The organism is Streptomyces kryoterrae, from assembly GCF_054072135.1.
In genome coordinates this window covers 8,338,731-8,564,829 of the sequence record NZ_CM133358.1, presented here as the reverse complement: position 1 = coordinate 8,564,829, position 226,099 = coordinate 8,338,731, and the positions used below count along the sequence as shown (strand labels likewise).

Genomic DNA, 226,099 nt, shown 5'->3' with positions numbered 1-226,099 from the left:
GGTGCGGTACTGCGCTGCGGCGGAGCGCGTCCCGAGGGGCTCGACGACGGCTTCTACTACCGGCCGACGGTGCTCGACGAGTGCGACGCCCGGATGACCGTCGTACAGGAGGAGTCGTTCGGTCCGGTGCTCACCGTGGAGCGGTTCACGGACGAGGCGGAGGCGGTCCGGCTCGCCAACGACACCGTGTACGGGCTCGCCGGGGGCGTCTTCACCACCGACGGGGCCAAGGCTCAGCGGGTCGCGGCGCGGCTGCGGACCGGCACGGTGTGGATCAACGACTACCACCCGTACGTCCCCCAGGCGGAGTGGGGCGGCTTCAAACAGTCCGGCTTCGGCCGCGAGCTCGGGCCGGCGGGACTCGCCGAGTACCGCGAGGCGAAGCACATCTACCGGAACACCGATCCTTCGCCGCAGGGCTGGTTCGCCTAACACCCCCTTGTGCGCCTTTTACGCGTCAACTGTGCGCCGTTCCCCCTGTGTACGTCCTGAATGTGCGCCCCCATTGATCCCGGCACCCGCAACGAGCCGCTCCCTCCCACTCCCCGGTATCCCCAGGAGTCCGCTCATGGCAACCACCGACCGACCAACAGGCCCAGGGCACACGGACGACGCCGAACTCGCCGAGTTCGGTTACAAGCCCGAGCTCAAGCGCACCCTCGGCAACTTCCACACCTTCGCGGCCGGGATCAGCTACATCTCGATCCTGACCGGCACCTTCCAGCTGTTCTACTTCGGCTACGGCAGCGGCGGTCCCGCCTACTGGTGGTCGTGGCCGATGGTGTTCGTCGGCCAGTTCATGGTCGCGCTCTGCTTCGCGGAGCTGGCCGCCCGCTATCCGGTGGCGGGCTCGGTCTACAACTGGTCGAAGAAGGTCGGCAATCCGCATCTGGGCTGGCTGGCCGGCTGGATGATGCTGATCGCCTCGATCGTGTCGATCGCGGCGGTGGCGCTCGCCTACCAGCTCACGCTGCCGCAGATCTCCGACGTGTTCCAGATCGTCGGGGACGGCACCGGCAAGTACGACGTGGCGACCAACGCGGTGATCCTGGCCGGCGTGTTGATCCTGTTCACGACCGTGGTGAACGCCTTCGGCGTCAAGCTGATGGCCACGATCAACACGGCGGGTGTCTTCATCGAGCTCGTCGCCACGGTCGTGCTGATCGTCCTGTTCGCCGTGCACATCACACGCGGGCCGCAGGTGGTCATGGAGACGAACGGCACGGGTGCGGGCCACGGCGCCGGCTATCTAGGCGCGTTCCTGGTGGCCTCACTGGCATCGGCGTACGTGATGTACGGCTTCGACACCGCCGCCTCGCTCGGTGAGGAGTCCCGCGATCCGTCCCGGAACGCGCCACGCGCCATCATCCGGGCGATCGTCGCCTCCTTCGTCCTCGGCGGCCTGGTCCTCCTCCTCGCGCTGATGAGCGTCTCCAGCCTCAAGGGCAAGGAACTGTCCACGGACGGTCTGCAGTACATCGTGCTCGACGTGCTCGGGCCGAAGGCCGGCAAGGCGATGCTGTGGTGCGTGCTGATCGCGGTCACCGTCTGCGCCCTGGCCGTCCACACGGCGGCGATCCGGCTGGCGTTCGCGATGGCCCGTGACAACAACCTGCCCGCGTCCTCACTCCTCGCGAAGGTCAGCCCGCGCTTCCAGACGCCGGTGCTGCCTGCCGTGGTCGTCGGAGTGCTGGCGCTGTCGATCCTGGTGGTCAACATCCGCCAGCCGCAGATCTTCACCGTGGTCACCAGCATCGGCATCATCATGATCTACCTCGCCTATCTGGGTGTCACCGGACCCATGCTGGTGGCACGGCTGCGCGGCAGGTGGCAGCCGGCCGGCGACGGCAAGTTCTCACTGGGCCGCTGGGGCCTGCCCGTCAACATCGGGGCCGTGATCTGGGGCGCCGCCATGACGACCAACCTGATCTGGCCCCGGACCTCGGTCTACAACGCCACCGCCCCCTTCCACTGGTACCTCCAGTGGGGTGCCGTGCTGTTCGTCGCGGTCATCGCGGGTGGCGGCTTCGCCTACTACTGGTTCGTCCAGCGGCACCGGACGGGTGTGCTCGCCGGACACCGTCTTGAGGAGAACCCGGCCTCGCCGGCCGCTCCCCTCGCCGCCCCGGCGGCCGACTGAAGGAGGTCCCCCCCATGGACCAGCCCCACATGGACCGGCCCCACATGGATCTGCCGATCATGGACCGATCACTCATGACCACCGACGAGTTCGACTATGTGGTGGTGGGCGGTGGCACCGCGGGCAACGTGGTGGCCGCGCGCCTCTCGGAGGACCCGTCCGTCACCGTCTGCGTACTGGAGGCGGGCCCGAGCGACGTCGGTGACGACGACATCCTCAGACTCGAACGCTGGATGGGCCTGCTGGAGTCCGGCTACGACTGGGACTACCCGGTCGAACCGCAGTCCAGCGGCAACAGCTTCATGCGGCACGCCCGTGCGAAGGTGCTCGGCGGCTGCTCGTCCCACAACTCGTGCATCGCCTTCTGGGCCCCGGCCGAGGATCTCGACGACTGGGCGGCGGCAGGCTGTACGGGCTGGAGCGCGGCCGACCTCTTCCCGCTCTACCGGCGCCTGGAGACCAACGACGCCCCCGGCGACCACCACGGCCGCACCGGCCCGGTGAAGCTCCGTACGCTGAAGAGCGAGGACCCGTGCGGCAGCGCCCTCCTGGAAGCATGCGCGCAGGCCGGCATCCCGACCACGCCCTTCAACACCGGTGAGACCGTGATCCGCGGGGCCAACTGGTTCCAGATCAACTCCGACGAGAACAACATCCGTCAGTCGTCCTCCGTCGCCTACCTCCACCCGGTCATGGGCAGGCGGCCGAACCTGGAGGTACGGACAGGGGTGCGGGCGAAGCAGCTCGTGCTGGAAGGGCGCCGGTGCGTGGGCGCCGAGTACCTCGACCCGGATCTCATCCACACGAGGACCGTACGGGCGCGCCGCGAGGTCATCGTGTCGTGCGGCGCGATCGACACCCCGAAGCTGCTGATGCTGTCCGGTATCGGACCGGCCGAGCAGCTGCGCGAGGTCGGCGTCGAGGTGGTCGTGGACTCGGCGGGCGTCGGCGAGAACCTGCAGGACCATCCCGAGGGCGTCATCATGTGGGACGCCAAGCAGCCGATGACCACGACATCGAGTCAGTGGTGGGAGGCGGGCATCTTCTACGACACCGAACCGGGCCTGGACCGGCCCGACCTGATGTTCCACTACGGCTCGGTGCCGTTCGACATGAACACGACACGTTGGGGCTATCCGACCTCGGAGAACGCGTTCTGCCTGACTCCCAACGTGACCCGGGCGAAGTCGCGCGGCACGGTGCGGCTGCGCACCCGTGACTACCGGGACAAGCCGATGGTCGATCCGCGGTACTTCACGCACGAGCACGACGCACGCGTGATGACATACGGCCTGAAGCTGGCGCGTCGGATCGCCGCCCAGCCCGCGCTGAGCGGCTGGGCGGGCGCGGAACTGGCCCCCGGGCCGGACGTCCGGACGGACGACGAGCTGCTGGACTACATCCACAAGACCCACAACACCGTCTACCACCCGGCCTGCACGGTGAAGATGGGTGCGGACGGCGACGCCTCGGCGCCGCTTGACGCGCGGCTGCGGGTGAAGGGGATCGAGGGGCTGCGGGTTGCCGACGGGTCGGTGATGCCGGATCTGGTGTCAGTGAATCCGTGCATCACGACGATGATGATCGGGGAGAAGTGCGCTGATCTGTTGAAAGCGGACGCGTAGCGGGGTGCCGGTAAGCCGGGGAACTGCGGCGCCGTCGTGGCTGGTCACGCCCGCGCGGCGGAGCCGCGAATGTCACAGCCCCGCGCCCCTTTCAGGAGTTGCCGGCGCCGGACGTCTGTACATCCTCGTCGCCGTGATCTCGCTGTGCACCGCGTCCCCCTCCCCGGCCGGGGCCTGCTGAGGCAGTCCCGGCCGGAGGTGTTCCTCCACGCGGATGTACTTCAGGCCCGCGCGGAGGTCCGCGTCGTTGCGGAGGCGGATGACGAGGGGGAACTCGGCGAGCGCGGTCGTGTCGAACAGGCCGGTGGTGTAGAGGAGTTGGACGCCGAGCGCGTCGGACACGGCGCGCTGGAGTTCCAGCAGGTACGTGGCGTTGGCGCGCCCGATGGGGTTGTCGAGGAACAGCGTGCCGGCGTGCCGGTGCTTGTCGCGGCCCCGGTCGTTGCTGCGCAGCGCGGCCATCGTGCAGTACAGGGCGATGGCCGCCGTGAGCAGCTGACCGCCGGAGAACACGTCACCCATCTGCCCGACGGGCACGCGCTCGGCGCGCAGTACGGCGTCGGGCTTGAGGATCTCGACGGCGATGCCCTTGGGCTGGAGGGCGGCGCCGACTCCCCTCAGGAGCAGGGACATTCCGTCCCGGCGCAGGTCGGAGTTCTTCTTCACGGCCGCCCGGGTCGCCTCGTCGATGACCTCGCCGAGCCGCTCGGTGAGCGTCGCCTGGTCGGGCTCCTCGAACCGGATCCGCAGGAACTCCTGCCCTGACCACTCGCCGAGCCCCTCGGGCAGCCGGGACAGCCGCTGCGCGGACCGCAGGGTGGCCAGCGCCGACTCCACCAGCCCGCGCAGCCGGTCCACGATCGAGTCCCGGTTCCGCTCCAGCTGCGCCAACTCGTCGGTCAGGACCCGGAGCCGGGGGGCGAAGGCGTCCGCCCACTTCTGCGCGTGCTCGGGCAGCGCGGACGCGGGCAGTTCACGGATCTGCTGGCGGGCGGGGGTGCGTACCGCCTCGTACCGCGTGGAGTTCGCGTGCCGTACAAGGATGTCGCTCGCCTCGCGCACGGCGCCCTCGGCGGCGGACAGTTCGGCGGCGCAGCCGCGCAGGGAGCGGCGGGCCTCGGCGGCCGACTGCCGTGCCTCTTCCGGGCTGCCGGGGTAGGGCTCCGAGGCTTCCTGCTCGTCGTCGGAGGTGTGCTCGCGCATCAGGTCGCGGAGCATCGCGGCGATCTCGTCGAACCCGGAGGCCGCGTCCTCGGCCGCCCGGTGGGAACCGAGAAGTTCGGCGTGCGCCTCCCTGGCCCGGGTCAACGCCTCGCTGCGGGAGGCGAGTTCGGCGGTGGCGGTGCGCAGCAGGGCCTGGGCGTGTTCGGCGTCGCGCGGGACGAGTTCCTCGGCCAGCTCGGTGTGCGCCTCGCCGTCCTCGGGCGCGTGCCGCTCGGCCTCGCCGCGCAGCCGCCCGAGCTGCTCGCTGGCCGTGGACACCCGGGTCTCCAGGAGCTGCACCAGTTCCTCGGCCCGCGCGGAGGCGGCCTGCCGGGACGGTCCGTCCGCCCCCTCGGGCACCTGCAGCAGTTGTTCGGCGCGCGTACGCACCTTGTTGCTCAGCCGGTCCAGCTCCGCACGACTGGCGCTCTCCTCGCTCTCGGACCGCGCCTGTTCCGCTCGCAGGTCGGCTCCTACGCCGACCTTCTCGTAGAGCTGGGAGGCTGCGCGGTAGGCCTCGCGGAGGGCGGGCAGCGACGACTTCGCCGCGTCCTCGTCGGCCTCCGGCAGGTCATCGGGGGCGCCCGCGATCTCCGCGCGCTCGGCGCGCAGGGCGCGGGCCGTGCGGCGTGCGTCGTCGGCGGCGCGCTGGGTGGCGCGCCGGTCCTCGTCGGCGGACCGGGCGCGCTCCAGCAGTGCCTGGGCGCGGGCCTCCGACTCGACGGCCTCGTCGGCCAGTTCGCGCACCTTGACCTGCCAGCCGGCGCGTTCACGCAGCCGGTACGCCAGTCCGGCGAGCGCGTCGGCGGCGCGCCGGGCGCGCTGGGCGGCCTCCTGCCGCTCGTCCCGCACCCGGGACGCCTCGCTCATCACCTCGTCGGCCTCGGCCCGAACGGTCCGCGCCTCGGCCAGTTCGGCCTCGGTCTCCTCGGCGAAGGCACGCGCGTCGTGCGCGGCCCGGGCCAGCTCGACGAGCCGCCCGGCCGGGCAGCCCGTACGCCAGGAGGTGAGCCGCGCGGCGAGTTCCCGGTCCTTTCCGAGCCGCGCCGCGAGCGTGCGGATCTCCTCCTCCCGCTCACCCGCCCGGGCCCGCAGCGCCTGCCGTTCCTCGTCGGCGGCGTGCTCGTCGTGCATGGCCGGGTTCGGCGGTACGAGGAACACGTCGCTGTCGCCCGGTCCGGGGGCCGGGGTGGGGGCGAGCAGGGCGGCTGCCGTACCGACCGCCACGGCCGACCGGGGCAGCAGGGCCGCGTCGGCGAGGGCCTCGCGGGCACGCGCGTGTGTGCCGGGGTCGGTGATGATGACGCCGTCGACGAGTTCGGGGCGGGCGGCCAGCACACGTGCGTGGTCGGCGGGGTCGACGGCCTGGGCGAGATAGCGCCAGCCGGGCAGCGCGGGGATGCCGTGTTCGCCGAGGAACTCGACGGTGGCCAGCACATCGGGGCCGGGCGGCAGCAGTCCGCCGTCGCCGAGCGCGCCGAGGATGCGGGCGTCGTCGGCGGCGCCGGTCCGCAGCTCGAAGAGCTGGCGCTCGGCGGAGGTGACACCGTCGTCGAGCAGCTCGCGGAGTTCGTCCGCGAAGCGGTCCAGTTCCTCGGAGGTCAGGGGACCTTCGTCGGCGGCACGGGGGGCGCCCTTCGCGCCGTCTCCTGTCGTACCCTCGCTGGTGCCGTGCTGGTGCGGCAGCGCGGCCCGGCCTCGCCGCGCACCACCGGCGGACGGCAGGTTCAGCAGTTCGGCGAGCCGTTCCTCTCCCGCCAGGGCCTCTGCGGTACGCCGCTCGGCCTCGTACGCGCGCTCGGCCGCCGTGGCGGCATCCGCCGCGCGGGCCGCCGTCAGCTCCGCGCGGGACTCGGCTGACGCCGCCTCACGCGCGTGCTCGGAAGCCCGCCGGGAGGCCTCACGGGTGGTGTCCCAGGCCTCGACGGCCGTCTTCTCGGCATCGCTGGCGGCGAGCGCGGCCCGTGCCGGATCGGCGTCGGGAGCGCTGTCGTCGAGCCAGCCCGCGCGCACCGCCTCGGCGGTCTCCTGCTCGACCTCGCTGAGCCGCTGCCGCAGATGCCCCACCTCACTGCGGGCTCGCTGCGCCTCGGTGGCCGCGCCGGTCGAGTCCCGGTGGGCGGCCTCGCTGACCTCCTGGAGGGCGGCGGACCGCTCCTCCTCCTCGTTGGCGAGGGCCTCCGCGCCTTCCGCCGCCGAGTGCAGTGCACGTACGAGGTCGACGGCGGCCTTGGCGCGGGCTGCGAGCGCCGGGGCCGCGTCCCGTTCGGCCTCGCGGATCGCGACGGCCACGCGCGCGGAGCGGTCGGCGGCGGCGCGGTGCCGCAGGACGACCTCGGCGGCCTGCCAGGCGGCGTGCACGGTGCGCGCGTCGGCGAGTTCACGCTTCTGCGCGGCTGCCGTCTTCTCCGCCGCCGCGAGTGCCAGCGAGGCGTGCCGGAAGGCGAGTTCGGCGGCGATCAGCGCACTGCGCTCCCGCCCGCCCTCGGAATGGGTGACGGCGTACGCCGCGGCGGTGACCCGCTGGGCGAGATCGCCGGCCCGGACGCGCTCCTGGACGCCCCGCGCGGACAGCCGCCGGGCAAGCGTGCGCGTACGCCGCTCCGCACCCGCGTGGACGTCCCGCGCGCGGGAACGCGCCTGTGCGGCCTCGACGATCCGTCCGAGCAGGTCCACGGACCCGGCGGTGAAGTCCCGTTCGGCGATCAGTTCGGACCGTCGGCCCAGCTTGTTGCCGAAGCCGCCGACCAGGTCGGCAAGCCCGTCCGTGTCACGGACGTCGGTGACCGCGCGCAGCAGCAGGTCGGTGAAGTCGGAGTCCTTCTTGACCGCGAAGAGGCCGGCGGCCTCACCCTCGTCGGCGTTCATCTCCCGCTGGTAGCGGAAGAGTTCGGGGTCGAGGCCCAGCTCCCCCAGATGCTCGATCCAGCGGTCGTGGATCTCCTCCCAGTGCACTTCGAGATGCGGGTAGGCCTTGCCCGCCTCGGTGATCGCGTCCCGGAAGCCCTTCATGGTCCGGCGCCGTCCCTGGGCACCGGAGGCGCCCTCCACCGGTGGTCGTACGGCGGTGGACTCCGCGACGGGAAGGTTGTCGAGGCTCAGCCCCGGGCCGGGCCGGAAGGAGTACCAGGCCTCGGTGAACTTCCGTGGGTCGTTGGAGACCTGCCGCCCCCGCCACTCGCTCGCCTTGCCGACCACCACCAGCTCACCGGTGAGCGTGTGCTGCCACTCCAGGATCACGTGCCCGCAGTCGTCGGCGAGCAGGAACTTCCGCAGCACACCGGAGCTGGCGCCACCGAGCGTGTTGCGGTGCCCCGGCAGCATCACGGAGAAGATCAGCTTGAGGAGTACGGACTTGCCGCCGCCGTTCTCCAGGAAGAGCACGCCCGCGGGCGCGGGCCGGCGCGGCGGTCCGACGGGCTCGTCCTCGAAGAACTCCGCCTGGGTGGGCGCGGGGTCGGGCACCGGCTCGCCGACACCCCGCAGGTCAAGCACGGTGTCGGCGTAGCGCGCACCGGCAGGACCGATGGAGTAGAGGCGGACCCGGGACAGCTCGTACATGGCGGACTCTCGTAGTCGTAAGGAGTAGTCGGGCTGAAGGTGTTGAGCGGGGCGGCGGTCAGGAGTGGTGGAAGGGCAGTCCGGCGTCGGCCACCAGGTCCAGGTCGTCGGTGTCCTCGGCGGGCAGCAGGGTCGGTGTCCCGTCGGTGACCGGCACGACTCCCAGCTCCAGCAGCTCGGCCATGGCGGCGTTGCCGGCCATGTCCCGGACCTGGAGCTGGTAGCGGGCTGTCGTCCGGTACGTGCCGCCGTTGTCGTCACCCGTGCGCTGGAGGAAGCCGGAGTCGGTGAGGAACACGACGGCCTTGCCGACGATGCCGGTGGTCGAACCGGCCGGTCTCCGCGCGTCCTTGGTGGCCCCCGTGGCACTGCGCCTGATCCAGATCCGCCAGGCGGTCTCGAGTCCCGGGGCGTCGCTGACCGGGTCGGTGTTCTCGCCCTGTGCCTCGGCCCGCTCCTCGAGCCGCCGACAGGCCTGCCGGACGAAGGCCTCGACCCCGTTGACGGTGACGCGCCCGATGTAGCCGTCGTCGGCGAGATCCTCGGGGCGCGGAAACGCCATGGCGGCCACGGCGAGGTGGGCGAGCCCGTGCAGGAAACGGTCCGAGCCGTCGGCGGACGTACGACGTGCGTAGTCCCCCATCCGTACGGCGAAGACGGAGTCCTCGGCGGCGGTCACCGCCATCCCCGCGCGCGGGGACACCTCCAGGACGACCAGCCCCAGCCCGGCGGCAACGGCATCGGCGAGCCGGGCGAACGCCGAGTCCTCGCGGTACCGGCGCAACAACTCGGCGTACTCCTGGTCCCGCGCGGCCTGAAGCTTGGCCTGAAGCCCAAAGGCAACCAGCCGGGCGGCATCAGCGGCATCGCCAGGAGTAATGACAGCGGTGGCCGGGGCAGCCACGGCCTCCGGCTCACTCCGGTCGATGTGCTCGTTCACGGCTGAGACTCCTTGGGGTTCCGACAATCGGACGGGCGGGCGGGCGTCCCTATAAGGGTGCGCGGCCTTGACATGTGCGGCTCCGCCGCGTGGGCGCGACCAGCCACAGCGGGCCCGCACCCGGGCGACGACCTCAGCCACATCACGCCGCCTCCAACCGCCCCGCGGCCATCCCCACCGCGTCCAGCAACGCCATCCCCACGATCAGGTCGGCGCCTCCGAACTCCGGATCGTCCAGCTCCGTCCCGTCGTCGACAGCGAACAACAGCTTCTCCTCGCCCTGCCGATAAGCCGTGCCGACCGGAGGACTGGCCGCGTGCACGGCCAACAGGGCCACCAGATAAGGAAGTTCCGCATCCCGAAGACGCGCCTGGGCCAACAGCCCCGACAACCGCCGAGGCGCGTCCGCGGGCAGGTCGAGCAACTCCATCGCCGACGCCAACTGCTCCTCGCTGAACCGGCTGTCGTCCGGCGTGGCGATCAGATCCGGCTCCGGCATCTCCACCCCGAGGTGCTCCCGCTCCACCGGCGGCGTCAGCAGTATGTCCACGAGGTCGCCGACCCGGACCGACACCGGCGTACGAAGCCCCGTCCCGCGCGCGAAGAACGCGTCCGTGACCCGCACCGCGGCCTCCAGGGGCAACGGCAGCACGGGGGCGACCAGATGCCCGTACAGATCGATCCCGGACGACGTCATCGGGGTCGCGAAGGCCTGCCGGTCCTGTTCCGCGCGGAACAGCGGCCCCGCTTCCAGCAGCCGGGACTGGAGCAGCGTGTGCCGCCGGATGCAGTCCTTCACGATGTCGACGAGTTCGGCGGCACGCCGCTTCTGCTCGGGATCCTCGGACTCGTCACGGGCCTTGCGGATGTTGGTCAGGATCGCGTTCTCATGGCGGTACCGGTCGGCGACATGGTCGAGTGCCTCGGCGATCATGTCGGGGACGGTCTGGAGCCAGTCCACCGCGCGCACGTTGCGCCGGGTCGCGTCCAGTGCCCTGCGCAGGGTCTCCGAGTACTGCACGGTCCGGTAGCGGGCCTGCTCCGCGGCGAGCTGGGCGTCGGCCAGCCGGCCCCGGCTGATCAGCACCTCCAGCTTGACCTCGGCGGCGATCTGGGCGCTGGTCACGTCGGTGTCGAGGGCGCCGACGAGTACGTTGACCGCCTCGTCCGTCGTACGGAGGTAGACGCTTCCGCCGTACCCCGGGACCTCTTCGATCAGCTTGAAGTCGTAGTCACGGCGCACATACGTACCGTCCGGTGCGAACGTGCCGTAGACGGCCCGGAAGCCGCGGTCGACGCTGCCGACGTTGATCAGGTTCTCCAGGACCCAGCGAGCGACGCGCTCGTGCTCGGTGACGGGCCGTTGCGGGGCCTGGGCGGCGATGCGCGGGATGAGGCGGGCGATTATCTGGTCGTGGTCGGCGCCGGTGTCGAAGTCCATGTTGAGGGTGACCAGGTCGATGGCCGAGAGGGCCACCTCCGCCATGCCGTACACCGAGTACTCGCCCGCGAGATTCGCCTTGCGCGCGTCCAGGTCGTGGAGCGGGGCGGTGCAGGCGAGCGCGCGCAGGCGCCGCGCCAGTCCCTCGTCGGCGGCCGGGCCCGGAGCGGGGCGCGGCCCCGCGCTGAGCTGGGGCGGAACGCTGTCCGTCGATGCAGGCGAAGTCACGGTGCACAGACTAGGTCCTCGGTCTGACAACGGCCCAAACGGCTCAGAAGCGACCCGCCGCCACCGTGCCACCGTGCCGTTCACGCCCCGGGGAAGACCGCAGGTCCCGACACACCTGTACCGGCTACCCGTCCTCGCCAACCCGGCGCCGGTAGACCTCGACCACCCGTTTGAGCGAGTCGTCGAGATAGACCGAGAGCAGCCCCTCGGCCCGCTGCCGGTCACCCGTCTGGAGGGCCTGCAGTATCTGCTGGTTACGCGCGAGATAGGGCTCGTGCAGGCGCCGCGGGTCGTCCACGACATGGAAGGCGAGGCGCAGTTCGGCGAAGACGCTGCGCATCAGCTCGTCGGTGCGGGCGCTGCCGGCCAGGGCGACAAGTTGGCCGTGGAAGTGGATGTTGGCCGTGCCCAGCCCTTTCCAGTCACCGTCGCGTGCCGCCTGCTGCCCCTCCTCGACGGCCGCGGCGAGGTTCTCCAGGGCGTACGGCGGCTCGCCGAGGCCGCGGACCACGGCGCACTCGACGAGGGCGCGGGTGCGGTAGATGTCCTCGACGTCCTCGACCGTGAGGACCCTGACGAAGACGCCTCTGTTGAGCTCGTGGACCAGCAGGCGTTCGTGCGTGAGCAGCCGGAACGCCTCGCGCAGCGTGTTGCGGGAGACGCCGAGGGCCCCGCCGATGCTCTCCTCGGAGAGCCGGGTCCCGGGCGGGAAGTAGCCGTCGGCGATACGGCTTCTGAGGATGTCCGACACCCGCTCGGCGGTACTGGTGCGCCCGAGGAGCGCGCGGTCGTCGGCCAGTCCCGTCAGCTGCTCTGCCATGCCCGGAATTCAACCGTAGATACAAGAACGAAACAACACGGGTATTGAAGGATCGTTCAACGATCCTCTACCTTGCTGAACAGACGCCGCCGGCTCCACGCGGTGTCGACCGCTCCCGCACCGCTCATTCCTGAAGCACCCTCCGTCCCTCAACTGCGAGGTGCCCATGAGCACGACCCCTCCACCGCAGGCCCTGGCCGCCGAATCCCACCCCGGTGCGGGTGAACCGGCTGTCGACGACGGCGCGTTCGCCTGGCTGCGGGCGCTGGGCCCGCGCGGTCGCCGTGCCTTCGGCGGCGCGTTCGGCGGCTACGCCCTGGACTCGTACGACTACTTCACGCTGCCGCTGACCATGGTGGCGCTGTCCGCGTACTTCGGTCTGGACAGCGGCCAGACCGGGCTGTTCACCACCGTCACCCTGGTCGTCTCCGCGGTGGGCGGCGCCGGCGCGGGAGTGCTCGCGGACCGCATCGGCCGGGTCAAGGCGCTGATGATCACGGTGATCACGTACGCGGTCTTCACCGTCGCCTGCGGCTTCGCGCCCAACTACGAGACGCTGCTGGTGTTCCGCGCCCTGCAGGGCCTCGGTTTCGGCGGCGAGTGGGCCGTCGGCGCGATCCTGGTGGCCGAGTACGCGAGCCCGAGGCACCGCGGCCGTACGCTCGGCGCGATCCAGAGTTCCTGGGCCGTGGGCTGGGGCCTGGCCGTGGTCGTCTACACCGTGGTCTTCTCGTTCCTCGACGACGACCTGGCCTGGCGCGTGATGTTCTGGACCGGCGCTCTGCCCGCGCTGCTGGTCATCTGGGTACGACGCTCGGTGCAGGACGCGCCCCGGGCGGTCGCCGAGCGCGAGAGGAACCCCGAGAAGGGCTCGTTCGCCGCGATCTTCAAGCCCGGCACACCCGAGGCACCCGGACTGCTGCGCGTCACGGTCTTCGCGGGCCTGCTGTCCACCGGCGTCCAGGGCGGCTACTACACCCTCGCCACCTGGGTGCCCACCTATCTGAAGACGGAACGCGGGCTGTCGGTCGTCGGCACCGGGTCGTATCTCGCCTTCCTGATCTCCGGAGCCTTCATCGGCTATCTGACCGGTGGATACCTCACCGACCGGATCGGCCGCAAGCGCAACATCTGGCTGTTCGCGGTCCTCTCGGCGCTGTGCATCCTCGCCTACGCGAACATCCCCGACGGCTCCAACACCCTTCTCCTGGTGCTCGGTTTCCCGCTCGGGTTCTGTATGTCGGCGATCTTCAGCGGCTTCGGCTCCTATCTGAGCGAGCTGTACCCGACCGCCGTACGCGGCACGGGACAGGGCTTCACCTACAACACCGGCCGCGCCGTCGGCGCCGTCTTCCCCACCACGGTCGGCTTCCTGGCCGACAGTTGGGGCGTGGGCGGCGCGCTGGTCTTCGGCGCGATCGGATACGGCATCGCCGCCCTGGCACTGCTCGGCCTGCCGGAGACCCGTGGAAAGGAACTCCAGTGAACCGTACGGAAGACCGCCCCCTATCCCTCGTCGACGAGCACGCGCACGCGTGGAGCCCGAAATCCGCGCGAGCCCGGTTCCGCGCGGGCCTGACAGGCCCCACGGCGGGCGTCGCGGCCGGCCACACCCAGGTCAACCTGATCTCGGTGCCCGCCGACTGGGCGTACGACATGCTGCTGTTCTGCCAGCGCAACCAGAAGCCCTGCCCGGTACTAGACGTCACGGACGCCGGTTCCTGGACCACCGTCCTCGCCGAGGACGCTGACCTGCGCACCGACCTGCCGCGCTACCGGGTCTGGCGGGACGGCGAGCTGGCGGAGGAACCCACGGACGTCCTCGCCCACTGGCGCGACGACCTCGTGACGTTCCTCGTCGGGTGCAGCTTCACCTTCGAGTGGGCGCTCGCCGAGGCGGGCGTCCCGATCCGGCACATCGAGCAGGGCCGCAACGTCCCGATGTACGTGACCGACCGTCAGTGCCGTCCCGCAGGGCGGCTGCACGGCCCCATGGTGGTGTCCATGCGTCCGGTGCCGCCGCGGCATCTGGCGGCCGCTATCCGGGAGAGCAGTCTGCTCCCGGCGGTGCACGGCAGCCCCGTACACTGCGGCGATCCGTCGTGGCTCGGCATCGACGACCTCGGCCGACCGGACTTCGGCGAACCGGTGGATCTCGCGCCGGACGACATCCCGGTGTTCTGGGCCTGCGGGGTGACCCCGCAGGCCGCGGTGATGGCGTCCCGCCCGCCCTTCGCCATCACCCACGCGCCGGGCCAGATGTTCCTCACCGACACCCGCGACGAGCAGTACCGCGTCGCCTGACCGGAGCGTGACAGGAGTCCGGAACATGATCGACCTCAACGCCGACCTCGGCGAGGGCTTCGGCCGCTGGCAACTGACCGACGACGAACAACTGCTGTCCGTCGTCACCAGCGCCAACGTGGCCTGCGGCTTCCACGCCGGGGATCCGGTCACCATGCGGCGGGTGTGCGACCTGGCGGCCGAGCGCGGCGTACGGATCGGCGCCCAGGTCTCCTACCGCGACCTGGCCGGCTTCGGGCGGCGCGCGATGGACGTGCCGCCCGACGAACTGGCGGCCGAGGTGGCCTACCAGATCGGCGCCCTGGAGGTCTTCGCGCGGGCGGCGGGCACGCGCGTGTCGTACGTCAAGCCGCACGGCGCGCTCTACAACCGCGTCGTGCACGACGCCGAGCAGGCGGGGGCGGTGGTAGCCGGCGTGCTTCTGGCCGACAAGGGGCTGCCGGTGCTCGGGCTGCCCGGTTCGCGCCTGCTGGAGCTTGCCGAGGGGGCGGGCCTTCCGGCCGTCCCCGAGGCGTTCGCCGACCGCGCGTACACCGAGGAGGGCACTCTCGTGCCGCGCGGCCGGGAAGGGGCGCTGGTGACCGACCCGGAGGCCGTCGTGGCACGTTCGGTGACCCTCGCCCGGACCGGTGTGGTCGCGTCGCTCTCCGGGACGCCCCTCGCGATCCGCGCCCGCTCCCTGTGCGTCCACGGCGACACGCCCGGCGCGGTGGACCTGGCCCGCCGGGTCCGTGAGCGCCTGGAGGCGTCGGGCGTCCGCGTGGAGGCCTTCGCATGAACGGGACGAGCGGTACGACGCACGGGATGAGGGCGCTGCCTGTCGGCGACGACGCCCTGCTGGTCGAGGTCTCCTCCGGCGAACAGGCCCAGGCCCTGCACGCGGAACTGCTGCGCCGCCGCGCGGTGGGCACCCTGTCCGTACGGGAGATCGTCCCCGCCGCCCGCACGGTCCTCCTCGACGGCCTCGACGATCCCGCCCGGCTGGCTGCCGAACTGACCGCTTCCGAAGTGCCCCCGGCGCTCCCCCTGCCCCAGGAGTTCGTCGAACTCCCGATCCGCTACGACGGCCCTGACCTCGCCGATGTCGCCGCCCTGTGGGGCGTGTCCGAGGAGGCGGTCGCACGCATCCACGCGGGCACCGAGTTCCGGGTCGCCTTCTGCGGCTTCGCGCCCGGCTTCGGATACCTCACCGGTCTCCCCGCGCGCTACGACGTACCGCGCAGGGCCACCCCGCGGACGTCCGTCCCGGCCGGCGCGGTGGGACTTGCGGGTCCGTACACGGGCGTGTACCCGCGTTCCTCGCCGGGCGGCTGGCAGCTGATCGGTACGACGGGCGCGGTCCTGTGGGACCACACGCGCGTGCCGGCCGCGCTGCTGTCGCCGGGCACCAGCGTCCGTTTCGTCCCGGTGGGCCGCCCATGACGGATCGTGCGCTCGCCGTCGTACGGGCGGGGGCGCTGACCACCGTGCAGGACCTGGGGCGTCCCGGGCACGCCCATCTCGGGGTGCCCCGCTCCGGTGCGCTGGACGCGTCCACGGCGGCGCTCGTCAACCGGCTGGTCGGCAACCCGTCCGGGGCGGCCGTCCTGGAGACCACCCTCAACGGCTGCGCCCTGCGCCCCCGTTGCCCCGTCACCGTCGCGGTCGGCGGCGCCCCCTGCCCGGTCACCGTGGACGGCCGCCCGGTGGCCTGGGGCGCCCCGGTGCGGGTGCCCGGCGGCGCGCTGCTGAACGTGGGAACGGCCCTGACCGGAGTACGGGGTTACGTGGCCGTCTCCGGCGGAGTCGCCGTCGAGCCGGTGCTCGGCAGCCGCTCCACCGACCTGCTCTCCGGCCTGGGCCCGCCGCCCCTCACGGACGGCGCGGTGCTGCCCCTGGGGCATGTGATCGGCGGGCACGCGCGCGTGGACGTCGTTCCGCAGCCCGCGCCCCCGGCCGAACTCGTGCTCCGGGTGACCGTCGGGCCACGCGACGACTGGTTCACTCCGGCGGCGCTACGGACCTTCACCACGGCCACGTACCGGGTGTCCTCCGCGAGCAACCGCATCGGGCTGCGGACGGAAGGTCCCTCCCTGGAACGGGCCTTCTCCGGTGAACTCCCCAGCGAGGGCATGGTCCTGGGCGCGGTCCAGGTACCCCCCGACGGCAGGCCGGTGGTCTTCCTCGCCGACCATCCCACCACCGGCGGCTATCCGGTGATCGCCGTCGTCCGCACCTCGGATCTGCGCGCCGCCGCCCAGGCGACTCCGGGCACGCCGGTCAGGTTCGTGCCCGCACGCCGCCGCTGAGCCGCCCAGGGCCGGTCCGGCGGATCATGCCGGCGACACGGGGCCGCGGTGCCATCAGCCGCGCCGCGGCGTGCGCCCGTCTGCGGTGTTGCCGCGGTTGCCGACTCCCCCACCGCGTCGCGCGGCGCGGCAGGGGCTGACGTCGGCGTCCCCTCCGCCGTCTTGCGGCCAAACGCGCCGAACCCGCGCTCAACCGCGCCTGTTCGGCGCCGTAGCCACCCTCCGCCCGCTCCGGCGGATCATGCCGACGACGCGGGCCGCGGTGCCATCAGCCGCGCCGTAGGCAGGCGCCCGCCTACGGCGTTGTCGTAGTTGCCGACTACCCCGCCGCATCGCGCGGCGCGGCAGCGACTGACGTCGGCGTCTCCTCAGTTCGGCGCCGTAGCCGTCCTCCGCCCGATCCGCCGGACAGGCCCTACGCCACGTCCGGCTCGGCCCGGTGTTCCGCCACCGTCAGGGCGGCCAGGGCCGCCGCGACGGCATGGGAGGCCCCCAGGTCGAGGCGGGCGCTGGTGCCCCGCGCGCGGTGGCGGACCTCCTGGGCGGCGAGCCGGAGGAGCTGCGGCAGCAGGTCGGTGCACCGCCGCGCCACCCAGCCCGTGCCCGCGGTGGCCAGCCAGCGCAGGTCGGCCGCCCGGGTGGGCGCGGGATGTTCCGGCTCGGGCGACGGCCCCGCCCCGCCCGCGACGCCGGCCTCCGCGAGCAGCGCGTGGAAGCGGACCGCGAGCTGCCGGTGCCCCCGCTCGCCGGGGTGCAACCGGTCCGCGCTCCACATCTCGCGCCCGCCGAGCCACTCACCCTCGGCGGCGTGCAGATGCACGGCCCCGTAGCGCTCGGAGAGCGCGTGTACGACGGTGTTGACCGCCCGCTGCCGCCGGGCCAGCGGGTTCGCCAGGACACCGGGCAGCCCCAGCATCGCCCCGGGGTCGGGCAGACACGCCGTGAGCAGGAGGGCGCCCCGCTCGGTGAAGGCCGCGTACACCTCGTCCAGCCGGGCGGCCACCGCGTGGATGTCGAACGTACGGCGCAGGGTGTCGTTCACCCCGATGACGACGGACACGACGTCCGGCTCCAGGCCGAGGCCGGCCGGCGTCTGCCGTTCCCGCACGTCGCGCGTCTGTGCCCCGCTGACCGCGAGGTTGGTGAACTCCACCGGCGTGTCGCCGAACCCGCCGGCGAGCAGCGCGGCCCAGCCGCGCCACGCGCCGTCCACGGGATCGCCCACACCCTCGGTCAGCGAGTCGCCGAGCGCCACGAACCGCAGCGGTCTCATCCGACACCCTCCGGTACGACGGGCAGTACGGGCGTGTCATCGGCGGACGGCACCACCGCGTCGTGCGCCGCGAGGAACGCCTCGACCGCGGCCGGCCAGCCGAAACACTCCGCACGCGCGCGTGCGTTCGCCCGGCGCTCGCGCTCGGGCCGCCCCAGCAGCAGCCGTACGGCGTCCGCGAAGGCCTCTCCGTCGTCGGCGGCGACGGCTCCGGCGGACCCGATCACCTCGGGCAGCGCGGAGGACGCGCTGACGACCACGGGTGTGCCGCAGGCCATCGCCTCCAGCGCGGCGAGCCCGAACGTCTCCGCGGGCCCGGGCGCCAGGCACACGTCGGCGGACGCCTGGAGTGCGCCCAGCAGTGCCCGGTCGGTGACGTGCCCGAGGAAGGTGACCGGCAGCCCGCGCTCCCGCGCCCGCTGCGCCAGGCGGGCCCGCAGCGGCCCGTCCCCGGCCACCACCAGCCTCGCCCGCTGTCCGCGCCGCAGGAGGGCCTCCAGAGCGTCCAGCGCCGTACCGGGCCGCTTCTCGACGGACAGCCGGGAGCACATCACCAGGAGCAGTTCGTCCCCGCGCGCGTGCGCGGCCCGCACCGCCGGATCCCGCAGCGACGGATGCCGCCGCACCAGGTCGACGCCCAGGGGCGCCCGTACGACGTTGCGCGCGCCGATCCGCACGAACTCCCGTTCGGCGAACTCCGTGGTGCACACCACGCGCGCGTAGGTGTGTGCCGTACGGACGTTGAGGGCGTCGGCGGCCCGCCGGGAGAGGTTCTCCGACAGGCCCCAGGTGCGCAGGACGCCGTCGGCGGTCTCGTGGGAGACCATCACCGCGGGGACGCGGGCCCGGCGCGCCCACCTGCCCGTCCATCTGAGGGTCGTCCGGTCGGACACCTCCAGACGGTCCGGCGCGAGTTCCTCCAGGAGGGCGGCGACGCGCCGCTTGTCCGTGAGGACGCGGTAGCCGCCGGTGCCGGGCAGCAGCGGGCCCGGCAGGGTGATCACGCGCCCCTGTTCGGTGTCTCGGTCGCTCACCCGCTCGCCGGGCACGATCAGGACGGGGTCGTGCCCCGCGGCCCGGTAGCCGGCGCCCAGTTCGCGCAGCGCGGTGCGCAGGCCGCCCGAGGCGGGGGCGACGAAGTTCGCCAGCCGGACGATGCGCAGCGGTCCGCCCGCGCCGCGTGGTGTCTCGCCGTTCATGCGGCCACCGCCGTCCGCGCGGTGAGGATGTCGGCGTAGTGCCCGACGAGCTGGTCGCCGACGGCCGTCCAGGTACGGCCCTCTACGGCCGCCCGGGCGGCGGCGCCGTAGACGGTCCGCAGGCCCGGGTCACGGGCCAGGGACCACACCGCGTCCCGGACGGCGGCGGCGTCGCGCGGCGGGACCAGCAGGCCGGTGCGCCCGTGGGCGACCAGGTCCAGCGGTCCGCCGGCGGCGGGCGCGACGACGGCCACACCGCTCGCCATGGCCTCCTGCACGGTCTGGCAGAAGGTCTCGAACGGGCCGGTGTGCGCGAAGACGTCCAGGGAGGCGAAGATCCGGGCAAGCTCGTCCCCGGTACGGCGGCCCAGGAAGACGGCTCCCGGCAGCTGCTCGCGCAGTCCCGGCTCGCTGGGTCCGTCGCCCACGACGACGACCCGCACGCCGTCCAGCGCGCAGACCCCGGCGAGGAGTTCGACCTGCTTCTCGGGGGCGAGCCGGCCGACGTAGCCGACGAGCAGCTCGCCGTTCGGGGCGAGTTCGCGGCGGATGGCCTCGTCCCGCAGTTCGGGGCGGAAGCGCGCGGTGTCCACTCCGCGCTGCCACAGCTTCACCCGGGGCACGCCGTGCGACTCCAGGTCGTACAGGGCCGCGCTGGAGGGCGCGAGGGTGAGGTCGGCGGCGGCGTGGACGGAGCGGATGCGCCGCCAGGCGGCCGCCTCGCCCGCGTGGACGTACGTACGGGCGTATCCGGCCAGGTCGGTCTGGTAGACGGCCACGGCGGGGATACCGAGCCGGGCGGCGGCGGCCATGCCGCGTACGCCGAGGACGAAGGGGCTGGCCAGGTGGACGATGTCCGCGCGGTGCTCGGTGATCGCGGCGGCGACGCGTCGGCTGGGGAGGGCGACGCGGACCTGGGGGTAGCCGGGGAGCGGCAGGGAGGGGACACGGACGACGGGGCACGGCGCCGAGGCGTCGGGCCCGTTCCCGGCGGCGGTGGCCGGGGCGACGACGAGGGGAACGTGACCGCGATCGACGAGGTGCCGGGCGGTCTGGAGCGCGCAGTGGGCCACGCCGTTCACATCGGGGGGAAAGGATTCGGTCACGATGACTACACGCATAGTGGTGTTGTCGCCGTGCTGGACGTGCTCGCGTCAACGTCGATCTTTCCGGACGGGGAACGTCCCGTGAGCGTTGCGCACCGCCCCCTCCCGGGTCGGCGCGCGTCCACACGCTCCTGATCCCCGGGTCATCCCCCGTTCATACGGCGGGTGGTGTCGGGCCCGATCCGGCTTCGTACGGCTGTCTGCACCTCGGCCTCCTCGGCCGGGTCGGCGGCGAGTCTGCGCAGCTGGTCGACGACCCTCGCGTCACCGGTCTCGGCGTGTCGGGCGGCGACCTCGCGGGTGGTCTCCTCGCAGTCCCACAGGCATTCGACGGCGAAGCCGGCGGCGAAGGAGGGGTCGGTGGCGGCGAGGGCCCGGGCGGCCCGGCCGCGCAGATGGGACGAGGCGGTCTCGCGGTAGACGTGGCGCAGTACGGGGGCCGCGCAGACGATGCCGAGCCGTCCCGCTCCGTCCACCAAGGTCCACAGGGTCGGCGCGTCGGGCCCTTCGCCCCGTACGGCCTCCCTCAGCGCGCCGAGGACGAGCTCGCTGTCCCGGGTGCCGCCCAGGCAGGCGAGCATCCGTCCGGAGGCGGCGCCCAGGGGATCCGGTCGGTGGACCCACCCGCGCGCACGGTCGACGGCGGCGATACTGCGCATACGTTCGAATGCGTCGACGGCGGCCTCCACAACGGCCGCCGTACCGTCGGCGACCGCGCCCTCGACCAGATCGAGGGCATCGGGATCATTGCTGTCCGCGAGATAGCGCAGGGCCGTACACCGGGCGCCGTCGCCACCGCCGCGGGCCGCCTCCAGGATCTGGGGCCGGTCCTCCGGACCCGCCACCGCCGTCAGGCAGCGCGCGGCGGGCACATGAAGCACGGCACCGCGGTCGATGCCCTGCTGGGCCCACTCGAAGACGGCCTGCACGCTCCAGCCCGGACGGGGCCCGGACGGTCGCATCTGGCGTTGCCAGCGGTCGAAACAGCCGGTCTCCTGGGCGGCACGCACCCGCGTGGAGATCGATTCGCGCGGATCGTCGGCCCACAGCCGCCAGGGCCGGGGCTCGAAGGCGTCCCGCACGACGGAGGCGAGTTCCGCCTCGCCCTCCGCGTCGGTGCCGAAGCGGGCGAGCACGGGGGCGGCGAGGGCGCGCAGCCCCGCGTCGTCGTCCCTGAGCGCCAGCTCGTCCAGCGCCCAGGCCCAGCTGGTGCCGGTGGCGGCATACCTGCGCAGCACCTCGAGCGCGTCCCGCCTGCCATAGGAGGCGAGGTGCCCGAGGACCGCGAGGGCGAGCCCGGTGCGTGACTCGTCGGTGTCGAGGATGTCCTCGGCGTCGAAGAGATGGGCCTCGATCTCGTCGAGCTCACCGTGGAGATCGACATAGAGACGGGCGTAGTAAAGGGAGCGGTTCTCCACCTGCCAGTCATGGCGGGGGTCGTGGAGCACACAGTGGTTCAGTGCCGCGAGCGCGTCGGCCCGCGGTGCGGTGAGCGCGTGCAGCGTGCCGTCGCCGCGGCCCCTCTGGAGCAGGCCGAGCAGCGTTCCGCTGGGCGCTATGACCGGATCGAACATGGGAAACAGCCTCACATCAAGCGTCGACGCAACCGGGATCCTGCTTTACCTGGCCACGTGACAACACGTCGGGGCGCCCGCCGTTTCCTGCTTGCTGTAGACCATCTTCCTCTGCCTCTCGTAGGTGGGCCCGTACGGACCGCATCACGGCCCGCGCGGTGCGGCAACTTCTGCCCGGCCATCGCGTCCATGAATCACGACGTCATGATGACCCGGCTGTTCAAGCTGCCGCGACCGTATTTCCGGCGGCCCCGTTCCGCCTCCCCCGTTTTCCTTGTCCTAGCTGGTCAGCGCGTACGACTCAGTGCGCGCCGAACAGCTCCAGCAGTTCCGTCTTGCCGAACATCCGGGCGGTGTCGAGTGCCGAGGGCATGCCCGCGGCCGGGTTGGCGCCCCCCTCCAGGAGTGCCTGGATGACGTCCTGCGCACCCTTGAAAACGGCTCCGGCGAGTGGTGTCTGACCCCGGTCGTTGACCCGGTCCCCGTCGGCACCGCGCGCGAGAAGCGCCCGGACCGCGTCGGCGTGGCCGTGGTAGGCGGCGAGCATCACCAGGGAGTCGCCGCGGTCGTTGGTGAGGTCGGCCGGCACGCCCGCGTCGACATACGCCACGAGCGCCTCGGTCTGCCCCTGTCGGGCCAGATCGAAGATCTTCGTCGCCAGCTCCACGACCTCGGGGTCGGGGGCTTCACTCATCAGCCGGACCACCTCTCGTTACAACCGTACGGGTGAATCGCCAGAGTACTGGCTTAACAGGCGCATGACCCGACTCCTCAGCAGCAAAGATCAGCACGCCCGGACCACACCAAACAGGTACGCCGAGCGAGTGAAATATGCCGAAATTCACCTGAATGCACCTTTTATCGTATGGATACATGCTGTGATCCTGGAAGAACTCATGGTGACTGTCCCCACCACACCAGGAGATCCTCATGATCCTCTCCATGTCAGGCGTCGTTCTGCTCGGCATCATCGTCTTCCTCTTCTTCAAGAAGGACGGACTGAAGGGGTCGCACGCCTTCGTCGCCGCGCTGTTCGGCTTCTACCTCGCGAGCACCGCCATCGCACCGAGCATCAAGGCCGGTGGCGAGAGCCTCGCGAGCCTGCTCGGCGGAATCAAGTTCTGACGCCCGTCCCGCCCACACGCACCCAGGAGACAGCAGTGGCCCGGCGCCCCCTCCCCCGCATCCTGAGCAACGGCAGCGCACAGATCGCCCGGAGCCGGGAGCTGGCCCGGACCGCTGCGGACAGCGCCACCGACGTCCTCCACCCGCTGATCACGATCAGCCGGGGTCTTCGCCGACTGGCCGCGGCCGGACGGCGCAGGTGGGCGGACACGCCCAAGGACAGGCGCGGGCCGCTGCTGTTCCTGGTGGCCTCGGTGGTCCTGGTCGTGGCCCTCGTGCCGTACGGCCCGCTGCTCGCCGTCATCTCGGTGATGGCGGCAGCGGCCTGGCACGGCCGGGACCGCACCCCGGCGGAGCCCGAGGGCCCCGACGAGTCCCAGACCCAGCGCCTCCAGTCCCTGTACGACGCGCTGGTCCCCTACTTCTCCACCCCCGACGACCCCGCTCCCCTCTACTCCCACGGCGGCGACTGGGACAAGACGTTCCCCGCATACGAGTTCGACGGCACCGGCCGCGTCTCGCACCTGGTGGCGCGCTACCCGGCGTACTTCACCGACGGCGAGGCCGCCTCCCGCGCGCGGATCGAGCAGTTGCTGCACGCCAAGTCGGGCCGAGGCCGTGAGTACCACTTCGCGTGGGACGAGGAGGGCAACCAGCTCACGATGACCGTCCTGCCGCCGCTGCCCACCGACATCGCCGCGCAGCGCTTCGTCACGTCCCCGGGCGAGACGGTGCTCGGCTTCACGGACCCCACCCAGGTCCAGCGCACGCTCCCCCTCAGCCACGGCGAGGAGCGGCGTGACGTCCCGCCGGTCGTCTGGCGCACGGGTCCTCGCTCCACCGAACCGCACCTCCTGGTGATGGGCGAGCCGGGCGGCGGCACCACGACACTCCTGCGTTCGATCGCCCTCCAGGCCCTCCGGTACGGCGACATCCTGATCGTCGACGGCAGCGGCACGGGCGAGTACGCGTGCCTGACCGGCCGGGACGGCGTGCTGGCCGTCGAGTGCGCCGCGTCCGGCGCCGTGGCGAGCCTCGAATGGGCCGGCCGCGAAACGGAACGCCGGCTGATCGCGGCCAACCACGCCCGCCAGGCCGGCCTGCCGCTCCCCGACGACACCCGACGCCCGCTCTGGCTCCTCCTCGACCGCCCGGGAGCCCTCGCCCACCTGGCCGCCGCCGACGGCCGCCCCGATCCCCAGTCCCTGCTCCAGGTCCCCCTGCGGCACGGCCGGGCGGCGAACGTCACGGTCGTGGTGGCGGAACAGTTCGACAGCGCGGACACCCTGAGCGACGCCGTACGACAGCACACGCGCGCGCGTGTCGTCCTGGGCCCCGCGTCCTCCACCCAACTGGAGGCGGTCCTGGGCGCACCCCCGCACACGACACCGGTCCCGGTCATGCCCCCCGGCCGCGGCTACGCCCGCCTGGGCACGGGCCCGGTCCACCGCCTCCAGGTCCCGGCCACCCCGGACCCCCACGACGACGCGACGAGCGAGGCACAGCGCCGGGCGGTGCTGGAACTGCTGCCACCACGGTCGGCCCAGACACTCGTGAAGCAGGAGCAGCAGGAGCAGGAACCGGTGGCCTAGCCGCGCCGCCGGCCCTGCCCGACCCACCGCTCAGGCCACGAAGGTGCGGGGGGAGTCGGCGCCCCCCGACCCCCCGCTCGCCACGATCCGCGCCGCTGCGGCCAACCGGACTGCGGCCTCGTCGGCCACCGCTCCCCCCACGGTGAACGGCAGGCGCACATACCCCTCGAAGGCACCGTCGACCCCGAACCGCGGCCCCGAGGGCACCCGCACCCCCACCCGCTCCCCCGCCTCGGCGATCCGTGACCCCGACAGCCCACCCGTACGGACCCACAGCGTGAGCCCGCCCCTGGGCACCGTGAACTCCCAGTCCGGCAGCTCCCGTCGTACCGCCGCGACCAGCGCGTCCCGGTTGTCCCGGGCCTGTTCACGCCTCATCTCGACTGCCTGCTCCCACCCACCGGTGCTCAGCAGCCAGTTGATGGCCAGCTGTTCGAGTACGGGCGTGCCCAGGTCCGCGTAGGCGCGCGCGGCGACGAGGCTGCGGATCACGTCGGGAGCCGCCCGCACCCAGCCGATGCGCATCCCGGCCCAGAAGGCCTTGCTGGCGGAACCCACGGTGATGACCGTCGATCCGGCCGGGTCGAAGCCGCACACCTGGCGTGGCATCTCGACCTCCGGGTCCAGCCACAGCTCGGTCATCGTCTCGTCGGCGACGAGCACCGTCCCCGCCGAGCGGGCCGCCTCGACGAGTTGTCGTCGCTGGTCCTCGTCGGCGAGCGCGCCGGTGGGGTTGTGGAAGTCGGCGACGACGTACGCGATCCGGGGCGCGGCCTCGCGCAGCACCTGGCGCCAGCGGTCCAGGTCCCAGCCGGCGAGCCCCTCGGCCATCGCGACGGGCACGAGCCGGGCGCCCGCCTCCCGCATCAGCTGAAGGATGTTGGCGTACGAGGGCGACTCCACGGCGATGCGCTCGCCCCGGCCGGAGAACAGATGACAGATCGCGTCTATGGCGCCCATCGCACCGGTCGTCACCATGATCTGTTCGGGCATGGTGGGGATACCGCGCGCGGTGTACCGCTCGGCGATCATCGCGCGAAGCGCGGGCAGCCCGGCCGGGTAGTCGCCGTGCGTGTGCGCGTACGGGGGCAGTTCCTCCAGGGCGCCCTGGACGGCGCGGGTGAGCCAGGGTTCGGGCGCGGGCAGGGCGGCCGTGCCGAGGTCGATCACCGAGCCGAGCGCCTCGGGAGGCAGGGGTTCGAGCCCGCGCGCGGGAAGTGGGTTACCCGCGGGTACAGCGGTCCAGCTGCCCGCGCCGCGCCGCGACTCCAGGAAACCCTCGGCACGCAGCGCCTCGTAGGCGGCGGCGACCGTGGTGCGGCTGACGGAGAGGGCGAGGGCCAGTTCGCGTTCGGCGGGGAGCCGGGCGGCGACCGGCACCCGGCCTTCCAGGACCAGCAGGCGGATGCCGTCGGCCAGGGAGCGGTAGGCGGGCGGCCGACGGGTGCCGGGCCCCGCGGGGCGGTCCTGCTGCGAGGTGAGCAGCCGGGCTAGCTGCGCGGTACCCACCGCCGAAGTCCACTGCACCATGCAGATCAGTCCACCTTCCCCGAATTGGCCATGTATGGGATCCGATCCCAAGCCACAGGGTGTCATGTGCCAGGCCACTACCAGTACAGGGGCAGCTCATGAGTTCGTTGTCAGCGCCGGACCGGCTCGGCCGACGGTTGATCCAGCTCTACGCCGGACTCGCGCTGTACGGCGCCAGCTCGGCCCTGCTCGTCGAGTCGGGCCTCGGCCTGGAGCCGTGGGGCGTGCTGCACCAGGGGCTGGCCGAGCTGACCGGGCTGACCATCGGCGTCGTGTCGATCTTCGTGGGCGCCGCCGTACTGCTCCTGTGGATCCCGCTGCGTCAGCGCCCTGGCCTCGGCACGGTCTCGAACGTCTTCGTCGTCGGCCTCGCCATGGACGGCACCCTCGCCCTGGTCCCCGCCGCCCACGCCCTCGCCGCCCGCGTCCCGCTCCTGGTGGCGGGCATCGTCCTCAACGGCGTGGCCACCGGCCTGTACATCGCGGCGAGCTTCGGCCCGGGCCCACGCGACGGCCTGATGACCGGCGTGCACCGGATCACCGGCCGCTCGATCCGGCTCGTCCGTACGGCGATCGAGGTGGCGGTGGTCGCGACGGGCTTCGCCCTGGGCGGCACGGTGGGGATCGGTACGGTCCTGTACGCGGTGGCGATCGGACCGCTGGCGCAGTTGTTCCTGCGCGTGTTCGCCGTCCCGGCGGCACCGCACGGCAGCACGGCCGTTGCCGCCGGTCAACCGGAGGAGGCGATACTGCGACCGTGACCACGCCGATACGTCATCCCTACCTCGACCATCCCGGCCCGATCCCCTTCGCCCACCGGGGCGGGGCGGCGGACGGGCTGGAGAACACGATGTTCCAGTTCCGGCGGGCGGTCGAGACGGGCTACCGCTACCTGGAGACCGACGTGCACTGCACGGCGGACGGAAAACTCGTCGCCTTTCACGACTCGACACTGGACCGGGTGACGGACGGCGGCGGCCTGATAGCGGACCTCCCCTGGTCCGACGTACAGCACGCGCGCGTGGCGGGCAGCGAACCGGTACCCCTCTTCGAAGACCTGCTCGAAGCCTTCCCCGGGGCGCGCTGGAACGTCGACGTCAAGGCCGAGCCCGCGCTGCGCCCGCTCCTGGACCTGATCGAGCGCACCGACTGCTGGGACCGCGTCTGCGTCGGCTCCTTCTCCGAGGCGCGTGTGGTGCGCGCCCAACGCCTCGCCGGTCCGCGCCTGGCGACCTCGTACGGCACCCGGGGCGTCCTCAACCTGCGGCTGCGCTCCTGGGGCCTGCCGGTGGGGGTGCGCCGGTCCGCGGTCGCCGCACAGGTCCCTCAGGAGCAGTCGGGCATACCGGTGGTGGACCGGAGCTTCGTGCGCACCGCCCACGCGCGCGGGCTGCACGTCCACGTGTGGACAGTGAACGATGCCGATCGCATGCACCGGCTCCTGGACCTGGGAGTCGATGGCATCATGACCGATCACATCGACACGTTGCGCAAGGTTCTGGAGGACCGGGGCACCTGGTTCTGACTCCCCGTGCGCACCGTCTCCACGGGGAAAGCGAGGGGCACGGGTGGGCACCGACACCGTGCGGGGCGAGGCGGCCGACGAGGCCGCCGGGCGCCGCCGTGAGCAGCGCGGCTGGTACTTCTACGACTGGGCGTGCTCCGTCTACTCGACGAGCGTGCTCACCGTGTTCCTGGGCCCCTATCTGACGTCGGTCGCCGAGGAGGCGGCGGACACGGACGGGTTCGTACATCCGCTGGGCATACCGGTCCGCGCCGGTTCGTTCTTCGCGTACTCGGTGTCCCTGTCGGTCATCGTGGCCGTGATCGTCATGCCGCTGGTGGGCGCCGCCGCCGACCGTACCGGCCGAAAGAAGCCCCTCCTGGGAGCCGCCGCCTATGTGGGCGCCACGGCGACGGCCGGCATGTTCTTCCTCGACGGCGACCGGTATCTCCTCGGCGGGCTGCTGCTGATCGTCGCCAACGCGGCCCAGTCCGTGTCGATGATGCTCTACAACTCCTACCTCCCCCAGATCGCCACGGTCGAGGAGCGCGACGCGGTCTCCTCGCGCGGCTGGGCGTTCGGTTATGCCGCGGGCTCACTGGTCCTCGTCGTCAACCTGGTGCTGTACACGGCCCACGACTCCTTCGGCCTCTCGGAGGGCATGGCCGTCCGTATCTGTCTGGCCTCGGCGGGTCTGTGGTGGGGTGCCTTCACCCTCGTACCACTGCGCAGGCTCCGTGACCACCAGGCCGCCCCGGAGGAGGCAGCCGCGAAGAAGGCCACTTCCCCGGGCCTGCGGCAACTCGCGGCGACGGTCCGCGACATGCGCCGTCACCCGCTCACCCTCGCCTTCCTGCTCGCCTATCTGGTCTACAACGACGGCATCCAGACCGTGATCTCCCAGGCCTCGGTGTACGGCTCGGAGGAGCTCGGACTCGGCCAGTCCACCCTCATCGGGGCGGTGCTGCTGGTGCAGGTGCTGGCGGTGGCGGGTGCCCTGGGGATGGGCCGACTGTCCCGCGTGTACGGGGCCAAGCGGACGATTCTCGGCTCGCTGGTGGCGTGGACGGTGACACTGGCGGCGGGGTACTTCCTGCCGGCCGGCGCACCGGTGTGGTTCTTCGTGCTGGCCGCCGGGATCGGCCTGGTCCTGGGCGGCAGTCAGGCGCTGTCCCGGTCGCTCTTCTCACATCTGGTGCCGCCCGGCAAGGAAGCCGAGTACTTCTCGGCGTACGAGATGAGCGACCGCGGAATGAGCTGGCTCGGCCCGCTTCTGTTCGGGATCACCTACCAGCTGACCGGAAGCTACCGGGACGCGATCATCTCGCTCGTGGCCTTCTTCGTCATCGGGTTCGTGCTGCTTGCCCGGGTTCCGGTGGGGCGGGCGATCCGCGACGCGGGCAATCCCGTTCCCGAAAGGATTTAGCACCAGCGGCAAAAAAGCGGTAGTGTACGCCGTTGGCCTGCCAGGCGTACCGTTACTGCGCGTCAAAGATGACGAAACGCTGCGTGATATCTGCTTGCAGATGTGACAAACCGGGCACTGGTGGGTACAACAAGGGACAGCTACGACGGCGACGCATGACCCGAAACGGGACACGGGACGGGAATCTTTACCGCCGACCGGACGTTGACCGGATGACGACGACAGCGACACCTGTCCTGTGGGCGACAAGCCCGGGAGGCACGATTCATGAGTGAGCGAGCTCTTCGCGGTACGCGCCTCGTGGTGACAAGCTACGAGACGGACCGCGGCATCGACCTGGCCCCGCGCCAGGCCGTGGAGTACGCATGCGAGAAGGGCCATCGTTTTGAGATGCCCTTCTCGGTCGAGGCGGAGATCCCGTCCGAGTGGGAGTGCAAGGTCTGCGGGGCCCAGGCACTCCTCGTGGACGGCGACGGCCCTGAGGAAAAGAAGGCCAAGCCCGCGCGTACACATTGGGACATGCTGATGGAGCGGCGCACCCGAGAGGAACTCGAAGAGGTCCTCGAGGAGCGACTGGCCGTACTCCGCTCCGGAGCGATGAACATCGCGGTACATCCGCGGGACAGCCGCAAGTCCGCGTAGTCCCTCCGGGGACTGGGCGGCATACAACGCACGCGTGACACCGCGGGTGCTGTACGTGAATTCGGCGTACGGCGCCTGCGGTTTTGCGTTTTCCGGGGTCGGTCGGCGACCGAGGTCGCGGCCGGCCCGGGCGCGCTGCGACGGGCCCGCGCCGAGGAGGCGCGGGCCCGTCGCATGGTGGAACCGGGGCGTCAGCCCGTCAGCGGCGGGCGCCGCTCCCCCGCGGTCCCGCCCGCCCCGTTGTTCCGGACGACCTCGCCCTGGACCACCTTGCCGTCCGGGCGGCGCATCCTCGCCTGCTGGAAGGCGTCGCCCAGTGTGCCCGGGGTCGCCTCCCTCAGCTTGCGCTCGAAGGTACGTTCCGCGTAGCGGCTGATCGCCTTCTGGAACGGGGGGATCAGCAGGAGCAGGCCCACCGCGTCCGAGATCAGACCGGGCAGCATCAGCAGCAGACCGCCGAGCATCAGCAGGCCGTTGCCCTCGCTCCCGCCGGGGCGGGCCGTGCCGGCCGCAGGCGCAGGTGTGCCGCCCTGCTGCTGTTGCAGCGTCCGGGTGAGGTTGCGGAAGGCCCGGCGGCCCGCCCGCTTGATGACCACGGAGCCGAGCACGAAACCGGCTGCCAGGAGCACGAAGACCGCGAAGCCGCTCGCCGCGCCGGCGACCACGGACAGCAGCCAGATCTCCAGCACCAGCCAGGCGGCGATGCCCAGCGGCAGGAAGGTGCGCAGCCGGGAACGCCGCGGCCGGGCTGGGTGAACGGGGGTCGGTGCGCCAGTCGTCATGCGTCCAGTGTGCCTGGACCGGGCTCAGCACAGGATAAGAGGACGATCAACAAGACCTGTGACGTCGTACGTGCATCCCCGGAGGGACCGCTACGGCTTCCTGGTCCTGCCGCGGGCCCGGCTCACTCGCTCCCCCACGCCCCACGTCGTGACCCGCCACAGCGCCTCGACCAGGATGTCGCGGCTCATCTTGGAGTCGCCGTGCTCGCGCTCCACGAAGGTGATGGGCACCTCGACCACGTGATAGCCGGCCCGGATCGCGCGGCGGGCCAGGTCGACCTGGAAGCAGTAACCCTGCGAGGCGACCTCGTCGAGGCCGAGGCCTTCGAGGGTCTCGCGGCGGAAGGCGCGGTAGCCGCCGGTGACATCCCTGATGGGTACGTCGAGCAGGACCCGGGAGTAGAGGCTGCCGCCGCGGGAGATGAGCTCGCGGGACTTGGGCCAGTTGACCACCCGGCCGCCGGGTACCCAGCGGGAGCCGAGGACCAGGTCGGCGCCCTTGAGGGCGGTCAGCAGACGGGGCAGTTCCTCGGGCTGGTGGGAGCCGTCTGCGTCCATCTCGATCAGGACGCCGTAGCCGTTGTCCATGCCCCACTGGAAGCCCGCGAGATAGGCGGCGCCGAGGCCCTCCTTGCCCTTGCGGTGCAGGACCTGGACCTGGTCGTCCCCGGCGGCCAGCTCGTCGGCGAGCTTGCCGGTGCCGTCGGGGCTGTTGTCGTCCGCCACGAGAACATGCACGTCGGGGACCGCCTCGCGCACCCGGCCGACGATCTTCTTGATGTTCTCCGCCTCGTTGTAGGTCGGAATGATCGCCAAGGCCGTGCCGAGCGGGCCGAACCGCCGTCCCTGGGCTTCCGCCGCGAGGGTCCCGTCGCCGTCGTTCACTGCTGCCCCTTCAAGTCCGTACGCAGAGGTCCACCATAGTGGCCGCAGCCTGCGCCGACCTGTCAGCACGTGCGTACGGGGGTGTCTGTTCGGCAAGAGCCGGGTAAGGGGTCCGCTTCGTCACCTCTCGCACGCTGCGGATCGGGGCCCGGCGCCCTTCGGGCCGGCCTGGGACCCGCTGGCTGCGGGTCGACCGAATGCCGTTGTCTACTGGACGTCCGGGCCCCACCCGGGTCACACCTTGCCGACCGGGTGGAACGTTCCGTCGCCGTGGCGCGGGCGCTGGGCCTGGCTGCCAGTGGTGGTGCGCCGGTGCGGCACATCACCCCTGACCCAGCGGCGCTGCGGCGACTGCGCGGAGGTTCCCCGGTCGGGCGTCCGGTGGTGGACCCGGCCGAACCTACCGGCCCGCTGCCGTCGGCTGTCAACAGCTGCTTGAACTGCGGTTCTTTCATCGATCGGCTGGTCAGCGCCGAGATGCGCAGGTCGCGCGACGGCGTTTCGGTCACCGATCCGTACCGCGCCACCCCGGGAGATCACTCGCCCGGCCGTACGAACACCGTCCGTCCGCCCACCACGGTGCGAAGGCATACGGGAAGGCAGGCGCCCGGGGTGAGATCGGGCAGGCCCGGGGTGCCGGAGCGGGGGTCGGTGGACCAGCGGGCGACCCGGTCGTCGGGCGCTTGAACCACGAGGGCGTCGGTACGCCAGAGGGCGTAGTCCGCGGGCGCGCCCGGCACCAGGACACCCGCGTCGTCGCGGCCGACGGCCCGCCAGCCGCCGCGGGTGTGGGCGGTGAACGCCGCGCGGACCGAGACGCGGTGTTCGGGGGTGCGGTGGAAGGCGGCGGCGCGGACCGTGCCCCAGGGGTCGAGGGGGGTGACGGGGCTGTCCGAGCCCAGGGCGAGCGGGACACCGGCCTTCAGGAGAGCCGCGAAGGGGTTCAGGGCCCGCGCACGGCCGGCGCCCAGGCGCTGGGCGTACATTCCGTCCTCGCCGCCCCACAGGGCGTCGAAGGCGGGCTGCACGGAAGCGGTGAGGCCCAGTTCGGCGAAGGCGGCGATGGTCTCGGGAGTGAGCATCTCGGCGTGCTCGACGCGGTGCCGGGCGGCTCGGACGCGGGCCAGGCCGACCTTCTCGGCGGCTGCGCGCACACCCTCCACCACAGAGGTCACGGCCGCGTCCCCGATGGCGTGGAAGCCCGCCTGGAGGCCGGCCTCGGTGCAGGCGACGACATGGGCGGCGACGGCGGCGGTGTCCAGATAGGCGGTGCCCGTGTGGCCGGCCCGGTCGCGGTACGGCTCGTGCAGACAGGCGGTGTGCGAGCCGAGGGCGCCGTCGACGAACAGGTCACCGGCTGCGCCGATCGCCCCGAGGGCACGGGCCTTCTCGATCCCCTCGTCGCCCTGTTCGGCCCAGTAGCCGACCACGCGCGGACCCGGCTCCTCGGCGCTGAGGCGCAGCAGGCCGGTGAAGTCGTCCTCCGAGGAGATCTCCGGTCCCGCGCACTCGTGGACGGAGCCGATGCCGAGCGAGGCGGCGCGTGCGAGGGCGGCCCGCTGGGCCTCGGTGCGCTGTGCCGGGGTGACCGCACCCAGGGCGGCGGCGCGGACCGTGTGGTGGGCGTCGCCGGTCAGTGGGGCGTCGGAGCGGCCGGTGTCGCCCCGTACCAGGTCGAGCAGTGCCGTCGTCACGACCGCCGAGTGGACGTCGATGCGGCTGAGGTAGAGCGGGCGTCCGCCGGTGGCCTCGTCCAGCTCGGCGCGGGTCGGCGGACGGCCGCCGGGCCAGCGGGCGGCGTCCCAGCCGTGCCCGAGGAGAACGCGGTCGGCGGGGCGGGCGGCGGCGAACGCACGTACGAGGGTGAGGGCCGCGTCCAGGGAGGGGGCGTCGGACAGGTCGAGGCCGGTGAGGGCGAGGCCGGTGGCGGTGGTGTGCACGTGCGCGTCGGTGAACGCCGGGGTGACGAGGGCGCCGTCGAGGTCGATCACCTCGTCCGCCGCGCCCGTGAAGGCGTCTGCGGCGCCTTCCGAGCCGACCCAGGCGATATGTCCGCGCTCGACGAGCATCGCGGTCGCGAAGGGGTCGGCGGGGCTGTGGACTTCGCCGCCGCGCAGGAGGACGGTGTCGGGCGGTGCCGGGCGTTCGCTCATGAGGACAGTTTCTCGCGGGTGCCCGGCGGACCCTCACCTGGGGCGTCTCTGCCGGGCAGCCCGAACCCTGCCGAGCACCCTCAGATCTTCGGCGGTCTCGCCTCGTACGGTGTCGAGAGGACCACCGTCGTGCGGGTCGAGACACCCGCCAGGGTGCGCACCCTGGCCAGCAGCTCCTCCAGCTCGTGGGGGGTGGCGACGCGGACCTTGAGGATGTAGTTCTCCTCGCCCGCCACGCTGTGGCACGCCTCGAGCTCCGGGACGTCCCTGAGGCGTTCCGCGATGTCGTCCGGGGCGCTGGGGTCGAAGGGCTTCACCGAGATGAAGGCCGTCATGGGCAGCCCCACGGCCGCCGGGTCGACCACCGCGGCATAGCCGCGGATGACGCCGCGCTGTTCCAGCCTGCGTACCCGCTGATGCACGGCAGACGTGGACAGGCCCGTGGCCTTGCCCAGGTCGGTGTAACTCATCCGCCCGTCCTTGACGAGCAGCTGCACGATCTGTCGGTCCAGCTCCTCCATGGCGCAGAACCTACAGTGCGGTTGATCTCCTCCGATACCCGAGCGGTGCAGGTCATGCCCTGTTCGTGATGTGACCGAGGGTGCGCTGTGGGCCGGACGAGGGACAAAAGCATCGCCATGGGCACCTGCGGACGGCATGTGACGAACACCACAGCCCTCGAACATGCTCCGTGATGGTCTCGTGATTACCGCCGAGACGGGGCGGGAAGTGCTTGCTGTGGCCGAGGCCGCAGTTGCCTTGTCGGCCCAGCCCGAGGGGGAGTTACCCATGCAGAGTCTTAAGCGCCCTGGTCGCACCGCGCCCAAGAAGCCCCAGTCGGTCGTCGAATCCGAGCCGGAGGGCATCGAACCCGACGCGCTCGACGTCGAGGAACTCGACGACTACGACACCTTCGAGATGTTCCGGGTGATCTGCCCGGACTGCACGCAGCCCATCGCGCTGCTCGCGGACGAGGAGATCCTGCCGGAGCACGCGCTGTGCGCGTCACCGTGGAACCCGTTCGGGCTCACGGTCTGCGCCGGTACGGGCCGCGCGGCGGCCGACGCCAGGTCCGCGGACGAGTCCGCGGAGCCCCAGGAGCAGCACACCGCCCTGCTGTTGACGCTCCCTCAGGGGCTCGACTGGCGGACCCAGCCCTTCTCGCACGTCGGCGGACCGGCCTCACGTCCGATGCGGGTCCCCGTACTGCGGCGCCACGCCGCCTGAGCGCTTCCGCTCGAATCTCCCGATCTTCGATCTCTTGAACGTCCCTGCACCGCGGCAATCGCAGGCTGCCGTGGTGCGGGTCCAGCGCGCGCGTGTGCCGTCGCGAACGCAGGGCCGAATCCAGCGCGCGGTGACCTGAGCGACCTTCACCGCGTTCCCCTGGCATGACGACCCCCACGTACGCGGCGCAGGGGCGCACGCGCCAGTTCTACGACTCCGGCCCGGCAGAATCGGTTCAGCGACATCTGCCGAACCAGGGCCGGCCGAACCCGCCGGCTCCGTCCGACCCGCCCATCTACCGCGCCCTGCTGCGCACCTGGGCCGACGACGGCCGCACCCTGCCGGGGCGCTACGACCCGGAGTGGGTCCGGCTCGCGGCGCCGCCGCTCGGGCTCGGGATCGTGATCGACCCGTTCAGCGCGTCTCCGGACCCGCCAGGTGACGGGCGATGACCATCCGCTGGATCTGGTTGGTGCCCTCGACGATCTGCAGGACCTTGGCCTCGCGCATGTAGCGCTCCACGGGGAAGTCCGCGGTGTAGCCGTAGCCGCCGAGCACCTGGACCGCGTCCGTCGTGACCTTCATCGCCGTGTCGGTGCACAGGAGTTTGGCCATGGCGGCCTGTTTGGCGAACGGCCGGCCGGCGTCGCGCAGCCGTGCCGCCGCGAGGTACAGCGCCCGGCCCGCCTCGATCTGCGTGGCCATGTCCGCGAGCAGGAAGCGCAGTCCCTGGAAGTCGGAGATCGGCCGCCCGAACTGCCGGCGTCCGGTCGCGTAGGCCACCGCCTCGTCGAGTGCCGCCTGGGCCAGACCGATCGCGCAGGCCGCGATGCCGAGGCGTCCGGAGTCGAGCGCGGACAGTGCGATCGCGAAGCCCTGCCCCTCCTCCCCGATGCGCCGGCCGCCGTCCAGCCGGACCCCGTCGAAGTTGATCTGCGCGGTGGGTGAGCCCTTGAGGCCCATCTTCCGTTCCGGCGCCGCGGCGACCAGCCCCTCCGCGTCTCCCGGGGCCAGGAACGCGGTGATTCCGCGCGGGCCCTGCTCGCCGGTGCGTGCCATGACCGTGTAGAAGTCGGCGATGCCGCCGTGCGTGATCCAGGCCTTGGTGCCGGTGAGCGCCCAGAAGTCGCCGTCCCGGACCGCCTTCGTGCTCAGGGAGGCGGCGTCGGAGCCGGACGCGGGTTCGGAGAGGCAGTACGCGCCGAGGAGGCCGCCGCCGAGCATCGCGGGGAGGTGTTCCGCCTGTTGCTCCTTGGTGCCGTAGCTCGCGAGGGCGTGGCAGGACAGCGTGTGCACGCTGGCGCCGAGGCCGACGGTGAGGCGGGCCGCGGCGAGTTCTTCGAGGACCTGGAGATAGACCTCGTACGGCTGGTCGCCGCCACCGTAATCGGAGGAGTACGGAAGGCCGAGCAGCCCCGACTCCGAGAGCAGGGCGAAGACTTCGCGTGGGAAGCGGCCGGCTTCCTCCTCCTCGGCCGCCTTCGGGACGATCTCGCGCTGGGCGATGTCACGGACGAGCGAGATCAGGTCCCGTGCCTCGTCCGTTGGCAGTTGACGGTCCACCGGCTGCGGGGCGTAATCGGGCATGTCGACGCTCTCCTCCCTGTCGGGCGCGACGGCACACGCGCGCCTGAGTAGGGGGCGTCCGCCGGTCTCACTGGTCACGGCCGATGCTGGCCCTTCCGGGTCACGGAAGCGGTCGGCGAACGGCTGTGGAGCTGCGAGTATGCCCGATCGGCGGCACCGCGTCACTGGTTAACGAGCGTTTATTCGATCACACCTCGGGGCATCGGTCTCGCCCGGGAATTGGTCCGAACCATTGACCGAACTGGTCTAGTCCTCTTACTGTGCCCTCGGTTCCTGACACCACCTCCCCCACGCTCCCCTCCCTCCCGAGGAGACAGCTCGATGCACCGACCGCATCTCCCCCGCGTCCGCTTCAAGGCGCTTGTGTCCGCCGCGTGTTGTGCCGTTCTCGGCGCCGGACTCCTGGCCGGCGCGGGCACCGCGACCGCCGCGCAGCCGGCCTCGAAGTCCGCCGTGGAGCCCGTTCCGAAGGCCGCCGGCTCCAAGGTCGTCGGTTACTTCACCGAATGGGGCACATACGACCGCAAGTACTACGTCAAGAACATCCAGACGTCCGGTTCGGCCGCCCGCCTGACCCACATCAACTACGCCTTCGGCAACGTCACCGGCGGCAAGTGCGCGATGGGCGACGCCGATGCGGCGACCGGCCGGGCGTACACCGCCGCCGAGTCGGTGGACGGGGTCGCCGACACCGCGAGCCAGCCGCTGCGCGGCAACTTCAACCAGCTGCGCGAGCTGAAGAGGAAGCATCCGAACCTCAAGGTCCTCTGGTCGTTCGGTGGTTGGACCTGGTCGAGCGGTTTCGGCGAGGCCGCGCAGAATCCGGCCGCGTTCGCCAAGTCCTGTTACGACCTGGTTGAGAACTCCGAGTGGGCCGACGTGTTCGACGGCATCGACATCGACTGGGAGTACCCGAACGCCTGCGGCAACACCTGCGACACCAGCGGCAGGGCGGCCTTCAAGAACGTGATGGCGGCGCTGCGGGCGAAGTTCGGCTCCGGCAACCTGGTCACGGCCGCGATCACGGCCGACGCCACCGCCGGCGGCAAGATCGACGCGGCGGACTACGCGGGCGCGGCCCGGTACGTCGACTGGTACAACCCGATGACGTACGACTACTTCGGCGCCTGGGCGGCGACCGGTCCGACAGCACCGCACTCCGCGCTGAACTCGTACTCAGGCATCCCCCAGGCCGGCTACTACACCTCGGCGACCATCGCGAAGCTCAAGGGCCTCGGCATCCCGGCCTCCAAGCTGCTGCTCGGCATCGGGTTCTACGGGCGCGGCTGGACCGGCGTCACCCAGGCGGCACCCGGCGGCACGGCGACCGGTCCGGCAGCGGGTACGTACGAGGCGGGCTTCGAGGACTACAAGGTGCTGAAGTCCAAGTGCCCCGCGACGGGCACCGTCGGCGGGACGGCCTACGCCAAGTGCGGGAGCGACTGGTGGAGTTACGACACCCCGGCGACCATCGGCACGAAGATGGCGTACAAGAACCAGCAGGGGCTCGGCGGCACGTTCTTCTGGGAGCTGAGCGGCGACACCTCGAACGGTGAGCTGGTCAGGGCGATCAAGTAGGCCCACCCGGAGGGCGGTTGGGGGCGGGGGCCACGAGCCTTCGCCCCTTCGCCGTCAGTTGTCCCGGCGGGCCGGCTCCGGTGTCACATACGTCGGGTCGAGTTCCTCGATGGCGCGCATGGCGCCGCCCAGCATCTTCACCAGGAGCTCGCGCATGGTGTCGCGGGAGAGCTGGGGGCGGTCGATCCAGTCGAGGGTGGCGCCCTCCACGCTGCACACCCAGCTGAACAGGCCCATGCGGGCCAGCGGTCCGATGTCCTGTCTGCCGTACGCGCCCTCGGCGATGGTCGCGACGATCGCCTCGCGCACCCCGTCCCGGATGGCGTGCACCTCGGCGTCGAAGCCGACGCCGCCGCTGACGATCGTGCGGTAGGCGGCCTGGTTGTGCTCGGCGAACCGCAGATAGGCGTCGAGGGTGCGGTGCACCCGGTCCACGGGTGCGTGGACGAGGCCGCTGGACGCGAAGGTGACCAGGTCGGCGACCGAGTCCTCGACGATGGCGAGGTAGTAGCCGCGCTTGGACTGGAAGTAGTAGTAGATCAGTCCTTTGGCGACCTGCGCCTGACGTGCGATGTCGTCCATCGACAGGGCGTCGTACGACCTGTCGGCGAACAACTTCCGTCCGATGGCGATGAGTTCGGCGCGTCGCGTCAGGGAGCGGTCGGTGCCGCGCGCCCGCGGGCGTTCGGTGGCAGGCTGTCGACTACTGTTCAACTTGGGGCCCTGGTCTCCAACTGCGGGCGGGACATCCGAAGTATGGCAGACCGGAGCCACCTGCACGTTCGACTCTGATCGACAGGGCGAGGGCCCGTTCGAGGCGGATCGCACCGGGTCAGAGCAGGCCGAGTTGGACGACGAGCATGGCGAGCACGACCACGAACGTCCAGCCCATGACGTGCTCGAAGATCTTCGGGCCGTCCTCCCGGGGACCACCGGTACGGGTGCGGGCGAGGGCTGCGGCAGTGCTCGCGGTCATGGCATCTCACTGAGGTCGGTGTGCGATGGACTCCCCCCACCGTTCTGTCCACCTTGCCATTCATCGGGGCTTTAGCGGCGGAGACGTTGGTCACATCCCGCCGGAAAACGGACAGCCCCCGGTCTCCCGGGGGCCGCCGCACGCCGTCACGCTCCTCCTCGGCTCAGCGAACGCCCACCGCGGCCAGCGCGGCGCGCTGGGCGGTGCTCGGCCGGGCCGGGAAGTACAGGTAACAGACGCCGCCGGTGCCGGACACGACCTTGCCACTGGCGTTGTACCGCTTGGTCCGCAGCCAGATGTTCTCGAACTCGCGCCTGGCGTAGACCCGACGCACGGCCTCGTCGGTCACCGAGAAGGGGTCGTTGGCGATCACGTCACCGTCGGCGGTGAAGCCGATCACGGTCATCAGATGGCCGGAGGTGCCGTACCCCGCCCCCGTCAGCTCGGTCCTGAGGAACGACTGGGACGTTATGGCCGGGATGCCGGCCGCGATCAGCGTCTCCAGGTCGGTGAGCGAGCCCAGCCGGGTGACCACGCCCTGGAGGTCCTTGTAGGTCGCCGCGTAGGCCGCGTTGAAGGGCCAGTTGCCGCAGCCGCCGTACTGGAAGTCGTAGGTGAAGCGGGCCGCGTGGCACACCTGCGGGTCGGCGTAGGCCGGGTCGACCCAGGCCAGTTGTGCCGCCGTGGGCTTCCGCCCCCAGTACTCGATGATCATCTGCGAGGAGGTGGGGCTGCACCAGGCCTCGCCGCCGTTGTCGTACTCGGGGTACTGGCCGCTGTGGATCTCCTGCGAGTAGCGCGGGACGGTCAGTTCCCTGGCCGCGCCGGGCGTGGAGGCGGGGACGGTGAAGCGGTCCGGGACGTCCGAGCCCATCGCGCCGAGCCGCCAGACCGTGGGCGTGGCCGTGGTGCCGGGCCTGCGGTAGAGGGTCAGGCGCAGCCGGTACGAGTCCAGACGCAGGCCCGTGGCCGGGTCGTCGATGGCGAAGGTGTCGGTCCAGACCGTGCTCCGGTCGTCGGTCTGGTCGTCGACGGAGGTCCGCTTGATGTCCTGGTCGCCGGAGGCCCAGCAGCCCATCACGTACCAGGGGGTGGCCGTGCCGTCGGAGTACGTACCGGTCAGCTCGACCTGGAGCCAGGTGCCGGCCGGGGTACGGGCGTTCCAGGAGGCGATGACCTCGGTGGCGGGCACCGTGAGCCGGTGGACAGGGGATGTCCAGGTCGCGTACTCCCAGGCCGCCGTCGTACCGGTGTGCGGATCGGTGTAGTCGACCGTGCCGACCGGAGCCCCGATCACGACACCGGGCCGCGCACCGGCGACGGCACGGGTGCCCTTGGCCGTGCCGGCGCACCAGTCCGCGTACGAGGTCCAGGCGCGGTTGTCGACGGGGCGGACGGGGTCCGCCGCGGTCTCGTGGATGGTCACGTCCGGGGTGGCGGCGGCAGCCGGGCCGGCGCTGCCCGCGACGGCGGCGGCGACCGCCGCGGCGAGGACGGTTCTGCGGGACGGCTCTTCGGCTCTGCTCATGGGCGGGTGACCCCCAGGTGTCCTAGGCGGGCGGGACAGTGCACGGCTGTGCGCCCACTATGGCCGCCGATGACCTGCTCCTGCCAGCATCTCGGGCCATGCCACGCCCAGGAATTTTGGTCTCGACCATTGGCGTGACCTGGGGTGCGGGCGAAGGCGGCGCCCGGCAGGTCCCTAGAATGCGCCCTGGCAATATGTCCGAATCCCTTCACCCCGTCACCCTCCGGGAACCGTCATCCACGACCTCGCCCGCACCCTGCGCCTACTGCCGCCCTCCTGCGGCCCGGTCCGGCTGATCGCCGTCGACGGACACGCGGGGTCCGGGAAGACCACGTTCGCCGGACGACTGGCCGCCGCTCTCGACGGGGCGCCCGTGCTGCACCTCGACGACATCGCGACCCACGACGAGCTGTTCGAGTGGACGCAACGTCTGGTCGGCCAGGTGATCGAGCCACTGCGGCGCGGCGAGAGCGCCTCCTACGCCCCCTACGACTGGACGTCCCGGCGCTTCGGACCGCCCCGGACCCTGCCGGCCGCGCCCGTGGTGCTGGTGGAGGGAGTCGGGGCCGGACGGCGTGCGCTACGGCCGTTTCTGGCGCGGCTGTTGTGGATGGAACTGACGGACGAGGAGGCCTGGGCGCGCGGGCGGTCGCGGGACGGGGCGGAACAGAGCGGCTTCTGGGCCGGGTGGGTCGGCGCGGAACGGCGGCACTTCGCCGCGGACCCCTCGCGTCCGTTCGCCGAACTGCTGGTGCGGCAGTGCGGCGAGGGGTACGAGGTGCTCCCGGGGCCTGCCGGGGCCGTTGGATCAGACCAGGTTGTGACTCACCGTGACGGGCCGTCCGCTGTGTGCTGAACTTGTGAAGACCCTTTTCACGCAACTTCTCCGAGTGCTTCAACTCGGCTTGACCGGTGAGCCGTACAGGACTTACGTTCTGAATGCGCGGCCATTCGGAGCCGCCCACAGTCGCGAAGCCCCCGGTTGTTCCCCCGTGATCGGGGGCTTCGTTCTGCCCGTGGCCCGTTTTCCGGCCGCTCCGAGGCGCGATCCGTTCACCCTCGGTGACTGCGCCGTGTGCGCCCCATCTGCTCCCACCTCGTCAAACAGCCTGTACGGCACCCTGCTGCGGGCACGTGAAGCGCAGGTACGATGCCCTCGGTGCGACTCGGACGGCTGCTCTGCGCACCGTTGCAACTCCCGTCCGCGGCACAGCGGTTCGACCAAGCTGCCGACGGGCACCGGCCCGTCGGAGAGGCAATCGGGGGCACGGTTTGTGGGGGACGTGATGGACTTCGGCACGCAGGGCCCCGAGGCCCCGGCCGACCTCGCCTGGCTGCGAGGTGTGGACGCCTACACGATGGGCGCCTATCCGCAGGCGGAGGAGGAGTTCCGCACCGCGGTGCGGATGGATCCCGGGATGGCCGACGGCTGGCTCGGACTGCATGCGCTGCGCGTCGACACGACGACCGCGCTGCTACGGATGTTCCGGCACCGGGAGCGCTTCGGGGAGCAGCGCGCACGTCACCGCCGGACCCTCAACTCCTGGTACTGGCTGGGCTGGTGGGTGCAGCCGGTGCTCGAGAGCCCACGCGATCTGCTGCTCGCGCACGCCTCGCACTGGCTGGACGGCCGCCATGTGCCGGAGCTGGACCGGGCGTTGGCCGGTCTGCCGCCGGTGGACACCGACCCACAGGTCCGTTTCCTGCACGCGTGCCGCGCCTATCTCGTCAAGGACTGGGAGCAACTGGTCCGGCACACCGACCCGTTGATCAACGACACGTTGCTGGGCATCGAGGCGGGTCTGTTCGGTGGCATGGCCCGGGTGCGCCTGGAGATGTTCGGGCAGGCGGAGCCACTGCTCTCGGCGGCTCTGATGCGCTGTCGCAGCGAGCAGCCGCAGCGCAAGGAGCTGCGGTACTGGCTGGCGCGGGCCCACGAGGGCACGGGCCGCTCGGCGGCGGCCCTCCCCCTGTACCGGGCCGTGCACCGCGTGGACGCCGCGTTCATGGACACCTCGGCGCGGCTCGCCGCGATCTCCGAGGGCGACGGGTACGACGAGGCGGCCGACCTCGCGGCGATCACGCTCTCCGGGATCGGACAGGAACTGCTGGAGAGCCCGGACGGCATCGACCCCCTCTTCGGCGGCGAGGGCCGCGACCTGAAGCTCTCGGAGCCCGAACTCCCGCCGCCGGGCAGCCCGTTGCCGTCCGCGACCGACTCGGTGCGGGAGAAGGCCGCCCTTCCGGTGCAGCCGCTGCCGACCGGCCCGACCGACCCCGCGCTGCTCGACGAGGCACTGGCCCAGCTGGAGTGCATGGTGGGTCTGGAACCGGTGAAGCGCCAGGTGAAGGCGCTCTCCGCCCAGTTGAACATGGCGCGGCTGCGGGCGGGGCAGGGACTGCCGGTCCAGCCGCCGAAGCGGCACTTCGTCTTCTCGGGCCCGTCAGGCACCGGCAAGACCACGGTGGCACGCATCCTCGGCCGGGTGTTCTACGCGCTCGGGCTGCTCGGCGGTGACCATCTGGTCGAGGCGCAGCGGGCGGACCTGGTCGGCGAGTATCTCGGCCAGACCGCGGTGAAGGCCAACGAGCTGATCGACTCCGCGATCGGGGGCGTCCTGTTCGTCGACGAGGCGTACTCGCTCTCCAACTCCGGGTACGGCAAGGGCGATGCGTACGGCGACGAGGCGCTGCAGGTGCTGCTGAAGCGGGCCGAGGACAACCGGGACCACCTGGTGGTGATCCTGGCCGGCTATCCGGAGGGCATGGACCGGCTCCTCGCCGCCAACCCCGGGCTGTCGTCCCGCTTCACGACCCGCGTCGACTTCCCCTCGTACCGTCCGCTCGAACTCACCTCCATCGGCGAGGTGCTGGCGGCGGACAACGGTGACGTGTGGGACGAGGAGGCGCTGGACGAGCTGCGCTCGATCGCCGGGCATGTGGTGGACCAGGGGTGGATCGACGAGCTGGGCAACGGGCGGTTTCTACGGACGCTGTACGAGAAGAGCTGTGCGTACCGGGATCTGCGGCTGTCGGTGTATCCGGGGACGCTGACCCGGGACGACTTGTCGACCTTGCGGCTGCCGGACCTCATGCAGGCGTACGGGGAGGTCCTGTCGGGGCGGGGGCCACAGGATCCGTCGGCCCCCTGAGCACCCTGACCGGACGCCTCGGAGTTTGGCGCCCGGTGCTGGTGCTGAGGGGTGGGTCACGCGGCCCGGCGTTTACGGGGTGCCGCGTGACCCACCCGTGCCGCCCTTAGCGGCACGCATGCCCGCAGCCAGCCGGGTGCCTGCGGGGACCTGCGCGACCAGCTCCACCGGGCCGGCAGAACAACCCGCCCCTCCAGCGGAGCGCCTAGCTCGCCAGTGCCTCCTTCTGTACCTCTGCCCTGGGTTCCGTCACCTTCGGTGCCGGGGGTGTCTGGCGGTGGGCCGGGTCGCGTACCTCGCCCACCAGGAGTTCCAGTACGTCCTCCATCGCGACCAGGCCGATCACCCGGCCCGAACCGTCCGCGACCTGGGCCAGGTGCGTCGCCGCCCGGCGCATCACCGTCAGCGCGTCGTCCAGCGGGAGTTCGGAGCGCAGCGTCGTCATGGCGCGCCAGATGTGCTGCGGCACCGCCCGCTGCGACTCCTCCAGGTCCAGTACGTCCTTCACGTGCAGGTAGCCCATGAAGGCGCCGTTGTCCGCCACCACCGGGAAGCGGGAGTAGCCGGTGCGGGCGGTGAGGGCGACGACCTGGCCCGGGGTGACCGACGGGCCCACCGTCACCAGGGACTCACGGTCGAGGAGGACGTCGGTGACCGGGCGGGAGCCCAGTTCCAGCGCGTCCTCCAGGCGTTCCTGCTCACCGGGGTCGAGCAGTCCGGCCTGGCCGGCGTCCTCCACCAGGCGGTTGAGCTGTTCGCTGGTGAAGACCGCCTCGACCTCGTCCTTGGGCTCGACGCGGAAGAGCTTCAGGATGAGCCGGGCACAGGCGCCCAGCCCCACTGTGACCGGCCCGCACACGCGGGCGAAGGCGACCAGGCCCGGGCTCAGCCACAGCGCGGTCTTCTCGGGCGCCGCCATCGCCAGGTTCTTCGGGAGCATCTCCCCGATGACCAGGTGGAGGAAGACCACGAGCGCGAGCGCGATGACGTACCCCAGCGGGTGGATCATGCCCTCGGGCAGATGGGCGGCCTCGAAGAGCGGTTCCAGCAGCTGGGCCACGGTCGGTTCGGCGACCGCGCCCAGGGTCAGTGAGCACATGGTGATGCCGAACTGGGCGGCGGCCATCATCTGCGGCAGCCGTTCCAGGCCGTACAGCACCTGGCGGGCCCGCGCCGTGCCGAGCGGTTCGATCTGGCTTCGGCGGACCGAGACGAGGGCGAACTCGGCGCCCACGAAGAAGCCGTTGGCGAGCACGAGGAGAAGGGCGAAGAGGAGTTGGAGGACGCTCATCGGGCCGCCTCCACCGCGAGGTCCGCCGTCTTCGGACTACCCTCTGCCCTGGTCAGGCGTACCCGCTCGGCCCGGTAGTGGCCGACCTGGCGGACCGACAGGCGCCAGCCCGGCAGTTCGGCCCGGTCACCGGGGACCGGGATGCGGCCCAGCAGGTCGGCGACGAGGCCGGCGACCGTCTCGTACGGCCCCTCCGGTACGTCGAGGCCTATGCGCTGGAGGATGTCGACACGGCAGCTGCCGTCGGCGTCCCAGGCGGGGCGGCCGTCCTCGGGCGGGGCGGCGGCGAGTTCGGTCGGTTCGTTGAGCACGTCGTCGTGCTCGTCGTGGACCTCGCCGACGAGTTCCTCGACGATGTCCTCCAGGGTGACCACGCCCGCCGTACCGCCGTACTCGTCGACGACGACGGCGATGGGCTGCTGGCTGCGCAGCAGTTCGAGCAGCGGCTGCACGGGGAGCGTCTCGGGGACCAGCAGCGGTGACTGGGCGATCCGGCCGACCGGTGTGCGCAGCCGGTCCCCCGCGGGAACCGCGAGGGCGTCCTTGAGGTGGGCCATGCCGACGATCTCGTCGATCCGCTCCCGGTAGACGGGGAAGCGGGACAGGCCGGTGGCCCTGGTCAGGTTGACGACGTCCTCGGCGGTGGCCGACGACTGCAGCGCGCTGACCCGCACACGCGGGGTCATGACGTGCTGCGCGGTCAGCTCGCCCAGCGACAGCGTCCGTACGAAGAGGTCCGCGGTGTCCTGTTCCAGTGTGCCGGCCTGGGCCGAGTGCCGGGCCAGGGAGACCAGTTCGCCCGGGGTGCGGGCCGACGCCAGTTCCGCGGTGGGTTCGACGCCCAGGGCACGGACCAGGCGGTTGGCCACCGCGTTGAGCGCGGCGATCACCGGGCGGAAGAGGCGGGAGAAGGCGTGCTGCGGGCCGGCCACGAAGCGGGCGACCTGCAGCGGCCTGGAGACCGCCCAGTTCTTGGGCACGAGTTCGCCGATCACCATCTGCACGGCCGAGGCCAGCAGCATGCCGACGATCACCGAGATCGTGGGGACGGCCCCTTCGGGCAGGCCGATCGCGGTGAACGGGCCGTGCAGCAGCTCCGCGAGCGCCGGCTCGGCGAGCATGCCGACGACGAGGGAGGTGATGGTGATGCCGAGCTGGGTGCCGGAGAGCTGGAAGGACAGCTCCTTGAGCGACTCGACGACCGTACGGGCCCGTCGGTCGCCCTCGGCGGCGGCCTTCTCCGCGTCCGGCCGTTCGACCGTGACGAGGCCGAACTCGGCGGCCACGAAGAAGCCGTTGGCCAGGATCAGCAGGAATGCCGCGCCAAGGAGCAGCAGGGGGGTGGTCATGATGCCGCCGCCTCGATATGCCGGGAGGGGGCGGCGCAGGTACTACAGGACGATCCGTCCATCGCTGGAGGGAGTCACTCCTCGGGTAGCAGGGGGCCTCTGAAGACCGGGGGGAACATCAGTGGCGGAGGTGCGCGAAAACGCCTCCGCCAACAGATTAATCAAGACATGGGCCTGAGCGGCAGGGTGGACCGCCCTGAGTCAGCCCTGATCTCGCTCGGGGGCACCCACGGACCGTGCCTCGGTGAGCGCCCGCAGGGTGCGCGCGTCCTCGATGGCACGCTGTTTGGCGATGCCGGGCTGGATGCCGAGCGCGGGCAGACTCGTACCGTCGCTGAGGTCGAGGAACACCCAGGGGTCACCCGGCCGGAGGTTCACCCGGAGGATCTCCGCCCAGTCCAGACGCCTCTTGCTCGCGATGTTGACGACGGTGACTCCGGACTCGTCGGCGACCACCTTCGGCCGGGACAGGAGCAGGAGTACCGAGGACAGCAGCGCGCCGGTGAAGACGAAGCTGAGGCGTTCCCCGGGGCTGAGCGTCTCCAGGAGCAGGGCGATCGTCGTGATGACGACGAAGATCGCGACGCTCGCGGTGACCAGCACGGCCCGGGTACGGCCCGGCCGGAAAGTGACGGGCAGCGCGGGCAGCGCCGGCGGAACGGGTGCGGTGGGCGGATCCTGCATCGGTGTACGGTCCCTGTCGCTCACGGTGTCTGTCGCTTCCCGTGTCTCAGAGGCGGCAGGCGTGGATGGCCGTGGTCAGGATGGCCCGCGCGCCGATGTCGTACAGATCGTCCATGATCCGCTGGGCCTCCTTGGACGGGACCATCGCACGGACGGCGACCCAGCCCTCGTTGTGCAGCGGCGACACGGTCGGCGACTCGAGACCAGGCGTCAGGGCGACGGCCTTCTCCAGCTGCTCGACGCGGCAGTCGTAGTCCATCATCACGTACGTCCGGGCCACCAGGACGCCCTGGAGGCGGCGCAGGAACTGCTGGACCTTGGGTTCCTCTGCCTCCGCTCCGACCCGGCGGATGACGATCGCCTCGGACTTCATGATGGGTTCGCCGAACACCTCCAGGCCCGCGTTGCGCAGCGAGGTGCCGGTCTCGACGACATCCGCGATGACCTCGGCGACGCCGAGCTCGATCGCGGTCTCGACGGCGCCGTCGAGGTGGACGACGGAGGCGTCGACGCCGTGGTCGGCGAGGTGCTTGGCGACGATCCCCTCGTACGAGGTGGCCACGGTCAGGCCGGCCAGGTCCTCGATGCCCGCCGCGGTGCCGGGCTTGCCGGCGAAGCGGAAGGTGGAGCGGGCGAAGCCGAGCGGGAGGATCTCCTCCGCGTTGGCCCCGGAGTCGACGAGCAGGTCTCCACCGGTGATGCCGATGTCGAGGCGGCCGGAGGAGACGTAGATCGCGATGTCGCGGGGGCGGAGGTAGAAGAACTCGACCTCGTTCTCCGGGTCGACGATCCGCAGCTCCTTGGACTCCCGGCGCTGCAGGTAGCCGGCCTCATGGAGCATCGCCGACGCGGGGCCTGACAGGGAACCCTTGTTGGGGACGGCGATGCGCAGCATGAGACAAGCTTCCTTCGTTTCGTACGGAACGGTGTGCGACTACGGCTTACAGGTGGGCGTACACGTCGTCCAGCGAGATGCCGCGGGCGACCATCATCACCTGGACGTGGTAGAGCAGCTGCGAGATCTCCTCGGCGGCTGCTTCCTTGCCCTCGTACTCGGCGGCCATCCAGACCTCGGCGGCCTCTTCTACGACCTTCTTGCCGATGGCATGGACACCCTTGCCGACCAGCTCCGCGGTGCGGGAGGTGGCGGGATCGCCCGTGGCGGCCTTGTGCTGGAGCTCGGCGAAGAGCTCCTCGAACGTCTTATTGGACATGATGGCCCCCACATTACGTGGTGAAGGGGACTCCCTAGCGCCAGGGTTCGGATACTGAGCGGAGGGTGGCCGCCGTCGCGACGGCCGCCGTCACCGCCTCGTGCCCCTTGTCCTCGTTGGAGCCCTCGATGCCCGCGCGGTCGAGTGCCTGTTCCTCGGTGTCGCAGGTCAGCACTCCCATGCCGATGGGGACTCCGGTGTCGACCGAGACCTGGGTGAGGCCCTGGGTGACGCCCTGGCACACGTACTCGAAGTGGGGAGTGCCGCCCCGGATGACGACGCCGAGGGCGACGATCGCGTCGTAGCCCCGCCCGGCCAGAACCTTGGCGACGACCGGGAGTTCCCAGCTGCCGGGGACCCTCAGCAGGGTCGGCTCGTCGATGCCCAGGTCGTGCAGGGCGCGCAGGGCGCCGTCCACCAGTCCGTCCATCACCTTCTCGTGCCACTGGGCCGCGATGACGGCGACGCGCAGGTCACCGCAGTTGCGTACGGACAGTTCGGGTGCACCCTTGCCGCTCACGTTCTCGTCTCTCCTTGGCGATCTCTACAGCGTTGTCCACAGCGTTTTCTGCAGTGTTTTCTGCAGCGGTCTCTACTGGTTGGCGCAGGGGGACACGGGGGCCGTGTCCAGCCAGGGCAGGTCGTGTCCCATCCGGTCCCGCTTGGTGCGCAGGTAGCGGAGGTTGTGCTCGCCCGCCTGTACGGGCATCGGCTCGCGGCCGGTGACCCTGAGGCCGTGGCGGACGAGCGCGTCGGTCTTGTCGGGGTTGTTGGTCATCAGGCGCACGCTGCGGACGCCGAGGTCCTGGAGTATCTGCGCGCCGGCCCCGTAGTCCCGGGCGTCGGCGGGCAGGCCGAGCTCCAGGTTGGCGTCGAGGGTGTCGCGGCCCTGTTCCTGGAGTTCGTACGCCCGGAGCTTGGACAGCAGTCCGATGCCGCGCCCCTCGTGGCCGCGCAGGTAGACGACGACTCCCCGGCCCTCGTCCCGGATGCGTTCGAGGGAGGTCTCCAGCTGGGGACCGCAGTCGCAGCGCAGGGAGTGGAAGACGTCCCCGGTGAGGCATTCGGAGTGGACGCGGACCAGGACGTCCTCGCCGTCGTCGGCGCCGATGTCGCCGTGGACGAGGGCGACGTGCTCGACGCCGTCGACGGTCGAGCGGTAGCCGTACGCCGTGAACGTGCCGAAGGCGGTGGGGAGTCGGGTCTCGGCCTCGCGGCGGACGGTGGGTTCGGCGCTCTTGCGGTAGGCGACCAGGTCCTCGATGGAGATGATCGTCAGTCCGTGCTTGCGGGCGAAGGGGATCAGTTCGGGCAGGCGGAGCATCCGGCCGTCCTCGCCGGCGATCTCCACGATGGCGCCGGCCGGGCGCAGCCCCGCGAGGCGGGCGAGGTCTACGGCGGCCTCGGTGTGGCCGTTGCGGACCAGCACACCGCCGGGCCGGGCGCGCAGCGGGAAGATGTGGCCGGGGCGGACGAAGTCGTCGGCGCCCGCGTCGCCGCCCGCGAGGAGCTGAAGCGTGGTAGCCCGGTCGGAAGCCGAGATACCGGTGCTCACACCGTGAACCGCGGATGCGTCGACGGAGACTGTGAACGCGGTTTTCATCGACTCGGTGTTGTCGTCGACCATCTGTGGCAGCCGGAGCCGGTCGAGCTCGTCGCCCTCCATGGGGGCGCAGATGAGCCCGCGGCACTCGCTCATCATGAACGCGACGATCTCGGGGGTCGCCTTCTCGGCGGCGATGACGAGGTCGCCCTCGTTCTCCCGGTCCTCGTCGTCGACCACCACGACCGGGCGGCCGGCCGCGATGTCCGCGATGGCCTGTTCGATCGGGTCGAGGGACCAGTCCTCGATGTTGTCCGTGCTGTAGAGGATCGGCGGGATCGAAGGGGTGGCGCGTGGCGTCTCGTTCGGGGCGGTGGTGGGAGACGGGAGGGCGGTCATGCGGGCGCTCCTTCCAGGACGGGCCGCGTGTCCTTGCGGGAGCGCAGCCACCAGTCGCGCATGCCCCACAGGACGAGCGCGCCGTAGATGACGTAGACGAAGCCGGAGAAGGCGTAGCCGTTGGCGAAGTTGAGGGGGACGCCGACGAGGTCGACGAGGAGCCAGGCGAACCAGAACTCGACCATGCCGCGTGCCTGGGCGTACATGGCGACGACGGTGCCGACGAAGATGTAGGCGTCCGGCCAGGGGTCCCAGGACAGGGTCGGGAAGGCCTTGAAGAGCAGGGCCACCGCGACCGTGCCGACGGCGGCGGCGCCGATCATGGCCGCGCGTTCGCGCCAGCTGGCGAACCGCGGGGTGATGTGACCGTCCGCGGAGTCGCCCTGGTGGCGGTTCCACTGCCACCAGCCGTAGCCGGCGACGGCCATGACGACGACCTGCTTGCCCGCGCTGCCGGTGAGGTGGCCGAAGAAGGCGCCGAAGAGGACGAGGCCGGACAGGAACTGCACGGGCCAGCTCCAGATGGAGCGCCGCCAGCCGAGGGCGAGGGCGATCAGGCCGAGGATGTTGCCGATCATGTCCGACCAGAGGATGTGCTGGTCGAGAAAGGTGAACGCCTCGGTGTTCAGCCGGTTCACTTCGCCGCCCCCTGCGGTCCGAGCAGCCGCTCGACGTACTTCGCGATGACGTCGACCTCGAGGTTGACCGGGTCGCCGGGCTGCTTGCGGCCGAGCGTGGTCAGGTCGAGGGTGGTGGGGATGAGGCTGACGGTGAAGCAGTCCGGCCCGGCGTCGACGACGGTGAGGCTGATGCCGTCGACGGTGATGGAACCCTTCTCGACGACATAGCGGGTGAGGTCGGCGGGGAGCGAGACCTTGACGATCTCCCAGTTCTCGGACGGCCTGCGTTCGAGGACCGTGCCCGTGCCGTCGACGTGGCCCTGCACGATGTGGCCGCCGAGGCGGGCGCCCAGGGCCATGGGGCGTTCGAGGTTGACGCGGGAGCCGACGGCGAGGACGCCCAGGCTGGAGCGGTCGAGGGTCTCCGCCATGACGTCGGCGGTGAACTCGTCGCCCTCGTGTTCGACGACCGTGAGACACACGCCGTTGACGGCGATGGAGTCGCCGTGGCGGGCGCCTTCGGTGACAACGGGGCCACGGAGCCTGAAGCGCGAGGCGTCGCCGAGGTTCTCGACCGCCGTGACTTCGCCCAGTTCTTCGACGATTCCGGTGAACACTTCCCGGGTCCTCCCTGCCTCTTTCGGGCACGGACTCCGGGGCCTGTCGATGACGACAGCTGTGAACGGGCAGGAACATCGGGAGCGACGCCGGACGGAGCTCGGCCCACGGCCGAGCGGTACGGCGGCGCGCACGAATGCCCGCCCGCCGCGCACTGCCTCCCATCCGGACTTTAACCGTCGGTCCAGGAATTCCACCTGGTCAACCGGCCGCCGAAAAAATGCGGACGGGTCGCGGACTGTAACCGCCGGTTCGGACTTTCACCGACCCCGGAGTGCGCTGCTTCTGTTAGAGGCCAGTGTGCCACGCCCGGCCGTACTCCATGCGGGTGAGTTCTGTGGACTGACTCACAAGAACCGATGGGAATAATCGACGGGGATGGACGGCAGGTGTGAGACGGGCGGTCAAGCCGCACAATTGGTCCATACCTATTGACCGTCATGGTCCAGGCCTCATAGCGTCGGTGCCGGACCGGTGGCGGTGTCGACGGCCCTTGCCCGCCGCCGGTCCCTCACGGCTTCCCGCGCTACCCGACCGACGCCCCGAACAGCACCTCCTGCGCACCCTCCCGCGCCGTCAGCAACGCCCCGCGCAGTACCGCTCCGCCGCCCAGCGTGCTCGCGCGGACCTGAGCCGGGAGGGGCGACATCCGGGCAAGCCGTTCCTCGACGCGCGCGGCGAGTACGTCGCCGCCCGCCCGGCCGACCTCGCCGCCCAGCACCACGCACCCCGGGTCGAGGACGGCGACGACGGAAGCGGCGCCGATGGCGATGCGGTCGGCGAGGGTGCCGAGGAAACGGGCGTGGGCCGGGGCTTCGGGGGCCGCCACGGCCGCGCGGACCAGCGCCGCCGCGTAGGGTTCATGGGCGGCGGCGTCGGCCACCAGGTCCTGCGCACCCGCCAGTCGGGCGATCGCCGCCGCGCCGGCGAGGGAGTGGAAGCCGCCCGCGCAGTCCGTGGCCGACGGCAGCTGTCCCGTGCCCGGCACCGGCAGGAAGCCGATCTCGCCGGTACCGCCGGAGGCCCCCCGGCGCAGGATGCCGTCGAGGACCACGGCCGCGCCGGTGCCGTGGCCGAGCCACAGCAGTACGAAGGTGTCCCGGTCGCGGGCCGCGCCGTCGCGCTGTTCGGCGAGGGCGGCGAGGTTGGTCTCGTTCTCGACGATCACGCGGGTCCCGGGAAGCCGCTCCTGGAGCGCGGCGACCAGCCTGCGGTGCCACTCGGGCAGGCCCGTGGAGTCCCGGAGTTCACCGGTCGCCGGGTCGATCAGGCCGGGGGCGCCGATCCCGACCGTGTGCAACTGCCCGGCCCCGGCTTCCTTGGCGACCCGCTCGACGAGAGCGACCGCCTGTTCGACGGCGGGGCCGGTGCCGGTGTCGCCCCCGATCGGCACGGACGCCTCGGCGAGCACCTCGCCCAGCAGGTCGGCGACGACGACGGAGACACCTTCGGTACGGACGTCGAGGGCGGCCAGGTGGGCGAGGCCGGCGACGATCCCGTACACCTTCGCGTTCGGTCCTCGGCGCTGCTCCCCCGACTCCCCCACGACCGTGATCAGTCCGGCGGCGGTGAGGCGTTCGACGAGGTCGGCGACCGTCGGCCGGGACAGGCCGGTGAACTGCTTCAACCGCCCGGCCGTCAACGGGCCCTCCTGCTGGAGCAGACGCAGGGCGAGCCGGTCGTTGATGGCCCGGGCGGTGCTCGGTGATGCGGGCATGCCGAGATCCTTCCAGATCGGCGGGGCCGTTCCCGCTGCGGACGGCCGGTATCTCGCTATCTATCAGGCAGGGTTCCTGATAGTTTACGGCAGCGCGGGGCGGGGGTTCCGCGACACAGATGGAGACACGACGGAGAGCCGACCCGGGGAAGGGCCGCAGAATGAGTGCAGTGCTGTACGACCGAGACGAGGTGAAGCGCGCCCGGTACGCCGTGGCCGCTGTCTTCGCCGTGCACGGCGCCGTCACCGGCTCGTTCGCGACCCGGGTGCCGTGGATCCAGGACCACGCCTCGGTCAGCGCGGGGCAGTTGGGCCTGGCGCTGGCGTTCCCCGCACTCGGCGCGTCCCTCGCGATGCCGCTCGCGGGCCGCATCAGCCACCGCTTCGGCGCCCGTACGGCGCTGCGCGGCCTGATCGCGCTCTGGACCCTGGCACTGGTCCTGCCCGCCCTTGCCCCGAACCTCCCCACGCTCTGCCTCGCCCTGTTCGTCTACGGCGCCACCGCCGGCATGGCGGACGTGGCGATGAACGCGTTGGGCGTGGAGATCGAGAACCGGCTGGGCAGGTCGATCATGTCCGGCCTGCACGGCATGTGGAGTGCGGGCGCCCTGATCGGCGCGGCGGGCGGCACTCTCGCCGCGCATCTGGGTTCGGACGCTCGCCTCCATCACGTACTCGCGGCGGCGATCCTCACGGTGCTCGGCGTGGCCGCGTGCCGCTGGGTGCTCGATCTGCGTCCCACCGAGGACGAGGAGCCACCCCCGAGGTTCGCGCTGCCGCCCAGGTCCGCGCTGCTGATCGGCACGATCGGCTTCTGCGCGGTGTTCGCGGAGGGCGCGAGCCTGGACTGGTCGGCGGTGTATCTGCGGGACGAGCTGGGCACCTCGGACGGTCTGGCGGCGGCTTCCACGACCGGCTTCATGCTGACGATGGCGGTGGCCCGGCTCGTCGGCGACGCGGTCGTGAACCGTTTCCGCGCGGTGCGCACGGTCCGCGCGGGCGGCGCGCTCGCCGTACTCGGCGGTGTCCTCATCGTGGTCGCGGAGCATCCCGCCACGGCGATGACCGGCTTCGCGCTGCTCGGTCTCGGCATCGCCGTGGTCGTCCCGCTGTGCTTCGCGGCGGCGGGCCGCAGCGGCCCCAACCCCAGTCAGGCCATCGCGGGCGTCGCCACCATCACGTACACCTCGGGCCTGGTCGCGCCGAGCGCGATCGGGACGCTGGCCCAGGCGACGAGCCTGGTGGTGTCGTTCGGGCTGGTCACGGTGCTGGCGGGCGGGCTCGCCGGGTTCGCGGGAGTGCTGCGCGCCGGCGAGAAGGACCGCCCGAGGATCAGTCCGCCGGGCGCAGCAGTTTCCGACCGCAGGCCCTGAACCGGTCGCTCCACGGCGTGGGCCGCAGGGTGCCGGCGTCGAGCCGGACCAGCACCCGGGTGCCCCGGGCGTATGTCACCTCACCGTCGGCCGAGCAGAGCCGGAAGCCGTAGGTGAGACCGGTGGTGCCGAGGCGTTCCACCCAGAGGTGCACGGCGTAGGCGCCGGGCCGGTCGACCGGCGCCTCGTAGCTGATGAGCAGTTCCCTGACCACGTTGCAGAAGTCGCCGGCCGCCGCCCAGTCGCCGTCGAAGGTGAAGCCGTAGCCGTGCAGAAGCTCGTTCCAGGCCCGCTCCACCAGCAGCGGGTAGCGGGCGTTGTGGAGCATGCCGAGGGAGTCGAGGTCGTCGAAGTGGACGGTGACGGGCATCAGCCGCCCGTACGAGCCGTCCGGATCGGCGGAGGACATGGGCGCTGCGACTTCGGCTTCGGCGGTCACGGGCGGGGCTCCTGGGGCGTACGGCATGAATGGTGGATGCAGTTATTTACGCGTCCTCATCCTAAGCGCACGCTCAGAATCACCCTCCGGTCGGCTCAGCGCGCCAGGTCGTAGGCGTACGACGGGGTGAACGTGCCAGGTGCGCCCTTGCAGCCGTCCGACTCCCCCGGCAGCTTGACCCACAGATAGGCGTCGATCCGCGCCTCGCCGGTGCTCGTGGTCGGCGCCCGGCCGAGTTTCCGGCCGTCCGGGTCGCACCACTCGCCGTCGGCCGGGGCGCCGTTGCCGTTGCGGCTGGTGTCGATCACGGCTCCGAGGCCGGCAGGGCCACCGAGGGCGTCGAGGACCTGTCGGTCGTACGCGATCTCGTCGTCCGTGCGGTGGAAGTTTGAGACGTTGCTGAAGACGCCGTCGGAGGAGGCGGCCGAGGCGGCGCCCGCCTGACGGAGGAGGGCCGCCTGCTTGGCGGGGGCATTCCAGCCGGAGTGGCCCGCGTCGTAGTAGACGCGGGCGTTGGGGTCGGCGGCCTTGAGGGCGCGGCCCGCGCGGGCCAGCGAGGCGAAGCGGTCGGCGCGCTGGCCCGCGGAGAGACAGTCGGACTGGGCGATCGAGTCGGGCTCCAGGACGACGATGACCTCGTCGGAGCCGAGGCCCGCCGCGAACGCGTCGATCCAGCCGTCGTACGCGTCGAGGTCGGGCGCGCCGCCCTGGGAGGCGCCGCCGCAGTCGCGGTCCGGCACGGCGTAGGGCACGAGGACCGGGACCCGGCCGGCGCCCGCCGCGCCCGCGGTGACCGCGCGGACCCGGGAGGCGATCGTCGAGGGCGTGAAGTCGGCGAACCAGACCGCCGCTGGACGGTCGGCGATCTCCGCCTCGATGACGGGGCGCCGCGGATCGTCGCGGTGGGCGCCGACCCAGTCGAGGACCTGGGAGTCGGGGTAGCGGTAGAGGCGGGCGGACACCGCGGCGGGCGCCCGCTTCGCCTCCGGCTCGGGCTCAGGCGCCGCGGACGAGGGCCTACGGCTCGGCTTCCTCGCCTCTGTCGTACGGGCGGACGGGGAGGGCGACTTCGAGGCGCTCGGCGTGGGCGGGGCCGACGTCACGGCCGGCAGCGGGGCGAGCAGGGGTGAGCTGGTCACCTCGGGCCTGGCCTCGTCGGCACCGCCACCGCGGCCGTCGTCGAGCGCGGAGAGCAGCCCGGTCGCGGTGCCCACGGCGACCACGACCGAGGCGGCGGCGACCATGACGGAACGCCGGGCGGCGCGGCTGCGTTCGGCCCGGCGCGCGGCCAGGCGGTGGGCGCGCAAGCCTGACACGTACAACACCTCTTCCTCTGCCGCGGCGGGCGCGTTCCCCCGTTCTGGGGAAGCGTCCGGCCCGGCGGCACGTGGGCCAGCCTAGGACTGGGACCCTGCCCTCATGGTGCAATTGGAACAGTTCACCACTTCTGTCGACCAGGTCCTCTCCCGTATGCGCGCGCTGGAGGCACACCTGCCGCCGCGCGACGGGCTGGCGGTCTTCAACCGCGTCTACCTCGCGGTCACGGAGGCCTTCGACCGGCGGCTGGAGGCCGGCGCGTTCCCTGACGCCGAGGCCGCGATCACCCTGGACGTACGGTTCGCCGAGCGATATCTGCGGGTTGCCGAGGACGACCACGCGCCCGCCTGCTGGCGCCCGTTGCTCCAGTTCCGCCGCCATCCCGGCGTACGCCCGCTGCAGTTCGCGCTCGCGGGCATCAATGCGCACATCGGGCACGATCTGGCGCTCGCCGTCGTGGACGCCTGTCGTACGCTCGACTGCGAACCGGCCGATCTTGAGGATGAGTTCGAGAGCGTGGGCGATCTACTCGTCTCGCTGGAGGAGTGCGTCCGCGAAGAGCTGATGCCGGGTCCCGACCTGCTCCAGATCGCCGATCCGCTCACCCATCTGCTCGGCGCGTGGAGCATGGAGCGGGCCCGGGCCGCCACCTGGTCGGCGGCCCGCACGCTGTGGGCGCTGCGCCGGCTGCCCGATGTCGCCGAGGAGTTCACCGACCGCCTCGACGCGGCGGTCGGCTTCGCGAGCCGCATGCTCCTCACGCCACTGCCGGACTGATCCGGCCACTCCTGCGCAGGGCCTCCGCCAGAGCTAGGTGAACGTTGTACGTTCGAGGACTAGAACATCTCTTGCGAAGGAGCACGAGCATGGCCGTCCGCCTGGGTCTGGGTCTTCCGCAGTCACACCAGTACGAGATCGGACGGGACGTGCCGGACGTGGCACGCGCGGCCGAACAGATCGGCTACGAGAGCCTGTGGGTGTTCGAACGCGCCCTGTACCCGGAACCCGCGACCCAGGGCCTGTACGGCATGGAGGGCGTCCCCTGGCCCGACGCGTACCGCGGTCTCGCCGAACCCCTGGTGACGCTGACGCTGGCCGCCGCGGCCACCGAGCGCGCCCGCCTCGGCACCAGCGTGCTGGTCGCCCCACTGCACGGCCCGTTCCAACTGGCCCGCACACTCGGCACGTTGGACGCGGCGAGCGGCGGCCGGGTGGTGGCGGGCCTCGGCACCGGCTGGTCCCTCGACGAGTACGCCGCCGCCGGGGTGGCCCCGTTCGCCGAGCGCGGCAAGGTCCTGGACGAGATCCTCGACGTGTGCCGGGCGGTCTGGGGCCCGGACCCGGTCCAGTACGACGGCAGCCTGACGAAGATCGCGTCGGCCGTCGTCGGCCCCAAGCCCGCCCGGCCGATCCCGATATTCCTGCCCGCCTTCAGCAAGAGGTCCCTGACCCGCCTCGTCGAGCGCGGCGACGGATGGAACCCGATCGCCATGGGCGCCGAGCAACTCGCCGCCCAGTGGCGGCAGGTGCAGGACTTCGCCGCCGAGAAGGGCCGCACGAGGCCGATCGAAACGGCGGTGCGGGTGAACCCCGCCTACACGGTGAAGGCGTACGACGGCGCCGACCGCCAGCCCTTCCAGGGCAGCGTCGACCAGATCGTGACGGACCTCGCCGCCCACGCCGAGATCGGCCTCGACGAGTTCTTCTTCGACTTCGGCGACACCCCGAGGGACGCCGGTGAACTCAAGGACCTGGCCGCCGAGTTGTACGAGGCGGCACGGGCGGCCGGGATCTGACCGACCCCGACAGCCCCTAGTCCTCCGGGAGTTCGACGGGTGCGATCTCGTCGTACACGTCACCGGGGCCCGGGTTGGTCGGATCGGTGGTCCCGCCGAACTGGTGCATGACGCCCCAGACCGCGTTCAGCGCGGTCTGGACGGCGCCCTCCGCCCAGCCCGCCGTCCAGGAGATGTCGTCACCGGCGAGGAAGAGACCCCGCTTGTCGGCGGGCAGCCGGTCCTGCATGAAGTGCGTGAACAGGCGCCGCTGGTAACGGTAGTGGCCGGGCAGGTTGGCCTTGAACGCGCCCATGAAGTAGGGCTCGTTCTCCCAGGACACGGTGACCGGGTTGCCGATGACGTGCTTCCGGATGTCGACCTTCGGATAGATCTCACCGAGCGACTTCAGCATGACCTCCATCCGCTCGTTCGCGGACAGCGGCAGCCACTTGAGGCTGTCGTCGCACCAGGTGTACGACAGGCAGATGACGGCGGGCTTGTCCGGGCCGTCGTCGAGGAGGTACGTCCCGCGCGTCATACGGTCGGTGAGGGTCATGGACATCACGTCCCGCCCGGTGTTCTCGTCCTTGTCGAGCCAGAACGGCCGGTCGACCGGCACGAAGAGCTTGCTGGACTCCATGTAGTGGGTGCGCTCGATGGCGGTCCAGTGGTCGATCGGGAACAGCGAGTCGTCGCAGGCGATCTTCGAGAGCAGCATCCAGGACTGGGCGGTGAAGACGGCCGCCGGGTACGTACGGATGTCGCCGCCCGCGTCGGTGACGGTGATCCGGTTGCCGGCCGTGCGGTGGAGGCGGGTCACGGCCGGGCGCGGTACGCCGTTCACGTGCAGGGACGCGAGGGAGGTCCCGTACGGCCAGTGGACGATCTTCCCGGGCTCGCGTTCCCAGAGCCGCAGCGGCAGTTGCTGGCTGCCGCCCACGATGCCCCGGTGATGGTCGTCGGCCTCGGTGTAGACGACCCGAAGGATCTCCAGGATCGAGTTGGGGAAGTCGGTGTCCCAGCCGCCCGTCCCGAAGCCGACCTGGCCGAAGATCTCGCGGTGCCGGAACGACCTGAAGGCCTCGGAGTCGCAGAGGAAGCCGTAGAAGGTCTGGTTGTCGAGCTTCTCGACGAGCCGGGCCCAGATCTCGCGGATGCGCGGGATGTCGCGCTCACGCAGGGCCCGGTTCATGTCGGAGAAGTCGGCGCCCTCTTCGAGGCACGTGCTCCAGGCCTCGGCGACATCACGGTAGACCTGCGGCAGGTCGCCGACCGTCTCGGCGTAGTGCGACTCGCCCTTGAGGTCGACGACCGTCGAAGGGGTGCACTGGGCAAGGGGGTTGGGGAACGGCCGGGTCTCCAGGTCCACCAGGTCGATGTAGTGCTGGAGGGCGGTGGAGGAGGGCGGGAAGCGCATCGCGCCCATCTCGGCGGTGAGGGAGGGGTCGCAGCCGTCGAACCCGACGGTCCGCAGCCGCCCGCCGATCTGATCGGCCTCGTACACCACGGGCTTGAGGCCCATCTTCATCAGCTCGTACGCGGCCACGATCCCCGACAGCCCGCCGCCGATGACGGCGACCTCGGTGCCGTGCTCGGTCGCGGGCACCTGCCCGAGACCGGCCGGGTGGGCGAGGAAGTCGTCGTAGGCGTAGGGGAAGTCCGGTCCGAACATGGTGATCGGCGGCTGCTGCGCATCGGCGTGCTGGACGGCGGTGGGCACCGTGGACGTCATGGGGTACGGACTCCTTGCGGGCGGAACAGGCGAGGTGAGGTGAGGGGGAAGTGAGGCTCAGACGAGGGAGCCGTACAGGCCGGGGCGCCGGTCCTGGAGATACGGGTTCGCCTCGCGGGAGGCGGCGAGGAGAACGGGGTCGACGTCGGCGAGGAGGAGTTCCTCACCGCGACCGGCCCGGGTGCGGGCGACTCCGTCGGGTCCGGCGAGCGTGGAGAGCCCGACGAAGTCGAACTCCCCTTCCTGGCCGACCCTGTTGACGTAGGCGACGTACAGCTGGTTCTCGAAGGCCCGCACCGGTACGACGGACTCGGCGACGAACTGGAACGGGTGCATCTGCGCCGTCGGGACCAGCAGGAGGTCGGTGCCGGCGAGGGCGTGGGCGCGGACGTTCTCCGGGAACTCGACGTCGTAACAGATCATCAGGCCGACCCGGAGTCCGTCCAGTTCGGCCTGTACGACGGGCTGCTCGCCCGGTGTGAAGTGGTCGCGTTCGAAGCAGCCGAAGAGGTGGGTCTTGCGGTAGTTGGCGAGACGGTCGCCGTCGGCGGAGACGAGCTGCGCGGAGTTGAAGACCTGGTCTCCGGCCCGCTCGGGGTAGCCGTAGGCGATGGCGAGGCCGTGCCGGGTGGCGATCTCGGCGACCGCGTCGGCGGAGTCGCCGTCGGCGGGCTCGGCGAGGTGGCCGATGCCGTCGCCGATCGCGTACCCGGTGAGGAACATCTCCGGCGCGGCCAGCAGCGCGGCGCCCGCGGCGGCGGACCGGCCCGCGGCCTCGTCGAGCACCTTGAGGTTCTCGACGAGGGAGCCGGGGCGGCCGGAGCTCTGGAGCAGGGCGGTGCGCATGCGGGGTCCTTGCAGGGGCTTAAGGGGTTGGGGATACGGATTAGACGGTACGGGGGGCGGGCTCGGCGGGACAAGGCGGAGCCGTTGCGCGCCGGTGAGCGATTCGTTGCGTGAAACGGGGCTGGCGTGGCGATTCGTTGTCCTCGCCCCCGCCGCCCCTACCCGTCCCGTCCTGTTCCTGGGGGCTGCCGCCCCCAGACCCCCGCTTTCGGCCCTGAAGGGGCATCGCCTCCTGATCGTGCGTCACGGCCCCTTAAGCCGGCGACCCCGAAGAAAACCGCCGCAACAACGGCGACAGCACCAACACGGACTTCGTCCGCTCCACGAACGGCTCCCCCGCGATCCGCTCAAGCACCCGCTCGAAGTGCCGCATATCAGAGGCGAAAACCTGCACCACCGCATCCGCCTCCCCCGTCACGGTGGACGCGGCCACCACCTCCTGATACCGCTCCAGCCCCCGCTGAATCGTCTCCGGCGAGGTGTTCCGCCGGCAGTAGATCTCGACGAACCCCTCCGTCTCCCACCCCAGCGCCGCCGGATCCACCCGCACGGTGAACCCGGTGATCGCCCCGCTCGCCCGCAACCGGTCCACCCGCCGCTTCACCGCCGGCGCGGACAGCCCGACCAACTGCCCGATGTCCGCGTAGGAGCGACGCGCGTCCTCGGCGAGGGCGTGCACGATACGTTCGTCGAGATCGTTCAGCACGGTCGGGTCAGCTCCAGCTGGCGTGGAGCGGCTTGCCCTCCGCGTACCCGGCGGCGCTCTGGATGCCGACGACGGCCTTCTGGGCGAACTCCTCCAGGGAGTTGGCGCCCGCGTAGGTGCAGGAGGAGCGGACGCCCGCGATGATCGAGTCGATCAGGTCCTCGACGCCCGGACGGGCCGGGTCGAGGAACATCCGGGACGTGGAGATGCCCTCCTCGAAAAGCGCCTTGCGGGCCCGGTCGTACGCCGACTCCTCCGACGTACGGTTGCGTACCGCACGCGCCGACGCCATGCCGAACGACTCCTTGTAGAGGTGCCCGGCGGCGTCCTGCTGGAGGTCGCCCGGGGACTCGTACGTTCCCGCGAACCAGGAGCCGACCATGACGTTGGACGCACCGGCGGCCAGCGCCATCGCGACGTCACGGGGGTGGCGTACGCCGCCGTCCGCCCACACGTGCTTGCCGTACTTCTTCGCCTCGGCCGCGCACTCCAGGACCGCCGAGAACTGTGGCCGGCCCACGCCCGTCATCATGCGGGTGGTGCACATGGCGCCCGGTCCGACGCCGACCTTGATGATGTCGGCGCCCGCCTCGATCAGATCCCTGACGCCCTCGGCGGCGACGATGTTGCCCGCGGCGATCGGGACGTGCGGGTCGAGGTCGCGGACCAGCTTGATGGCGCTGAGCATCGACTCCTGGTGACCGTGTGCGGTGTCGATGACGAGCGTGTCGACGCCCGCGTCGAGCAGTTGCTGCGCCTTTCCGGCCACATCGCCGTTGATGCCGACGGCGGCGGCGATCCGCAGACGGCCGTTCACATCCGTGGCCGGCGTGTAGAGGGTGGCACGCAGGGCGCCCTTGCGGGTGAGGATGCCGGCGAGCCTGCCGTCGGCGTCGACTGCGGGCGCGTACCGCCGGTTGGCGCCGTCGAGGCGGTTGAAGGCCTCGCGCGGGTCGATGTCGGCGTCGAGGAGCAGCAGGTCCTTCGACATGACCTCGGAGAGCTGGGTGAAGCGGTCCACACCGGTCAGGTCGGCGTCGGTGACCACACCGACCGGCCGCTGCTCGGCGTCGACCACCACACCCGCGTTGTGGGCCCGCTTGGGCAGCAGGGCGAGGGCGTCGGCGACGGTCTGGTGGGGGACGAGCATGATCGGCGTGTCGAGGACGAGGTGACGGCTCTTCACCCAGGACACGACATCGGTGACGACCTCGATCGGGATGTCCTGCGGGATGACGACGAGCCCACCGCGCCGTGCGACGGTCTCGGCCATCCGGCGGCCCGCGATGGCGGTCATGTTGGCGACGACCAGCGGGATCGTCGTACCCGTACCGTCCGGGGAGCCGAGGTCCACGGCCTGCCGGGAACCCACGGCGGAACGGCGCGGGACCATGAAGACGTCGTCGTACGTCAGGTCGTACGAGGGCTGGATGTCGTTGAGGAAACGCACGTGCTGCACATCCCGGTCGATCAGAGGTGGCCCCCGGACAGGACAGCCAGGGGGAAGAGCACGTACCTCATTGTCCCATGCCGGTGACCTGAAACCGCCTGGTCGGATCGTCCAGACGAATCGTGGGACGGCTGGTGCCATCCTCCGATGGACCGCCGCGGGGAGTTCAGGCGAGCACCATCACCACCGCCAGTCCCGTCTGCGTCTCCCGCCAGCTCGCGGCGGCGTCGGCGAAGATCTCCTGGAGCGTGTTCCACTCCGCGGGCCGGGCCGCCGCGTACGCCTGCCAGTTGCGGACGAGGAGGAGCCGGCCCCGGCTCGCGGGCCACCACGCCAGGTCGCCGAGACAGTCCGCCAGGGCGTCCCAGTTGGAGCCGAAGTGGTCCGGGAAGCGCATCGCGGTGGCGCAGGCCGTCATCAGCCCGGCCCTGTCCGACACCTCGGCGAGGTCGAGGTCGGCGGCCTCCCAGCCGGCCTCACGGGCGGCTTCGAGCGCGCGCTCCGCCGGCAGTGCGGCGGGCCAGGACAGGACACCGGCGGGCGCGCGGCCGTCGAACACCGGAGCGAGGGGGTGGTCGGTCATCTCAGTACCGCCGTGCCGGGTCGCGAAAGGTCGAAGTGATCATCGCTGTAGTACATCCCACCGCCCGCCCCATGACAACGAGGACCCGGGCGGGAAACCGGGCGAGGACCCGGGTGACAGCCTCCCAACAGGACACGTTGATCGGCGAGTCGTTCAATGAAGATGACCGGCAGAGTCTCCGGCGGGAGCCGCGCATGTCATCGCCGACAGCAACACCAGCACCAGCATCGGGGGGACGCAAGGACACGCGTGGGAGACTGCGCCGGCTGGGCGAGTGGTGTGCCCGGCACTTCGTGATCGTCATCGTGGCCTGGCTGGTCGTGCTCGCCGCGCTCCAGGTGCTCAACCGTTCCTTCGGCGGTGACTACTCCGACAACTTCTCTCTGCCCGGAGTCCAGTCGCAGCAGGGCCTCGACGTGCTGAAGAAGCACGATCCGGCGGCCGGCGGCTACGGCAGTCAGATCGTGCTGCGGGACAAGGCCAAGCCTCTCACCTCCGCGTCCACACAGATGTCCCAGACGGTCGCCGACCTGCAGAAACTCCCGCACGTCCTGTCCGTCCAGAACCCGCTGCCGCCGCCGGGCTCACCGCCCCCCGGCAAGCAGACCGTCGGCCCGCTCTCCGGCGACGCGAAGACCGCGTACGTCACCGTCCGCTTCGACGTCCAGCCGTCCACCCTCGGCGACGGCTACCTCGACGGCGTCGACGACTCGGCCGGTGTGCAGGTCGAGTACGGCGGACCGCTGGGCGAGCTGGCCCGGCCCGCCGCCGACGACCGGGTCAGCGAGCTGATCGGGTTCGCGGTGGCGATCGTCGTCCTGCTGGTCGGCTTCGGCAGCGTCCTCGCCGCCGGCATCCCCCTGCTGACCGCGCTGATCAGCGTCATCGGCGGTCTGGCCTGCCTCGGGCTGCTCGCGGCGGCGTTCACCTTCGCCACGGTCTCGCCCACGCTGGCCACGATGATCGGCCTGGGCGTGGGCATCGACTACGCGCTGTTCCTGATCACCCGGCACCGGCAGAACCTCATGGACGGCGACGATCCGGTCCGGGCCGCGGGCCGCGCCACCGCCACCAGCGGGCGGGCCGTCCTGGTCTCCGGCTGCACGGTGATCGTCGCGCTGGCCGGACTGTCCGTCTCCGGGGTCACCTTCATCGGCAAGCTGGGCGTGGCCGCCGCCGTGACGGTGGTCTCCGCGGTCGTGGGCGCCCTCACCCTGGTCCCGGCCCTGCTGGGGCTCATCGGCCGCCGTATCGACCGCTATCGGGTGCGCCGGCCGGTCGCCGAGGCCGGCCCCGACGATGCCGAGGGCCACGGCGCCTGGCACCGGTACGCGCAGCGCGTCGAGCGGCGCCCCTGGTGGTTCCTGGCCGGCGGGGTCCTGACGGTGCTGGTGCTGGCGATCCCGGTGGCGTCCATCCAGCTCGGCCACATCGGGGACGGCGCCGATCCGAAGTCGTTCACGGACCGGCGGGCGTACGACATCATGGCCCAGTCGTTCGGGCCCGGCTCCAACGGCCCGCTGACCGTCGTCATCGACCAGACGAAGGTGCCCGCCGACCAGCGCTCCGCCCTCGCCTCGAAGGCGCCCAAGGCGCTGACGGACGTACCGGGCGCCGCCACCGTCACCCCGCTCACCGCGACCAAGGACGGCGATGTCCTGGTCGGCACGGTCTACTCCAAGGCGGCGCCACAGAGCGGGACGACCACCGACCTGACGAACCGCCTGGTCGACGACACGCTGCCCGATGCCGTCTCCGGAACGGTGGCGCACGGCTATGTGACCGGTACGACCGCCGCCCAGGTCGACTTCCGCGACATCGTCGCGAGCCGCCTCCCGCTGATCATCGGCGTGGTCGTCGCCCTCGCCTTCCTGATCATCCTGGCCGTCTTCCGGGGCCTGCTGGTGGCGCTGAAGGCGGCCGTGCTCAACGTTCTGTCGATCGCGGCCTCGTACGGCGTCGTCGTGGCCGTCTTCCAGTGGGGCTGGGGCGGGCCCGCGCTGGGTGTCACGGGCAAGGTGCCCATCGAGAGCTATGTGCCGATGATGATGTTCGCGATCATCTTCGGGCTCAGCATGGACTACGAGATCTTCCTGCTCTCCCGCGTCCACGAGGCCTGGCTGCGCAGCGGCGACGCACGGGCGTCCGTGGCCCACGCCCTGGAGATCACCGCCCGGGTGATCACCTGCGCGGCCCTGATCATGGTGAGCGTCTTCGCCGCGTTCGTCCTGAGCGACAACGTGGTGGTCAAGATGCTCGGCCTGGGACTCGCCGTGAGCGTGCTCATCGACGCGACGGTCGTACGGCTGCTGCTGGTGCCGGCGGTCATGACGCTGCTGGGTGCCCACGCCTGGTGGACGCCGCGCCGGCTCGACCGGATCCTGCCGCGCGTGGACCCGGAGGGCGACGAGCGCGACTGAGGACGGCGGCGCACGGAACAGAACGGTGCCCGGGCCCCGAAGGGAACCCGGGCACCGCCCGCACTTCACAAACCGTCAGATCCCGTCCGGGTCCGCCCTGTTGAGCGCCGGCTTCGGCGTCGGGCCCGCCGTCATCAGGTAGTCCGCGGCCGAGGTGTCCGTGACCAGGCTGGTGACCAGCCCGGACCGCAGCACCGCGTCGATCGCCGCGGCCTTGCGCTGCCCGCCCGCGATCGCGACGACCTCGGGAACCCGGCGGAGCTGGTCCGTCTTGACGGTGATGCACCGCTCGCCGAGGTCACGGCCGACCCGGCGCCCCTCGCTGTCGAAGAGGTGCGCGGACATCTCGGCGGCGACACCCAGGGACGCGTAGTGGCCGCGCTCCTCGTCGCTGAGCATGTCGTGCACCGTCGAGATACCGGCTTCCCAGGAGCCGATGGAGACGCAGGCGACGGTGACCTTGTCGAAGTACTCGAAGGCCCGCGCGATCCCGGTCTGGTTGCGCAGCGCGGCCGCGGTGGCCGCGTCGGGCAGCAGCATCGGGGCGTAGATGGGGTGCGCGTCGCCGCCGGACACCTGGGCGGCGCGGCGGACCGCCTCGACGGAGCCGCGCTCGGCGGTTCCGGCGTCGTATACGCCCGTCAGCTGGACCACCGTGCAGGGCGCCAGCCGGTCGAGGGCCGCCGCCATGTGGATGGTGGACCGGCCCCAGGCGAGGCCCAGCACATCGCCCTCGTTCACCAGTTCGCCGAGCAGGTCGGCGGCCACTTCACCGAGGTTCTCAGGATCGGGTGACTCCTCGGAGGCCTCGGCCGGGGACTCGACCACGACCGCGTGCCTGAGGCCGTACCGGGCGCGCAGCGCGTCCGAGCGCTCGGCGTCCAGTTCGGCCGGGACACGGATCTCGATCCGCACCAGATCCCGTTCGAGAGCGGTCTCCAGGACCCGGGCCACCTTGAAGCGGCTGACGCCGAACTCCTCGGCGATCTGGATCTTGGACTTGCCCTCCAGGTAGAAGCGGCGGGCCATGGCCGCCGCCTGCACCAGCTCAGCGGGTCCCATCCGCATGGCTGACCGGCCAGCCGACATACCCGACACGGCGATCTCCTCACTGCTCTTACATCGCTGCTGTTCACATTCTGGATTCGCCGTTCATCCTGTCAGATCCCGAGTGCTTGATCTGCCCAGAAGTACGTCGTTCACGTTCCCTTGGCTCAGTGGCCGCACGCCCAGGACGCACCGGCGGTCGCCGTCTGCGCCTGGGTGCGCAGTGCACGTACCGCCTCGGCCGGGTCTGCGGCGCCGTAGACAGCCGATCCCGCGACGAAGACATCGGCGCCTGCCTCGGCGCAGCGCTCGATGGTGGAGGCGGCGACGCCTCCGTCGACCTGGAGCCACAGCTCAAGGCCGTGCTTGCTGATCAACTCGCGGGTCCGGCGAATCTTGGGGAGCATGATGTCGAGAAACGCCTGGCCGCCGAAACCCGGCTCGACCGTCATGATCAGCAACATGTCGAGTTCGGGCAGCAGATCCTCGTACGGCTCGATCGGGGTCGCGGGCTTGAGGGCCATGGAGGCCCGGGCACCCTTCGCCCGGATCTCGCGGGCGAGCCGCACCGGAGCGGCGGCGGCCTCCACATGGAAGGTGACGGAACCGGCACCCGCTTCCACGTACTGCGGAGCCCATCGATCGGGGTCCTCGATCATCAGGTGGCAGTCCAGCGGGGTGTCCGTCGCCCGGGCCAGGGACTCTACGACCGGCACACCCAGCGTGAGGTTCGGTACGAAATGGTTGTCCATCACATCGACGTGAAGCCAGTCGGCCCCTTCGACCGCCTTCGCCTCCTCGGCGAGTCGGGCGAAGTCTGCGGACAGGATACTGGGGTTGATCTGCGCGGCCATGCCCCAAGCCTGCCATGCCCTCCGGGGGTTGTGCGTGCGGGTCCGTCGTGGCATGGGTTGTGTGGAGTCCGCGGGTGGACCGTGGCCGGTCGCGCCCGCGCGGCGGAGCCGCAGATGTCACAGCCCCGCACCCCTGGGCCGGACCATGTGAGGTCGGTATGAACGGGAACCGTGGGATCGCTCATCTCGTCTGTGGGCGGCGGGCCAAGTGGCTGGTGCTGGCCCTGTGGCTGGTGCTGCTCGTGTTCGTCGCGCCCTTCGCGCAGAAGCTCACCGATGCCCAGGACAACGACGCCGCTTCCTGGCTGCCTGGGTCGGCCGAGTCCACCCAGGTGCTGCATCTCTCCGAGGGGTTCAGGCCCGAGCAGATCCCCGCGATCGTCGTCTACGCGCGCGGGAGCGGTCTCACGGCGGCGGACCGGGCCCGGATCACCGAGGGCGCGGCGCGCATCGAGAAGCTGCGGGACCACGGCATCCGGGGCGCGGAGACCCGGGGCCCGGTGTACGACCGGGCCTCCGAGCCGCGGGCCGCGCAGATCTTCGTACCCATCACGATGGACGAGAAGGGCTGGGAGCGGATCGCACCCGCCGTCGACTCCATCCGGGCCGCCGCCGGTACCGGTGCGGCCGGGATGGCCGTGCACATCACGGGGCCCGGCGGTACGTCGGCGGACTTCTCGAAGGCCTTCGAGGGCATCGACTCGACGCTGCTGATCTCGGCGATGGGCGTGGTCGTCGTCATGCTGCTGCTCACCTATCGCAGCCCCACCCTGATCCTTGTGCCTTTGCTGGGCGTGGTCGCGGCCCTGTTCACCGCGCAGGCGCTGATCTACTTCCTCGCCCAGCACGCGGGCCTGACGGTGAACGGCCAGAGCGCCGGCATTCTCACCGTGCTGGTGTTCGGCGCGGGGACGGACTACGCCCTGCTCCTGGTCGCCCGCTACCGGGAGGAGCTGCGCCGCCACGAGGACCGCCACGAGGCGATGGCGCTGGCCCTGCATCGCGCGGGCCCCGCCGTCATCGCGTCCGGCGCGACGGTCGTACTCGGCATGCTGGTGCTGGTGGCCGCCGAGATGAACTCGACGAGCGGCCTGGGCCCGGTGGCGGCGATCGGTGTGGCGGTGGCCCTGCTGGCCATGATCACGCTCTTCCCCGCCCTGCTGGTGATCTGTGGCCGCTGGATCTTCTGGCCGGTGATCCCGCACAACGGCTCGCCCGACCCGGCCGAGCGCGGCCTGTGGGGCCGGATGGGCCGGGGCATCGCCGTCCGCCCGCGCATGGTCTGGGGCATCACGGCAGCGGCCCTGATCGCATGCTCGTTCGGCCTGATGCAGCTGCGCGCCGAGGGGCTGAGCAACGCGGACGCGTTCACCGACAAGCCGGACTCGATCGTCGGCCAGGAGGTGTCCGCGCGCTACTTCCCGGCGGGCAGCGGCGATCCACTCGTCGTCATCAGCGACCAGGCACAGGCCCAGCAGGTCCGCCGGGCGGTCGCGGAGACGCGTGGGGTGGTGCCCACGTCCCTCGGCCTGCCGCCTGGCACGAAGGCCTCCCACGAGGGCAGGGTGCTCTTCGAGGCCACGATGACAGCCCCCGCGGACAGCGAGGCCGCGAAACAGACAGTGGAGCGGGTGCGGGACGCCGTGCACGCGGTACCGGACGCGGACGCCCAGGTGGGCGGCGGTACGGCGGCCCTGCTGGACATGGACAGGGCGACGACGCACGACAACCTGCTGATCATCCCGCTGGTCCTGGCGGTGGTCCTGCTGATCCTCTGCGGCCTGCTCCGGGCCCTGATCGCCCCGCTGCTGCTGATCGGCACGGTGGTGCTGTCCTTCGCGGCGGCGCTGGGCATCAGCGCTCTCGCCTTCCGTCACCTGTTCGACTACGCGGGCGAGGCGACGGACTTCCCGCTCTTCGTCTTCGTGTTCCTGGTGGCGCTGGGCATCGACTACAACATCTTCCTGACCACCCGTATCCGCGAGGAGGCGGCCCGTCAGGGCACCCGCAAGGGCGTGGTGACGGGCCTGGCAGCGACGGGCGCCGTCATCACCTCGGCGGGCCTGGTGCTGGCCGGCACGTTCGCGGCCCTGGGCACGCTGCCCATGGTGGCGTTCGCGGAGATCGGCTTCGCGGTCGCCCTGGGCGTGCTCCTCGACACGTTCGTGGTCCGGTCGGTGCTGGTCACGTCCCTGTTCCTGGACGTCGGCCCGAACGTGTGGTGGCCGCACCGCCTGGCCCGGGAGGACGGCGGAAGCACGCCCCCTGAGCCCGCCGCCGCCTCGGAGGTCAGCCGGTCCGGCGGATGAGGGCCAGATACATGGCGTCGGTCCCGTGCAGATGCGGCCACAGCTGTACGTCGGGGCCGTCGCCGAGGTCGGTCACGCCCTCCAACAGGGGCCGGGCGTCGACGAGTTCGGTGTTCGGATGCTGTTTGAGAATGTCGTCGACGACGGCCCGGGTCTCGGCGAGGTGCGGCGAGCAGGTGGCGTAGCCGACGATCCCGCCGACCCGGACCGACTCCAGCGCGGTGGTCAGCAGCGCGCGCTGGAGCGGCGCGAACCCCTCCAGGTCCTCCGGGCGTCGCCGCCAGCGGGCCTCGGGCCGTCTGCGCAGCGCCCCGAGCCCGGTGCACGGCACGTCCATCAGCACCCGGTCGAAACTGCCGGCCCGCCACGGCGGCCGGGTCCCATCGCCCACGACGACCTGGTACGGGCCCGGATTGCCGTTCAGCGCCTTCGCGACCAGCCCGGCCCGGTGCGGCAGCTTCTCGGAGGCGAGCAGCAGCGCACCCCGCTCCGCGGCGAGGGCGGCGAGCAGCGCGGCCTTGCCACCGGGCCCGGCACACCCGTCGAGCCAGGCCTTGTCGGGCCCGTCGACCGGGGCGTTGGCCAGGGCCAGTGCGACGAGCTGACTGCCCTCGTCCTGCACGCCCGCCCGCCCGTCCCGTACCGCGTCGATGGCCCCGGGTTCCCCGCCTTCGGCGAGCCGCACGGCGTATGGCGACCAGCGCCCCGGCACCGCGGCCTCCTCGCGGAGCAGCTCCTCGGTGGTGGACCGCCCGGGCCGGGCCACCAGGGTGACCTCGGGCCGCTCGTTGTCGGCGGCGAGCAGCTCCTCGATCCCGGCGCGTCCGCCACCGAGGGAATCCCACAGGGCGGAAACAACCCACCGGGGATGCGAGTGCACCACGGCGAGGTGGTCCTCGGGATCATCGTCGTAGGGCGGCGCGACCCGCTCGATCCAGGCGTCGAGATCGTGCTGGGCGACCTTGCGCAGCACGGCGTTGACGAACTTGGCCCGGCCGTCGCCGAGTACGACCCGGGCCAGCTCGACGGAGGCGGACACGGCGGCGTGCGTGGGGATCCGCGTCCCGAGCAGCTGGTGGACGCCGAGGCTCAGCACATCGAGCACCGGTGGATCGACCTCGCGCAGAGGCCGGTCGACGCATTCCCTGATGACGGCGTCGTAGGTCCCCTGCCGGCGCAGCGTCCCGTACACCAGCTCGGTCGCGAGAGCGGCGTCCCGCCCGTCGAAGTCCCCCTTCGCCCGGGCCGCCCGCAGCAGCGGCGGCAACACCAGGTTGGCGTACGCGTCCCGCTCGTCCACGGCCCGCAGCGCCTCGAAGGCGAGGATGCGGACAGGGTCCTTCTGGGGCCGACGGTAGGGCTTGCCGGTCCTGTGGGGCCGGGAGGGCTGCTCGCTCACGAAAAGGTGCTCCGGATACGGGATGAGGGTGCGGTTTCCAGCGTACGTCGTGTCGGACCGGCCGGGATCTCGCGGTACCGCGCTGGAACGGGCCGCGAGAACGACTCAGGCGCCGAGCACCTCGCCGTCGGCGATCCGCACGCCCCGGGCCCAGTCGGCGGCGCGCATCGGCTTCTTCCCCTGCGCCTGCACCCACAGCAGCTCGACGGCGTGCGACCCGGTGCCGACGTACACGTTGTTCTTGCCGACGGAGAGCACGCCGGGAGCGAGATCGGCGCGCTCGGGCACGGGCGTGACCTGGATGAGCTTGAGCCGCTCGCCCCGGAACACCGTCCAGGCACCGGGCGCGGGAGTGCACCCGCGCACGATCCGGTCGGCCCGGAGGGCGGGCACGGACCAGTCGACGTGGGCGTCCTCGACGGTGATCTTCGGCGCGAGGGTGATTCCGTCGGCGGGCTGCGATACGGCCTTCAGCGTGCCGTCCTCGATGCCGTCCATGGTCGCGGCCAGCAGCCCGGAGCCGGCGAAGGCGAGCCGCGTCAACAGGTCGCCGCTGGTGTCGGTGGGCCGGATCGTCTCGGTCACCGTGCCGTAGACGGGCCCGGAGTCGAGGCCCTCCTCGATGAGGAAGGTGGAGGCGCCGGTGATCTCGTCGCCGCCCATGATGGAGTGCTGCACGGGCGCCGCGCCGCGCCAGGCGGGCAGCAGCGAGAAGTGCAGGTTGACCCAGCCGTGGGCGGGGATGTCGAGGGCGACGCGGGGCAGCAGGGCCCCGTACGCGACCACGGGACAGCAGTCGGGCCCGATCTCCCGGAGCCTCGCGAGGAACTCCTCGTCCCGAGGCTTGACGGGCTTCAGCACCTCGATCCCGGCCTCCTCGGCCCGCTGGGCCACGGGGCTGGAGACCAGCCGGCGTCCCCGCCCGGCAGGCGCGTCGGGTCGCGTGACGACGGCGACCACTTCATGCCGTCCCGACCCGATCAGGGCATCCAGAGCGGGAACGGCGACCTCGGGGGTACCAGCGAAGACAAGCCTCATGGGTGGGCGGGGGCCTCTCGGACGGGATTCTGCGGGCAGCGCACCAGTCTATGACCGCGCTCGCCAGGGGGCGTACGCATATGTCCCTACGCCCCCGCACCGTGACCACTCACGCAAAATCGCGTTGGTCAAGAAAGAGTTGACCAAAACGGGCCGCACACCGCGCGGCCCTTCCTTTTCAACGCCGGTTCGAGAGGCTTGTTCATGGCCGACCACGCAACCCACGACGCCCAGGCTCGGGCCAGCCTGCACTTGCTGGTGCGGGACATCGAGCGGGTCCGCCGGCAGGTGGACGCACTGCGCACGCTCACCGCCCAGTTGGGCAATGTCTACCGCCCCCGCCGCTCCGGCCCCTCCACGGGCTTCGTCGTCTACGGACGCGCCCCCGCCCCGACGGTCCGCCTCGCCCAGGAGCTGCGGGACAGCGTCGAAACCCTGGTCACGGCCGCCGTGGACTTCGACCGCTCGCTCGGCTTCTCGTGGGACGCGGTGGGCTCAGCGCTCGGGGTCACCAAGCAGGCCGTCCACCGCCGCTACGGCGCCCGCCGCGCCGCCGCCCAGGCGGCGGCCGACGCCGAGCGCGCCACGGAGACCTCGGCAAGCCGCACGGTCAGCGTCGGCACAGTCAGCGGCGTCGGCACCGCCATGCCCACGGTGCCGACGGTCCCCGCGGCCCGCTCGATGCCGACCCAGCCGACAGCGGGCAGCCCAACCCTCCGCGACGAGGCGAGGCCCACGGCCTTCCCCGGCCCACGCAACGGCTGACCCGAACCACCACCCACCCCACCCTCTGCCCTCCCGCCCCACACCCGGGAGGGCAGAGGCATGCAAATCCCCAGGCCCAGCCACTTCAGCCCGTCTGGGGGTACCCCCTCCGGGGGAGTTTGAGGACGAGCGCCTTCAGCGCGACCGGGGGTTCGGGGGCGGAGCCCCCGACGATGGGACGGGTAGGGGCGGCGGGGGCGAAACCCGCTGCCTCAGCCACTGCAGGCGTCCAGACCGACGCCCACCCCTTTCTCACCCGATGTCGGGCGGATCGATCCGCACCCACACGCTCTCCTCGCCGCCCCGCCCCGCCCGAGCCATCCGCGCGGCCTGGGCTGCCTTCAGCGCGGCTGCCAGCGCGGATCCGCTCCCCGGCGGCACCCGGACCAACGCGCGCTCCCAGTGCTCCCCCGGCGGCGGCGCCCCCGCGCGACGGGGCCGTCCCGCCGCCGTGACCGGCAACGGCACCGGCCCCAACACCTGGGCGTCCCCCGGGAGTTCGGCCCCGGCGAGGAATCCGGCGACGGCCTCCGCGGTCCCGGCCACGGACGCCATCCTGGACACCGGCGGAAACCCGAGCTCGGCGCGCTCCTCGAGTTCCCGCACGGCATGCCCGACGGGATCCCATCGCACCAGCGCCTGCACCGGCCGCAGGGTGGGCTCGGCGACCACGACGACCGTCCCTCCGGGCGCCCCTTCTCCCCGTACGCCCTGCCCCCGTACGAGCGCCGCAGCCGCCATCCACCGTCGCAGCGCGTCCTCGCCGGCCCGCAGGTCGGGGCGCCCGAGCATGGCCCAGCCGTCCAGCAGCAGGGCAGCCGCGTACCCGCCCTCGGCGACGGGCTCGGCGCCGGGCGTACTGACGACCAGCGCGGGCGTCCCCGGCACCGTGTCCAGCACATGCTCGCGCCCGGAGGTCCGCACGGGCACGGCCGGAAACGCCCGCCCCAGCTCCTCGGCGGTCCGCCGCGCGCCCACGATCTGGGCCCGCAGCCGGAACCCGCCGCACTCCGGACAGTGCCAGCCGGTCTCCTCCCGCCCGCACCAGGCGCACCACGGCGCCCCGGCGTCCCGCGCCTCCAACGGCCCTGCGCAGTGCCGGCACCGGGCGGGTTCCCGGCACCGGGCGCAGGCCAGCCGCGGTACGTATCCCCGCCGGGGCACCTGTACCAGCACCGGCCCGTGCTTCAGCCCGTCCCGCACCGCCTGCCAGGCGAGGGTCGGCAGCCGTGCGGCCCGGGCGGCCTCGTCCCGCGCGAGATCCCCGTCGCCGACGGTCCGTACGAGCGGCGCAGCCGCCCGCACCTGCTCCCGCCCCGCGACCAGCGGCCGGGCCCACCCGCTCTCGACGAGCTGCGCGGCCTCGACCGTGCAGCTCCAACTCCCCAGCAGAAAGGCGCACTTGTCCTGCGCGGCCCGCAGCAACAGCACCTCACGCGCATGCGGCTGCGGGGCGTGCGGCTCACTGTGGCTGTCGTCGCCGTCGTCCCAGATCGCCACAAGCCCCAGATCCCGGACGGGCGCGAACATGGCGGCCCTGGTCCCGACCACCGCCCGTACGGCACCCCGCCGCACGGCGAGCCACTCCCGGTACCGCTTCTCGGGGCCGGCGTCGGCGGTGAGGACGGCGTGCCGCCCCTCCCCCAGGAGGGCGGTCAGGGCGGCGTCGACCCGCGCGACGGCCCGCCCGTCCGGCACGACGACAAGCGCCCCGCGCCCGGCGGCGAGGGCCGCACCGACGGCCCGCGCCAGTTCCTCGCTCCACTCGGGCCCGGGCAGGGCGTTCCACACGGCACGCGGCGCGCCCCCGGAGGCGAGCGCCTCAAGAAACGCGCCCCCCTTCTCGTACCGCCCCCAGGTGCCGGCATCCGGCGCCCCGGCGACGGGCAGGGCCACGGCCGAGACAGCTTTCTCGGCCCGGGCGTTGCGCGGCGGCACGGCGAGTTGCAGCACATCGGCAAGGCTCCCCGCATAACGGTCGGCAACAGCCCGAGCCAGCGAGAGCAGCTCCTCGCTCAGCACGATCTCGGGGGACACGACCTGTGCCAGCGCGGCCAGTGGCCCGGCGTAGTCGGACTCGGCGAGCCGCGCGACCAGAAACCCGTCGATGAGCCCCCCGCCCTCACGGCGCCCGTCCCGCACCCGATGCCGCCCGGCCCCGAACCGCACCCGCACCCGCACCCCGGGCTGCGCCTCGGCGTCCAGCTCTTCGGGCACGGCATAGTCGAAGTACCGGTCGAGATGCAGCACACCCTTGTCGACGAGCACCCGCGCCACGGGCAACTCCCTGGCCAGCGCGGCCCCCCGCCAGGTCCGCGGCTTGGCCCGCGGCGCCTTGGCCTGCCGCACACTCTCCCGAATCAACGCAAGCTGCTCGGGCGGCGCCGCCCCGTCGGCCCCCCGGTCCCCGCCGCTCCCCTGCCCGTTCTCGCTGCTCACGCCTGCATTCTTACCAAACGCCACTGACAACGGGCGGCGTCCGAACTCCCGAGATCAAGTCGGCAGCGGCACGAAATTCCAGATTCACCGCACGCCCAACGGACGCACTCCACCGAAGTAACCGCGGCCTGCGCACCGGGAGAGCACCACACTAGGAACCCGCGCCCCCACCCCGCCAGCCGTTTTCCGGCATGACGAAGCCCGGCGCCCCCGCGGGACACCGGGCCTCGTCAACCGATCGAGCAGTCCGCTGCAGGTCCTACAGACCCACGGCCTTCCGCAGTGCCTCCACGCGGTCCGTCCGCTCCCACGTGAAGTCGGGCAGCTCGCGGCCGAAGTGGCCGTACGCCGCCGTCTGGGCGTAGATCGGGCGCAGCAGGTCGAGGTCGCGGATGATCGCGGCCGGGCGGAGGTCGAAGACCGACGTGATCGCGGCCTCGATCTTGTCGGCGTCCACCTTGGCCGTGCCGAAGGTCTCCACGAACAGGCCCACCGGCTCGGCCTTGCCGATCGCGTAGGCGACCTGGACCTCGCAGCGCGAGGCCAGGCCCGCGGCGACGACGTTCTTCGCGACCCAGCGCATCGCGTACGCCGCGGAGCGGTCGACCTTGGACGGGTCCTTGCCCGAGAAGGCGCCGCCGCCGTGCCGGGCCATGCCGCCGTACGTGTCGATGATGATCTTGCGGCCGGTGAGGCCCGCGTCGCCCATCGGGCCGCCGATCTCGAAGCGACCGGTCGGGTTGACCAGCAGGCGGTAGCCCTCGGTCTCCAGCTTGATGCCGTCCTCGAGGAGGGCCTTCAGCTCGTACTCCACCACGAACTCGCGGATGTCGGGGGCGAGGAGCGAGTCCAGGTCGATGTCGCTCGCGTGCTGCGAGGAGACGACGACCGTGTCCAGCCGGACCGCCTTGTCACCGTCGTACTCGATGGTGACCTGGGTCTTGCCGTCGGGGCGCAGGTACGGGATCGTCCCGTTCTTGCGGACCTCGGACAGACGGCGCGCGAGACGGTGCGCGAGGTGGATCGGGAGCGGCATCAGCTCGGGCGTCTCGTCCGTCGCGTAGCCGAACATCAGGCCCTGGTCGCCGGCGCCCTGCTTGTCGAGCTCGTCCTCATCGCCCTCGACGCGCTGCTCGTACGCCGTGTCCACGCCCTGCGCGATGTCCGGCGACTGCGAACCGATCGACACCGACACGCCGCAGGAGGCGCCGTCGAAGCCCTTTTTCGAGGAGTCGTAGCCGATCTCCAGGATCTTGTCGCGCACCAGCTGCGGGATGGGCGCGTAGGCCTTGGTGGTGACCTCGCCCGCGACATGCACCAGGCCGGTGGTGATCAGCGTCTCGACGGCGACTCGGGACGTGGGGTCTTGGCGCAGAAGCGCGTCGAGAATCGTGTCGCTGATCTGGTCAGCGATCTTGTCGGGGTGACCTTCGGTCACGGACTCCGAGGTGAAAAGGCGACGGGACACAACGCTCCCTGTGGTTGCAGCGGCTGCTGGCTGATCATTGGCGGACGGCTCGGGAGCTGCGCCCGATGTCGTCCAGAAACAGTTTATCGGTCGCGCTCGGCCATCGGCCCATCCGTCTCGCCTCTCGGAAGCGTCGTGACCTGCGACACGGGCATTCTGCCCAATCACGAGCGGTGTGCGCCAGGGGGCGCCACGCCCCGAAGTACAGGAACAGGAAGGACGTCCGGGGTCTGTCGGGGCGACAGAACCATTACTCCAGGCGGCTGACGACCAGATCCCAGACCACCTCGGCCAACGCCTCCTTCGGGCCGTGCGGCACCAGGGTCTCGCTGCCGTCGGCACCCAGCACGACGGCCTCGTTCTCCTCGGAACCGAAGGTCCGGCGCTCCCCCACCTCGTTCACGACGAGCAGGTCGCACCCCTTGCGCCGCAGCTTCGTACGGCCGTTGGCGAGGACGTCGTCCGTCTCGGCGGCGAAGCCGACGACCACCTGGCCCGCTCGCGCGCGGTCGGCCGAGATCTCCGCGAGAACGTCCGGATTCCGGACCAGGGCGACGGGTTCGGGGTCCTCGGCGTCCCTCTTCTTGATCTTTCCGGTCGCGTAGGCCGCCGGGCGGAAGTCCGCGACCGCCGCGGCCATCACCACGGCGTCGGCGTCGGCGGCTGCCTTCAGCACGGCCTCGCGCAGCTGGACGGCCGTGCCCACGGGCACGACGTCGACGCCGGCCGGGTCCGGCAGGCCGGTGTTCGCGGCGATCAGGGTGACCCGGGCACCCCGCGCGGCGGCCGTACGGGCGAGCGCGTACCCCTGCTTGCCGGAGGAGCGGTTGCCGAGGAAGCGGACCGGGTCGAGGGGCTCGCGGGTGCCGCCGGCGCTGACGACGATGTGCCGGCCGACGAGGTCCGGTTCCGTCACGCCCCGGGCCAGGACCCGGCGGCAGACCTCGAAGATCTCGGCCGGGTCGGGCAGGCGCCCCTTGCCCGTGTCGACACCGGTGAGGCGCCCCACGGCCGGTTCGACGACCAGGGCGCCGCGACGGCGCAGCGTGGCCACGTTCTCCCGGGTCGCCGGGTGCTCCCACATCTCCGTGTGCATGGCGGGGGCGAAGACGACCGGACAGCGGGCGGTGAGGAGGGTGTTCGTGAGCAGGTCGTCCGCGAGACCATGGGCCGCCTTCGCGAGCGTGTCCGCGGTCGCCGGGGCCACGACGACCAGGTCCGCCTGCTGGCCGATGCGGACGTGCGGGACCTCGTGGACGTCGTCCCAGACCTCCGTGGAGACCGGGTGGCCGGAGAGCGCGGACCAGGTCGCGGCGCCGACGAAGTGCAGGGCCGACGCGGTGGGGACGACGCGGACGTCGTGGCCGGACTCCGTCAGTCTCCGCAGCAGCTCACAGGCCTTGTACGCGGCGATGCCGCCGCTGACCCCCAGTACGACCTTCGGCTTGCCCATCGGGCCTCCCCTGACTCGGTACGCGTCTATGACACACCACAGGCCCGACAGTGGCACTGTCGGGCCTGTGGATAAGTCAACCGAAAGTTGAAAATACTACTGCGCGGGGCCCTCAACGGCCTCGGACGTCAGCAGACCCGCGTTGATCTCACGCAGGGCGATCGAGAGCGGCTTCTCGTGGACATGGGTGTCCACGAGCGGACCGACGTACTCAAGGAGGCCCTCGCCGAGCTGCGAGTAGTACGCGTTGATCTGGCGGGCACGCTTGGCCGCGTAGATCACCAGGCTGTACTTCGAGTCGGTGGCTTCGAGGAGCTCGTCGATCGGAGGGTTGATGATGCCCTCGGGCGTGGAGATGGAAGAGGACACGCTCTGCCTTCCGAAAGGTGGGATGGGATCGAAAACGATCACACAACTTCCATCAAGGCTAGCAGCTCGCGCGCCACGTCCTCGACAGAGGTGTTGACCAGGGTCTCGTCGAACTCCGGCTCGGCGGCCAGTTCGATCTTGGCCGCCTCCAGGCGGCGTTCGATCACCTCGGGCGGTTCGGTGCCCCGCCCGGTCAGTCTGCGCACCAGCTCCCCCCAGGAGGGAGGAGCGAGGAACACCAGCAGAGCGTCCGACATCGACTCACGGACCTGCCGGGCGCCCTGGAGGTCGATCTCCAGGAGGACCGACTCGCCGGACTCCAGCCGCTCCAGCACGGCCGCACGCGGCGTGCCGTAGCGGTTGCCGGCGAACTCGGCCCACTCCAGGAGCTCGCCGTTGGCGATCAGCTTGTCCATCTCCTCGTCGGTGACGAAGAAGTAGTGGACGCCGTGCCGCTCACCGGGGCGTGGCTTTCGGGTCGTCGCCGACACCGAGAGCCAGACCTCGGGGTGTGCCTTGCGCATATGGACGACGACCGTGCTCTTACCGACGCCCGAGGGGCCGGAGAGCACGGTCAGCCGCGGACGTACGTCCGGGGGCTCGGGGGTCGTCCCCCGGAATGTTGCAGCCATACGGCGATTATTCCAGGAATCCCGGGGTGCCAGGACTCAGGAGCCGGTGCTGCCGAACTCGCGCTCCAGGGAGGCGACTTGGTTGGAGCCGAGGCCGCGCACCCGGCGGCTCTCGGAGATACCGAGTCGCTCCATGATCTGCTTGGCGCGGACCTTGCCCACGCCCGGGAGCGATTCGAGCAGGGCGGAGACCTTCATCTTGCCGATGACGTCGTTCTCGCGGCCCTGCTTGATGACCTCGTGAAGGGAGGCGCCGGAGTGCTTGAGTCGATTCTTGACCTCGGCCCGCTCCCGGCGAGCCGCGGCGGCCTTTTCGAGCGCGGCTGCGCGCTGTTCAGGGGTAAGGGGCGGAAGAGCCACGCCTACGTCACCTCGGATGTCGAACTGTCGGATACGGACCGGTGAGGGACCTGATCGCCCCTCACCTGGTGAGCCAAGAGCAACACGCTCGCTCGTTGGCTCTTGTCGGAGACTAGCGGCCAAGTTCGCCAGAGTCAGCGAGAACAGCGGAAAAGTCCTGGTCAGCCTTCACCAGGTCGGATATTTCGGTCAAACTGCCCTGGATTTGAGAATGTATTCAGTCTCAAGGCGTCCGGAAGTCACTCATCGGAGGACTTCGCCGAACTGTTCGAATGCTCAGGTGGCGGCCACTGCGGCCCGGATCTCGTCCGCGAAGCGGTCCGACGCGTCCCGCAGGGCGACGAGCTCGGGACCGTGACGCAGAACACCTCGGCTGACGTTCGGAACCACGTTCCGCAGTGCCGCCCCGAACACCCCGCGAAGATCGGCCGGGGTCGCCCCCTGCGCACCGACTCCGGGCGCCAGCAGAGGTCCGTTGATGTCGAGGTCGTAGGACGAGAGGTCGCCGAGTGTGGCTCCGACGACCGCGCCGAAGGAGCCCATGGGCCGCTCCCCCGCGTTCTCCGCGGCCAGGTAGGCCAGCATGGTCGCGCCGACGTTCAGCCCGTCCTCACGGACGGCGTGCTGCACCTGACCGCCCTCGGGGTTGGAGGTCAGCGCCAGCACGAACAGGCCCACACCGCTCTCCCGCGCGAGATCGACCGCCGGCTGCAGCGAGCCGTAGCCGAGATACGGCGAGACGGTGAGCGCGTCCGAGAACAACGGGGCGCCCTTCTCCAGGAAGGCCGCGGCGTACGCACCCATGGTGGAGCCGATGTCGCCGCGCTTGGCGTCCATCACGACCAGCGTGCCGGCCTCCCGCGCCTCCTGGACCGTCTTCTCCAGGACGGCGACCCCGCGCGACCCGAAGCGCTCGAAGAACGCGCTCTGCGGCTTCATCACCGCGACGCGTCCGGCCAGCGCCTCGACGACGGTGCGGCTGAACCGCTCCAGGCCGGTGACGTCGTCGTTCAGCCCCCAGTCGAGGAGCAGGGAGGCGTGCGGGTCGATGCCGACGCAGAGCGGGCCCCGCTCGTCCATGGCGTGCCGCAGACGGGCACCGAAGGGTTCCAGAACAGTCATACGGTCTTCCTCACGTCGGCGCCGACCGCGTCGGCGAGGGTGGCGTACGGGCTCGTGCGGAGTCGGGCGGCGAGCCCCTTGTGGATGGCGCGTCCCCAGAAAGGGCCCTCGTATACGAAGGCGCTGTAGCCCTGTACGAGCGTGGCGCCGGCCAGGATGCGCTGCCAGGCGTCCTCGGCGTTCTCGATGCCGCCGACGCCCACCAGGGTGATCCGGTCGCCCACGCGCGCGTAGAGGCGGCTCAGCACCTCCAGGGAGCGTGCCTTGAGGGGTGCGCCGGAGAGGCCGCCGGTCTCCTTCACCAGGGTGGGCCCGGAGGTCAGGCCGAGTCCCTCGCGCGCGATGGTGGTGTTCGTGGCGATGATCCCGTCCAGGCCGAGTTCCACGGCGAGGTCGGCGACGGCGTCCACGTCCTCGTCCGCGAGGTCGGGCGCGATCTTCACCAGCAGCGGGACGCGGCGCGCGGCCACCGTACGGTCGGCGGCCTCGCGGACGGCACTGAGCAGCGGGCGCAGCGCCTCGGTGGCCTGGAGGTTGCGCAGGCCGGGCGTGTTGGGCGAGCTGACGTTGACGACGAGGTAGTCGGCGTACGCGGCGAGCCGCTCGGTCGACTTCACGTAGTCGGCGACGGCCGCGGCCTCGGGGACGGCCTTGGTCTTGCCGATGTTGACGCCGACGACGGTCCGGAAGACGGCCTCCCGGGACGCCAGACGGGCCGCCACGGCCAGCGAACCCTCGTTGTTGAACCCCATGCGGTTGATGAGCGCCCGGTCCGGCACAAGGCGGAACAGCCGCTTCCTGGGGTTGCCGGGCTGCGGCTCCCCCGTGACCGTGCCGATCTCGACGTGGTCGAAGCCGAGCATCGACATCCCGTCGATCGCGACCGCGTTCTTGTCGAAGCCCGCCGCGAGCCCGAAGGGCCCGTGCATCCGCAGTCCGAAGGCCTCGGTGCGCAGCTCCTCGTACCGGGGCGCGAGTGCGGCGGCGACGAACGTCCGCAGCACGGGGACGCGGGCGGCAAGGCGGATCCAGCGGAAGGCGAGGTGGTGGGCCTCTTCGGGATCCATCCGTTTGAAGACCAGTCGGAAGACAAGCTTGTACATGGTGGTGTCCTCGCTACGGCCTCGCGGTGAGGCCTCATGAAGAGGGGGACACCGTTTCCGGTGTCCCCCTCAGGGCTGCTAGTCGCGGGCCGCGGTCAGCTGTTCTGCGTGTTCCTGGAGGGAACGCACGCCCACGTCGCCCTGTTTGAGGGCGTCGATGCCCTGGACGGCCGCGGCGAGCGCCTGGACGGTCGTCAGGCAGGGCACGGACCGCGCCACGGCCGCCGTACGGATCTCGTAGCCGTCGAGGCGGCCTCCGGTGCCGTACGGCGTGTTGACGATGAGGTCGACCTCGCCGTCGTGGATGAGCTGGACGATGGTCTTCTCGCCGTTCGGACCAGTGCCCTCGTTCTGCTTGCGGACGACCCGCGCGTTGAGGCCGTTGCGCCTGAGGACCTCGGCCGTGCCGGAGGTGGCGAGCAGCTCGAAGCCGTGGGCGACCAGTTCACGGGCCGGGAAGATCATCGAACGCTTGTCCCGGTTGGCGACCGAGATGAACGCGCGCCCCTTCGTCGGCAGCGGGCCGTACGCCGCCGCCTGCGACTTGGCGTATGCCGTGCCGAAGACGGAGTCGATGCCCATGACCTCGCCGGTGGACCGCATCTCCGGGCCGAGCACGGTGTCGACGCCGCGCCCGGAGGTGTCCCGGAAGCGGTTCCAGGGCATGACGGCCTCCTTGACGGAGATCGGCGCGTCAAGCGGCAGTTCGCCGCCGTCACCGGTCGCCGGCAGCAGTCCCTCGGCCCGCAGTTCGGCGACGGTCGCGCCGAGCGAGATCCGGGCGGCGGCCTTCGCCAGCGGCACCGCGGTCGCCTTCGAGGTGAAGGGGACCGTACGGGACGCGCGCGGGTTGGCCTCCAGGACGTAGAGGATGTCGCCGGCCAGCGCGAACTGGATGTTGATCAGGCCCCGGACGCCGACCCCGCGCGCGATGGCCTCGGTCGAGGCCCGCAGCCGCTTGATGTCGAAGCCGCCCAGGGTGATCGGGGGCAGCGCGCACGCCGAGTCGCCGGAGTGGATACCGGCCTCCTCGATGTGCTCCATGACGCCGCCGAGGTACAGCTCCTCGCCGTCGTACAGGGCGTCGACGTCGATCTCGATCGCGTCGTCGAGGAAGCGGTCGACCAGGACCGGCCGGGAGGGGCTGATCTCGGTCGACTCGGCGATGTAGGAGGACAGCCGGGTCTCGTCGTACACGATCTCCATGCCGCGTCCACCGAGGACGTACGACGGGCGTACGAGGACCGGGTACCCGATCTCGTCCGCGATCGCCTTGGCCTCGGCGAAGGTGGTCGCCGTGCCGTGCTTGGGGGCCGGAAGACCGGCCTCCGCGAGGACCCGGCCGAAGGCGCCCCGGTCCTCGGCGGCGTGGATGGCCTCGGGCGGGGTGCCCACGACCGGCACGCCGTTGTCCTTCAGGGCCTGCGCGAGGCCCAGCGGGGTCTGGCCGCCGAGCTGCACGATCACGCCGGCGATGGGGCCCGCGAGTGACTCCGCGTGGACGATCTCCAGCACGTCTTCGAGGGTCAGCGGCTCGAAGTAGAGGCGGTCGGAGGTGTCGTAGTCCGTGGAGACGGTCTCCGGGTTGCAGTTGACCATGACGGTCTCGTAGCCCGCGTCGCTCAGCGCGAAGGAGGCGTGGACGCAGGAGTAGTCGAACTCGATGCCCTGGCCGATGCGGTTGGGGCCGGAGCCGAGGATGATCACGGCCGGCTTCTCGCGCGGCGCGACCTCCGTCTCCTCGTCGTACGAGGAGTAGAAGTACGGCGTCTTCGCCGCGAACTCGGCGGCGCAGGTGTCGACCGTCTTGTACACCGGGCGCACGCCCAGCGCGTGCCGTACCTCGCGCACGACGTCCTCGCGCAGGCCCCGGATCTCGGCGATCTGCTGGTCGGAGAAGCCGTGCCGCTTGGCCTCGGCCAGGAGTTCGGGGTTCAGCCGCTCCGCCTCTGCCAGCTCGTCCGCGATCTCCTTGATCAGGAACAGCTGGTCGACGAACCACGGGTCGATCTTCGTGGCCTCGAAGACCTCCTCGGGCGTGGCGCCCGCGCGGATGGCCTGCATGACGGTGTTGATGCGCCCGTCGGTCGGCCGTACGGACTCGGCCAGCAGCTCGGCCTTGTCGCCGATCTCGCCGACGAAGGTGAACTGGCTGCCCTTCTTCTCCAGCGACCGCAGCGCCTTCTGGAGGGCCTCGGTGAAGTTGCGGCCGATGGCCATGGCCTCGCCGACCGACTTCATGGTCGTGGTCAACGTCGAGTCCGCCGAAGGGAACTTCTCGAAGGCGAACCGCGGGGCCTTCACGACGACGTAGTCGAGCGTCGGTTCGAAGGAGGCCGGGGTCTTCTCCGTGATGTCGTTCGGGATCTCGTCGAGGGTGTAGCCGACGGCCAGCTTCGCGGCGATCTTGGCGATCGGGAAGCCGGTCGCCTTGGAGGCGAGGGCCGAGGAACGCGACACGCGCGGGTTCATCTCGATGACGATGACACGGCCGTCGTCCGGGTTGATCGCGAACTGGATGTTGCAGCCGCCGGTGTCGACCCCGACCTCGCGGATGATCGCGATGCCGATGTCGCGCAGGCGCTGGTACTCGCGGTCGGTCAGCGTCATCGAGGGTGCCACGGTGATCGAGTCGCCGGTGTGCACGCCCATGGGGTCGAAGTTCTCGATGGAACAGACGACCACCACGTTGTCGTGCTTGTCGCGCATCAGCTCCAGCTCGTACTCCTTCCAGCCGAGGATGGACTCCTCCAGGAGCACCTCGGTGGTCGGCGACAGGGTCAGGCCCTGGCCGGCGATGCGGCGCAGCTCCTCCTCGTCGTGGGCGAAGCCGGAACCGGCGCCGCCCATGGTGAAGGAGGGCCGGACGACGACGGGGTAGCCGCCGAGCGTCTCGACGCCCGCGATCACGTCGTCCATGGAGTGGCAGATGACCGAACGGGCGGACTCGCCGTGTCCGATCTTCGCGCGGACGGCCTCGACGACGCCCTTGAAGAGGTCCCGGTCCTCGCCCTTGTTGATCGCCTCGACGTTGGCGCCGATCAGCTCGACACCGTACTTCTCCAGCACACCCTGCTCGTGCATGGAGATCGCGGTGTTCAGGGCCGTCTGGCCGCCGAGCGTGGGCAGCAGCGCGTCCGGCCGCTCCTTGGCGATGATCTTCTCGACGAACTCGGGGGTGATCGGCTCGACGTAGGTGGCGTCGGCGATCTCCGGGTCGGTCATGATCGTCGCCGGGTTGGAGTTGACCAGGATGACCCGGATGCCCTCGGCGCGCAGGATGCGGCACGCCTGGGTGCCGGAGTAGTCGAACTCGGCGGCCTGGCCGATGACGATCGGGCCGGAGCCGATGACCAGGACGGACTGGATATCGGTGCGCTTAGGCACGCTGGCCCTCCATCTGGACTGTGCTCATCAAAGACGTGAAGCGGTCGAACAGGTAGGCGGCGTCATGCGGGCCGGCTGCCGCTTCGGGGTGGTACTGGACGCTGAACGCGGGCCGGTCGAGCAGCCGGAGCCCTTCCACGACCTGGTCGTTCAGACAGACATGCGAGACCTCGGCGCGCCCGTAAGGCGTCTCGGAGACCCGGTCGAGCGGCGCGTCCACGGCGAAGCCGTGGTTGTGGGCGGTGACCTCGACCTTGCCGGTCGTACGGTCCTGCACGGGCTGGTTGATGCCCCGGTGGCCGTACTTCAGCTTGTACGTGCCGAAACCGAGCGCCCGTCCCAGGATCTGGTTGCCGAAGCAGATACCGAAGAGCGGCGTGCCGCGCTCCAGGACCGCCCGCATGACGGCGACGGGGTGGTCGGCGGTGGCCGGGTCACCCGGGCCGTTGGAGAAGAACACACCGTCGGGATTGACGGCGTACACGTCCTCCACGGTCGCCGTGGCGGGCAGGACGTGCACCTCGATGCCGCGTTCGGCCATCCGGTGGGGGGTCATGCCCTTGATGCCGAGGTCCACGGCGGCGACGGTGAACTTCTTCGTGCCGATCGCGGGGACGACGTACGCCTCCTTGGTGGCGACCTCGGCCGAGAGGTCGGCGCCCGTCATCTCCGGGGCCTGGCGCACCTCGGCGAGCATCGTGCCGTCGTCGGGCAGCGCGTTGCCGGAGAAGATGCCGACGCGCATGGCACCGCGCTCCCGCAGATGACGCGTCAACGCGCGCGTGTCGATGCCGGAGATGCCGACCACGCCCTGGTTGCGGAGTTCCTCGTCGAGAGAGCGCCGGGAGCGCCAGTTGGAGGGCACGCGCGCGGGGTCCCGTACGACATAGCCCGCGACCCAGATCCGCCGCGACTCGGGGTCCTCGTCGTTGACGCCGGTGTTGCCGACGTGCGGGGCGGTCATCACGACCACCTGGCGGTGGTACGACGGGTCGGTGAGGGTCTCCTGGTAGCCGGTCATACCGGTGGAGAAGACGGCCTCTCCGAAGGTCACCCCCACGGCCCCGTAGGCACGGCCGCGGAAGATCCGGCCGTCCTCCAGGACGAGTACGGCGGGAGTTCTGGTGGCTCCCCGGGTGGAGGTCGTCATCGTGCGCCTTCCGTTTCCGTCGTCTTGTTGATCATCTGGTTCAGGGTGCGGACCCACTCGTTGTGCTCGGCCGCGCGGTCGGAGCGGAACCCGGAGTCGAGCAGTCTGTCGCCGTGCTCCCAGGTGACGACCAGCAGGCCGCCCTCGGTGAGGACCTTGCCGGCGATGCCCTTGTCGAGCCGGGCCTCGCGCAGGACCTCCAGGGGGACGAAGAAGTCGGCAGCGCCGGGGCGTACGACGTCCAGTCCCGCGTCCGTCAGTGTCAGCTCGACCCGGCTGCGGGTGCCGAGGCCGTGCGCCACGATGCGGTCGAGCCACTGCCCCGCGGTGGTGGAGCCGTGGTAGCGGCCGCTCATCGACAGCACAGTCAGTCTCGCCGCCCCGGGCTCGTCCGGCGCGACGGGGAGCTCGGGCAGGTCGCCCTGGAGCGTGCCGCGCCACTTCCAGCCCTCGCGCATCAGCCAGTAGATGAGCGCGACGAAGAGCGCGAGTCCGACCAGCCAGCCCACGCGGGCGGCCCAGTCGGTCACCTCCGCCGACTTCTGTTCGGCGGCGACGTACGTCAAATGCGGCAGTGATGTCACGCGAGCTTCCCGTCGACGAGCGTGGCCTTGCCCCGGAGCCACGTGTGGGTGACACGGCCCGGCAGCTCACGGCCCTCGTACGGGGTGTTGCGGCTGCGGGAGGCGAAGCCCGCGGGGTCCACGGACCCACGGTATGCCGTGTCGACGAGCGTGAGGTTGGCGGGCTCACCTGCCGAGACGGGGCGGCCGTGGCCCGTCGCCCGCCCGATGCGCGCGGGGGCGAAGGACATACGGTCGGCGACGGTCGCCCAGTCCAGCAGTCCGGTGTCCACCATCGTCTCCTGGACCACTGACAACGCGGTCTCCAGACCGACCATGCCCATGGCGGCGGCGGCCCACTCGCAGTCCTTGTCCTCGTGCGGGTGCGGGGCATGGTCGGTGGCGACGATGTCGATGGTGCCGTCGGCGAGCGCCTCGCGCAGGGCCAGCACATCGCGCTCGGTGCGCAGCGGCGGGTTGACCTTGTAGACCGGGTTGTACGTCCGGACCAGCTCGTCGGTGAGCAGGAGGTGGTGCGGGGTCACCTCGGCGGTGACGTCGATGCCCCGGGACTTGGCCCAGCGGATGATCTCGACGGAGCCTGCGGTCGACAGGTGGCAGATGTGGACGCGGGAGCCGACGTGCTCGGCGAGCAGCACATCGCGCGCGATGACCGACTCCTCGGCGACGGCGGGCCAGCCCCCGAGCCCCAGTTCCGCGGACACGACGCCCTCGTTCATCTGGGCACCCTCGGTCAGCCGCGGCTCCTGCGCGTGCTGGGCGACGACTCCGCCGAAGGCCTTCACGTACTCCAGCGCGCGCCGCATGATCACGGCGTCGTCGACGCACTTGCCGTCGTCGGAGAAGACGGTGACACCGGCCGCCGACTCGTGCATGGCGCCCAGCTCGGCGAGCTTCCTGCCCTCCAGGCCGACGGTGACCGCGCCGATGGGCTGCACGTCGCAGTAGCCGTGCTCCTGGCCGAGGCGGTAGACCTGCTCGACCACACCGGCGGTGTCGGCGACCGGGAAGGTGTTGGCCATGGCGAACACGGCCGTGAAACCGCCGCTCGCCGCCGCCCGGGTCCCCGTCAGCACGGTCTCGGAGTCCTCGCGCCCCGGCTCCCGCAGATGCGTGTGCAGGTCGACGAGCCCCGGCAGCAGCACCTTCCCGTCGGCCTCGACGACCTCGGCGCCCTCGTCGGACAGCCCGGCACCGACAGCGCCGATGGTCCCGCCGTCGGTCAGGACGTCCTGCGGCTCGCCGCCGAGCACCCGCGCACCACGAATAAGGATCTTGCCCATGTGTCTTACTTCTCCTCGGTACGGGTGTGGGTGACGGCGGGTTCGTTGCCGCCGAGCAGCAGGTAGAGCACGGCCATCCGGATGGAGACACCGTTGGTGACCTGCTCGATCGCCGTGCAGCGCTCCGAGTCGGCGACCTCGGCGGTGATCTCCATACCGCGGACCATCGGCCCGGGGTGCATCACGATGGCGTGCTCCGGCATCCGCGCCATACGGTCGCCGTCGAGGCCGTAGCGCCGCGAGTACTCGCGCTCGGTCGGGAAGAACGCGGCGTTCATGCGCTCCCGCTGCACCCGCAGCAGCATCACCGCGTCGGACTTCGGAAGGGTGCTGTCCAGGTCGTACGAGACCTCGCAGGGCCAGCTCTCCACGCCGACCGGCACCAGGGTCGGCGGCGCGACGAGGGTGACCTCGGCGCCGAGGGTGTGCAGCAGGTCGACGTTGGAGCGGGCGACGCGGCTGTGCAGGATGTCGCCGACCAGGGTGATCCGCTTGCCGGCGAGGTCCTGGCCGATGCCCGCGTCCCGGCCGACCAGCCGGCGCCGCATGGTGAAGGCGTCGAGCAGGGCCTGCGTGGGGTGCTGGTGGGTGCCGTCACCGGCGTTGATGACGACCGCGTCGATCCAGCCGGAGGTGGCGAGCCGGTACGGGGCCCCGGAGGCGCCGTGCCGGATGACGACCGCGTCGACGCCCATGGCTTCGAGGGTCTGGGCGGTGTCCTTCAGGGACTCGCCCTTGGAGACGCTCGACCCCTTGGCGGTGAAGTTGATGACGTCCGCGGACAGGCGCTTCTCGGCGGCCTCGAAGGAGATCCGGGTCCGCGTCGAGTCCTCGAAGAAGAGGTTGACGACGGTACGGCCGCGCAGGGTCGGCAGTTTCTTGATCGGCCGGTCCGCGACCCGGGCCATCTCCTCGGCGGTGTCGAGGATCAGGACGGCGTCGTCGCGGGTGAGGTCGGCGGCCGAGATGAGATGACGCTGCATCTTTCAGGCTCCGTAAGGAAGTTCAGGAGATTCCGGACAGACAGGGGCATCGCGGCGGGACGTACGGCACGGGGCCGCACGCGCGCGTGCTACTGCTGGGCGGTCTGCTTCACCCCGAGGAGCACGGTGTCCCGACCGTCCTCCTCGGCGAGCTGGACCTTGACCGTCTCCCGCAGCGACGTGGGGAGGTTCTTGCCGACGTAGTCGGCGCGGATGGGCAGTTCGCGGTGCCCGCGGTCGACGAGGACCGCGAGCTGTACCGCGCGCGGGCGCCCGAGGTCGTTCAGGGCGTCGAGGGCGGCGCGGATGGTGCGGCCGGAGAAGAGCACGTCGTCGACGAGGACGACCAGTCTGCCGTCGAGGCCGTCACCGGGGATGTCGGTACGGGCCAGCGCACGCGGCGGGTGCATGCGCAGGTCGTCGCGGTACATGGTGATGTCGAGCGAGCCGACCGGGATCTTGCGGCCGGTGATCTCCGCCAGCTTGGCGGCGAGCCGCTGGGCGAGGAAGACGCCGCGGGTCGGAATACCGAGGAGCACCACGTCGTCGGCGCCCTTGGCGCGTTCGACGATCTCGTGGGCGATGCGGGTCAGCACCCGCGCGATGTCGGGGGCTTCCAGAACGGGCCGTGCGTCGGCCTCGTACTGCTGCTTGTCCTGCTCTGAGTCCATAAGAAACGGACCTCCTTCTCCGCCTCACAGGACGGATCATTAAAGGACGTCGGAATTGCGCCATCCACGGTACCAGTCCGCGCAACACACCTGATCACCCCCCTGGCGTCGGACGTCACCCGACTGCCGTAACCGCACGTCGCCCGGCACGTGAGGGCCGGGCGGGACCATTCGGCTTGACGGGGAAGAGTAACGCTGCGTAACCTCACAGTGAGTCACCAGCCGCGCGGCTCGTCCGCACGTCGACACTGTGTCCGGGAGCTATATGTCCAGCGAATACGCCAAACAGCTCGGGGCCAAGCTCCGGGCGATCCGCACCCAGCAGGGCCTTTCCCTCCACGGTGTCGAGGAGAAGTCCCAGGGACGCTGGAAGGCGGTCGTGGTCGGTTCGTACGAGCGCGGCGATCGTGCCGTGACCGTGCAGCGCCTCGCCGAGCTGGCGGATTTCTACGGGGTTCCCGTGCAGGAGCTGCTGCCGGGCACCACGCCGGGCGGGGCCGCCGAGCCGCCGCCGAAGCTCGTCCTCGACCTTGAGCGGCTGGCCCATGTGCCGGCCGAGAAGGCGGGCCCCCTGCAGCGCTACGCCGCGACGATCCAGTCGCAGCGCGGCGACTACAACGGCAAGGTGCTGTCGATCCGCCAGGACGACCTGCGCACGCTCGCCGTCATCTACGACCAGTCGCCCTCGGTCCTGACCGAGCAGCTGATCAGCTGGGGCGTCCTGGACGCGGACGCGCGCCGCGCCGTCTCCCACGAGGAGAGCTGAGCCCGACGGCTTTCAGCCGTTGAGCAGAAACGTGCCGCCGGGGTGGCCGGAACCTATGGGTTCCGGCCACCCCGGCGCCGTTTTACGGGCTGCGGTGCCCCCATGGGTACGCGGACACCCCTGGGACATCCCCACGCTCTCCTGATCGCACCTGGTCGTATGAACGCCGGCGGGCCCCAGCAGTGTGTCGCTGGGGCCCGCCGGCGTTCATACGTACCACCAGATGCCCGAAGGCCTGGTTTCAGCTCAGACCTCGTCGCGGCGCAGCGTGGACTTCAGGTCCTTGAACCGGCCCAGGAGCCCGTTGACGAACGAGGGCGACTCGTCCGTGGAGAACTCCTTCGCCAGCTGCACCATCTCGTCGAGGACGACGGCGTCCGGGGTCTCGTCGACCCAGATCAGCTCGTAGGCACCGAGGCGCAGGATGTTGCGGTCGACGACCGGCATCCTGTCGAGCGTCCAGCCGACCGAGTACTGCGAGATCAGTTCGTCGATGCGCCGCGCGTGCTGGGCGTAGCCCTCGACGAGCTCCATCGTGTACTCGCTGACCGGGGGCTGGCGGGTGTCGTCCCGGGAGAGCCGGATCCAGTCCCCGAGGACCGTCTGGACATCGGCCCCGCGCTGGTCGCCTTCGAAGAGGATCTGGAAGGCACGCTTGCGGGCCGTGTTGCGGGCAGCCACGGTTAGCTGTTCACCCGGCCGAGGTAGTCGCTCGTGCGGGTGTCGACCTTGATCTTCTCACCTGTGGTGATGAAGAGCGGCACCTGGATCTGGTGGCCGGTCTCCAGCGTGGCCGGCTTGGTGCCGCCCGTGGAGCGGTCGCCCTGGACGCCCGGCTCGGTCTCCTGGATGACGAGCTCGACGGCGGCCGGCAGCTCGACGAAGAGCACCTCGCCCTCGTGCTGCGCGACCGTGGCGGTGAAGCCCTCGATCAGGAAGTTGGCGGCGTCGGCGACGGCCTTGCGGTCCACCATGAGCTGGTCGTAGGTCTCCATGTCCATGAAGACGAAGTACTCGCCGTCCATGTAGGAGAACTGCATGTCGCGCTTGTCGACAGTGGCCGTCTCGACCTTGACACCGGCGTTGAAGGTCTTGTCGACGACCTTGCCGGAGAGCACGTTCTTCAGCTTGGTGCGCACGAAGGCCGGGCCCTTGCCGGGCTTGACGTGCTGGAACTCGACGACGGACCAGAGCTGGCCCCCGTCGAGCTTGAGCACGAGGCCGTTCTTGAGGTCGTTCGTGGAAGCCACGGTTGCGGAATCTCCTGGACTGACGTGGACGACCCCGGGGCAGCCGCGACAGCTCGAAGCTAGAGCGCGAGCAGTTCCTTGGTCGTGATGGTGAGTAGCTCGGGTCCGCCGTCCGCCTCAGGGCGTACGACGAGCGTGTCATCGATCCGGACGCCGCCCCGGCCCGGGAGGTGGACCCCCGGTTCGACGGTGACCGGCACGCAAGCGTCCAGTTTACCCATGGCTGCGGGGGCGAGCTGCGGGTCCTCGTCGATTTCGAGCCCCACACCGTGACCGGTGAGCTCCGGAAGGCGGTCCGCGTACCCCGCGGAGTCCAGTACCTGACGTGCCGCGCGGTCCACGTCACGGTAGGCGGCGCCGGGTACCAGGGCCTCCCGTCCAGCGCGCTGGGCTGCGAAGACGAGGTCGTAGAGCTCGATCTGCCAGTCGGCAGGCGAGGTCCCGATGACGAACGTGCGGCCGATCTCACACCGGTATCCGCGGTAGACGGCGCCGAGACAAACAGAGAGGAAGTCTCCTTCCTCCACGCGCCGATCGGTGGGCCGATGGCCCCGGCGGCCGGAGTGGGGACCGGTGGCGACGGCGGTCGCGAAGGCGGGCCCGTCGGCGCCGTGATCGACGAGCCGCCGCTCCAGTTCGAGGGCGAGATGTCTCTCCGTACGCCCGACGAGGATGGATTCCAGCAGCTCGCCGAGTGCCTGGTCGGTGATCTCGGCGGCGATCCGCAGACAGGCGATCTCCTCCTCGTCCTTGACCAGCCGGAGCTGCTCGACGGCGCCGCCGAGGTCGGCGAGGCGCAGCCGGGGCGCGACCGAGCCGATGGCGCGATACCGGGCCACGGTCAGATGGTGTTCCTCGACGGCGAGGGACTCGGCGCCCTGGGCGGCGGCGAGATCCGCGGCGGCGACGGCCGGATCGCCGCCGGCCGCGGACAGCGCGTGCACGCGCAGGGCCTCGTCCGGACGGCTGCCCTCGGGGGCCCGGTCGTCCTCGGGCCCCGCCCACACCAGCAGGTCCTCACGCTTTCCCAGCAGCAGCACGGCTCCCCGCGGGGCCGCGCCTGCGAGATACCGCACATTGGCGGCCCGGGAGACCAGCGCTCCCGCACTGCCGCCCGTGTGACACCGCTCCCGAAGCCGCGCTCTGCGCGCCGCGTACACCTCTGACATGCCCCGAGCGTAAGAGCGCGGCCGGATCGCCGCCGTTCGGAGAGAGCCGACTGGGCGGCGCGGGGGCCGAGAGGGCCTCCCACGAGCCTCGATGGAGGCCGAAGCACCCGCCCGTCGGTCACCCGCGGCCGTACGGCTGAGACCACGCCGGCGAACGTCAGCGCGGACCGGCCTCCACCGGAACGGCACAGCCCCGCCGGGGGCCGTCGGCCTGCCGACCGTGTCCACCGAGACTCCGCCACCGGCGGACAGCACGGACCAAGACCACCGGCGCACCAAACCGCAGGGGGCCGCCACCCCGCCGACGGTGCCCCCGAACCCAGACCACCGAACCACAGAACGAACCACCGGAGCACCAAGCCGCCCACCGGGGTCCGTCACCCCCGCCGACGGAAGGTGCCGTGCACTGGCCACCGAACCGCGATGCGGACCATGCCCCACCGGAACGACGAGTCACCCGCAGGAGACCATCGCCTGCGCGCCATGACCAGCGAGCCACCGCCCGCACACGACCCCGGGGCGGGCACCGCCGCAACGACAAGCCGCCCGTCCACGACATCACCCCGCCGGACGCCATCGCCCCCACACCGCCCAACACACGCCAACACGGCCCAGGCCCCAGCGGAACGGCAAACCGGTCGCTGCGGAGCCCGTCTCCCCGCCGACGGAGATCGCCCAGGCACCGGCCATCGGCCCCCGGGCGGACGGCCGACCCGGCTCGTCACCCGTTCGGCCCACCCAGCCGTCTGCGCAGCCCGTACGACGGGTTACGAAGGCCCTGTGCGGCCGGGAAACGGGGGCGGGGCCCCGGCGGCGGTGACGCGCGCCCGTGCGATCGTCGGTCAGGACCCGGCAGGCGGGCGGCGACCGGTGGACGTACTCTGTCCCGCTCCTGACGGACGAACGCCCTCTACCACTTGGGCGGGCTGGCCAGCAGGCGCGCGAGGACGTCGTCCAGGACCTGGGCCGTCGCCGGTACGTCGAGCTGGGAGTTGTCGATGATCGGGAGGCCGGAGCCGTACCAGCCCGCCATCCGGCCGTGGATGCGGGCGACCTCCTCGTCCGCGAGGCGGCGGTTGCCGGAGCGCTCGGCGTTGCGCTCCAGGACGATCTCCAGTCCGGGCAGCAGCACGACCGGCAGCAGACCGGGCCCGACGTGCCGCTTCCAGCCGCCGAGGCCGACGACCGGGCGGTCGGGGAAGACCGCGTCGTCGAGGATGCACGAGATGCCGTTGGCCAGGAAGTTGCGCGCTGCGAAGCCGCAGGTGCGGCGGGCGAGACGATACTGCGCCTCGGAATGGTCGTTCCACCCCGACTGCGGGTCGGCGAAGCCCGAGCGGACCCATTCGCGTACGTCGTCGAGGCTGATGTGCGCGGTGGACACCCGGCGATGCTCTGCCCAGTACTTCGCGACGCTCGTCTTCCCCGCACCCGCGGGGCCGATCAGCAGCACGGCGAGGGGCACGGCGGCCGGGTCGACGGGTCCCGTGGCGGTCGGCGGACCCGGCGTCGGTACGAAGTCGCCCTGCGGCAGCCGCACATGGCCGGTGGTGTCGGGCGTGGGCGGCACCGGGGCCTGCTGAGGAACGGGAGCGTGCGGTGGGAGGGGCGGATGCTGGGCCTGCGGAACCGGCCCCGACGGGGCTCCCCCGGGATAGGCCGGAGCCGGTGGTCGGCTCAGCGGGGCAGCCGACGACCAGTCGGCGCCCGGTCCTTGCCCCGGCTGGTGGGGCGGCGGCAGCGGCGACCCCACTGCGTCCTGCATCCGGTGCCACTCCATCTCGTACAGGCGATTGGCGCTGGCCTGCGGGGCACGGACCCCGCTCGCCACCGAACGGTACCGTCCCGGGCCGCCGTTTGGTGAACGGCCCGGAACGGCCCGAAGTGCCCGTCCCCACAAGCGAATCGGGCCAACCGCCCGAGTGGGGAGCTACTCCCCCACTTCGCCGTAGGCGGCGAGCAGGACGGCCGGGTCGGGCCCCTCCAGGACGGTCGGCTTGGCCAGTCCGTCCAGGACGATGAACCTCAGCAGGTCGCCCCGGGACTTCTTGTCGAGCTTCATGTTCTCCAGCAGCTTGGGCCACTGGTCGTAGCGGTAGTGCAGCGGCAGGCCCACGGACTCCAGGACCGTGCGGTGCCGGTCGGCCGTCGCGTCGTCCAACCGGCCCGCGAGGCGGCCCAGTTCGGCCGCGAAGTGCATGCCGACGGAGACGGCCGCGCCGTGCCGCCACTGGTAACGCTCGTTCTTCTCGATGGCGTGGGCGAGCGTGTGCCCGTAGTTGAGGATCTCGCGCAGGCCCGACTCCTTCAGGTCCGAGGAGACGACCTCCGCCTTCACCTTGATCGACCGCTCGATCAGCTCGGCGGTGTGCGGCCCTGCCGGGCTGCGGGCGGCCTGCGGGTCGGCCTCGATCAGCTCCAGGATCGCGGGGTCGGCGATGAAACCGGCCTTGATGATCTCCGCGAGCCCGGACACGTAGTCGTTGACCGGAAGCGAGTCCAGCGCCGCCAGGTCGCACAGCACACCGGCGGGCGGGTGGAAGGAACCGACGAGGTTCTTGCCCTCGGCGGTGTTGATACCGGTCTTGCCCCCGACCGCCGCGTCCACCATCGCCAGCACCGTCGTCGGGATCGCGATCCAGCGCACCCCGCGCAGCCAGGTCGCGGCCACGAAGCCGGCCAGGTCGGTGGTCGCCCCGCCGCCGACACCGACGATGACATCGGTCCGGGTGAAGTTGGACTGGCCGAGCGCCTTCCAGCAGTAGGCCGCCACCTCCGCGGTCTTGGCCTCCTCCGCGTTCGGCACCTGGATGGCGACCGTCTCGAACCCCTGGCCGGCCAGGTCGGCGCGCAGCGCCTCACCCGTCTCCGCGAGCGCCTCGGGGTGGATCACCGCGACCCGCTTCGTCCTGGGCCCGATCAGCCCGCCCAGCTCCTCCAGGAGTTGGCGGCCGATCAGGACCTCGTACGGGTCGCTGCCCGCCGTGCCTCCGACCTGGATCCGCGTCACTGCCTCGCTGCTCATGCTGACTTCAACTCCAGTGCGTCCAGGACGGCTTGGGTGACCTCTTCGGGCGTACGGCCATCGGTGGCGACGACCGCGTCGGCGACCTCCGTGTACAAGTGGCGGCGGGCCTCCATCAGCTCCCGCCACTGCCGGCGCGGGTTGACCGCCAGCAAGGGGCGGGCCGCGTTCAGGCCGGTGCGCTGGACCGCTTCCTCGACGTCCATCGACAGATAGACGACCCGATGCCCGGCCAGCAGCTCACGGGTGTCGCCGTCGAGGATCGAGCCGCCGCCGAGGGCGAGGACGCCGTCGTGCTCGGCCAGCGCCCGCTGGACCGCCTGCTTCTCGACGGCCCGGAAGACCGGCTCGCCCTCGTCGACGAAGATGTCGGCGATCGTGCGGCCCTGCTCGGCGACGATGTCGTCGTCGGTGTCCCGGTACGCACAGCCGAGCCGCTCGGCAAGCAGCCGCCCGACGGTGGACTTGCCGACGCCCATCGGCCCGACCAGCACAATCTGCACCGCGCTCACCGGACGATCAGGTGTTCGAGGTAGGACTGCACATTGCGGCGCGTCTCGGGCACGCTGTCGCCGCCGAACTTCTCCACGACCGCGTCGGCCAGGACGAGGGCCACCATCGCCTCGGCGACGATGCCGGCCGCCGGGACCGCACACACGTCGGAACGCTGGTGGTGGGCCTGCGTGGCCTCACCGGTGACCACGTCGACGGTCCGCAGGGCGCGCGGCACGGTCGCGATCGGCTTCATCGCCGCCCGTACGCGCAGCAGCTCACCCGTGGACAGGCCGCCCTCGGTGCCACCGGAACGCCCGGTCGCCCGCCGGATGCCCTCATCGGTGGCGAGGATCTCGTCGTGCGCCTTCGAGCCCGGCACGCGCGCGAGGTCGAAGCCGTCGCCGACCTCGACGCCCTTGATGGCCTGGATGCCCATCAGCGCAGCCGCCAGCCGGGCGTCCAGGCGCCGGTCCCAGTGCACGTGCGAGCCCAGCCCCACGGGCACGCCGTACGCCAGCACCTCGACGACACCACCGAGGGTGTCGCCGTCCTTGTGGGCCTGGTCGATCTCCGCGACCATCGCCTTCGAAGCGTCCGCGTCCAGACAGCGCACCGGGTCCGCGTCCAGCTTCTCCACGTCGGAGGGCTTGGGGTAGACGCCGTAGGGGGCCTTCGCCGCCGCCAGTTCGACGACGTGCGAGACGATCTCGATGCCGGCCGCCGCCTTCAGGAACGAGCGGGCCACGGCGCCCAGCGCCACCCGCGCCGCCGTCTCACGCGCGGAGGCGCGTTCCAGGATCGGGCGGGCCTCCTCGAAGCCGTACTTCTGCATCCCCGCGAGGTCGGCGTGGCCGGGGCGGGGGCGGGTCAGCGGGGCGTTACGGGCGAGCCCGGCCAGGATCTCCGGATCCACCGGGTCGGCCGCCATCACCTGCTCCCACTTCGGCCACTCGGTGTTGCCGACCATCACCGCGACCGGCGAGCCGATCGACAGACCGTGCCGCACGCCGCCGAGGAAGGTGATCTCGTCCTGCTCGAACTTCATCCGGGCACCACGCCCATAGCCGAGCCGCCGCCTCGCCAGGTGGTCCGCCACCAGCTCCGTGGTGATCGGCACGCCGGCGGGAAGACCCTCCAACGTCGCGACAAGAGCGGGACCGTGGGACTCCCCCGCTGTCAACCAGCGCAACCTGCTCAACGGTGCTCCTCATACTCGCGCCCTGGTACTGCCCTGCGTACGCGCGTCCTCGCGTACGGCGACGGCGTGACCGGGTGCGCGGCCCTGGCCCGCCACCTCCCGATCCTCCCACGTCCGGGCCGAATGCCTGATCGGCGGTCCAGCAACCGGACGCGGCGCCGTATCGGGTCAGCGGTCGGCGAGTGCCTTCTCGCCCGCCCTGCGCATGGCGCCCAGCGGGCCCGGGACGCGCCCGGTCATCTGTTCCACCTGAAGCACCGCCTGGTGCACCAGCAGGTCGAGCCCGCTCACCACCGCCCCGCCGTACGCCGACCAGCGGGCCGCCAGATCGGTCGGCCAGGGGTGGTAGAGCACGTCGAAGAGGGTCGCCGGCCGTTCGGGGACCGCGCGGGACAGCTCGTCCGTAGCCCCGGCCGGCGTGGTGGCGATCACCAGCGGGGCGTGCAGCGCCCGTGCCGCGTCCGCCCAGTCCGCCGTACGGACCTCGACGTCGAGGCGTTCGCCCCACTGCCGCATCTCGGCGGCCCGGGCCTCGCTGCGGACGTAGACGACGACCTCGCCGGTGCAGATCCGGGCCAGCGCGGCGAGCGCGGAGGAGGCGGTGGCGCCGGCGCCGAGGATCGCGGCGGAGTCGACCTGTTCGATGCCGTGCTCGCGCAGGGCGCCCACGATCCCGGGGATGTCGGTGTTGTCGCCGACGCACCGCCCGTCCGCGTCGAACACGACGGTGTTGACGGCCTCGACCGACGCGGCCGTCTCGCTGACCTCGTCGAGCAGCGGGATGACCGCCCGCTTCAGCGGCATGGTGAGCGACAACCCCGCCCACTCGGGCCCGAGACCTCCCAGGAACTCCGGCAGCCCCGCCTCGTCGACCTCGAAACGGTCGTACGTCCAGTCGGTGAGCCCCAGTTCCTCGTACGCGGCGCGGTGCAGCACCGGCGAGAGGGAATGGGCGATGGGGGAACCGAGCACCGCGGCCCGGCGGGCGTCAGCTGCCCTTGCTCTCATTGAACTTGTCCTTGAGCTTCTGGAATTCCGCGTGGGTCTTGGCGAATTCGGTCTTGCTCACGCCGTCGGTAGCCACGAAGTAGTACCAGCCGTCGTCGGTCGGATTCAGTGTCGCCTTCATCGCGACATCGCCCGGGTTCCCGATCGGACCGGGCGGCAGACCCTTGCTGGTGTACGTGTTGTACGGGTCCTTGTTGCTGTTGATCGCCGACTCACTGATCTCGATGTTGCTTTCATTCTGCACATAGTTGAAGGTCGAGTCGAACTGCAGGAATCCGTAGGTCTCGGGGTTCGAGTAATCGAGGCGGTTGTAGACCACCTCCGCCATCTTGCGGTAGTCGTCGATGGTCTTGCCCTCGGCCTCGACGAGGCTCGCGACCGTGAGGACCTGCAGCGGGCTGTCGAGCTTGAGCGCCTTGGCCTTGGCTTCGAGATCGAGCGCGTCGTACTTGGCGGCGGCCTGCGTGACCATTTCCTTCAGGACTTCCGCGGGTTTCATGCCCTTGGCAGCGGGATAGGTCGCCGGGTAAAGGAAACCTTCCAGCGGGTCTTTGATCTTCTTGTTGTCGTTCGCCCAGTCCGGCAGACCGAGGCTCTTGTAATCTTTCCTGGCCACCTTCTGGGTGGTGCCGGCGGAAAGCCCGAGCTGCTTGTCGATCGCCTTGTAGACCTGGACGTTGCGCTGCCCCGGCTTGACGATCAGATTGTTCTGGCTCTTGGGGTCGAGCATCAACGTGACGACGCTCTTGGCGGACATCTCCTTGTTCAGGACATAGACGCCCGCCTGGATCTTTTTACCGTCGGGGTTCGCAGACTGCGCGGAGACGAAGGCGTCGACACTCTTGACGACACCCTTCGCCTTCAGCGCCTGACCGATGGCGTAACCGCCCGCACCCTTGGGGATCTCGACGGTCACCGTCGCACGCGTGCCGTCGCCCGTGTAGTCGGGAGCCGCGCCGAAACGGTTCTGGTAGAACTGGTATCCGAAATATCCGATTCCCGCGATGCCGCCACCGAACACCAGCACGACCACCAGACAGGCGGTCCCATTGCGGCTCTTCTTGCTCTTGCCGCTCTTCCCACCCTTGCTGCTGCCGTCCCGGTTCTTCCGTTCGCCGCGGCCCCGACGCCCCTCCGTCTCACCCTCGGGCTCGGGTTCGGGCTCGCCGTCATCGTCACCGCCCGCGAAGAACGCGTGCTCGCCCTGGTCGGGGCCAGGGTCCCAGCCGGTCTGCGGTTCCGGCTCCTCGGGTTCCGGCTCGGCACGGCGCCTGGCCGGCGGCTCGGGCGGCGGGTAGGCGTCGGGCGTGCCGTAGTAGTCGGGCTGCTCACCGCCGTAGGTGACGGCCTGCTGGGCGTACGGGTCCGCGGGGTCGGCGACGTACGGGACCTGCGCCTGCTGACCGGCGCCCCAGCCGCCGTTCGCGTACTGCTGCTGACCCTGATCGACGTACGGCTGCTGGTGGGCGTGCTCGCCGTACTGCTGCGGGTACTGCTGGTGCTCGGGCTGCTGCGGGTACTGCTGCGGGTACTGCTGGTTCGGGTACTGCTGCTGCGCCTGACCGTAGGCGGCCTGCTGGCCGTCGGTGCCCCAGTCGCCGTACTGCTGCTGTTCCGGCTGCTGCTGCGGGTAGTGCTGCGGCTGGCCGCCGTAGGAGGACTGGTCGGCCTGGGCCTGCTGTCCTTCCCATCCGACGTCCCCGTACAACGGGTCCTCCGGATGCCACGGTTCGGAGCCTGGGCCCCGGCCATACTCAGTCATCAATCCCCTAGAGCCGCGAGGCGGCCGATCACGCGGCCCCCACACCGCCGCTACCGTTCCGCCTCTTACTGTGCGGCTACTGTTCGAACAGAGCCACAATCGCGCGGAACGTTACCGTATCGCGATCAGATGACCACTTCGACGCCCTCGCCAGGAGCTTTACCTGACACCCGTTCGGATTCCAGGGCCTGCTGCAGGATGATCACGGCCGCGGCCTGGTCAATGACCGATCTGCCCTTTTTCGATTTCACGCCCGAGGCGCGCAGTCCCTGACTGGCCGTCACCGTCGTCATACGCTCGTCCACCAGCCGGACCGGGATCGGCGTGATCAGGCCGGCCAGCTGCTGGGCGAAGCCGCGGACCTTCACGGCGGCGGGGCCCTCGCTCCCCTTGAGGGAGCGAGGGAGGCCGACGACGACCTCGATGGGTTCGTACTCGTCGACGAGTTCCTTCAGCCTGCGCTGAGCTGCGGGAACGTCCCGGCCCGGAACCGTCTCCACCGGAGTGGCGAGGATCCCGTCTGGGTCGCACGAGGCGACCCCGATCCGGGCGTCCCCGACGTCGATCGCGAGCCGACGGCCGCGGCGCATGGCGTTGTCGTCGCCGCTCACTTGGCCGTTTCCGCCACAAGGCGCTCGACGGCGTCGACGGCCTCGCCGACAGCGGCCGGGTTCTGGCCACCGCCCTGGGCGACGTCCGGCTTGCCGCCACCACCGCCACCGAGGGTCTTGGCGGCCGTACGGACCAGGTCGCCGGCCTTGAGACCGCGCTGGCGGGCGGCCTCGTTGGTGGCGATGACCGTCAACGGCTTCCCGTTGGCCGTGGTGAAGAGGGCGACGACGGCGGCCCGGCCGCCCTGGATGCGACCCCGCACGTCGAGGACCAGCTTGCGCAGGTCGTCGGCGCTCGTGCCGTCCGGGACCTGGCCGGTGACCAGGGCGACCCCCTTGACGTCCTTGGCGCCCTGGGCGAGACCGGCGGCGGCCTGGAGGACCTTCTCGGCGCGGAACTTCTCGATCTCCTTCTCGGCGTCCTTCAGCTTGCCGAGCATGGCGGAGATCTTCTCCGGAAGCTCTTCCGGACGGCCCTTGACCAGCTCCTGGAGCTGGGCGACGACCGTGTGCTCCCGGGCCAGGAAGTTGTAGGCGTCCACGCCGACCAGGGCCTCGATACGCCGGACACCCGAACCGATGGACGACTCGCCGAGCAGCTTGACCAGGCCGAGCTGGGCGGTGTTGTGGACGTGCGTGCCGCCGCACAGCTCCTTGGAGAAGTCGCCGATCGTCACGACGCGCACGCGCTCGCCGTACTTCTCGCCGAACTCGGCGATGGCGCCCTGCTTCTTGGCCTCGTCGAGGCTGAGGATCTCGGCGCGCACGTCGAGGTCGCGGGCGAGCACCTCGTTGATCTGCTGCTCCACGTCGGTCATCACGGCCGTCGGGACGGCGGACGGCGAACCGAAGTCGAAGCGGAAACGGCCGGGCTGGTTCTCGGAACCGGCCTGAGCGGCCGTCGGGCCGAGGGCGTCACGCAGGGCCTGGTGGGTGAGGTGGGTGGCCGAGTGGGCGCGGGCGATGGCCGTACGGCGGCGCACGTCGATGGCGGCCTGGGCCTTGGCGCCGACGGTCACCTCGCCGACCTGTACGACGCCCTTGTGGACGTAGACGCCGGGCACCGGCTTCTGGCAGTCGCGGACCTCGATGACGGCACCGGTGTCGATCCTGATCCGGCCGGTGTCGCCGATCTGGCCGCCGCCCTCGGCGTAGAACGGGGTGCGGTCGAGGACGATCTCGACCTCGTCGCCCTCGGTGGCGGCCGGGGAGGAGACACCGTCGACGAGGATGCCGACGACCGTCGACTCGCCCTCCGTGCGGTCGTACCCGAAGAACTCGGTCTCACCGGCGGCGTCGGCGATCTCGCGGTAGGCGCCCATGTCGGCGTGGCCGGTCTTCTTGGCCTTGGCGTCGGCCTTGGCGCGGTCCCGCTGCTCCTTCATCAGGCGCCGGAAGCCGTCCTCGTCCACGGAAAGGCCCTGTTCGGCGGCCATTTCGAGGGTGAGGTCGATCGGGAAGCCCCAGGTGTCGTGGAGCAGGAAGGCCTTGTCGCCGGAGAGGACCTTGCCGCCGCCGGCCTTGGTCTCCGTGACAGCGGTGTCGAGGATGTTGGTGCCGCCCTTGAGGGCCTTGAGGAAGGCGGCCTCCTCGGCGAGGGCCACGGTCTCGATGCGCTTGCGGTCGGTGACGAGCTCGGGGTACTGCTGGCCCATCGTCTTGATGACGACGTCGACGAGGTCGGCGACGACCGGCCCGGAGGCACCCATCAGGCGCATGTTGCGGATGGCGCGGCGCATGATGCGGCGCAGCACGTAGCCGCGCCCCTCATTGCCGGGTGTGACGCCGTCGCCGATGAGCATGACGGACGTGCGGATGTGGTCGGCGACCACGCGCATGGAGACGTCGGAGTCGTGCTTCTCGCCGTAGCGCACGCCGGTCAGCTCGGTGGCCCTGTCCATGACGACGCGCAGGGTGTCGGTCTCGTACATGTTCCGCACGCCCTGAAGGATCATGGCGAGTCGTTCGAGGCCGAGACCGGTGTCGATGTTCTGCGACGGGAGGTCGCCGAGGATCGGGAAGTCCTCCTTGCCGTCGCCGGCCCCGCGCTCGTACTGCATGAAGACCAGGTTCCAGATCTCCACGTACCGCTCGTCGTTGACGGCCGGGCCGCCCTCGACGCCGAACTCGGGGCCGCGGTCGTAGTTGATCTCGGAGCAGGGTCCGCACGGTCCAGGGACGCCCATGGACCAGAAGTTGTCCTTCTTGCCCAGGCGCTGGATGCGCTCGGCGGGGACGCCGATCTGCTCGCGCCAGATCTGCTCGGCCTCGTCGTCGTCGAGGTAGACGGTGATCCAGAGCTTCTCGGGGTCAAGGCCGTAGCCACCGTCCGCGAGGGAGTTGGTGAGCAGGTCCCAGGCGTACTTGATGGCTCCTTCCTTGAAGTAGTCCCCGAAGGAGAAGTTGCCGCACATCTGGAAGAAGGTGCCGTGCCGGGTGGTCTTGCCGACCTCTTCGATGTCGGGCGTGCGCACGCACTTCTGCACGCTGGTGGCGCGCGGGGCGGGCGGCTTCGTCTCACCGAGGAAGTACGGCTTGAAGGGGACCATGCCGGCGTTGACCAGAAGGAGAGTCGGGTCGTCCGCGATGAGCGACGCCGAAGGGACGACGGTGTGACCGCGCTCCTCGAAGAAGCTCAGCCAGCGGCGACGAATTTCAGCCGACTCCATCAGTGGTCCTCATTCCGGTTGTACGAGTGCTTGTTGTCCAGCATCCCGTAGTGCTTCTCATCGTGCTTCTGGTTTTCCGGCCCGCGGTCGAGGGCGGCGAGCCGCCGCTGCGGGGGCAGGCCCCGGCCCGGGGGTTCGGCGATCCCGAGGGCCTCGCCCAGCTCTGCCTCGCGCTGGGCCATCCCGGCCCGCACGTCGAGGGCGAAGTCCCTGACCCGGTGGCCGGCCTCGATCGCCTTGTTGGCGGCCTGCGCGGCCAGGTGCTCGGGGGTCAGCTGCCGGATCTTGCGGTTGACCTTGGTGGTGGCCCACACACCGGCCGCGGCGCCCGCGGTGAACCAGAACGTACGGCGGAACATGGCGGGGTTCAGCCCTTCTGCCTGCGGCGCTTTTGGCCCTTCGGGGCCGGTACGGTGCGGCCGACGATGACGGTGCGCCGGGCCCGCTCGGGCTCGGGCGCCTCGTCGGCCCTGGTGCGGCTCATCGCCCGGCGTACGCCGTAGCCGAACGCGGCGACCTTGACGAGCGGGCCGCCGAAGGTCGAGGCGACGGTGGTCGACAGCGCCGACGCGTTGGAGGTGACCTCCTGGACGTCGGTGGCGATGGCGTCGACCCGGTCGATCTGTGTCTGTGCGGAGCGCACGGCCTGGGAGGCGTCGGCCAGCAGCGGCACAGCCTGGTCGGTCACCTCCGCCACCAGCTTGGTGGTCGCCCTGAGCGTCTGGGCCAGCCTCACCAGCGCCACGGCGAGGAAGGAGACCAGGATCGCCCAGAAGACGGCCACCAGGATCCCGGCAACCTCTCCACCGGTCACACCGCACCGCTCTCTGCACTCGTGGATCGACTGAGCTCTGGGGGTACTTCACTTCGGTTCCGGATACTTCGAAAGTCGCCTCCGACCCTATCGCGCCGGAGGCGGCTCTCCGTACCCGGACGGGGCCTGCCGGGACGGCGGTTGCTCGCCGGCGAGGTCGTACGCGAAAGCCCGCCGCTCCCCCGCCGGTGAGGGCGGGGAAACGACGGGCCGAGGCGCGAAACCGGTGGTACCGGGTACTACAACCGCTGGATCAGCGGGCGTAGTACTCGACGACGAGCTGCTCGTCGCAGATCACCGGGATCTCCTTGCGGTTCGGCTCGCGGTCCAGGCGGAAGGCCAGGGCACCGAGGTTCACCTGCAGGTAGCGCGGGGTCTCGCCGTCGGGGGCGAAGCCACCGGCGCGGGAGACCTCGAACAGCGTCTTGCTGCGGCTGCGCTCGCGGACCATCACGACGTCGTCGGGACGGACACGGAACGACGGCTTGTCGACCTTGCCGCCGTTGACCTCGATGTGGCCGTGGACGACCATCTGGCGGGCCTGGTAGATCGTGCGGGCGATGCCCGAACGGAGAACCAGGGCGTCGAGACGACGCTCCAGCTCGATGACCAGGGCCTCACCGGTCTTGCCCTGCGTCTTGGCGGCACGCTCGTAGGCGCGGACGAGCTGACGCTCGGACACGTCGTACTGCGCGCGCAGACGCTGCTTCTCCAGCAGACGGACCTTGTAGTCCGAGTTCTGCTTGCGGCCACGACCGTGCTCGCCGGGCGGGTAGGGGCGGGCCTCGAAGTACTTGACAGCCTTCGGGGTCAGCGCGATGCCGAGGGCACGCGACTTCTTGACCTTGGGGCGGGGCTGGTTAGCCACTACTTTTTCCTTTTCCTTTTCGGCTGCCTCAGGGTTACGGGAGGTCGCATCCGCAGCCGGGGATTCCCGGCAGGTCCACGAGGGACTTGCCAGGCAGCCGTTCCCCTGTGCTGGGCACATATGTGCAACACACGAACGGCCCACCGCCCGTTCCCGGAAACCCGGGTGGTGGTGGGCTGCCCGCGACACCTACGAAGGTGCGCGACGCTCCTGGATCAGAAGATCCGGCTGATTGTCCCGCCTGAGGCGCCGACCGAAGCCGGACACGGGACGCAGCACTGCGCAGGATTCTACAGCGTGCTCAGGACCGCTTGCGACCAAGGTGTCTCCTGGTCCACTCGACCGCGTCCGCGTACCTGGCCTCGGCTCCGTGCCGGGTCGGTTCGTAGTACGTACGGTCCTTGAGCTCCTCCGGGGCGTACTGCTGCTCGGCGATGCCTTCCGGCAGGTCGTGCGGGTACACGTACCCCTGCGCGTGGCCGAGCTTGGCGGCGCCCTTGTAGTGCCCGTCGCGCAGGTGCGTCGGCACGGGTCCCGCGTGGCCCCTGCGCACGTCCTCCATGGCGGCGCCGATCGCCGTGGTCGCGGCGTTGGACTTGGGGGCCAGGGCGAGGGCGATGGTGGCGTGGCTGAGGGTGAGGGCGGCCTCCGGGAAGCCGATCATGGCGACGGCCTGCGCGGCGGCGACGGCTATCGGCAGGGCGTTCGGATCGGCGAGGCCGATGTCCTCACTGGCGGAGATCATCAGACGGCGGGCGATGAAGCGCGGGTCCTCGCCGGCCTCGATCATCCGGGCGAGGTAGTGCAGGGCCGCGTCGACGTCGGAGCCCCGGATGGACTTGATGAGGGCGCTGGCGACGTCGTAGTGCTGGTCGCCGTCACGGTCGTACTTCACGGCCGCCCGGTCGACGGTCTCCTCCAGGGTCTGGAGGGTGATGTCCGCGTCGCCCTTGTCGAGCGCGGCTCCGGCGGCGGCCTCCAGGGCGGTCAGGGCCCGGCGGGCGTCTCCGCCGGCGATCCGCAGCAGGTGTTCCTCGGTGTCCTCGGGGAGCGTGACCGCGCTCTTGAGGCCGCGGTCGTCGGTGAGCGCGCGGCGCAGCAGGGCGCGCAGGTCGTCGTCCGTGAGGGGTTCGAGGGTGAGGAGGAGGGAGCGGGAGAGAAGGGGCGAGATCACCGAGAAGTACGGGTTCTCGGTGGTCGCCGCGATCAGGGTCACCCAGCGGTTCTCGACGGCGGGGAGCAGGGAGTCCTGCTGGGCCTTGCTGAAGCGGTGGATCTCGTCGAGGAAGAGGACGGTCTCCTTGCCGAATCCGCCGGTGGCACGGCGGGCCCCGTCGATGACCGCGCGGACCTCCTTGACGCCCGCGGTGATCGCCGACAGTTCGACGAAGCGCTTCTGGGTGGCCTTCGACACGACGTACGCCAGGGTGGTCTTGCCGGTGCCGGGCGGCCCCCAGAGGATCACGGACGAGGGTCCGGCCGGTCCGCCCTCGCTCTCGCCGACGAGTCTGCGCAGCGGCGACCCCGGTTTCAGCAGGTGCTGCTGGCCCACGACCTCGTCGAGGACACGCGGGCGCATCCGTACGGCCAGAGGGCTTCCGGACGGGTCCTTCTCCTGGCGTGCTTCCGCCGCGGCGGTGAACAGGTCGGGCTCCACGGACAAAACCCTATGGCACGCCACTGACAGTCGGACCGGCGCCGTCAGCTGGTCCAGAAGTCCCACCAGCGGGTCAGGATCAGCATGCCGATGATGCCGATGTGCAGGACCGGTACGACCCAGGTGAACTCACCGAAGAAGCTCCTGAGCCACTTCGGCGCCGGGATGAAGCCGTTCCGTACGTTGAACGAGGTCACATACCAGAACATGATGATCGTCGCGACCCAGGCCAGGGAGCACCAGAGGCACAGCGCATTGATCCGGTACAGGGACTGGAACTGCAGCCAGGTGCAGAATCCGACGCCGAAGAGGGTGCCCGCGTTGAAGGTGAGCCAGTACCAGCGCGGGAAGCGGGCCCGGCCGAGCAGGCTCATGCCGACGCAGATGACGATGCCGTAGGCGACGAGGCCGAGCATCGGGTTCGGGAACCCGAAGGCGGCGGCCTGCTTGCTCTCCATCACGCTGCCGCAGGACACCACGGGGTTGAGGCTGCAGCCGGGTGTGAACGTCGTGCCCGCGACCTTCGCTTCCAGCAGTTTGAACTTGTCGATCGTGATGACCCACGCCGCCAGCAGTCCGGCCGCGCCGGTGAGCAACAGCATCACGGCGAACGCACGGCTCCCGCCCACGGAGCGCGAGGCCTCGGCGGGGGGCTCGGGCTGGTCGGTGGAGACGCCGTCCTTCAGCACTGTCGTCTTGGTCATCACGCCGTTCCGTTGCTTCGAGAGGGGGGCTGGCGGGCACGGTCATTGTGCCGCACGCGGGCGCGTGTCCACCGTTCGGTGGACATAAGAAGGTACGCACGGTCGTCCCCGGAAGGCTCGGTTCGGGGCGATGCTCGACGGCATGACAACACACGCGAAGGAACTCGCGGTGGACGTACGGGGACTGCGCAAGCGGTACGGGGACGTGACCGCCGTGGACGGCATCGATCTCGGCATCCACCGGGGCGAGGTGTTCGGCCTGCTGGGGCCCAATGGCGCGGGCAAGAGCACCACCGTGGAGATCCTCCAGGGCAACCGGTCCCGGGACGGGGGCGAGGTGTCCGTGCTCGGCGAGGACCCGGCGAAGGCCACGCGCGCGTGGCGCTCACGTGTCGGAATCGTCTGGCAGGACGAATCAGCGCCCGCGGAGTTGACGGTGCGCGAAACCGTACGCCATTTCGCCCGCTACTACCCGAGGCCGCGGGACCCGGAGCAGGTGATCGGGCTGGTCGGTCTGGAGCGGAAGGCGGGCAGCCGGATCAAGGAGCTGTCGGGCGGCCAGCGACGCCGTCTCGATGTGGCCCTGGGTGTGATCGGCGGCCCGGAACTGCTGCTCCTGGACGAGCCGACGACGGGTTTCGACCCGGCGGCCCGCCGCCAGTTCTGGGACCTGATCCGGACGCTCGCGGACGACGGCACGACGATCCTGCTGACCACGCACTACCTGGAGGAGGCGGAGGCACTGGCGGACCGGCTGGCGATCGTCTCGGCGGGCCGCGTGGTCGCCGAGGGCGAGCCGGCCGCGCTGCGGGAACGCCACGGCACGGAGGCGAGGGTCGAGTGGACGGAGTCCGACGGCACCCCTCGCGTCACCCACACGCAGACGCCGACCCGTACGATCACGGACCTCACGCACCGCTTCGACGGTGAGATCCCCGGCCTGCGGGTGAGCCGCCCCACACTGGAGGACGTCTACCTCCGGCTGACCGGACAGGCGGACACGCGATGACGACGCGGACGGCGGACGTCCGCCTCCCCTCGGCCTGGAGCCTGGGTCTTGCCCGGGGTGCCTTGGAGATCAGGCAGTTCTTCCGGATGCGCGACCAGGTGGTGTTCACCTTCGCCTTCCCGGTGGTCTTCCTGTTCCTCTTCGCGTCGATCTTCAGCGACGACATCGACTCGGCGGGCATCACCGCCTCGCAGCTGTACGTCCCGGCGATGATGGCAGCCGGCATCATGTCGACGAGTTTCCAGTCGCTGGGCATCTCGATCGCGATCGAACGTGACGAACGGGTGCTGCGCCGCCTGCGCGGCACGCCGATGCCACCGGCCGCCTACTTCCTCGGCAAGATCTGGCTGGTCCTGGTCACCGGCTTCCTGGAGACGGTGATCCTGCTGCTGGTCGGCACGACCCTGTACGACGTCGACCTGCCCTCGGACATCGCCAGGTGGACGCAGTTCGCCTGGATCTTCGTCCTCGGTCTGACGGCGTGCGCGCTGCTCGGCATCGCGATCAGCTCCGTCCCGAAGTCGGGGAAGAGCGCGACCTCCGTGGTCGTACTCCCGTTCCTGGTGCTCCAGTTCATCTCCGGGGTGTACATCGCGATCGACACGATTCCCGACTGGATGCTGAACATCGGCGCGCTGTTCCCGTTGAAGTGGATGTGCCAGGGCCTGCGCGGGGTGTTCCTCCCCGACTCGGCGAGCGTCCTCGAACAGACGGGGAGTTGGGAGTTCGGACGGGTGGCTCTGGTCCTCGGCGCGTGGTGCGTCGGAGGATTGCTGCTGTGCCTGCTGACCTTCCGCTGGAAGGACCGGCGCGACGGGTGAGACCGGTTCCACGGCACGCGGCACGAACACCTGGGACCACTCGTTCCGGCTCCGGGACACGTACGTCGCCGTCGTGCGGCCGGCCACCCCTGGTGTTCGTGCTCGGCACGAACCACCCGGGGTAGCCGGTACGCCCGACGGCCGCCGCGCTGCTGCTCCGGCTGATCCCGATGTACGTGGGACGGGGCCGCGTGCTGCTCCGGGACGACCCGCCGGACGAACAACGGTCGCCGCGCCATCTGTTGACGGCCCCGGCCCTGTTCCGCCTCTCGGCGATCCTGGTCGGCGAGACCGCGCCTGATGACGTTCGCGCTGATCCCGCAGCGCACTGACGGACGCGGCACTGACGCCGTCGGGGCGCCCCCGAGGACGGGACGGGTCAGAGCGGCGGGGGCGAAGGAACCCCGGCGCCTCAGCCCAGCCTCGACTCCAGTTCCGCCACGATCTCGTTCACGCCGATCGCCGTCTGCTCCCCGGACTCCATGTCCTTCAGCTGGACCACACCCTCCGCGAGGTCCCGCTCACCGGCGACGATCGTGTAACGCGCCCCACTCCGGTTCGCGTTCTTCATCGCCCCCTTGAGCCCCTTGGCCCCGTACGAGAAGTCCGCCGCGACCCCCACCTTTCGCAGCTCCGTGACCTTCGCGAACAGCACCCGGCGAGCCTCCTCGCCCAGCGGCACCGCGAACACGCTTGTCGCGGACGGGAGTTCGAGTTCAACTCCCTCCGCCTCGAGCGCCAGTACCGTCCGGTCGACGCCCAGCGCCCAGCCCACGGACGGCAGCGCGGGACCACCGAGCATCTCGGACAGGCCGTCGTAGCGCCCACCGCCGCCCACCGCGGACTGTGAGCCCAGTCCGTCGTGGACGAACTCGAAGGTCGTACGGGTGTAGTAGTCGAGGCCGCGGACCAGCTTCGGGTCGTCCTCGAAGGCGACGCCCGCCTCGGTGATCAGCTCGCGGACCTCCTCGTGGTACGCCTTGCACGCGTCGCACAGGTAGTCCCGCAGCAGCGGCGCCCCCACCAGCTGCTTCTGGACGTCGTCCCGCTTGTCGTCCAGCACCCGCAGCGGGTTGATGTCGGCCCGGCGCAGCGTCTCCTCGTCCAGGTCGAGGCCCCGGAGGAAGTCCTGCAGTGCGGCCCGGTAGACCGGACGGCACTCCTTGTCGCCCAGCGAGTTCAGCAGGATGCGGAAGTTCCGCAGGCCCAGCGTGCGGTACGCCTGGTCCGCCAGGATGATCAGCTCGGCGTCGAGCGCCGGATCCTCCGCGCCGATCGCCTCCGCGCCCACCTGCGAGAAGTGGCGGTAGCGGCCCTTCTGGGGGCGCTCGTAGCGGTAGTACGAGCCCGAGTACCAGAGCTTGACCGGGAGGTTGCCCAGCTTGTGGAGGTTGGCCTCCAGTGCCGCGCGCAGGACCGACGCCGTGCCCTCGGGGCGCAGGGCCAGCCTGTCACCGCCCTTGGTCTCGAAGGCGTACATCTCCTTCGTCACGATGTCCGTCGACTCACCGACGCCCCGGGCGAACAGCTCGACGTTCTCGAAGCCGGGCGTCTCGATGTAGCCGTAGCCGGAGTTGCGCAGCGGGGCCGCGATGGCTTCCCGCACCGCCAGGAACTTCGCGCTCTCCGGCGGGATCAGGTCGTATGTGCCCTTGGGGGCCTTGAAGGTGCTCACGGGAGGTCTCTCGTCACATTCCTCGTCGGTGAGGGGGGTTCGATCCCTCGCCGCGATCTTGAAGGCCGGCCGCCACCTGCCGCAGATACGGGTTGGTGGCGCGCTCCTGGCCGATGGTCGTCTGGGCGCCGTGGCCGGACAGCACCACGGTCGAGTCGTCGAGCGGCAGGCACACTCGGGCCAGCGAGTCGAGCATCTCGGCCATGTCACCGCCGGGCAGGTCGGTGCGTCCGATGGAGCCGGCGAAGAGCAGGTCGCCCGAGAAGAACACGGACGGGATGTCCGTGTTCTCGGGCATCCTGAACGTCACCGACCCCCTGGTATGGCCCGGCGCGTGCGCCACGCTCAGCTCGAGTCCCGCCAGTTCCAGCCGTGCGCCGTCCGTGAGCTCCTTGACGTCGTCCGGTTCCCCGATGGTCAGTTCGCCCAGCAGCGGCATCCCGATGGAACGGCCGAGCGCATTCTCCGGGTCGCTCATCATGTAGCGGTCGTCGGGGTGGATCCACGCCGGGACGCCGTGCGCGCCGCACACCGGCACCACCGAGGCCACATGGTCGAGGTGGCCGTGGGTGAGGACGACCGCGACGGGCTTGAGCCGATGCTTCCGCAGTGTCTCCTCGACTCCCTCGGCGGCCTGGTGGCCCGGGTCGATGATCACGCACTCCTCACCGGCGGCGGGGGCGACGAGATAACAGTTCGTCCCCCAGGCGCCGGCCGGGAACCCGGCAATGAGCACGATCGTCCTTCGATTTGTGGCGTACGTGGTCGTACGGGGTGGATGGCAGTGCCGCAGAGCCTACCGGCGCTGCCGTTTCCTCAGCGAACCCATATACGGTACGGGGCACACGCAGGCGATCGGCACACAAGACGCACGCGTCCCAGTTGACGTACGAGACGCATGAGGAGAGAACCCGGTGGTCACCCAGGAGCAGCGGCGGCGTCAGCTCGCCCGGGAGAAGTTCTTGCGGCAGCAGCAGCGGCGTACGGCCGCGCGGCGCAAGGCGAACGTGCGCAACTCGGTGATCGCGTCGGTCCTCGGCGTGATCGTCGTGGGCAGCGTGCTGTCGTATGCGACCGGGGTCTTCAAGAACGACGACAGCAAGTCGAACGCGAGCGCGGAGGTCACCCCGAGCCCCTCACCGAGCAAGGCCGCGGACCCCTGCGAGAAGGCCGCCGAGGGGAAGGTGAAGTCGCTGAGCTGGAAGAAGGAGCCGGCGATGACCATCGACAAGTCGGCGAAGTACGACCTGAAGCTCGCGACGACCTGCGGCGACATCGACATCGCCCTGAAGACGGCCGCGGCACCGCACACGGTGAACTCGTTCAACTTCCTGGCGAGCGAGGGCTACCTCGACCACACCAAGTGCCACCGGCTCACCACGAACGGCATCTACGTGCTGCAGTGCGGTGACCCGAAGGGCACGGGTATGGGCGGCCCCGGCTACACCCTCCCGGACGAGAACCTGAAGGACAAAACCCTCAAGAACAACATCTACCCGGCGGGCACGATCGCCATGGCCAACACGGGCCAGGCGCACACCGGCGGCAGCCAGTTCTTCCTGGTCTACCAGGACAGCCAGCTTCCGCCCAGCTACACACCGTTCGGCACGATTTCCGCCTCGGGCATGAAGGTCCTGAAGAAGATCGCCGCGGCCGGTGAGGCCACGGGACAGGGCGACGGCGCACCGAATGCGACCGTTGTGATCAACAAGGCGACCGTAACGAAATCCTGACCGCCAACTGCGAAACTTCGGTCGCGCGGGATGCGGACAGCATCCCTGCCGGTCGCCTATGTTGGCCGTGACGAAACTGTGGACGATGCCCGGGGGTGCAGAGCCCTCCGCGGGCATCATGTGGAGGAGGCGCTGTGAGCAGCGACCCGTGGGGCCGCGTCGACGAGACGGGGACCGTGTACGTGCGTACTGCCGACGGTGAGCAGGTCGTCGGTTCCTGGCAGGCCGGCTCCCCCGAGGAGGCGTTGGCCTACTTCGAGCGCAAGTACGAGGGCCTGGTTGTCGAGATCGGCCTCCTCGAAAAGCGAGTCAAGACCACCGACCTGTCCGCGAAGGACGCCCAGGTGGCGATCGACCACATCCGCGAGCAGGTGGACGCCCACCACGCGGTCGGCGATCTGGTCGCGCTGAGGGTCAGGCTGGACAAGCTCGTCGAGACCGTCGAGACCCGCCGCGAGGAGCGCAAGCAGCAGCGGGCCAAGCAGTCCGACGAGGCGCGGGGCGCCAAGGAGGCGCTGGTCGTCGAGGCGGAGGAGCTGGCGCAGTCCGACCAGTGGCGGTCCGCCGGTGAGCGGCTGCGCGCGCTGGTGGACACCTGGAAGGGGCTGCCGCGGCTCGACCGGAAGTCGGACGACGAGCTGTGGCACCGCTTCTCGCACGCCCGCTCGGCGTTCTCCAAGCGCCGCAAGGCGCACTTCGCGTCCCTGGACGCGCAGCGCGAGGACGCCCGCAAGACCAAGGAGAAGCTGGTCGCGGAGGCCGAGGGACTGTCGGCGTCGACCGACTGGGGTCCGACGGCGGCGCGCTACCGCGAGCTGATGACGGACTGGAAGGCCGCGGGCCGCGCCCAGCGCGAGCACGAGGACGACCTGTGGAACCGCTTCCGCGGCGCCCAGGACGTGTTCTTCGCGGCGCGCAGTTCGGTCTTCGCCGAGCGGGACGCGGAGCAGACCGAGAACCTCAAGCTCAAGGAGGAGCTGGCCGAGGAGGCCGAGAAGCTCCTGCCGATCACGGACCTGAAGGCGGCGCGGGCCGCCTTCCGTTCGATCAACGAGCGCTGGGAGGCCATCGGCCATGTGCCGCGGGACTCGCGGCCGAAGGTCGAGGGCCGGATGCACACGGTCGAGCGGGCCCTTCAGGAGTCCGAGGACACCGAGTGGCGCCGGACGAACCCGGAGGCACGCGCGCGTGCCGAGGGTCTGACCGGTCAGCTCCAGGCGGCCGTGGACAAGCTCAGCGGCCAGATCGAGACCGCCCGGGCTCAGGGCAACAACGCCAGGGCCGACAAGCTCCAGAAGGAGCTGGACGGCCGTCAGGCGCTGCTGGACCAGGCGCTCAAGGCCGTAGAGGAGTTCGGCGGCTAGGTCTTCTCCTTCTCGCTGGTTTTCTCGCACGCTGATACGCAGAGGGGCTCCCGTACATCTCGTACGGGAGCCCCTCTGCTTACCTGCGTAGCGCCTGTGGTTACGGCCTGCGGGCCGAGGTCACCCGGTACACGTCGTACACGCCCTCCACGCCCCTGACGGCCTTCAGGACGTGTCCCAGGTGCTTGGGGTCGCCCATCTCGAAGGTGAAGCGGGAGGTGGCCACCCGGTCCCTCGACGTCTGGACGGCCGCCGACAGGATGTTGACGTGCTGGTCGGACAGGACGCGGGTGACGTCCGAGAGGAGACGGGAACGGTCCAGGGCCTCGACCTGGATGGCGACCAGGAAGACCGAGGACTGGGTGGGCGCCCACTCGACCTCGAGGATGCGCTCGGGCTCCCGGTTCAAAGACTCGATGTTGACGCAGTCGTTGCGGTGAACCGATACGCCGCTACCGCGCGTGACAAAACCGATGATGGGGTCGCCGGGTACGGGCGTACAGCACCGGGCGAGCTTCACCCAGACGTCGTCGACGCCCTTGACGACCACACCCGGGTCGTTGTTGGTGCGCCGCTTGCGGCCACGGGCTGGCGGAACGGACTCGTCGATCTCCTCGGTGGCCGCCTCCTCGCCGCCGAGCGCCTGCACGAGCTTCTGTACGACGTTCTGCGCGGCCACATGGCCCTCGCCGATCGCCGCGTACAGGGACGAGATGTCCGGGTAGCGCATCTCGTGGGCGAGGGTGACGAGGGAGTCGCCGGTGAGGATGCGCTGGATCGGCAGGTTCTGCTTGCGCATCGCGCGCGCGATGGCGTCCTTGCCCTGCTCGATCGCCTCGTCGCGCCGCTCCTTGGAGAACCAGGCGCGGATCTTGTTGCGGGCGCGCGGCGACTTGACGAAGCCGAGCCAGTCCCGGGAGGGCCCCGCGCCGGCCGCCTTGGAGGTGAAGACCTCCACCAGGTCGCCGTTGTCCAGGGTGGACTCGAGCGGTACGAGGCGTCCGTTGACCCGTGCCCCTATGGTCCGGTGGCCGACCTCGGTGTGCACCGCGTAGGAGAAGTCGACCGGGGTCGCGCCCGCCGGAAGCGCTATCACGTCGCCCTTGGGCGTGAAGACGAAGACCTCGTTGCGGGACAGGTCGAAGCGCAGGGACTCCAGGAACTCGCTGGGGTCCTCGGTCTCCTTCTGCCAGTCCAGCAGCTGTCGCAGCCAGGCCATGTCGTTGAGGTGGTCGTCCTTGCCGGTGGCTCTCGGCTGGTCCGACCGCACCTTGGAGGCGCCGGCCACGGCCTCCTGCTTGTACTTCCAGTGCGCGGCGATGCCGTACTCGGCGCGGCGGTGCATGTCGAACGTACGGATCTGGAGTTCGACGGGCTTGCCGTTGGGCCCGATGACCGTCGTGTGGAGCGACTGGTACATGTTGAACTTGGGCATCGCGATGTAGTCCTTGAACCGGCCGGGGACCGGGTTCCAGCGCGCGTGCACGGTGCCGAGGGCCGCGTAACAGTCGCGGACCGTGTCGACAAGTACACGAATACCCACGAGGTCGTAGATCTCGGCGAAGTCCCGGCCTCGGACGATCATCTTCTGGTAGACGCTGTAATAGTGCTTCGGGCGGCCGGTGACCCCGGCCTTGATGCGGGCCGCGCGCAGGTCGGACTGGACCTCGTCCGTCACTATGGCCAGGTACTCGTCACGCTTCGGTGCCCTCTCGGCCACCAGCCGGACGATCTCGTCGTACATCTTGGGGTAGAGGATCGCGAAGGCGAGGTCCTCCAGTTCCCACTTGATGGTGTTCATGCCCAGGCGATGGGCGAGCGGCGCGTAGATCTCCAGCGTCTCGCGCGCCTTCTTCTCCTGCTTCTCGCGCTTGAGATAGCGCATGGTGCGCATGTTGTGCAGCCGGTCGGCGAGCTTGATGACCAGGACGCGCGGGTCCTTGGCCATCGCGATGACCATCTTGCGCACGGTCTCGGCCTGTGCGGCCTCGCCGAACTTGACCTTGTCCAGCTTGGTGACGCCGTCCACGAGGAGCGCGACGGAGTCGCCGAAGTCGCGGCGCAGCTGGTCGAGGCCGTACTCGGTGTCCTCGACCGTGTCGTGCAGCAGGCCCGCCATCAGCGTCGCCGGGTCCATGCCCAGCTCGGCGAGGATCGTGGTGACGGCCAGCGGGTGCGTGATGTACGGGTCGCCGCTCTTGCGCTTCTGACCGCGGTGCCAGCGCTCGGCGACCTGGTAGGCGTTCTCGATCTGGCGGAGCGTCGCCGCCTCGATCTTCGGGTCGTTGCTGCGCACCGCCCGCAGCAGCGGTTCGAGGACCGGGTTGTACGGGTTGGAGCGTTGTCCGCCGAGCCGTGCCAGCCGGGCGCGTACACGGTTGGGGGAGCCGGAGCGGGCGGGCTGGCCGGAGGCCGGGCGGACCGCCGGCGCGGGGGCCGGGGCCAGGCCGGGAGCGGGCTCGGGCGTGACCGGCTTGGGGCGCGAGGGCTCGGGTGCCCGGTCGACGGGGGCGGACTGGGCATGCTCGACCGGCCCGTGCGCGTCGTCGTTCGCCGTCCGCGCGGGCGTTGCCGCGGGCTCCGAGCCGGGCTCGGCCTTGGCGGCGGTCAGGGGCTGGGCCTCGTCTGCCAAGAGGACTCCTCGTGCGCGATCCGGGTCCCCGGTCAGGCTCCGGAGCCCCCATGGTAGCGATCCCGGGCACCGGCATCGCCTCCAGGCCGCTGAGACGGCCTTGTACCGGAGAAACGCGAGAGGCGGGCGCCGGATTCCTCCGGTGCCCGCCTCCCCTCGCTCCAGGTGTCCGCGGGCGGCCCTGTGGGTGCCTCAGACAGTGATCAGCGCCTCCAGCAGCGCTCCCGACAGAACGGGTTCGAGCCGCTGCCGGCCGCCGAGGAAACCGAGCTCCATGAGGATCGCCAGACCGGCGACCTCCGCGCCGGCCCGCCGGATCAGCTGGACCGAGGCCTCGGCGGTACCGCCCGTGGCCAGGACGTCGTCGATCACCAGGACGCGGTCGCCCGCGTTCAGGTCCTCGGCGTGCACCTCGATCTCGGCGGAGCCGTACTCCAGGTCGTAGGCCTGGCTGAGCGTGGCTCCGGGGAGCTTGCCCGCCTTGCGTACGGGGATGAAGCCCAGGCCGGCCCGGACCGCGACCGGGGCGCCCAGGATGAAGCCGCGGGCCTCCAGGCCGACGATCTTCGTGGCACCGCTGCGCACGGCGATGTCGGCCAGGGCGTCGGTGAGTGCGGTGAACGCCTCGGGGTCCGCCAGGAGCGGGGTGATGTCCTTGAACATCACCCCCGGCTCCGGGTAGTCCGCCACATCGCGGATACGGCTGAGCAGCAGTTCCTTGACCGCGGTCATCGGCGCTTGCCCGAGGGCCGGCCACGACCGCGGTTGCGGGAGGCCGGCTGGTTGCGCGGACCGACGACCGCCGGAGCGGCGTCGTCGTCCTCGTCGTCGTACGGCTGCTCGTCGCTGACCCGGGACGCCGGGGTGTCACCCTGCGCGGCCTGCGCCCGCTTGGCCAGGACGCGCTTCCGCAGGGCCTTCATCTGCGGCTCGCGCTCCTTGAGGTCGGCGACGAGCGGTGTGGCGATGAAGATCGAGGAGTACGCACCGGCCGCGAGGCCGACGAACAACGACAGCGAGATGTCGTTGAGCATGCCCGCGCCGAGCACACCGCCACCGATGAACAACAGGCCGGCGACCGGGAGGAGCGCGACCACCGTGGTGTTGATGGAGCGGACCAGGGTGCCGTTGATCGACCGGTCGGCGATCTCGCTGTAGGTCCAGCGGGTCTGCTTGGTGATGTCCTTGGTCTGCTCCTTGAGGCTGTCGAAGACGACGACCGTGTCGTAGAGCGAGTAACCGAGGATCGTCAGCAGACCGATCACCGTACCGGGCGTCACCTCGAAGCCGACGAGGGCGTAGATGCCGACCGTGATCGTGATGTCGTGGATGAGCGCCACGAGCGCGGCCACGGCCATACGCCACTCGAAGGCGATGGCCAGATAGATCACCACAAGGATCATGAAGATCACCAGGCCCTGCCAGGCCTTGTTCGCGACCTGGTCACCCCAACTGGGGCCGACCAGCTCACCGGTGATGTCCTTCTCCGGAATGCCGAGGTCGGTGGCGAGCTTCGCCGAGACCTTGTCCGCCGCCCCGGTGTCGATGGTGGCGACCTGGATGCGCAGGCCGTCCTTGCCGAGCTTCTGGACGATCGCGTCGTGGCCGGAAGCCGCTTCGGCGTACTTCTCGGCCTGGCTGACCGAAACGCTGGTCTTCTCGATGGTGAAGACGGCACCGCCCTCGAACTCGATGCCCATGTTCAGGCCGCGCACCGACAGGCCGAGGATGGCCGTGATGGTGATCAGGATCGAGATGCCGTACCAGATGAAACGCTTGCCGACGAAGTCGTAGCCGATCTCGCCGCGGTGGAGCCGGGCGCCGAGTGTGCCGAGTTTCGACATCTCACGCCTCCTTCATGTCGACGGGCGCGGACGCGCGACGGGTGCGACGGAGCGGCGGTTGGGCGCCCAGGCGCTGCGGGTCGAGGCCGGACCAGCGGTGGCCCTCCGCGAAGAACTTCTTGCGGGCGAGGATCGTCATCAGCGGCTTGGTGAAGAAGAAGACGACGACCACGTCGAGCAGAGTGGTCAGACCGAGCGTGAACGCGAAGCCCTGGACCTTGCCGACGGTGACGATGAAGAGCACCGCGGCGGCCAGGAAGGACACGAAGTCGGAGACCAGGATGGTGCGCCGGGCGCGCGGCCAGGCACGCTCGACGGCGGGCCGCAGCGAACGGCCCTCGCGGATCTCGTCCCGGATGCGTTCGAAGAACACGATGAACGAGTCCGCGGTGATACCGATCGCGACGATCGCACCGCAGACGGCCGGCAGGTTCAGCGCGAAGCCGATGGCCGGACCGAGCAGCGCCATGATCACGTAGGTGAGGGCGGCGGAGACCAGGAGGGAGGCGATGGCGACGGTCGACAGGCCCCGGTAGTAGACCACCAGGTAGATGACGACCAGGGCCAGGCCGATGGCACCCGCGATCAGACCCGCGTGCAACTGCTCGCCGCCGAGCGCGGGGCTCACCGTGCTGACGCTCGACTCGTGGAAGGTGAGCGGGAGCGCGCCGTACGAGAGCATGTTGGCCAGGTCCTGGGCCTCGGTCTGGTCGAAGCTGCCGGAGATCTGCGCGGAGCCACCCGAGATCGATGTGCTCACGTACGGGTTGGAGACGACCTCACCGTCGAGGACGATGCCGAACTCGTTCTGCGGGGCCTGGTTCTGCGCGAGGCGACCGGTGACGTCCGCGAACTGCTTGCTTCCCTTGGACGTGAAGTCCATGGTGACCTGCCAGCCCGCGGCACCCTGCGTGTCGAAGACTGCCTGGGCCTTCTTGACCTCGGTACCGGACACCTCGGCCGGGCCGAGGATGAACTTCTGCCACTGCCCCTGCGAGTCCTTGCCGCAGGCCACCGTGGGCTCGCTCGGCTTGACGCCGTCACCGGTGACGGCGCGGACCGCCTTCTTGGTGCAGTCGAGCGCCGCGTACTTCGCCTGGAGCGCCGCGGTCGCCGCGTCGGGGGTGGCGCTCGCCGAGGCCGAGGCACTGGCCGTCGCGGACGACGTGGTGCTGGGCGTCGGGGTCGCGTCGGCCTTCAGCGCGTCGGTGACCGGGCGGCCCTGCGAGGTGGCGCTGGCCGACGGACTGGGTGAGCCGGACGACGTCGAGGTCGCCTTGTCACCCGTCTCCGAGGCCGACGGCGAAGGGCTGCCGGACGTGCTCGAGCTCGGCGTGGGGCTGGCCGTCGCGGGGACGCCCTGGACCTCCAGGGCCAGAACCGGGCGGAAGTAGAGCTTGGCGGTGGTGCCTACCTGATCCCGAGCCTGCTTGGAGTTCGTGCCCTTGGGGATGTTGACAATGATGTTGTCGGATCCCTGGGTCTGTACCTCGGCCTCGGAGACGCCAAGACCGTTGACACGGCGGTTCATGATGTCGACCGCGGTGTCCATGTTGGTCTTGTTGATCGCGTTCGGCTGGCCCGGCTCGTTCTTCGCCGTGAGCGTGATGCTCGTGCCACCGGCCAGGTCGATGCCGAGACGCGGAGTCGTGTGTCCCGAGAGGAACATGCCTCCGGTGAGCGCCACGATGGCGATCAGAATGAGGGCCAGCGAGCGTCCTGGCTTGCTCTGGGAGCTTGCGCTCCGGCCCTTCTTAGGTGCTGCCACCTTCTCGTACTCCCTCTCGGGCCGCCTCGCGCCGGGTCAGCGCGGCCGGCGGCCATGACATGGTGTCGGGACTCCCTGCGAGAACCGCACGTGCCGGGGGTACGGGACGCGAGCGGATCGCGCCGCGCTCCTCCCCCGGAACACGGCTACTTCGCGTCGGACTCGCCGTCAATCTTCTTCGGCTCTTCTTCCGCCTTCACCTCGGCGGCCTCGGTCTCGTCGGCCGGCTTGTCGGCCGCGTCCTTCTTGCCGAGGTCGACGGGCTTGTCGTCGGAAGCGGCGGAAGCGTCGTCGGAGGGCTCGTCGGTCTCGGTGAGGGAGGAGGCGTCGTCCGGGACGACGGCTTCATCGGTCTTCAGGTCGTGCTCGATGCCGTGAACGATGCGGTTGTACTCGTCGTCGCCGAGGACTGCGCCGATGGAGTTCTTCGCGAAGAGGAGCTCCACACCCGGGCCCGCGTCAAGGAGGACCGTCTCCTCGTTGACCTCCTTGACCGTCGCGTACATGCCCCCGATCGTGCGGACACCGGTGCCGGGCTGCATGTCGTTGCGCATCTGCGCGGCGGCCTGCTGCTTGCGCTTGGCCGAGCGGGTCATCAGGAACATGGCCCCGATGAGCACGATGAACGGGAGGAGGGTCACAGGATTCACGGGACGGGATTTCCTTCGCACTACCGCGTCGGTGAGCGGCCTGGTGGATGGGGGTGTGGTCGGCGCCACCTACGAAGTTACAAAGGCGGCATCGGCGGAGTCTAAGCGAGTCCGCACTCCAGGAACAACGCTCAGCATGGCACCACGGTTCCTGAGCCAACGACCAGCCGCGCCCTCACGTCCCGAACAGGTCCTGTTGTCCGCTTCCCCCCGTTGCGGAACGGGGTGGCGTGAGGCCGAGATGCGCCCATGCGGCGGGCGTCGCGACTCGTCCACGCGGGGTACGGGCGAGCAGTCCCTCCCTTACGAGGAAGGGCTCGGCGACCTCCTCGACGGTCTCGCGCTCCTCCCCCACCGCGACGGCCAGCGTGGAGAGCCCGACCGGTCCGCCGCCGAACAGCTTGAGCAGCGCTTCGAGGACACCTCTGTCGAGGCGGTCGAGTCCGCGGGCGTCGACCTCGTAGACCTTCAGGGCAGCCCGCGCGATGTCGCGCGTGATGATGCCGTCGGCCTTCACCTGCGCGTAGTCCCGGACGCGGCGCAGCAGGCGGTTGGCGATACGGGGGGTACCGCGCGAGCGGCCGGCGATCTCGGCGGCGCCGTCGGCACCGATCTCCACGTCGAGGAGGTTCGCGGAGCGGTGGATGACGCGCTGCAGCTCGGCCGGTTCGTAGAACTCCATGTGCGCGGTGAAGCCGAAGCGGTCGCGCAGCGGGGGCGGCAGCAGTCCCGCGCGCGTGGTGGCGCCGACCAGTGTGAACGGGGGCAGTTCGAGGGGGATGGCGGTGGCGCCGGGACCCTTGCCGACGATCACGTCGACGCGGAAGTCCTCCATGGCCATGTAGAGCATCTCCTCGGCGGGCCGGGACATGCGGTGGATCTCGTCGAGGAAGAGCACCTCTCCTTCCTGGAGGGAGGAGAGGATCGCCGCGAGATCGCCGGCGTGCTGGATGGCGGGGCCGCTGGTGATGCGGATGGGGGCGGCCATCTCGGCCGCGATGATCATCGAGAGGGTGGTCTTGCCGAGGCCGGGGGCACCGGAGAGCAGCACGTGGTCGGCGGTGGCGCCACGCGCGCGTGCGGCGCGCAGGACGAGGTCGAGCTGCTCGCGGACCTTCTCCTGGCCGATGAACTCGTCCAGGTCCTTGGGACGCAGGGCGGCCTCGACGGCCTGGTCCTCGCCGTCGGCGGACGCGGCGACGAGCCGCTCGGGGGCGGTGCTCTCGTCGGTCGTGTCGTCCCAGTTCACTGCGTTCTCCTAGCTGGGTGCGCCGGGTGCGCGTGTCGGCCGGGTGTCCGGGGGTTGTCCCCCGGAACAGCACAGCATGCGTGTGCCTCGCGGTCGCGGTCGGTCGGGTGGTTCGTGCGGAGGGCGTACGACGGTGGAGGCGCCCTGGGTCAGCCGGCTCCCTCGGTCAGCGGGCTCTGTTGAGGGTCTGCAGGGCCGCCTTCAGCAACTGGCCCACCTGGGGCGCGCCTTCGGCGGCCTCGGCCTGGGGGGTCACGGCGGCCACGGCCTCGTCGGCCTCGCGGGTCGCGTACCCGAGGCCGATCAGGGCGGCGTGCAGCTGGTCGCGCCAGCCGGTGGTGACCGGGGAGCCGATGGCGGGGCCGGTGCCGAGGGGTGCGCCGAGACGGTCCTTCAGCTCCAGGAGCAGCTTCTGGGCGCCCCTCTTGCCGATACCGGGCACGGCGATCAGCGCTTTCTCGTCCGCCGTGGCCACCGCGCGGCGCAGGGCGTCCGGTGAGTGGACGGCCAGCATGGCCTGGGCCAGGCGGGGGCCGACACCGCTCGCGGTCTGGAGCAGTTCGAAGGTCTGCCGCTCGTCGTCGTCCTGGAAGCCGTAGAGGGTCAGGGAGTCCTCGCGGACCACCAGGGAGGTGGCGAGTCTGGCCTGCTGTCCCATCCTGAGTCCGGACAGGGTGTTGGGGGCGCACTGGACGGCGATGCCGATCCCGCCCACCTCGACCACCGCGGAGTCGGGGGCGAGGGCGGCGACCGGGCCGCTGACGAAGGCGATCATGCGGGGCGGCCTTTCGAGGCGGGTGCTGTTGGCGATACGGGTGCTGTTGTCATTGCGGTTGCCTTGGCCGCCTGCGCCTTGTGGAGGGCGACGGCCTGCTGGAACCGGTTCTGCGCGACGGCCTGCTGAAGGCGCGTCTGGGCGGGTGCGCGCCAGATGTGGCAGATGGCGAGCGCGAGGGCGTCGGCGGCGTCGGCCGGTTTGGGGGGCGCGTCGAGCCGGAGCAGCCGGGTCACCATCGCGCCCACCTGGGCCTTGTCGGCTCGTCCACTGCCGGTGACGGCGGCCTTGACCTCGCTGGGGGTGTGCAGGGCGACGGGGATGCCGCGCCGGGCCGCACACAGCATCGCGACGGCGCTGGCCTGGGCCGTACCCATCACCGTACGGACGTTGTGCTGGCTGAACACCCGCTCCACGGCGACGAATTCGGGCCGATGTTCATCGAGCCACTGCTCGATGCCCTGCTCGATCGCGACCAGCCGCAGGCCCAACTCGGCATCGGCGGGCGTGCGTACGACACCGACGCCCACCATCGTCAACGGGCGCCCGGGGACGCCCTCGACGACACCGACCCCGCACCGGGTCAGTCCCGGGTCAACTCCGAGTACGCGCACCCGCCCCACCCCTCTGTCCGGTCGCGGTCCGTCGACGGTGATCTTTGACTGCCGTCAGGCTATCCGCTGCCACTGACAACAGCGGCGGGCCGGTAGGACGTGTCCCACCGGCCCGCCGGAACCGCTCGCTTCGCGCAGGCGCTACGCGTCGACCTTCTCCATGACCTCGTCGCTGACGTCGAAGTTGGCGAAGACGTTCTGCACGTCGTCGCTGTCCTCGAGCGCGTCGATCAGTTTGAAGATCTTCCTGGCGCCGTCCTCGTCCAACTCGACCTGCATGGTCGGGACGAAGTTGGCGTCGGCGGAGTCGTAGTCGATGCCCGCCTCCTGGAGCGCGGTGCGCACCGCGACCAGGTCGGTGGCCTCGGAGATGACCTCGAAGGACTCACCGAGGTCGTTGACCTCCTCGGCGCCGGCCTCCAGCACGGCACCCAGGACGTCGTCCTCGGCCAGCTCACCCTTGGGGACGACGATGACGCCCTTGCGGTGGAAGAGGTACGAGACGGAGCCGGGGTCGGCCATGTTGCCGCCGTTGCGGGTCATGGCGACGCGGACGTCCGAGGCGGCGCGGTTGCGGTTGTCGGTGAGGCACTCGATGAGCACCGCGACGCCGTTGGGGCCGTAGCCCTCGTACATGATCGTCTCGTAGTCGGCGCCACCGGCTTCGAGGCCGGCGCCGCGCTTGACCGCGGAGTCGATGTTCTTGTTCGGAACCGAGCTCTTCTTGGCCTTCTGGATGGCGTCGAACAGCGTGGGGTTACCGGACACATCGGCGCCACCCGTACGCGCCGCGACCTCGATGTTTTTGATCATCTTCGCGAAGAGCTTGCCGCGCTTGGCGTCGATCACGGCCTTCTTGTGCTTCGTCGTAGCCCATTTAGAGTGGCCGGACATCTGCCTGTCTCCTTCGCGTAACCCATCTCTGTACGAACCCCAGAGATCCTACAAGGACTCCGCTGTACGGTCCGCGCCCACCGCGCGTGCCATATGGGCCCGCACCATGCCGACGAACAGGGAGTGGACGCGGTGGTCGCCGGTCAGTTCCGGGTGGAACGACGTGGCGAGCGCGTTGCCCTGGCGTACGGCGACGATGTGACCGGCGTGCTCGGCGAGCACCTCGGTCTCGGCGCCCACGGACTCGACCCAGGGGGCACGGATGAAGACGCCTTCCACAGGGTCGCCCTCCACGCCCTTCACGTCGACCGCCGCTTCGAAGGACTCGTTCTGGCGTCCGAAGGCGTTGCGGCGCACGATCATGTCGATGCCGCCGACGGTCTCCTGGCCCGAGCGCGGGTCGAGGATCTTGTCGGCGAGCATGATCATGCCGGCGCAGGTGCCGTATACGGGCATTCCGGAGCGCACGCGCGCGCGGAGGGGCTCCATCACGCCGAAGAGGACGGCCAGCTTGGAGATGGTGGTCGACTCACCGCCGGGGATGATCAGGCCGTCCACCTCGGCCAGTTCCTCGGGGCGCCGCACCGGCCTGGCCAGGGCGTCCGCCTCGGCCAGGGCGATGAGGTGCTCCTGTACGTCGCCCTGGAGGGCCAGGACGCCGATGACGGGGGTGTCGTACATGGGTGACATGGGTGCTACCAGCCCCGGTTCGCGTAGCGCTCGGCCTCGGGGAGCGTGTCGCAGTTGATGCCGACCATGGCCTCGCCGAGGTTGCGGGACGCGTCCGCGATGATCTTCGGGTCGTCGTAGAAGGTGGTCGCCTTCACGATGGCGGCGGCGCGCTTGGCGGGGTCGCCGGACTTGAAGATGCCGGAGCCGACGAAGACGCCCTCGGCGCCCAGCTGACGCATGAGCGCGGCGTCGGCGGGGGTCGCCACACCGCCGGCGGAGAACAGCACGACCGGCAGCTTGCCGAGTTCGGCGACTTCCTGGACAAGCTCGTAAGGGGCACGCAGGTCCTTGGCGGCGGCGTACAGCTCGTTGTTGTCGTAGCCGCGCAGACGGGCGATCTCGTTCTTGATCTGCCGCAGGTGGCGGACGGCCTCGACGACGTTGCCGGTGCCGGCCTCGCCCTTGGAGCGGATCATCGCGGCGCCCTCGGCGATACGGCGCAGGGCCTCACCGAGGTTGGTGGCGCCACAGACGAAGGGGGTGGTGAAGGCCCACTTGTCGGAGTGGTTGACCTCGTCGGCGGGGGTCAGCACCTCCGACTCGTCGATGTAGTCGACGCCGAGGGACTGCAGGACCTGGGCCTCGACGAAGTGGCCGATGCGGGACTTCGCCATGACCGGGATGGACACGGCCTCGATGATGCCCTCGATCATGTCCGGGTCGGACATCCTGGCCACGCCGCCGTCCTTACGGATGTCCGCCGGGACGCGCTCCAGGGCCATGACGGCGACGGCGCCGGCGTCCTCGGCGATTTTGGCCTGCTCGGCGTTGACCACGTCCATGATCACACCGCCCTTGAGCTGCTCGGCCATGCCGCGCTTCACGCGGGCGGTGCCGGTCTCGGGCGACTGGGCGGAGTTGGAGAGCGTGCTGGACACGGTTTGACCTCACTCGGTGAAAGAGGGCTGCTGCAGTACCGAGCAAACGGGAGGGAACCAGTCCACAGCAAGAGCCAATGGGGAGCCGGTGGATCGTTTTCGCCCCCGAGGCGGATTTTCAGCCCGCCCAGCGGGGGTGAGAAACCGCGTTCACGCCGGCGCACGCTCCGACAGAGCCGTCGGCGCCTCGTCGTCCATCTCGAACGCCAGCGGGAAGGCCGCGTGCCCCGCCAGCCGGAACCACCGCACCTTCCGATGCCGCCGCAACGCCCGCGCCGCCCGTACCGCGTCGTTGTGGAACCGCCGGGCCATCGGCACCCTGCGCACCGCCTCGGTCAGCTCACGCGCCGCCGCCTCCCCGCCGGGCACCTCCCGCACCGCCTCGACCTGCGCCGCCTCCCCGAAGACGGCCCGCAGCGCCTGGCTCAACTCGCTCTCGGCGACCTCACGCTGCTCCTCCTCGGCCTGCCGCGCGGCGTGCGCCGCCTCGTACAGGACGATCGAGGCGGCCGGGTCGAGAACGCCCGACGTCGCCAGCTCCTGGGCGACGGAAGCCCGGCGCAGCAACTGCGCGTCGAGGCCGGCGCGGGTGGCGTCGATGCGCGCGTGCAGACGGTCGAGCCGCCCCGCGGTCCAGCTCAGGTAGAGGCCGATCGCGACGAGCCCGACAAGGATCCAGATGAGGGTTGGGGTCACGGGCGGCAACGCTACAGGGGCGCTCCGCCGGTTCCGCGGCGTCCCTCACCTGGCCGTCCCCGGGGGCTGCGCCCCCAGACCCCCATCGGCCTGAACGGCCTCGGCCTCAAACGCCGGCCGGGCTGATATCGCCGACCCAGCCCAAGACCGTGGGAGCCCCGCTCAGTCCCGGGCCGCCAGTCCCAGCCGCGCCCGCAGCCCCGTGGCCGTGCGCTCGTCCGCCGCGACGGCTGTCGTGCCGTCCGTCACCGTCTCGTACACGGACAGGATGTCCGCGCCCACCGTCGACCAGTCGAACCGCCGTACATGGGCGCTGCCCCGCTCCCGCAGTTCGGCCCGGCGGGCGGGGTCGCCCAGCAGCCGTACGGCCGCGGCGGCCAGGGCGTCCGCGTCCTCGTTCGTGAACAGTTCGCCCGCCGCTCCCTGGTCCAGGACCTGGGCGAAGGCGTCGAGGTCCGAGGCCAGGACCGGTGCGCCCGCCGACAGCGCCTCGACCAGGATGATGCCGAAGCTCTCTCCGCCGGTGTTGGGGGCGATGTACACGTCCACGCTGCGCAGCAGCCGTGCCTTGTCCTCGTCGCTGACCATGCCCAGGAACTCGACACGCGAGCGCAGCTCCGACGGCAGGCCCTCCAGCGCCTCCTCCTCGTCGCCGCGGCCCGCGATCAGCAGCCTCGTCCCGGGGCGGGCGGCGAGGATCTTCGGGAGCGCCTTCATCAGGACCGGCAGCCCCTTGCGGGGTTCGTTGATGCGGCCGATGAAGCCGATCGTGTCGCCCTGCCACTCGGGCTTCGGCTTGGCCCGGGCGAAGGAGTCGACGTCGACACCGTTCGGGATGACGACCGCGTCGCCGCCCAGGTGTTCCACCAGCGTGCGCCGGGCGTACTCGCTCACCGCGATCCGGGCGCTGATCTTCTCCAGGGCGGCCTGCAGCATCGAGTACGCGGCGATCATGGCCCGGGAGCGCGGGTTCGAGGTGTGGAAGGTGGCCACGATCGGGCCCTGCGCTGCCCAGCAGGCGAGCAGGCCCAGCGAGGGCGAGGCCGGCTCATGGATGTGGAGCACGTCGAACTCGCCGTCGTGCAGCCACCGCCGTACCCGGGCCGCCGACAGGAAGCCGAAGTTGAGGCGGGCCACCGAGCCGTTGTACGGCACCGGGATGGCGCGACCCGCCGAGACGACATACGGCGGAAGGGGGGTGTCGTCGTCGGCGGGAGCGAGGACGGAGACCTCGTGACCCAGGCGGATGAAGTACTCGGCCAGGTCGCGGATGTGGAACTGGACGCCGCCCGGAACGTCCCAGGAGTAGGGGCAGACGATGCCGATCTTCACGGGGTCCCCTTCTCCGGATCCTTGGAGGGATCCTTAGCGGGGTCGAGATCCGCGAGCCACAGCCGCTGCAGCATGTGCCAGTCCTCCGGGTGGTCGGCGATTCCCGTGGCGAAGGCATCGGCCAGCGCCTGTGTCATGACTGACGTCTTCTCGGCCTTCGTACCTGTCTCGGGTACCTCGATCGGGGGATGAATACGGCCACGCATGACCGGCGAGTCGTCGAACCACAGGGTCACCGGGAGCAGGAGTGCGCCCGTCTGCTGGGCCAGCAGGGCCGGACCGGCCGGCATCCGGGCCGTGTCGCCGAAGAACTTCACCTCGACGCCCGAGGCGGACAGGTCCCGGTCGGCGACCAGGCAGACCAGGCCGCCGTCGCGCAGCCGTCGCGCCAGGGTGCCGAACGTGGTGCCGCCGCTGTGCGGCAGAACTTCCATGCCCAGGCCCTCGCGGTAGGCGACGAAACGGTCGTACAGCGTCTCCGGCTTGAGGCGCTCGGCGACCGTCGTGAACGGTGTCTCCAGCTTGGTGGTGGCCCAGGCACCGGCCAGATCCCAGTTGGCCAGGTGCGGAAGCGCCGCGATCACGCCCCGGCCCGAGGCCAGACCGTCGGTCAGGTGGTGCAGGTCCGTCGGCTCGAAGCCCGTCTTCACCCGCTCCGGGCTCCACGCGGGCAGGCGGAAGGACTCCATCCAGTAGCGCAGGTACGAACGCATGCCCGCGCGGGACAGTTCGGCGAGGCGTTCCGGTGTCGCGTCGGGCACCACGCGCGCGTAGTTCGACTCGAGCCGTAGTACGCGCTCCCCGCGCCGTTTCCAGGCGAGGTCGGCGATGGTCCGCCCGAGCCGGACGGCGACAGGCTCCGGGAGCTTCTTGACGGCGCTCCAGCCCACCGCGTACGCCCCGTCGGTCAGCCGGTCCCGCAGGTCGCTCACGATGCCGTCCCGCTGCTCTGCGTGGTGCTCCCGCTCTCGGCTGCCGCGTCCGCCTCCGCGGACTCCCGGCGGACCGTGACGACGCGCTGGATCAGCGTGACCAGGCTGCCGACGGCGACGATCCACAGGGCGACCGGCAGCAGGTACTGGATGCCGGGCACCCCGAACTTGTGCATACCCGAGAGACCGGCCGCGACCAGTGAGATCACCAGGCGCTCGGCGCGCTCGATCAGGCCGTTGACGGCGACCGGCAGGCCGATCGACTCGCCGCGCGCCTTGGTGTACGAGACCACCTGGCCGCTGGTCAGACAGAAGATGGAGACCGCGCACAGGACGATGTCGTTCCCGCCGCCCGCGTACCAGAGGGCGAAGCCGCCGAAGACCGCGCCGTCGGCCACCCGGTCGAGGGTGGAGTCCAGGAAGGCGCCCCAGCGACTGGAACGGCCCAGCTGGCGGGCCATGTTGCCGTCGACGAGGTCCGAGAAGACGAACAGCGTGATGACGATCGTGCCCCAGAAGAGCTCGCCCCTGGGGTAGAAGACCAGCGCGCCCGCGATCACTCCGGCGGTGCCGATGAGCGTGACCGTGTCGGGGCTGACGCCCCGGCGGATGAGAAACGCTGCGAACGGTGTGAGGACACGCGTGAAGAATGCACGCGCGTACTTGTTCAGCATGGCCTTCCCGAGGGTCGGTGTCGCCGTGCGGCCCCTGCTGGCCACCGGCTGGCCCATCGTAGCCACGCGCGCGCATGTGCGACGTTCGGGCACCCGCACCCCCGTGTCACGGCCTGACGCCATCCGGGTCACGGCGGGATGTCGGCAGCCCGGATCACCCCACGCGCACCGTCCCGTCCGCGCGATCGCGTCCGTCGTATGGACGCACCGTGACGCGAGTGCAAAGCTCGAAACCACCGCGGGCGTCATCGCAGCCGCCACCGCACGCGGCTTCGGCACGGCCGCGCCCACAGTGACCTCACCGTGCACGGGAGGCAGGACCATGGGCGACAAGGCGAACGCACACCCCGGAGCCGCCGGCAGGGCTACGGCGGCCGACCACCCCGCGTCCATACGGAATGTGGTGCTGGTCGGCCACTCCGGATCGGGCAAGACCACTCTGGTGGAGGCTCTCGCGCTGACCGCGGGGGCCGTCAACCGGGCGGGCCGGGTGGAGGACGGCGGCACCGTCTCCGACTACGACGAGATCGAGCACCGGCAGCACCGCTCGGTACAGCTCTCCCTGGTGCCCGTCGAATGGGGCGGGTGCAAGATCAATATTCTGGACACTCCCGGATACGCCGACTTCGTCGGGGAGCTCAGGGCCGGTCTGCGCGCGGCGGACGCGGCCCTTTTCGTCGTTTCGGCCTCGGACGGGGTGGACGGCTCGACGCGGATGGTGTGGGAGGAGTGCGCGGCGGTCGGCATGCCGCGGGCCATCGTCGTCACGCATCTGGAGTCCGCGCGCGCGGATTTCGACGACATGACCCGCACCTGCGCGGAGGCCTTCGGCGCGGACGACCCCGACGCCGTACTGCCGCTCTACCTGCCGCTGCACGGCGCGCCCGGACCGGACGGGCACGCGCCCGTGACCGGGCTGACCGGGCTGCTCTCGCAGAAGCTGTTCGACTACTCCACCGGGGAGCGCAAGGAGGCCGAACCGGGCCCCGACCAGCTCCCGGCCATCGAGGAGGCACGCAACCGGCTCATCGAGGGGATCATCGCGGAGAGCGAGGACGAGACCCTCATGGACCGCTATCTGGGCGGCGAGGAGATCGACTTCGGCACGCTGGTCGGGGACCTGGAACGCGCCGTCGCGCGCGGGACCTTCTTCCCCGTGCTCGCCGCCGCCCCCGCCGCCGAGGGCGCCCGACAGGGCCTGGGCACGGTCGAGCTGCTGGAGTTGGTCACCGGGGGCTTCCCGACCCCCCTGGAGCGCGCCGCGCCCGGGGTCACCACCGTGGACGGGCGCCCGCGCGAGCTGAAGCTCTGCGATCCGGACGGCCCACTGGTCGCGGAGGTCGTGAAGACGGCCAGCGACCCCTACGTGGGCCGGGTGTCGCTCGTCCGCGTCTTCTCCGGCACCCTGCGGCCCGACGCGACGGTCCATGTCTCCGGGCACGGGCTCGCCGACCGCGGCCACGAGGACCACGATGTCGACGAGCGCGTCGGTGCCCTGTCCGCGCCCTTCGGCAAGCAGCAGCGCGCGCTCACGCACTGCATCGCGGGCGACCTCGCCTGTGTGGCGAAGCTGAACCGGGCGGAGACCGGCGACACGCTCTCCGCGAAGGACGACCCGCTGCTGATGGAACCGTGGGAGATGCCCGACCCGTTGCTGCCGCTCGCCATCCAGGCGCACAGCAAGGCGGACGAGGACAAGCTCTCCCAGGGCCTCGGCCGGCTCGTCGCCGAGGACCCCACCATGCGGCTCGAACAGAATCCGGACACCCACCAGGTGGTCCTGTGGTGCCTGGGCGAGGCCCACGCGGACGTCGCCCTGGAACGGCTGCGCAACCGGTACGGCGTCCAGGTGGACGTCGTACCGCACAGGGTCTCCCTGCGGGAGACGTTCGGCGGCCGGTCGGCGGGGCGCGGACGCCATGTGAAGCAGTCCGGCGGGCACGGGCAGTTCGCGATCTGCGCGATCGAGGTGGAGCCGCTGCCGGGCGGTTCGGGCATCGAGTTCGTGGACAAGGTCGTCGGCGGCGCCGTGCCCAGGCAGTTCATCCCGTCCGTGGAGAAGGGCGTCCGGGCCCAGGCCGGCAAGGGAGTCGCCGCCGGCTATCCGCTCATCGACGTGCGGATCACCCTGCTCGACGGCAAGGCGCACTCGGTGGACTCCTCCGACGCCGCCTTCCAGACCGCAGGCGCGCTCGCGCTGCGCGAGGCCGCCGCCGACGCGAAGATCCATCTCCTCGAACCCGTGGCCGAGGTGACGGTGCTGGTCGGCGACGACTACGTGGGGTCCGTGATGAGCGACCTGTCCGGACGGCGCGGCCGGGTCGTCGGCACCGAGCAGGCGAGCGGCGGGCGGACCCTCGTACGGGCCGAGGTGCCCGAGATCGAGATCGGCCGGTACGCCGTCGATCTGCGCTCCCTCTCGCACGGCACCGCCCGTTTCGACCGCAGGTACGCACGGCACGAGCCGATGCCGCCGCAGATCGCCGAGAGGGTCCGCGAACAGGCCCAGGGCACCCCGTAGTTGGCAGCCGGTGCCCGACAAGTGTCCTTCGCGGAACGCTCTCCTCCGGATCGGCGGACGGTTTGTGCCGTCCGCCGCCCGATTGTCGGTGGCTGCGGATACGCTGATCACCTGATCGAGTTGTGACTCGATCAACGTGATGACCTGTTCAACAGGTGTGCGGAGCAAGGAAGTCGGGAAAGGCCGCAGAAGCGGGTATGGCGGCGAGGGGGCGGCACAGTGGCCAACGACGGTTTCGATTTCAGTCCCGGGGCACAGGTGCCCCTGTCGGGTTCCGCGGGCCAGACGGCGGCGACCTTCGCGCTGGCCTCGGCGGCCTACCGGGAGGACGACGAGGTCACCAAGATCCTGGAGGCGGACAACGAGTGGCACCAGTCGACGGTCAAGCCGCCCCGAGGTGCGTTCGGGAAGCTCTTCCGGCCCAAGCTCGGTGAGGCCTTCTCCCGGGCCGTGATCGACCGCATGCTGGGCGCCGGCCGCAAGCCGCTCATCCAGTCCTTCGGCACCGAGCCGCAGGTCATCGTCGAGCACGCCCTCGCGGCCCACCGCATCCGGCGCGACCGCGACAACCTGCTCTCCGCGGTGACGGTGCTGTGCGGGGTGCTCTTCCTCCCCGGCCTCCTGCTGTGGCTGATGGTCTTCGTCGGCCGCGCGAGCATCTCCAAGCGCGCGGACAAGCGGGCCTCCGCGCTCGCCACCACCCTGCTGGTCGCCGTGGGCGCCTTCGCCGTGATCTTCCTGATCAAGATGCCGTTCACCGGCTTCTGGGCCTGGTACGCACGCGCGTGCGTCGTCCTGCCGGTCGTCGGCTGGCTGTGGGCCAAGCAGATCTGCGAGCGCACCGCGCAGGACCTCCGCGACCGCTGGGCCGGCCTGCTGTCCGGCGGTGGCGTCGGCGCCAGGATCCCCGAGGCGGTGCCCGGCAGCCCCGGTGAGACAGCCGCCGAACACCTGCGCAAGGAGCTGGCCCGGCTCAGCGCCGAGCAGCAGTCCAACTCCGTCTTCTACGCCGGCCCCAAGGGCATACTCGGCATGGGCACCCGGTGGGGCAGCTGGCAGCTCGCCGAGGACCTGGTCCCCCGGGACGCCGGCAAGGAGATCCACCCCTTCCGCAGCTGGGACGTCATACGTTCGATCCACGACCAGCTGCGCATGCTGGAGCGCGGCCCGCTCAACACCGGCGGATTCACCAAGCCGTCCCTGAAGCACTGGATCGTCACGCCCGTCGGCGAGGGCGCGAAGGAGGTCTCCCGGCCCAGCGGTACGGACGTGGACGCCTACATGATCAAGAACCACGCGATACAGGACATCTGCAACAAGCAGCAGTTCGGCAGCGGTCAGCGCCATTACCTCGGGGTCCAGTGGACGCTCTGGGACGGCCAGTTGATCATCACGATGCTCATCACGGTCACCGTGCTGCACGAGACCCTGCGCATCGAGGTGACCGGGCACGCGCTCGGTCCGGTGCACTCCCTCTTCACCAGCAAGCCCGCCGCCAAGGAGAAGGAGGTCCAGAAGTCGGTCAGGTTCTGGGAGACCCGGAAGGTCAAGCTGCCCCTGGTCGACGCGGACGAGGTCGTACGGCTCGCCGCGCGTGCGCCGCTGACCTGGTATCCGCCGCTGCTGAACTGGCTGGGCGGCTCACTGGGCCTGCCCGAACCCTTCGGCCTGCGTCACTCGTGGGCGGACCAGCCGTGGCGGCACCGCTTCATGGCCGACGACGCGTTGCGGGCGGCCACGCCGGTACTGCGGGTCGTGCACGCGGCGGCGATCAAGGTCCTGGAGGAGAACGGCGTGGACACGGAGAAGTTCGGCAACCGGTCGTCGTTCCTCAGCACGGCGGTACAGGACCCGATGCCCCGAAAGGCCGACGTCTACGACGCGTAGGCCTCCGGCTGTTCGGCGGTGCGGGTCGGTGGGGGTTGCCGTCACTGGGGGCTGCGCCCCCAGACCCCGCTACGGCCCTGAACGGGCCTTGTCCTCAATCGCCGGACGGGCTGGAAGACGGCCAAGCCGCCGCCAGCATCTTCCTCGTGTCTCCCAGCAGCTGCGGCAGTACCTTCGTGTGGCCCACCACCGGCATGAAGTTCGTGTCGCCGCCCCAGCGCGGGACGATGTGCTGGTGCAGGTGGGCCGCGATGCCCGCGCCCGCCACCGTGCCCTGGTTCATCCCGATGTTGAAGCCGTGCGCGCCGGACGCCCCGCGCAGGGCCGTCATCGCCTGCTTGGTCAGCTCGGCCAGTTCGGCGGTCTCGGAGTCCGTCAGGTCCGTGTAGTCGGCGACATGCCGGTACGGCACGACCATCAGATGGCCGCCCGTGTACGGGTACAGATTGAGCACGGCGTAGACCTGCTCGCCACGCTGGAGGATGAGGCCGTCCTCGTCGGACTTGGCCGGGATCGAGCAGAAGGGACAGCCGTCGTCGGCGCCTGGACCGGTGGGCTTGTTCTCGCCCTGGATGTACGCCATCCGGTGAGGCGTCCACAGGCGCTGAAACGCGTCCTGCGTCCCGACTCCGATCTGCTGCTCCGGCTCACTCGTCATGCCATGCAGCATATTGCTTCGCCCATATGGAGCGTGTCGCCGGGGCACACGCCGGGACACCCACGGCCAAGCTGGCTGAATGGACGACAACAGCCGCACGAAACGCTGGGAGCGGCGCACCGAGGTCCCGCTCGGGGTGGCGTCACTGCTCTATCTCACCGCGTACGCGGTCCGCGTACTCGCGCTCGGTCTGTCCGGCACCGGACAGGCCCTCTGCCTGGCCGTACTGGTGGCCGCCTGGGTGGTCTTCGCGCTCGACTACGCGGTGCGCTGGCGGCTGAGCGGCGCCGGCGCCCGGTTCGTACGCACGCACTGGCTGGACACCCTCGTCCTGCTGCTGCCCCTGTTGCGCCCGCTGCGTGTCGTCCGGGTGTACGAGGCCGTACTGCACCGGCGTGGCAGGCCCCGGCTCGCGTTGCACGCGCGCGTGATCGTGTACGCCGGTCTGTCGGTGGCACTGCTCGGGTTCGCGGGCGCACTGGCCGTGTACCAGCAGGAGCATGCCGAGCCCGGCGCGACGATCCGGACGTTCGGCGACGCCGTGTGGTGGACCTGCGCCACTCTCGCGACCGTCGGGTACGGCGACGTGTCTCCCGTGACTCCGGTCGGCCGGCTGGTCGCGGTGGGCCTGATGGCGTGTGGTCTGGCGCTGCTGGGGGCGGTGACGGGGTCGTTCTCGTCGTGGCTGCTGCAGGTGTTCTCGCGGGAGGACGACAAGCGGCCCCCGGGGAATTCCCCGGGGGCCTGAATCCCCGCGTTGGCGGGGAGCAATCACACCTGCACTCGGCGCTCCACCACATCAACGAGCTTCGCGAGCGCTTCGTCACGCGGAATGCCGTTTTCCTGCGAACCGTCGCGGTAGCGGAACGACACCGTGCCCGCGTTCATGTCGTCGTCGCCGACGATGACCATGAACGGCACCTTCTGCTTCTGGGCGTTCCTGATCTTCTTCTGCATACGGTCGGACGACGAGTCCACCTCGACCCGCAGCCCCTGCCTCTTCGCCTCCGCGGCGAACTTCTGCAGGTACTCGACATGCCCGTCGCCGATCGGGATACCGACCGCCTGAACAGGCGCCAGCCACGCCGGGAACGCCCCCGCGTAGTGCTCGAGGAGCACGGCGAAGAACCGCTCGATGGAGCCGAACAGGGCTCGGTGAATCATCACCGGACGCTGCTTGGAGCCGTCGGGGCCGGTGTACTCGAGGTCGAACCGCTCGGGCAGGTTGAAGTCCAGCTGGACCGTCGACATCTGCCAGGTCCGGCCGATCGCGTCCTTCGTCTGAACGGAGATCTTCGGCCCGTAGAAGGCAGCACCGCCCGGGTCGGGAACGAGAGGCAGCCCCTGCTTCTCGGCCACCTGCCGCAGCGTCTCCGTGGCCTCTTCCCAGACCTCGTCCGAGCCGACGAACTTCTCCGGATCCTTGGTGGACAGCTCAAGGTAGAAGTCGGTCAGACCGTAGTCCCGCAGCAGGCCGAGGACGAAGGTGAGCGTCTTGTCCAGCTCCTCCGCCATCTGCTCACGCGTGCAGTAGATGTGCGCGTCGTCCTGGGTGAAGCCCCGGGCGCGGGTGAGACCGTGCACGACGCCGGACTTCTCGTACCGGTACACCGTGCCGAACTCGAACAACCTCAAAGGGAGTTCACGGTACGAACGGCCACGCGCGTCGAAGATCAGGTTGTGCATCGGGCAGTTCATGGGCTTGAGGTAGTAGTCCACGCCCTCGTCGAGCTGCATGGGCGGGTACATGCCGTCGGCGTACCAGTCCAGGTGGCCCGAGGTCTCGAAGAGCTTCCCCTTCGTCGCGTGCGGGGTGTAGACGAACTCGTAGCCCTCCTCCTCGTGCCGGCGGCGCGAGTAGTCCTCCATCACCCGGCGGACGACGCCGCCCTTGGGGTGGAAGACGGCGAGGCCGGAGCCGATCTGCTCCGGGATCGAGAACAGGTCCAGTTCGCTGCCCAGTTTGCGGTGGTCGCGCTTCTCGGCCTCGACGAGGAAGTCGAGGTGCGCCTTCAGCTCCTCCTTGGTGGGCCAGGCGGTGCCGTAGATGCGCTGGAGCATCGGGTTCTTCTCGCTGCCCCGCCAGTAGGCGGCGGCGTTGCGCATCAGCTTGAACGCCGGGATGTTCCGGGTGGTGGGCAGGTGCGGACCCCGACAGAGGTCCTTCCAGCACAGGTCGCCGGTCTTGGCGTCGAGGTTGTCGTAGATGGTCAGCTCGCCGGAGCCGACCTCCACGTTCGCGCCGTCGTCGGTCGAGGCGGACCCCTTGATGCCGATCAGCTCCAGCTTGTACGGCTCCGACGCCAGCTCCTCGCGAGCCGCCTCGTCGGTCACCACACGGCGGGAGAACCGCTGCCCGCGCTTCTGGATCTCCTGCATCTTCTTCTCGATGACCTTGAGATCCTCGGGCGTGAACGGCTTCTCGACGTCGAAGTCGTAGTAGAAGCCGTCCTTGACCGGCGGGCCGATGCCGAGCTTGGCCTCCGGGAACAGCTCCTGCACGGCCTGGGCCATGACGTGGGCGGTGGAGTGGCGCAGGATGTTCAGGCCGTCCTCGGAGGAGATCTCGACCGGCTCGACCTCCTCGCCGTCCGCCACCTCGTACGCGAGGTCCTTGAGCTCCCCGCCCACCCGCGCGGCGACGATCGAACGTTCGCCGGCGAAGAGGTCGGCGGCCGTAGTCCCCGTCGTCACCACGCGCTCTTCCCGCTCGGAATCGCGATGGATGATCACACGGACTTCTGACACCGGTCTCTCCTGACTGCAGGTGGGTGCGGCGCCATACCGAGAGCGCGCGCAAGGAAGGATCGTACCGACCCGGCCCCGCCCACCGCGAAACAGATATCGGGAAGCCCTCGTCACCGCCGCCCTCAGTCGTCCCCGCTGCACGCCTCCTCGAAGAAGTCGAGGTTCTCCTGCAGCGACTTCATCAGCCGGTCCCGCTCCGCCTCGTCGACCTGGACGGGTGCGACCCCGGAGGCCTGGGTCAGGCGGCGGAAGCCGCCCCGGCTCTCCAGCCGGCCGTGCACCCGCACCGGCAGGCCGACGAGGTGCGCGTGCCCGGCGATCCGGTACGCCTCCTCGTCCAGTGTCATCCGGACGTGCGGGATCTCGGCGCCAGCCAGCACCCGCAGGCGTACCGCGCCTTCGCCGCGCGGGCCCGACCTGCGCATCCGTACCACCGTGCCGGTGATCCGGACCGGCACCGACGGTTCCTCACGCAGGTATCGGCCACCGGCCGCGCGCAGGGCGGGCAGGTCGCCGGGGGAGAACTCGACGGGTTCGGTGCGAGCCGAGCAGCCCTCGGGAACCTCCGCGCCGGGTGCCCACTCGACGGCGATCCGGGCGCCTTCCGCGCCGCGCACGAGGGCGACGAGGGCCTCTGTCAGCTCGTGGCTGACACCTGCCTCGACGGCCCCGTCGAAGGCGTCCATGCCGCCGGTGGCCCGGTGGTAGTCGATGGCCTCGCGGGCCGCGTACAGGGCCTGGTGGAGGCGTACGGCGAGGGGGCGGCCCGTGTCGACGGGGACGAACGCGGTGAGGCTGCGCCCGGCCGGCGCGGCGCCGACGAGTACGTGTTCGAGGAGAGCGTCGGCGGTCCTGCGGTGGCGGGCGCCGTAGTAGCCCGCACGCGCGCGTGTGGCGAGGGCTCCGGCGAGCATCATCCGGCGGGCGGCCGAGCGCAGTTGTTCCTCGACGGGCCAGGTGGCGACGCCGGCGGGGCCGGTCGGGACGTCCCGCCACCAGCGGATCTCGTCGCTGGGCACGGCGAGGCCGACGAGCACCTCGCGCGCGGAGGGCGACCCGCTGCGGGCGAGTGCGACCAGGGCCTCGGCCAGCAGGTCGTCGCTGTCGGGGAAGGCCCGGCTCTCGGGCACGAGGAGGCTCGTGCCGTTGCCGCCGGGCCCGGGTGGGGTCCAGCGCCCGTACCGTCCGACGGCTCCCCCGCGCCGCTGCCAGCCGTGCCGTCGCAGGAGGGCGCCGAGCACCGCGGGGTCGACCTGTTCGGGCGCGGGCGGTTCGTCGTGCCAGGGGGTGTCCACGGGGTGCGGCCGGACAGGCCGCAGGGGGTCCTCGGTGGGCCGGTGCGTCACGGTCTGCCTCCCGTCCCGACCCGCGTCATGATCTCGCAGAGCGCGCGGTCGTCGAAGATGCGTGAGGTCGGTATCCGCACGGTGGTCCGGTACCGGCCGGTGGTCCGCTGGCCGGCGAGGTTGACCCAGTAGCAGCAGTGCCGCAGGTCGAGGCGGTCGTGCCCGGCACGCAGCCAGTCGTCCTGCGCGCGCGGTACGAGCATCACGACCAGGATCTTGTGCACCGATACCGGGGTGCGGGCGAGTTTCGTCAGGTGGGCGTTGTCGAGCGTGAAGGAGAAGTACGGGCCCGGCGGATTCGGTGCGATCTGGTACGTGCACTTCAGCTGGACCTTGATGGTGACCTCGTCGTCGACCGTGTGCCCGGGGGCGCCGTGGCTGACGTGCCAGTCGATGCCGTTGTCGGGGAACGGCTGGGACAGCGAGCAGCCGGCCGCCGCGGCGACAGCGTGCAGATAACCCACCTGCAGTGTCTCCATGCAGGCGGTGGTGGCGAGGTTGCCTCGATGGGGTGCCGTCCGCTCGGGGAGCAGCCCGCCCCGTTCGGGCTGCGCTATCGCCATGACCAAGTGCCTTCCAAACCGGGTGAATTACCATGACAGGCTGGTGAAGTGCGTAAACCTGTACCTCTGTTGTCTCCTTCCTGCGTACGGCGCAAACAGCCCGGGTATCACCAAACGGGCAGAAGACGGTGCGTCGGCTGCCGTGGGTGAACGAGGAGTTGCATAGGTATGACGTGCTGGTACGAGGGCCCCTTGGCCGCGTTCGACACGGAGACCACGGGTGTGGACGTCGAGACCGACCGGATCGTGTCGGCTTCCGTCGTGGTCCAGGAAGGTCCGGCCATCCGGCCGCGGGTCAGCCGCTGGCTGATCAACCCGGGTGTGCCCGTGCCCGCTTCGGCGACGGCGGTGCACGGGCTGACGGACGAACATCTGCAGCGCAACGGCCGCTGGCCGTCCCCTGTGATGGAGGAGATAGCCCGGGCGCTGGCGGAGCAGGCGGCGGCGGGCCGCCCGCTGGTCATCATGAACGCGCCCTTCGATCTGACCATGCTGGACCGGGAGTTGCGCCGCCATCGGGCCTCGTCGCTCGACCGCTGGTTCGGCTCGACACCGCTGCTGGTGCTGGATCCCCGGGTCCTGGACAAACACCTGGACCGCTACCGCAAGGGCCGCCGCACCCTCACGGACCTGTGCGCGCACTACGGCGTCACGCTGGAGGGCGCCCATGACGCGGCGGCGGACGCGACGGCCTCGCTGGAGGTCGTACGGGCGGTCGGGCGCCGTTTCGCGACCCGGCTGGAGCGCCTCTCCCCCGCCGAACTGCACACACTCCAGGCGGTGTGGCACGCGGCGCAGGCGCGCGGCCTGCAGGCGTGGTTCGCGAAGAGCGGTACGCCGGAGGCGGTCGATCCGGCGTGGCCACTGCGACCGGAGATGCCGGCGGCTGCATAGCCGTACGGCAGACGGCCGTACGACAGTTGCACGAGCGCATGAAAAAAACCGGTCCGTCGATGACGGACCGGCCTTTTCCCGGTGGGCGATACTGGGTTCGAACCAGTGACCTCTTCGGTGTGAACGAAGCGCTCTCCCACTGAGCTAATCGCCCGGGAACTCACCGAACAATACAGGTCCGGGCGGGCTTCGTTCAAACCGCTTGGAGGTGGGCGGCCAGTCCGCGTCGTCCCGCACGCATCATCAGGGCGTGGTTGGCGCGGAAGAGGGGCCGCCCGGGGACGGCGAGGCGGCGCATCAGCGGCTTGGTGACGTCGACCTCCTGGTCGTAGTGGGCGAGGGTGCCGTCGCCGGCCACGGTGAGTGTCCAGCGTGCCCAGCCGTCGAGGTCGCCGGTCATGGCGATCTCCAGAACTCCGGCCGCCGGATCGCGGCGCACCTCGCGTGCGGTGAAGGTCAGGTCGTACGGCAGCAGGGAACGGATACGGATGACTCCGCTGGTGTCGTCGACGCGGTCGACCTCGCGTACCTGCGGCCACCAGCGGGGGTAGTCCTCGGCCTGCTCCAAGGCCGCGTACACGGCGTCGAGGGGCGCGGCCAGGGTCCACCGGGTGCGGAAGCGGTAATGGCTCCAGTCCATGGGTGGAGTGTGCCCGCGTTCCCGCTCTCACCGCGCGCTACGCGGCGAGAGCGGGAAATCGTGTTCCGTTACGAGGGCATCCTGTCGCCGAGCAGGGCGAGGTTCTCGATGGCGGCGAGGCCGTAGAGGGCGGTGTCGTTGGTGTACACCCAGTTGGCCTCGCTGCCCGGGACCAGGGTGACCGGGCCGCTCACCGGCTCGGTCTTCCAGGGGGCCGACTCCTTGTAGCCGTCGGAGTTGTAGAACTTGTCCCACGCGCGCGTGACGAGCTTCGTGTCGCCGGTCTGTACGGCCGCGTACGCGTCGAGCCGCGAATGGCCCTGGAAGAGGAGCAGGGTGCCGAAGTTGGAGCCGTAACGGGCCGCCTGTTCGGCCTTGGTGGCGTTGAAGTAGCGGCAGTAGTCGAGATACGCCTCCTTGAACTTCGGCATCTCGACCAGGTCGATCAGTTCGGCGCACAGCTCGTTGAGGCCGAAGACCGCGGAGAGGTGCGAGACGCCGACGACGGGCGCCGCGGCGACGGCGAACCTCCCGGTGTCGAGGTCGTACAGCCCGCTGCCCTGCACGAAGCCGTTGGGCTGGGCGGCGATGGTCTCCATGGTGGACAGGACCCGCGCCTTGGCCTTCTCCCACTTGGGGCCCTTGCGTTCCCACTCGGTCAGCCAGGCCGACACGAGCCCGCTCCAGTCGGTGCCGAAGCCGATCGACAGGGCGTGCCGGTCGGGGGTGTACGGCTCGGTGCGGATCTTGCGGATGGGGTCGAGGACGAGGAAGGTCTCGTCGCTGTCGACGTTGGCGTGCATGAGGTCGCCGACGCGTTCGTCACCGGTGAGGAAGTAGTAGTACCGGCGGTAGGTGGTGTTGGCGATGCGCTGCTGCTTGGCGCTGTCCGCGTAGTGCTGCACGCCGTGCCGGGTGCCGAGACCGGCCCACTGCCCGAGGTGGTAGACGTCGACCTCGCCGGTGTGGCGGGTCATCGCCTCGGCGAAGCGGAAGATGTCGGCGCGGCCGGAGCGCAGGTACGCGAACCAGAGCCAGAGGTCCGGCGACAGTTCGGAGTTGTCCCACGCGTAGCCGCCGACGTCGTACCGCCACTGGTGCCTGACGGGGTCGTACGAGTGCATGATGTCGCCGTAGTCCCAGAAGCCGTACCAACGACGCATCTCCACCTGGTCCTTGTAGTAGGTGAAGAGGAAGTCGAGGTGGTCCTCGATCCTGGCCTTGGCCGGTGTCGAGCGGTCGGGCTCGGAGTAGAGACCGGGACCGAAGACCTGGGCCTTGATGAGCTGCCTGGGCGGGGCGGCGAGCTGTGGCAGCACCCGTACGGCTTCGACCTGTTCGGCGAGTTTCTCGGCGGTCGGAGTCGACTCGTTGGCCCAGAAGAGGAGTTCGGAGGTACGGGCGATGCCGTAGGGGGTGCCGAAGCCGGGTTCGTAGTCCTCGTAGGTGATGTTGAGGCCTTCGAGCTGTTCGGCGTACGTGTCCTGGCCCATGCCGTCGTGGTAGAAGCGCAGGTCCATGGGCTGGGCCTCGGGCGACCAGAGCCAGAGGGTGACCTCGGCCTCGTCGGTCTGGGCGTCGCGGATGTCGAGCTGGGCGGGGTGCTTCTCCCAGAAGTCCCTTAGCCCGAAGGAGAATCCGCCGCTCGCCCCGCCGACGTAGCCGAACCCGGAGGCGCGCCTGCCACCGCCGGCGCCGATCCAGCCGTGTCCCTTCTTGGTGCGCTTGCGGAGGGTGAAGCCGTCGGCGGAGAGCTGGGAGAGGGTGTAGTCGCCCCACTCGGGGATGTACTGGAGGCGGGTGGTGACACGTTGGTCCCAGGTCGAGGGGTCGGGCAGCTTCTCCCCCGCGAACTGGGCCGCCTGGACGGCCGCTCCGGGGTCGCGCCGCTGCCCGGTGATGCCCTTGACGGCCTCGCGCAGGAGTCCGGTGCCGTCACCGCCGATCCGGATGTGCCGGTCGTACGAGGCGTCCCGCATCGGCACGGTGAAGCGGACCCCGATACCGCGGATGAAGTCGCCGCTCGCCTTGCCGGGTTCCTGGGTGCCGTCGTACGTGATGGTGTGGACCATGCGGAAGGAGTCGGCGCCGGCGTAGAAGTAGAGGCGGACCGAGAAGGGGAGCCAACTGCGGCTGCCCTTGCGGTGCTTGCCGTCGATGCGGACAACTGCCCTTACGGGGCCGTCCTGTTCGACCTCGACCTTGCCGATGGCGCTGTCGAAGCGCTCGAACCTGGTGGCGCCCTGGTCCTCGTCCTCGATCTCGGGCTGACGGATGAGGACGAGCCGCCCGTTCTTCGCGATCTCGGTGGAGCCGCGTTTCACCGACTTCACCAGCGTGGAGCCGGACTTGCCGATGCGCGCGGTGATGACTCCGGTCGATATGTCGATGGTCCCGCCGCTCTTGTCGACGGTGACCTTCGCGGCGGGGGCAGCGGGCGCCCCGGCGGCGAGCGTCAGCTTGCCGGCGCCCGAACTCACGGCGTGCGCGGTCCACTTGAGGGAGCCGTCGGGCCAGTAGGCGAGCGGCCAGGACTGCACGGGTACGGACGTGCCGGTGGCGTCCGTGAGCGCGAAGGTCTGGCTCGCGTCGTAGGTGCCCTTCGGCCAGGGCACGCCGACCGTGGAACCGGGTGCGGCACCGAGGCCGCCGTCCTCCAGCCAGTCCAGGGTCACGGGATCGGCGTCGGCCTCGGCGGCTGCGGGCGCGGCCTGCGCGCTCGAACCGAGGGCCCAGCTGAACTGGGCGGCGGCTCCGGCGACTGCGGCGGCCTTGAGGAGTGACCTGCGGGGGATGGGAGACATGGGAGACCAGCCTTTCCTTTCCGTGCGGATGCAGGGGTGATGGTCAGGGGTAGTGGTCAGGGGCATGACACAGAGGGGTACGACGCCCGGGGCTCCGACCTTGCGCGAGGGCACCGCCCGTCAGCGGCGCCGGTACCGCTCCTCCACGGCGACGGCCGCCGCCACGACGGCCCCGAGAACGGGAACCGCCAGTGGCGGAAGGAACCCCGCGGACAGAGCCACCACGGCCAGCCCGCAGACGACCAGGAAGGACCCGGCGGGATCGAGCACGGTCCGGCGCCCGGCGTCCGCGAGCAGCGCCCGCCAACGGGCGCCGGGCGTCCAGACGGCCGCCGCCCGCAGCAGGGCAACGCCGAGCCCGATCAGCGCGAAGATGCCGACGGCCCCGACGAACCGCCCGCCGGGAATCCCGGCCCGCGCGGCCAGGACGTCCACCCAGACCGCGGCGGCCACCGCCCAGCCGACGAGCCCGACGGCCCACCCGCCACGCACGGCCGCCCGGAAGTCCGCGACGAACTCCCGCGAGCCACCGCCCTCATGGGTCGTACGACGCCGCAGATGCCGTGCGCCGGCGGCGAAGGCCGCGGGGTAGGTGACGACCCCGAGGCAGGCCACGGCGATCCACACCCCGGTGAGCAGACACTCGGCGAAGAGTGCGAATCGCTCGCCGAACACGGACTCCTTGCGCTCCTTGCGCGGGGAGCGTGCCTTCACGCGTGTCTGGGCCATGATGACCGCCTCAGCCCTTCAGTCCGGAGGTCGCCATACCGTCGATGAGGTAGCGCTGGAAGGCCATGAAGAAGGCAACGACCGGCACCAGCGCCACCAGCGACATGGCGATCATGCTGCCGTAGTTGGAGATGCCCTCCTGGTCGCGGAACATCATCAGGCCGAGCGAAACGGTGTACTTGGAGGGGGTGTTGAGGTAGATCAACGGCCCCATGAAGTCGTTCCACGCGTTGATGAAGGTGAAGATCGCGCTGGTGATGATCGCGGGCCGGCTGAGCGGCAGCACGATGGACCAGTAGGTCCTCAGATGCCCGCACCCGTCGAGCTTGGCGGCCTCGTCCAGCTCGCGCGGCAGCCCCCGCATGAACTGGACCATCAGGAAGACGAAGAACGCCTCCGTGGCGAGGAACTTGCCCGCGACGAGCGGCACGAGCGTGTCGATGTAACCGAGGTTGCGGAACAGCACGTACTGCGGGATGAGCAGTACGTGGTACGGCAGCAGCAGCGTGCCGATCATCAGCGTGAACAGCAGGTTCCGCCCGGCGAACCGGATCTTGGCGAAGGCGTACGCGGTCAGCGAGCTGGAGATCACCACACCGACCACGGCCAGGCCCGCGTACATCAGCGAGTTGCTGAAGAAGCTGCCGATGGAGATGCCGGAGATGCCGTCGGCGAGCCCGGAGAAGTTGGCCCAGACCGGCTTGGTGGGCAGCAGGTCGAGGCTGGCGATGATGTCCTTGCTCGGCTTGAACGAGGCGCCGAGCACCCAGATCACCGGGTAGAGGACGACCGCGAGCACAAGGAGCGCGCCCCCGTGCCAGACAAGGGAGCCGATGCGCCGCCGCTCGGTAGCGGAACTCACAACAGGGCTGGTGACACTGGTCACTTGGCGGCCTCCTCGTAGTGCACCCACTTCTTCTGCGACCAGAACAGGACCGCCGTGACGAGCGCCACCGCGATCACCAGCGTCCAGGCCATCGCGGACGCGAAGCCCATCTGCGCCTCCTTGAAGCCCTTCTGGTAGAGGTAGCAGGTGTAGACGAGGGTGGCGTCGGCGGGCCCGCACCGGGTGTCGGAGACGACATAGGCGGAGCCGAACACCTGGAACGCGTGGATGGACTCCAGCAGCACGTTGAAGAACAGCACCGGGGAGATCATCGGCAGCGTGATGTTCCAGAACCGCCGGAAGGGACCGGCTCCGTCCATCTCGGCGGCCTCGTACAGTTCCTGCGGCACCTGCTTGAGCCCGGCCAGGAAGATGACCATCGGCGCGCCGAACTGCCAGATGCTCAGCGCCACCAGGGCGTACAGGACGTAGTCCGGGTTGCCGATCCAGCCGCCGACGTCGAGCCCGAAGACCTTCTGCGTACGGTCCACGACGGCGTCGTCGGAGAACAGCGCCCGCCAGACGAAGCCCACGGACACGCTGGCGCCGATGAGCGACGGCAGGTAGAACGCCGCCCGGTACAACGCCTGTCCACGCCGGCTCTGCGCGAGCAGCAGCGCCACTCCGAGCGCGAGGAGCAGCTTCAGCGGTGTGGCCACGACGACGTACTTCAGCGTGACCTCGACCGACTTCTGCCAGCGCGGGTCCTGGAACATCGTCGTGAAGTTGTCCAGCCCCACCCACTTGGGCGGCGTGAACAGGTTGTAGCTGGTGAACGCGTAGTAGAGCGACGCGATCATCGGCCCCGCCGTGAGCAGCAGGAACCCCGCGATCCACGGCGACATGAAGAGATAGCCGGCGAGGTTCTCGCGGCGCCGTCCGCGCCGCCCGGCGTCAGGAGCGGCGGACCGCTCCTTCGCCGGACGCACGGGCGCTTCCTTGACGAGCGTCATGGTGGTACGTCCCCTCAGCCCGCGAACGCGGCCTTGGCCTCGCTGAACAGCGCCTTCGCGCCGTCGGCCGGCTTGGTCTTGCCCTGGGCGATCTCGCCGCCGATACGCAGGAAGGCCGACTCGACGACGTCCGCGCCGGACGGGTGCGGGGTGATCTTCCCGAGCACACCGGCCTTGGCGACCTCGTCCTCGTAGGCCGAGACACCCTTGTTGTTGGGGTCGGTCGGCTTGAAGGCGTCGTACTGCTCGGTGGTGGCGAGGATGCCGCGGTCGTAGCCCATGATCTTGCCGACCTCGGGGTCGTGGACCATGAAGCTGATGAACTGGGCGACCTCCTTGGCATGCTTCGTCCCGGAGAAGGCGCTGAGCATCAGCGAACCGAGGTACTGGCCGGTGTCCTTGCCGTCCGTGGTGGGGATCGGCGCGAGCCCGTAGTCGGACTCCCCCTCGCCCTCGTAACGGATGGAGAAGTTGTCCCAGGTGAATTCGGACGCGGCGAGTCCCGCCGACAGCCCGGACTTGGGCGCGACCTGCTCGATCTTCTTGGGGTCGGCGACCAGACCGGACTTCACCCGCTTGTAGCCGTCCGCCCACCACTGCGTCACATCGTCCTCGGTGAAGCCGAGACCGGTGTCGGTGAAGAAGGCCTTGCCGTTCTGGCGCAGGTACAGGTCGTAGAGGTACATGATGCCGAAATAGCCCGTGTCACCGGCGATCTTCAGCTTGTCCTGGATCGTCTGGAGGGCGGCGAAGTACTCGTCCCAGGTCCAGCCGAACTTCGCCTCCACACCCGCCTTCTCGAAGGCCTTGAGGTCGATGACGAGCGCCATGGTGTTGGCGCCGACGGGTATGCCGAGCTGCTTGCCGTCGACCTGACCGTTCGCCAGAACCCCGTTGCGGAAGTTCTCCAGGCTCAGATTCCCGGCGTCCGCCTGCGCCTTGAGATCCAAAAGAACGCCGCGCTTGTCGTACTTGCGCAGAAATCCGACAGCATTCTGGAAAACGTCCGGCGGATTACCACCGGAGGCCTGGGTCTGGAACTTCTCCCAGAACGCCGCGTAGTCGGTGAATTCCGGCTTGATTTTGATCTTCGGGTACTTCTTCTCGAAGAGCGCGATCGACTTCTTGATGGCGATGGTGCGCGGTTCGCCACCCCACCACGCATAACGGAGCGTCACCGAACCGTCCCCGGCGCCGCTGTCACCACCACATCCGGTCGTCGTCGCCAGCCCCAGCGCGGCCGCCGAGGCTCCGGCCGCCTTAAGGATGGTTCGCCTCTCAACATTCCCGTTCTTAGGCACAGTAGGGCCCTCCCCGCGACGTCGTTGGCGCCCGCGTGAATCGTTTCAAGTAAGCGCTTGCTGGCACAAGCTACGGAGGGCCCCGGAATGCGTCAATGATTCGGACAGGATTTTTCTGTGAGCGGCTGGGCGCACACGGCGCCCAGATCGACTCCGGCCTCCGGAAAGGAGGTCGACGTTGCAGGTGAGGCGCCTGGGGTCGGCCGGTCGAACATCGGCGGGCGGCCGGTGTTTATTTGGGACGGGGCCGAAATGCGCCTGCCGGGTGGGAAGTTGACACCAGGCAGGGTGTGCGCTCGAACAGGACGATGCCGGGATCGACGGCAACGGGAGGGCACGTGCCGGAAGGCTCACGGTGGTCCCGCCAGGTCACACGACGCGGCCCCAAAGGGGTCCAGGAGTGCCGCGAGGCTGCACGGGGTGACGGAACGGAGCCGTCGGACCGGGGGGTCGCACGGGCGGAACCGGTCGGCGTTGAACAGGCAAAGCGGAACAACAAATGCGGCCCGTGTCCACGTTTCCGTGGACACGGGCCGCACTCGATCCGGTGGGCGATACTGGGTTCGAACCAGTGACCTCTTCGGTGTGAACGAAGCGCTCTCCCACTGAGCTAATCGCCCGGACGCAGAGAGAACATTACCCCATGCCAGGGGGTGCCCCGGACAGGCGCCGGATCACTGATCCTTGATCTTCCAGGGCATTTCCAGCCCGAACTTCCACACGTAGATCCCGACGAGAACCGACACGATCACCAGACCGACCGTCGTCAGAATGATGTTGCGGCGGCGCACCCTGGGATCGAGTGCGCGCTGTGTCGCCTCGGTGACCTTGCGCTTCGTCCAGCGCAGTACCAGCTGGGCCCAGACGAACTCCGTCGCCCAGATCGCCATACCGCCGAAGATCACCAGCCAGCCCGGCCCGGGCAACGGCAGCATGACGATGCCGGCGCCCACCACCGCGAGGCCCACGACGAAGACGCCGACCTGCCAGCTCACATGCAGCATGCGGCGGGCCTTGATGAATTCCGGTGCTCTCGACCCGAGCTCGCGCTCACCCGCGGCCTCACCGGCCCCGGTCTCCTCTGGTGTCACGACAGCCTCGACCGGCTTGTCACTCCCCGTATTCATACAGCCAAACCCTACCGGACAGAAACCGGTCACCGGAATGGTCGTAGCCGACGAACCGGTCCTCGGCCGGAAGAGTTACGTAAAGGCACGCAAAACACTCAGAGGGGTTTACAACGGCACCGTAGGTGGCATGTCGATTTCGCCGACGTGCGAATCCCCGAGCGCACACTGAGCGAAAGGCCTTGGCGCTTATGAACACCACGGTCAGCTGCGAGCTGCACCTGCGCCTCGTTGTGTCGAGCGAGTCCTCACTGCCCGTTCCCGCAGGACTGCGGTATGACACGGCCGATCCCTACGCCGTGCACGCCACCTTCCACACCGGAGCCGAGGAAACCGTCGAGTGGGTGTTCGCCCGCGACCTGCTCGCGGAGGGCCTCCACCGGCCCACCGGAACCGGTGACGTCCGAGTCTGGCCGTCCCGGAGCCACGGTCAGGGGGTTGTCTGCATCGCCCTCAGCTCCCCGGAGGGCGAGGCCCTGCTCGAAGCCCCCGCACGAGCCCTGGAGTCCTTCCTGAAGCGAACGGACGCCGCCGTGCCACCCGGCACGGAACACCGCCACTTCGACCTCGACCAGGAACTGTCACACATCCTGGCGGAAAGCTAGGACGAGGCCCCACTGAGCCGCCCAGCGCCGTCCACTCGGGGAGACGGCTCGGGTGACAACCGCATATGGCACACCGCCGCCGCCCCGCGGGTTTCCGCGGGGCGGCGGCGGTGCGTCTGCGGGTCCTTCCCCGGGCGCCGCCCCTGCCCCCGCCAACGGCCGACACCCACCTCCGTCGCTGTGAGCCACTACCATCGGCCAGCATCGGCGGGCGGGTGCCCGCCCGACCGCCCAGGCAGGCCAGGGAGAGCAACGTGCTGATCACCCACGACACCCGGTGCGCCCTCGACACCGTGGTCGATCTGGTGAACACCGCGCCGGAGGACGACTCGGCGGACGGACTGCCCGATGTCGACGCGCTCGTGGACTTCGTACGAAACCACAACATCAGTGACATCGGCTTGCTGTCGGAGTTCGATCTCGCCGCCGTGCGCAGGATCCGCGGACGGTTCGCCGGGGTGTTCGCGGCCCAGGAGGCCCGGACCGCCGCCGCGGTCATCAACGAGCTGGTCGCCGCCGCGGGCACCACGCCCCGGCTCACCGACCACGACGGCTACGACTGGCACGTGCACTACTTCGCCCCCGGCGCGTCCATCGCCGACCACCTCGCCGCCGACTGCGGGATGGCGCTCGCGTTCTTCGTGGTCGCCGGCGAGCAGGAACGCTTGCGGCGGTGCGAGGCCCCGGACTGCCGGCACGCCTTCGTGGACGTCTCCCGCAACCGGTCGCGCCGCTACTGCGACAGCCGGACCTGCGGAAACCGGCTTCATGTGGCCGCCTACCGGGCGCGCCGCAAGGAGTCGGCGGGCTGACGAGCGGAAGACCTGTCGGGCAGGAGAGCTTTCGAGCAGGAGACCTGACACTGGTGCTGACGCAGCCCCCGGCGGGTGGCGCCGGGGACTGGCGTGTACAGCTCACAGCAACAGCAGATCATGCAACGAAGCCATGAGCAGCAGACACCCGATCACCGCAAGGAAGATCATCAGCGGTGGCTGGGAAAGGGCGAAGAGGCACCCGCGCGGCTCGTCCTTCGGCGGCACGGCCTCGCTCTGTGTTGTGTCCAGCATCTCGCCGCGATGATGACGCAGCCGACACCCTCTGCGCGATCAACACGCCCGGAATGCGCGGTAGTTCGCCGAATTCCGTAATGTCCGCAGCGAGTCATGATCACTTCCGAGCGACCTCCGTCGCCTCCCGGCCGTTTGTGTCGTTTCAGTACGTCACCTGCCGTACCCCGTCATACACGGCTCTTCGTCATATGCCGTGCTTCTTCAGGATCGCCTCAAGGTCACTGAAGTCGTCCCCGGCACCACCACCGCGCGGCTTGGCCGCGGGCTGGGCCGCCGGGCGGGAGACCGTGCCCCGCCCCTGCCCCAGCGAGGGCGCGGAGGCCGCCGGAGCCACCGCCTCGCGCTGTGTGGCCGGCATCTCCCCGCGCTCCTTGCGCGAACCGCCCCTTCGCCGCTCCACCGCGCGGGTGGCCGTGAACAGCAGCCAGGCGCCGCCGAGCACGCCGAAGCCCGCCCAGGCGGAGGGGCTGAACGCGGTGTCGGCCGCCCACCCGACGATCCCGGTCATCACCAGACCGACGGGAACCAGCGAGTACGCGGCGATACGGGCGGCCGCGAGAAAACGCTTGCGGTACGCCGTGACCACCGCGATGCCCAGGCCGGCCGCGGAGACGGCGGAACACACGGTCTCGGCAATCATCCGGTCCTCCAGGCAGCGTTCGGTCGCGCAGGATGCGCTTCGTCCCTTCCATCCTGCACCTCCCAGTCCTTCCGATGCCATGCTCCGGCCCGACATCAGGGACATCTCCGGGTCGGCTCCTCCACAGGTCGCGGTCCCCTCGTACGACGGACACGGCCGCGGCTGGGAAACTGGTGCCCATGAGCGACTCCTCCCCCGCACCCGCCGACACTCCCGCCCCGGCCTCCGTGCCCGTCCTCGAGGTCTGGTGCGAGCTCCAGTGCCCGGACTGCCGCACCGCCCTGGACGACGTACACGCCCTGCGTGCCCGCTACGGCGACCGGCTGGAGCTGCGGCTGCGGCACTTCCCGCTGGAGCGGCACAAGCACGCCTTCGCCGCCGCGCAGGCCGCCGAGGAGGCGGCGGAGCAGGGGCAGGCGTGGCCGTACGTCGAGGCCGTGCTCGGCCGGGTCGAGGAGCTGGACCGTAGGGGCGAACCCTTCCTGGTCGAGGTGGCCGGTGAACTCGGTCTGGACGCCGAGGAGTTCGACACCGCGCTGATCGACGGCCGGCACATCCTGATCGTCGACGCCGACCAGGCCGAGGGCAAGGCGATCGGCGTGACCGGCACACCGACGTACGTCATCGCCGGTGAGCTTCTCGACGGCGGCAAGAGCCAGGAAGGGCTGCGGGAGCGGATCGAGGCGATCGTGGACCGGCTGCTGGCCGGGCAGGACGCCTGACGCCGCCCACGCCCGGCGGTGGTGGATCGCCGGGCAGGTCTACAGCAGGTCCTTGTACAGGTGGTGGGTCACCGTCTCGTACCCCAACGACTCGTAGAGCCGTTCCGCCGGGCTGTTGCCCGCGAAGACGTTCAGGGAGACGGCCGGCCACCCGCCGTCGATCGACTGGGCCTCCGCCAGGAGCATGAGGGTGCGCCCGTGGCCCCTGCCCCGGTGGTCCGCCTCGACCTCGACGTCGTAGACGAAGCTGACGTTCTCGCGGGAGCCCAGCCACAGGGTGCCGACCCGGGTGCCCTCGTGTTCCAGGACGCTGAGCGTCATGCCCTCGCTGGCCACGCCCCGCGGCAGCAGTTGCCGGTGGTCCCGTTCCGCCTTGGCGTGCGCCTCCGCCGCCGGCACGCCCCGCTCGATCCAGCTCTCCGCGTAGCTCAGCCGGGCCGCCGCCTCCCACACCGTGAACTCGGCCTCCGTCATGGGCCGGCCACGGCTCCCGGCGGGCAGTTCGGGCGGGGAGGCGCCGAGCGCCTTGTCCATACGGCGGTTGCGCAGCACGTAGCCGAGCGTGGTCGCGAGCCGCAGGGCCGCCGGCGCGTCGCCCGGGACGGCCACCTCCACGCGCCGGCATCCCCAGCCGCGCACCACCTCCTCCGCGGCGAGCGCGGCCACCGTGGCCCGGCCACGCCGCCGTTCGCGTTCGTCGATGCGGAGGTCCAGGATCTTCGCCACCGAGTCGCCGAACTCGGGGTGGGTGACGAGGTGTACCGCGCCGACGGGACGGCCGTTCACGCACACCTGATAGCGGCGTGAACTCGCCCCGTCGGCCTCGCGCTTGAGCGGCTCGGTCGGCCGCAGGGTGGTGGTCATCAGGGGTGTTCTACCCGCTGCGGAGGCCGACGTCAGCTTCTTTACATGCGGCTATCCGCAAGCTTCCCTCCCGATCAGGGGTCGAGGCCGTCCCCGGCCCGCTCGTCGAAGACCCGCATCGCCTTGGCCGTCACCGGGCCCGGTACGTCCGGGAGTCGGCGGTCGTCCACGCGCCGCACGGCCTGTACGTCCCTCAGGGTGGACGTCAGGAAGATCTCGTCGGCGTCTTCGAGGACGGCCAGCGGCAGGTCGGTCTCCTTGGCGCCCGTCCACTCGACGACGAGGGCGCGTGTGACGCCGGCGAGGCAGCCGGAGGCGAGCGGCGGGGTGTGGAGCTCGCCGCCCAGGACGACGAAGACGTTCGACCCTGTCCCCTCGCACAGTTGACCGACCGTGTTGCCGAACAGCGCCTCGGACGCGCCCTGTTCGCGCGCCCTGGCGAGAGCGACGACGTTCTCGGCGTACGACGTGGTCTTCAGGCCGGTGACGGCGCCACGTTCGTTGCGCGTCCAGGGGACCGTGATCACGGCGGTCGAGTCGGGCCGCCGGGCGGACTCGCCGACGGCGACGACCAGGGTCGGGCCGTGCTCCCCGCGGTCGGAGCCGAGCGGACCGTGACCACCGGTGTAGGTGATGCGCAGGCGGCCCAAGGGCAAGGGATTGGCGGCGAGTACGGCCGTACAGGCGCGGCGGACCTCGTCGAGGTCGGGGTCGGGCAGACCGAGACCGCGGGCCGAGCGCGTCAGCCGGTCCAGGTGCCGGGTGAGCGCGAACGGCCGGCCGTCGACCGCCTTCACCGTCTCGAAGATGCCGTCGCCCACGGTCAGTCCGTGGTCGAACACGGAGACACGGGCGGTCTCGGTGTCCTGCAACCCGCCGTCGAGCCATAGCTTCACGTCAACGTTCCCTCTCCACTGGCCGCATACGCCCCCGACGCTACCGCGAGCAGCCGGGACGCCTTCAGTTCGGTCTCCCGCCACTCCGCCTCGGGGTCCGAACCCCAGGTGATGCCCGCTCCGGTGCCGAAGCGCAGCATGCCCTCGGCCCGGTCGATCCAGAACGTGCGGATGCCGACCGCCAGTTCGCCCGTGCCCCGGTCCGCGTCGACCCAGCCGATGCCTCCGCAGTACGGCCCCCGGGGAGCCGGCTCCAGGGCGTCGATGATCCGCAGGGCGCTCGACTTGGGCGCGCCGGTGACCGAGCCGGGCGGAAAGGCCGCGGCCAGCAGCTCCGGCCAGCCGGTGTGCGGGCGCAGCTCGCCCCGTACCGTCGACACGAGGTGGACCAGCCCCGGGTGCTTCTCGACGACGCACAGTTCGGGGACGGTCACCGAGCCCGTCGCGCAGACGCGCCCGATGTCGTTGCGGACCAGGTCCACGATCATCACGTTCTCGGCGTAGTCCTTCTCCAGGAGGTCCGCCTCGGTGCGTCCGGTGCCCTTGATCGGGCCCGATTCGACGGTCCGGCCGGTGCGGCGGAGGAAGAGTTCGGGGGACGCGGTGGCGATCTCGACGCCCTGCGCGGGCAGGCGGATCGTTCCTGCATACGGTGCCGGGTTGCCGTGAGCGAGCAGCGAGGTCAGTGCGTCCACGTCCGCGCCGGGCGCGACGGGCGCGGACAGCACCCGGCAGAGGTTCACCTGATAGACCTCGCCGGTCGCGATGTGCTCGCGGATCCGGCGCACTCCCGCCGTGTACGCGGAGCGGTCGAGGGATGACGCCCAGTCACCGGCCGCCGGGCCCCGCCACTCCCCCTGTCCCGACTTCGGCGCGGGCACCGGTTCCTCTCGTACGTCCCGGAAGCGGGCGCAGGTCAGACGGCCGCCGTAGTCCGCGGACACGGCCCAGAAACCGGTGGAGTCGAGGGCCTCGGGATCGCTGGTGACATCGAGGAGACCGGTGGCGACGACACCGCCGAAGCGGGCGAGAGGAGCGAGATCGGACACACCGCCGAGTCTATGGCGGGTGTCCTGCGGGTGCCCTGACCATTGCTTCGAGCGGGCACAGCGCAGCACGCTGCACAAACGCGTTTTTGTGCTGGCACCGGAATCCGCTAGAGTTCAACTCGTCGCCGGGTCGCGAGAGCGTACCGAAACGACATGCGGACGTAGCTCAGTTGGTAGAGCGCAACCTTGCCAAGGTTGAGGTCGCCAGTTCGAACCTGGTCGTCCGCTCGTAGGAAGAGGGGGATCTTCCCGAACCCCCGCACTCCTGGTGGAGTGGCCGAGAGGCGAGGCAACGGCCTGCAAAGCCGTCTACACGGGTTCAAATCCCGTCTCCACCTCCAAGGACGATTAGCTCAGCGGGAGAGCGCTTCCCTGACACGGAAGAGGTCACTGGTTCAATCCCAGTATCGTCCACTGGTCCGCAAGGACCTTGATCCGCAAGGGTCCCCGCGCGATTAGCTCAGCGGGAGAGCGCTTCCCTGACACGGAAGAGGTCACTGGTTCAATCCCAGTATCGCGCACGCAGTAGTCACGAATCGCGGCCCTTCGGGTTCGTGGTCCCGAGGACGATTAGCTCAGCGGGAGAGCGCTTCCCTGACACGGAAGAGGTCACTGGTTCAATCCCAGTATCGTCCACACAGTGAGGAAGCCCCCCGGCCGTCTCGTACGGCCGGGGGGCTTCTTCGTGGTTCCAGTCGGTCGTTCCGGTCAGCTGGAGAACAGCATGTGGCCGAAGCTCTTGTGGCGCTTGTTGCCGTGGTGACCGCCATGGCCGCCGTAGTGGCCACCCTGCGGGGCGCCCCAGGCGGGGGCGGGAGCGGCCGGGTAGGCCTGCGGGGCCTGGGGCGGCTGCGCGGCGGGTCCTGCCCACTGGGACTCCACGCGGGTCAGCGCCTCCAGCTCGCCGTAGTCGAGGAAGATCCCCCGGCAACCGCTGCACTGCTCGATCTGGACTCCGTTGCGGTTGTACGTGTGCATCGGCGCATGGCACTTCGGACACTGCATGCTCGGCTCAACTCCTCGCCGTCGGTACTGCTTCTTGATCAGATACTGCTTCTTGATCCGGTTTTGCTTCTCGCCAGGACAGACTCGGTCCGGCTCCGGTCGGTTGCACCCTACTTCGTGTTTTCGCGGGCCAACTCGGGTGGTACCGAACCCATTCGGGCACACGCGTCGACCACGGCCTGCTGTACGTCGTCCAGCGGGCGATCCGCCGCAGTCGCCTTGACGATCGCCAGGGCGGCCGTCTGCACGGTGAGGGCACGGGCGGCGATGTCCAGGGCGGGCCAGGGGTCGCCGTCGGCGGGTACGGCCGGGCCACCTGCCGTGCGGTAGGCGGTCAGGAAGCGGGTCCACTCGTCGGGCGGGAGCAGTCCGCAGGCGTACCAGGCGGCGGGGCGGGCCAGGTCCCAGGCGGGGGCGCCGACGCCGAGGTCGTCCACGTCGATGAGCAGCCAGGGCCCGTCCGGGGTGGGGTGGCGTACGAGCTGGCCGAGGTGGAGGTCGCCGTGGCAGAGGGTCGGGCGGGGCGCTCGGCCGGGGAGGTCGGGCATGGGGGCCTCGGCTCTGGCCCAGGCCGGGAGGGTCGCCCAGGCGCGCAGGACGGGTTCGGTGGCCGGCTGTGGGGTGGTGGCCCGGAGGCGTGCGATGGCGCGGGCCGCCTTGACCGGGCCGCGCATGGGCGGCAGGCCTGACGGGACGGGGGTCCGGTGGAGGCGGGCGAGGAGGGTGGCGGCCTCTTCCCAGGGTGCCGCGTCCGGGTCCTCCGGGTCTACCGGGTCGCCGTACGGCCAGAACGTCACAAGCCTGCCGTGCAGGTCGACGGGCGTCGGGCTGAGCGGGGGCAGGAGTACGCCGGGGAGGTGGGCGGCCAGGGTGAGGCGGGCGGTGAGTTCGGTGGGGGCGGTGTCCGGGGCGTGGGCCTTCGCGACGGTGTCCGCGTGGCGGACGACGGTGCCGTCGGGGCGGTCGGTGAGGGTGGCTGCGCCGCAGGGGCAAGGGGAGGGGGAGAGGTGGGTGCGGGAGTGGGCCCTGGCCTTGGCTCGGGTGGTGAGGTCGGCGAGCAAGGGGGTGGCGGTCACGGGGCTCCCTGAGGCGTGGGTGGGTCTGGTCGCGAGGGTACGGGGCCGGTTGCTGTGGGGTGTTTCGCCCCCGCCGCCCCTACCCGTCCCGTTCCCAGGGGCTCTGCCCCTGGACCCCGCTGGGGCTGCGCCCCAGACCCCCTTCGGCCTGAACGGCCTCGTCCTCAAACGCCGGACGGGCTGGGGGTGCCGCCTGGGCTGCAGACGCGGTGGGGGCGGGAACAGGCCTGGGGCTGAATGTGCCTCGTCCTCAAACGCCGGACGGGCTGAGATGCCTGGGCCGGGGCTGAAGGAGTGGTGGGGGCAGGTGGATGTGAAACAAGGCTCGGGCTGAAGAGGGCAAGGCAATGCCCGCGCAGCTCCCCAGCTGCGCGGGCATTTTTTGCCGTCCGCCGCACCCCCGTCCCCACGGGGTTTCATGGGTGGATGTCCCCGCCCGGACCGCTCTTCCGGGCCTGGGGTCGCCGCTCAGCGCCCCAGCATCACTCCCACGGACGACGCTTGTGTGACCACTGCTTCCCAGCCGCCGAAGACGACCACGAGCAGGGCTGCCAGGGGGAGGACCATGGCCGTCGCCACCAGCGGGTGGCGTTGGCCCTGTCGGCGCGGGCGGAACGCGGCGATGTACGCCTTGCGTCCCTGTGTGCGGAGCGCCGTCCGCGATGCCGTGTGGGCCATTGGTCCCTCTCCTGACCGTTCTTCTGTTGGTTGGCAGCGGCGGGTGTCTGACCTCGGGGGACGAGTGCTGCACCCGCCGCTTGACCTCAAATCTAGGCTGCCGACGGGTATAGGTCGTCATGCCCTCGTACCGATTGCCGGGCCTCCCGGAGGATGACCTGTGACCTGCGGAGTACTCCCCTGGGTGGAGACGGGGTCCCAGGTCTCAGGGTCTTCCCGGAAGGGGTGCCCGGTGTGTCCCTAGTGTTCCGAGTTGTCCTCCCTCGGCACCGGCTGCTCGACCAGCGCCAGGACACGGTTCGCCATGAAGCGGGCCGTGCGGACGACCGATCCGTTCCTGGTGACTTCGCTCACTTCCACGACGCCTCGGCGTACCGCCGTCTCCACCCTGCGGCCCGCCCTGCTGGCCACCACCTCATACGTACGTGTCGTGTCCCCGGCATCCACCACTATCTCCACGCGGTCACCCTTCACGGGTCCAATCCCCCTTCTGCGATGGGTGGTTGGGATCACACGCGCCGTCAAGCCGCCTTGTTCGCGCGCTCCCTGACCACCTTTCAAGTCTCCCACCCGGCACTGACAATCCATCGGGACGAGAGGGCGCGGCCTCTGCGCGCACCCGGCCGTGGAAACGTAAGCTGTCGCTCGTCAAACGGACCGGGCAGCGGGGATGAACATGGCGATGATGCGCCTGAGGCGCGAGGACCCGCGCGTCGTCGGCTCGTTCAGGCTTCACAGACGGCTCGGCGCGGGCGGGATGGGCGTTGTCTACCTGGGCTCCGACAAGCGGGGACAGCGGGTCGCGCTGAAGGTGATCCGGCCCGATCTGGCGGAGGATCAGGAGTTCCGTTCCCGGTTCGCGCGCGAGGTCTCCGCGGCCCGGCGGATCAGGGGCGGGTGCACCGCGCGGCTCGTCGCCGCGGATCTGGACGCGGACCGGCCCTGGTTCGCCACGCAGTACGTGCCCGGGCCCTCCCTGCACGACAAGGTCGTCGACGAGGGATCGCTCACCGCTGCCGACGTCGCCTCCATCGGCGCCGCCCTCGCCGAGGGGCTGGTGGCGGTGCACGAGGCCGGTGTCGTGCACCGGGATCTGAAGCCGTCCAACATCCTGCTGTCCCCGAAGGGACCGCGGATCATCGACTTCGGCATCGCCTGGGCGACCGGGGCCTCGACGCTCACCCACGTCGGTACGGCGGTCGGCTCGCCCGGCTTCCTCGCGCCCGAACAGGTGCGCGGCGCGGCGGTCACACCGGCCACGGACGTGTTCTCGCTCGGCGCCACACTCGCGTACGCCTCGATGGCCGACTCGCCCTTCGGGCACGGCAGTTCCGAGGTGATGCTGTATCGGGTGGTGCATGAAGAGGCCCACCTGCAGGGCGTTCCGGACGCGCTGGCACCCCTCGTACGGGCGTGTCTGGCGAAGGATCCGGAGGAGCGGCCCAGCACGCTCCAACTGTCGCTGCGGCTCAAGGAGATCGCGGCGCGCGAGGCGCAGGGCATGGCGGACTCACGGCCGCCCGGGCCGCGTGGCGCCGAGGCGGAGCGGCCGACGGGGCGGCTCACCGAGAGCTATCCGGACCATCGGCCGCCGTATCACTCGCAGACCCAGCCCCACTCGCCGTCCCCTTCCCCGTCACAGTCCCAGCGGCGTCCACAGGGGCCGGCGTCGGGGGCCTCCGGGTCGCGCGGCGGCGTGCCGTCCCGGGGTGGTGGCGGTGCTTCGCGGGGGGACAGTCCGTCGCGGACCGGTGGGGGCTCGCGCGGTGGTGCCGCGTCGTCGCGTTCCGGGGCCCGGCCGGTTCCCGGGGCGCGGAACACGAACCGTCCCGGTCCGCGCAGCGGCGCCGGACGTCCGGCGCCGCGTGGCACGGGGACCGGGCGGCGGCCCGCCAATCCGCGGCTGCTGCGGCAGCGGTTGTTCGTGTTCGTCGTGGTGACGCTGCTGGTGGCCCTGGGGATCGCGGCCGCTCAGGGCTGCCAGGGTCCGAGCCGTGGGCTCGGGGACGACAGCGGTCGTAGCGGAGGCGGGCAGGAGCAGGTGCGGCCGGACGACAAGCCCGGTGGGGGCGGTGGGCCGTTGGCGCCCGGGCTGCCTCTGTCAGGGCCGGACGCCGACACCGACTGACGTTCGGGGCCCGGTGCGCGTCGGCTCGGCTCAGGGTTGGGGGCGGCCCGTCGCCACCGCGTAGAAGGCGACCGCTGCCGCCGCGCCCACGTTGAGGGAGTCGACTCCGTGGGCCATCGGGATGCGCACCCATTCGTCGGCCGCCACCAGGGCCTGGGTGGAGAGGCCGTCGCCCTCCGCGCCGAGCATCAGCGCGACGCGGTCCATCTTGTGCGGGGCGGTCTCGTCGAGGGTCTTGGCCTTCTCGTCGGGGGTGAGGGCCAGGAGTGTGAAGCCCGCCTCGCGGACCGAGTCCAGGCCCTTGGGCCAGGTGTCCAGACGGGCGTACGGGACGGAGAAGACCGCGCCCATCGAGACCTTGACGCTGCGTCGGTACAGGGGGTCCGCGCAGTCCGGGGAGAGCAGGACCGCGTCCATGCCGAGGGCGGCGGCGCTGCGGAAGATCGCGCCGATGTTGGTGTGGTCGTTGACCGACTCCATGACCACCACCCGGCGTGCGGTCTGCAGGAGTTCGTGCGCCGTCGGGAGCGGTTTGCGCTGCATGGAGGCGAGGGCACCGCGGTGCACGTGATAGCCGGTGACGCGTTCGGCGAGCTCCGGGCTGACCGCGTACACCGGGGCCGGGAGTTCGTCGATGACGTCACGCATGACGTCGACCCACTTCGCGGACAGGAGCATCGAGCGCATCTCGTAACCGGCGTCCTTGGCCCGTCTGATGACCTTCTCGCCCTCGGCGATGAAAAGGCCCTCTGCGGGCTCGCGTTTGCGGCGCAGTTCGACGTCGGTCAGTCCCGTGTAGTCGCGCAGACGCGGGTCGTCGGGGTCCTCGACGGTGATGAGATCGGCCACAGAGGTGATACTGCCTTGTCCTGGGTGCGGTGCCAACGGCTGGGAACGGATTGTGTTACCCGGGGTTACAGCAATGTCTTCGGGCCTACGTTCACGACCGCGCCGATCACGATCACCGCGGGGGGCTTCACGTCCTGCGTACGGACCGTCTCGGCGACCGTCGCGAGGGTCGCGTCGACGCGGCGCTGGGCAGCTGTCGTGCCCTCCTGGACCAGGGCGACCGGCGTGTCCGGGGACTTGCCGTGCGCGACCAGCGTCTGAGCGATCCGGCCGATCTTGTCGACGCCCATGAGGACGACCAGCGTGCCGGTCAGCTTCGCGAGGGACGGCCAGTCGACGAGGGAGCGTTCGTCGTCGGGGGCGACGTGACCGCTGACCACCGTGAACTCGTGGGCGATCCCGCGGTGCGTGACCGGGATACCGGCCGCGCCCGGGACCGAGATCGAGCTGGAGATGCCGGGGACGACCGTGCAGGCGATGCCCGCCTCGGCCAGCGCCTGAACCTCCTCCATGCCGCGGCCGTAGACGTACGGGTCGCCGCCCTTCAGCCGTACGACCCGCTTGCCCAGCTTCGCGTGCTCGATCAGCGCGTTGTTGATGGCCTCCTGGGCCATGTAGCGGCCGTACGGGATCTTCGCGGCGTCGATCACCTCGACGTGCGGGGGCAGTTCGGCGAGGAGGTCGCGGGGGCCGAGCCGGTCCGCGATCACCACGTCCGCCTCGGCGAGCAGGCGTCGTCCCCGGACCGTGATCAGGTCCGGGTCGCCGGGGCCGCCGCCGACCAGGGCGACGCCGGGGGCGCGGGTGCGGTGGTGGGGTGCGACGAGTGTGCCGTCGCGCAGGCCCTCGACGACCGCGTCGCGGATGGCGGCGGTGTGGCGGGGGTCGCGGCCCTTGGCGTCCGTGGTGAGGACCGCGACCGTGACGCCCTCGCTGTGGCCGGTGGCCGGGGTCCAGGCCGTCGCCGCGTCGGCGTCGTCGGAACGGACGCACCAGACGCGATGGCGTTCGGCCTCGGCGGAGGCCCGGGCGTTGGCCTGGGCGTCGCTGGTCGCGATCAGGGCGTACCAGGCGTCCGCCAGGTCGCCGTCCCCGTAGGGGCGGCGTTCCCAGATGAGTTCGCCCGCGTCCGCCATCGCCTCCACGGAGGGGGTTGCCTCCGGCGATACGAGGAGGATGTCCGCGCCCGCCGCGATGAGGGCGGGGAGGCGGCGCTGGGCCACCTGGCCGGCGCCCAGGACCACCACTCGGCGGCCGGTGAGGCGGAGGCCTACGGGGTAGGCGGGGTGTTCGGCCATGGGGGTGCGGCTCCCTCGTGCGGGTCGTTCTGATCAGGGCCTGTCGGTCTGGCGCGAGCCCTGACGTGGGCATTTTACGGTGCGGGTGGGGTAGGGGCTGGGGGTGGGGGTTTCTCTTTCCCCAAGCCCACCCCTTCCCGAAACTGGGGGCTCTGCCCCCAGACCCCCGTGCGTGCGGCGCCGCGCGGCCAAAACAGGCCCTACTTCTCTGTTACTCCCGCCGAGTCGAACGTCGCCACCTCGTGCATCGCCCTCGCCGTGCTCTGGACCATCGGGAGGGCCAGTAGTGCGCCCGTGCCCTCGCCCAGGCGGAGGTCCAGGTCGATCAGGGGGCGCAGGCCCAGCTTGTTCAGGGCCGCCACATGGCCCGGTTCCGCGCTGCGGTGGCCCGCGATGCACGCGGCCAGTACCTCGGGGGCGATCGCGCGGGCCACCAGGGCGGCGGCGCCGGCGCTGACGCCGTCCAGGATCACCGGCGTACGGAGTGAGGCGCCGCCGAGGAGCAGGCCGACGATGGCCGCGTGTTCGAAGCCGCCGATCGCCGCCAGGACGCCGATCGGGTCGGCCGGGTCCGGCTGGTGGAAGTCGATGGCACGGCGGACGACCTCGGTCTTGCGGGCGAGGGTCTCGTCGTTGATGCCGGTGCCCCGGCCCGTGACCTCCGCGGGGTCCGTGTCCGTGAAGACCGAGATCAGGGCCGCCGACGCCGTGGTGTTCGCGATGCCCATCTCGCCCGTGAGCAGGGCCTTGTTGCCGGCCGCCACCAGGTCGCGGGCCGTCTCGATGCCGACCTCGATGGCTGCCTTGGCCTCCTCGCGGGTCATCGCGGGGCCGGTCGTCATGTCCGACGTGCCCGCGCGGATCTTGCGCGGCAGCAGGCCGGGGGTGGCCGGCAGGTCCGAGGCCACGCCGACGTCGATGACGCAGACCTCGGCGCCCACCTGGTTCGCGAAGGCGTTGCAGACCGCGCCGCCGCCGAGGAAGTTGGCGACCATCTGCGCGGTCACCTCCTGCGGCCAGGGGGTGACGCCCTGGGCGTGCACTCCGTGGTCACCCGCGAAGATCGCGACCGCGGCAGGCTCGGGGATCGGGGGCGGGCACATCCGGGACAACCCCGACAGCTGCGCGGAGATGATCTCCAGCATGCCGAGCGCGCCCGCCGGCTTCGTCATGCGTTTCTGGCGCTCCCACGCCTCGCCGAGCGCCTTGGCGTCCAGCGGGCGGATGTTGGCGACGGTCTCGGCGAGCAGGTCGTGCGGCTCCTCACCGGGCAGCGCGCGACGGCCGTACGTCTCCTCGTGCACGACCCACGACAGCGGACGACGCTTGGACCAGCCCGCCTGCAGCAGTTCGGGCTCCTCCGGGAACTCGTCGACGTAGCCGACGCAGAGGTAGGCCACGACCTCCAGGTGCTCGGGCAGACCCAGCGCGCGGACCATCTCCCGCTCGTCGAAGAAGCTGACCCAGCCGACGCCGAGGCCCTCGGCGCGGGCGGCGAGCCACAGGTTCTCGACCGCGAGCGCGGAGGAGTAGGGGGCCATCTGCGGCTGGGTGTGCCGGCCGAGGGTGTGGCGCCCGCCGCGGGTCGGGTCGGCGGTCACGACGATGTTCACCGGGGTGTCGAGGATGGCCTCGATCTTCAGTTCCTTGAACTGCTTGGCCCGGCCCTTGGGCAGCGACCTGGCGTACTCCTCCCGCTGCCGCGCGGCCAGTTCGTGCATCGTGCCGCGTGTCTCGGCCGAGCGGATCACGACGAAGTCCCAGGGCTGCGAGTGGCCGACGGAGGGTGCCGTGTGGGCCGCCTCCAGCACGCGCAGCAGTACGTCGTGCGGGATCGGGTCGCTGCGGAAGCCGTTGCGGATGTCGCGGCGCTCGCGCATCACCTTGAGCACGGCCTGACGCTCGGCGTCGTCGAAACCGGGGGCGGCGGGGCCGGCGGACTGTCGTACGTCTTCCACCGGCGCCGTGCTCTCTTCGCCCTCTTCCTGGTCCTCCTGGCCCTCCTGGTCGGCGACCCTGGTGTCCAGGTCCTCCGCCTGCTGTGCCGTCTCCACGGTGTCGAGGTGGGGGGCGAGGGCTGGTTCGGGCTCCTCGGCCGGGGCCGCCGCCACAGGTTCGGGGGTCGGTTCGGCCTCCTGGAGGGCCGGGTCCTCGGTCTCCGCCGCTTCCGGTTCCGGCTGCGGGGTCCGGAGGGTGATCGCCGGTGCGGGCGCGGGCTCCTCCTCCGGGGGCGTCGGGGCCAGGTACGGGGTGGTGGGCACAGCGCCGTCCACCGGGACGAACTCGCCCACCGGCTCGACGAACGGTGGCTCGGCGGGCAGGTGGGGCTGGTAGGCCGGCTCGGCGAACGGAGTCGGTTCCTCGACGGGCTCCGCGTACTGCACGGCGACGGGGATCGCGGCGGCAACGGGTTCCGGGGCAGACGCCTCCGCCGGTACTGCCTCGTACAGGGGCTCAGCGAACGTGACGGCCTCGGTCACCTGGGCGGAGGTGTCCGCCGGTTGGGACGCCGGTTCCGCGAGGTGGGCAACAGGGAGTTCGTCCTCGGCGTGCGGAGTCGGGAACCCCCCTACGGGGACAACAGGGGCCTCGACGGGAGCGCCGAGGTCCACCGCCTGAGGGGCGAACTCCTCGTAGGCCTCGGGGGCGAACTGAGCCTCCGGCGCCATCGGGACGTCCGGGGCGACCTGCGCGTCCGGTACGGCCGGCACTTCCGGTGCGAACGGCGCGTCCAGGACGGGGTCCGCCTCCGGAAGGTCCGGTTCCGCCTCCGGCACTACGGGTTCCGCCTCCGGTACGACGATCACAGCGCCCTCGGCCTCCTGCGGGGCCTGCGCCATCTCGGGGGACACGGGAAGCACCACTGATGGATCCGGGATCCGGGGAGCCTCGAAGGCGTACGCGTTCTCCGGCGGGTGGGCCGCCGAGGGAGCGGCGGGCTCGGGCGTCTCGTAGGTGTCCGCCGGCTCCTCGTACGAGGCTTCCGGAGTCGTCTCCTGAAGCGCCGGCTCGGGCTCCGCCTGCTCCGGGAGCTCGGCCGCCTCGGGCGCCGGTTCCGGTGCCGGAATCTCGGCCAGAAGTGGAGCAACCGTTTCCGCGGGGTGCGCCGCCTCGCTCACCAGCGGCGGGGCCGACGCGGCCTGCACCGCTGCGGGAGCCGGGGCCTGGGTGCCCCACGGGGCCGCGCCCTGCGGGACCGCTTCGGCCGGCAGAGGTGCCGCGTCGAGGTATTCGGGGGCCTGCACGGGCATGCCGAACTGGCGCACCGGTGCGGGTGTGCCTGCCGGGCCGCGGTCGGCGAGGGAGCGGACCGGGCTCGCGGAGGCGTCCGGGGTCGGCGGGCCGAGGTGCAGCGGCCGGCGGGGCACGACCGGCGCCGGCGTCTGGGAGACGGCGGTCTGGGTCGCCAGCCGGACGGCGCTCAGGTCGACCGAGCCGCTGTCGCGGCCACCGGTCTCGTGCGGGCCGGGCTCGTGCACGGCCTCGACGACGGGCGCCGGGGCGGGTGGAGCGACCTCGTTGCCCCACGCGCTCTGGGCGCCCGGGAGGAGCAGCAGGTCTTCGTCCTCGGCGGTGGTTTCGGAGAGGTAGGTGTACGCACCGTGCGTGGGAACGCCCGGCTGTTCCACCATGCCTGCGTTCTCCGGCAGCCCCTCGGCCGGGACCTGGCCGGTGTCGGTCATGCGTACCCCTCGCCCATCGGTTAGTGCTTCTACGACCAGCTCACCTGTAACGGCTCACCGATCGCCCCGTAGTGAAGAACGAGCATGCGCGCCCAGCGGCACGAACGACCCGTCCCAGAAAGACGACAAAGCCACTAACTGGCATTCTCGCCATCAACTGGCATTCTTGCGGTCGTTCCGCCGTAGCGGCACCTTGATCCGCCAGGGACCGCTGTGGACTGCGCCACGTTGCGCGTCTCAACGGTTCCGCCGTACCACACTCACCCCAAAACGGGTGCGCTTTCCGGACATTGGGTTACGAAGTGCCGGGCCACCGAATGCAGTGCAACGGTCGGCCAGCCTACCGCGCGCAGTACGACAACAGGATCACGGGACGGCAACCGGCCTCAGGTGGCACGGTCGGGCAGCACTCCGCTGAGCAGGAACGCGACGCTCCGCTCCTTCTCCGTCCAGGCCCGGACGTCGAGCTCGACGGACTGGAGGAGGGCGCACTCGACCTGGTAGCCGTGCTCGGTCAGGTCGCGGCCGACGAGTTCGGCCGCGTCGCGGGTCGCCGCGTGCGTCACGATGCGCTGCGGGCGCCGGTCGGCGACCGCGGAGACCACCGCCGCTCCCCCGCCGCCGACGCGGACGACGTCGGGCTCGGGGAGATCCTCCAGGACGTGGGGGGCCTCGCCGCGCACGATCTGGAGCTGGACGCCGAAGCGACGGGCGGTGAAGTCGGTGCGGGCGCAGGCGTCCACGTTCCGGTCGACGGCGATGACGGCGGCGCCGCTGCGGGCCGCGTCGGTGGCGAAGGCTCCGCTGCCGCAGCCGATGTCCCAGACGAGGTCGCCCACGCGCGGTCCCAGACGGGCGAGTTGGGCGGCCCGCAGCAGCTCGGTCTCGCCTTCCGCGTACTCGGTCGAGCCGTGCCCGTACGCCTCGGTGGGCAGGGCCCAGCCGCGGGGACCCGCCGCCGGGTCGCGGCCGGCGATCCAGTCGCTGTCGGCGCTGCCGGTGACCGGGCCGCCCATGACGATGACCACGTTGGGGTCGCGCCAGGTGCGGTCGGCGGCCTTGTCGGAGGTGAGGATCGTGATCCGCTCGCGCTCGGTGCCCAGTTCCTCGCAGATGACGAAGGTGCGGTGGACTCCGTCGAGGAGCAGGCCGAGTTCGGCGGGTCCCGCGCCGGGTGAGGTGAGGACGGCGACCTTGGTGTGGGCGCGGCACACGTTGACCGCGCGGCGCAGGGTGCGGCGGTGGGCGACGACGATCTGGGCGTCGTCCCAGGGCATGCCGGCGCGGGCGAAGGCGGTGGCCACCGAGGACACGGCCGGAACGACCTCGACCTCCAGGCCGAACTCGGGGTTGCGCAGCGTGCGTACGACGCCGAAGAAACCGGGGTCTCCGTCGGCGAGGACGACGGCGGTGCCGCGATGGCCGGCGATGCGGGGGGCCGCGAGGTCGACGCTGCCGAGGCGGACGTGTTCGGCGGCCGGAGGCACTTCGGGGAGCGCGAGATGGTGGGCCGAGCCGGCCACCAGCGTGGCGGCGCCGAGGGAGGCGCGTGCCGAGGCGCTCAGGGGTGAGCCGTCCCAGCCGATCACCGTGACCCGGTCGGCCATCGTCGTCAGTCTCCAGGGGGTTCGGCGTGGTCGTCGGGCAACTGGGGGAACTTGGGGGCATCCCCTACGGAGTCGGCCGTATCGGTGCTCCGTGAGGGTATCGGGTGTTCCCGTGGTGTCCGGTCGCGTACCCCTCGGTTCAGTTCCAGTCGGAGTACGACGTGAAACCGCCGGTGTCGGCCAGTTCCTCGCCGGCTCCTTCGAGGTCCTCGGGGAGCAGGCTCCAGACGATGAAGTCGGTGCGTACGTCGGTCCAGGTGTCGTCCTCGGCACGGACGTGGGCTATGCACGCGCTCCGCAGGACGCCCTCGCTGATACAGCCGATCTTCTGGGCGACCTGCTGGGAGGCGGTGTTGTCGGCGGCCGTGCGCAGTTCGACGCGCTCGAATTTCTGGTCGCCGAGCACCCATTGGGAGGTGGCGAGCGCGGCCTCGGAGGCGTAGCCCTCGCCGCGTGCCCAGGGGGCGATGATGTACGACAGCTCGGTGGACCGGATGTGCCAGTCCGTCTTGGACAACTGGACGATGCCCACGAGGCGTTGGGTGAGGAACTCGGTGACGGCGAAGTCGAGGCCCCGGCCCCCGGTGCGTTCGGCGGGCGCGTACTCGGTGATCCAGGTGTGGGCCGCTTCCTCGGTGAAGGGCTGGGGGACATCGGTCCAGGCGGCGACCTGTTCGTCGTTCATCATCTCGGCCAGCGCGGGGATGTCGTCCTCGTCGAGGGGGCGCAGTACCAACCGCTCCGTGCTGATGGAGATGTTGGGGAAGGTGCTCGTCATGCGCCACTCCGTAACCTTCGAAACCTTCGAACCTGCAAGGCCTGATGAACTGCCCAGCATGCAGCATGCGGCGCCACAACCGCATCACGGGGTCCACACCCGGTGAGGGAGCGGACCCCGTACGTGTCGGTACGTACCGAAGGTGGCGGGTACCGGACGGCGGCCGGACCAGAAGGGGGGATCAGAAAGAGGGGATCACGGAGCCGTCGTACTTGTCCTCGATGAACTTCCTGACCTCGGCGGAGGTGAGCAGCTTCGCCAGCTTGGCGACCCGGGGGTCGCCCTCGTTGCTCTTCTTGACGGCGAGGAAGTTGCCGTACGGGTTGTCCTTGGGGGACTCCGAGACGAGGGCGTCCTTCGCGGGCGAGAGGTCGGCTTCGAGGGCGTAGTTGCCGTTGATCACCGCGGCGTCGACGTCGTCCAGGGAGCGCGGGGTCTGGGCCGCCTCCAGCTCCTTGAACTCGATGTTCTTCGGGTTCTCGGTGATGTCCTTGGGGGTCGCGTCGTTGCCGACGCCGTCCTTGAGGGTGATGATCCCGTTGGCGTCGAGAAGCTTGAGGGCCCGCGCTTCGTTGACCGTGTCGTTCGGGACGGCGATGGTGGCGCCGTTCTTCAGCTCGTCGGCCGACTTCAGCTTCTTCGAGTAGAGGCCGAGCGGCTCCAGGTGCACGGTGACGACCGGCACGATGTCGGTGCCGTTCTTCTGGTTGAACTCGTCGAGGTAGGGCTGGTTCTGGAAGTAGTTGGCGTCCACGGACCCGTCCTCGGTCGCCGGGTTCAGCGTGGTGTAGTCGCTGAACTCCTTGACGTCCAGGTCGAGTCCCGCCTTCTTGGCCAGGTTGTCCTTGATGTAGGTGAGGATCTCGGCATGCGGGACGGTGCTCGCACCGACGACCAGTGGGCCGCTGGTGTCGGAGGCGGAGTCCTTCTCCGAGCCGCACGCGGTGAGACCCAGGGTGAGGGCTCCGGTGGCGAGGGCGGCGGCGGTGAACTTTATGACGTTACGCACGAAAAGTGCCTTTCCATGTGGGCATGGCTGTCCCCGTGATGGGTGGTACGGGGAAATCCGCGGGTGGGTGGAAGGGGTCAGGGAGGGTGTCCGGCGGCTCTCAGGCAGCCTTGCCGACGTCCGCGGCAGCGGATTCCCCGGTCGTCGGGCTTGCCTTGGGCCTGGCCTTCAGCAGCCGGAACGCGGGCGCGGAACCGGAACCGCCGCCGCGCCGGTAGAGCCTGCGGGCCGCGAGGTCGCCGGCGAACTGGATGACCGAGATGACGACCGCGAGGATCGCCACGGTGATCCACATCAGGCCGGTCTCGAAGCGCTGGTAGCCGTAGCGGACGGCGATGTCGCCGAGGCCGCCCGCGCCGACCGTGCCGGCCATCGCGGAGTAGCCGATGAGGGCGACGACGGTCGTGGTGGCCGACGAGATCAGCGAGGGCAGGGACTCGGGTACGAGGACCCTGCGGACGACGGTCCAGGTGTTGCCGCCCATGGCCTGCACGGCCTCGACGAGCCCGTGGTCCACTTCGCGGACAGCTGTCTCGACGAGGCGGGCGAAGAACGGGATCGCACCGATGGCGAGCGGCACGATGGCGGCCTCACGGCCGATCGTCGTGCCGACGACGGTCCGCGTGAAGCTCATCAGCGCGACCATCAGGATGATGAACGGCATCGAGCGGGCGACGTTCACGACCTGCCCGATGACCTTGTTGGCGAGGACGTTCTGGAGGAGCCCGCCACGATCGGTCAGGACCAGCAGGATGCCCAGCGGAAGCCCGCCGACGACGGCGATCAGCGTGGACCAGCCGACCATGTAGAGGGTGTCCCAACACGCCTGCTCCAGCAGGGGCCGCATTTCCGACCAGGTCACTTGGCACCGTCCTTCACCAGCACGGACTCCTGGTCCGCCCGCTCCACGACATCGATCTGCAGCCCTTGTTCGCGCAGGAAGCCGACCGGCACGACGTTCTCCTCGTAGCCGCCCGGCAGTTCGATGCGCATCCGGCCGACCTGCCTGCCCCCGACGGTGGCCATCGCGGCGCCCAGGATCGAGATGTCGATGTTGTACGTGCGCGAGAGCTGCGAGATGACGGGCCGGGCGGCGGCGTCCCCCTGGAAGGTGACGTCGATGACCGTGCGGTCGTCCCCGGAGGCCTCGCCGCCGACCGGGAAGAGCGCGGCGGCCAGTTCGGAACCGGGGGTGGCGAGCAGCTCGCTGACGGTGCCGGACTCGGTGATCCGCCCGTTCTCCATCAGTGCGGCCGAGTCGCAGATGGCCTTGACGACGTCCATCTCGTGCGTGATGAGCAGCACGGTGAGCCCCAACTGCCGGTTCAGGTCACGCAGCAACTGGAGGACGGAGCGCGTGGTCTCCGGGTCGAGGGCGCTGGTGGCCTCGTCGGAGAGCAGCACCTTGGGGTCGCCGGCGAGGGCGCGGGCGATGCCGACGCGCTGCTTCTGGCCCCCGGACAGCTGGGCCGGATAGGCCTTGGCCTTGTCGGAGAGACCGACGAGGTCGAGCAGCTCCAGCGCCTTGCGGGACCGCTCCCTGCCCGACGTACCGAGGATTTCGAGCGGCAGCTCGACATTGTCCTGAACGGTACGGGTGGAGAGCAGGTTGAAGTGCTGGAAGACCATGCCGATGCGGCTGCGTGCCCGGCGCAGTTCCCGGCCCGCCCTGGGTCCGCGCCCGGCCAGGGCGGTGAGGTCCTGCCCGGCGACGGTGACCGTACCGGCGGTGGGGCGTTCCAGGAGGTTGACGCAGCGGATGAGCGAGGACTTGCCGGCGCCGGACTGGCCGATGACGCCGTAGACCTCGCCTTCGCGGACGTGCAGGTCGACGCCGTCGAGGGCGGTGACTTCACGACCGCGCGAGCGGTAGACCTTCGTGAGGCCGGACGTGGTGATCACAGGGGTTTCCGTCACTGTCGAGTGCGCGGGCGTGGGTGTGCCCGGACGCGGGAAAAGGATGTGCGCGGCGCGGGCCGGTCACGTATGCGAATGCCTGTGTATGAGTCGGAGGAGACATACGGCTGCGGCGTACGGACATGCCACGGCGGCTCGCTTCGGGGCGCGAGGCTCAGGGAGTGGTGCGAGGGCCCTCTAGAAGGCGCACATTCGACACATACAACGAGCACCGGGCGTCAGGGTCGCCTCGGTCGCAAGGATGCGGCTGCTCGTAGTGGTCATGCGATCAGTAAAGCAGACGTATGGGTGGGGCCAAGAATGCCCGTCCCACGTCTGTCCATATTCCGGACAGACTCCTTGGCGATCACCTCGTCGGCACGACCCCGCGGGGCCGAGCGCACCAGGCATTTTGCGCCGTAATAGGGTCGCGGCATGCTTGATGCCCTGACGGTCGCGACCGCCGTCGCCGCTCTCGCGCTCGCCGCCTGGTGCGGCTGGGCCGCCTCTCGCGATCAGCCCACCAAGGACTGGCACTTCATCGGCATGGGCGTGGTGACCCTGCTCACCGTGGTCCAGCTGGTGGTCGGCATCGTCCAGCTCGCACGGGGCGAGAAGCCGGAGCAGGGTACGACGATCTTCGTCGCGTATCTGCTGGGCGCGCTGGCGTGCGTGCCGGTGACGGGGTTCATGTCGTTGGCGGAACGCACCCGTTGGGGCTCGGTGACGGTCGCCGCCGGCGGTGTGGTGCTGGCCGTGCTGGAAGTGCGGCTCTATGACATCTGGGGAGCGTGAGATGGCCACCACGGAGGAGCCCATGACCGGGTCCACGGAGGGGAAGCCGGTGCGGAAGCGGCTCATCAGCGGGCCGGGAATCCTGCTGGTCTGGCTGTACGGCGTGATGGTCGTCGGCGCGGTGTCGCGGTCCGCCGTGCAGATCTCGACCGAGTTCGGGCATGCGCCGCTCGCCTACTCGCTGTCGGCCGTCGCCGGTGTGGTGTACGGGTTCATCACGTACTCGCTGGTGCGGGGCGGGGAGACGGCGCGACGCGCCGCGCTGGCCTGTTGCGCCGGGGAGCTTGTCGGGGTGTTGGTCGTGGGTACGTGGACCTTGGTCGAGCCGTCCGCGTTTCCCGACTCGACCGTGTGGTCCGACTACGGGATGGGGTACCTGTTCATCCCGGTGCTGCTGCCCATCTCCGCCATGTACTGGTTGCGGCAGGCGCGTACGCCTCAGGGGGAGACGGGCTGAGGTCTGCTGCGCGACCGCGGGCCGGTGGGGGCCTGTCGCGCCCACGCGGCGGAGCCGCGAATTCGTCACAGCCCCGCGCCCCTCGAAAACGCCGGTCAGGCCGTTGTGGCGTACGTTCCCGCCGGCTTTTCCAGGACGATCATCGGTACGCCGTCGGTGCCCTTGTCCGTGCCCACCGTTTCGTAGCCGACGCGGCGGTACAGGCGCAGCCCCTTGTCGCTGCGGTGGCCCGTGCTGAGGCGGAACCTCTTGGCGCCGCGTTCCTCCGCGAGCGCCGACTCGGCCGCGCGCAGGAGACGGGCGCCGATGCCGTGGCCCTGGAGGCGGGGGTGGACGCAGAGCTTGCCGATGGACGCCGTGCCGTCGGGGTTCGGCGTGCCGCGCACCGAGCCGACCACCTCCTCGCCCAGCCGGGCCACGAAGACGCAGTCCGTGCCGACTTCCTCCCGCACGGAGTCCAGGCTCTGGACGAGCGGATCGATCCGGTAGTTGCCGTACAGAGCGGCCTCGCTCTGGAAGCACAGGTACTGCAGCCGGAAGATCTGTTCGGCGTCCCGTTCTGTCGCCACGGAGATGGTCACGCTCATGCCCATGTGTGCACGCCTCCCGCTCACCTGCTCAGTCGTATGTCCTCACTCCTATCCCCGCGCTTCGCGGGCCGCAACCTCCGGCGTCAGCAAACGACGGAGACATCCCAGGCATCTGGAACGTTCCGGGCCAAGACTGCCCTGTGAGATACCCAACTCCCCCGCGATTTCCCGGTATGTGAGGTCCTTCGGCGACAGCAGCGCCTCCAGCAGGCTCGGGCAGCGGCCGGGCAGCCGACGTACCGCGTCACGCAGGGCGCGGTGCCGGGCGGCGGTGAGGGCCAGCTGCTCGGGGCCCGGCCCGTCGTCGGCCGCCGGCTGGTCGCCGTACGGCCGCTCGATGCGGGCGGTACGGCGGTTGCGGCGGGCCTCGGAGCGGACGGCCCGGCGGAGCCAGTTCTGCGGGTCGGCCGGCGGGCCGTCGGAGTCGAGGCGCTCCAGGAGGCGGAGCCAGACGGCCTGTTCCAGGTCGCTCGGTTCCGCGCCGTAGGCATATGCCTCCGCCGAGGCCTCGGCGGCGAGCAGGGGGCGCAGGGCGGAAACCATGTCGTGGGTCATATGCGGCACGACGCGGCCGCCCCGGCGGAAGGTTGCCGGAGCGGCCGGTTGTCACCCCAACCGGGGCCGGGCGTTCAGCCGTTGACGCGGCTGCCCCTCGGCGCTCCCGTCACCTCAGTCGTTCAGGAAGTCCGCGCGGGCCAGCACACCCGTGTCCGCGTTGTCCGTGAAGACGCCGTCGATGCCCGTCGCGAAGTACGTCCGGTAGGCGCCGAAGGCGTCTCCGTAGGCGTCCGCGTCCGTGCCCTTGCGGAAGTTCGCCGGCAGGAAGGGGTTCTCGTTGCGCATGGTGTAGGGGTGCAGGATCAGGCCCGCCCTGTGCGCGTCGGCGACCAGGGTGGTCGGCGAGGTGAGCGCGCCCGCCGCGTCCTTCGGGATGACCAGGTCGAGGGTCGGGCCGATGCCCTGCGCGTACGAGGCGATCTCCTTCAGGCCGGCCGGTTTGATCAGGTCGGCGACCGTGCGCGGGTCACCGTTCGTCACGAAGTCCCAGGGGCGGGTCTGCGCGGCCGAGAGGAGGACGACGAGCGGATTGGCCACCAGCCGGTTCAGGCGCTGGATGCTGGTCGGCTCGAAGGACTGCAGGATGACCGGCGAGTTCTTCCCGTCCTTGCCGTGCTTCTTCAGGAGCTTCGCGACGCGCTCCTCCAGGCCCAGGCCGAGCGCTCGGAAGTAGGTGGGGTGCTTGGTCTCGGGGTAGATCCAGACCTGCTTGCCGCGCTTGCGGGTCTGCTCGTCCTGCCAGCGGAGGACCTCTTCGAAGGTGGGGATCTCCCAGCGGCCGTCGTAGAGGGTGTTGTGCGGGCGGTTGGCCGGAACGCGCTCGATCGCGCGCAGCGTCTTCAGCTCGGCGAGCGTGAAGTCCTCGGTGAACCAGCCGGTGAGGGAGACGCCGTCCAGGACCTTGGTGGTCCTGCGGCTCGCGAACTCGGGGTGGTCGGCGACGTTCGTCGTCCCGCCGATCTCGGGCTCGTGGCGGCAGACGAGGTGGCCGTCCTTGGTGGGGACCAGGTCACCGGCCTCGACGATGTCCGCGCCCAGGTCGAGGGCGAGTTGGTACGACCCGAAGGTGTGCTCCGGGCGGTAGCCGCTGGCACCCCGGTGGCCGATGATCGTCGGTACGGGCAGGCTCTTCAAGCCACCGCCTCCGTGCTTCACGTCCCGGTGCGCGACCTGCCCGGCGTCCTGGGCGTCGGCTCTCGCCGCGCCGGGCAGCCCGAGGACCGCGCCGCCCGCACCCAGCATCGCGGCTCCGAGGAGCGTCCGCCGCCCCGCCCCCGTCGAGTCCCCCTGCGCATGTCCGTTCGACTCCAGCGTGCCCATGAGCGCCTCTCCTGCCGCACCGTCATCTGTCCAAACGGACCGATCGTAGGTGCGTGTACATGTCGACAGGGAGACCTCGGGCGGAACACGCGGGTCACGCTGGATGTCGGCATCGAAGCGGGCGCGGTGGGTACGCGGTCGGTGTGTCCCGTACGACTCGCGCGACCTCCGTCACATTCGTGGCGGACCGTCACCTGCCCTCAACACCGCGCCACCGCAGGTAAACGCGGGTCAACAGTACGTAAGCAGTGGGTGAACCCGATGTGCGTTACCCCCCGACGCGCGAGTATCGTCCTCACCTGCACAGACTTATACCGAATCCCTTGACACCGGAGGGCCCGTTGTCCCGCTTCACGCTCATCAAGGCACTGCTCGGACCGATCATGCGCCTGATGTTCCGCACACGGGTGGAGGGCGTGGAGCACATCCCGGGGGAGGGTCCGGTGATCCTGGCCGGCAACCACCTCACGTTCATCGACTCGATGATCCTCCCGCTGGTCTGTGACCGGCAGGCCATGTTCATCGGCAAGGACGAGTACGTCACCGGCAAGGGGCTCAAAGGCCGTCTCATGGCCTGGTTCTTCACCGGTGTCGGCATGATCCCGGTGGACCGGGACGGGGCCCACGGCGGTGTCGCGGCGCTGATGACCGGTCGCCGGGTGCTGGAAGAGGGCCGCGTGTTCGGGATCTATCCCGAGGGCACGCGCTCCCCCGACGGCCGCCTCTACCGGGGCCGCACCGGCATCGCCCGGCTGACCCTGATGACGGGCGCGCCTGTCGTGCCGTTCGCGATGATCGGCACGGACAAGTTGCAGCCCGGCGGCGCGGGGATGCCCCGGCCGGGGCGGGTCACGGTGCGGTTCGGTGAGGCGATGGAGTTCTCCCGGTACGAGGGGATGGACCGCGACCGGTATGTGCTGCGGGCCGTGACCGACTCGGTGATGACCGAGGTCATGCGGTTGTCCGGGCAGGAGTACGTGGACATGTACGCGACTAAGGCGAAGGCCGCGTAGGGGTGGTGCGGGGTCGTCGTCGGGTGCGGGTTCGTTGTGGCTTGTCGCGCCCCGCGGCGGAGCCGCAGTTGAATGCAGCCCCGCGCCCCTGACAGGGCGCCCTGCTCACCCGGCGCGATCAGCTCCCGTCAGGGGTGGTCGCCCCGGCCTTCCAGTCGCTGTCCCTTCAGCAGTACCCAGGCCGCGCCCGCCGCTGCCAGGAGGACCACCGCGCCCGCGCCCGCCGCCAGGGCGATTCCGTCGGTGAACGCCTCGCGGGCCGCGTTCAGCAGGGCTTCGGCCGTGTGCGTCGGCAGGCCCGCCGCCGTCTCCACCGCGCCGCCCAGTGATTCGTGGGCCTCGGGCGGGGTGCCCGCCGGGGCGTCGAAGTTCCGGTAGGCACCGGTGACGATCGAGCCGAGCAGGGCGATGCCGAGGGCGGCGCCCAGTTCGTATGCCGTCTCCGACACCGCCGCCGCGGCACCGGCCTGTTCCTTGGGGACGCTGCCCAGGATGACGTCGGAGGTCACGGTGAACGAGAGGCCCGCGCCCACGCCCACGACCAGCAGCGCGGTGCCGAGCAGCGGATAGCCGGTCGACCGGTCCACCAGGGTGAGCGCCGCCAGGGCCAGGCCGATGGCCGCGAGGCCGCCCGCGACCACGGCCCGTACCGAGTAGCGCCGGGCCGCCGCACCGGCGAGCAGACCCGCCACCACCGCGCCGATCGCCGCGGGCAGTTCGGCGAGGCCCGCCTCCAACGGCCCCCGGCCCTGCACCAGTTGCAGATACTGCGAGAGGAAGAACACCAGCCCGGACAGTCCGAGGATGGTCAGCAGGTCGGCGAGCACAGCCCCACTGAACCCCCGGTCGCGGAACAGCCGCATGTCCAGGAGCGGGACAGGGAGCGTGAGTTGACGGCGTACGAAGCCGTACAGAGCCGCCCCGCCCAGGGCTGCCGCGCCCAGCGCCGGCCACGAGAAGCCGTGTGACGCCGCTTCCTTGATGCCGTACACGATGCCGATCATGCCGACGAGCGACAGGACGACGCTTCGCATGTCCCACGGACCCGGCGCCGGGTTGCGCGACTCGGGCAGCAGCTTGATGCCGACGAGGACGAGGACGACCATCACGGGCAGGTTGATCAGGAAGACCGAGCCCCACCAGAAGTGTTCGAGCAGGAAGCCGCCGACGACCGGGCCGACCGCGGTACCGGCGGAGGCGGTCGCGCCCCAGATGCCGATGGCGAGGCTGCGTTCGCGCGGGTCGTGGAAGAGGTTGCGGATCAGGGCGAGCGTGGCCGGCATCAGGGTCGCGCCCGCGACACCGAGCAGCGCCCGCGCCAGGATCAGCAACTCCGGTGTCGTCGCATAGGCGTTGAGCACCGACAGCGCGCCGAACGCGGTCGCGCCGATGAGCAGCAGCCGCTTGCGGCCGATGCGGTCGCCGAGGCTGCCCATGGAGACGAGCAGGCCCGCGATGACGAACGAGTAGACGTCGCCTATCCACAGCAACTGGGTGCCGGACGGCTTCAGGTCCTCGCTGATGTAGGGAGTCGCGAGACCGAGAACGGTCGCGTCGACGGCCACCAGCAGCACGGCCAGCACGAGGACGGACAGCGCGAGCCAGCGGCCCGGACGCTTCCCTTCCTCCGTCGCGTGGGCCGGCTGCAGGGTGCTGGTCATGATTCCTCTCTCCGTAGCGCGCCGCCGAGCAACAGCTCGACGATCATGTGGTTGAAGTCCTTGGCGGCGACCCGGCCCTCGCTCACGGCCCAGGCGCCGGAGGCCATGAGCCCGTAGAGCGCCTCGGTGAGCCATGCCGGGGTGAGGTCGATACGGAACTCGCCGCCCTGCTGGCCGCGCCGGAACAGGGCGGCGATGGCGGCGTCGATCCGGGCCCAGCCCTCGTTCTGCTCCTCGCCCTCGAACAGCTGGTTCTCGGTGTAGAGGAACGCGAGCAGTCCGGCGGCGGGTTCGAGCTCCCGCACCAGGCGGCGCACCGCCTCCTGGGCGTTGCCATCGCCGAGTCGCGCGGCCGTCAGAGCCGACTCGCACTCCTCGATGCCGAGCTCTTCGAGGGCCCGTACGAGCGTGTCCCGCCCGGCGAAGAGGCGGTGCAGCGTGGCCCGGCTGATTCCGGCCGCCTTGGCGACCTCGTCCATGGTGGACGTGGATTTCCGGGTGAGGAGGGCGGCTGCGCTGCGCAGCACGTGTTCACGGTCGACGGCCATGAGACAACAGTAGACCATGTGAGACATGGTTGTCTCATTGAAGGCGTGCGCGTATCAGAGCTACCCGCTCGACAAGGGGCTCAGTGCCAGGGCAGCTGCCCGCGCCGCTCCCAGTAGACACGCGGCTCCTCGACCAGGGTGGCCAGGCGTGACAGGTGGTCCTCGTCGAGGTCGACGACCGCCGCGTGCAGATTCGAGGCGAGCTGGCCCGCCGTGGCCGCGCCGGACAGCACGACCCCCGCCCACGGCTGCCGCAGCACCACCGCGAGGGCGACGGCGTCCGCGCCGAGGCCCGTCTCCTCGGCGATCGCCCGTACGCCGTCCGGTGCCTGCCCGGCGGCGAGACGGCCGTTGGCCATGCCCTCCTTGACGATCACCGTCAGTCCGGCGTCGTGGGCCTCGGCCAGCGCGGGCCCGGCGGAGGTCTCCAGGACGTTGTACGTCGACTGGACGGTACGGAAGAGGGGCTCGCCGTCGACCGTGACGGCGAGGGCGGCGCGAACGGTGTCGGCCTGGGCGGGGCCGCTGGTGGAGAAGCCCACGGTCAGGCCCTCCGCGGCGGCCTCGGCGAGACGGGCGTGGAGTTCCTTGTCCGACAGGGCCGGGCTGTCGGGGGTGAGCGAGTGGATCTGGTAGAGGTCCAGGCGGGCGCCGAGCAGTTGGTCGGTTTCGGCGCGCTGACGCTCGTACGTCGGGAGGCTGTGGTCCTTGACCTCGTGCCGCTCGGCGTCGGTGGTCCAGTCGGCGGTGTAGGTGTAGCCCCACTTGCTGCCGATGACGACGTCGTCGATGCCGGGGCGCGCGTGCAGCCAGTCGGCGAGGAATTCCTCCGAGCGGCCGTAGGAACGGGCGACGTCGATGTAGCGCACGCCCTGCGCGTAGGCGGCGTCGAGGAGTTCGTGCGTGCGGGTGCGCAGGGCGTCGACGCTGCGGTCGTCTCCGAGGTCGTCGTCCCGGCCGAGGTTGATGTAGCCGGGGCGGGCGACCGCGGCGAGGCCGAGTCCGAGGTGGCAGGTGGGGGTTGTCGCTGTGGCCAGTCGGGTGAAGGGCATCGCGGGTTCCGTTCGGTCGGGTCCGGTACGGTTTCCGACCAACGTAGCCCGCGATGACCTTTGCGGGGGTTGCCGCGTGGGGGCGTCGTGGTGTTTTCGCCCCCGCCGCCCCTACCCGTCCCGTCCTTCAGGGGCTGTGCCCTTCGATCCCCTCGCGCCTCGAAACCCGGTTCCTCAGGTGCGTCGGCGAGTGCGGGTGCGTCGTGGTGGTTCGCGCCCCCGCGGCGGAGCCGCAGATAGCCACAGCCCCGCGCCCCTGTCGGGGCGCTCCTCTTACCGCTTGTCTTTGGCCGTCGCCCATTCGTGCTGGGCCGCCACGTCCGCCTTCACCTCTGCCAGTTGGATCGCCACCGCGCTCGGGGCCGTGCCGCCGCGGCCGTTGCGGGAGGCCAGGGCGCCGTGGACGTTCAGGACCGTGCGGACCTCGGGGGTGAGGTGGGCGCTGATCTTCGCGAACTGGTCGTCGGTGAGACCGTCCAGCTCCACCCCGTCCGCCTCGGCGGCCTTCACGCACTCGCCGGCGACCTCGTGGGCGACCCGGAAGGGGACGCCCTGCTTGACCAGCCACTCGGCGATGTCGGTGGCGAGGGAGAAGCCGGCCGGGGCCAGTTCCTCCATGCGCTCGCGGTGGACGGTCAGCGTGGCCATCATGCCGGTGAAGGCGGGGAGCAGGACCTCCAGCTGGTCGCAGGAGTCGAACACCGGCTCCTTGTCCTCCTGGAGGTCGCGGTTGTAGGCGAGGGGCAGGGCCTTGAGGGTGGTCAGGAGGCCCGTCAGGTTGCCGATCAGACGGCCGCTCTTGCCGCGCGCCAGCTCCGCGATGTCCGGGTTCTTCTTCTGCGGCATGATCGACGAGCCGGTGGAGAAGGCGTCGTGCAGGGTCACGAAGGAGAACTCCTTCGTGTTCCAGATGATGATCTCCTCGGCGATCCGGGAGAGGTTGATCCCGATCATCGCCGTGATGAAGGCGAACTCGGCGACGAAGTCGCGCGAGGCCGTGCCGTCGATGGAGTTGCCCACGCTGCCGTGCTCGAAGCCGAGGTCCTTGGCGACCGACTCCGGGTCCAGACCGAGGCTGCTGCCCGCGAGCGCGCCCGAGCCGTACGGGGAGACCGCCGTGCGTTCGTCCCACTGGCGCAGGCGCTCCGCGTCCCGGGACAAGGGCTGGACATGGGCCAGGACGTGGTGGGCGAACAGAACCGGCTGGGCGTGCTGGAGGTGGGTGCGGCCGGGCATCGCCACGTCCGGGTGGGCCTCCGCGAGGCCGATCAGCGCGTCCTGGAGGTCGGCGATCAGACCGCCGATCGTCCTGGCGTGGTCCCTCAGGTACATGCGGAAGAGCGTGGCTACCTGGTCGTTGCGTGAGCGGCCGGCGCGGAGCTTGCCGCCGAGGTCGGGGCCGAGGATCTCCAACAGGCCGCGTTCCAGGGCCGTGTGGATGTCCTCGTCGGCCGTCGTGGGGACGAGGGTGCCGTCGGCGAGGGTCGCTTCGAGCTGGTCGAGACCGGCCAGCATGCGCGTCAGCTCGTCCTGGGTGAGCAGGCCCGCCTTGTGCAGCACGCGCGCGTGGGCACGCGATCCGGCGATGTCGTAGGGCGCGAGCCGCCAGTCGAAGTGGACGGACGCGGACAGCTTGGCCAGGGCCTCGGCGGGACCGTCGGCGAAACGGCCGCCCCAGAGCCGTACGTCACCGCTGTTGCTGCTCACTTGCGTTGCTCCTCGAAAGGCAGGGGGTTGATGTGGCACCGCCTCCCCTCCCGTACACGGGAGGGGAGGCGGTGGCAACGGTATCGGTTACGCCTGGTCGCGCTTGGCCGCGATCTTCGACGACAGGCTGTAGATGTCGATGAAGCCCTTGGCCGCGGCCTGGTCGAAGGTGTCGCCCGTGTCGTACGTGGCCAGGTTGAAGTCGTACAGCGAGGTCTCGGAGCGCCGGCCCGTGACGACCGCGCGACCCCCGTGCAGGGTCATCCGGACGTCGCCGTTGACGTGCTGGTTGGCCTCGTTGATGAAGCCGTCCAGGGCGCGCTTGAGCGGGGAGAACCACTGGCCGTCGTAGACCAGCTCGCCCCAGCGCTGCTCGACCTGGCGCTTGTAGCGGGCGAGTTCACGCTCGACCGTGACGTTCTCCAGCTCCTGGTGGGCCGTGATCAGGGCGATCGCACCCGGAGCCTCGTACACCTCACGGGACTTGATGCCGACGAGACGGTCCTCGACCATGTCGATCCGGCCGATGCCCTGGGCGCCGGCCCGCTCGTTCAGCTGCTGGATCGCCTGGAGGACGGAGACCGGCTTGCCGTCGATGGCGACCGGGACGCCCTCCTTGAAGGAGACGATCACCTCGTCGGCCTCGCGCGGGGTGGCCGGGTTCGAGGTGTACTCGTAGATGTCCTCGATCGGGGCGTTCCAGATGTCCTCCAGGAAGCCCGTCTCGACCGCGCGCCCGAAGACGTTCTGGTCGATGGAGTACGGGGACTTCTTGGTGGTGGCGATCGGGAGCTGCTTCTCCTCGCAGAAGGCGATCGCCTTGTCGCGGGTCATCGCGTAGTCACGGACCGGGGCGATGCACTTGAGGTCGGGAGCGAGGGCCACGATGCCGGCCTCGAACCGCACCTGGTCGTTGCCCTTGCCCGTGCAGCCGTGGGCGACCGTGGTGGCGCCGTGCTTCTGGGCGGCGGCGACGAGGTGCTTGACGATCGTCGGCCGGGAGAGGGCGGAGACCAGCGGGTAGCGGTCCATGTAGAGGGCGTTGGCCTTGATCGCCGGGAGGCAGTACTCCTCGGCGAACTCGTCCCTGGCGTCCGCGACCTCGGCCTCGACCGCACCGCAGGCGAGCGCGCGCTTGCGGATGACGTCCAGGTCCTCGCCGCCCTGGCCGACGTCGACCGCGACCGCGATGACCTCGGCGCCCGTCTCCTCGGCGATCCAGCCGATGGCGACGGAGGTGTCCAGACCGCCTGAGTAGGCGAGTACGACGCGCTCGGTCACGGGTTTTCTCCTCACAGTGCATTCGCTGACATGCATGAGTATGCAGCACTCTGCATGGTTCGTCAATCTCGGGAAATTTTCTTACGGATGTTTGACGAGTCCTTGAACACGCGAAACCGCTTACCCGTACTCCACGCCAGACGCAGGCGCCGCGTCTGTAAAGCAGTTGAACCACACAGCCACCCCTTGACCCGAGTGAGGCATCCGCATGTCCAGGGCTCTTCCGAAGTACAACAAGCGTCGTGTGGGCATCATCGGCGGCGCCGCCGCAGTGGCTCTGACCGGTGCGATCGTCGCCGGCTCCGCCCTTGCCGGGGAAACGTCCAAGAACAACACCACCACCCAGGCGACCACCAAGGCCGCGGTCGCGACGGTGAACTGCCCGGCGGTCGCGAACAGACTGCCCGCGATCCCGGCGTCGGCGCAGGCCGAGGTCACCCGCAACCTCGCCCTGCTGGACACGCAGATCGCCGAGGCCAACAAGCGCATCGTCGACACCCAGGGCCAGGGTGGCGCCAACTTCGTCCAGAACGCGATCGTCGGCCCGCTCAAGGACAAGCGCGTGGCGACCATCAACCGCATCGCCACCGCCATCGGCCGCACCGCCGCCAAGCCGGTCGGCCTCGACGCGCTGGCGCCCTGCACCCTGAACGCGGCCGGCGTCGTGCCTGCCGCCACGCCGAGCGCGACGGCGACCCAGCAGGCGGGCGGCAACGCCGGCAATGCGGGCAATGCGGGGAACACCGGTAACACGGGGAACACCGGCAATGCGGGCAACACCGGCGTCGGCACCATCAGCTGCCCGGACGTGGCCTCGCAGCTGCCCGCGATCCCGGCGTCGGCGCAGGCCGAGGTCACCCGCAACCTCGCGCTGCTGAACACCCAGATCGCGGAGGCCAACACGCGGCTCGTGACCACCCAGGGTCAGGGTGGTGCGAACTTCGTCCAGAACGCGATCGTCGGCCCGCTCAACGGCAAGCGTGAGTCGACCATCGACCGCATCGCCATCGCCATCGGCCGCACCGCCGCCAAGCCGACCAACCTGGGCTCGCTGGCCGCCTGCACGTTCACCAAGTGACGTGACAGGCACTGTGGCCGCCCCGACGCAAGCGCCGGCCGGGGCGGCCGCGGGCCTGGACCGCGTTACAGCGCTACAGCGCTACAGCCCACCGCCACAGGCGTGCACGCGTCACCAAAACCCTTAGACAGGCAAACGACTTTCCCAGACAATGACGGTCATGGGAAAGACCTACGAGCGCATCGACGGCCGTCTGCGGAGTTTCATCGAGGCGCAGCCGCTCTTCTTCACCGCGACCGCCCCGCTGTCCGGCGACGGCACGGTCAACCTCTCCCCCAAGGGCCTCAAAGGCTCCTTCGTGGTCCTCGACGAGCGAGCCGTGGCGTATCTCGACTTCGCGGGCAGCACCGCGGAGACCGTCGCGCATCTGCGCGAGAACAGCCGGATCACGCTCATGTGGTGTGCCTTCGAGGGCCCGCCGAACATAGTCCGGGTGCACGGCCGGGGTGAGCCCGTCTTCCGTGACGACCCGCGCTTCCCCGAACTCCTCGCCCGCTTCCCGGACATCGACGCCACCGCGCACGGCCTGCGCGCGATCATCGTCGTACACGCCGAACGCGTCCGGGACAGCTGCGGCTACGCGGTGCCCCTCATGTCGTACGACAGCGACCGCGATCTGCACGGCAGGCGCTTCGCGCGCGAGGACGACGCCTCGCTCAGCGCCTACTTCGAGAAGAAGGACCACATCGCGACGAGCCTGGACGGACTCCCGGGGCTGCCGTTGCCGCTCCCGCCCAGTACCGTCTGAGCCATGCGTCCCGGAGCCACCGTCGTCCTCGCGTCCGCGTCCCTTCTCATGCTCGCCCCCGGTGCCCCTCCCACGGCCGCGCCGCCGCTGCCCGCCCTGTTGGCCGACACCGGCGGCGGTTCCCAGCTGATCACGGCTCAGGCGCCGCGAGCCAAGGCGACCTCGGGCACGCTCACCTGGTGGGACCTGCGCGACGGGACATGGACGAAGGCCGGTTCCGCGCCCGCCCGCTTCGGTGCGAACGGGCTCGTCCAGGGTGACCACCGCAGACAGGGCACGAACACCACTCCCGCCGGCCTGTACGACCTGCCGTACGCCTTCGGCATCAAGGAGGCGCCGCCCGGCACCAAGGTCACGTACCGGCCCGTGCTGCAGAACTCCTGGTGGTGCGAGGACAACGACTCGCGCTCCTACAACCGCTGGACCGAGCCCCGCCCCGCCGACTGCCGGGCCACCGAGTCCGAACACCTGATCTCATACCCGCAGCAGTACGCGCACGCGTACGTCATCGCCTTCAACTACGCCGAGCCCGTGCGTAAGCGCGGCGCGGGCATCTTCCTGCACGTCAACGGGCGGGCGGCGACGGCCGGCTGTGTGTCGGTGCCGGCGGAGGCGATGCGGGCGATCCTGGCGTGGGCCGATCCGGCGCGTCGGCCGCACATCGCGATCGGTACGGCGCGCGGACCGGCGGCCATCGTCCGCTACTGAGCATCACCGGGTGGCGCCCGGTGGGTGTTACCGGCCGTTACCTCATTTAACTGGCATTTAACTGTCGGACTTGTCGGGTCTCTGAACACTCGGCGGTCGTGGCACGTATCTGAGGGCCAAGGGGCCAAGCCTCTCGACTAGACCCCGTCCCACGGAGGAACCGTGACCACCACGATCCAAGGCGGACGTGCCGCGCGGCGCCAGACGATGCGCCGCATCCGACCTCGCCGCTCCCCCGCCGTCCCGCTGCTGCTCGTCGTGGCGGCGGGCGCGGCCGGAGTGATCTGGCTGTGGTGGAACAACACGGCCTCCCTCGCCGACACCACCGCGCAGGTCATCGCGGCGGGCCGGATCACCGGTCTGCTCGCCGGCTACCTGATGGCGCTGGTGGTGCTCCAGATGGCCCGGGTGCCCGCGCTGGAGCGCCGGGTCGGGTCGGACCGGGTGGCGCGCTGGCACTCGATGAGCGGCCGGTACACGCTCAGCCTGGTCGTGGCGCACGTGGTCCTGATCATGTACGGGTACGCCCTCCAGGCCGGGAAGACGTTCGGCGACATCGTCCAGCAGACGGTCGACTCGGTGAACCAGCTGCCCGACATGGGCAAGGCGGCGATCGGCACGGGCCTCCTGGTGGTCATCGGGCTCAGCTCCATCGGCCCGGTCCGGCGGATGATCCCGTACGACCTCTGGTACCACGTGCACCTGCTGACGTACGCGGCCACGTTCCTGACGTTCTGGCACCAGCTCTCCACGGGCAACGAGTTCGTCGTGGAACCGGCCGCGAAGACCGCCTGGTACGCGCTCTACGGCTCGGTGACCGCGCTGGTCCTCTGGTACCGCATCGTCACGCCGATCCGGCTGAACATGCGTCACCGGCTGCGGGTCGAGGCGGTCATCGAGGAGACCCCGGGCATCGTGTCCGTGCTGATGAGCGGCCGGAAGCTGCACCGGATGGGCGCGGAGTCGGGCCAGTTCTTCCGCTGGCGCTTCCTGGCCCCCGGTATGCGGTTCAGCTCGCATCCGTACTCCCTGTCGGCGGCCCCCCGCCCCAACATGCTGCGCATCACCGTGAAGGCGATCGGCGACCACAGCTCGGCCCTGCGTGAGCTGGAGCCCGGCACCCGGGTGTGGGCCGAGGGCCCGTACGGCGCCCTGACCGCCGCCAAGCGCAGCCAGGGCAAGGTGCTGCTGGTGGCCGGCGGCGTCGGTATCACGCCGATGCGCGCCCTGTTCGAGACCCTGCCGGGCGCGGCGGGCGACCTGACCCTTCTCTACCGGGCCAACAGCACCCAGGACCTGGCCCTGTGGGACGAGCTGGCGACCATCGCCAACGAGCGCGGCGCCCGTCTCATGTACGCGGTGAACAGCCCCGACGGAGAGCGCCCGGACATCTCGCCCGAGTCGCTGCGCCGGAAGCTGCCGGACATCGACGACCACGACGTCTTCCTGTGCGGGCCTCCCGGCTTCGCGCAGGGTGTGTACGAGGCATTGCGCGGCGCGGGTGTTCCGGCGCGCCGTATCCACCACGAGTCGTTCGAGATGTGAGCGACGGGAGCCAGGAGCGATGAAGAAGAGTCACCCCTTTCGGCGCGTCATGCTGGCGAGCGCCGCCACAGTCTCCGGAATCGTCCTGCTGCTGACGCTGAAGCCGTCGTCGGACCCAGGGTCCGCGCAGGCTGCCGGCGCTCTGCCGCAGCAGACGTCGGCGGCGCAGGAGTCGGCCCAGGGCGGCGCGGCCGCCAAGGACGGCACCTTCACCGGCGACACCGTCCAGACCCAGTACGGCCCGGTCCAGGTCCGCGTCACCGTGAGCGGCGGCAAGATCACCAAGGCGGAGGCGCTCCAGCAGCCCAAGGGCGGCCAGAGCGACCAGATCACCGGCAACGCGATCCCCAAGCTCAACCAGGAGGCGGTCACCGCCGGCCTCGACGGCAGTATCGACGCGATCTCCGGCGCCAGCTACACCAGCGCGGGCTACGGGAAGTCGCTCCAGTCCGCCCTGGACAAGGCCAGTGCGGGTACGGGCACGGGCGCCACCGGTGGCGGCGGTGCGGCCAAGGCCGCCACGGTCACCGGTGACGCGGTCGACACCCAGTACGGCCCGGTCCAGGTCCGGATCACCGTGAGCGGCGGCAAGATCACCAAAGCGGAGGCGCTCCAGCAGCCCAAGGGCGGCCAGAGCGACCAGATCACCGGCAACGCGATCCCCAAGCTCAACAAGGAAGCGGTCGCCGCCGGCACCGCGAGCATCGACGCGATCTCGGGCGCCAGCTACACCAGCGCGGGCTACAAGAAGTCGCTGCAGTCGGCCCTGGACAAGGTTCCCGCCGCGGAAGCGGACAAGGGAGCGGCTGCGGGCGCGGGTTCGGCCAAGCCGTCAGCGAGTTCGGCAGCGGGGTCAGCCGCGGGCTCGGGTGCCGCGGCAGGCGGCGCGGCGGCAGGCGGGGCGACCTCCGACGGGGGCGGCACGTACACCGGCAGCGTGGTCCAGACGGAGTACGGCCCGGTGCAGGTCCGGGTCACGCTCACCAAGGGCAGGATCACCTCGGCGTCGGCGATACAGGCGCCCAAGGGAGGCCGCAGCGACCAGGTCTCCGGCGACGCGATCCCCAAGCTCAACCTGGAAGCGGTGACAGCGGGCGATGGCGACATCGACGCGGTGTCCGGCGCCAGCTACACCAGCGCCGGCTACAAGGAGTCCCTCCAGTCGGCCCTGGACCAGGCCGGTGGTTGATCCCGCGGAAGCTCCCGTCGCGGTGCGTCATGCGGAGGAGGTCATGGGGACCGTCTTCTCTTTTGACGTCCGCGGCGGGGACCCCCGTGCGGTCCAGGTGGCGCTGGCAGCAGCGGTCGCCGGGCTGCACAAGGTCAACGAGGTGTTCAGCACCTATCGCGAGAACAGCCAGATCTCCCGGCTCGCCCGCGGTGAGATCTCCGTCGCCGACTGCGACCCGGAGGTCGCCGAGGTACTCGGTCTGTGCGCCGAGGCGGAGCGGGTCAGCGACGGGTGGTTCAGCCACACCTACCAGGGGCAGATCGACCCGACCGGCCTGGTCAAGGGCTGGGCGGCGGAACGCGCGGCCAGCACGCTGACCGCGGCCGGCGTGAGCGGGGTCAGCGTCAACGGCGGCGGGGACGTCCAGTTGTGCGGTGCGCCGGGCCCCCAACGCCCTTGGCGGGTAGGCGTGTCGGACCCGCTCCGCCCGGGCGGCCTGGCGGCGGTGGTCTCGGCGGCGGGTGCCGACGAACTGGCGGTGGCCACCTCCGGCACAGCGGAACGCGGCACCCACATCGTCGACCCCCGCACCGGCAGGTCCGCGGTGACGGACCTGGTGGCGGTGACGGTCGTAGCCCCGAAACTGACCTGGGCGGACGCCTGGGCGACGGCGGCGTTCGCGATGGGGTCGAGGCAGGCGCTGGGCTGGCTGGAGTCGCTGCCGGATGTAGAGGCACTGCTGATCACGGCGGGCGACGAGGTCAGGTGCACAGGAGGGCTGGCCAGACGACTGGGGTGAGGGTTCCTCCCCAGGGGCGTCGGCCCCTCAGTGGTTCTTCTGGGCCAACGCCAGCAAATGATCGGCCAGCGCCTGTCCCCCCACAGGATCCCGACTGATCAGCATCAACGTGTCGTCCCCGGCGATCGTGCCCAGAATGTCGTGCAGTTCGGCCTGATCGATCGCCGACGCCAGGAACTGCGCAGCCCCCGGAGGGGTCCGCAGGACCACGAGATTCGCAGAGGCCTCCGCGGAGATCAGCAACTCCGCGGACAGCCGCCGCATCCGCTCCTCCTTCGCCGACTCCCCCAGCGGAGCGCGAGGCGTACGGAACCCGCCCTCGCTCGGCACCGCGTAGATGAGATCGCCGTCGTTGTTACGGATCTTCACCGCGTTCAGTTCGTCCAGGTCCCTGGACAGCGTCGCCTGCGTGACGGTCAGCCCGTCGTCCGCGAGCAGCTTCGCCAACTGACTCTGCGACCGCACCGGTTGCCGGTTGAGGATGTCCACGATCCGGCGGTGGCGTGCGGTGCGGGTCTGCGGTACGGCAGGCCCCGCGTGCTCGTGTTCCTGCGCCTGCGTCATCGTCGTCGTCTCATTCCCCGGCTAGTCCTTCCCGTCAACGGCAACCGCGTCGAGAACTCCGGGAAGCGCCTGGAGGAACGCGTCCACTTCGGCGTCACCGATGTTCAGCGGCGGCATCAGCCGTACGACATCGGGAGCGGGCGCGTTCACCAGGAACCCGGCGTCCTGAGCCGCCTGCTGCACCTGGGGCGCGAGGGGCTCGTTGAGCACGATACCCAGGAGAAGTCCCGCGCCCCGGACATAATCGATCAACGGGTGGCCCGCACCCTCGATTCCGTCCCGCAACTTCTCGCTCTGCCGCTTGACGTTCTCCAGCAACCCCTCGTTCTCGATGGTGTCGAGTACGGCGAGTCCGGCGGCGCAGGCGACCGGGTTGCCGCCGAACGTCGTACCGTGCTGGCCGGGCTGGAGCAGGTCGGCGGCGCGGCCGAAGGCGACGGTCGCGCCGAGGGGCAGTCCGCCGCCGAGGCCCTTCGCGAGGGTGACGACGTCGGGCAGGACGCCCTCGTGGGCCTGGTACTCGAACCAGTGCCCGGTACGGCCGACGCCGGTCTGCACCTCGTCGAGGACGAGCAGGGCGCCGGTCGCGGCGGTGATCGCTCGGGCGGCCTTCAGATAGCCGGCGGGGGGGACCACGACGCCGTTCTCGCCCTGGACCGGCTCGATGATCACGAGGGCGGTCTCGTCGGTGACGGCGGCGGCCAGCGCCTGTGCGTCGCCGTACGGGACGTGGGTGACGTCACCGGGCAGCGGCACGAAGGGCTCCCGCTTGCCGGGCTGGCCGGTGAGCGCGAGGGCGCCCATGGTCCGCCCGTGGAAGCCGCCTTCGGTGGACACCATGTGGCCGCGTCCGGTCAGCCGGCCGATCTTGAAGGTGCCCTCGTTGGCCTCGGCGCCCGAGTTGCAGAAGAACACCTTGCCGTCCCGGCCGAAGCGCTGGAGCAGCCGTTCGGCGAGCGCGACGGGCGGTTCGGCGACGAAGAGGTTGGAGACATGGCCGAGGGAGGCGATTTGGGTGGAGACGGCCTCGACGATCGCCGGGTGGGCGTGGCCGAGCGCGTTCACGGCGATGCCGCCCACGAAGTCGGTGTACGCCTTGCCGTCGGCGTCCCACACCGTGCTGCCCGCGCCGCGGACGAGGGGCAGCCGGGGGGTGCCGTAGTTGTTCATGAGCGCGCCCTGCCAGCGCGTCGTCAGTTCCTGATTGGCGCTCGGTTCCTGACTGGCGTCCAGCTCCTGGCCGGCGTTCATGCGACGTCCCCTTCGTCCTCCGCATCGGGCACGACCATCGTGCCGATGCCCTCGTCGGTGAAGATCTCCAGCAGGATCGAGTGCTGGACCCGGCCGTCGATGACACGGGCGGTGTTCACGCCGTTGCGTACGGCGTGCAGACATCCCTCCATCTTCGGCACCATGCCTGAGCTCAACTCCGGGAGCAGCTTCTCCAGTTGGGAAGCGGTGAGGCGGCTGATCACCTCGTCGGAGTTGGGCCAGTCCTCGTAGAGGCCCTCGACGTCCGTGAGGACCATGAGGGTTTCGGCGCCCAGTGCCGCAGCGAGTGCCGCAGCCGCCGTATCAGCATTGACGTTGTAGACATGTCCGTCGTCCTGGCTACGGGCGATCGACGAGACGACCGGGATACGGCCGTCGGCGAGCAGTGCCTCGATCGCGCCCGTGTCGATCGCGGTGATCTCGCCCACCCGCCCGATGTCGACCAACTCCCCGTCGATCTCGGGCCGGTGCTTGGTGGCGGTGATGGTGTGCGCGTCCTCGCCGGTCAACCCGACGGCGAGCGGCCCGTGTTGGTTGAGCAGCCCGACCAGCTCCCGCTGGACCTGCCCGGCCAGCACCATGCGTACGACGTCCATGGCGTCCTCGGTGGTGACCCTGAGGCCCGCCTTGAACTCACTGACGATGCCGTGTCTGTCGAGGGCGGCGCTGATCTGGGGGCCGCCGCCGTGCACGACGACCGGCTTGAGGCCGGCCTGGCGCAGGAAGACGACGTCCTGGGCGAAGGCGTCCTTCAACTCCTCGTTCACCATGGCGTTTCCGCCGAACTTGATGACGACGACCTTGCCGTTGTGGCGGGTCAGCCAGGGGAGCGCTTCGATGAGGATCCTGGCCTTGGGCAGGGCGGTGTGCTTGCGCGTGGTGCTCATGACGAGTACGCGCTGTTCTCGTGGACGTAGTCCGCGGTGAGGTCGTTGGTCCAGATGGTGGCGGTCTCGGTGCCGGCGGCGAGGTCGGCGACGATGTGGACCTCCCGGTAGCGCATGTCGACCTTGTCGCGGTCCTCGCCGACGCCGCCGTTCTTGCAGACCCAGACGCCGTTGATGGCGACGTTCAACCGGTCGGGCTCGAAGGCTGCCTGGGTCGTGCCGATGGCGGAGAGGACGCGGCCCCAGTTGGGGTCCTCGCCGTGGATGGCGCACTTGAGGAGGTTGTTGCGGGCGATGGAGCGCCCCACCTCGACGGCGTCGTCCTCGCTGGCCGCGCCCACGACCTCGACCTTGATGTCCTTGCTGGCGCCCTCGGCGTCCCGGATGAGCTGCTGCCCGAGGTCGTCGCAGACGGCCCGTACGGCCTCCGCGAACTCGGCCTGCTCCGGGGTGACCTGGGATGCTCCGGAGGCGAGCAGCAGGACGGTGTCGTTGGTGGACATGCAGCCGTCGGAGTCGACCCGGTCGAAGGTGGTGCGGGTGGCGGCGCGGAGCGCGCTGTCCAGGTGCTCGCTGTCGACGTCCGCGTCCGTCGTCAGGACGACGAGCATGGTGGCGAGGCCGGGGGCGAGCATGCCCGCGCCCTTGGCCATGCCTCCCACGGTCCAGCCGCTCTTGCTGACGACGGCCGTCTTGTGGACGCTGTCGGTGGTCTTGATGGCGATGGCGGCCTTCTCCCCACCGTGCGCGGAGAGTTGACCGGCTACGGTCTCGACTCCCGCCAGCAGCTTGTCCATCGGCAGGAGCAGCCCGATGAGTCCGGTGGAGGCGACCGCGACCTCGCCGGCGTTCAGGCCGAGGGTGTCCGCGACCTTCTCGGCGGTGGCGTGGGTGTCCTGGAAGCCCTTCGGACCCGTACAGGCGTTGGCGCCACCGGAGTTGAGGACGACGGCGGAGACGATGCCGCCCTTCAGTACCTGCTCGGACCACAGCACCGGTGCGGCCTTGACGCGGTTGGAGGTGAAGACGCCGGCGGCGGCGAGGCGGGGCCCGTTGTTGACCACGAGGGCCAGGTCCGGGTTGCCGTTCTCCTTGATCCCGGCGGCGATCCCGGCCGCCGTGAACCCCTGTGCTGCCGTGACACTCACGGTGCGACTCCGATCGTGGAAAGCCCGGTGGTCTCGTCGAGCCCGAGGGCGATGTTCATGCTCTGGACGGCACCGCCCGCGGTGCCCTTGGTCAGGTTGTCGATGGCGCTGATCGCGATGATGCGGCGCACGGACTCGTCGTACGCGACCTGCACCTGAACGGCGTTGGAACCGTAGACGGACGCCGTGGCGGGCCACTGCCCCTCCGGGAGGAGGTGCACGAACGGCTCGTCGGCGAACGCCTTCTCGTAGGCGGCGCGCACGGACTCGGCGGTGACGCCGGGCCGGGCGGCGGCGGTGCAGGTGGCGAGGATGCCGCGGGACATCGGGGCGAGGGTGGGCGTGAAGGAGACGGCGACGGGCGCGCCCGCGGCGCCGCTGAGGTTCTGGACGATCTCGGGCGTGTGCCGGTGGCCGCCGCCGACGCCGTACGGCGACATGGACCCCATGACCTCGCTGCCCAGCAGGTGTGTCTTGGCCGCCTTGCCGGCGCCGGAGGTCCCGGAGGCGGCGACGATCACGGCCTCGGTCTCGGCGAGGCCGGCGGCGTACGCCGGGAAGAGGGCGAGCGAGACGGCGGTCGGATAGCAACCGGGCACCGCGACACGCTTGGACCCCTCCAGCGCGGCGCGGGCACCCGGCAGTTCGGGGAGGCCGTAGGGCCAGGTCCCGGCATGCGCGGAGCCGTAGAACCTCTCCCAGTCGGCCGCGTCGTGGAGCCGGAAGTCGGCGCCCATGTCGACGACAAGCACATCAGGGCCGAGCTGCTCGGCGACGGCGGCGGACTGCCCGTGCGGCAGCGCGAGGAAGACGACATCGTGCCCGGCGAGCACATCGGGGGTGGTCTCCTGGAGCACACGGCCGGCCAGGGGCAGCAGATGCGGCTGCAGGGCGCCGAGCCGCTGTCCGGCGTTGGAGTTGCCGGTCAGGGCGCCGATCTCGACCTCGGGGTGGACGAGCAGCAGGCGCAGGAGTTCCCCGCCCGCGTACCCACTCGCTCCGGCCACCGCCACACGTACCGCCATGGAACCCTCCTCCTCGATGGCATGACTATACGTTTCGCTGCACGTTTATGCAATATGGTGGATCAGTATGCGGCGCAGAGCGGACGTGGCTGATTCGATCGGTGCGTCGATGTCGTCTATGCCGTCGATGACCGCCTCAGCCCACCGGCCTCGGTGTGCCCGCGTACTCCGGGTGGCCGGGTCCCAGGTCCAGGAGGCCTCTTACGGTCTCCGCGGCACGGACGGCCGCGTCGCCGCAACAGTTGTTGAACAGGACGTGAAGCTCGTCGACCCGCTCGGCGATTTCGCGCAGCCTCGGTACCCAGTCGCCGAGTTCGTCGACCGTGTAGTCGTGCCGGAACCGGTCCTCCTTGCTGCCTGTCCCCCAGGCGGTGCTGCGCCCGTGGAAGCGCACGACAGCCAGGCGGGGTGAGGTGACGGGAACGACCGGTGGGACGGAGGTGTCGAGCGTCTGCGCCATGTCCACGCCGACGGCTGCCATACCGTACCCGGCGAGCAGTCCGGCCGTCGCCACCGCCCGGGCCCCTCGCCACCACTCCGGATGCCGGAACTCGACGGCGACGGGCCAGCCGGCCGTGCGGGCGGCGCACTGTTCGAGGAACGCCTCGGAGCGCGCGCCGGGCGCGAACCACGGCGGGAACTGGAACAGCACTCCGCCGAGCCGCCCTGTCCGCCGCAACGGTTCGAGCGCCCCGCTGAACCTCGCCCACGTCTCGTCGATCAGCGCCGGATCGTGCGGGCGGTCCCGCAGCCCCGGCGGCAGCGCCGCGCTGCGCGTCGGATGCCCGGTGAGCAGTGAGAACGCCTTCACGTCGAACCGGAACCCCTCCGGTGTCCGGTCGGCCCACAGCAGGCTGTTTCGCTCGCTCGGGAGCCCGTAGTAAGTGGAGTCCACCTCGACGATCGGGAACCGCCCGGCGTAGTACCGCAGCCGCCCCTCGGCGTCCCGCCGCCCCGGCGGGTACCACCCGCACCTCAGGAGCGCCTGATCCGTCCAGGAACACGCGCCGACCAGAATCTCACCCATGCCGAAGCGGTTACCCCGGAACGGCAGGACCGCTCAACCCTCCCGCACAGCCGGGAACCCAGCCTCCCCGCTCGACCGCCGGCCCGACGTGCACATCAACGCCGCGCCGAACGTCCGAAGGCGATCAACACGACGCTCGTCGCGAAGGACGTGTCACGGGCGTTGGCTGCCGCCGGTCCGGCGGCAGCCAACGCCCGGCCGGACCTACCTCTGCTTGATCCTGAGGAACGTCACGGAGTTCGCCGGGAACGTGTACGTGAACTTCCTCGCGACGCCCGTGAACGTCGACCTCACCGGCGCGACCGGTGTCGCCGTCTCGCTGTTCACCGCGTCCGGCGCGGCGGCCAGCGTGGTCACCGCGGCCCTGGACCCGACCTTCACCCTGCCGAGGTCGATCGCCGTACGGGCCTGCGCCGCCTGGGCGTTGACGACCTTGACGATCAGGTCGCCGGTCTTCGCGTCCTTCGTGACGATCTGGCGGAACGGCTCGGCCGGCTTGTCGTCGGTGAAGCCGCCCCACTCCTGGCCGTCGAGGTAGAGGGTGACCTGCCGGCCCCGCACCTTGACGTCGATGTCGTACGCACGGCCCGTCTCGATCGAGCCGGCCTTGGACACGAGCGTCGACTTGCCGCCGTCCGTGGCCTGTTCGACGGCGCTCAGCGTGTTGTTCCAGCCGCCCAGGTTCCACCAGTAGTAGTTCCCGGTGTCCTTGACACCGAAGGCGACGAGGAAGCCCTCCTTGCCGGACTTCTTGGTGGCCTTCACATGGAGGTCGTAGTCGTGCCAGGCGGGGTCGCCCGCGGAGACCATCGTGTTCTCGGCGGTGACGTCCGTCTGCACGTACTGCCCGTCCTGGACCGCCCAACTCCCGCCCCCGGTATGGGTCCACCGGGAGGCGTCACCCGAGAAGTCGTCGGTCAGCAGCGTCGTGCCGTCCGCGCCGGTGACCCTCACATCGTCGTACGCCGCCGTGGTCGCCCACGTCGAAAGGCCGACGGCGCCCGCGATCGGGCCGCTCACCGAGGGCGTGCCGGTGGCGGTGGTGGGCACCACGCGGTCGCCGACGTTGTTCATGAACAGCTTCTGCACCTCGTACGAGGGCGAGCCCCAGGACGCGTGGTTGTTGAACCAGATCATGTCCGGGCGCCACTGCACGTAGTCCTCGTTGGAGAGCAGCGGGGCGTAGGAGGCGAGCTTGACGACGTCCGCGTTGCGCTCCAGGCCGGTCATGAACGCGGCCTCGGAGAGGGCGTTTTTGAAGGTGTTGCCGCCGGAGGCGTACTCGCCGAGGAAGACCTTGGGGCCGTTCCTGTCGTACGAGTCGTAGCGGTCGTTGTTCTGGAGGAACCAGTTCGTGCTGTTGTAGTAGTGCTCGTCGACCATGTCGACGTTGGCGTCCCGGTTGAGCTTCCAGGCGGCGTCGAAGGTCGAACCGCTGTCGTCCGGGCCGGAGTTGGAGATGACGGTGATGTTCGGGTACTTGGCCTCGATCGCGGTCCGGAACTCCGTGAAGCGGGCGAAGAACTCGTTCGGCAAATTCTCCTCGTTGCCGACCTCGATGTGGGTGAGGTGGAAGGGCCTGGGGTGGCCCATCTGTGCCCGCTTGCGGCCCCACTCGCTGGTCACCGGGCCGTTGGCGAACTCGATGAGGTCCAGGGTGTCCTGGATGTGCCGCTTGAGCAGCGCCTCGTCGACGACCGCCTTGTTCTGCCCGCAGCCGGTGACCAGCGCCGGGACGACGGGCAGTGGCATGGCGCCGATGTCCTCCGAGAGCTGGAAGTACTCGTAGTAGCCCAGTCCGTAACTCTGGTTGTAGCCCCAGAAGTTGGAGTTGGTCGCGCGCTGCTCGACCGGGCCGATGGTGTCCTTCCACTGGTACGAGCGCTGGCGCTGCCAGTCGGACGCCTCGCTGTAGTCCTGCATGGAACCGGTGTTGACCAGGCAGCCGCCCGGGAAGCGGACGAAGCCCGGGTCGAGCGCGGCGATCTTCTCGGCGAGGTCCTCGCGCAGCCCGTGGCCCTTGTAGGTGTCCCGGGGCAGCAGTGAAACCATGTCCAGGGCAACGGAGTTGTCCGCCCCGACCGTCAGCCGTCCGGCGGTGCTGGAGCGGGTCGCGGTGAACCGCGCCCGGTACTTGGTCCAGCCGCCCTTCACCGCGACCTGGCGGACCTCGGCGAGGGCGCCCTCGGCATCCGTGAGGGACACGGTGAGCGCGGTGGCCTGGTCTGCGCGGGCCCAGACGGAGAAGTCGTACTTCCTGCCGCTCACGACCCTGATCCCGGTGTTGTAGCCGGAGTTGGTGACGGACGAACCGGCGTCCAGGGAGAGGTAGGTGCGGTTGCGGGCGTTCAGGCGCCCGTCGTCGTTCAGGGTCGTCGCCGTTCCGGTGACGGCCCAGGAGGTGAGGGGCGTGTAGGAGCGGTTGTCGGCGGTGGAGTACTCGAAGGACCGGTTCTGCACGAGTTCGGCGTACAGGCCGCCGTCGGCGGCACGGTTGATGTCCTCGAAGAAGACGCCGTACATCGTGTCGTCGATCCTGGCGCCCTTGGCGGCCGGGTCCACGGTGATGGCGTAGTCGGTGGTGTCCTCGGCGCCGGCCGGGGCGGGGACGACCACCGAGACCACCAGGAGTGCGGTGGTGGCCGTGAGACCTGCTCTCCAGCGGGTGCTTGTGCGTGACATGGATACTCCGCGGCTCTGTCGATGCAGTTCGGGATACCGGACAACGATCAGCACTTCGAACGGCAACATAGGTAGGTGACTGGAGTGCGTCAATGGGGCGTGCGGCAACTCGAGAGTTCGGAGGGAGGAGCGGCGTGGGCGAGTTCCGGCCAGTAGCCGATGTGCTGCCGTATCTGGCGGGGAGCTGGCGGCTGGAGCGGTCGGTGCGGGATGTCGCGGGCACGGGCGCGGGGACCTTCACCGGTGGCACGACATTCAGCCCGTTGCACGGAGGGGGCGGAGGCGGTCTGCTGCACCACGAGTCAGGCACGTTCGTGTGGCAGGGCGTCCCCCGCCCCGCCGAGCGGACGCTCCACTTCCTCCCGGGCACCACGCCGGGCACCGCGGACGTACGTTTCGCGGACGGCCGCCCGTTCCACGACCTTGACCTGACCGCGGGCCGATGGATCACCGACCACCCCTGCGCGGCCGATCTCTACCACGGCGAGTTCACGGTCCTCGACACGGACCACTGGCGGACGGTGTGGCGGGTGGCGGGCCCCGCCAAGGACCTCGTCCTCACCAGCGACTACACCCGCGACCGGCCGGGCGGCTAACCCCGCGCCGGCTGAGGGAACAGGCCTTCGAAGCGAAGGTTCCAGCGGCCCGTACGGCCGATGACGACGGTCGTGGACAAGGGGCGGACGTCGAGGTTCCAGTAGGTCGAGGGCGGCGCCTTCAGGGCGTAGACGAGGGCGGCCCGGATGACCGACGGCTCGGCCACGGCGACGATCCGGCCGTTGTCGTCGGCGGGCCGGGTGTCGAGCCAGCCGCCGACGCGTGAGATGAAGTCCAGCAGCGACTCACCGCCGTGGGGCGTGGCGCGCGGATCGGCGAGCCACGCGTCCACGGACTCGGGCTCCCGGGCCATCGCCTCGCCAAGGGTGAGCCCGCGCCAGCGGCCCATGTCGCAGTCGCGCAGGGCCAGTTGGACGAGCGGCCCATAGCCGAGGGCGTCCCCGGTGGCCCGGCTGCGGGGCGTCGGCGAGCAGTAGCGCAGCTCGGCCGCCGCCAGCGGCACCAGATCGTGCGCGGCGCGCTGCACCTCGTCCCAGCCGGCCTGGTCGAGCGGCCGGTCGTCGTCGAAGCGCTCGGCGAGCAGCGGGGAGCTGCGCGCGGCGGCGACGAACGTGACCCGAAGTTGCATGCGGCGATCGTGGGCCGGGAGAGAACGCAGGTCAAGGGGTGTTACTTGGTGTTACTCAGGAGTTATCGAAGGTACGCGCCGCCCCCTGCCCGATCGCCACAGAGGCTTTACACCTGCTCCACGAGGGCTTCACCCGAAGTGGAGTGCCATCCACCGGTCCGGCTTGTCGAGCGGCCGGAAACCGATCTTCTCGTAGACACCGTGCGCGTCGTGCGTGGCGAGCAGGATGCGGCGCACCCCCAGCGCCCCGAGGTGATCGCGTGCCTCGCGCACCATCGCCGTACCGATGCCCGTACCCCGCACCGACGGGTCCACATACACATCGCACAGCCACGCGAAGAGTCCCTGGTCGGTCACCACCCGTGCGTACGCCACCTGCTCCCCCGAAGTCGCCTCGTACACCCCGAAGTTGAGCGAGTTCGGGATCACCTCGTCGAACTTCTCCCGGGGCCGGTCCAGCGCCCAGTAGGCGTCGGTCGACAGCCACCGGTGCACACGCTCGACATCGACCCTGGCGGGGTCGACGGAGATCTCGTAGCCCTCGGGGAGGGCGGGTACGTCGTCGTCGCTCATGCCGGGAGGTTCCCCCTTTCCCGCCCGCCGTGTCGAACCCTTTTCGCGGCCCACCCCACGTCAGAGCACCTCGTCACAGGCCGTACGCAGCCTCCGTACCCCCTCACCGATCTCCCCCACCCCTGCCACCGCCGCGAAGCTCAACCGCACGTGCGCGGCCGGGGGTTCGGCGCTGAAGTAGGGGCGGCCGGGGGTGATCGCGACGCCCGCGCGCAGAGCCGCCGCGACGAAGGCCGAATCGTCCGTGCCGTCGGGAAGGCGCAGCCAGAGGTGGTAGCCGCCCGAGGGGATGTGGGGCAGCGCCAGTTGAGGGAGGGCGGTCAGCAGCGCGGACGCCATGGCATCCCGGCGGATCCTCAACTCCGTTGACACCGACCGGAGATGGCGGGGCCAGGCCGGTGAGCCCACGAGTTCCAGGGCCGCTTCCTGCAACGGCCGCGGGACGAAGAAGGTGTCGACGATCTGGATGGCGCGCAGCCGTTCCAGTACCGGGCCCCGGGCCGCGAGCGCGCTCACCCGGAAACTCGGCGAGGTCGCCTTGGTGAGCGAGCCGACGTGGACGACCACACCGTCGGCGTCCTCCGCCGCGAGCGGACGCGGCAGCGGCGCCGCGTCCTCGTGCACCAGCCGTCGGACGAAGTCGTCCTCGATCACGAAGGCACCGGCCGCGCGGGCGATCCGCAGTACCTCCGCGCGCCGTTCGGGCGCGAGCACGGCACCGGTCGGGTTCTGGAACAGGGGCTGGCAGACGAACACCCGGGCGCCGGTCGCCCGGAACGCGTCGGCCAGCAGCGGCGGGCGCACCCCGTCCGCGTCCACCGGGACCGGCACCGGGCGCAGGCCGGCCGCGCGGGCGATCGCCAGCATGCCGGGGTAGGTGGGTGACTCGACCAGTACCGGGGCGCCGGGCGGGGCGAGGGCGCGCAGAGCTGTCGTCAGCGCGGCCTGGCCGCCCGCTGTGATCAGCACCTCGGCTGCCGTGACGGCACCGCCGATGCCCCGCGCGAACCACTCACGCAGCTCCGGCAGCCCGTCCAGCGGCGGCCGTCCCCATGCCCCGGGACGGCGTCCGGCCCGCGACAGGGCCGCCGCCATCGCCCGCTCCGGCTGGAGGGAGGGGTGCAGATAGCCGCCGTTGAACTCGATCACGCCGGGCGGCGGCGCGGCCAGCGAGACGACGACACCGGCCGCGTCCACCGTGCGCGGTACCAGGTCGGCGGCGCCGTCCGCGCTCAGGGCGACCTCCTGCCAGGAGGTGTCCCCGGCGGGGGCGGACGCGGGGCGGGCCTCCGCGCGGTACGCGCCGGCCCCCGGGCGGGTCACGACCAGGCCCTCGGCGGCCAGCTGCGCGAGCGCCCGGGAGACGGTCACCGGGCTCACCCGGAAGCGCTCGACCAACACCCGGCTCGACGGCAGCTTTCCACCTGGAGAGTAGCGGTTCAGCTCCTGTCGCAGCCGATTCGCCAGTTCATCGACGCTGCTACGCTCTTGCATGAGAGCACACGATAGCGCTACCACACCGACTCGGATAGCGGTCAACAGGCGCACGGATACTCCAGGACCTCCGGAGATCCAGACCGGTCCGCTGCCCGAGCAGTCCTCGGTCCGTCGCGCCGGGACCCTGCAGGCCGCCCTCGGTGTCACCGCCTTCTCGCTCACCTTCCCGGCCACCGCCTGGGGCCTGGAGGGCTTCGGCCCGTGGTCGCTGGTGGCCGTGCGGTCCGTCCTGGCGGCGGTCGTCGCGGGCGGCTGTCTGTCGGCGCTTCGCGTGCCGCTGCCCGCCCGCCGCCACTGGGCGGGGCTCGCGGTCGTCGCCGCCGGGGTCGTCCTCGGCTTTCCGCTCCTCACCACGCTCGCCCTTCGGACGTCGACCACCGCGCACGCCGCCGTCGTGGTCGGCCTGCTGCCGCTGACGACGGCCCTCTGCTCGGCGCTGCGCATGGGCACCCGCCCCTCGCGCACCTTCTGGGCGGCGGCCCTGGCGGGCGCGGCGGCCGTACTCGCGTTCACCGTCCAGCAGAGCGGCGGCGCCCTGACCAGCGCCGACGCCTACCTCTTCGGCGCCCTGCTGGTCTGCGCGGCCGGCTACACCGAGGGCGGCCGACTGGCCCGGGTGATGCCGGGCTGGCAGGTCATCGGCTGGGCGCTGGTGCTGTGCCTGCCCCTCACCGCGCCCGCCGCCGCGCTGGCACTGTCGTACGAGCCCGCGCACCTCACCGCCCACAGCGTGCTCGGCCTGCTGTGGGTGGCGGCGGGATCGCAGTTCCTCGGCCTGGTCGTCTGGTACCGGGGCATGGCGGCGATCGGTATTCCGAAGGCCAGCCAGTTGCAGTTGGCGCAGCCCCTGCTCACACTGGTGTGGTCGGTCCTGCTGCTGGGCGAGCAGCTGACGCCGGCCGCTCCGCTGACAGCGGGGGCCGTGCTCGTCTGTATCGCCGTCACCCAGCGGGCCCGTGGCTGACAGCCGAGAGGAGACCCGCAGATGCACGCAACCGTGGGCGACCAGCTTGTCCAGCACGGCAGGGTGGTCGGCCAGCACGACCAGGTCACGGAAGTCGTCGAGGTCATGGGCCAGGAGGGCACTCCCCCGTACCGCGTCCGTTTCCCGGACGGGCACGAGGCAGTGATGTCCCCCGGCCCCGACTGCCAGGTCCGCCACAGGGACACGGACCGTTAGCGAAGTACCGCTGGAGCACGGCTCAGGTACGGCTGAGCATCAACGCGGCGTCGCCGGCTGCTGGTAGTGGTCGGCGACCACCCGCGCCATGGCCCCGATCCTGTCGGTGCCGACCTCGTTCGCGGAGAAGAAGACGTGCCCCCGCGCCTCGGGGTGGTTCCGGGCGAGGGTCAGGTGCCGGGACAGCTCGGCCGGGTCCTGCCACGCGGCGGGCTGGGCCGGGTCGCCCGCCTTGTACAGCGCCTCACCGACGTACAGTTTCGTCCCCGTACCTTTCGCGACCCCCGCCCACCAGGGCAGCAGCTTGGCGTAGTCGGCGGCGGCGAAGCCGATGTTCCAGTAGATCTGCGGGCAGATGTAGTCGATCCAGTTCTGCCGCACCCATTTCCTGGTGTCCGCGTACAGGTCGTCGTACGTCTGCACACCCGCCCGGGTGTCCGAGCCGAGCGGGTCGGTCGCCCCGTTGCGCCAGACACCGAAGGGGCTGATCCCGAAGTCGGCGCCGGGACGTACGGCCTTGATGCGGGCGGCTGTCTCCTGGACCAGTCGGTCGATGTTGTCGCGCCGCCAGGAGGCCCGGTCGGGGAAGGCGTCGCCGTACTCCGCGTACTCGGCGTCGTCGTCGAAGGTCTGGCCGGCGACCGGGTACGGGTAGAAGTAGTCGTCCCAGTGGACGCCGTCGATGTCGTACTTCCGCACCGCGTCGAGCATCGCGTCCTGGACGAAGCGCCGGACCTCCGGCAGACCGGGGTTGTAATACAGCTTGCCGCCGTACGGCACCACCCAGTCCGGATTCCTGCGCGCCGGGTGGGAGGCGATCAGCTTGGTGGGGTCGGTGTGGTTGGCGACGCGGTACGGGTTGAACCAGGCGTGCAGTTCGAGACCGCGCGCGTGCGCCTCCTCGACCGCCGTGCCCAGCGGGTCCCAGCCTGGGTCCTTGCCCTGGGTTCCGGTGAGGACCTGTGACCAGGGCTCGAAAGGCGAGGGCCAGAGGGCGTCGGCGGTCGGGCGGACCTGGAGGAACACCGCGTTGAGGCGGCGCCCCACCGCCGTGTCGAGGTGGGTGATCAGCTCGGCGCGCTGCTGGGGGGCGGTCAGCCCCTGCTTCGACGGCCAGTCCCGGTTGGAGACCGTCGCCAGCCACATGCCCCGCAGTTCGCGGGTCGCCCGCTTGCCCTTCCCGTCGCCGTTCGGCCGGCTCGGTTCCGCACCGGCCAGGGCGGCCCCCGTCACCGCCCCGCCCGCCACGAGGGTCGACAGGGCGGTCACCGCGAACGCCCGCCGTGACATGCGCGCGTGCCGCGCCTTCCCGCTCATTCCCGTACCTCCGATATGTGCTGTGTCGGACAAGTCACAGACCGTCCTGACCCGTCCCGGGTCACACTCCCATGTGAGGCCCGGACAATTGGGCAATGGCCGCCGCGGGTAACGTGCAGGTTTGGCGCAGGCCCCGGACGGACGGAAGACCCCGGACGACGGCGGGCCCGCGAAGGCCGGACGGCCAGTGATGAGGCTCTGTGAAAGGGACGATGTGACGGACAGCCCAGCGGGAGAGATCTCGCGCGTCGGAGTTGTGGGCTGCGGCCAGATGGGAGCGGGCATCGCCGAGGTGTGCGCCCGCTCCGGGCTGGACGTGAAGGTCGCCGAGACCACCGGCGAAGCCCTGGAGTTCGGCCGTACCCGGCTGTTCAACTCCCTTTCCAAGGCGGCCGAACGCGGCAAGATCACCGCGGCGGAGCGGGACGAGACGCTGGCGCGGCTCAGTTTCACCACCGACCTCGGCGAGTTCGCCGACCGCGACCTGGTGATCGAGGCCGTCGTCGAGAACGAGCAGGTGAAGACCGAGATCTTCCAGGTGCTCGACCAGGTGGTCACCCGCCCGGACGCGATCCTCGCCTCCAACACCTCCTCGATCCCCCTGGTGAAGCTGGCCGTCGCCACCTCCCGGCCCGACCAGGTCGTCGGCATCCACTTCTTCAACCCGGCCCCGGTGCAGCAGCTCGTCGAGCTGATCCCGGCGCTCACCACCTCCGAGGGCACCCTCGCCCGCGCCCAGCTGTTCGCCGAGAAGACCCTCGGCAAGCACGCGATCCGCGCCCAGGACCGCTCGGGCTTCGTGGTGAACGCCCTGCTGATCCCGTACCTGCTCTCCGCGATCCGGATGTTCGAGTCGGGCATGGCCAGCCGCGAGGACATCGACAACGGCATGGAGATGGGCTGCGCCCACCCGATGGGCCCCCTGAAGCTCTCCGACCTGATCGGCCTGGACACGGTCGCCTCGGTCGCCTACAGCATGTACGAGGAATACAAGGAACCGCTGTACGCCGCTCCCCCGCTGCTCCAGCGCATGGTCGACGCGGGCCGGCTGGGCCGGAAGTCGGGCTCGGGCTTCTACACCTACGGATAAATGTCACCCGGCGTCACATTTGGGCGCACGTGGGCCCGGCACTCTTCGGAGTGCCGGGCCCGCGGCATTCACACACCGTGTGCGCACCGGACACGCATATGCCGCGCGCACACTCTCCCCGCGCGCCCACCAGGCGAGTTGACTCTTCATGCACACACAAGGGATGTGACGACTACGGAAAGGAGCGGACAAGTGACCGCCGATCCCGAACATCCCACGGCCCATGGAGAACTCGCAGAGTTACGCCGCCGCCTCGATGTCGCGTACGCACGTGTCGAAGGAGGGCTGGCCCTGCTCAGCCATCGCACGAAGGAGACGGACAAGGAAGTCGACGACCTGAGCACACGCGTCGTCCACCTCGAACACGCCCGATGGCCACTGCCGGCCGTCGCGGCCCTCACAGCCCTCGGAGCACTGGCCGTGACGGTCTGGCAGGTCCTCGGGCGCTAAGAAGTGCCCTGGGTGTCCTCGCCGAGCCTGAGATGGTGCAACAGCAGTAGCGCGGCCGCCATGTTGGCGGCCGGGACCTCCCCGCGGGCGACCATGTCGGGGACGAGCTTGAGCGGGATCCACTCCCGTCGGTCCGACTCGAAGTCGTCCACGGGGTGACCGATGTACTCGCCCTCCTCGGCCCAGTAGATGTGGTGCCGGGCGTCGGTGAGCCCGTTGGACGGCTCGACGCTCATCAGATGCCGCAGCGGTCCCGGTCGCCAGCCCGTCTCCTCCTCCAGTTCCCTGGCGGCCGCGAAGGCGATGTCCTCGCCGTCCTCCACGACCCCGGCCGCGAGTTCCCACCCCCAGCTGTCCGTGATGAACCGGTGCCGCCAGAGCAGGAGCACCTCATTGGCCTCGTTCACCACCGTGGCCACGGCGACGGGCCTCAGCCGTATCAGGAAGTGGTCGAGATGCCGCCCGTCCGGCAGCTCGACATCTGCGAGATTGACCCTGAACCAGCGGTTTTCATACACAGTTTGTTCGTTCTGTTTCGTCCACTGCACTGTTCTGCCACCTTCCGCCGAGTAGATGGCAATATGGCAGCAGGAACGTTCTGACAGCAGGCGCACAGAAAGCGACGCACAGCGCGGTCACCCGAGATCCCGCGCGCCAAAGGTGCCCGGCGGAGGGTGTCTAGAGCGGTACGCGCAGGGCCCCGTCGATCAGTTCGGCTGCCTCGGCCGTGCCCGCGCAGCCGTTGCGCACCAGGTGTTCGCGTACCGCCCGGAGTCTGTCGCGCAACCGCTGGGACTCCATTCCGCGTGCCTGCTCGGCCATCTGCACCGCGGTGGCCACGGCCTTGTCGGCGTTGCCCCGGCGCAGTTCGATCTGGCTGAGCATGGCGAGCCGGTGCACTCTGCCCCGGTCGTGCGCCGGGGTGTCCACGGCGGCCGTCGCGTGCTCCCCCGCCGCCGCCAGATCGCCGAGGCTCAGCAACGCCTCCGCCACCTGGACGTTGACCAACCCCGGCTGGACATAGCCGGTTTCGTCGGGCTCGTAACCGCGCCGGATGCGTTCGGCGGCCTGCTCGGCCCGCCGGATGCAGGACAGCGCGCTGCTGCCGTCGCCCAGGTGCGCGTACGCCTTGGCCTGCATCGCGTAGAGGTCTGAGGCGAGCGCCGGCGTGATGTGCTTGCCCGCGGCGCGCAGCGCGGCCTCCGCGAAGGCGACGGCCTGCCGGAACTCCCGCATGAACAAAGCCTGGTTGACCAGCAGCCCGATGACGTACGCCCCGAGTCCCTGGTCCCCGCTCGCCTTCGCCAGCCGAAGCGCCTGGTGGAAATAGCGCTGGGCGAGACCGTGGGCATCGGAGTCGTACGCGCAGATGCCGGCGATCGCCACCAACCCGCCGGTGGCCCGGTGCAGTTGGCGGCCGGTGGCGTCGGTGTAGCTGCCGCGCAGCAGGGGCGCGGTCTCGGCGTTCAGGAAGCCGACGATCCGGGTCCGGGTCGCGACGCCGCCGGCCTTGCGGTACATCTGCTCGTAGTGGGCGCGGGCCGAGCGGAGCATCTCGATGTCGGCCATGCTGACCCGGTGTCTGCCGCCGCGCGACACGTCGACGTCCTCGGGCGGGTTCTCCCACTCCCACACCGGCATCACCGCGGGTGTGCCGGTGACGGCGGGGGCGCCGAGTATGTGCGGACGCTGCTGTTCGTCGGAGCGCCACAGGGCGGTCGCCCGCTCGACGAACCCGGACAGCGAGGTACCTGCCGAGCCGGTCGGACCGGCGGTCTCGCCCGGTACTCCGAGGCCGATGTCGTCGAGTCTGACCGGGCGGTGCAGCCGGGTGGCGAGCACCTCGCAGATCAGGTCGGGCACCTGGCCACGCGGGCGCTGTCCCTTCAACCACCGCGCCACAGCGGTGTGTTCGTACCTCAGGGCCAGGCCCCGCGCCCGGCCCGCCTGATTCACATGTGCGGCGAGTCCCGCGTGCGAGATGCCCGCCTCGTCGAGGATCGCGTCGAGCAGGGTGTTGGGCTGCATGGATGCCCTCCGGTGGCTCGGTGCCGACGGCGCACCTACCGTGCCCGTCAGCGTAGTGTGTCCGGGTTCACACGGGGTGTGATCGAAGTACGCGAATTCGTAGCGTGTGCACGCTGTTGCGGAGAGTTTCTTTCCGGTTGACTGAAATGCCTCGCAAGAGGCTGCCGGGCCGCCGGCTCCCCCTCGTAAGTGCGGCGGCCTGGCTCCGCCGGTTGGGCAGGGGGCACCTTCGGTCGTGGGTTGCCCGCGGCTCACGTGACTTGATGGGCCACCGGGGGTTCCTGTTGCCGCCTCGGGATGTGGCCGCGGTCGTTTCTCAGCACAAGTACCGCCACGTCGTCCGTCGGGGGGCCGCCGGTGTGGCTCAGCAAGCGGGAGAAGACGGCCTGGAGTACCGCCTGCGGGGAAACCGGCTGGGTGCGGACGGCGCCCGCCAGTACCGCCGAGAGCGGAAAGAACCGGCCATGCGCATCCCGCGCGTCCTCGACCCCGTCCGTGTACAGCAACAGGGCCTCGCCGGGGAGAAGTCGGCCGTAGTGCGCGGCGGAGAGCTCGGCCGGCAAGGGGAACGGGCCCAGCGGGGGCAGCGGTTCACCGGCCGTGAGTACGTCGGCACAGCCGCCGCTGAGCAGATACGGGGCCGGGTGGCCGCAGTTGAGGGCGCGCATCTCGCCGTCCCCGCGGATCTCCAGGAGCAGTACGGTGACGAACTCCTCGGCGACCGGGCTGTCGGGGTCCAGCGCGGCCGAGGGCCCCGCCGAGGGGTGTTCGGCGCGTGCCCGTTCGCCCAGGTGCCGGGCCAGTGCCCGCTCCAACCGCCGCAGTACGCTGCCGAGTTCGGCCTCGTCGTGCACGGCCTCACGGAAGCTGCCGAGGACGGCGGCGACGGTCCCGATGGCGCCGATGCCGTGTCCGCGCACATCGCCCATCACCACGCGTACGCCGTGCTCGGTGGCGATGACCTCGTACAGGTCCCCGCCGATCACGGCACCCCTGTCCGCCGACAGCTGGGCGGCGGCGACCCGCAGACCGTCGATGCGCTGCGGCAGCGGACGCAGCAGCACGCTCTGCGCCTCCCCGGCGACCTGCCGGGCCAGCCTCAACTCGCGCAGGAGCTCCCGGCGGACGTGGAGGACGAGCCCGGTCCCGACGGCGAAGAAGACGGCGCTGGTGACGATCCGCGCCCCCAGCCCGTGCTGCTGGGCGACCGGACAGGCCAGCTTGTACGTGATCGCCGTAGCACCCCACACCGTGGGCAGCGCGATCGAGAGCACCCGACGCAGGGACTGCCGCTCGACACGCCGGGCCGCCTGCCGTTCGGGTGTCCGACGCCGGCACCGCGTCCCCGCTCCCCCGATCCGGAACCTGCATCCCCGCCCCACGAACGCGGCCCGCAGCCGCCCCGTCCGGAGCCGAGCCCCGCAGGAAACCCCAGCCTTGATACGGATCATGCCGATGGCCCCCCAGTCAGGCCCTGACAACACAAATCGGACCGGCCCCGAAAGACCGGTCCGATTCTGTCGACCACATGCCCCGAAGGGACCAGATCACCCCAACTTGTCACCCAAAGGAGTGAAGTGACCGATGGGTGGTGTGGGGAACTGCGCGAACAGCCACAACGGACCCGCGGCCAACGAACGATCCCCACACCCCGACGGCGCCGGCGCTAGCTCCGCAACACCGCTCCCGTACGCTCCCCGGCGAGAGCGACAGCCGCGTCCCGAGCGGCCGACGCCTCATCCACGGTCAACGTGCGGTCATCGGCCCGGAACCGCAACGCATAGGCGAGGGACTTCCGCCCCTCCCCCAACTGCTCACCGCTCTCGTACACATCGAACAACCGAATGGACTCCAGAAGGGCCCCCGCACCCTCCCGCAGCGCCGCCTCGACGTCCGCGTGCGGCACCTCGCGCGCGACGACCAGGGCGACATCCTGCGTGGCGACCGGGAACGTCGAGATCTTCGGCCCCTTGGGCACGCCCGAACTCGCCGCCGCCAGCCGGTCCAGGTTCAGCTCCATCGCACAGGTGCGCGCGGGCAGATGCAGGGCCTTCAGGACGCGCGGGTGCAGCTCACCGGCGTACCCGATGACCTGCTCGGAGCCGTCGGCCACGACCACCAGCTCGGCGCAGCGGCCGGGGTGCCACGGGCCGTACTGGCCCGCGCGGACGAGGAGTTCGGTGCCGGCCTCGTGGGCCAGACTCCGCGCCGCCTCGATCGCGTCGGCCCAGTCGGCCGGACGGCCCTTGCCCCACCAGCCGGCCTGCTCGCGGGCGCCCGCGAGGACGACGGCGGCGTGCCGGGGCTGGACGGGGAGCGCGGCCGTGAGGGACGCGATCTCCTCGTCCGTGGGACGCCGGTCGACCGGGAGACGCCCGGCGATCAGCAGCTCGTCCTGGGGGTGGAAGACGAGGCCCGTCTCGAACAGGGCCAGGTCGTGGCTGCCCCGCCCGTCGTTGCGGCGCAGCGCCTGGAGCAGGCCGGGCAGCAGCGTCGTACGGAGTGCGGGCTCCTCGTCGGAGAGCGGGTTGGCCAGCCTGACGACCTTGCGCTTCGGGTCGTCGGCGGCCAGGCCGAGCTGGTCGAAGGCCTGCTCGCCGATGAACGGGTAGTTCAGCGCCTCCACGTAACCCGCTCCGGCCAGCGCGCGGCCGACACGGCGGTGCAGTCGCTGCCGGTCGGTCAGACCGCGGCCCGCCGGGGGCTTGGGCAGGGTGGAGGGCAGGTTCTCGTAGCCCTCCAGGCGGATGACCTCTTCGGCGAGGTCGTTCGGGTCCGTCAGGTCGGGGCGCCAGGACGGGACGGTGACGATCAGCTCGTCCTTCCCGTACACGTCACAGCCGACCTCCTGGAGACGGCGTACGACGGTCTCGCGGCCGTACTCGACGCCCGCGACCCGGTCGGGGTGGTTCGCCGGGATGGAGATCGTGTGCGGCGCGGACGGCGAGATGACCTCGGTGACGCCCGCGTCGGCGGTGCCGCCGGCGAGGAGGACCAGGAGGTCGACCGTGCGCTGGGCGGCGGCCGAGGCGGCCTGCGGGTCGACACCGCGCTCGAAGCGCTTGGACGCCTCGGAGGCCAGCTTGTGACGACGGGCCGTGCGCGCGATGGTGATCGCGTCGAAGTGGGCGGCCTCGATGACGACCTCGGTGGTGGTGCCCTCGGTGTCGTCGATCTCGGTGTTGGCACCGCCCATGACGCCCGCGAGGCCGATGGCACCGCGGTCGTCGACGATGAGCAGGTCCTCGGCGTCGAGCGTGCGCGTGACGCCGTCGAGGGTGGTGAGCTTCTCGCCCGGCTCGGCCCGGCGCACGCCGATGGCGCCCTGGACGCGGGAGCGGTCGTACGCGTGCAGGGGCTGGCCCAGCTCCAGCATCACGTAGTTGGTGATGTCGACGGCGAGCGAGATCGGGCGCATGCCCGCCTTCTGGAGGCGGCGCCTGAGCCAGATCGGGGACTGCGCGTCCGGGTCGAGCCCGGTCACCGTGCGGGCGGTGAAGCGGTCGCAGGCGAACGGGTCGGAGACCTGGACCGGGTAGCCGTAGGCGTTCGGGGCCGGTACGTCGAGCAGGGCCGGGTCGCGCAGCGGCAGACCGTAGGCGATGGCGGTCTCGCGGGCAATGCCACGCAGCGAGAGCGCGTATCCGCGGTCGGGTGTGACGGCGATGTCGAGGACCTCGTCGACGAGCTGGAGCAGCTCGATGGCGTCGGTGCCGACCTCGTGCTCCGGCGACAGGACGATGATGCCGCCGCTGCCGTCGTCGCCCATGCCCAGCTCGTCGCCGGAGCAGATCATGCCGTGGGAGGTGTGGCCGTACGTCTTGCGCGCGGCGATCGCGAAGTCACCGGGCAGGACGGCGCCCGGGAGGACCACGACGACCTTGTCGCCGACGGCGAAGTTGCGGGCGCCGCAGACGATCTCCTGGGGCTCACCGGTGCCGTTGGCGGTGCCGACGTCGACGGTGCAGAAGCGGATCGGCTTCTTGAAGCCCTCCAGCTCCTCGATGGTGAGCACCTGGCCGACGACCAGGGGGCCCTTGAGGCCTGCGCCGACCTGCTCGACGGACTCGACCTCGAGGCCGACCGTGATCAGCTTCTCCTGGACGTCCCGGCCGGTCTGAGTCGCCGGCAGGTCGACGTACTCCCGCAGCCAAGAAAGCGGGACCCGCATCAGATCTCCATCCCGAACGGCCGGGTGAACCGGACGTCGCCCTCGACCATGTCTCGCATGTCCTCGACGTTGTGGCGGAACATCAGCATCCGCTCGATGCCGAACCCGAAGGCGAATCCGCTGTACTTCTCGGGGTCGACGCCGCACGCGACGAGCACGCGCGGGTTGACCATTCCGCAGCCGCCCAGCTCGATCCAGCCCTCGCTGGAGCAGGTCCGGCAGGGGCGGTCCGGGTTGCCGACGGACGCGCCCTTGCAGACGTAGCAGAGCATGTCCATCTCGGCGGACGGCTCGGTGAAGGGGAAGTAGTTGGGCCGCAGCCGCGTCTTCGTGTCCGGGCCGAAGAGCGACTGGACCATGTGGTCCATGGTGCCCTTGAGGTCGGCCATGGTCAGGCCCTCGTCGATCGCCAGCAGCTCGATCTGGTGGAAGACGGGGGTGTGCGTGGCGTCCAGCTCGTCGGTGCGGTACACGCGGCCGGGGCACACGATGTAGACCGGCGGCTCGCGGTCGAGCATGGAGCGGGCCTGGACGGGCGAGGTGTGCGTCCGCAGGACGACACCGGACTCGTCGCCCACGGTCCCCTTGGGGCCCTCGACGAAGAAGGTGTCCTGCATCTGCCGGGCCGGGTGGTCCGGGGTGAAGTTGAGGGCGTCGAAGTTGAACCACTCCGCCTCGACCTCGGGGCCCTCGGCGACCTCGTACCCCATGGAGACGAAGACGTCCGCGACGCGCTCCATGAACGTGGTCAGCGGGTGGCGGGCGCCGGCCTGCGCGCGGTCGTACGGCAGTGTGACGTCCACCGCCTCCTCGACCAGCACGCGGGTGTCCCGCTCGGCCTCCAGCTCGGTCTGGCGGGCGGCGAGCGCCTTGCTGACGGCGCCCCTGGCCTGGCCGACGAGCTTGCCGGCGGCGGCCTTGGCCTGCGGGGGCAGCGCGCCGATCTCGCGGTTGGCGAGGGCCAGCGGCGAGGTCCCGCCGGTGTGGGCGACCTTGGCCTCCTGGAGGGCGTCGAGGGAGTCCGCGGCGGCGAAGGCGGCGAGCGCCTCGTCCCGCAGGCGCTCGATCGCTTCCGGTTTCAGGGCCTCGACCTCTACAGGGTCGTACGACTTGTTCGGTGCCGACATCTCTTCCCGTGCTTCCGGTTGGCTGGCGGATGGTCCCCGTCTACGGCTCGGAGACGAATGGTCCACAGAGAGGGACGCAAAGGTGCCAAAGGCCGATTCTAACGGGGGTGAGGTGGGGGAACGCGCCCGTGGGGCCTCGTCGGCGTTACTGCAGGTACGCCGGGGTGCTCACGGGCAGCATAAATCGGAACTCGGCGCCGCCGCCGGGGGCGCGGCCGACCGTGATGGAGCCGCCGTGGGCCTCGACGATGCCCTTGACGATGTACAGCCCGAGGCCCGTGCCGCCGCGCTTGCTGCCCCGCCAGAAGCGGGTGAAGACGCGGTTCATGGACTCCTCCGGGATGCCGGGCCCTTCGTCGCTCACCGTGACCGACGTGGCCGTGTTCTGGTCGGCGTCCTCCTCACGGGGGGACAGCGCGGCCGTGACCTCGATGGTGACGGTTCCCTCGCCGTGGCGCACCGCGTTTTCCAGCAGGTTGCTGAGCACCTGGTCGACCTTGTCGGGATCGGCCCAGAGCGCGGGCAGTGGCTGTTCCATCCGGAGCAGGAACCGGTCGGCGGGCTGGCCGGCGGCCACGTACGCCTGGATGTGCCGTCCGACGGCGGCGCCCATGTCGACGGGCTGGCGGCGCAGTTCGAGGCGTCCGGAGTCGATGCGCGAGATGTCGAGGAGTTCGGCGATGAGCCGGGTGACGCGGTTGGCGTCGGCGTCGACGGTCTCCAGCATCAGTTTCTTCTGGTCGTCGGTGAACCGTTCCCACTTCGCGAGCAGGGTCGCGGTGAAGCCCTTGACGGAGGTGAGCGGCGAGCGCAGTTCGTGGGCGACGATGGCGATCAGCTCGGCATGGCTGCGCTCGGTGCGGCGGCGGGCCTCGGTGTCACGCAGGGAGACGACGACCCGGCGGACGGGTCCGGTGGGGTGCGTACGGAGGTAGCGCGCCGAGACGAGCACTTCGCGCCCGCCGGGCAGCAGCAGGTTCCGCTCGGGCTGGCCGTTCCTGATCGCGAGCCCGCCGTAGGGGTCGGTGAGCTGCCACCAGCGGCGCCCTTCGAGGTCTTCTAACGGCAGGGCCCGTTCGAGCCGCAGGCCCAGGGCGTGGGCGGCGGGGAGGGTGGTGATGCGCTGGGCGGCGGCGTTGAAGCAGATCACCCGGCCGTGCTCGTCGGCGACGACGAGTCCGTCGGGCAGGTCGTCGGGGTCGATGCCCAGCTCGGCGCCGAGTCCGGCGCCGAGTCCGTCTCCGGGCCCGGCGGGATCACCGTGCGGGGAGGCGGGCTGGCTCCGCAATTCCCATGCCCCCAGTGTTCCGCTCGTGCCGACAGTCATCCCCGAACCCCACCTCTCGGACTGGCGCAGTGGGCCCCCGAGCCCGTCACCCTACTAGCTCTCGGTGACGGAGCGGCACCCTCCGGAGGCGCGCTGTGCACGGGCGGACGCGTAGAGACATACGGCGGCGGCGGTCGCCAGGTTCAGGCTTTCCGCCTTTCCGTGGATCGGAACGCGCACTACGGCGTCGGTCAGCGCGCGCGTCTCCTCCGGGAGCCCCCAGGCCTCGTTCCCGAACACCCAGGCGGTGGGCCCGCCCATGGTCCCCTTGTCCAGCTCGTCGTCGAGGTCGTCCGGGCCCGCGCCGTCGGCGGCCAGAATCCGTACACCGGCGTCCCTGAGCCCGGCCACGGCCTCCTCGACGGGTACGCCGACGGCCACGGGCAGATGGAACAGGGAGCCCACGGAGGCCCGTACGGCCTTGGGGTTGTACAGGTCCACGGAGGCGTCGGTGAGGACGACCGCCTCGGCGCCCGCGGCGTCCGCGCACCGCAGTACGGTGCCGGCGTTCCCGGGGTCGCGCACGTTCGCGAGGACGGCGACGAGCCGTGGCCGTGCCTTGAGGATGTCCTCGAACGAGGTGTCGAGGAACCGGCAGATCCCGACGAGCCCCTGTGGGGTGACGGTGGTGGAGATGTCGGCGATGACGTCCTCGTCGGCGAGGTGCACGCGGGCTCCGGCGGCGCGCGCCTCCCCGACGAGGTCGGCGTACCGCTCCGCGGCGCCGACCGTGGCGAACAGTTCGACCAGGGTGTCCGCGTGCCCGGCCGCCTCCCGCACGGCCTGCGGCCCCTCCGCGAGGAACAGCCGCTCCTTGCTGCGGAAGTTCCGCCGGGCGAGCCGCCGCGCGGCGGACACGCGGGGCGAGCGCGGGGAGATCAGCTCGGGGGTGGTGCCGGACATGGGTCACCTTTCGCGGGTTGGGTGCGTTGTCGGGTGCGGGTGAGTGGGGGCTGGTCGCGCAGTTCCCCGCGCCCCGGAAAAGACCCGGCCCTGCGGGCCGAAAAGCATGGGGCGCAGCCCCTGCTTTTCAGGGGCGCGGGGAACTGCGCGAGAAGTCCCCACCGGACCCGCACCCGACAACGCACCCAAAAAAACGCCAGGGCCCACAGGTGGCGAACACCTGTGGGCCCGGCATCACATCACACGCGGCTCAAAGCCAGCGCGAGCGTCACGCAGCCTTGGGCGCGTTGACGTCCGACGGCAGGGCCTTCTGCGCGACCTCGACGAGCGCGGCGAACGCGGGGGCGTCGTTGACGGCGAGCTCCGCGAGGATCTTGCGGTCCACCTCGATGTTGGCGGCGTTCAGACCCTGGATGAGGCGGTTGTACGTCATGCCGTTCTGGCGGGCAGCGGCGTTGATGCGCTGGATCCACAGCCGACGGAAGTCGCCCTTGCGCTTCTTGCGGTCGTTGTAGTTGTAGACCAGGGAGTGGGTGACCTGCTCCTTGGCCTTGCGGTACAGGCGCGAACGCTGACCGCGGTAGCCCTTGGCGGCCTCGAGGATCGCCCGGCGCTTCTTGTGGGCGTTTACTGCCCGCTTGACGCGTGCCACTTTTAACTCCTTGCAGCGGGGCCGTGGTTGTCGTCACACGGCCCGATTTCGATGGGGTCCCGGTCTTCAGACGTACTTACGGCGCACAGGCGCCGGTACGTCACTTGCCGAGAAGCTTCTTGATCTTCTTGGCGTCACCCGGGGCCATCTCGGCGGTGCCGGTGAGGCGCCGCGTCACACGGGACGACTTGTGCTCGAGCAGGTGGCGCTTGCCGGCACGCTCGCGGAGCACCTTGCCGGAGCCGGTGATCTTGAAGCGCTTGCTGGCACCGCTGTGCGACTTGTTCTTCGGCATAGCGCCGTTCTCTCCTCGTCAGTGGCGCTCCGGTGCCCGGCCGTGAAACCGGGCACGGTGGAACGTCATGTGTGTGGGTTGGCATCCCAGGGCGCGAGCCCCGGGATCAGACCTCGGCGGACGCCGGGGCCGGAGCCTCAGCGGTCTCCTCGGCGATGTCCACGTCGTCGTCGGTGTCCACGTCGTCGATGATGTCCCCGTCGACTCCGTCGACTCCGTCGATCTCCGCGGCGTTCTGCGACTTGCCCGGGTTGGCCTTCGCTTCCGCCTTGCGGACCGCCTGGGCCTCACGGGCCTCGGCCATCGCTTCGGTCTTCTTCTTGTGCGGGCCGAGAACCATGATCATGTTTCGGCCGTCCTGCTTCGGGTTCGACTCGATGAACCCGAGGTCCTCGACGTCCGAGGCGAGCCGCTGCAGCAGTCGGTAGCCCAGCTCGGGCCGGGACTGCTCACGACCACGGAACATGATCGTGATCTTGACCTTGTCGCCCTGCTTCAGGAACCGGACGACGTGACCCTTTTTGGTGTCGTAGTCGTGCGGGTCGATCTTCGGCCGGAGCTTCATTTCCTTGATGACCGTGTGCGCCTGGTTCTTGCGCGCCTCACGGGCCTTCATGGCCGACTCGTACTTGAACTTCCCGTAGTCCATGAGCTTGCAGACCGGCGGGCGTGCGCTCGCCGCCACCTCGACCAGGTCGAGGTCGTACTCCTGCGCAAGCTCCAGGGCCTTGGCAAGCGGAACAATCCCGACCTGCTCGCCGCTGGGACCGACAAGTCGCACTTCGGGAACGCGAATCCGGTCGTTGATACGGGGTTCAGTGCTGATGGATCCTCCTCGGTAGCACCACACGGCGGTCTGGCGGACAGCCGCGTATGTCTCTGATGACAATGGGACCAACTACCGGGGCACACGAAAAATGCCCCGACGGGACGCAGGCGGGGCTCCAAAGGCATACCGGAGCACCGCCGCGGTCAACCGCGGGGCGCACATCGGGCGACTCCATCGTCCGTACGGAACGATGGTGGCCGCCTGACCGGGTGACCCGCCATCCGTGAGGACGGTCGGGTGGGAGTTCGGAGCCTCCACTTGTGGGCCGGGCACGCAAGTGTCCAGCCGGTCGTTACAAAAGGTTAGCACCAAGTAGGAGGTGGTGCTAACCGTCGGACAGCGGGCTCCCGCACAGCCGCCCGCGCAGAGGGGCCGGATCCCCGGGGCCTATCGTGTGGGGCATGAGTGACACCCCTGCCCAGAATGCCGACTTCGACGCCATGACCCGCGACATCGCCGAGGTCCCGGCGGTCGAGGTGATCGTGACGGTCGCCGTGAACCTGATGAGCGCCGCCGCCGTGAAGCTCGGTCTGACCGACGAGGGCGACAAGTACAAGGACCTGGACGAGGCCCGCAAGCTGGTGCACGCCCTCGCCGGTCTGCTCGACGCGAGCACGACGGAGATCAGCTCCTTCCACGCGGCCCCGTTGCGCGACGGCCTGAAGTCGCTCCAGCTCGCCTTCCGCGAGGCGTCCCTCGTTCCGGACGACCCGGGCCAGGGCCCCGGCGAGAAGTACACGGGCCCGGTCTACGGCTAGGAAGCCGGTACGGAACGCACGTAGAGGGGCTCGCCGGGTGGCGTCGCTCCGGCCGGCAGGAGTGCCAGGTCGAGGCCGCGCACCAGACGGGCCCTGAGCGTTTCGTCGGCGGCGAGGCGGCCGGCGACGGCCCGGGCGGCGTCGGCCGGCGGTGCGGCCGGGTCCAGGACGAGCGCGAGGGTGCCGTCGGCCTGTCCCGGGCCCAGATGGGCGCGGACCACGGCGGGCTCGGCGGCCACGACAGCCCGTACGGCGTCGACCACGGCGGGATCGGCGAGCGGATCCGCCGTCGTGCGCCCCTCGGCGAGCGCGAGCAGCGCGGAGCCGCTCAGCTCGTAGGGCACGGGTCCGGCCAGGTCGAGGACGATCGTGTCCGCCTTCTCGTGCGCGGCGGCCTGGATGGCCTGGTGCAGGGGTACGGCGACGGGGCGGGCGGCGGGGTCCCAGCGGGAGAGCGAGTCGGTGGACGTGAAGGCCGGCAGGGCGGTCCGGTCGCCGGCCTTGAGGGTCGGTACGGCCATGTCGCTGGTCTTCTCGTGGCGGAGCCCCTTCTCGTCCTCCTCGACGTCCCCGAGCACAGCGACCACGGGGACGAGGAGCCGGGCGCCCTTCAGGGCCTCCAGGACCGGTCGCACCGCGGTACGGTCCTCGGCCCAGGCCGCCAGCGCTGCGCTCAGCCGGGGGTCGGCGCTGCCGTCGTCGTCGGGGAAGCCGGAGTCGGGAATGTTCTTGTTCGCCACGGTGCCCGACCCTATCGGGGGATCGCTCCTGGGCTTTCGCCACCCCGGAAACCTGCCGTTCACCGGTTTCACGGGATTCTCAGTCAGCGCTGACACACATCTAACATGCGCCTAATCAACCGCACAGTCACAGCCGCCAGCATCACGGCATGGCCTCTGAGAGAGCTCCCCGGCGTCGGTCGCTCGTCTACATCGTCCTCGTATCCGCGGTCGTCATGGGCGGTACGGGCGGGGGCACCGCGTATCTGAAGGCACAGGCGCACGCGGACGTCGGCAGCGTAACGTCGGCGGCGGCAGCGGCAGCGGCAGCGCCCGCGCGGGCCGAGGCGAGCGAGGAGGCGTCGGTGGAACCCGTCGCGGATCCCACGGTGGAACCGGACACGCTGCTGGCAGCGGCGATGAAGCCGGTGACCGCGGCGGCCGAGGACGGGGCCAGGGTGTCCGTGGCCGTGCTCGACGTCGAGTCGGGCGACAGCGCCACGTACGGGGACGGGACGTTCGACACGGCGAGCATCGTCAAGGTGGACATCCTGGCGACGCTGCTGCTCCGGGCGCAGGACGAGGACCGGAGCCTCACCGCGCAGGAGAAGCGGTACGCCACCTCGATGATCGAGGTCAGCGACAACGCCTCGGCGTCGGCCCTGTGGACGGCGATCGGAAAGGCGAAGGGTCTCGCCGCCGCCAACAAGCGCTTCGGCCTGACGGACACCGAGGGCGGTTCGGGCATGCTGTGGGGCCTGACCCAGACCACGGCGGCCGATCAACTCACCCTGCTCCAGCAGGTGTTCGCGAAGAGCGGGGACAGCGGGGATGCGTCCGAGCTCAGTGCGGCGTCCCGGGCGTATCTCCAGGGCCTGATGGGCTCCATAGCCGAGGACCAGGACTGGGGGGTGTCGGCGGCGGGCGCCACGGGTACCGCCGATCGCCGATTCGCCCTGAAGAACGGGTGGTTGCCGCGTACCGCGACCGGGCTGTGGGACATCAACAGCATCGGGCGGGTGACGACGGCGGACGGGCGGGAGTTCCTGGTCGCGGTGGTGTCGAACGGCAACACGACGAAGGCGAAGGGGATTTCGCTGGTGGAGTCGGCGGCGAGGGCGGCGGTTTCGGCGTTCGCCGTGAAGTCCGTTACCACCGACCAGTCCTGACGGACGATCAGGCCGGATCGATCGGGTCATCGTCCGCGAACGCTCAGAAGTTGTCGCCGTACGAGTCGTACGAGTCGGTGGAGTGGTCGGCCGTCCTGCGGCGACCGCGCCACAACGGGACCGCCGCGACCAGGAGCACGACACCGAGGCCGCCGGCGACGGGGCCGGCCCAGTTGAAGGTGTCGTCCTCTTCGGGGGCCGGGTCCGGGCCCGCGCCGAAGTACTCCTTGCCGTACGCGGTCGACTTCAGCCCTTCCGGCTTGAGCTTGGCCGCCGCCTTGATGGCCGCCGCGGGGTCGATGAAACCGAAACCGCGGGAGTCGTCCCGGCCGCCGTCCGGGGCGTTGCGGGCCGTGTCCTCCAGGAGCTTCTTGATCTGGGCCGGGGTCAGTCCGGGGCGGGCGGCCTTGATGAGGGCGACGGCACCGGAGACGAACGCGGCGGCGGCGCTCGTGCCCCAGCCCTCGTAGTAGCGGTGGTCGGGGGCGGCGATGACGACGTTGACGCCGGGGGCGCTGACCGTGGCGTACCAGCGGCGGGTGGAGAAGGAGGCGCGGGTGCCGTACTTGTCGACGGCGGTCGCGGCGATGACGCCCGGGTAGGCGGCCGGGTAGGAGATGTGGTCGCCCTTCTCGCCGCCGTTGCCGGCCGAGGCGACGACGACGGCGCCCTTCTCCAGGGCGTACTGGACGGCCTCGTCCTCGGCGGGCTCGGGATGCGCGGACTTGGAGTCGTCGCCGAGGGAGAGGTTGATGACGTCGGCGCCCTGGTCGGCGGCCCAGCGGATGCCTTCGGCGAGGGCGTTGCCGCGGGTGTTGCGGGCCTTGGCGCGGGCCGAGTCGCCGTCTTCGAGGATCACCCGGATGGGCAGGATCTTGGCCTGGGGGGCGATGCCCAGGACGCCGTCCTCGTTGTCGTAGCCGTGGCCGTGACCGGCGATGATGCCGGCCATGGCGGTGCCGTGCTTGGCCCAGGACGCGTCGCCCTGGCTCGCCCCGAAGCCGACCATGTCCTTGCCTTCGAGGACGTTGCCGACGAGGTCGGGGTGGTCGGCCTCGACGCCGGTGTCGAGCACGGCGACCGTGATGCCCTTGCCCCTGGTCGTCCGCCATGCCTCCTGCGTGTGCATGGCGTCCAGGGCCCACTGCTGGGCCCGGATGCTGTCGGCGTAGGCGCTGGTGGCGGGCAGGAGGGTGAGGGTACCGGCGAGGAGGAGGACGAGGAGCCCGCTTCGGGCTGTGCGGGTGCGGGTCATGACGGCAGCTTCGCGGCCGAGCCGACGGTCTTGCGGAGGGCCCGTTCGACGCGGTCGGCCAGGCCCTTCGCCTCGTGGCCGAGGCCCGCCTGGGCGAGGGCCGTGGTGGCGCCGGACGTCATGGCCGCCTCGGCGGGCTGCGGGGCGTCGACGGTGCGGCCGTCGGCCCAGCCGGAGACGGCGTAGGTGACGACGGGGGCGTCGGTGAGGACGGAGATGGTCCAGGAGGCGCGCTGGGCGTCCGTGAAGTCGTCGGCGACGGTGTTCTTCGCGGCATAGGGGCGGGGCATCAGGTCGGTGCGGCGGTCGAGGTTCTCGTTGCTGAAGCGGGTACGCAGGGCGCGCATCGCGGTCGCGTCGGCCGTGGTGAAGAGGAGGCCGACGGTGGTGACGTAGCTCTGCGTCTCGTCGGTGTAGGTGGCGCGCAGGAGGCGCTGGCAGCCGACCGGCGCGAGGGCCTTGCGCAGCAGCGGGTCGAAGGCGTCGGCGCAGCCGGTGTCCGGGGCGACGGCGATCCGGGTCCAGGTCCGGTCGGCGCCGCCGGGGCCGGCTCCGTCGCCCTCGATGGTGGGCGGGAAGAGCTGGTCCACGGGGACGCTGTGCCAGAGCGTCCCGGCCGCGGTGAACGCGGTACTCGCACCGGCGTCCTTCGACTCGTCCCCGGTCAGCCAACTCCCGGTCAGCGCACCGCCGATGAGCCCGAGCCCGAGCACCGCACAGGCGACGGCGAGCAGCGCCCGCCCGCTGAAGGAGCGGGGGCTCGTTTCGGCGCCGTACACGTCGGGTTGCCCGAGCGAGACAACGGGCCGCCCGGAACCAACGGCACCGGTGTCACCGTAGGAGGCGCTCCAGGAGAGAGCGGGATCGGGCCTGCCGGACGCGCTCGCGGACCGGGGAGGGTCGACGGGCACCGGGGGCACACCGGCGGCACCCGACGCCTTGCCCGAGTCGGCCGCCGGCGGATTGGGCAGGTACGGGCGCCCGACGGGGGTGTTCGCGGGACGCGAGGGACCGGCGGGCGCCGGAGGCATCTCGGCGCCACCCGGACGACTGCCCGCCGCCTTCGGCGGGTGGCCCACCGGCGAGGTCGACGGATACGAGCGGCCGGCCGGAGTGTTCGCGGGACGCGAAGGGCCCGCGGGCGGCGACGGCATCTCGGCGGCACCCGGACGGCCGTCCGATGCCTGGGGCGAGCCCGCGCGATACGGACGACCGACAGGAGCGGAGGGAACGTCCACCGAACGCGGCCGTTCAACGGGCGCCGGAGGCATCTCGGCGCCACCCGGACGACTGCCCGCCGCCTTCGGCGGGTGGCCCACCGGCGAGGTCGACGGATACGAGCGGCCGGCCGGAGTGTTCGCGGGACGCGAAGGGCCCGCGGGCGGCGACGGCATCTCAGCCGCACGTGGACGGCCGTCCGATGCCTTCGGCGGGTCGGCCACAGGCGGATTCGGAAGATACGGGCGCCCGGAAGGCGCGCTTGCGGGACGCGAAGGACCGGCGGGCGCCGGAGGCGTCTCAGCCGCACCCGGACGACCGTTCGACGCCTGGGGCGAGTCCGGCAGGTACGGGCGGCCGACCGGCGTGTTCGCAGGACGCGAAGGACCCGCGGGCGCCGGAGGCGTCTCAGCCGCACCCGGACGACCGTTCGACGCCTGGGGCGAGTCCGGCAGGTACGGGCGGCCGACCGGCGTGTTCGCAGGACGCGAAGGACCCGCGGGCGCCGGAGGCGTCTCAGCCGCACCCGGGCGGCCGTTCGACGCCTTCGGCGGGTCCGGGAGGTACGGGCGGCCGGAGGGCACGTACGCCGGGCGCGAAGGAGCCGCGGGCGGCGGAGGCGTCTCGGCCGCACCCGGGCGGTCGTTCGGTGGGTGGGGCGAGTCCAGGCGGTAGGGGCGGCCGGTGGGGGTGAAGGGCTGGTCCGGGGTGCGCGGTCCGGTCTTGCGCAGGTCGGTGGAGCGTGTCGGGTGGCCGGGGGCCGGGCTGCCGTTCGGGCCGGGAGAGGTCTCGGTCGTGCGTGGCTGGTCGCCCGGCCGCTGAGGCGCGTTGCGGAGGCGCCTGGTGGTGTCGGCGAGGGCGCTCGGGCGCCAGGGCGCGACGGGCGGCTGGTGGGCCGGGCGCGGCGGCAGGTCGGGGCGCGGGCGCGGTGCCGCCGAGGTGGGGCCGGCCGGGGGCGCGTCGGGGAGCCGGGCCGAGGAGGGCGGCGGGGGCGGGGCTATGGGGCCGGCGGCTTCCCGGGAGGGAGAGCCCAGGTGCGGGAACCGGGGCGGCGCGGTGTCTGTCGCGGTGTTCGGCGTCGGTGCGGGGGCGGCCGGTGCGCCTGGAGGCGTCGAGCCGGACACAACGGGGCCGACGGCCGCACCTGGTGCACCAGGTGCACGCCCGGACATGCTCGCCGCGTCGCCGGTCGCGCCCGGCCTCCGCTCCCTGCTGTCGCCGCCCGCGGCGTTCCTGTCGTTTCCTGGCGTACCCGGCGCGTCCTCGGCCGTGGCGCCCGTACCGTCCGTGACCGGCGGCTCGGTCGGTGGAGGGGTGGCCGGGCGCGGGGGAATGGAGGCGCGCCGCGCTTCCGTGCTCATGCACCCCCCGTTTCCTCGTACCGGCGCAGGGCCGCGGAGTCCGTGCGGCGCGGGACGCGGCCGTCCCGGGCAGGCATACCCGCGCGGGCGGGCGGCCATCCGGGCGCGTCCCTCCGCGCGCGGCGGCTACTCCCTGCGTGAAGCGTCACTCTACGGGCTGACACCCCCCGAACGGGAACCGGTCCGCGGCACCGGGGCTTCTGCCCGGATCGTCCCCTGCCCTGCGGTAATCGTGTCCCACAGGCCTCGTCCAGGACTGTTCATGACCGCCCGCGCCGCTGACCGGCCCGGTCATGAGCGGGCCGGCGCCCAGTCGGCGGACGGAGTGTCCCGGCGTGCGCGGGCGGCGACCCCGGCGCGGGCCTCCACCCCGCCGGGGTGCGGCGGGGCGAGGGCTCTTCGGCCGCGCGCCGGTGGTCGGTCCAGGCGTTCCGATGTTCCCCAACGTCCGTAAGGCGTACGGCTGTTGCCTACACCGGTGTGACGTACGCGCCCGCGATGCCGCCGTCGACCAGGAAGTCGGTGGCGTTGACGAACGAGGAGTCGTCGCTGGCCAGGAAGGCGACCGCGGCAGCGATCTCGTCGGCCTCCGCGAACCGGCCGACCGGGATGTGGACGAGCCGGCGGGCGGCGCGCTCGGGGTCCTTGGCGAACAGTTCCTGGAGGAGCGGGGTGTTGACCGGCCCCGGGCAGAGGGCGTTGACGCGGATGCCCTCCCGGGCGAACTGCACGCCCAGTTCACGGGTCATGGCGAGAACGCCGCCCTTGGACGCGGTGTACGAGATCTGGGACGTGGCAGCGCCCATCCTCGCCACGAACGAGGCCGTGTTGATGATCGAGCCCTTACCCTGGCGCCGCATGTAGGGGATCGCGGCCTTGCAGCACAGGAAGACGGAGGTCAGGTTGACCTCCTGGACGCGCTTCCAGGCCTCCAGGCCGGTGTCCAGGATGGAGTCGTCGTCGGGCGGCGAGATACCGGCGTTGTTGAACGCGATGTCGACGCTGCCGTAGGTGTCGTACGCCGTCTGGAAGAGCGCCTCGACCTGCTCGGGGTCGGTGACGTCGACCTTGACGAAGATCCCGCCCACCTCGTCGGCGGCGGCCTTGCCGCGCGGCTCGTCGACGTCGCCGCAGACGACATGGGCGCCCTCGGAGGCGAGCCTGCGCGCGGTGGCGAGGCCGATGCCGCTGCCGGCACCGGTGATGACGGCGGTACGGCCGACGAGACGCCTGCAAATGTTCTCTGCGGTCACTGTGCGGGGCCTTCCGTGCTGATGAAGACGTTCTTCGTCTCGGTGAATGCGGCGAGGGCGTCCGGGCCGAGCTCGCGGCCGATCCCGGACTGCTTGAAGCCGCCGAAGGGGGTCGAATAGCGCACGCTGGAGTGCGAGTTGACGGACAGGTTGCCTGCCCGGACGGCCTGCGACACGCGCAGGGCACGCCCGACGTCCCGGGTCCAGATGGAGCCCGAGAGGCCGTAGTCGGTGCCGTTGGCGAGCGCCACGGCGTCCGCCTCGTCGTCGAACGGGAGGACGACGGCGACGGGGCCGAAGACCTCCTCGACGGCCACGCGCGCGTGCGGGTCGACGTCGGTGAGGACGGTGGGCGGGAACCAGAAACCGGGGCCCGCGGGCGCCTCGCCCCGGATGCCGGCCAGGTCGTCGGTGACGTACGCGCGTACGCGGTCCAGCTGGGCCCTGGAGATCAGCGGGCCCATCTGGGTCTTCTCGTCCGCCGGGTCGCCGACGAGGACGGATTCGACGGCGGGGGCGAGGAGGCCGAGGAAGCGGTCGTACACGGAGCGCTGGACGAGGATGCGGGTGCGGGCGCAGCAGTCCTGGCCGGAGTTGTCGAGGAAGGACATGGGGGCGGCAGCCGCGGCGGCCTCGACGTCCGCGTCGGCGAAGACGATGTTGGGGCTCTTGCCGCCGAGTTCGAGAGTGACGCGCTTGAGGAGCGACGCCCCCTTCGCCAGCACCTGTTTGCCCACGCCCGTCGACCCGGTGAAGACGATCTTCGCGACGCCCGGGTGCTCGACGAGCGCGTCGCCCGCGACGGGACCGTGGCCCGGCAGCACCTGGAACAGGTCCTCCGGCAGGCCTGCTTCCAGGGCGAGTTCGGCGAGGCGCAGGGCCGTCAGGGGGGTGGTCTCGGCGGGCTTGAGGATCACCGCGTTGCCCGCGGCGAGCGCGGGAGCCGTGCCCCAGGCGGCGATCGGCATGGGAAAGTTCCAGGGCGCGATGACCCCGACGACGCCGAGCGGTTCGAGGAACGTGATGTCGAGACCGCCGGCGACGGGGATCTGCCGTCCGGTCAGCCGCTCGACACCGCCCGCCGCGTAGTCGAGCAGGTCTCGGACGTTGCCCGCCTCCCAGCGCGCGTTGCCGATGACGTGCCCGGCCTCCCGCACCTCCAACTGGGCCAGTTCTTCGAGGTGTTCGTCGACGGTGGCCGCGAAGCGGCGCAGCAGACGGGCGCGGTCGGCGGGCGCCAGGACGGCCCAGCGCGTCTGCGCCCGCGTGGCCCGTACGACGGCCGCGTCGACGTCCTCGCGGGTGGCGGCGGGGACGGTGGCGACGACGTCCTCGGTGGCGGGGTTGAGGACGCGAAGCTCACGCTCGTACGTAAGTTCGCGCTCATGCTCGTACGACAAGAAAGGACCTCTCACAAGCGTTCGAAGGAGCGGCGAAGCTCCCAGTCGGTCACCGCGGCGTCGAAGGCGTCGAGTTCGACGCGGGCCATGTTGCGGTAGTGGGCGACCACCTCGTCACCGAAGGCGGCCTGGGCGATGGGGCTGTTCTCCCACAGCTCGGCGGCCTCGCGCAGGGTGGTCGGGACATGCGCGTAGTCACCGGAGTAGGCGTTGCCCGCGCACGCCTCGGGCAGTTCCAGCTTCTGCTCGATGCCGTACAGCCCTGCCGCGACGAGCCCGGCGACGGCGAGGTACGGGTTGACGTCACCGCCCGGCAGCCGGTTCTCGAACCGCATGGACCTGCCGTGGCCGACGATCCGCAGCGCGCAGGTGCGGTTGTCGTAGCCCCAGGCGACGGCGGTCGGCGCGAACGAACCGGGCTGGAACCTCTTGTACGAGTTGATGTTGGGCGCGTACAGGAGCGAGAAGTCCCGGAGGGCGGCGAGCTGTCCGGCGAGGAAGTACCGCATCACCTCGGACATGCCGCCGGGATCATCCGCGGTGCCGGCCATGACGTTCGTGCCGTCGGCGTCGGCGAGCGAGAGGTGGATGTGGCAGGAGTTGCCCTCGCGCTCGTTGTACTTGGCCATGAAGGTGAGCGAGACGCCCTCCTGGCTGGCGATCTCCTTGGCGCCGGTCTTGTAGACGGCGTGCTGGTCACAGGTGACGACGGCGTCGTCGTACTTGAAGGCGATCTCGTGCTGGCCCGGGTTGCACTCGCCCTTGGCGGACTCGACGGTCAGCCCGGCGGCCGTCATCTCGTTCCGGATGCGGCGCAGCAACGGCTCGATGCGGCCGGTGCCGAGTACCGAGTAGTCGATGTTGTACTGGTTGGCCGGGGTCAGGCCGCGGTAGTTGGCGTCCCAGGCCTGCTCGTAGGTGTCCTTGAACACGATGAACTCGAGTTCGGTGCCGACCTTCGCGGTGAACCCGTGTTCGGCGAGCCGGTCCAGCTGACGGCGGAGGATCTGCCGTGGAGCCGCGACGACCGGGGACCCGTCGTTCCAGGCGAGGTCGGCGACGAGGAACGCCGTGCCGGCGTTCCAGGGCAGGCGGCGGAGCGTGGAGAGGTCGGGATGCATGGCGAAGTCGCCGTATCCCCGCTCCCAGCTGGACATCTCATAGCCGTCGACCGTGTTCATCTCGGTGTCGACGGCCAGGAGGTAGTTGCAGCCTTCGGTGCCGTGCGCCAGGACGTCGTCGAGGAAGAACCGGGCGGCGAACCGCTTGCCCTGGAGCCGCCCTTGCATGTCGGGGAAGGCCAGGACAACAGTGTCGATCTCTCCGCTCGCGACGAGGGCGTGCAGCTCCTCGACGCTCAGCGCGGGTGTGCGGTCTGCCACGGGAAAGCTCCTTCGGCTTCTGCGCGTTTTTTCCGGCCGGGCCGGAAGCCATAAGGTATTGCGGAGAACCATTGCTTGGGAAGGGGGCACGACGAGATGTCGCTGGACGCTGAGGGCGGCTTGGAGGACCGGTTGACGCCGGTTCTGCGGCCCGTGCGCGCGGGCAACGGTTTCGAGGAGGCGCTGGAGCAGATCCTGCAGGTCGTACGGCTGGGCCTGGTACCGGGCGGCGAGCGGCTGCCGGCCGAGCGCGAACTCGCG

The 226,099-nt window shown here is 70.7% G+C and carries 204 protein-coding genes, 7 tRNA genes and 1 riboswitch (2 of these 212 only partly in view); of the genes, 60 read left to right on the top strand and 151 right to left on the bottom strand.

Annotated elements, in window-relative coordinates; all coding sequences use genetic code 11:
• From ACW4TU_RS38085 to ACW4TU_RS38075, 3 genes are all read left to right on the top strand, one after another.
• A protein-coding gene (locus ACW4TU_RS38085; protein WP_457420912.1) for an aldehyde dehydrogenase family protein crosses the window boundary here: on the top strand, positions 1–432 show its final stretch. 1,029 nt of this gene lie to the left of the window's left edge; 432 of the gene's 1,461 nt are visible here — the last part of the coding sequence; its start codon lies beyond the left edge, outside the window; the stop codon is at positions 430–432.
• A gap of 136 nt (positions 433–568) precedes the next feature.
• Positions 569–2,140, top strand: coding sequence for an APC family permease (locus ACW4TU_RS38080; protein ID WP_457420910.1), 1,572 nt, complete (start codon positions 569–571; stop codon positions 2,138–2,140).
• A gap of 74 nt (positions 2,141–2,214) precedes the next feature.
• Positions 2,215–3,765, top strand: coding sequence for a GMC family oxidoreductase (locus ACW4TU_RS38075; RefSeq protein ID WP_457430526.1), 1,551 nt, complete (start codon positions 2,215–2,217; stop codon positions 3,763–3,765).
• 72 nt (positions 3,766–3,837) lie between these two features.
• Here the strand turns inward: ACW4TU_RS38075 and ACW4TU_RS38070 are convergent, their stop codons facing one another.
• The 4 genes from ACW4TU_RS38070 to ACW4TU_RS38055 form a co-directional block, all read right to left on the bottom strand.
• Complete coding sequence (locus tag ACW4TU_RS38070; RefSeq protein WP_457420908.1) at positions 3,838–8,529, bottom strand: hypothetical protein; 4,692 nt, start codon at positions 8,527–8,529, stop codon at positions 3,838–3,840.
• A 58-nt stretch (positions 8,530–8,587) separates the two neighbouring features.
• Complete coding sequence (locus tag ACW4TU_RS38065) at positions 8,588–9,469, bottom strand: hypothetical protein (protein ID WP_457420906.1); 882 nt, start codon at positions 9,467–9,469, stop codon at positions 8,588–8,590.
• Between the two features lie 142 nt (positions 9,470–9,611).
• Positions 9,612–11,138 (bottom strand): hypothetical protein, encoded by a 1,527-nt coding sequence (locus ACW4TU_RS38060; RefSeq protein WP_457420904.1) that lies wholly within the window; start codon positions 11,136–11,138, stop codon positions 9,612–9,614.
• 124 nt (positions 11,139–11,262) lie between these two features.
• Positions 11,263–11,958, bottom strand: coding sequence for a GntR family transcriptional regulator (locus ACW4TU_RS38055; RefSeq protein ID WP_457420902.1), 696 nt, complete (start codon positions 11,956–11,958; stop codon positions 11,263–11,265).
• 166 nt (positions 11,959–12,124) lie between these two features.
• On the opposite strand from ACW4TU_RS38055, the gene ACW4TU_RS38050 reads away from it, so the two are divergent.
• Genes ACW4TU_RS38050 through ACW4TU_RS38030 form a run of 5 tightly spaced genes read left to right on the top strand, consistent with a single transcriptional unit; the run spans position 12,125 to position 16,550 of the window.
• The gene (locus tag ACW4TU_RS38050) at positions 12,125–13,444 is read left to right on the top strand and encodes an MFS transporter (protein WP_457420900.1); all 1,320 of its coding nucleotides are present in this window, start codon (positions 12,125–12,127) and stop codon (positions 13,442–13,444) included.
• A complete protein-coding gene (locus ACW4TU_RS38045; RefSeq protein WP_457420898.1) occupies positions 13,441–14,262 on the top strand; it encodes a putative hydro-lyase in 822 nt (273 codons plus the stop codon). The genes ACW4TU_RS38050 and ACW4TU_RS38045 overlap by 4 nt, the downstream gene beginning before the upstream one ends.
• Positions 14,263–14,287: 25 nt before the next feature.
• Positions 14,288–15,040 carry a LamB/YcsF family protein gene (locus ACW4TU_RS38040; RefSeq protein ID WP_457420896.1) on the top strand — a complete coding sequence of 251 codons (753 nt, stop codon included), beginning with the start codon at positions 14,288–14,290 and terminating at the stop codon, positions 15,038–15,040.
• Between the two features lie 26 nt (positions 15,041–15,066).
• Complete coding sequence (pxpB, locus tag ACW4TU_RS38035) at positions 15,067–15,684, top strand: 5-oxoprolinase subunit PxpB (RefSeq protein WP_457430524.1); 618 nt, start codon at positions 15,067–15,069, stop codon at positions 15,682–15,684.
• Positions 15,681–16,550 carry a 5-oxoprolinase subunit C family protein gene (locus ACW4TU_RS38030; protein WP_457420894.1) on the top strand — a complete coding sequence of 290 codons (870 nt, stop codon included), beginning with the start codon at positions 15,681–15,683 and terminating at the stop codon, positions 16,548–16,550. The genes pxpB and ACW4TU_RS38030 overlap by 4 nt, the downstream gene beginning before the upstream one ends.
• Positions 16,551–16,965: 415 nt before the next feature.
• Here the strand turns inward: ACW4TU_RS38030 and ACW4TU_RS38025 are convergent, their stop codons facing one another.
• The 5 genes from ACW4TU_RS38025 to ACW4TU_RS38005 all read right to left on the bottom strand — a co-directional run bounded on the left by ACW4TU_RS38025 (position 16,966) and on the right by ACW4TU_RS38005 (position 22,396).
• Positions 16,966–17,823: an SGNH/GDSL hydrolase family protein gene (locus tag ACW4TU_RS38025; RefSeq protein WP_457420892.1), complete on the bottom strand. Its 858-nt coding sequence runs from the start codon at positions 17,821–17,823 to the stop codon at positions 16,966–16,968.
• On the bottom strand, positions 17,820–19,022 hold the full coding sequence (locus ACW4TU_RS38020; protein ID WP_457420890.1) for a glycosyltransferase: 1,203 nt from the start codon (positions 19,020–19,022) through the stop codon (positions 17,820–17,822). The genes ACW4TU_RS38025 and ACW4TU_RS38020 overlap by 4 nt, the downstream gene beginning before the upstream one ends.
• The gene (locus tag ACW4TU_RS38015; RefSeq protein ID WP_457420888.1) at positions 19,019–20,143 is read right to left on the bottom strand and encodes a glycosyltransferase family 4 protein; all 1,125 of its coding nucleotides are present in this window, start codon (positions 20,141–20,143) and stop codon (positions 19,019–19,021) included. Before ACW4TU_RS38015 ends, ACW4TU_RS38020 begins: the two co-directional genes overlap by 4 nt.
• Positions 20,144–20,271: 128 nt before the next feature.
• Positions 20,272–21,702 (bottom strand): HEAT repeat domain-containing protein, encoded by a 1,431-nt coding sequence (locus ACW4TU_RS38010; protein ID WP_457420886.1) that lies wholly within the window; start codon positions 21,700–21,702, stop codon positions 20,272–20,274.
• A gap of 301 nt (positions 21,703–22,003) precedes the next feature.
• The gene (locus tag ACW4TU_RS38005; RefSeq protein WP_164408571.1) at positions 22,004–22,396 is read right to left on the bottom strand and encodes an ankyrin repeat domain-containing protein; all 393 of its coding nucleotides are present in this window, start codon (positions 22,394–22,396) and stop codon (positions 22,004–22,006) included.
• Positions 22,397–22,632: 236 nt separating this feature from the next.
• Between ACW4TU_RS38005 and ACW4TU_RS38000 the strand changes: the two genes are divergently transcribed.
• Positions 22,633–22,827 carry a hypothetical protein gene (locus ACW4TU_RS38000; protein ID WP_006377407.1) on the top strand — a complete coding sequence of 65 codons (195 nt, stop codon included), beginning with the start codon at positions 22,633–22,635 and terminating at the stop codon, positions 22,825–22,827.
• 35 nt (positions 22,828–22,862) lie between these two features.
• The gene (locus ACW4TU_RS37995; protein WP_457420884.1) at positions 22,863–24,419 is read left to right on the top strand and encodes an ATP-binding protein; all 1,557 of its coding nucleotides are present in this window, start codon (positions 22,863–22,865) and stop codon (positions 24,417–24,419) included.
• Positions 24,420–24,449: 30 nt separating this feature from the next.
• Here ACW4TU_RS37995 and ACW4TU_RS37990 read toward each other — a convergent pair whose 3' ends face one another.
• On the bottom strand, positions 24,450–25,949 hold the full coding sequence (locus ACW4TU_RS37990; protein ID WP_457420882.1) for an SCO1417 family PLP biosynthesis transcription factor: 1,500 nt from the start codon (positions 25,947–25,949) through the stop codon (positions 24,450–24,452).
• A gap of 107 nt (positions 25,950–26,056) precedes the next feature.
• On the opposite strand from ACW4TU_RS37990, the gene yczE reads away from it, so the two are divergent.
• The 4 genes from yczE to ACW4TU_RS37970 all read left to right on the top strand — a co-directional run bounded on the left by yczE (position 26,057) and on the right by ACW4TU_RS37970 (position 29,521).
• A complete protein-coding gene (yczE, locus tag ACW4TU_RS37985; protein WP_457430522.1) occupies positions 26,057–26,710 on the top strand; it encodes a membrane protein YczE in 654 nt (217 codons plus the stop codon).
• A complete protein-coding gene (locus ACW4TU_RS37980) occupies positions 26,707–27,474 on the top strand; it encodes a glycerophosphodiester phosphodiesterase family protein (RefSeq protein WP_457420880.1) in 768 nt (255 codons plus the stop codon). Before yczE ends, ACW4TU_RS37980 begins: the two co-directional genes overlap by 4 nt.
• A 43-nt stretch (positions 27,475–27,517) precedes the next feature.
• Positions 27,518–28,879, top strand: coding sequence for an MFS transporter (locus tag ACW4TU_RS37975; RefSeq protein ID WP_457420878.1), 1,362 nt, complete (start codon positions 27,518–27,520; stop codon positions 28,877–28,879).
• A gap of 267 nt (positions 28,880–29,146) precedes the next feature.
• Positions 29,147–29,521 carry an RNA polymerase-binding protein RbpA gene (locus ACW4TU_RS37970; RefSeq protein ID WP_164314920.1) on the top strand — a complete coding sequence of 125 codons (375 nt, stop codon included), beginning with the start codon at positions 29,147–29,149 and terminating at the stop codon, positions 29,519–29,521.
• 191 nt (positions 29,522–29,712) lie between these two features.
• On the opposite strand, the gene fxsA is transcribed toward ACW4TU_RS37970, so the two are convergent.
• The 4 genes from fxsA to ACW4TU_RS37950 all read right to left on the bottom strand — a co-directional run bounded on the left by fxsA (position 29,713) and on the right by ACW4TU_RS37950 (position 33,862).
• Positions 29,713–30,303, bottom strand: coding sequence for an FxsA family membrane protein (fxsA, locus tag ACW4TU_RS37965; RefSeq protein WP_457420876.1), 591 nt, complete (start codon positions 30,301–30,303; stop codon positions 29,713–29,715).
• Between the two features lie 90 nt (positions 30,304–30,393).
• Positions 30,394–31,188 (bottom strand): polyprenol monophosphomannose synthase, encoded by a 795-nt coding sequence (locus tag ACW4TU_RS37960; RefSeq protein ID WP_457420874.1) that lies wholly within the window; start codon positions 31,186–31,188, stop codon positions 30,394–30,396.
• A 536-nt stretch (positions 31,189–31,724) separates the two neighbouring features.
• Positions 31,725–33,341, bottom strand: a complete 1,617-nt coding sequence (locus ACW4TU_RS37955; protein WP_457420872.1) for an amidohydrolase — start codon at positions 33,339–33,341, stop codon at positions 31,725–31,727.
• A gap of 80 nt (positions 33,342–33,421) precedes the next feature.
• A complete protein-coding gene (locus ACW4TU_RS37950) occupies positions 33,422–33,862 on the bottom strand; it encodes an Lrp/AsnC family transcriptional regulator (RefSeq protein ID WP_164314928.1) in 441 nt (146 codons plus the stop codon).
• Between the two features lie 268 nt (positions 33,863–34,130).
• On the opposite strand from ACW4TU_RS37950, the gene ACW4TU_RS37945 reads away from it, so the two are divergent.
• Both ACW4TU_RS37945 and ACW4TU_RS37940 read left to right on the top strand, forming a co-directional pair.
• Positions 34,131–34,568 (top strand): hypothetical protein, encoded by a 438-nt coding sequence (locus ACW4TU_RS37945; protein ID WP_457420869.1) that lies wholly within the window; start codon positions 34,131–34,133, stop codon positions 34,566–34,568.
• Positions 34,569–34,732: 164 nt separating this feature from the next.
• A complete protein-coding gene (locus ACW4TU_RS37940; RefSeq protein WP_457420867.1) occupies positions 34,733–35,020 on the top strand; it encodes a hypothetical protein in 288 nt (95 codons plus the stop codon).
• On the opposite strand, the gene ACW4TU_RS37935 is transcribed toward ACW4TU_RS37940, so the two are convergent.
• The gene (locus ACW4TU_RS37935; protein WP_457420865.1) at positions 34,983–36,155 is read right to left on the bottom strand and encodes an acyl-CoA dehydrogenase family protein; all 1,173 of its coding nucleotides are present in this window, start codon (positions 36,153–36,155) and stop codon (positions 34,983–34,985) included. The two genes, ACW4TU_RS37940 and ACW4TU_RS37935, sit on opposite strands and share 38 nt — an antisense overlap.
• 321 nt (positions 36,156–36,476) lie before the next feature.
• On the opposite strand from ACW4TU_RS37935, the gene ACW4TU_RS37930 reads away from it, so the two are divergent.
• The gene (locus tag ACW4TU_RS37930) at positions 36,477–37,733 is read left to right on the top strand and encodes a glycoside hydrolase family 18 protein (protein WP_457420863.1); all 1,257 of its coding nucleotides are present in this window, start codon (positions 36,477–36,479) and stop codon (positions 37,731–37,733) included.
• Positions 37,734–37,787: 54 nt separating this feature from the next.
• Here the strand turns inward: ACW4TU_RS37930 and ACW4TU_RS37925 are convergent, their stop codons facing one another.
• The 3 genes from ACW4TU_RS37925 to ACW4TU_RS37915 form a co-directional block, all read right to left on the bottom strand.
• A complete protein-coding gene (locus tag ACW4TU_RS37925; RefSeq protein WP_457420861.1) occupies positions 37,788–38,447 on the bottom strand; it encodes a TetR/AcrR family transcriptional regulator in 660 nt (219 codons plus the stop codon).
• 118 nt (positions 38,448–38,565) lie between these two features.
• Entirely contained in the window at positions 38,566–38,709 is a 144-nt protein-coding gene (locus ACW4TU_RS37920) for an SCO1431 family membrane protein (RefSeq protein WP_457420859.1), read from the bottom strand.
• A gap of 163 nt (positions 38,710–38,872) precedes the next feature.
• Positions 38,873–40,237 (bottom strand): peptidase C39 family protein, encoded by a 1,365-nt coding sequence (locus tag ACW4TU_RS37915; protein WP_457420857.1) that lies wholly within the window; start codon positions 40,235–40,237, stop codon positions 38,873–38,875.
• A gap of 235 nt (positions 40,238–40,472) precedes the next feature.
• Between ACW4TU_RS37915 and ACW4TU_RS37910 the strand changes: the two genes are divergently transcribed.
• Positions 40,473–41,093 carry a uridine kinase family protein gene (locus ACW4TU_RS37910; protein WP_457430521.1) on the top strand — a complete coding sequence of 207 codons (621 nt, stop codon included), beginning with the start codon at positions 40,473–40,475 and terminating at the stop codon, positions 41,091–41,093.
• Positions 41,094–41,523: 430 nt separating this feature from the next.
• Complete coding sequence (locus ACW4TU_RS37905; RefSeq protein ID WP_457420855.1) at positions 41,524–43,389, top strand: AAA family ATPase; 1,866 nt, start codon at positions 41,524–41,526, stop codon at positions 43,387–43,389.
• A gap of 205 nt (positions 43,390–43,594) precedes the next feature.
• Here the strand turns inward: ACW4TU_RS37905 and ACW4TU_RS37900 are convergent, their stop codons facing one another.
• The 10 genes from ACW4TU_RS37900 to ACW4TU_RS37855 all read right to left on the bottom strand — a co-directional run bounded on the left by ACW4TU_RS37900 (position 43,595) and on the right by ACW4TU_RS37855 (position 52,824).
• A complete protein-coding gene (locus tag ACW4TU_RS37900; RefSeq protein ID WP_457420853.1) occupies positions 43,595–44,680 on the bottom strand; it encodes a hemolysin family protein in 1,086 nt (361 codons plus the stop codon).
• Positions 44,677–46,029 (bottom strand): hemolysin family protein, encoded by a 1,353-nt coding sequence (locus ACW4TU_RS37895; protein WP_457420851.1) that lies wholly within the window; start codon positions 46,027–46,029, stop codon positions 44,677–44,679. Before ACW4TU_RS37895 ends, ACW4TU_RS37900 begins: the two co-directional genes overlap by 4 nt.
• A gap of 201 nt (positions 46,030–46,230) precedes the next feature.
• Positions 46,231–46,713: a PH domain-containing protein gene (locus tag ACW4TU_RS37890; RefSeq protein ID WP_457420849.1), complete on the bottom strand. Its 483-nt coding sequence runs from the start codon at positions 46,711–46,713 to the stop codon at positions 46,231–46,233.
• Between the two features lie 46 nt (positions 46,714–46,759).
• Entirely contained in the window at positions 46,760–47,608 is an 849-nt protein-coding gene (gene hisG / locus ACW4TU_RS37885; protein ID WP_457420847.1) for an ATP phosphoribosyltransferase, read from the bottom strand.
• A 46-nt stretch (positions 47,609–47,654) separates the two neighbouring features.
• Positions 47,655–47,927, bottom strand: a complete 273-nt coding sequence (locus ACW4TU_RS37880) for a phosphoribosyl-ATP diphosphatase (RefSeq protein WP_055533705.1) — start codon at positions 47,925–47,927, stop codon at positions 47,655–47,657.
• A 34-nt stretch (positions 47,928–47,961) separates the two neighbouring features.
• Positions 47,962–48,447, bottom strand: coding sequence for a 6,7-dimethyl-8-ribityllumazine synthase (gene ribH / locus ACW4TU_RS37875; protein ID WP_053740326.1), 486 nt, complete (start codon positions 48,445–48,447; stop codon positions 47,962–47,964).
• A 72-nt stretch (positions 48,448–48,519) separates the two neighbouring features.
• Positions 48,520–49,869, bottom strand: coding sequence for a bifunctional 3,4-dihydroxy-2-butanone-4-phosphate synthase/GTP cyclohydrolase II (locus tag ACW4TU_RS37870; protein WP_457420845.1), 1,350 nt, complete (start codon positions 49,867–49,869; stop codon positions 48,520–48,522).
• A complete protein-coding gene (locus tag ACW4TU_RS37865; RefSeq protein ID WP_457420843.1) occupies positions 49,866–50,507 on the bottom strand; it encodes a nicotinamide mononucleotide transporter family protein in 642 nt (213 codons plus the stop codon). Before ACW4TU_RS37865 ends, ACW4TU_RS37870 begins: the two co-directional genes overlap by 4 nt.
• Positions 50,504–51,106: a riboflavin synthase gene (locus tag ACW4TU_RS37860; protein ID WP_457420841.1), complete on the bottom strand. Its 603-nt coding sequence runs from the start codon at positions 51,104–51,106 to the stop codon at positions 50,504–50,506. The genes ACW4TU_RS37865 and ACW4TU_RS37860 overlap by 4 nt, the downstream gene beginning before the upstream one ends.
• Positions 51,107–51,254: 148 nt before the next feature.
• A riboswitch (FMN riboswitch) is annotated at positions 51,255–51,389 on the bottom strand.
• A gap of 244 nt (positions 51,390–51,633) precedes the next feature.
• Positions 51,634–52,824, bottom strand: a complete 1,191-nt coding sequence (locus ACW4TU_RS37855; RefSeq protein WP_457420839.1) for an ROK family transcriptional regulator — start codon at positions 52,822–52,824, stop codon at positions 51,634–51,636.
• A gap of 161 nt (positions 52,825–52,985) precedes the next feature.
• Between ACW4TU_RS37855 and ACW4TU_RS37850 the strand changes: the two genes are divergently transcribed.
• Positions 52,986–54,197, top strand: coding sequence for an MFS transporter (locus ACW4TU_RS37850; protein ID WP_457420837.1), 1,212 nt, complete (start codon positions 52,986–52,988; stop codon positions 54,195–54,197).
• Here ACW4TU_RS37850 and ACW4TU_RS37845 read toward each other — a convergent pair.
• Positions 54,157–54,636, bottom strand: coding sequence for an acyl-CoA thioesterase (locus ACW4TU_RS37845; RefSeq protein WP_457420835.1), 480 nt, complete (start codon positions 54,634–54,636; stop codon positions 54,157–54,159). The two genes, ACW4TU_RS37850 and ACW4TU_RS37845, sit on opposite strands and share 41 nt — an antisense overlap.
• A 95-nt stretch (positions 54,637–54,731) precedes the next feature.
• Positions 54,732–55,880, bottom strand: coding sequence for a glycoside hydrolase family 6 protein (locus tag ACW4TU_RS37840; protein WP_457430520.1), 1,149 nt, complete (start codon positions 55,878–55,880; stop codon positions 54,732–54,734).
• A 175-nt stretch (positions 55,881–56,055) separates the two neighbouring features.
• Between ACW4TU_RS37840 and ACW4TU_RS37835 the strand changes: the two genes are divergently transcribed.
• Positions 56,056–56,730, top strand: a complete 675-nt coding sequence (locus ACW4TU_RS37835; protein ID WP_457420833.1) for a DUF5995 family protein — start codon at positions 56,056–56,058, stop codon at positions 56,728–56,730.
• A gap of 89 nt (positions 56,731–56,819) precedes the next feature.
• Positions 56,820–57,749 carry an LLM class F420-dependent oxidoreductase gene (locus tag ACW4TU_RS37830; RefSeq protein ID WP_457420831.1) on the top strand — a complete coding sequence of 310 codons (930 nt, stop codon included), beginning with the start codon at positions 56,820–56,822 and terminating at the stop codon, positions 57,747–57,749.
• Positions 57,750–57,765: 16 nt separating this feature from the next.
• Here ACW4TU_RS37830 and ACW4TU_RS37825 read toward each other — a convergent pair whose 3' ends face one another.
• From ACW4TU_RS37825 to ACW4TU_RS37805, 5 genes are all read right to left on the bottom strand, one after another.
• Complete coding sequence (locus ACW4TU_RS37825; protein ID WP_457420829.1) at positions 57,766–59,463, bottom strand: flavin monoamine oxidase family protein; 1,698 nt, start codon at positions 59,461–59,463, stop codon at positions 57,766–57,768.
• A 57-nt stretch (positions 59,464–59,520) separates the two neighbouring features.
• The gene (locus tag ACW4TU_RS37820; protein WP_457420827.1) at positions 59,521–60,309 is read right to left on the bottom strand and encodes a carbon-nitrogen hydrolase family protein; all 789 of its coding nucleotides are present in this window, start codon (positions 60,307–60,309) and stop codon (positions 59,521–59,523) included.
• Between the two features lie 253 nt (positions 60,310–60,562).
• The gene (locus ACW4TU_RS37815) at positions 60,563–61,015 is read right to left on the bottom strand and encodes an Lrp/AsnC family transcriptional regulator (RefSeq protein ID WP_457420825.1); all 453 of its coding nucleotides are present in this window, start codon (positions 61,013–61,015) and stop codon (positions 60,563–60,565) included.
• Positions 61,016–61,022: 7 nt separating this feature from the next.
• A complete protein-coding gene (locus tag ACW4TU_RS37810; protein WP_457430518.1) occupies positions 61,023–62,465 on the bottom strand; it encodes a GuaB1 family IMP dehydrogenase-related protein in 1,443 nt (480 codons plus the stop codon).
• Positions 62,466–62,631: 166 nt separating this feature from the next.
• Positions 62,632–63,048 carry a barstar family protein gene (locus ACW4TU_RS37805; RefSeq protein ID WP_457420823.1) on the bottom strand — a complete coding sequence of 139 codons (417 nt, stop codon included), beginning with the start codon at positions 63,046–63,048 and terminating at the stop codon, positions 62,632–62,634.
• Positions 63,049–63,242: 194 nt separating this feature from the next.
• Between ACW4TU_RS37805 and ACW4TU_RS37800 the strand changes: the two genes are divergently transcribed.
• The gene (locus tag ACW4TU_RS37800) at positions 63,243–65,468 is read left to right on the top strand and encodes an MMPL family transporter (RefSeq protein WP_457420821.1); all 2,226 of its coding nucleotides are present in this window, start codon (positions 63,243–63,245) and stop codon (positions 65,466–65,468) included.
• A 75-nt stretch (positions 65,469–65,543) separates the two neighbouring features.
• Here ACW4TU_RS37800 and ACW4TU_RS37795 read toward each other — a convergent pair whose 3' ends face one another.
• Together ACW4TU_RS37795 and rpe are read right to left on the bottom strand one after the other, a co-directional pair.
• Positions 65,544–66,536: a sugar-binding transcriptional regulator gene (locus ACW4TU_RS37795; protein WP_457420819.1), complete on the bottom strand. Its 993-nt coding sequence runs from the start codon at positions 66,534–66,536 to the stop codon at positions 65,544–65,546.
• 146 nt (positions 66,537–66,682) lie between these two features.
• Entirely contained in the window at positions 66,683–67,369 is a 687-nt protein-coding gene (gene rpe, locus ACW4TU_RS37790; protein WP_327693621.1) for a ribulose-phosphate 3-epimerase, read from the bottom strand.
• Between the two features lie 158 nt (positions 67,370–67,527).
• On the opposite strand from rpe, the gene ACW4TU_RS37785 reads away from it, so the two are divergent.
• Positions 67,528–69,678 carry an MMPL family transporter gene (locus ACW4TU_RS37785; protein WP_457420817.1) on the top strand — a complete coding sequence of 717 codons (2,151 nt, stop codon included), beginning with the start codon at positions 67,528–67,530 and terminating at the stop codon, positions 69,676–69,678.
• Here the strand turns inward: ACW4TU_RS37785 and ACW4TU_RS37780 are convergent.
• Positions 69,659–71,077: an RsmB/NOP family class I SAM-dependent RNA methyltransferase gene (locus ACW4TU_RS37780; RefSeq protein ID WP_457420815.1), complete on the bottom strand. Its 1,419-nt coding sequence runs from the start codon at positions 71,075–71,077 to the stop codon at positions 69,659–69,661. The genes ACW4TU_RS37785 and ACW4TU_RS37780 overlap by 20 nt on opposite strands.
• Before the next feature lie 105 nt (positions 71,078–71,182).
• Positions 71,183–72,115 carry a methionyl-tRNA formyltransferase gene (gene fmt / locus ACW4TU_RS37775; protein ID WP_457420813.1) on the bottom strand — a complete coding sequence of 311 codons (933 nt, stop codon included), beginning with the start codon at positions 72,113–72,115 and terminating at the stop codon, positions 71,183–71,185.
• 204 nt (positions 72,116–72,319) lie between these two features.
• Here fmt and ACW4TU_RS37770 point away from each other — a divergent pair, with 204 nt between their 5' ends.
• Positions 72,320–72,880, top strand: a complete 561-nt coding sequence (locus ACW4TU_RS37770) for a hypothetical protein (RefSeq protein ID WP_457420811.1) — start codon at positions 72,320–72,322, stop codon at positions 72,878–72,880.
• 252 nt (positions 72,881–73,132) lie between these two features.
• Here ACW4TU_RS37770 and ACW4TU_RS37765 read toward each other — a convergent pair whose 3' ends face one another.
• The 14 genes from ACW4TU_RS37765 to pyrR form a co-directional block, all read right to left on the bottom strand.
• The gene (locus ACW4TU_RS37765) at positions 73,133–75,319 is read right to left on the bottom strand and encodes a primosomal protein N' (protein ID WP_457420809.1); all 2,187 of its coding nucleotides are present in this window, start codon (positions 75,317–75,319) and stop codon (positions 73,133–73,135) included.
• Between the two features lie 259 nt (positions 75,320–75,578).
• A complete protein-coding gene (gene metK, locus ACW4TU_RS37760) occupies positions 75,579–76,787 on the bottom strand; it encodes a methionine adenosyltransferase (protein WP_457420807.1) in 1,209 nt (402 codons plus the stop codon).
• A gap of 250 nt (positions 76,788–77,037) precedes the next feature.
• Positions 77,038–78,240: a bifunctional phosphopantothenoylcysteine decarboxylase/phosphopantothenate--cysteine ligase CoaBC gene (gene coaBC / locus ACW4TU_RS37755; protein ID WP_457420805.1), complete on the bottom strand. Its 1,203-nt coding sequence runs from the start codon at positions 78,238–78,240 to the stop codon at positions 77,038–77,040.
• A gap of 96 nt (positions 78,241–78,336) precedes the next feature.
• Positions 78,337–78,609: a DNA-directed RNA polymerase subunit omega gene (gene rpoZ / locus ACW4TU_RS37750; protein ID WP_006382157.1), complete on the bottom strand. Its 273-nt coding sequence runs from the start codon at positions 78,607–78,609 to the stop codon at positions 78,337–78,339.
• Positions 78,610–78,647: 38 nt separating this feature from the next.
• Complete coding sequence (gene gmk, locus ACW4TU_RS37745; protein ID WP_457420803.1) at positions 78,648–79,241, bottom strand: guanylate kinase; 594 nt, start codon at positions 79,239–79,241, stop codon at positions 78,648–78,650.
• A gap of 36 nt (positions 79,242–79,277) precedes the next feature.
• Positions 79,278–79,601, bottom strand: coding sequence for an integration host factor (locus ACW4TU_RS37740; RefSeq protein WP_164315001.1), 324 nt, complete (start codon positions 79,599–79,601; stop codon positions 79,278–79,280).
• A gap of 276 nt (positions 79,602–79,877) precedes the next feature.
• Entirely contained in the window at positions 79,878–80,723 is an 846-nt protein-coding gene (pyrF, locus tag ACW4TU_RS37735) for an orotidine-5'-phosphate decarboxylase (RefSeq protein WP_457420801.1), read from the bottom strand.
• Positions 80,720–81,826, bottom strand: coding sequence for a quinone-dependent dihydroorotate dehydrogenase (locus ACW4TU_RS37730; RefSeq protein WP_457420799.1), 1,107 nt, complete (start codon positions 81,824–81,826; stop codon positions 80,720–80,722). Before ACW4TU_RS37730 ends, pyrF begins: the two co-directional genes overlap by 4 nt.
• Before the next feature lie 78 nt (positions 81,827–81,904).
• A complete protein-coding gene (gene carB / locus ACW4TU_RS37725; protein WP_457420797.1) occupies positions 81,905–85,213 on the bottom strand; it encodes a carbamoyl-phosphate synthase large subunit in 3,309 nt (1,102 codons plus the stop codon).
• Positions 85,206–86,363, bottom strand: coding sequence for a glutamine-hydrolyzing carbamoyl-phosphate synthase small subunit (gene carA / locus ACW4TU_RS37720; RefSeq protein WP_457420795.1), 1,158 nt, complete (start codon positions 86,361–86,363; stop codon positions 85,206–85,208). Before carA ends, carB begins: the two co-directional genes overlap by 8 nt.
• Positions 86,360–86,947 carry a PH-like domain-containing protein gene (locus ACW4TU_RS37715; protein WP_457420793.1) on the bottom strand — a complete coding sequence of 196 codons (588 nt, stop codon included), beginning with the start codon at positions 86,945–86,947 and terminating at the stop codon, positions 86,360–86,362. The genes carA and ACW4TU_RS37715 overlap by 4 nt, the downstream gene beginning before the upstream one ends.
• Positions 86,944–88,230: a dihydroorotase gene (locus ACW4TU_RS37710; protein WP_457420791.1), complete on the bottom strand. Its 1,287-nt coding sequence runs from the start codon at positions 88,228–88,230 to the stop codon at positions 86,944–86,946. Before ACW4TU_RS37710 ends, ACW4TU_RS37715 begins: the two co-directional genes overlap by 4 nt.
• Before the next feature lie 5 nt (positions 88,231–88,235).
• Complete coding sequence (locus ACW4TU_RS37705; RefSeq protein WP_164408620.1) at positions 88,236–89,213, bottom strand: aspartate carbamoyltransferase catalytic subunit; 978 nt, start codon at positions 89,211–89,213, stop codon at positions 88,236–88,238.
• An 89-nt stretch (positions 89,214–89,302) separates the two neighbouring features.
• Entirely contained in the window at positions 89,303–89,884 is a 582-nt protein-coding gene (gene pyrR / locus ACW4TU_RS37700; protein WP_164315016.1) for a bifunctional pyr operon transcriptional regulator/uracil phosphoribosyltransferase PyrR, read from the bottom strand.
• A 265-nt stretch (positions 89,885–90,149) separates the two neighbouring features.
• Here pyrR and bldD point away from each other — a divergent pair, with 265 nt between their 5' ends.
• Positions 90,150–90,650, top strand: coding sequence for a transcriptional regulator BldD (gene bldD / locus ACW4TU_RS37695; protein WP_003956405.1), 501 nt, complete (start codon positions 90,150–90,152; stop codon positions 90,648–90,650).
• A gap of 246 nt (positions 90,651–90,896) precedes the next feature.
• Here the strand turns inward: bldD and nusB are convergent, their stop codons facing one another.
• From nusB to ACW4TU_RS37615, 16 genes are all read right to left on the bottom strand, one after another.
• Complete coding sequence (gene nusB, locus ACW4TU_RS37690; protein WP_457420788.1) at positions 90,897–91,331, bottom strand: transcription antitermination factor NusB; 435 nt, start codon at positions 91,329–91,331, stop codon at positions 90,897–90,899.
• Between the two features lie 2 nt (positions 91,332–91,333).
• Positions 91,334–91,900, bottom strand: coding sequence for an elongation factor P (gene efp / locus ACW4TU_RS37685; protein WP_006382090.1), 567 nt, complete (start codon positions 91,898–91,900; stop codon positions 91,334–91,336).
• A 59-nt stretch (positions 91,901–91,959) separates the two neighbouring features.
• Positions 91,960–93,069: a M24 family metallopeptidase gene (locus ACW4TU_RS37680; RefSeq protein WP_457420786.1), complete on the bottom strand. Its 1,110-nt coding sequence runs from the start codon at positions 93,067–93,069 to the stop codon at positions 91,960–91,962.
• A gap of 910 nt (positions 93,070–93,979) precedes the next feature.
• On the bottom strand, positions 93,980–94,834 hold the full coding sequence (locus ACW4TU_RS37675) for a Pro-rich N-terminal domain-containing protein (RefSeq protein ID WP_457420784.1): 855 nt from the start codon (positions 94,832–94,834) through the stop codon (positions 93,980–93,982).
• 165 nt (positions 94,835–94,999) lie between these two features.
• Entirely contained in the window at positions 95,000–96,094 is a 1,095-nt protein-coding gene (aroB, locus tag ACW4TU_RS37670; protein ID WP_457420782.1) for a 3-dehydroquinate synthase, read from the bottom strand.
• Positions 96,091–96,573, bottom strand: a complete 483-nt coding sequence (locus ACW4TU_RS37665) for a shikimate kinase (protein ID WP_457430517.1) — start codon at positions 96,571–96,573, stop codon at positions 96,091–96,093. The genes aroB and ACW4TU_RS37665 overlap by 4 nt, the downstream gene beginning before the upstream one ends.
• Before the next feature lie 29 nt (positions 96,574–96,602).
• The gene (gene aroC, locus ACW4TU_RS37660) at positions 96,603–97,787 is read right to left on the bottom strand and encodes a chorismate synthase (RefSeq protein WP_457420780.1); all 1,185 of its coding nucleotides are present in this window, start codon (positions 97,785–97,787) and stop codon (positions 96,603–96,605) included.
• A 168-nt stretch (positions 97,788–97,955) separates the two neighbouring features.
• Positions 97,956–98,795: a shikimate dehydrogenase gene (locus ACW4TU_RS37655; RefSeq protein ID WP_457420778.1), complete on the bottom strand. Its 840-nt coding sequence runs from the start codon at positions 98,793–98,795 to the stop codon at positions 97,956–97,958.
• Positions 98,776–100,557: an endolytic transglycosylase MltG gene (gene mltG / locus ACW4TU_RS37650; RefSeq protein WP_457420776.1), complete on the bottom strand. Its 1,782-nt coding sequence runs from the start codon at positions 100,555–100,557 to the stop codon at positions 98,776–98,778. The genes ACW4TU_RS37655 and mltG overlap by 20 nt, the downstream gene beginning before the upstream one ends.
• Positions 100,558–100,682: 125 nt before the next feature.
• Positions 100,683–101,147: a Holliday junction resolvase RuvX gene (gene ruvX / locus ACW4TU_RS37645; protein ID WP_457430516.1), complete on the bottom strand. Its 465-nt coding sequence runs from the start codon at positions 101,145–101,147 to the stop codon at positions 100,683–100,685.
• Between the two features lie 17 nt (positions 101,148–101,164).
• Positions 101,165–103,837: an alanine--tRNA ligase gene (gene alaS, locus ACW4TU_RS37640; protein WP_457420774.1), complete on the bottom strand. Its 2,673-nt coding sequence runs from the start codon at positions 103,835–103,837 to the stop codon at positions 101,165–101,167.
• Complete coding sequence (locus tag ACW4TU_RS37635; RefSeq protein ID WP_457420772.1) at positions 103,837–104,196, bottom strand: DUF6167 family protein; 360 nt, start codon at positions 104,194–104,196, stop codon at positions 103,837–103,839. Before ACW4TU_RS37635 ends, alaS begins: the two co-directional genes overlap by 1 nt.
• An 8-nt stretch (positions 104,197–104,204) precedes the next feature.
• Positions 104,205–104,651 carry a DUF948 domain-containing protein gene (locus ACW4TU_RS37630; protein WP_457420770.1) on the bottom strand — a complete coding sequence of 149 codons (447 nt, stop codon included), beginning with the start codon at positions 104,649–104,651 and terminating at the stop codon, positions 104,205–104,207.
• A 253-nt stretch (positions 104,652–104,904) separates the two neighbouring features.
• Positions 104,905–105,519 carry a 30S ribosomal protein S4 gene (gene rpsD, locus ACW4TU_RS37625; RefSeq protein WP_164315037.1) on the bottom strand — a complete coding sequence of 205 codons (615 nt, stop codon included), beginning with the start codon at positions 105,517–105,519 and terminating at the stop codon, positions 104,905–104,907.
• 301 nt (positions 105,520–105,820) lie between these two features.
• On the bottom strand, positions 105,821–107,176 hold the full coding sequence (locus ACW4TU_RS37620) for a replication-associated recombination protein A (RefSeq protein WP_457420768.1): 1,356 nt from the start codon (positions 107,174–107,176) through the stop codon (positions 105,821–105,823).
• Positions 107,177–107,220: 44 nt separating this feature from the next.
• A complete protein-coding gene (locus tag ACW4TU_RS37615; protein WP_457420766.1) occupies positions 107,221–107,880 on the bottom strand; it encodes a vitamin K epoxide reductase family protein in 660 nt (219 codons plus the stop codon).
• A gap of 142 nt (positions 107,881–108,022) precedes the next feature.
• Between ACW4TU_RS37615 and ACW4TU_RS37610 the strand changes: the two genes are divergently transcribed.
• Both ACW4TU_RS37610 and ACW4TU_RS37605 read left to right on the top strand, forming a co-directional pair.
• On the top strand, positions 108,023–108,889 hold the full coding sequence (locus ACW4TU_RS37610; RefSeq protein WP_457420764.1) for an ABC transporter ATP-binding protein: 867 nt from the start codon (positions 108,023–108,025) through the stop codon (positions 108,887–108,889).
• On the top strand, positions 108,886–109,710 hold the full coding sequence (locus tag ACW4TU_RS37605; protein WP_457420762.1) for an ABC transporter permease: 825 nt from the start codon (positions 108,886–108,888) through the stop codon (positions 109,708–109,710). The genes ACW4TU_RS37610 and ACW4TU_RS37605 overlap by 4 nt, the downstream gene beginning before the upstream one ends.
• A 412-nt stretch (positions 109,711–110,122) precedes the next feature.
• Here ACW4TU_RS37605 and hisS read toward each other — a convergent pair whose 3' ends face one another.
• The gene (gene hisS / locus ACW4TU_RS37600) at positions 110,123–111,385 is read right to left on the bottom strand and encodes a histidine--tRNA ligase (protein WP_457420760.1); all 1,263 of its coding nucleotides are present in this window, start codon (positions 111,383–111,385) and stop codon (positions 110,123–110,125) included.
• Positions 111,386–111,398: 13 nt separating this feature from the next.
• A complete protein-coding gene (locus ACW4TU_RS37595) occupies positions 111,399–112,121 on the bottom strand; it encodes an MBL fold metallo-hydrolase (RefSeq protein WP_457420758.1) in 723 nt (240 codons plus the stop codon).
• 178 nt (positions 112,122–112,299) lie between these two features.
• Between ACW4TU_RS37595 and ACW4TU_RS37590 the strand changes: the two genes are divergently transcribed.
• Together ACW4TU_RS37590 and ACW4TU_RS37585 are read left to right on the top strand one after the other, a co-directional pair.
• Positions 112,300–113,118, top strand: a complete 819-nt coding sequence (locus ACW4TU_RS37590) for a peptidylprolyl isomerase (RefSeq protein ID WP_457420756.1) — start codon at positions 112,300–112,302, stop codon at positions 113,116–113,118.
• A 134-nt stretch (positions 113,119–113,252) separates the two neighbouring features.
• Positions 113,253–114,482, top strand: a complete 1,230-nt coding sequence (locus ACW4TU_RS37585; protein WP_457420754.1) for a DUF349 domain-containing protein — start codon at positions 113,253–113,255, stop codon at positions 114,480–114,482.
• Positions 114,483–114,582: 100 nt separating this feature from the next.
• Here the strand turns inward: ACW4TU_RS37585 and ACW4TU_RS37580 are convergent, their stop codons facing one another.
• The 15 genes from ACW4TU_RS37580 to pgsA form a co-directional block, all read right to left on the bottom strand.
• Positions 114,583–117,114 (bottom strand): RelA/SpoT family protein, encoded by a 2,532-nt coding sequence (locus ACW4TU_RS37580; RefSeq protein WP_457420752.1) that lies wholly within the window; start codon positions 117,112–117,114, stop codon positions 114,583–114,585.
• 192 nt (positions 117,115–117,306) lie between these two features.
• Positions 117,307–117,846 (bottom strand): adenine phosphoribosyltransferase, encoded by a 540-nt coding sequence (locus tag ACW4TU_RS37575; protein ID WP_457420750.1) that lies wholly within the window; start codon positions 117,844–117,846, stop codon positions 117,307–117,309.
• Positions 117,843–118,958: a protein translocase subunit SecF gene (gene secF / locus ACW4TU_RS37570; RefSeq protein ID WP_457420748.1), complete on the bottom strand. Its 1,116-nt coding sequence runs from the start codon at positions 118,956–118,958 to the stop codon at positions 117,843–117,845. Before secF ends, ACW4TU_RS37575 begins: the two co-directional genes overlap by 4 nt.
• Position 118,959: 1 nt before the next feature.
• Positions 118,960–120,726, bottom strand: coding sequence for a protein translocase subunit SecD (secD, locus tag ACW4TU_RS37565; RefSeq protein WP_457420746.1), 1,767 nt, complete (start codon positions 120,724–120,726; stop codon positions 118,960–118,962).
• A 146-nt stretch (positions 120,727–120,872) separates the two neighbouring features.
• On the bottom strand, positions 120,873–121,376 hold the full coding sequence (yajC, locus tag ACW4TU_RS37560) for a preprotein translocase subunit YajC (protein WP_457420744.1): 504 nt from the start codon (positions 121,374–121,376) through the stop codon (positions 120,873–120,875).
• A 175-nt stretch (positions 121,377–121,551) separates the two neighbouring features.
• On the bottom strand, positions 121,552–122,625 hold the full coding sequence (gene ruvB, locus ACW4TU_RS37555) for a Holliday junction branch migration DNA helicase RuvB (protein WP_457420742.1): 1,074 nt from the start codon (positions 122,623–122,625) through the stop codon (positions 121,552–121,554).
• 166 nt (positions 122,626–122,791) lie between these two features.
• Positions 122,792–123,400, bottom strand: a complete 609-nt coding sequence (gene ruvA / locus ACW4TU_RS37550; RefSeq protein ID WP_457420740.1) for a Holliday junction branch migration protein RuvA — start codon at positions 123,398–123,400, stop codon at positions 122,792–122,794.
• A complete protein-coding gene (gene ruvC / locus ACW4TU_RS37545) occupies positions 123,397–124,014 on the bottom strand; it encodes a crossover junction endodeoxyribonuclease RuvC (RefSeq protein WP_457420738.1) in 618 nt (205 codons plus the stop codon). The genes ruvA and ruvC overlap by 4 nt, the downstream gene beginning before the upstream one ends.
• Positions 124,015–124,155: 141 nt before the next feature.
• Complete coding sequence (locus tag ACW4TU_RS37540) at positions 124,156–124,908, bottom strand: YebC/PmpR family DNA-binding transcriptional regulator (protein WP_457420736.1); 753 nt, start codon at positions 124,906–124,908, stop codon at positions 124,156–124,158.
• A gap of 48 nt (positions 124,909–124,956) precedes the next feature.
• Entirely contained in the window at positions 124,957–125,589 is a 633-nt protein-coding gene (gene pdxT, locus ACW4TU_RS37535) for a pyridoxal 5'-phosphate synthase glutaminase subunit PdxT (protein WP_457420734.1), read from the bottom strand.
• A 14-nt stretch (positions 125,590–125,603) separates the two neighbouring features.
• Positions 125,604–126,452 (bottom strand): pyridoxal 5'-phosphate synthase lyase subunit PdxS, encoded by an 849-nt coding sequence (gene pdxS / locus ACW4TU_RS37530; protein ID WP_203689665.1) that lies wholly within the window; start codon positions 126,450–126,452, stop codon positions 125,604–125,606.
• Between the two features lie 216 nt (positions 126,453–126,668).
• The gene (locus tag ACW4TU_RS37525) at positions 126,669–127,214 is read right to left on the bottom strand and encodes a LemA family protein (RefSeq protein WP_457420732.1); all 546 of its coding nucleotides are present in this window, start codon (positions 127,212–127,214) and stop codon (positions 126,669–126,671) included.
• Positions 127,215–127,376: 162 nt separating this feature from the next.
• Positions 127,377–128,546 (bottom strand): glycosyltransferase family 4 protein, encoded by a 1,170-nt coding sequence (locus ACW4TU_RS37520; protein WP_457420730.1) that lies wholly within the window; start codon positions 128,544–128,546, stop codon positions 127,377–127,379.
• Positions 128,543–129,478 carry a phosphatidylinositol mannoside acyltransferase gene (locus tag ACW4TU_RS37515; RefSeq protein WP_457420728.1) on the bottom strand — a complete coding sequence of 312 codons (936 nt, stop codon included), beginning with the start codon at positions 129,476–129,478 and terminating at the stop codon, positions 128,543–128,545. The genes ACW4TU_RS37520 and ACW4TU_RS37515 overlap by 4 nt, the downstream gene beginning before the upstream one ends.
• Positions 129,475–130,209 carry a phosphatidylinositol phosphate synthase gene (gene pgsA, locus ACW4TU_RS37510; protein ID WP_457430514.1) on the bottom strand — a complete coding sequence of 245 codons (735 nt, stop codon included), beginning with the start codon at positions 130,207–130,209 and terminating at the stop codon, positions 129,475–129,477. Before pgsA ends, ACW4TU_RS37515 begins: the two co-directional genes overlap by 4 nt.
• A gap of 265 nt (positions 130,210–130,474) precedes the next feature.
• On the opposite strand from pgsA, the gene ACW4TU_RS37505 reads away from it, so the two are divergent.
• Both ACW4TU_RS37505 and ACW4TU_RS37500 read left to right on the top strand, forming a co-directional pair.
• Positions 130,475–132,673: an elongation factor G-like protein EF-G2 gene (locus ACW4TU_RS37505; protein ID WP_457420726.1), complete on the top strand. Its 2,199-nt coding sequence runs from the start codon at positions 130,475–130,477 to the stop codon at positions 132,671–132,673.
• 219 nt (positions 132,674–132,892) lie between these two features.
• On the top strand, positions 132,893–134,560 hold the full coding sequence (locus ACW4TU_RS37500) for a hypothetical protein (RefSeq protein WP_457420724.1): 1,668 nt from the start codon (positions 132,893–132,895) through the stop codon (positions 134,558–134,560).
• A 94-nt stretch (positions 134,561–134,654) separates the two neighbouring features.
• Here ACW4TU_RS37500 and ACW4TU_RS37495 read toward each other — a convergent pair whose 3' ends face one another.
• The gene (locus ACW4TU_RS37495; RefSeq protein ID WP_457420722.1) at positions 134,655–135,230 is read right to left on the bottom strand and encodes an HIT family protein; all 576 of its coding nucleotides are present in this window, start codon (positions 135,228–135,230) and stop codon (positions 134,655–134,657) included.
• A 67-nt stretch (positions 135,231–135,297) separates the two neighbouring features.
• On the opposite strand from ACW4TU_RS37495, the gene ACW4TU_RS37490 reads away from it, so the two are divergent.
• Positions 135,298–135,966, top strand: a complete 669-nt coding sequence (locus ACW4TU_RS37490; RefSeq protein ID WP_457420720.1) for a potassium channel family protein — start codon at positions 135,298–135,300, stop codon at positions 135,964–135,966.
• 23 nt (positions 135,967–135,989) lie between these two features.
• Here ACW4TU_RS37490 and thrS read toward each other — a convergent pair whose 3' ends face one another.
• From thrS to ACW4TU_RS37475, 3 genes are all read right to left on the bottom strand, one after another.
• Positions 135,990–137,966 carry a threonine--tRNA ligase gene (gene thrS / locus ACW4TU_RS37485; RefSeq protein ID WP_457420718.1) on the bottom strand — a complete coding sequence of 659 codons (1,977 nt, stop codon included), beginning with the start codon at positions 137,964–137,966 and terminating at the stop codon, positions 135,990–135,992.
• Positions 137,967–138,088: 122 nt separating this feature from the next.
• On the bottom strand, positions 138,089–139,312 hold the full coding sequence (locus ACW4TU_RS37480; RefSeq protein WP_457420716.1) for a hypothetical protein: 1,224 nt from the start codon (positions 139,310–139,312) through the stop codon (positions 138,089–138,091).
• The gene (locus ACW4TU_RS37475) at positions 139,309–139,875 is read right to left on the bottom strand and encodes a DUF4365 domain-containing protein (protein WP_457420714.1); all 567 of its coding nucleotides are present in this window, start codon (positions 139,873–139,875) and stop codon (positions 139,309–139,311) included. Before ACW4TU_RS37475 ends, ACW4TU_RS37480 begins: the two co-directional genes overlap by 4 nt.
• A gap of 168 nt (positions 139,876–140,043) precedes the next feature.
• Between ACW4TU_RS37475 and ACW4TU_RS37470 the strand changes: the two genes are divergently transcribed.
• A complete protein-coding gene (locus tag ACW4TU_RS37470; protein ID WP_457420712.1) occupies positions 140,044–140,769 on the top strand; it encodes a 3'-5' exonuclease in 726 nt (241 codons plus the stop codon).
• A gap of 82 nt (positions 140,770–140,851) precedes the next feature.
• On the opposite strand, the gene ACW4TU_RS37465 is transcribed toward ACW4TU_RS37470, so the two are convergent.
• The 9 genes from ACW4TU_RS37465 to ACW4TU_RS37425 all read right to left on the bottom strand — a co-directional run bounded on the left by ACW4TU_RS37465 (position 140,852) and on the right by ACW4TU_RS37425 (position 149,209).
• Positions 140,852–140,923 (bottom strand) — tRNA-Val (locus ACW4TU_RS37465).
• A gap of 39 nt (positions 140,924–140,962) precedes the next feature.
• Positions 140,963–141,409: an SRPBCC family protein gene (locus tag ACW4TU_RS37460; RefSeq protein WP_457420710.1), complete on the bottom strand. Its 447-nt coding sequence runs from the start codon at positions 141,407–141,409 to the stop codon at positions 140,963–140,965.
• 68 nt (positions 141,410–141,477) lie between these two features.
• The gene (locus tag ACW4TU_RS37455; protein WP_457420708.1) at positions 141,478–144,213 is read right to left on the bottom strand and encodes an exo-rhamnogalacturonan lyase family protein; all 2,736 of its coding nucleotides are present in this window, start codon (positions 144,211–144,213) and stop codon (positions 141,478–141,480) included.
• A 120-nt stretch (positions 144,214–144,333) separates the two neighbouring features.
• Positions 144,334–144,942, bottom strand: a complete 609-nt coding sequence (locus tag ACW4TU_RS37450; protein ID WP_457420706.1) for a hypothetical protein — start codon at positions 144,940–144,942, stop codon at positions 144,334–144,336.
• Between the two features lie 10 nt (positions 144,943–144,952).
• Positions 144,953–145,828 (bottom strand): carbohydrate ABC transporter permease, encoded by an 876-nt coding sequence (locus ACW4TU_RS37445; RefSeq protein WP_457420704.1) that lies wholly within the window; start codon positions 145,826–145,828, stop codon positions 144,953–144,955.
• Positions 145,825–146,781: a carbohydrate ABC transporter permease gene (locus ACW4TU_RS37440; protein WP_457420702.1), complete on the bottom strand. Its 957-nt coding sequence runs from the start codon at positions 146,779–146,781 to the stop codon at positions 145,825–145,827. Before ACW4TU_RS37440 ends, ACW4TU_RS37445 begins: the two co-directional genes overlap by 4 nt.
• Before the next feature lie 14 nt (positions 146,782–146,795).
• Positions 146,796–148,082 carry an ABC transporter substrate-binding protein gene (locus ACW4TU_RS37435; RefSeq protein WP_457420700.1) on the bottom strand — a complete coding sequence of 429 codons (1,287 nt, stop codon included), beginning with the start codon at positions 148,080–148,082 and terminating at the stop codon, positions 146,796–146,798.
• Positions 148,083–148,630: 548 nt separating this feature from the next.
• Positions 148,631–148,702, bottom strand: a tRNA-Val gene (locus tag ACW4TU_RS37430).
• A 54-nt stretch (positions 148,703–148,756) separates the two neighbouring features.
• Complete coding sequence (locus tag ACW4TU_RS37425; protein ID WP_457420698.1) at positions 148,757–149,209, bottom strand: TIGR02611 family protein; 453 nt, start codon at positions 149,207–149,209, stop codon at positions 148,757–148,759.
• A gap of 191 nt (positions 149,210–149,400) precedes the next feature.
• Here ACW4TU_RS37425 and ACW4TU_RS37420 point away from each other — a divergent pair, with 191 nt between their 5' ends.
• Positions 149,401–149,814 carry an SsgA family sporulation/cell division regulator gene (locus ACW4TU_RS37420; RefSeq protein WP_004002642.1) on the top strand — a complete coding sequence of 138 codons (414 nt, stop codon included), beginning with the start codon at positions 149,401–149,403 and terminating at the stop codon, positions 149,812–149,814.
• A 254-nt stretch (positions 149,815–150,068) separates the two neighbouring features.
• Positions 150,069–150,626 carry a CGNR zinc finger domain-containing protein gene (locus ACW4TU_RS37415; RefSeq protein WP_457420696.1) on the top strand — a complete coding sequence of 186 codons (558 nt, stop codon included), beginning with the start codon at positions 150,069–150,071 and terminating at the stop codon, positions 150,624–150,626.
• Between the two features lie 102 nt (positions 150,627–150,728).
• On the opposite strand, the gene ACW4TU_RS37410 is transcribed toward ACW4TU_RS37415, so the two are convergent.
• Positions 150,729–150,881, bottom strand: a complete 153-nt coding sequence (locus tag ACW4TU_RS37410; RefSeq protein ID WP_006375961.1) for a hypothetical protein — start codon at positions 150,879–150,881, stop codon at positions 150,729–150,731.
• Positions 150,882–151,068: 187 nt separating this feature from the next.
• The gene (locus tag ACW4TU_RS37405; RefSeq protein WP_457420694.1) at positions 151,069–151,524 is read right to left on the bottom strand and encodes a hypothetical protein; all 456 of its coding nucleotides are present in this window, start codon (positions 151,522–151,524) and stop codon (positions 151,069–151,071) included.
• 179 nt (positions 151,525–151,703) lie between these two features.
• Here ACW4TU_RS37405 and ACW4TU_RS37400 point away from each other — a divergent pair, with 179 nt between their 5' ends.
• Positions 151,704–152,246 carry a DsbA family protein gene (locus tag ACW4TU_RS37400; RefSeq protein WP_457420692.1) on the top strand — a complete coding sequence of 181 codons (543 nt, stop codon included), beginning with the start codon at positions 151,704–151,706 and terminating at the stop codon, positions 152,244–152,246.
• Between the two features lie 39 nt (positions 152,247–152,285).
• On the opposite strand, the gene ACW4TU_RS37395 is transcribed toward ACW4TU_RS37400, so the two are convergent.
• The 3 genes from ACW4TU_RS37395 to ACW4TU_RS37385 form a co-directional block, all read right to left on the bottom strand.
• Positions 152,286–153,110: a GNAT family N-acetyltransferase gene (locus tag ACW4TU_RS37395; RefSeq protein ID WP_457420690.1), complete on the bottom strand. Its 825-nt coding sequence runs from the start codon at positions 153,108–153,110 to the stop codon at positions 152,286–152,288.
• 74 nt (positions 153,111–153,184) lie between these two features.
• The gene (locus ACW4TU_RS37390; protein WP_457420688.1) at positions 153,185–154,006 is read right to left on the bottom strand and encodes an aminotransferase class IV; all 822 of its coding nucleotides are present in this window, start codon (positions 154,004–154,006) and stop codon (positions 153,185–153,187) included.
• Positions 154,003–155,055: a chorismate-binding protein gene (locus tag ACW4TU_RS37385; RefSeq protein WP_457420686.1), complete on the bottom strand. Its 1,053-nt coding sequence runs from the start codon at positions 155,053–155,055 to the stop codon at positions 154,003–154,005. The genes ACW4TU_RS37390 and ACW4TU_RS37385 overlap by 4 nt, the downstream gene beginning before the upstream one ends.
• Before the next feature lie 155 nt (positions 155,056–155,210).
• Between ACW4TU_RS37385 and ACW4TU_RS37380 the strand changes: the two genes are divergently transcribed.
• The 5 genes from ACW4TU_RS37380 (at position 155,211) to ACW4TU_RS37360 (ending at position 155,691) form a co-directional block, all read left to right on the top strand.
• Positions 155,211–155,283: transfer RNA gene (locus ACW4TU_RS37380), tRNA-Gly, on the top strand.
• A gap of 39 nt (positions 155,284–155,322) precedes the next feature.
• Positions 155,323–155,396 (top strand) — tRNA-Cys (locus tag ACW4TU_RS37375).
• 1 nt (position 155,397) lies between these two features.
• Positions 155,398–155,469: transfer RNA gene (locus tag ACW4TU_RS37370), tRNA-Val, on the top strand.
• 35 nt (positions 155,470–155,504) lie between these two features.
• Positions 155,505–155,576, top strand: a tRNA-Val gene (locus ACW4TU_RS37365).
• A gap of 43 nt (positions 155,577–155,619) precedes the next feature.
• A tRNA-Val gene (locus tag ACW4TU_RS37360) sits at positions 155,620–155,691 on the top strand.
• Between the two features lie 72 nt (positions 155,692–155,763).
• Here ACW4TU_RS37360 and ACW4TU_RS37355 read toward each other — a convergent pair.
• From ACW4TU_RS37355 to ACW4TU_RS37340, 4 genes are all read right to left on the bottom strand, one after another.
• The gene (locus ACW4TU_RS37355; RefSeq protein ID WP_457420684.1) at positions 155,764–156,060 is read right to left on the bottom strand and encodes a TFIIB-type zinc ribbon-containing protein; all 297 of its coding nucleotides are present in this window, start codon (positions 156,058–156,060) and stop codon (positions 155,764–155,766) included.
• A gap of 110 nt (positions 156,061–156,170) precedes the next feature.
• Positions 156,171–157,136, bottom strand: a complete 966-nt coding sequence (locus ACW4TU_RS37350; RefSeq protein WP_457420682.1) for an aminoglycoside phosphotransferase family protein — start codon at positions 157,134–157,136, stop codon at positions 156,171–156,173.
• 468 nt (positions 157,137–157,604) lie between these two features.
• Positions 157,605–157,814 carry a hypothetical protein gene (locus tag ACW4TU_RS37345; protein WP_006375967.1) on the bottom strand — a complete coding sequence of 70 codons (210 nt, stop codon included), beginning with the start codon at positions 157,812–157,814 and terminating at the stop codon, positions 157,605–157,607.
• Between the two features lie 240 nt (positions 157,815–158,054).
• Positions 158,055–158,288 carry a hypothetical protein gene (locus ACW4TU_RS37340; RefSeq protein ID WP_457420680.1) on the bottom strand — a complete coding sequence of 78 codons (234 nt, stop codon included), beginning with the start codon at positions 158,286–158,288 and terminating at the stop codon, positions 158,055–158,057.
• Positions 158,289–158,484: 196 nt separating this feature from the next.
• Between ACW4TU_RS37340 and ACW4TU_RS37335 the strand changes: the two genes are divergently transcribed.
• Positions 158,485–159,942, top strand: coding sequence for a serine/threonine-protein kinase (locus tag ACW4TU_RS37335; protein WP_457420678.1), 1,458 nt, complete (start codon positions 158,485–158,487; stop codon positions 159,940–159,942).
• Between the two features lie 30 nt (positions 159,943–159,972).
• Here ACW4TU_RS37335 and ACW4TU_RS37330 read toward each other — a convergent pair whose 3' ends face one another.
• The 8 genes from ACW4TU_RS37330 to ACW4TU_RS37295 all read right to left on the bottom strand — a co-directional run bounded on the left by ACW4TU_RS37330 (position 159,973) and on the right by ACW4TU_RS37295 (position 171,068).
• A complete protein-coding gene (locus ACW4TU_RS37330) occupies positions 159,973–160,791 on the bottom strand; it encodes a TrmH family RNA methyltransferase (protein WP_457420676.1) in 819 nt (272 codons plus the stop codon).
• Positions 160,792–160,856: 65 nt separating this feature from the next.
• On the bottom strand, positions 160,857–162,089 hold the full coding sequence (cobA, locus tag ACW4TU_RS37325) for a uroporphyrinogen-III C-methyltransferase (RefSeq protein WP_457420674.1): 1,233 nt from the start codon (positions 162,087–162,089) through the stop codon (positions 160,857–160,859).
• Between the two features lie 200 nt (positions 162,090–162,289).
• Entirely contained in the window at positions 162,290–165,772 is a 3,483-nt protein-coding gene (cobT, locus tag ACW4TU_RS37320; protein ID WP_457420672.1) for a nicotinate-nucleotide--dimethylbenzimidazole phosphoribosyltransferase, read from the bottom strand.
• 386 nt (positions 165,773–166,158) lie between these two features.
• A complete protein-coding gene (cbiE, locus tag ACW4TU_RS37315; RefSeq protein ID WP_457420670.1) occupies positions 166,159–167,379 on the bottom strand; it encodes a precorrin-6y C5,15-methyltransferase (decarboxylating) subunit CbiE in 1,221 nt (406 codons plus the stop codon).
• 139 nt (positions 167,380–167,518) lie between these two features.
• A complete protein-coding gene (locus ACW4TU_RS37310; RefSeq protein ID WP_457420668.1) occupies positions 167,519–168,157 on the bottom strand; it encodes a GNAT family N-acetyltransferase in 639 nt (212 codons plus the stop codon).
• A 181-nt stretch (positions 168,158–168,338) separates the two neighbouring features.
• Positions 168,339–169,166, bottom strand: coding sequence for a MetQ/NlpA family ABC transporter substrate-binding protein (locus ACW4TU_RS37305; RefSeq protein ID WP_457420666.1), 828 nt, complete (start codon positions 169,164–169,166; stop codon positions 168,339–168,341).
• Between the two features lie 100 nt (positions 169,167–169,266).
• Complete coding sequence (locus tag ACW4TU_RS37300; RefSeq protein WP_457420664.1) at positions 169,267–170,028, bottom strand: methionine ABC transporter permease; 762 nt, start codon at positions 170,026–170,028, stop codon at positions 169,267–169,269.
• Complete coding sequence (locus tag ACW4TU_RS37295) at positions 170,025–171,068, bottom strand: methionine ABC transporter ATP-binding protein (RefSeq protein ID WP_457420662.1); 1,044 nt, start codon at positions 171,066–171,068, stop codon at positions 170,025–170,027. Before ACW4TU_RS37295 ends, ACW4TU_RS37300 begins: the two co-directional genes overlap by 4 nt.
• Positions 171,069–171,497: 429 nt before the next feature.
• On the opposite strand from ACW4TU_RS37295, the gene ACW4TU_RS37290 reads away from it, so the two are divergent.
• Together ACW4TU_RS37290 and ACW4TU_RS37285 are read left to right on the top strand one after the other, a co-directional pair.
• Positions 171,498–171,857: a hypothetical protein gene (locus ACW4TU_RS37290; RefSeq protein ID WP_457420660.1), complete on the top strand. Its 360-nt coding sequence runs from the start codon at positions 171,498–171,500 to the stop codon at positions 171,855–171,857.
• 1 nt (position 171,858) lies between these two features.
• On the top strand, positions 171,859–172,314 hold the full coding sequence (locus ACW4TU_RS37285; protein ID WP_457420658.1) for a hypothetical protein: 456 nt from the start codon (positions 171,859–171,861) through the stop codon (positions 172,312–172,314).
• Positions 172,315–172,409: 95 nt separating this feature from the next.
• Here ACW4TU_RS37285 and ACW4TU_RS37280 read toward each other — a convergent pair whose 3' ends face one another.
• From ACW4TU_RS37280 to ACW4TU_RS37270, 3 genes are all read right to left on the bottom strand, one after another.
• Positions 172,410–172,907, bottom strand: a complete 498-nt coding sequence (locus ACW4TU_RS37280; RefSeq protein ID WP_457420656.1) for a GNAT family N-acetyltransferase — start codon at positions 172,905–172,907, stop codon at positions 172,410–172,412.
• 45 nt (positions 172,908–172,952) lie between these two features.
• Complete coding sequence (locus ACW4TU_RS37275; RefSeq protein WP_457420654.1) at positions 172,953–173,459, bottom strand: RNA polymerase sigma factor; 507 nt, start codon at positions 173,457–173,459, stop codon at positions 172,953–172,955.
• Positions 173,460–173,573: 114 nt separating this feature from the next.
• A complete protein-coding gene (locus ACW4TU_RS37270) occupies positions 173,574–174,782 on the bottom strand; it encodes a glycerophosphodiester phosphodiesterase (protein ID WP_457420652.1) in 1,209 nt (402 codons plus the stop codon).
• A gap of 323 nt (positions 174,783–175,105) precedes the next feature.
• Here ACW4TU_RS37270 and ACW4TU_RS37265 point away from each other — a divergent pair, with 323 nt between their 5' ends.
• Positions 175,106–175,795, top strand: coding sequence for a lysophospholipid acyltransferase family protein (locus tag ACW4TU_RS37265; RefSeq protein WP_457420650.1), 690 nt, complete (start codon positions 175,106–175,108; stop codon positions 175,793–175,795).
• 128 nt (positions 175,796–175,923) lie between these two features.
• Here the strand turns inward: ACW4TU_RS37265 and ACW4TU_RS37260 are convergent, their stop codons facing one another.
• From ACW4TU_RS37260 to ACW4TU_RS37240, 5 genes are all read right to left on the bottom strand, one after another.
• Positions 175,924–177,456, bottom strand: coding sequence for an MFS transporter (locus tag ACW4TU_RS37260; RefSeq protein ID WP_457420648.1), 1,533 nt, complete (start codon positions 177,454–177,456; stop codon positions 175,924–175,926).
• A complete protein-coding gene (locus tag ACW4TU_RS37255; protein ID WP_457420646.1) occupies positions 177,453–178,004 on the bottom strand; it encodes a TetR/AcrR family transcriptional regulator in 552 nt (183 codons plus the stop codon). Before ACW4TU_RS37255 ends, ACW4TU_RS37260 begins: the two co-directional genes overlap by 4 nt.
• An 80-nt stretch (positions 178,005–178,084) precedes the next feature.
• The gene (locus ACW4TU_RS37250) at positions 178,085–179,056 is read right to left on the bottom strand and encodes an aldo/keto reductase (RefSeq protein WP_457420644.1); all 972 of its coding nucleotides are present in this window, start codon (positions 179,054–179,056) and stop codon (positions 178,085–178,087) included.
• 273 nt (positions 179,057–179,329) lie between these two features.
• On the bottom strand, positions 179,330–180,763 hold the full coding sequence (gene argH / locus ACW4TU_RS37245; RefSeq protein WP_457420642.1) for an argininosuccinate lyase: 1,434 nt from the start codon (positions 180,761–180,763) through the stop codon (positions 179,330–179,332).
• An 87-nt stretch (positions 180,764–180,850) separates the two neighbouring features.
• Positions 180,851–182,044: an argininosuccinate synthase gene (locus ACW4TU_RS37240; RefSeq protein WP_405815061.1), complete on the bottom strand. Its 1,194-nt coding sequence runs from the start codon at positions 182,042–182,044 to the stop codon at positions 180,851–180,853.
• A 208-nt stretch (positions 182,045–182,252) separates the two neighbouring features.
• Here ACW4TU_RS37240 and ACW4TU_RS37235 point away from each other — a divergent pair, with 208 nt between their 5' ends.
• The 6 genes from ACW4TU_RS37235 (at position 182,253) to ACW4TU_RS37210 (ending at position 188,093) form a co-directional block, all read left to right on the top strand.
• On the top strand, positions 182,253–183,122 hold the full coding sequence (locus ACW4TU_RS37235) for a hypothetical protein (protein ID WP_457420640.1): 870 nt from the start codon (positions 182,253–182,255) through the stop codon (positions 183,120–183,122).
• Between the two features lie 160 nt (positions 183,123–183,282).
• Positions 183,283–183,870 (top strand): pyridoxamine 5'-phosphate oxidase family protein, encoded by a 588-nt coding sequence (locus ACW4TU_RS37230; protein ID WP_457420638.1) that lies wholly within the window; start codon positions 183,283–183,285, stop codon positions 183,868–183,870.
• A 3-nt stretch (positions 183,871–183,873) separates the two neighbouring features.
• Positions 183,874–184,578 (top strand): L,D-transpeptidase family protein, encoded by a 705-nt coding sequence (locus tag ACW4TU_RS37225; protein WP_457420636.1) that lies wholly within the window; start codon positions 183,874–183,876, stop codon positions 184,576–184,578.
• Positions 184,579–184,740: 162 nt separating this feature from the next.
• On the top strand, positions 184,741–186,123 hold the full coding sequence (locus ACW4TU_RS37220; protein WP_457420634.1) for a ferredoxin reductase family protein: 1,383 nt from the start codon (positions 184,741–184,743) through the stop codon (positions 186,121–186,123).
• A 19-nt stretch (positions 186,124–186,142) separates the two neighbouring features.
• The gene (locus ACW4TU_RS37215; protein ID WP_457420632.1) at positions 186,143–187,312 is read left to right on the top strand and encodes an FMN-binding protein; all 1,170 of its coding nucleotides are present in this window, start codon (positions 186,143–186,145) and stop codon (positions 187,310–187,312) included.
• Positions 187,313–187,355: 43 nt separating this feature from the next.
• Positions 187,356–188,093 carry an FAD:protein FMN transferase gene (locus tag ACW4TU_RS37210; RefSeq protein WP_457420630.1) on the top strand — a complete coding sequence of 246 codons (738 nt, stop codon included), beginning with the start codon at positions 187,356–187,358 and terminating at the stop codon, positions 188,091–188,093.
• 27 nt (positions 188,094–188,120) lie between these two features.
• Here ACW4TU_RS37210 and ACW4TU_RS37205 read toward each other — a convergent pair whose 3' ends face one another.
• From ACW4TU_RS37205 to ACW4TU_RS37175, 7 genes are all read right to left on the bottom strand, one after another.
• Positions 188,121–188,657, bottom strand: coding sequence for an arginine repressor (locus tag ACW4TU_RS37205; protein ID WP_457420628.1), 537 nt, complete (start codon positions 188,655–188,657; stop codon positions 188,121–188,123).
• Positions 188,658–188,678: 21 nt separating this feature from the next.
• Positions 188,679–189,908 carry an acetylornithine transaminase gene (locus ACW4TU_RS37200; protein WP_457420626.1) on the bottom strand — a complete coding sequence of 410 codons (1,230 nt, stop codon included), beginning with the start codon at positions 189,906–189,908 and terminating at the stop codon, positions 188,679–188,681.
• Positions 189,905–190,816 (bottom strand): acetylglutamate kinase, encoded by a 912-nt coding sequence (argB, locus tag ACW4TU_RS37195; RefSeq protein ID WP_457420624.1) that lies wholly within the window; start codon positions 190,814–190,816, stop codon positions 189,905–189,907. Before argB ends, ACW4TU_RS37200 begins: the two co-directional genes overlap by 4 nt.
• Complete coding sequence (gene argJ, locus ACW4TU_RS37190; protein WP_457420622.1) at positions 190,813–191,964, bottom strand: bifunctional glutamate N-acetyltransferase/amino-acid acetyltransferase ArgJ; 1,152 nt, start codon at positions 191,962–191,964, stop codon at positions 190,813–190,815. The genes argB and argJ overlap by 4 nt, the downstream gene beginning before the upstream one ends.
• A complete protein-coding gene (gene argC / locus ACW4TU_RS37185; protein WP_457420620.1) occupies positions 191,961–192,989 on the bottom strand; it encodes an N-acetyl-gamma-glutamyl-phosphate reductase in 1,029 nt (342 codons plus the stop codon). Before argC ends, argJ begins: the two co-directional genes overlap by 4 nt.
• A 136-nt stretch (positions 192,990–193,125) precedes the next feature.
• Complete coding sequence (locus ACW4TU_RS37180) at positions 193,126–194,016, bottom strand: DUF72 domain-containing protein (protein ID WP_457420618.1); 891 nt, start codon at positions 194,014–194,016, stop codon at positions 193,126–193,128.
• Between the two features lie 204 nt (positions 194,017–194,220).
• Entirely contained in the window at positions 194,221–196,698 is a 2,478-nt protein-coding gene (locus ACW4TU_RS37175; protein ID WP_457420616.1) for an alpha-L-arabinofuranosidase C-terminal domain-containing protein, read from the bottom strand.
• A 134-nt stretch (positions 196,699–196,832) separates the two neighbouring features.
• Between ACW4TU_RS37175 and ACW4TU_RS37170 the strand changes: the two genes are divergently transcribed.
• A complete protein-coding gene (locus ACW4TU_RS37170) occupies positions 196,833–197,294 on the top strand; it encodes a DUF6314 family protein (RefSeq protein WP_457420614.1) in 462 nt (153 codons plus the stop codon).
• Here ACW4TU_RS37170 and ACW4TU_RS37165 read toward each other — a convergent pair.
• The 3 genes from ACW4TU_RS37165 to ACW4TU_RS37155 all read right to left on the bottom strand — a co-directional run bounded on the left by ACW4TU_RS37165 (position 197,291) and on the right by ACW4TU_RS37155 (position 199,951).
• Entirely contained in the window at positions 197,291–197,884 is a 594-nt protein-coding gene (locus ACW4TU_RS37165; protein WP_457420612.1) for a histidine phosphatase family protein, read from the bottom strand. The genes ACW4TU_RS37170 and ACW4TU_RS37165 overlap by 4 nt on opposite strands.
• A gap of 129 nt (positions 197,885–198,013) precedes the next feature.
• A complete protein-coding gene (locus ACW4TU_RS37160) occupies positions 198,014–198,457 on the bottom strand; it encodes a GNAT family N-acetyltransferase (protein WP_457420610.1) in 444 nt (147 codons plus the stop codon).
• Positions 198,458–198,517: 60 nt separating this feature from the next.
• Positions 198,518–199,951 carry an aminotransferase-like domain-containing protein gene (locus tag ACW4TU_RS37155; protein ID WP_457420608.1) on the bottom strand — a complete coding sequence of 478 codons (1,434 nt, stop codon included), beginning with the start codon at positions 199,949–199,951 and terminating at the stop codon, positions 198,518–198,520.
• Between ACW4TU_RS37155 and ACW4TU_RS37150 the strand changes: the two genes are divergently transcribed.
• Together ACW4TU_RS37150 and ACW4TU_RS37145 are read left to right on the top strand one after the other, a co-directional pair.
• A complete protein-coding gene (locus ACW4TU_RS37150; protein ID WP_457420606.1) occupies positions 199,950–200,918 on the top strand; it encodes a DMT family transporter in 969 nt (322 codons plus the stop codon). The two genes, ACW4TU_RS37155 and ACW4TU_RS37150, sit on opposite strands and share 2 nt — an antisense overlap.
• 21 nt (positions 200,919–200,939) lie before the next feature.
• Positions 200,940–201,134, top strand: coding sequence for a DUF1918 domain-containing protein (locus ACW4TU_RS37145; protein WP_457420604.1), 195 nt, complete (start codon positions 200,940–200,942; stop codon positions 201,132–201,134).
• Positions 201,135–201,173: 39 nt separating this feature from the next.
• Here the strand turns inward: ACW4TU_RS37145 and ACW4TU_RS37140 are convergent, their stop codons facing one another.
• A complete protein-coding gene (locus ACW4TU_RS37140) occupies positions 201,174–202,451 on the bottom strand; it encodes a glycoside hydrolase family 10-like protein (RefSeq protein ID WP_457420602.1) in 1,278 nt (425 codons plus the stop codon).
• 190 nt (positions 202,452–202,641) lie between these two features.
• Between ACW4TU_RS37140 and ACW4TU_RS37135 the strand changes: the two genes are divergently transcribed.
• Together ACW4TU_RS37135 and ACW4TU_RS37130 are read left to right on the top strand one after the other, a co-directional pair.
• The gene (locus ACW4TU_RS37135) at positions 202,642–203,541 is read left to right on the top strand and encodes a 3-hydroxybutyryl-CoA dehydrogenase (RefSeq protein ID WP_457430513.1); all 900 of its coding nucleotides are present in this window, start codon (positions 202,642–202,644) and stop codon (positions 203,539–203,541) included.
• 192 nt (positions 203,542–203,733) lie between these two features.
• A complete protein-coding gene (locus ACW4TU_RS37130; RefSeq protein ID WP_457420600.1) occupies positions 203,734–203,991 on the top strand; it encodes a hypothetical protein in 258 nt (85 codons plus the stop codon).
• On the opposite strand, the gene ACW4TU_RS37125 is transcribed toward ACW4TU_RS37130, so the two are convergent.
• The 10 genes from ACW4TU_RS37125 to infC all read right to left on the bottom strand — a co-directional run bounded on the left by ACW4TU_RS37125 (position 203,988) and on the right by infC (position 215,344).
• The gene (locus ACW4TU_RS37125; protein ID WP_457420598.1) at positions 203,988–204,539 is read right to left on the bottom strand and encodes an NUDIX hydrolase; all 552 of its coding nucleotides are present in this window, start codon (positions 204,537–204,539) and stop codon (positions 203,988–203,990) included. The two genes, ACW4TU_RS37130 and ACW4TU_RS37125, sit on opposite strands and share 4 nt — an antisense overlap.
• 130 nt (positions 204,540–204,669) lie before the next feature.
• Entirely contained in the window at positions 204,670–206,019 is a 1,350-nt protein-coding gene (locus ACW4TU_RS37120) for an NsdA family TPR-like regulatory protein (RefSeq protein WP_457420596.1), read from the bottom strand.
• Between the two features lie 251 nt (positions 206,020–206,270).
• Positions 206,271–207,284, bottom strand: a complete 1,014-nt coding sequence (locus ACW4TU_RS37115) for a PP2C family protein-serine/threonine phosphatase (RefSeq protein ID WP_457430511.1) — start codon at positions 207,282–207,284, stop codon at positions 206,271–206,273.
• Positions 207,285–207,685: 401 nt separating this feature from the next.
• The gene (gene pheT / locus ACW4TU_RS37110) at positions 207,686–210,190 is read right to left on the bottom strand and encodes a phenylalanine--tRNA ligase subunit beta (RefSeq protein WP_457420594.1); all 2,505 of its coding nucleotides are present in this window, start codon (positions 210,188–210,190) and stop codon (positions 207,686–207,688) included.
• Entirely contained in the window at positions 210,190–211,317 is a 1,128-nt protein-coding gene (gene pheS, locus ACW4TU_RS37105) for a phenylalanine--tRNA ligase subunit alpha (RefSeq protein WP_457420592.1), read from the bottom strand. Before pheS ends, pheT begins: the two co-directional genes overlap by 1 nt.
• Before the next feature lie 145 nt (positions 211,318–211,462).
• Positions 211,463–212,644: a sensor histidine kinase gene (locus ACW4TU_RS37100; protein ID WP_457420590.1), complete on the bottom strand. Its 1,182-nt coding sequence runs from the start codon at positions 212,642–212,644 to the stop codon at positions 211,463–211,465.
• A gap of 54 nt (positions 212,645–212,698) precedes the next feature.
• Positions 212,699–213,547, bottom strand: a complete 849-nt coding sequence (locus ACW4TU_RS37095; RefSeq protein ID WP_457420588.1) for a TrmH family RNA methyltransferase — start codon at positions 213,545–213,547, stop codon at positions 212,699–212,701.
• 268 nt (positions 213,548–213,815) lie between these two features.
• Positions 213,816–214,199 (bottom strand): 50S ribosomal protein L20, encoded by a 384-nt coding sequence (rplT, locus tag ACW4TU_RS37090; RefSeq protein WP_164315220.1) that lies wholly within the window; start codon positions 214,197–214,199, stop codon positions 213,816–213,818.
• Positions 214,200–214,299: 100 nt separating this feature from the next.
• Entirely contained in the window at positions 214,300–214,494 is a 195-nt protein-coding gene (gene rpmI / locus ACW4TU_RS37085) for a 50S ribosomal protein L35 (RefSeq protein WP_073499621.1), read from the bottom strand.
• A 106-nt stretch (positions 214,495–214,600) separates the two neighbouring features.
• Entirely contained in the window at positions 214,601–215,344 is a 744-nt protein-coding gene (gene infC / locus ACW4TU_RS37080) for a translation initiation factor IF-3 (RefSeq protein ID WP_457430509.1), read from the bottom strand.
• 380 nt (positions 215,345–215,724) lie between these two features.
• On the opposite strand from infC, the gene ACW4TU_RS37075 reads away from it, so the two are divergent.
• Positions 215,725–216,081: a DUF1844 domain-containing protein gene (locus ACW4TU_RS37075; RefSeq protein WP_457420586.1), complete on the top strand. Its 357-nt coding sequence runs from the start codon at positions 215,725–215,727 to the stop codon at positions 216,079–216,081.
• On the opposite strand, the gene ACW4TU_RS37070 is transcribed toward ACW4TU_RS37075, so the two are convergent.
• The gene (locus tag ACW4TU_RS37070; RefSeq protein ID WP_457420584.1) at positions 216,078–216,821 is read right to left on the bottom strand and encodes an SseB family protein; all 744 of its coding nucleotides are present in this window, start codon (positions 216,819–216,821) and stop codon (positions 216,078–216,080) included. The two genes, ACW4TU_RS37075 and ACW4TU_RS37070, sit on opposite strands and share 4 nt — an antisense overlap.
• 149 nt (positions 216,822–216,970) lie before the next feature.
• Here ACW4TU_RS37070 and ACW4TU_RS37065 point away from each other — a divergent pair, with 149 nt between their 5' ends.
• Positions 216,971–217,969: a serine hydrolase gene (locus tag ACW4TU_RS37065; RefSeq protein WP_457420582.1), complete on the top strand. Its 999-nt coding sequence runs from the start codon at positions 216,971–216,973 to the stop codon at positions 217,967–217,969.
• A gap of 43 nt (positions 217,970–218,012) precedes the next feature.
• Here the strand turns inward: ACW4TU_RS37065 and mycP are convergent, their stop codons facing one another.
• The 5 genes from mycP to ACW4TU_RS37040 form a co-directional block, all read right to left on the bottom strand.
• The gene (gene mycP / locus ACW4TU_RS37060; protein ID WP_457420580.1) at positions 218,013–219,224 is read right to left on the bottom strand and encodes a type VII secretion-associated serine protease mycosin; all 1,212 of its coding nucleotides are present in this window, start codon (positions 219,222–219,224) and stop codon (positions 218,013–218,015) included.
• The gene (locus ACW4TU_RS37055) at positions 219,221–220,255 is read right to left on the bottom strand and encodes a hypothetical protein (protein ID WP_457420578.1); all 1,035 of its coding nucleotides are present in this window, start codon (positions 220,253–220,255) and stop codon (positions 219,221–219,223) included. The genes mycP and ACW4TU_RS37055 overlap by 4 nt, the downstream gene beginning before the upstream one ends.
• Positions 220,256–222,273: 2,018 nt before the next feature.
• Positions 222,274–223,056: a 3-oxoacyl-ACP reductase gene (locus ACW4TU_RS37050; protein ID WP_457420576.1), complete on the bottom strand. Its 783-nt coding sequence runs from the start codon at positions 223,054–223,056 to the stop codon at positions 222,274–222,276.
• The gene (locus ACW4TU_RS37045; protein WP_457420574.1) at positions 223,053–224,456 is read right to left on the bottom strand and encodes an aldehyde dehydrogenase family protein; all 1,404 of its coding nucleotides are present in this window, start codon (positions 224,454–224,456) and stop codon (positions 223,053–223,055) included. Before ACW4TU_RS37045 ends, ACW4TU_RS37050 begins: the two co-directional genes overlap by 4 nt.
• 11 nt (positions 224,457–224,467) lie before the next feature.
• On the bottom strand, positions 224,468–225,838 hold the full coding sequence (locus ACW4TU_RS37040; protein ID WP_457420572.1) for a glutamine synthetase family protein: 1,371 nt from the start codon (positions 225,836–225,838) through the stop codon (positions 224,468–224,470).
• Between the two features lie 96 nt (positions 225,839–225,934).
• Between ACW4TU_RS37040 and ACW4TU_RS37035 the strand changes: the two genes are divergently transcribed.
• Positions 225,935–226,099 carry the beginning of a FadR/GntR family transcriptional regulator gene (locus ACW4TU_RS37035; RefSeq protein WP_457420570.1) on the top strand. 570 nt of this gene lie beyond the right edge of the window, so 165 of the gene's 735 nt are visible here — the first part of the coding sequence; the start codon lies at positions 225,935–225,937; the stop codon falls past the right edge of the window.

What these genes read in the sequence shown, in the direction of transcription:
- ACW4TU_RS37475 (WP_457420714.1), bottom strand. Translation starts at nt 139,875, where the DNA reads ATGGCGATAGCGCAGCCCGAACGGGGCGGGCTGCTCCCCGAGCGGACG.
- gmk (WP_457420803.1), bottom strand. Translation starts at nt 79,241, where the DNA reads ATGGCTGCAACATTCCGGGGGACGACCCCCGAGCCCCCGGACGTACGT.
- ACW4TU_RS37395 (WP_457420690.1), bottom strand. Translation starts at nt 153,110, where the DNA reads ATGACCACCACCCTGCGGCCGACCGAGCCGCTCAAGCGCGAGGCCGAC.
- ACW4TU_RS37935 (WP_457420865.1), bottom strand. Translation starts at nt 36,155, where the DNA reads ATGCCCGATTACGCCCCGCAGCCGGTGGACCGTCAACTGCCAACGGAC.
- ACW4TU_RS37615 (WP_457420766.1), bottom strand. Translation starts at nt 107,880, where the DNA reads ATGACCAAGACGACAGTGCTGAAGGACGGCGTCTCCACCGACCAGCCC.
- ACW4TU_RS38020 (WP_457420890.1), bottom strand. Translation starts at nt 19,022, where the DNA reads ATGAACGGCGAGACACCACGCGGCGCGGGCGGACCGCTGCGCATCGTC.
- ACW4TU_RS38000 (WP_006377407.1), top strand. Translation starts at nt 22,633, where the DNA reads ATGATCCTCTCCATGTCAGGCGTCGTTCTGCTCGGCATCATCGTCTTC.
- ACW4TU_RS37490 (WP_457420720.1), top strand. Translation starts at nt 135,298, where the DNA reads ATGGACGACAACAGCCGCACGAAACGCTGGGAGCGGCGCACCGAGGTC.
- ACW4TU_RS37150 (WP_457420606.1), top strand. Translation starts at nt 199,950, where the DNA reads ATGAGAGCACACGATAGCGCTACCACACCGACTCGGATAGCGGTCAAC.
- pxpB (WP_457430524.1), top strand. Translation starts at nt 15,067, where the DNA reads ATGAGGGCGCTGCCTGTCGGCGACGACGCCCTGCTGGTCGAGGTCTCC.
- ACW4TU_RS37605 (WP_457420762.1), top strand. Translation starts at nt 108,886, where the DNA reads ATGACGACGCGGACGGCGGACGTCCGCCTCCCCTCGGCCTGGAGCCTG.
- ACW4TU_RS37120 (WP_457420596.1), bottom strand. Translation starts at nt 206,019, where the DNA reads ATGCAGCCCAACACCCTGCTCGACGCGATCCTCGACGAGGCGGGCATC.
- ACW4TU_RS37270 (WP_457420652.1), bottom strand. Translation starts at nt 174,782, where the DNA reads ATGGGCACGCTGGAGTCGAACGGACATGCGCAGGGGGACTCGACGGGG.
- ACW4TU_RS37095 (WP_457420588.1), bottom strand. Translation starts at nt 213,547, where the DNA reads ATGTCCGGCACCACCCCCGAGCTGATCTCCCCGCGCTCGCCCCGCGTG.
- ACW4TU_RS37310 (WP_457420668.1), bottom strand. Translation starts at nt 168,157, where the DNA reads ATGACGAGCACCTTCCCCAACATCTCCATCAGCACGGAGCGGTTGGTA.
- mltG (WP_457420776.1), bottom strand. Translation starts at nt 100,557, where the DNA reads ATGACTGAGTATGGCCGGGGCCCAGGCTCCGAACCGTGGCATCCGGAG.
- ACW4TU_RS37675 (WP_457420784.1), bottom strand. Translation starts at nt 94,834, where the DNA reads ATGCAGGACGCAGTGGGGTCGCCGCTGCCGCCGCCCCACCAGCCGGGG.
- ACW4TU_RS37180 (WP_457420618.1), bottom strand. Translation starts at nt 194,016, where the DNA reads ATGGGTGAGATTCTGGTCGGCGCGTGTTCCTGGACGGATCAGGCGCTC.
- ruvA (WP_457420740.1), bottom strand. Translation starts at nt 123,400, where the DNA reads ATGATCGCCTTCGTCAGCGGCCCGGTCGCCGCCCTCGCCCCCGACTCC.
- ACW4TU_RS37705 (WP_164408620.1), bottom strand. Translation starts at nt 89,213, where the DNA reads ATGCAGCGTCATCTCATCTCGGCCGCCGACCTCACCCGCGACGACGCC.
- ACW4TU_RS37730 (WP_457420799.1), bottom strand. Translation starts at nt 81,826, where the DNA reads ATGTACAAGCTTGTCTTCCGACTGGTCTTCAAACGGATGGATCCCGAA.
- pheS (WP_457420592.1), bottom strand. Translation starts at nt 211,317, where the DNA reads ATGTCGGCACCGAACAAGTCGTACGACCCTGTAGAGGTCGAGGCCCTG.
- pyrR (WP_164315016.1), bottom strand. Translation starts at nt 89,884, where the DNA reads ATGGACTCAGAGCAGGACAAGCAGCAGTACGAGGCCGACGCACGGCCC.
- fmt (WP_457420813.1), bottom strand. Translation starts at nt 72,115, where the DNA reads ATGAGGCTTGTCTTCGCTGGTACCCCCGAGGTCGCCGTTCCCGCTCTG.
- ACW4TU_RS38080 (WP_457420910.1), top strand. Translation starts at nt 569, where the DNA reads ATGGCAACCACCGACCGACCAACAGGCCCAGGGCACACGGACGACGCC.
- ACW4TU_RS38055 (WP_457420902.1), bottom strand. Translation starts at nt 11,958, where the DNA reads ATGGCAGAGCAGCTGACGGGACTGGCCGACGACCGCGCGCTCCTCGGG.
- ACW4TU_RS37065 (WP_457420582.1), top strand. Translation starts at nt 216,971, where the DNA reads ATGGCCTCTGAGAGAGCTCCCCGGCGTCGGTCGCTCGTCTACATCGTC.
- ACW4TU_RS37075 (WP_457420586.1), top strand. Translation starts at nt 215,725, where the DNA reads ATGAGTGACACCCCTGCCCAGAATGCCGACTTCGACGCCATGACCCGC.
- secF (WP_457420748.1), bottom strand. Translation starts at nt 118,958, where the DNA reads ATGTCGAAACTCGGCACACTCGGCGCCCGGCTCCACCGCGGCGAGATC.
- ACW4TU_RS37145 (WP_457420604.1), top strand. Translation starts at nt 200,940, where the DNA reads ATGCACGCAACCGTGGGCGACCAGCTTGTCCAGCACGGCAGGGTGGTC.
- ACW4TU_RS37175 (WP_457420616.1), bottom strand. Translation starts at nt 196,698, where the DNA reads ATGTCACGCACAAGCACCCGCTGGAGAGCAGGTCTCACGGCCACCACC.
- ACW4TU_RS38040 (WP_457420896.1), top strand. Translation starts at nt 14,288, where the DNA reads ATGATCGACCTCAACGCCGACCTCGGCGAGGGCTTCGGCCGCTGGCAA.
- coaBC (WP_457420805.1), bottom strand. Translation starts at nt 78,240, where the DNA reads ATGGGCAAGCCGAAGGTCGTACTGGGGGTCAGCGGCGGCATCGCCGCG.
- ACW4TU_RS37165 (WP_457420612.1), bottom strand. Translation starts at nt 197,884, where the DNA reads ATGCAACTTCGGGTCACGTTCGTCGCCGCCGCGCGCAGCTCCCCGCTG.
- ACW4TU_RS37335 (WP_457420678.1), top strand. Translation starts at nt 158,485, where the DNA reads ATGAACATGGCGATGATGCGCCTGAGGCGCGAGGACCCGCGCGTCGTC.
- ACW4TU_RS37880 (WP_055533705.1), bottom strand. Translation starts at nt 47,927, where the DNA reads ATGTCCAATAAGACGTTCGAGGAGCTCTTCGCCGAGCTCCAGCACAAG.
- hisG (WP_457420847.1), bottom strand. Translation starts at nt 47,608, where the DNA reads ATGCTGCGCATCGCCGTCCCCAACAAGGGTTCCCTGTCAGGCCCCGCG.
- ACW4TU_RS37205 (WP_457420628.1), bottom strand. Translation starts at nt 188,657, where the DNA reads ATGACGCAGGCGCAGGAACACGAGCACGCGGGGCCTGCCGTACCGCAG.
- ACW4TU_RS37055 (WP_457420578.1), bottom strand. Translation starts at nt 220,255, where the DNA reads ATGCCTCCGGCGCCCGCCGGTCCCTCGCGTCCCGCGAACACCCCCGTC.
- ACW4TU_RS37410 (WP_006375961.1), bottom strand. Translation starts at nt 150,881, where the DNA reads ATGCTGGACACAACACAGAGCGAGGCCGTGCCGCCGAAGGACGAGCCG.
- ACW4TU_RS37805 (WP_457420823.1), bottom strand. Translation starts at nt 63,048, where the DNA reads ATGACCGACCACCCCCTCGCTCCGGTGTTCGACGGCCGCGCGCCCGCC.
- ACW4TU_RS37400 (WP_457420692.1), top strand. Translation starts at nt 151,704, where the DNA reads ATGAGCGACTCCTCCCCCGCACCCGCCGACACTCCCGCCCCGGCCTCC.
- ACW4TU_RS37795 (WP_457420819.1), bottom strand. Translation starts at nt 66,536, where the DNA reads ATGCGGATGGGACCCGCTGAGCTGGTGCAGGCGGCGGCCATGGCCCGC.
- rpe (WP_327693621.1), bottom strand. Translation starts at nt 67,369, where the DNA reads ATGGCCGCGCAGATCAACCCCAGTATCCTGTCCGCAGACTTCGCCCGA.
- ACW4TU_RS37470 (WP_457420712.1), top strand. Translation starts at nt 140,044, where the DNA reads ATGACGTGCTGGTACGAGGGCCCCTTGGCCGCGTTCGACACGGAGACC.
- ACW4TU_RS38025 (WP_457420892.1), bottom strand. Translation starts at nt 17,823, where the DNA reads ATGAGACCGCTGCGGTTCGTGGCGCTCGGCGACTCGCTGACCGAGGGT.
- pgsA (WP_457430514.1), bottom strand. Translation starts at nt 130,209, where the DNA reads ATGGGCCAGCCGGTGGCCAGCAGGGGCCGCACGGCGACACCGACCCTC.
- ACW4TU_RS37830 (WP_457420831.1), top strand. Translation starts at nt 56,820, where the DNA reads ATGGCCGTCCGCCTGGGTCTGGGTCTTCCGCAGTCACACCAGTACGAG.
- ACW4TU_RS37455 (WP_457420708.1), bottom strand. Translation starts at nt 144,213, where the DNA reads ATGTCTCCCATCCCCCGCAGGTCACTCCTCAAGGCCGCCGCAGTCGCC.
- ACW4TU_RS37710 (WP_457420791.1), bottom strand. Translation starts at nt 88,230, where the DNA reads ATGGGCAAGATCCTTATTCGTGGTGCGCGGGTGCTCGGCGGCGAGCCG.
- ACW4TU_RS37610 (WP_457420764.1), top strand. Translation starts at nt 108,023, where the DNA reads ATGACAACACACGCGAAGGAACTCGCGGTGGACGTACGGGGACTGCGC.
- ACW4TU_RS38050 (WP_457420900.1), top strand. Translation starts at nt 12,125, where the DNA reads ATGAGCACGACCCCTCCACCGCAGGCCCTGGCCGCCGAATCCCACCCC.
- ACW4TU_RS38075 (WP_457430526.1), top strand. Translation starts at nt 2,215, where the DNA reads ATGACCACCGACGAGTTCGACTATGTGGTGGTGGGCGGTGGCACCGCG.
- ACW4TU_RS37820 (WP_457420827.1), bottom strand. Translation starts at nt 60,309, where the DNA reads ATGCGCACCGCCCTGCTCCAGAGCTCCGGCCGCCCCGGCTCCCTCGTC.
- ACW4TU_RS37665 (WP_457430517.1), bottom strand. Translation starts at nt 96,573, where the DNA reads ATGGGCGTCGGCAAGTCCACCGTCGGGCGGCTGCTTGCCGAGCGGCTC.
- cobT (WP_457420672.1), bottom strand. Translation starts at nt 165,772, where the DNA reads ATGACCGACACCGGCCAGGTCCCGGCCGAGGGGCTGCCGGAGAACGCA.
- ACW4TU_RS37495 (WP_457420722.1), bottom strand. Translation starts at nt 135,230, where the DNA reads ATGCTGCATGGCATGACGAGTGAGCCGGAGCAGCAGATCGGAGTCGGG.
- cobA (WP_457420674.1), bottom strand. Translation starts at nt 162,089, where the DNA reads ATGGCCGAACACCCCGCCTACCCCGTAGGCCTCCGCCTCACCGGCCGC.
- alaS (WP_457420774.1), bottom strand. Translation starts at nt 103,837, where the DNA reads ATGGAGTCGGCTGAAATTCGTCGCCGCTGGCTGAGCTTCTTCGAGGAG.
- ACW4TU_RS37225 (WP_457420636.1), top strand. Translation starts at nt 183,874, where the DNA reads ATGCGTCCCGGAGCCACCGTCGTCCTCGCGTCCGCGTCCCTTCTCATG.
- ACW4TU_RS37440 (WP_457420702.1), bottom strand. Translation starts at nt 146,781, where the DNA reads ATGACGCTCGTCAAGGAAGCGCCCGTGCGTCCGGCGAAGGAGCGGTCC.
- pdxT (WP_457420734.1), bottom strand. Translation starts at nt 125,589, where the DNA reads ATGTACGACACCCCCGTCATCGGCGTCCTGGCCCTCCAGGGCGACGTA.
- ACW4TU_RS37355 (WP_457420684.1), bottom strand. Translation starts at nt 156,060, where the DNA reads ATGCAGTGTCCGAAGTGCCATGCGCCGATGCACACGTACAACCGCAAC.
- ACW4TU_RS38015 (WP_457420888.1), bottom strand. Translation starts at nt 20,143, where the DNA reads ATGCGTGTAGTCATCGTGACCGAATCCTTTCCCCCCGATGTGAACGGC.
- ACW4TU_RS37255 (WP_457420646.1), bottom strand. Translation starts at nt 178,004, where the DNA reads ATGGCCGTCGACCGTGAACACGTGCTGCGCAGCGCAGCCGCCCTCCTC.
- pdxS (WP_203689665.1), bottom strand. Translation starts at nt 126,452, where the DNA reads ATGGCCGAGCAGCTCAAGGGCGGTGTGATCATGGACGTGGTCAACGCC.
- ACW4TU_RS37855 (WP_457420839.1), bottom strand. Translation starts at nt 52,824, where the DNA reads ATGCCCGCATCACCGAGCACCGCCCGGGCCATCAACGACCGGCTCGCC.
- ACW4TU_RS37655 (WP_457420778.1), bottom strand. Translation starts at nt 98,795, where the DNA reads ATGAGAGCAAGGGCAGCTGACGCCCGCCGGGCCGCGGTGCTCGGTTCC.
- ACW4TU_RS37785 (WP_457420817.1), top strand. Translation starts at nt 67,528, where the DNA reads ATGAACGGGAACCGTGGGATCGCTCATCTCGTCTGTGGGCGGCGGGCC.
- ACW4TU_RS37770 (WP_457420811.1), top strand. Translation starts at nt 72,320, where the DNA reads ATGGCCGACCACGCAACCCACGACGCCCAGGCTCGGGCCAGCCTGCAC.
- ACW4TU_RS37680 (WP_457420786.1), bottom strand. Translation starts at nt 93,069, where the DNA reads ATGTCAGAGGTGTACGCGGCGCGCAGAGCGCGGCTTCGGGAGCGGTGT.
- ACW4TU_RS37505 (WP_457420726.1), top strand. Translation starts at nt 130,475, where the DNA reads ATGGGCGACAAGGCGAACGCACACCCCGGAGCCGCCGGCAGGGCTACG.
- pyrF (WP_457420801.1), bottom strand. Translation starts at nt 80,723, where the DNA reads ATGACTGTTCTGGAACCCTTCGGTGCCCGTCTGCGGCACGCCATGGAC.
- ACW4TU_RS37290 (WP_457420660.1), top strand. Translation starts at nt 171,498, where the DNA reads ATGCTTGATGCCCTGACGGTCGCGACCGCCGTCGCCGCTCTCGCGCTC.
- ACW4TU_RS37460 (WP_457420710.1), bottom strand. Translation starts at nt 141,409, where the DNA reads ATGGACTGGAGCCATTACCGCTTCCGCACCCGGTGGACCCTGGCCGCG.
- ACW4TU_RS37140 (WP_457420602.1), bottom strand. Translation starts at nt 202,451, where the DNA reads ATGAGCGGGAAGGCGCGGCACGCGCGCATGTCACGGCGGGCGTTCGCG.
- ACW4TU_RS37890 (WP_457420849.1), bottom strand. Translation starts at nt 46,713, where the DNA reads ATGCAGGATCCGCCCACCGCACCCGTTCCGCCGGCGCTGCCCGCGCTG.
- bldD (WP_003956405.1), top strand. Translation starts at nt 90,150, where the DNA reads ATGTCCAGCGAATACGCCAAACAGCTCGGGGCCAAGCTCCGGGCGATC.
- pheT (WP_457420594.1), bottom strand. Translation starts at nt 210,190, where the DNA reads ATGCGGGTCCCGCTTTCTTGGCTGCGGGAGTACGTCGACCTGCCGGCG.
- mycP (WP_457420580.1), bottom strand. Translation starts at nt 219,224, where the DNA reads ATGACCCGCACCCGCACAGCCCGAAGCGGGCTCCTCGTCCTCCTCCTC.
- ACW4TU_RS37200 (WP_457420626.1), bottom strand. Translation starts at nt 189,908, where the DNA reads ATGAACGCCGGCCAGGAGCTGGACGCCAGTCAGGAACCGAGCGCCAAT.
- ruvX (WP_457430516.1), bottom strand. Translation starts at nt 101,147, where the DNA reads ATGCGCCGCGGCCGTCGGCTCGCGATCGACGTCGGGGACGCCCGGATC.
- ACW4TU_RS37250 (WP_457420644.1), bottom strand. Translation starts at nt 179,056, where the DNA reads ATGCCCTTCACCCGACTGGCCACAGCGACAACCCCCACCTGCCACCTC.
- ACW4TU_RS38030 (WP_457420894.1), top strand. Translation starts at nt 15,681, where the DNA reads ATGACGGATCGTGCGCTCGCCGTCGTACGGGCGGGGGCGCTGACCACC.
- ACW4TU_RS37905 (WP_457420855.1), top strand. Translation starts at nt 41,524, where the DNA reads ATGGACTTCGGCACGCAGGGCCCCGAGGCCCCGGCCGACCTCGCCTGG.
- ACW4TU_RS37210 (WP_457420630.1), top strand. Translation starts at nt 187,356, where the DNA reads ATGGGGACCGTCTTCTCTTTTGACGTCCGCGGCGGGGACCCCCGTGCG.
- ACW4TU_RS37345 (WP_006375967.1), bottom strand. Translation starts at nt 157,814, where the DNA reads ATGGCCCACACGGCATCGCGGACGGCGCTCCGCACACAGGGACGCAAG.
- ACW4TU_RS37160 (WP_457420610.1), bottom strand. Translation starts at nt 198,457, where the DNA reads ATGAGCGACGACGACGTACCCGCCCTCCCCGAGGGCTACGAGATCTCC.
- ACW4TU_RS37950 (WP_164314928.1), bottom strand. Translation starts at nt 33,862, where the DNA reads ATGGAGGAGCTGGACCGACAGATCGTGCAGCTGCTCGTCAAGGACGGG.
- fxsA (WP_457420876.1), bottom strand. Translation starts at nt 30,303, where the DNA reads ATGACGACTGGCGCACCGACCCCCGTTCACCCAGCCCGGCCGCGGCGT.
- ACW4TU_RS38070 (WP_457420908.1), bottom strand. Translation starts at nt 8,529, where the DNA reads ATGTACGAGCTGTCCCGGGTCCGCCTCTACTCCATCGGTCCTGCCGGT.
- ACW4TU_RS38010 (WP_457420886.1), bottom strand. Translation starts at nt 21,702, where the DNA reads ATGTTCGATCCGGTCATAGCGCCCAGCGGAACGCTGCTCGGCCTGCTC.
- ACW4TU_RS37930 (WP_457420863.1), top strand. Translation starts at nt 36,477, where the DNA reads ATGCACCGACCGCATCTCCCCCGCGTCCGCTTCAAGGCGCTTGTGTCC.
- ACW4TU_RS37900 (WP_457420853.1), bottom strand. Translation starts at nt 44,680, where the DNA reads ATGAGCGTCCTCCAACTCCTCTTCGCCCTTCTCCTCGTGCTCGCCAAC.
- ACW4TU_RS38005 (WP_164408571.1), bottom strand. Translation starts at nt 22,396, where the DNA reads ATGAGTGAAGCCCCCGACCCCGAGGTCGTGGAGCTGGCGACGAAGATC.
- ACW4TU_RS37100 (WP_457420590.1), bottom strand. Translation starts at nt 212,644, where the DNA reads ATGACTGTCGGCACGAGCGGAACACTGGGGGCATGGGAATTGCGGAGC.
- ACW4TU_RS37215 (WP_457420632.1), top strand. Translation starts at nt 186,143, where the DNA reads ATGAAGAAGAGTCACCCCTTTCGGCGCGTCATGCTGGCGAGCGCCGCC.
- ACW4TU_RS37990 (WP_457420882.1), bottom strand. Translation starts at nt 25,949, where the DNA reads ATGGTGCAGTGGACTTCGGCGGTGGGTACCGCGCAGCTAGCCCGGCTG.
- ACW4TU_RS37915 (WP_457420857.1), bottom strand. Translation starts at nt 40,237, where the DNA reads ATGAGCAGAGCCGAAGAGCCGTCCCGCAGAACCGTCCTCGCCGCGGCG.
- ACW4TU_RS37800 (WP_457420821.1), top strand. Translation starts at nt 63,243, where the DNA reads ATGTCATCGCCGACAGCAACACCAGCACCAGCATCGGGGGGACGCAAG.
- ACW4TU_RS37405 (WP_457420694.1), bottom strand. Translation starts at nt 151,524, where the DNA reads ATGATTGCCGAGACCGTGTGTTCCGCCGTCTCCGCGGCCGGCCTGGGC.
- ACW4TU_RS37540 (WP_457420736.1), bottom strand. Translation starts at nt 124,908, where the DNA reads ATGTCCGGCCACTCTAAATGGGCTACGACGAAGCACAAGAAGGCCGTG.
- ACW4TU_RS37420 (WP_004002642.1), top strand. Translation starts at nt 149,401, where the DNA reads ATGAACACCACGGTCAGCTGCGAGCTGCACCTGCGCCTCGTTGTGTCG.
- ACW4TU_RS37450 (WP_457420706.1), bottom strand. Translation starts at nt 144,942, where the DNA reads ATGGCCCAGACACGCGTGAAGGCACGCTCCCCGCGCAAGGAGCGCAAG.
- argB (WP_457420624.1), bottom strand. Translation starts at nt 190,816, where the DNA reads ATGAGCACCACGCGCAAGCACACCGCCCTGCCCAAGGCCAGGATCCTC.
- ACW4TU_RS37275 (WP_457420654.1), bottom strand. Translation starts at nt 173,459, where the DNA reads ATGACCCACGACATGGTTTCCGCCCTGCGCCCCCTGCTCGCCGCCGAG.
- carA (WP_457420795.1), bottom strand. Translation starts at nt 86,363, where the DNA reads ATGACGACCTCCACCCGGGGAGCCACCAGAACTCCCGCCGTACTCGTC.
- ACW4TU_RS37135 (WP_457430513.1), top strand. Translation starts at nt 202,642, where the DNA reads ATGAGGCTCTGTGAAAGGGACGATGTGACGGACAGCCCAGCGGGAGAG.
- ACW4TU_RS37235 (WP_457420640.1), top strand. Translation starts at nt 182,253, where the DNA reads ATGTCCAGGGCTCTTCCGAAGTACAACAAGCGTCGTGTGGGCATCATC.
- argC (WP_457420620.1), bottom strand. Translation starts at nt 192,989, where the DNA reads ATGGCGGTACGTGTGGCGGTGGCCGGAGCGAGTGGGTACGCGGGCGGG.
- ACW4TU_RS37895 (WP_457420851.1), bottom strand. Translation starts at nt 46,029, where the DNA reads ATGACCACCCCCCTGCTGCTCCTTGGCGCGGCATTCCTGCTGATCCTG.
- ACW4TU_RS37260 (WP_457420648.1), bottom strand. Translation starts at nt 177,456, where the DNA reads ATGACCAGCACCCTGCAGCCGGCCCACGCGACGGAGGAAGGGAAGCGT.
- ACW4TU_RS37635 (WP_457420772.1), bottom strand. Translation starts at nt 104,196, where the DNA reads ATGTTCCGCCGTACGTTCTGGTTCACCGCGGGCGCCGCGGCCGGTGTG.
- ACW4TU_RS37970 (WP_164314920.1), top strand. Translation starts at nt 29,147, where the DNA reads ATGAGTGAGCGAGCTCTTCGCGGTACGCGCCTCGTGGTGACAAGCTAC.
- ACW4TU_RS37280 (WP_457420656.1), bottom strand. Translation starts at nt 172,907, where the DNA reads ATGGGCATGAGCGTGACCATCTCCGTGGCGACAGAACGGGACGCCGAA.
- ACW4TU_RS37285 (WP_457420658.1), top strand. Translation starts at nt 171,859, where the DNA reads ATGGCCACCACGGAGGAGCCCATGACCGGGTCCACGGAGGGGAAGCCG.
- ACW4TU_RS37575 (WP_457420750.1), bottom strand. Translation starts at nt 117,846, where the DNA reads ATGACCGCGGTCAAGGAACTGCTGCTCAGCCGTATCCGCGATGTGGCG.
- ACW4TU_RS37425 (WP_457420698.1), bottom strand. Translation starts at nt 149,209, where the DNA reads ATGAATACGGGGAGTGACAAGCCGGTCGAGGCTGTCGTGACACCAGAG.
- ACW4TU_RS37945 (WP_457420869.1), top strand. Translation starts at nt 34,131, where the DNA reads ATGCAGAGTCTTAAGCGCCCTGGTCGCACCGCGCCCAAGAAGCCCCAG.
- ACW4TU_RS37840 (WP_457430520.1), bottom strand. Translation starts at nt 55,880, where the DNA reads ATGGTCGCCGCCGCCTCGGTCGTGGTCGCCGTGGGCACCGCGACCGGG.
- ACW4TU_RS37850 (WP_457420837.1), top strand. Translation starts at nt 52,986, where the DNA reads ATGAGTGCAGTGCTGTACGACCGAGACGAGGTGAAGCGCGCCCGGTAC.
- ACW4TU_RS37825 (WP_457420829.1), bottom strand. Translation starts at nt 59,463, where the DNA reads ATGACGTCCACGGTGCCCACCGCCGTCCAGCACGCCGATGCGCAGCAG.
- ACW4TU_RS37940 (WP_457420867.1), top strand. Translation starts at nt 34,733, where the DNA reads ATGACGACCCCCACGTACGCGGCGCAGGGGCGCACGCGCCAGTTCTAC.
- ACW4TU_RS37835 (WP_457420833.1), top strand. Translation starts at nt 56,056, where the DNA reads ATGGTGCAATTGGAACAGTTCACCACTTCTGTCGACCAGGTCCTCTCC.
- aroB (WP_457420782.1), bottom strand. Translation starts at nt 96,094, where the DNA reads ATGAGCAGCGAGGCAGTGACGCGGATCCAGGTCGGAGGCACGGCGGGC.
- ACW4TU_RS37920 (WP_457420859.1), bottom strand. Translation starts at nt 38,709, where the DNA reads ATGACCGCGAGCACTGCCGCAGCCCTCGCCCGCACCCGTACCGGTGGT.
- cbiE (WP_457420670.1), bottom strand. Translation starts at nt 167,379, where the DNA reads ATGGCCGACCGGGTCACGGTGATCGGCTGGGACGGCTCACCCCTGAGC.
- rpmI (WP_073499621.1), bottom strand. Translation starts at nt 214,494, where the DNA reads ATGCCGAAGAACAAGTCGCACAGCGGTGCCAGCAAGCGCTTCAAGATC.
- ACW4TU_RS37955 (WP_457420872.1), bottom strand. Translation starts at nt 33,341, where the DNA reads ATGAGCGAACGCCCGGCACCGCCCGACACCGTCCTCCTGCGCGGCGGC.
- ACW4TU_RS37155 (WP_457420608.1), bottom strand. Translation starts at nt 199,951, where the DNA reads ATGCAAGAGCGTAGCAGCGTCGATGAACTGGCGAATCGGCTGCGACAG.
- ACW4TU_RS37230 (WP_457420638.1), top strand. Translation starts at nt 183,283, where the DNA reads ATGGGAAAGACCTACGAGCGCATCGACGGCCGTCTGCGGAGTTTCATC.
- ACW4TU_RS37870 (WP_457420845.1), bottom strand. Translation starts at nt 49,869, where the DNA reads ATGACCGCCCTCCCGTCTCCCACCACCGCCCCGAACGAGACGCCACGC.